The sequence below is a fragment of the Dyadobacter sp. 22481 genome, assembly GCF_052044875.1.
In the GTDB taxonomy this organism is placed as follows: Bacteria; Bacteroidota; Bacteroidia; order Cytophagales; family Spirosomataceae; genus Dyadobacter; species Dyadobacter endophyticus.
In genome coordinates, this window is record NZ_JBQENV010000001.1 from 1,785,670 (window position 1) to 2,016,355 (window position 230,686).

Genomic DNA, 230,686 nt, shown 5'->3' on the forward strand with positions numbered 1-230,686 from the left:
TGCATACGGCGGTTACTACTTCATACCGGTCCTACCTGTTCACCACGGTACGGCATGCGGCGTTTCATCATATGCGAAAAAACTTTGGCAAAGAAGCGGTTACCGAAGAACTTCATGACCTACCAGTAGCCACCCCGGCCAGTTCGCCTCAACAGGAACTGCAATTCCAGGAGCTCGTATTAAAAATCGAACAGGTGATCAGGTCATTATCGCCCCAAAACCAGAAGGTATTCCTCATGAGCCGGTTTGAAGGGAAACGGAACGCCACCATTGCCGAAGAGCTGGGAATTTCGGTCAAAACCGTCGAGGGACACATTACCAAGGGATTGTCGATCCTGCGGAAGGCATTGCAGAACCACGGGCTGCTCTCACTGATCCAGATTTTACTCCTATTCGTCTGACGGCCTGGCGCCATCGGATATATGTCAACACTGAATTCAACGAAGTATGAAGAAATCACTTCTCTCCAAACAGATCATCCAGAACTTCTTCGAAGGGAAAACCACCCGGATGCAGAACATTCTGATCCAGGAATGGCTGGAAAGCCCTGCCCACCGCGAGCTGTATTTTCAATGGCTGGATGAATGGGAAACCGAAAACCCCCAGTACACACCGGATGTGGAGCGGGGTTACCAACGTTCATTGCATACCGTTCAAGGAAATGCGGAGGGCCCGGGCGCAGGCACGTACCCGCTGCAAGAGGGCGCCGGCACGTGGCGGGGAAGGATTTTCGTAGTCAAATGGGCAGCAGCGGCTTCGGTGGCATTAATAATGGGTGCCTGGCTGCTCTCCGATTTCTGGTTGTATAAACAATATGAAACCGGCTACGGCGAGATCCGGACGGTGGTGCTACCCGACAGCAGCCGGGTGACATTGAATGCCAATTCCACCCTCAGTATCCCGCGTTTCGGTTTTGGGGGCGGTACCCGGGAAGTTAAATTAAAAGGCGAAGCCGAATTTGCGGTGAAACACACCACCGACCACAGCAAGTTCATCGTACGCACGCCCGACAAGCTGGAAGTCAGGGTCTTAGGAACAGAGTTTATCGTATACAGCCGCGAGCGCGGTTCTAAAGTGGTGCTCAGCCAGGGGAGCGTGCAATTGCGTTCACTCAATGAGCTGAACCCCAAGCCCATGCTGATGAAACCCGGCGATGTGGCCACTATGTCGACGCAGGGGACGCTGACCCTGAAACACAGCGCGAGCCTTTCGGCGCACCAGGCCTGGAAACAGCGCTTGTTTATGTTCGAAAACACGCCGGTTTCAGAGATTGCCTACCAGATCAGCGAGCATTTCGGCGTGAACGTGGTCGTGACCGACTCCACGCTGGCCCGTCGCACCATAGGCGGCACATTCAATGCCAGCGACCCGGCCAATGTGCTGAAAGTCCTTTCCGACGTTCTCAATGCTCGAGTTACCCACTCGCCCCCGGGCGAAGACGGGGCCGAGACCTTCGTGATCGACTCGAATCATTTGTAATTCCTTAATCATTCATAATCATGACGAAACTATTACACGTTAAAGTTCTGGTAACCTTAATGGTGGGATGCCTGTTGGATGGCGCCCCGATTAAAGCCCAGCTCATGGCCCAGAACCGCCCGCCAAAAACCAATACGGTAACCACGATAATCCCGGGAAGCCGGATCGCGCTGCGGGATGCACTGATGCAGGTTAAGAAACAATACAAAGTCGATATCCTTTTCGAGGAAAAACTGCTGGAAGGCCTCTTCGTTGCGCCGGCGCAGGTCCAGGCGGGGCAGACGATCGAGACCAAACTCAACAATATCCTACCCTCGGGCCTGCGGTACAAGAAGGTCAGCAAACAAACTTACCTGATCCTGACAACTGCTGACGAAACCAAGCCGGGCGCACACCAGATAGAGCCAATCACTCCGGAAGATGCTCCGGCCACGCAGCAAAACTATACCATGTCGATCCAGAGCATTAACTCCACTTTGGAACTAACCCGGAAAACAGCCGACAGGACCGTGTCCGGCGTTGTGAAAGGCGACGGCGGCGAATTGCTCCCGGGGGTAAGCGTGCTCATCAAAGGCACCACACGCGGCAGTACCACCGATGTGGGCGGCAAATACAGCATTGCCCTCAGCGACGATCCCACGGCAGAAGTGACGCTGGTATTCTCCTATGTGGGCTACCAGAACCAGGAGGTGACCGTGGGCAGCCGCTCCACGATCGACATTACCCTGGCGCCGGACCTGAAAAGCCTTGAAGAAGTGGTGGTGGTCGGTTACGGCACCCAAAAACGCGAACAGATCACCAGTGCCATTGCCAGCGTCAAATCCGAGGATTTTGTCAAAGGTCCGGTACAGGATGCCGCCCAGCTCATTCGCGGAAAAGTAGCCGGGTTGAGCGTCATCACTCCCAGCGGCGACCCCACCGCCATTGCTCAAATCACATTGCGGGGTAACGCCACCATCAATGCCAGTTCGGAGCCGCTCGTGCTCATCGATGGTGTGCCCGGAGGCCTGAACACCGTCGCGCCGGAAGACATCGAGTCCATCGACGTGCTGAAAGACGGTTCCGCTGCCGCCATTTACGGAACACGTGGTACCAACGGGGTGATACTCATTACCACCCGAAAAGTGAAAGGCGAAACACCTGCCACGCTCGAAGTGAACTCCTATTTCACGACCCAGAGGCTCACCCGCCGGCTCGATTTCATGGACGTAAACCAGTACCGAGCATTGGCCGCCCAGGGCAAACCCGGCGCCATCGATTATGGCCACAGTACCAACTGGCTCGAAGCCGTCACCCAGAAACCGCTTTCGCAGGTCCACAATATCAGTCTCCGGGGCGGCTCGCGCACGACCAATTACATTGTAAGCATGGAATACCGCCGGCTGAATGGCATCATGAAGAAATCGGATAATACCACGGTATTTCCGCGCATCGAGGTCAACCATTCGATGTTCAACGGGTTGTTGAAGATCAATGCAAACCTGAGCGGTTACCAACAGAAATACTTCTCCGTCGACGGCGGCCCCTATTCCGGCCTCGTTTACCGCAATGCGCTTACATTCAACCCCACTGAGCCATTGAAGGACGAAAACGGCAAATGGACGGAGCGCACCGACAAAACGGATTACATGAACCCGGTAGCATTAATAGAAGAATCGAACGGCCTGAACCGCAACAACAACCTCCGCACGTATGGTACGATTTCACTCGCACCGGTGGAAGGGCTGGAAATCAAGGCATTGTTTGCGCGGGATATGTTCAACAGCACGCGCGGTTATTATGAAACCAAAAACCACTACTCCACCAGCCGCAATGGCCGTAATGGCTTCGCGTCACGCGGTGCCACCCGCTCGCAGGACGATCTCTTCGAATTTACGGCCAACTATAACAAAACCCTTCATGACCACAATTTCGTAATCCTGGCCGGTCACACGTGGCGGCGGTACAACACCGAGAACTATTGGATGCAGAACTGGGATTTCCCCACCGACAATTTTTCCTACAACAACATCAACGCCGGACTCGCATTACGCCGCGGGCAGGCCCCGGAGTTGTCGGAGCAGTCGGAGAATAAACTGATCAGCTATTTTTTCAGGGTTAATTACAGTTTCATGAATAAATACCTGCTCTCGGCCAGTATCCGTCACGAAGGCTCCTCGCGCTTCGGAGCTAATCACAAATGGGGAAGCTTTCCCGCATTTTCTGTCGGCTGGAATTTGAAAAGGGAGACATTTCTGGAAAATTCGAATACTATTTCGAACTTGAAACTCCGGGCGGGATACGGCGTAACCGGTACGGAACCCGGCAGTTCTTATATTTCTTTGAACAAAATCAATTTCAATACTAATGTGCTGATCAATGGCCAGTGGGTGCAGGCTATCAACCCGTCGAACAACGCCAACCCCGATCTCCGCTGGGAACGTAAGGAAGAGGTGAACGTGGGGATCGACTACGGCTTCCAGAATGAGCGCCTGTCCGGCTCCATCGACCTCTACCGCCGCACTACCCGCGACCTGATCGCCAACTTTCCGGTACCTACCCCGCCCTATTTGTACAGTACCATCACCGCCAATGCGGCTTCGATGGAAAACAAGGGTATCGAGGTCCAGGTGAATGCGATCCCCCTGCAAACCGCCGCATTTCGCTGGACCACTTCCGTCAATTTCTCGACCAATGCGAACAAGATCCTTTCGTTATCGAACGACAAGTTTGCATTAGCCAGCGGCTATTTCGATACCGGCAACACCGGCGAGCCTATTCAGCAAACCACACACCGCGTCCAGGTAGGTCAGCCACTCGGTAATTTCTGGGGTTTCAAAACCATCGATATCGACGAAACCGGCCACTGGATCATCGAAGGCAAAAACGGCGAGCCGAAACCCATCGCTCAGCAACAGGCCGACGACAAGCAGATCATCGGCAACGGCTTGCCCAAGCGCTATTTGAACTGGAATAACACATTGACCTACAAAAACTTCGACCTGAACATTACCATGCGCGGCGCATTCGGTTTCCAGATTTTGAATATGACCGAGATGTTCTGGAGTGCGCCCGTCATGCTCACCCGCGGCAACCTGCGCGCAAACGCCTACGACCCGATCTATGGCAAACGCCCGCTCGCCGACGACCAGTCGCTGAACTACGTGAGCTATTACATCGAGAATGGCAACTACTGGAAGATCGACAACATCACGGCGGGCTACAACCTCCGTTTGAAAAACAAATACCTCCGGCATGCGCGCATTTACCTGGCGGTGGCCAACCTCTATACCACCACCGGTTACAAGGGTATCGATCCGGAAGTTGGAATCAGCGGCCTGTTCCCGGGTATCGACGACAAGAACCGCTACCCTGCCACTACCAGCTTCACCGCAGGCGCCTCGCTGACACTCTAGTTTTTATTCAAACCCAAAAAACTATTTACAATGAAGCCATTGAAACCATATATAGGAACAGCGCTTTTGCTGATGATCGCCGCGAGCGGCTGCAACAACGACCTGACCGAGAAAATCTATTCCGAAGTGACGGAGGATACCTATAACTATTCCAATGCGTACCAGGCCATGAGCATCGGCTACGCTACCATGCGAGGCCTTATTTCGCACACGCACTGGTATATGGCGCAGGAATCGACCGCCGACGGCATTGTGATGCCCGCCAATGCATCGGGCTGGGACGATGGCGGGATTTATAAGCGCATGCACCTGCACACGTGGAATTCCGAAAACCCGCAGATCAGCAGCATGTGGAACACCTTCTATTCAGGGGTGATTAATGCCAACCGGCTGATCGACCAGCTATCGAACAACAAAATCACAATCCCGGCGGGCGTCACCCAAGAGGCGCTGATTTCCGAAATGCGCGCGGTAAGGGCGTTTTTCTACTGGATGATCTGCGACAACTTCGGCGAGGCACCGCTCATCACCGACCGCTCCGAGGAACTGCCCGAAAAAACCGGTAGAAAGGAAATTTACCAGTTCATCGTGAAGGAATTAACCGAATCCATCCCGAACCTGAGTGAAGAAAGAAACACGCTGCTGTATGCACGTTTCAACAAATGGGCAGCCAAAACGCTCCTTGCGAACGTGTACCTGAACGCCGGCATTTATGCCGGAGACACCAAATGGGAAGAATGCCTCACGCAATGCAACGACGTCATCGCCTCGGGTAAATACCAGTTAGAAACCAGCCTGTCGGCGCCTTTTGTTACCGAAAATCAAAATTCGGCAGAGATCGTGTTCGCAATTCCCTTTGAAGAAAACCTGGCCGGCGGGTTCAGCGCGCACATGTTTTCGTGGCATGCTTCGCTGAAAAACAAGGTCAATATGCTGGCAACACCCTGGGGCGCGGGCTCGGCGAAAGGTGTGCCGCAGTTTATCAATACCTACGACGCCGACGACCAGCGCCTGAAAGCGACCTGGATGACCGGTCCGCAGTTTGCAGCCGACGGCGTGACGCCATTAAAAGGCTCCTACGACCAGGCCGGCAAGAATGTGGTACTCACCAACGAGCTCCCCGATGGCCTGTACACAGGCGAAGCACAGGGCTACCGGATGAATAAATTCGAAGTAAAAACCCAGGCGCAGGGAAGCCTGGGCAACGATTTCCCGGTGTTCCGCTATGCGCAGGTGCTCATGATGAAAGCCGAATGCCTGCTGCGTACGGGCAAGGCCAGTGACGCCGCTACCGTGGTGTCGCAGGTGCGCGCACGAGCGTTCGCGACAAAACCTGCCAAAGCGACGGTTACCGGCGCCGACCTACAAAAAGGAAGTAGTTACCAATATGGTTATGTCGAAAATTATAAAGTGGTGGATCCCGGCAATGCGGCCGCGGTGCAGTACGGCAGGATGCTCGACGAGCTGGGTTGGGAATTTGCGTGGGAAGGCTTCCGCCGCCGCGATATGATCCGTTTCGGCGTGTATACTACCAAAAGTTGGCTGTCTCACAAGCCCACCGGCGCATTCAGGGCCGTATTCCCGATCCCGCAAATCGCCATTAACTCTAACCCGAAACTGAAACAAAATCCTGATTATAACTGATATATGAAGCGAGTGCTGACTGGATGTGTATTGTTTTTTGCTGCGGGCTTTGGTTTAGCCGGCGAAGCGTTTGCCCAATCGGTCGGCAGCGCGGCCGGCGGCCGAACCAAAGTACCGCAACAGGTAATGCAAAAGATTTTCGAAGAAGTCAAAACCCCATACAAATACGGCATTGTCGTCCCCCAGCCCGACAGCGGCCGGATGGTCGACAGCCCGACGGTGTTCCGGAAAGGCGGCGTCTGGTATATGACCTACATTATTTTCGATGGAAAAGGTTATGAAACCTGGCTTTCCAAAAGCGATAACCTGCTGCAATGGACGCATCTGGGAAAAATCATGTCGTTCACCGAAAATACCTGGGATGCCACGCAGAAAGCGGGTTACGTGGCACTGGTCGATACCGAATGGGGAGGCAGTTACGAAGTAGAAAAGTATAAAAATAAGGATTGGGTTTCCTACCTCGGCGGTTCGGAGAAAGGCTACGAGGCAGGCCGTTTAGGCATCGGCATTGCCAACAGCACTGATTTAACCAAACCCAAAGAAGTAACCCGGGTTCCGCAGCCCGTACTTTCGGCGATTGATAAAGACGCGCGCTGGTACGACGATAAAACCATTTACAAAAGCCTGGTAATCCGCGACAAAGCCCGCAAAACCGGCCATCCGTTTGTGATGTTTTATAATGCCAAAGGTGAGAAAGGCGACGACAAGGGCAATGGTTTCGAAAGCATCGCCCTGGCTGTTTCCGACGATATGGAGCATTGGAAACGCCTCGGCGACAAGCCATTGATCACACGCAATACCGGCATTTGCGGCGACGCGCAGATCGCCAAAATCGGCGATGTGTACGTCATGTTCTATTTCGGGGCATTCTGGAAACCGGGCGCATTCGAACGCTTCGCCTGCTCCTACGACCTGCAAAACTGGACCGACTGGTCCGGCCCCGACCTGATTTCCTCCACCGAGCCCTACGACAAAACCTACGCCCACAAGCCCTGGGTAGTCAAATGGAACGGCGTGGTATACCATTTTTACAATGCAGTAGGCGAAAACGGTCGCGTAATCGCATTAGCCACCTCCGAAGATTTAAGCAACGAAAACAAGCCCTGACAAAACCTGACCATGGACCACCGATTTCTTGATTCAACATCCCTGACCACACCTGACAATACCCAACTAAAACCGACCAATGAAAAAACTCCTATTCTCCCTTTTGCTAATCGCTTCCCTGCCGGCCACTGCCCAAAAGGAAGCCACCTACACCCCCGCCAAGTCCCCGCTAAGAAGCAACCCATACAGCGAGCTGCCATTAGGCGCCGTTAAGCCCCAAGGCTGGCTCAAAGAAATGCTCGTTCGCCAGAAAAACGGCTCCACCGGCAAACTCGACGAACTTTACCCGCTCGTAATGGGCAAACGCAATGGCTGGTTGGGGGGTGACGGCGACCAATGGGAACGCGGTCCCTACTGGATTGACGGACTGCTCCCGCTCGCATATATCCTCGACGACAAAGAACTTATCGCCAAAACCAAACCTTGGGTAGAATGGGCCATTTCGAGCCAACAACCGGACGGTTATTTTGGCCCCTCCAAAGATTACGGCCACGAGCCCGGCGTGCAGCGCGACAACAGCCGCGACTGGTGGCCCAAAATGGTGATGCTTAAAATTTTGAAACAATACTATTCCGCCACCGGCGACAAGCGGGTCGTTACCTTAATGACCAATTATTTCAAATACCAGCTTAAAGAACTGCCCTCTAAGCCGCTCGATAACTGGACATTCTGGGCAAGGTACCGCGGTGCTGATAATCTGGCTGTGGTGTACTGGCTCTACAACATCACCGGCGACAAGTTCCTGCTCGATCTCGGCAATCTCATCCACCTGCAAACTTTCGATTACACGAATGCATTCCTGAATACCGACTTGCTTTCCACGCGCGGCAGCATTCACTGTGTAAACCTCGCGCAGGGGATCAAAGCACCGCTGATCTATTTCCAGCATCACCCGGAACAAAAATACCTCGACGCCACCCAGAAAGGTTTCGCCGACCTCCGCAAGTTCAACGGCATGGCCCATGGGCTGTACGGCGGTGACGAAGCATTGCACGGAAACGATCCGACGCAAGGTTCCGAACTTTGCTCCGCCGTAGAAATGATGTTCTCCCTCGAAAGCATCCTCGAAATCACCGGCGACGTAGGCTATGCCGATATGCTCGAAAAAGTGGCATTCAATGCATTACCGACGCAGCATTCCGACGATTTCATGACCCGCCAGTATTTCCAGCAGGCCAACCAGGTGATGATGACCCGGCACCACCGTAATTTTGACGTGAACCACGGTGGTACCGATGTGTGCATGGGCCTGCTCACGGGTTATCCGTGCTGTACTTCCAACATGCACCAGGGATGGCCGAAATTTGTCCAAAACCTCTGGTATGCCACCGCCGACAAGGGCATTGCAGCTCTGGCCTATTCGGCCAGCGAGGCGACTATTAAGCTTGCGGAAGGTGTAAATGTGGCGGTGAAGGAAGAGACTTCCTACCCTTTTGAGGAAACCATTAAATTCACGCTAAATCCTTCTGCCAAAGCGGTATTCCCTTTCCATTTGCGGATTCCGGCCTGGTGTAAAAAGGGTGCTGTCAAAGTGAATGGTAAGCTCTGGCTCGAACCGGACGGCAACCAGGTCGTGAAACTGACACGCGAGTGGGAAAAAGGCGATGTGGTGGAACTGACTTTGCCCATGCATATTTTCAAAAATACCTGGGTTGAAAACTCGATTTCCGTCGAGCGCGGGCCGCTAACCTATGCATTGAAAGTGAGAGAAACCTCCAAACTGGTGAAAAACGATAAGGATCCTATCGATTACGGCTCGTCCTACACCGAAGTGCGTCCAACTACGCCCTGGAATTATGGATTAATACTAACACCGGACAACAAGCTGGAAGAGCAATACAAATGGGAAGCAGCGAAACCGGTTTCAAATTATCCGTGGAATCCCGAGAATGCCCCGTTGCAGATCAGGACCAAAGCACGCCGCATTCCGTCGTGGGGATTGTACAACGAAATGGCCGGCCCGATTCCGTACAGCGTCACCTACCAGCTCGAAACCGAGGACAAGGAGGAAGACATCGTGCTGATCCCATATGGTTGCACCAATCTCCGGATTTCACAGTTTCCGGTTATCCGTAAAAAGTAGTTTCTTTTGATTAAAACGAATATTAAAATGCAGTTAATCCCTAAAATATATGTCGGCGCAGCGCTTGTATGGTGCATGCTGACGATCCCTGCGCAAGCCCAGCAGCGTATCCAGCCTGTGCGGTTCTCGGAGGTAAACATTACCGACCAGTTCTGGAAACCTAAACAGGAAAAAGTAGCGACAGCGACATTGAATGCCTGTATCATTCAAACCGAAGAAAAATCGGGCCGCATCCGGAATTTTGAAAAGGTGGCCCGCAAGCAGGGCGAAAAGCACGAAGGGATTTATTACGACGACAGCGACGTGTACAAGGCCATCGAAGCTATGGCCTATTCGTTGAAAAATCGTCCCGACGCCGCATTGGAACGAAAAGCCGACGAATGGATCGACAAGATCGCAGCGGCGCAGCTTCCGGACGGCTACTTGAACACCTACTACACACTGACTGACCTCAAACAACGCTGGACCGACATGGAAAAGCATGAAGATTACTGTGCGGGGCATTTGATGGAAGCGGCAGTGGCCTATTACAACACCACCGGCAAACGTAAACTGCTCGACGTCGCCATCCGCCTCGCCGACCATATCGATGCCACATTCCGCGTCGCAAACCGTCCATGGGTTTCAGGCCACCAGGAAATCGAGCTGGCATTGATGAAGTTGTATCATTTAACAAAAGAGGACCGCTACCTGAAACTGGCCGACTGGTTCCTCGACCAGCGCGGCCATGGCTATGGAAAAGGCGTGATCTGGGACCAATGGAAAGACCCGAAGTACTGCCAGGACGATGTGCCCGTGAAGCAGCAGAAAGAGATCACCGGCCACGCCGTACGCGCCATGTACCAGTACACAGGCGCGGCTGATGTGGCGTCGGTCACGCAGGATCCGGGCTACATGAATGCCATGACCGCCGTATGGGAAGACGTCGTTTACCGCAATATGTACCTGACGGGCGGAATCGGCTCCTCCGGCCATAATGAGGGCTTCACCGACGACTACGACCTGCCCAACGGCGCCGCGTACAGCGAAACCTGCGCGTCGGTGGGAATGGTATTCTGGAACCAGCGCATGAACGCGCTCACCGGCGACGCCAAATACATCGACGTCCTCGAACGCAGCCTGTACAACGGCGCGTTAGACGGCCTGAGCCTTGGCGGAGATACTTTCTTTTACGGAAACCCGCTTTCTTCGGTGGGCAACAATGCCCGCAGCGCGTGGTTCGGTACGGCGTGCTGCCCTTCCAACATCGCGAGGCTGGTGGCTTCGGTGGGAGATTACATTTATGGTAAATCGGAGGGGAAGATCTGGGTGAACCTTTTCGTAGGGAGCAACACTAATTTTCAAATGGGTAAAACCGCTGTTCCGCTGAAAATGGACACCAATTATCCCTGGGACGGCAATGTTAAGATCAAGGTGTCGCCCGCGCACAAGGTCAAATATGCATTGAACATCCGCATTCCGGGATGGGCGGCTGAAACGGCTGTTCCCGGAGGATTGTACAATTTTACAGGTGCGGGTCATGCGAAGATCGAAATACTGCTGAATGGCATGCCTGTTACTTACCAAACGGATAAGGGTTATGCGGTCATCGACCGTACCTGGAAGAATGGCGATGAAGTAGAAGTCAAACTGCCCATGGAAGTACGGCAAATCAGGGCGCGCAAGGAGGTGAAAGCGGATGCCGATCGCGTTGCGCTCCAACGCGGGCCTATTGTGTATTGCGTCGAAGGCGCCGACAATGCAGGCGAAGTATGGAACCTGCTGGTACCCGAAAACCCTTCATTCAATACCCAAAAAAGCCAGATCCTGAACGAATCGGTCATCTCCATCCAGGCGAACCTGCAAGTGGTAAAAGCCACACCCGACGGCCTGAATGTGAAGCCGGAACCGCAGACTGTGACTGCGATCCCGTATTACACCTGGGCCAACCGCGGCCGCGGACCGATGCAGGTGTGGCTGCCCGTGAAGATGAAAAATATCAGGATCGCGGAGTAGCCCGCAGCTATTTCAACGCGCTGGCCAAATGCAGTGCGGCCAGTTTGAAACCGCTTTTGAAATACACTTTCTGGGCGGTGTTATTGGTAAAATCCGTGTCGAGCACGAGCGCATCCTGGTCGTTCAGCCGGGCAATTTCGCGTACGTGGTCCAGTAACCGTGTAGCCAGGCCTTTCCCGCGGTATTCATCCAGATTGCAAAGGTCGTCGATATAAATGATGTACCCGGAATGCACCCGACTGACCGGGTCGGAATGCACTCATAATAATTTCATTGTAGTTTGTAATAGCGGAATGAACCTTCAATCCGTCATTATTTTTTATATGCATACCAGTTAGTCCTATTTACAAAACAGCACATGAACCCGAGTCCGGTCATTGACAAATTCATCCGATACCTCACCGACAAAATCACGCTCTCTGCCGAAGAAACAGCGCAGATTGCTCAGGTGTGTATTCCAAAGAAAATCCGCAAGCGGCAACTGCTGTTGCAGGAGGGCGATGTATGGAAATACAATGCTTTTGTCGGCGACGGCTTTCTGAGAACCTATTCTATTGATCACAAAGGCAATGAACATATCCTGAATTTTGCTCCGGAAAACTACTGGTCGGGCGACCGGGAGAGCCTGATGACCGGGAAGCCTTCCAGGTTCAACATCGAGGCCATCGAAGACACTGACTTGGTTTTAATCACCAAGGAAAATTTCGACCTGCTTTGCCGCACGATCCCGCAACTGAACGATCTGGTCAATGCGATTTTGCATAAAAGCTTCATTGTATCGCAGGACCGCATTCACGCGGGCATCAGCCTGTCGGCCGAAGAGAAATACCAGAAGTTTCTGGATCAATATCCCCAAATCGCCAACCGAATACCGCAGCATATGATCGCCTCCTACATCGGCATTACCCCCGAGACGCTCACGCGGATCAGGCGTAATAACACGGGCAAATAGGCGTTTTGACTATTTCCATTGACATTTGCTTGTTATTTTTTCAATCAAATGTCAATGGAAACCGGCCTGCCGGGGTTGCAACTTTGCATCGTCAACTTTAAAATTTACGACGATGAACAAGACAGTTTTTATTACCGGAACCAGTACCGGTTTTGGTAAACTTACCGCAATCACATTGGCTAATGCAGGCCTTACCGTCATAGCGGGCATGCGGAACACCAGCGACAAAAACCGCGCTGTGGCAGAAGAGCTGAGTGCCATCCCCAATATAGAGGTAGTGGAAATAGACCTGACCGACGACGCTTCCGTCAACGCGGCGTTCGGGCAAGTTCTGGCCCGGCATGGCAAAATCGACGTGCTCGTCAATAACGCCGCAATGAGCGGTTTCGGGGTATTCGAATCGTACAGTGTCGACCGAATCCGCGAAATGTTCGAAATCAATTTCTATGGTGTCGTGCGGACCTACCAGGCCGTGTTACCTTCCATGCGCGAGGCGCGGAGCGGACTGATTATCAACATTACCTCCGGTGCCAGCGGCCATACGCTGCCGTTTATGGTGCCTTACCTGGCTTCGAAATTCGGCGTGGAAAGCATTACCGAGGGCTTGCAGGACGAGTTGAAGCAATTCGGGATCGACAATGTGTCGATCCAGCCCGGGGTGTACCCGACCGAAATGAATACGGGCGCGAAAGCAGGCATTCACGGGAATAAACCTGAAATCGCTCAGCAATACGATCCGCTGGCCTCGGAACAGTTCAATGCGCTTGGCCAGGGCCTTTTCGGAAAAATGGCTGCCTTTGAAATGAACCCGCAAACCATCGCCGACGGCATACTCAGACTGATCGAAATGCCGGCTGGCCAGCGGCCGCTCCGGTTCCCGCTCGACGCCATCGCGCAAGGTACCGACCTGGAGTTCATCAAAGCCCGCGCCGATATCAAGGCAAAATGGGTAGCCGCATATATGGAATAGCTGTGGTCACTGCCTGGATTGACCAATGATCATTCACTCCGCAAACTCCGCACCGGATCCAGCATCGCCGCACGCACGCTCTGGAAGCTCACGGTCATCAGGGCGATGGCCGTCATCATCAGCCCTGATGCAAGGAAAAGCCACCAGGATATCGAAATTTTAAACTCGAAATTCTGCAACCAAAGATTCATCAGATACCAGGCAATGGGCGAAGCCAGGATGATCGCCACAACGACGGGTTTGAGGAAGTCTCTCGAAAGTAATACCACGACGCTGCCGACAGACGCACCAAGTACTTTTCTTACACCTATTTCCTTGGTGCGTTGCTCGGCGGTGAATGTAGCGAGGCCGAAAAGTCCCATGCTGGCTATCAGTAACGCCAAGATGGTCGCGACTTCGATCAATCTGGCAGTACGGGTTTCCGATTGATAGGCTTTTCCGAGGGTCTCATCGAGGAAGCTGTATTCAAATACCTGGTCGGGGAATGCTTCTGTCCAGGCTTTTTCAATGGTGACCAGCACGGATTGAATGCCAGCAGCGGTCGCATTTTCGCTTTGCAGCTTGATACCCGCCTGATAGAAGTTATTGGGAACGACCTGAATGATGGTCGGGTCGATCTTCTGATGCAGCGAATTGACGTGGAAGTTGCGGGCTACGCCGGCGATTGTTGCAAATTCATTCCCGTCGCCGTAATAGACTCTCTGTCCGATGGCGGCGGCGGGATTGGAAATGCCTATCCGGCCCAGAAATACCTCATTGACAATAATCTTGAAATTGGTAGTATCGCTGTCCTTCAACGCCTCCCCTGCCAGCAGTTGGATGCCGTAGGTATCGAGGTAGTGCGAATCGCCCATTTTCATCTGCGTTTTGACCTGCACTGTTTTAGGCCCTTGCCGGTATTCCATCCCCTGCATCCAATTGCTTTCCGCAGATGCGCTGTTGAACGAAAAACTTACATCCTTTATCTGCGCTGATTGGGACAGCATGCTGCGGAGCGTTTGCAGCTTGTCGGGCCTGTTATCCGGCAGTCCCACGGTGATGATGGCCGATTTATTGAAGCCGAGGTCGGCATTGCGGAAGAAATCCAGTTGCCGGTCGATCAGCATCGCGCAGCTTATCAGCACGAGCGAAACGGTAAATTGCACCACCACCAGTCCTTCCCGCATAGAAAACCCCTGGCCGGAGCTCGAAGTGGCATTGTTTTTCAACGCCCAGATCGGCGCCATGCCCGACAACCGCAAGGCCGGGTAAACACCAGCCATTAAGGTGGTCAATAGTACGAGAATGCCTGAAAAAAGCGCGGTTTGAGGTACGAACAGGTCCTGGACCGTTAGCGGTATGGCAAGTGCCGCGGAAAGAATGGGCAGCACCAGTACACTAAGTATCAGGGCAAGAACTCCCGCAAAAACGGTAATAAGCCCCGCCTCGGTAATGAACTGGTATATCAGCGATTTCCGGCTGCTGCCCACTGCCTTGCGTATCCCCACTTCCTTTGCCCGCTTGAATGCCCGGGCCGTGCTAAGGTTGATGAAATTGAAACAGGCAATCAGCAGGACCAGCGCTCCGATCGCGGCGAGCGTTTTCAGCAGTCCTGCATTAGCGCTCCTGCCGCCAAGATTACCCGCATAGTGAACTTCCGACAAATGATTGAGTTTAAAACGCTTGTCGGAAAGCGCCTCTTTACCCATATATTTCAGTACCACGGCTTCGAAACGGCCCGTCAGTTGCGTCGTGTCGATGCCCTTTTTCAGTAATACAAATACCTGAAAATTGTCATTCCAGCCGTTCCACCTATTTTCATCAAAACCGGGATCGACTTGCTTAACTGTTGGAAAGGAAACGAGCATATTGAACGGGAAGCTGGTTGTGACCGGATAATCTTCCACGACGCCAGTTACCGTCAGGTCGTGTTTACTATCCAGCCGGATCAACTTGCCGAGCACATCCACGTTTCCGAAATATTTGGTCGCGTAAGCGCGCGTGAGTACGATCGCATTCGGCTGTGCCAATGCCCGGCCGGGATCGCCGGCAACCCAGGTGTAATCCAGCGTCCGAAAAAGGGCATTATCCGCAAATACGAACGACTCTCTGAACTTCTTTTCCGAACTGCCTGCCGCCGTCATGGTACGGCCGCCTACCTGCATGAGCGGTACGATGGTCTCTGCTTCGGGCAGGTCGGTTCGCAGCGCGTTGGCCATGCCGGTGTAGGTTCCCGGATATGTGTGATTCTCTTTAATATTCTCCGTTTCGACCCGGTAAATCCGGTCTAGATTTGCTTGCGACAAGTCGTAGCTCGTCTCGTGCCTGATCACCAGATAGATCAGTATTGCGCAGGCCATCCCGACGGCGAGGCCGGTTACATTAATGAAAGAATAGCCCTTGCCATTCAAAAAGCTTCTGAATGCGATGGTTAAATAATTTTTGATCATGACCGACCTGCACGTTTATGTTTGCTTCGCGCATCACTAATGGCATGCCAGCTTTTGAGAAACCCTCTACCTGAGGCATCCAGCCTTTGTTTCACAAATTCATGATAATAAGAAATGTCCGCTTTCGAACGACTGGCGTGCCAAAACGGACAGCGTACTTGCGGACCTGGTGATGCGCGCACGACCGTTAAATAACTAATTCTACAAATGCATCGAATTAGTAAGTAAAAAATAGAACAGAGGTTACTTCGTCCTTCAAACAACCTTTATCTCCATGAACATAACAAACGACCGACAACAAATTGAAAAACTGCGCCTCATCGTCCAGGAAGCGGAAAACACCGGCAACCTGGATATGATGACCGCTATCCTCGCCGATGATATCACGGTGATCGCCCCCGGTTCGCCCGTCATAAACACCAAGGCAGGCGGTGTGGACTTTCTGCGATCCTGGTTCGATGCATTTTACATTGAGATCTCTTACGAATCAGAGGATATCGAGATCAGGGAAGACCTCGCTTATGAATGGGCGGTTTACCACCAGACTACTACCGATAAAAAAACAGGCGAAAAAGCCTCCGAAATCGGCAGAATGCTTTGGATTTACAAGAAGTACAATGGAGCATGGCTGCAACATTTTATCATTTGGAATACAGCCGCTTAAAGAATATTATCCTCACAATAACTTAAAGCATCATGTCTTACCTTCATGCTCCAAGGCTCGTCTTTACGGGCGATTTCCTATCCGATGTCAGTACGGTCAACAACGACACGGCCCACTACAATAACGCCACTTTCCAACCGAACTTTCAAGAACCGGGACAGGGTGCCACCAACGGCTGGTGGAATCCCGAGGGAGGCGCGGTTTTCGATTTCCAGAATTGTTCGGTTAGACAATTATTCCTGCCGGACGGCAGCACGCAGACTTCTCAATCCGAAGACATTATCATCGGTCAGGCCGTAGTGGGTGCCGAAGGTCGCCCCACCGGCAAAATGGTCGATTTGGACCCCGACGCTCAGATGTATTCCGCAATATGGTGCGTCCAGTTGCGAATCTGCGATGCCAAAGGCGACCTGCTTTTCAAAGGCGACATCAACACCACCTCGTTCAGGGACATTCAGATGCGGCAGACTGACGGTGGGAAAAGCAATGGCCAACCACTGGGCGCCACCTGGACGTCGGTCATTACGAACGTGGAATGGGGCAAAGTGGCCGAACAGTCTGCGTTCCTGAAAACCTTGCGTGCGACCACGCAAAGCAACACACTGGCCATTAATATGAACCCGTTCGGCTATTATTACAACCATAATGACGGCCGTTTTTCATTGGGCAGGATCATCGGCTCCATTGGCCCGTATTTTGAAGGGGAACCGCTCACTTTTGCGCCAGCGCGCAGGTTGTACGGCATCAATTACACCCCGAGCGCCCGCGGTACCTATTTCAGTACTTCCAATTTCCTGGTTGAGCCTGACTCCAAACGCGTGAGCGTCGATTTTGGGTCGAGTTTCCCCGTGGCCGATTCTATCGGGACGATCAGCTACAAGCAGGATTTGCGCCTGGCTGTGAGCAAGGTACCGCAAACTGGTGTGGCGAGCCGCCAGACTCCGACTTTTTATATCAGTCCAAATGATTTTACTGAAATCGGGGCGCTGGATTACCAGTCCGACCCGAACTGGCTGAACCAGACAGGCGGGATCGTTTCATTTAACGATCTGCCGGACGCCACCATATCCGCATTGGATAACAACCAGCTGATACTTGTCACGCCGTCGACAAGTCTGCCGGGACAATATGCGATCATCGCGCGCGAGGCAATCGACGGCCTGGTGGCCAGGGCCGACAATTTCATACTGCGCCTGGACTACGGCCAATCGGTCGACGTCGATTTTTACACCTACCAATGGGGGAAACCGCTTGCGAACACCGGCATCACCGCCACCCTCCAACCCCCTACCCCCGATACGCCCGTCGGCCCGCAAAACCCCATCTCCGAACTTTACGGGAACAACTTCCCCGTGGATGGACTGTCATTCAATGGCCAGGTTTCGAGCAACCCCCAAGGCAAAGCGCAAATTCGGCTGACCGGCAATGCCATTTACAGCCCGCGGGTTTACATCGACGGGCAGATCTACTCCATTGACTACCAGACCGCAAATACCGATCCGGCATTTGGTCCGGAACAAGTGGTGGTGCACCTGCGCGACTATTTTGAGGAAATAGCGAACCCGGTTTGGGACGACATTTCGGAGATGATGATCCAGTACAGCAACCTATATCCGATCATGAGCAAATATGTGGTGAACCTGGCCGACCCGCTGGCGCTGGCAGAGAAAAAGAACATCTTGATTTTCGCATTCTCGCGCGGCATGAACGACACCATGCACATGCCTGTCACGCGCGATTTGTCGACTGCCAAGCGAAATACCATTCTGAACTGGCTTAATAATCCGCAGGTCGCCCCGAAACCCGTAGTGCGCGCCGAGGCGAGAGAGACCAAGGCTGTCAATCCGGTTGCACCCGGCACGCCGCTGACCGACAGACAAACCAGGTACCGCGAGGCTGTGAAGGCGAAAAACGGCTCATTCCCGGGCTTTTCGGCCAGCGACGATTTGTTTGAAAATCTGTGATTTACGGTTTTAAATTAATTCACCATGCTACAAATAGATTCAAAATATATTGAAAAGGCATTGACCGCCAATGCCCTGGAAGAGCTTTATCCGCTGCTTCAAAAAGCCGTCGAACTGGAACATTCGACGATCCCACCCTACCTGACGGCGATGTTTTCGCTGAAACCCGGCACCAATCTGGTGCAGCGGCAGATCATCCATTCGATCGTGATCGAAGAAATGCTGCATATGACCATCGCGGCCAACATTCTGAATGCCCTGGGCGGGAAGCCGGCGATCAATAACAGCCATTTCGTACCGGAATACCCCGGCCCATTGCCGATGGGCATTGGCAACGGGCTGATCGTCGGGCTGGAAAAATACTCGACGGATGTCGTCAAAAATGTATTTATGGAGATTGAAGAGCCGGAGAATCCTTTGGTATTCAAATCGGTGAGCCTGGCAGCATTGCCCACATTCAGCACGATAGGCCAGTTTTATCAGGCCATTCAAAAGAAAATAGGTGAACTGGCCCCCCATGACCTGCCGGGCGACAAAAGCAAGCAAGTCACGTCATCGTTCTTCGCTGCCGACGAGCTTTTTCCTATTTATACCAAACAAAACGCGATCGACGCGATCAACATCATCGTCGAGCAAGGCGAAGGAACTTCCACCTCCCCGCTCGACCAGGAAGATGAGCTCGCGCATTACTACCGTTTTGAAGAATTGTATAAAGGCAAGAGATTAGTGAAAAACGATGCCGCACCAAACGGCTATTCCTTCTCGGGGCCCGACATTCCGTATACCCCGGAAGATGTCTTTCCATTGTTTCCCAACACTAAAACCAGCATGCTTCCGGCCGGCGGTGAAGAGTTGAACCGGATGAACGAGTTCAATACCAGCTATTATTCGCTGCTTTCAGGGCTTCACGCGACCTTCAACGGTCAACCTGAAAACCTCGACAACACGGTGGGCGTGATGTATGACCTCAAACTAACCGCCCAAAAACTGTGTGCAACGCCTTTCCCCGGCAAACCCGGTTACACGATCGGACCATCGTTCGAGTTTATCGTTCCTGCGGGAAGCTAAGCGGCAATTGGGTTATCACGCTGAGCGGGCGGCACGGTCTGCTCAGCGTGACAAAAACGCGCCGTCGGCCTATCAAATACCTTATTTTCCTTCAAATGCCTTCACCAGAGGCGCTATTTCCAGCCTCTTCATGGGCAATAATGCCTGGGTGATCCTGTTGACCTGCTCCTGGGTGCCGTTAACCATCATTTCTTCCACGATGATCGGAGATATTTGCCACGATACCCCGAACTTATCTTTGATCCAGCCGCATTGCTCCGCCTCCGGCACTGCGGATAGTTTTTGGCTGAAATAATCGAGCTCCTGCTGGTCTTCGCAGTTGACGACGATCGACACACCCTCATCAAAATTGAATTTGTGCTCATGCGCGCTATCCATAGCCGTAAACCAGGAGTCTTCCAGTTTGAAATCCGCAAACATGACAGTACCGGGCTTATCCGGCGTCATACCTTCGGGATAGCGGTGTAACGAACCCAGTTTGGCATTTTTGAAGACAGAGCAATAGAAATTGATGGCCTCCTCCGCTTTGCCGCACCGGTCCCCGACAAACATCAAAGAGTTGATAATGGGCGGTCTGGGTTCTCCTTCCGGATTAGTAAGGATCAGCTGCCACGAAACACCGTATTTATCCTGCACCCAGCCATACCGTTTGCTGAATGGATATTCGTCGATCGGCATCAATGCGCTTCCGCCGTTGATCAGCTTGTTCCAGACCTCGTCAATTTTCGCGCGCGCCGACTCCTGCGAGCCGCCAAACAGCAGCGGATCGAAATTAACCATGAAAGAAATGGAAGGATTGGGCTTGAAAATCGGGCCGGCGCTGATGGCCATGAACTTCTGGCCCCAGAGCTCGAATAAGACCATATCGCAATCGCCGGACGGCGTATCTTCCATCCGCGTAATGCTGGTAACCCGTGATTCCGGAAATACCGATGCGTAAAACTCTGCCGCTTCCGCAGCTTCCTTATCAAACCATAAATGCGGGACTATTTTCTGCATAACCATTTGATTTAAGATGACAACTCGAACGGATGCACTGATGGGAGAATTGTAAAGTTAAGAATTAAAAACGACCGCGATCAGTGAAATGCTACGGGCCGTCGCTTTATTTCGACGGCCCTTTTGTCGGTAGTAACTTGTAGTAAGTCTGAGGGTAAGTTAAATTGCTTCCTGAAAACCACTGCATTAACCTAAACGATGACAAACTTGAAGCGACTTCAACAATGGGCGATGGTCGGTTGCCTGGGCCTTGCCTCCTGCGCCGGCTACCAGCGAAGCGACCTTTATTTCGGCAGGGATATTCCGGGAGGCGGGGCCGTGAGCGAACAGCAATGGAAAAATTTCAGCGACAGCGTCATCAGCAATTATTTCCCCGAAGGCTACACCGAATGGGACGCCAACGGACGCTGGAAGGATACCGACACTAAACAGACTATTACGGAACCGACCAAGGTGGTCACTTTTTTTGGCAAGAAAACCAAAGAAAGAAGCGCCGCGCTCGACAGCATTGCACAACGCTACCTGCGCCGTTTCCGCCAGCAAAGCGTGCTGCGGACCGATACAAAATCGAAAGTGAAATTTATCGACAAAACGCCCTGATCCGGCACGCGGATTCCCCCGATTGCTGGCATAGTTTTGGCTGTATCAGCCATACGAAATCAACAATCAACGCATAATTTATTATGAAAAAAGTGATGATAACCGCGTTAATGGCATTGTTCTGCGCAACTACGGTGTCGTATGCACAAAGTACGACCAGCTCCACCGACAAAGCCAAATCGACAAAAGCGTCAGGACAGGGCTTAAAAACACCTGCGCCCGAAGGCGAGAAAAAAAGTACTGACCAGGGCGGGAAGTCGAACAAACCCAATCCTACCGACCAGGTGGCCCAAAAAAGCAGTGAAAACGACGGTAGTAACCGCCCGGGAGGCGCCACGCATGAGAATGCCAATGACGTGGGCAAGTATTCCGATCGTGAAGACGCTAATTCGATGCTGTTTTCCAAAGAGGCCATTGCGATACGCCGCAAGAATCTCACTGAACCGGATAGGGAAATAAAAGAAGGAAGCGGATCGTCTAAACGAAACACAAAAAACCACACAGGCGTGACCGGGAATTACCGCAACCAGGCAACACAAACGAGCGGAACACCGTCGAGTGAATAGGACTCCGGTTATTGGATAAGTACGACCCCGGGATAACGTTCCCGGGGTTATTTGTTTACACCCGACCCGCTATTCTGAGCTTTTTTCAGTTTTTCCAGAACTTCTAAGATCGTCGTGTCTTCTACCACATTCGATTCGTTGTCGTGGTTATGAAATTCTTCCAGCTTTCGTTTACGCTTTGTGTCACTGATCCCTCGTTCTACTTTCTGACGGTATTCCTGCAACGACCGGCAGTAGTAATGATTGAGCTGGATCGTGTCTACGCTTACGTCGGCCAGCGCCTCTTCGATGGGCTCAAAATGCTCGTTCACACAGGAGAACCCCCGCTTGAATTTAAAACAATGCGATTTGTAAGCGGATTGGACATGCCGCGGCTGGACAATACTTTTAATATGCCTGTTCGGCGGAAACGAGGCTTCCGATCGCCTGGTGAAATTCTCCAATTGACTCCCGGCAGGTTTATCAATATGGCTATTGGAGCCAAATATCAGCCACGAAACGCCTAATCCGCCGTAATCCTCGTATTTTTCAAGCAGTTGCGACAGGCTGGCACTTTCGTTTTTAGGTACGATGAACTCATCCATGTCGATGAACCCAATCCACCTCGATCTATAACCGAAGGTATCAAGACAATGCTGATAGGCTTTCACGTGCATATTCTGCCCGGGAATGTTCGTAACCGTCACCAACTCACCATAACCCAGCGCATTAATTACCTCTTTGACAGGTTTTCTGCTCCCGTTATCATAAATATAAAAATGTTCCGCACCGATTTTCCGGTGGTAATCCAGCCATTCGGCCAGGTAGTCATTTTCGTCTTTTACAATGCAGCAAATAGATAAATAATATTCAGGCTCAGCCTGTTGATCCGCATTGGATCCTCTGAATTTTGAAAGCAGGTTCTTAATTGTAAACATAAATGGCCGGCCGATTTGTCGATGATGTGCCCCAAAGTTATTATTTCTCTTTGGGTGCACAAAATCGTACACCCATGAGCGTCATAACAGCTGGGAAATTTCACACAGGCGAAGCAAAAAGAATCACCGGGCCCGTTTCATCATACTTTCGAGCAAAACCATGTGTGCGTTATTTCCTGGATACGCTGGTTTGCAATTGTTCAGCCGGAAAGCCGTCGGTTTTCAGCTGCTCGAAACCGCCAATGTTGTAATACGAGTGAAAACCCAATGCTTTGAGCGTGTCAGCAGCCTTTCCGCTGCGGTTACCCGAGCGGCAATAGAGGTAAACAGGTTTGCTTTTGTCTAGCTTGGCAACCTCCGCCTTAAAGTCCGGACTGTTGAAGTTGATGTTTTTGGAATACTGCAAATGTCCGCCGTCAAATTCCTCCGGCGTGCGTACATCCACGAGATAAGCTTTTCCGGCTTTGATCTGCGCCAATGCCTGCGGATCGGGTTTGACAATATTTTTGGGTGCAGGTTGCTGCGCCTGCACAACCAGCACAGATGCCAGCAAGAAGATGATCACAATGGATAATTTTTTCATTGGAATATAATAGCCTAGTATAATTATAGATTTAATATACAAAAATAAAAAATTAACCCGCTCCGGGGTAAATTTCGCAACCCGGGTGTAAGGAAATCCGGTACCATACCACCACGCGGTTAGATTCAGTCTTTCTGTATACGAATAACAACCTTTGCAACACTCGAACGGTGATATATATACGAAGTCATAGCCACGGCAGCTTGCCGCTCAAAGTGGTCGTTGCTTTCTGACAATACTCAGTTTCACGCCTGCCAGCTCGGTCACTACCCGCACGCAACTCCCGTGCTCATAACTGTAAACACTCTCCTTGCCATTGGGTAATTCCACACTGTATTGGCCATTTCCTAGCTTCCGGATCTTGCACATGGCTCCGTACTTCTCGGAATAGACCGCCGGCACTTGCGCCGGCTCCTGGTAATACAGCCCGGTGATGGTGTGCGCGATGGGCGCTGTAACCTCCCATTTACGGTTTCGGTCGGCTTTCTCAGATAAATCGAACCGGTAATGCTGTGAGGCCACCCGTGTCGTGATCGTCTGTTCGCGTCGTTTGCCATTTACGGTTTGCTCGGTGAGCGAACTGTGCAGGGTGCCATCGGAAAACTGGTTTTCGGAAACGAAACTCCCCGAATAGAAGGGAACGCTGAACTCCGCCTCGATCCGCTTCCGCAGGCGTTCCGTACCGTTCAGTTCCAGCACCTTCACCGATCCGATCGTATGCCCGGCCATGATAACATCAAAAGTTGCGACCTGCGCACGGGCGAGAAATGACGTTAGGAGCAAGGCGGTGAGTAGAGTCTTTACCATGGGGGTGTTCAATTTTGGCTGAATAACCGGGTCATTCAGCCATTTAAAATTCACTTCGAAAGCTCGCTCCGCTCGTCCCTGGACTTAAACAGCGGATACCCAAGCTGCACGTACCAAGGTTCTTCCTGGTAGTCTTCGAGACCAATGTGTTCCGAGAATTCGCGGGTGATTTTCGCGGTACCGAACAACATGTCCCAGATAAAGAACATGTTACCATAGTTGCCGTTGATAACGCCAATGCCGTCGGCGTCGGTAGCGGCGTGGTGTGCATGGTGCGTCGCAGGAGTGGAAATGGTGCGTTCGAGTACCCACATCAGCGGATGCAGCCATTTGATCGCGTAGAGCGGCTTGTCCCAGCGCACGCTGGAATGCGCAGAAATGCCGATCAGTGCCTTGAAAAAGTAGCCGATCAGGAACGCCTGTCCGAAACCGAGGAAGATCAGTACCGTGGAAACAATGCGCGGCGGGAATAGCAGCAGGTACACCCAGGAATTGCGGCCCGTAAGGAACACGCTCATCTCCGGCGCACTATGATGCACACGGTGGCCCTTCCAAAGCCACGTGTAGGTATGCGCGGCACGATGCCACCAGTATTGTGTGAAGTCTTCCAGCAATGCGGTAATCAGCACCGCAGCCCATAGCGGCACGTTTTCGAAGACATTATAGTAATCCGCAAAGAAATAATTGAGCACGTAGGCCGAAAGCAGGAAGCTGAGTGGCCGCGTGATGATACTGGACAGGAAAAGGCCGGCAAAGTTGATATACCACTCATTTTTAGACCATTTCTCGCTTTTATAAAGGCCTGTAATTGCTTCCGCAATGCTGATAACCGCAAAAAGAATGAGGATTTCGTAATAGATATGGCTGTCAGTGAATTTCATGTTGCATAGAAAGTATTGGTCGCACCGGTGACGGGCGACGTGTTGGTAAAGAGAAAAAGAGGGAGCTTACCGGAAACATCCGGCGTACAAGGACTTCACTAGCAACAACAACACTCTGCCCAGTTGGCAGCAGACAGAACGGCGGCGGGACGGCCGGATAAAGGGGCGATATGTGAAATTTGAATCGAACGCATATGCGATGTCGTTAGCAACTGGACACAGCTTCGGGTGGTTCTCAGCTCGATTGATTGATTAAACTGCATGCAAAGTTAATGCAGCGGCTATTCAATTTCCAAACATTTGAGTAAAAAAGTATTTAAAGTCTATGGATTTAATAGATTTTAAATCAAAACAGCATCCGCCAGCACTTCGGAAAACGCCCATAACTCCCTCGCCAGCACCCTGCTTTTAGCCTTTGCCGACGACCTCGCCGGTTTGGAATTGGCAAAATAACGACCTGTGACATCATTCAGCTCGGGTGCGGTAGCCACGTGGATAATGCCTGCGGCTGCTTGTTCGGGCGTGCGGAAAAAAGGTCTGAAGTATTTCATGAACCAGGAAGTGGCCCCATTGCCGTTGCCGCCGAAACTACTCGATACCGTACCCGGATGTACCGCATTGGAAGTAATGCCAAATGGCGCCAGTCGCTCCGAAAGCTCATTGGAAAAGAGAATATTGGCCAGTTTGGAGCGGCTGTAAATCAACAGATCGTGGTAATGCTGCGGGTTAGCCAGCTTGGCCGTCCGGTACCTGAATGCAAAGAAATGCGCTGCTGACGCCAGGTTTACAATCCGCGCGGACTCAGCCGCTTTGAGCAGATCGACCAGCCCCGTCGTCAGTATAAATGGCCCCAGGTGGTTGGTTGCGAAAGTAAGCTCGATGCCATCGGCGGTCGTCTGCCGGTGCTGCACGATAAGCCCTGCATTGTTGACGAGCAGATCAATCCGGTGGTAATTGGTGGTGATTTCCTCCACCGCCTGCTTGACGGAGCCAATACTGGAAAGGTCGCATTGAATAAAGCCGGTGCTCACCGCATCCCCTATTTCCAGTTGCAGCTGGCGGGCTTTTGCCTCATTGCGGGCTACGAGTATCAAATCGTACCCCCTGCGCGCAAGTTCGAGGGCAGTAAAGCGGCCGATGCCCGATGTGGGCCCGGTAATCAGTGCTGTTTTACGCATTGAATTGACTATGTCGGGGTAGTACTACCGGAAATTCCGGCCTCTGTGGCGCCTAAGGTAAGAAGGTAACCGTAGCAAAACCACAACCGCGGCCTGATTTATTTAAAAAAAACTTCCGCCCGACTAAAAATCAATTGCCCGGTCCGGGAAGGCAGGTTCTGATATTTAACTACTTGTACAAATAAAGGGGCAAGCCGACGCTCTCCTTCGCGCAGGCGATCTGCGATGGTGTGAGTTTTAGTTGAAGACATATCCGTAATTGGGCCTGCGGGGATATCTTTGCGGGATCCAATTATATATGGCACAATGCATATCGAATTCGAAAACTATCTGGCTGCCCAAACCGATCTGCCTGCTGAAACTATCCGCCATATCGGTAGTGTGGCTACCTTACGGCGATTAGCCAAAAACGAGGCGCTTCTGACCGCAGGGGAAATATGCCGTCATAAAGTATTCATTATAAGCGGAATGCTCAGGTCATACTATCTCCGGACGGATGGCAGCGAGCATATCCTGCAATTTTCTCCTCAGCACACGTGGACGCTCGACGTGGAAAGTTACGACAAGCAAACGCCGGCGCTGGTGAATATTGAAGCAGTGGAACGGAGTGTGGTTTTGCTTTGGACCAGACCGGATTTTGACAAGTTGCTAAGAGATATTCCAGCACTCAAAAAGTTTTCTGAAAGCCTCATTGCCAGGACCATTTACCACAACCGCAACCGTATCCTCACAATCCTGAGCGGAACGCCGGAGGAGCGTTACGCCGATTTTATAAACACCTACCCCGACTACCTGGCACGGTTGCCGCTGCGCATGGTGGCCGCCTACCTGGGTATTTCCCTGAAAACCCTCACGCGCATACGCCACGCGAAGCAGCAACGCGAGGCCGGAATTATGGACAAATGACCTTGTTTGCCCATGGGGAGGGTTTCAATTTTGCATCAAACAAAATTGAAACAACATGCGCGTATTTTTAACGGGGGCCTCGGGATTTGTAGGCTCCGCTATCCTGAATGAACTGATCAAGAACGGCCATGAAGTACTGGGCCTGGTGCGCTCCACCAATGCGGCCGTAAAAATCAAAGCCGCCGGTGCGATACCGCTTCAAGGTGATGTAAACGATCCTGAGATGCTGCGCCGAGGTGCAGCAGAATGCGATGCCGTCATTCACACTGCTTTCAACCACGATTTTTCCCAATTCAAGGCGAGCTGCGAAGCCGACCGCAAAGTGATCGAAACGCTGGGCGAAGCCCTGGCGGGCTCGGGGAAACCAATTGTGATCACCACCGGAATGGGTCTTTTGCGGTACGACCGGCCAGTCACCGAAGACGATGCCCTGAATGTCAAGTCGGACGCGATCCCCCGCGCGGCCACCGACGAGGCGGCGAGTGCCGTGGCGGCCAAAGGAGTGGATGTGTATCTTGTGCGCCTCCCTCCCAGTGTGCATGGCGCGGGCGACCACGGATTTGTGCCTATGATCATTGGCATTACCAAAGAAAAGGGCGAATCAGCCTACATTGGCCACGGCGGCAACCAATGGCCGGCAGTACACCGGCTCGACGCGGCCGTGCTGTACCGGCTGGTCGTGGAGCAACGTCCGGCGCTGAAGGTGCTGCATGCGGCAGCAGAGCAAGGCATTGCGTTCAGGGATATTGCGCAGGCAATCGGAACAGGCCTGAAACTGCCTGTGGTAAGTAAAACCGGCGAAGCGGCCGCGGCACATTTCACCTGGTTCGAACATTTTGCGGCCATCAGCTGTGTCGCGTCGAGCGCGAAAACGCGTGAAGTGCTCGGTTGGCAACCATGTGCCCCGGACCTGCTGACAGACATTGCTACGGCAGGCTACCTGACAGCTTCCTGACCCCGCATTGCCCGTCCCGTTCCTACAACTCAAGATAATTTCTGTGTTAATGCCAGGTAACTTGCACTATAACAGGCTGAATGTGCAGCGAAATAGATTTTCACTATTGAATTATAGAATTAATCGATTTTGACAATAAATTTCAGTATTATACCTTTATCCCGCTGCACAAATACCAGAAGCAGGCAATATGGTTTAACACAGGAACTAATCGTAATGGAAAACGGATCAAACGACATTAGCAAATGTCCTTTTCACAACGGGACACTGAATCACAACGTAGGCGGTGGCGGCACCAGGAACCGCGACTGGTGGCCAAACCAATTGAAATTAAGCATCCTGCGTCAGCATTCGTCCTTATCCAATCCATTGGGCGAACAATTCAACTACGCAGAAGCGTTCAAAAGCCTCGATCTGGAAGCAGTCAAAACGGACCTTCATGCGCTCATGACCGATTCGCAGGATTGGTGGCCGGCTGATTTCGGACATTACGGGCCATTGTTTATCCGCATGGCATGGCATAGTGCGGGAACCTATCGTGTGTTCGATGGTCGTGGCGGTGGCGGCTCAGGCCAGCAGCGTTTTGCGCCGCTGAACAGCTGGCCCGACAACGTCAGCCTCGACAAGGCCCGTCGCTTGCTGTGGCCAATCAAGCAGAAATATGGAAACAAAATATCCTGGGCCGATCTCCTGATCCTGGCTGGGAATATTGCACTGGAATCGATGGGCTTCAAGACATTCGGTTTCGCCGGTGGACGTGCCGATGTGTGGGAGGCTGATGAGGACGTATACTGGGGATCGGAGAATACCTGGCTTGGCAACGACCGCCGTTATGCGCACGGCAAACCCGGCCCTGCAGAGCAAGCGGTGCTACCTGCCGATGAAAACGCGGACGGCAACATTCATTCACGTCACCTCGAAGAACCGCTTGGTGCGGCACATATGGGGCTTATTTACGTAAACCCCGAAGGCCCGGACGGTAACCCCGATCCGATCGCCGCTGCCCGTGACATTCGCGAAACGTTCGGCCGAATGGCGATGAACGACGAAGAAACCGTTGCATTGATCGCCGGCGGCCACAGCTTTGGAAAAACCCACGGAGCAGCGCCTTCTGACCATGTAGGCGCAGAGCCCGAAGGGGCCGATCTCGAACACCAGGGACTGGGTTGGAACAACAGCTTCGGATCAGGCAAGGGTGCGGACACGATCACAAGCGGCCTGGAAGTGATCTGGACCACCACACCAACTAAATGGAGCAACAATTTCTTCGAAAACCTCTTTGCATTCGAATGGGAGCTTACCAAAAGCCCCGGCGGCGCGCACCAATGGGTAGCCAAAGACGCAGGCGAGATCATTCCAGATGCGTACGACAGCTCCAAAAAGCACCGTCCTACGATGCTGACAACCGACCTTTCATTGCGCCTCGACCCTGCATATGAAAAGATTTCAAGACATTTCCTTGAAAATCCTGACGCATTCGCCGATGCATTTGCGCGCGCCTGGTTCAAGCTTACGCACCGCGATATGGGGCCGCGTGCCCGCTACCTGGGCGCAGATGTGCCCACGGAAGTCCTGATCTGGCAAGATCCGGTTCCGGCTGTGGATCACGAGCTGGTAAACGAAAACGATATCGCCGGCCTGAAATCCAACATTCTTGCATCTGGTTTAAGCGTTTCCGAGCTGGTTTCGACTGCCTGGGCTTCGGCTTCGACATTCCGCGGCTCCGACAAACGCGGTGGTGCCAACGGTGCCCGCATTGCCCTTGCGCCGCAGAAAGACTGGGAGGTAAACAATCCCGCACAACTGCAAAAAGTACTGGACACGCTGAAAAGCATTCAGCAGGAGTTCAATAGCACGCAGTCGACAGGGAAAAAGATTTCACTTGCTGACCTGATCGTATTGGCAGGTGCAGCCGGTGTAGAAAAAGCCGCTCAGGATGCCGGACACGCTATTGGCGTTCCCTTCACGCCTGGCCGCACTGACGCCACCCAGGATCAGACCGACGTAGAATCGGTAGGCTACCTGGAACCGCTCGCCGATGGTTTCCGCAGCTACCGCGGTACGAATTCCAGGGTAATGACAGAAGAGCTGCTGATCGACAAAGCGCAATTGCTTACCCTCAGCGCACCGGAGTTGACCGTTCTGCTCGGCGGGTTGCGTGTATTGAATACCAACTTTGATGGTTCGAAAAACGGCGTGTTCACGCAACGCCCGGGTGTACTCACGAACGATTTCTTTGTAAACTTGCTGGATATGAGCACCTCCTGGAAAGCCATGGGGCCCGACAGGGAAACCTATCTGGGAACCGACCGCGCTACCGGCCAGCCCAAATGGACTGCCACCCGCGCCGACCTGGTTTTCGGTTCGCATGCGGAACTCAGGGCGATTTCCGAAATATACGGCAGCTCCGATTCCAGCGGGAAGTTTGTCAAGGACTTTGTGGCTGCATGGAACAAAGTGATGAACCTGGACCGGTTCGATCTTGTCTAACTGATCAATTCACCATGAACAAAAGCCGGCCGGGAGCAATCCTGGTCGGCTTTTAGCTTCTGCGTAATAGTAATAGCCTTAACTTTTCATAGTCGATCTTCGAGTTGTGCCGCGGGTCTCTCGGCACCTTGGATACAAAAACAATGTCTGCGAACGCCTCAGGCAATGCCTTCATCATCGATCTAACAGCTGCCTCGCGGGACGGGTCGCTTACCTCAATAATCGCCGTGAGTCGATCACCCAACAACATAATCGTGCCCATCAGCACCCCTTCAATTGCCTGGAATCTGTTTTCGTAAAGGAAAGTCGATAGCAGGCCTTTGGGTGTGCGGATAAGGGATGCGCACCTGCCTGTAAGGTAGAGATTGCCGTCGTCGCCCCAAAAACCGCTGTCGCCTGTGCGGTGCCAGCATTTGGTTCCTACAAAAATCTTGTTTCGTTTTAAAGCTTCGGGATTGTGCAGGTAATCCCGCAAAACATACTTTCCTGTGACAATGATCTCACCGATCGTGCCGGGCAGCACTTCCAGTTTTGCAAATGCATCTTCGTCAACGGCGGTGATGGCATCGTTGCTGATGAAAATGATTTTTACCGTCGCGCCGGGTTCGACTTTTCCTACATTCAATCCCCTGTTCGTTTCGGAGACGATCAGTTCATCGGCCGAAATGGCGCTCATCGGCTCAGCCTCCGTTGAGCCATACACAATCGCGATATCCGCACCCGGGAATGCATCCCGGTAGCTTTTCGCCTCCGTGGGGAAAACGGGAGCACCGCCAGTTCGTATTTTTTTTATTGTATTTAAAATCAACCTATTACTGCTCGAATACAATGCCAATTGCTTGACAAAAAAAGGCGAAGCGATGATCGAAGTGACTCTGTAACGGTGAATCTGATCGAAAATTTTCTTCGGCTTCATCGCGTCCGGTTTGCGCGCATTAAAGTCAGCGATTACAGACGTTACGCCCGCGCCCAGGTTAATGAGTAACACGATTGGCAAAACCGGCATGCTAACATCGTCGGGAGTCGGCTCGATCAGTGGGATCAGTGTCTGGAATTGCTCGAAAAGTAACCCATGCGTCCGTATCGCCGCTTTCGGAATGCCGGTACTGCCGGTTGTAAAAGTAATGAGCGCGATATCGTCCCTCCCAGTTTCGGGAAAGACCGGAGTGTCCCGGCAGACATTATACTTCAAGCCCAAATGCAGCGGAATTGATCGCAAACCGGGCAAAAGGCGGGCGAGCACACGTCCCTTAAATGTGCCGATGAATGCAGCGCATTGAGCCACCCGGCAACAAGCAACCAGCCTTTTGACGCTCACCCATTCATCAAGAAATACCGCCACGGCCCCGATCCTGAAAAGCGCCAGCACGGTACGGTACAGGTCCTCGCTCATGGGTACGAATACCAGCACGCGGTCGCCCTTGCGGATGCCCCTGGCCAGGAAATGGGCCGCGGTTTCGTTTACCGCTCTTTCAAGGTCCCCGAAGGTAATCGTCCTGTCGTGGTCGATGATCGCCGCTTTACGCGGGGTGCTACGGGCCGCATCACCAAAAAGGTCGACGACATTGAACCGGTCAGGCGATACGTTTTCCATACAATAGGTAATCCCTGTAATGGGATCCGGAGAAATGGGTGGATAACTTCGTGGACGTGCCCTGCTCGTAGATAAACGAATGAATGGCGCTTGTATAGCCTAGTTCCACAGCTTTGCGGTAAATCACATTCCCTACCACGTGCCCCAGCCCTCTCCATTCCGCGCCGGGATGGCGAGCCAGGGTCTTGACGATCAAACACTTGCTTTCCGTATTGTAAAAATCATGGATACAGAAAAAGTAGCCGACCAGGTTACCCTCCGCATCCTCCGCCAGCAGCGTCAGTTCCGGATTGATATAGGCCTTTGTTTGCATATACTTTTTCATGAAGGCCTCCCTGCTGATCGGCGTGTAGAGAAAGTTGGTCTTGAAAGCCAGCAGGTTAAAGTCATAAACCCGCACGATTTCCGCTTCAAAATTTGCAAGGTCAATCGGCCGGATGGTCACACCCAGGGCCTGCAACTCCCGCTCACGGACCAATATTTCGGGAGCATCAAGCACTATACCGCGGTCGATATTGCTATAATAGTGTGCAATGGTCTCAAAACCTGCCTGCGCGAACTGCTTATTGTAATACAAATGATGGTAAGGCTCCGTAAAAAACAACGGGTTGTCGTGATCGGCGAGAAGGCGGTAACTCTCCCAGGTACTGCCATTCATGGGGCCGATCAGGTACTTGCCTCCCCAGGTTTTGACGCGGGAAACAACGTGCGCCAACAGCGCCGTGGCATATTCCCCACGGTCGGCGCACTCATAATTACCAATCAAAAAAGCGTGATCTCCCTCATATTGCAGGAGCGGATTGTCATAAATACTTGCCCTTGCCACTACATTTTCTCGATCTTTCAACAAATAGCACGCTCTCAGGAAGTCGGTTGGAATGGAGTCCTGTGTTTTGAAACGGAGGCTATCCGCGGGGTAAATGCGCTTTGGCAGCTCCGTAAACAAATGAAAATCTGCGTGGCCGGGGTCGGTTTCGGTGATCGTGATCATCATGTCATCAACAGGGTTAACACAACACTTGCCGGGATTGTGAAGTTATCCATTCCCTTGACGCCCAACCCCTCCGCAACTGTTGCGATCGCTGGCACCAAGAGTATCAGCAGCATCCGCGACGTCACATCATGGAATGCAAAAATCGTGACTGCCGTCACCAGCAATGCACTCACAAGGAAAGCCAGCGAGCCGGTAACTGATTTGTCGCCCCCCAAAACCTGATACTTCCCGAAAGGAAACCGCTTCCCGACCAGCGCGGCCACCGGGTCGCAAATCGCAAGGATCAGGATCGGCAAGTAGAAGACGATCAACCCCTTACCCGCCATTTGAAATACCAGAAAAAGCGCGTAAACGATGACGGGAAACAAAATACTGCCGTAGGAAAAACGGTCGATCGCATTAATGGAAGGCAGCCAGGTGAATTTCAGACTGACCAGCAAAATTACCAGGAAGCTGACGCAGAGGAACAGTACCTGCCAGTGACTGGCGAGCACCACCGGGAAAAGCAATGTCAACAACCCGGTACCAATATGCACGATCTTACGTGTCCATTCGGCCTTTACCTTTCCGACATGGTACAGCCATTCGGAAACGCCGAACAGGGCGAGGAAGCAGCAGGCAAGAATGAGCGGAGGGATGATTTCTTTCATAGCTAATCAATGTGGCGTATTACCGGATTACCTTATCGACAATAAACCCTTTATAAAAAAAGCCCTTATCGATCGCCGTCAGACGTTCGGCTTCCGTTTGCATATATTCGGCGCTTTCTGGCAAAATTTGGGAAATCCGGCGCGGCACCATCAGGTTCCAGTAACCGAGCTTTCCGCCCATTTCGGTACCTGCCAGGAGCGTCCGGGCCGTTTCGCGGAACAGACCGGCATCCATGTATTCAAAAATATCGGAGAGGTTCATGCAGTGAAATTTGCCGTAATGCCCGATAGCAGCCTGCGCGAAGCCTTCCTTCAAATGTAGCCGGCCCAGGTTCGCTCGGATCAGCGGATAATGCTCTTTTTGAAGATAATGCGGCAAAAGGCCATCGAAGCCGCCTGTGAGGGTGTATCTCAAAATATAATTGTCCTGCGCGGCTACCGAAGCAAGATGGCTGGCAGCCTTTTCGAAGATAAATTTTGAAACAGAACCTTGCACCTGTTTCTGAAACTCGGGGTCGCGCCCGTACTTGCCCATCACATATCTGCTGAAAAAGATGCGGAACAATAGCCGCCAGCGCCAGGTATTCCATTTGTTTTGATAAAAATGCAGCTGTTCATCTTCTGTTTTGCTTTTGAAAAGTACATTCACTACCCGCTTTGCATGGATCCATGGAAGTATTTTCCCGCTGAACAGTTGAAAATATCGCTCAAATTTTCCCTGATGAATGACGCCGTCCGCGATCAGTGCAAGATTGGTTTCCCAATAGGCTCGCGCGGCGCTGCCCAGTTGGCTTTTCAAAGAATGAAAGCAATGCGCCCGGTTTTCGGAAGGCAAAAAACCAAGGAATGCCAGCGCCTCCTCCCATTCCAGGTTTTGAATGCAAACCTTCTTCAATTCGATCAGGAAAAGCTGGGTACGGTTAATATCCACGGCTACGACCAGTTCGGGATCCGTTGCCAGGAAGGAAAAACTATTATCCCCGGCAGAACCGATCGACAACACCCGGCTGCCCGGCGCGGGTGAAAGGCCGGCCAGCAGAATATCCGCGTCCTCCCAGCAGTTGGCATACCGGATAATTTCAAAATTGACCCTTTTTGCTAAATCTTCTCTCGTCATCGTGCGATCATTCTGATTATGCCCGTACTGCCATCCATTTCGATTTCATCGCCCGTTTTCAGCATTTTCAGCAAGCCGGTTACGCCTACAATGCAAGGCTTGCCCATTTCGCGGGAAACAATCGCCGAATGGCTCAGCAAACTCCCGCGCTCGACGATGATACCCAGCGCGCCGGGGAAAAGCGTGACCCAGCCTGGATCAGTGCTGGACGCGACGAGAATGTCGCCATTCAGCGAAGGTACTTCCGCAGGGTCCAGCACCACCCTCACCCGGCCGGTCACCCTCCCGGGTGAACATCCGATACCCTTCAAATCACCCTTCGGCTTTTCAATTCTATCGGTACTGAAAAAATCATTGCCCTGGTAGGGTACACCATAAGTAGCAAATCGCTCTGACAATGTGCCGCGCCGGGTGTAGGTTTGAAATGCCTCTTGCCGGAGCGCAACCAGCGCTTTGACGTCCTGCGTAACCGCCGTGCCTTCGATATACGCGAAAATTTCCTCTTTGGTCAGGTAAAAAATATCCCTTGCGTTGCCGAGCACGCCATCTGTATAAAACCGTTTACCGATAAATGTAAAAATCTCCCGAACAATCCCGAATGCCCGTGTGCGCTCGTAGCGCAGGTTCTCGCGGGCGCTCACAAGCTCACGCGTGTAGCGCAGCGTGAGCCCCATTTTCCACCGCTGCAAGGTTTTGCCTTTCAAGCACCTGGCTATTTCCTGCTCCGCATTCGTACGGATCACATCTTCTCTTGCGCCTGAAAATTGCGCCCCGGTAATGCCCGTTTCCACGTAGGATTTCAGCACTTTAATGAACTTTGCCGGTTCCTGACCGTAGGAGATCGTTTCCAGTTTCAGCTCACCTACGCAGCGTTCGCCAAAATCGGCGATGTAGCGCTCAATATCGGCGCTTACCCCTGCGAATTCGGGGTCGGTACTGGCGAGCAGTGTTTGGTGGATCTGGTGTTCATTTTGTTGCAAAAACAGGTTTTTCAACGCAGGGGCGCCGGCAATCCGTGCGGCGATAGCAATGCTGCGGTGTACCGGTTGGACCGAGATTATATCGTTGCTACCGCATAGCAGATCGTTATGCAGGTTGGGATTCTTCCCGCCCGTAAACTGCTCGCACTGCTTTTGGAGCATACCGAACCAAATCATGGCAAAGAAGTCGTTCAGCAGCGGGGCTTTCCATTCCAGCAATAGTTTTTGTTCAAAATCGAGGTACAGCTGCATGAGCTCGCCGGCACTTTTTTCTGCAAAAGGGATGGCCTTGTACGCAGCGATCGTGCTGTCGACGAGCTGCATAAATTCGCGCCGTTTGCGCGGCAGGGCCTTGAACCGGAATAGCATTTGCACAGCCATTTTCAGAATGCTCCACCAGGCCTTCCCCTTCGGCAACCGGTAGGATTCCGGGATATCGAACTGCTCCTTTACGCCCATCATTTTCTCCATATACCGGGCATTGATGCTGTAACCGGGCAGCATCGCCAGCATATGGTACCAGGTTTTAAGGTTATAGTAAACCCGTCCGTTCAGGAAACCGAGCGTGTTAGCAAACACTCTTTCATTTTTCCTGATAACCGATTCGCTCACACCCAGATAAGCACTGAAAAGCTTGTAGGCAACCTCATACGATTTGCTGATAAAAGAGAACGTCAGCGGGGTGGTTACGCCCGGGTACGATTCAATGATGTTGCTATTGTCCCAGAGAATGTAGTTACCTGCCGGCCTTTCCGCTAATGTCGTGATAGGCCTGGTTTGCAGTAAATAAATCTCGTGGTTCCGGACCGCGAACTCAATGTCCTGCGGCTGGCCTAGCTCCCTTGCAAGCGTATCCAGTATTTCGCCAAGCCGGTGGATCTGCGCATCGGTGAGCGCAGGTTCAGCCTGGTCATTGGATGGAATATATTGTATTTCAACCCCGTTCAAAACAAACTGATCGGCATTGCGCTCGCCGGAAACCAGCCCATCGCCCAGCCCGAAAACAGCGTTGATCACTTTCTCATGCCGGTTGCCCGTCAGCGGGTTTGCCCCGAATGCTACACCCGCCGCATCTGCATCGACCATTTCCTGAACAATCACCGCCACCTCACCCACCCCGGGAAGCCCGTGATGTTTCCGGTAGGCAGTTACCCGCTCCGAAAATGCGGACCGACGGACATCTTCGATCCGCCCAGCCAATTCATCGGGCCGCACCGACAAGTAACTTTCAAACTGGCCCGCAAATGAAAATGCCGCGCCATCTTCGCCGGTCGCCGACGAACGCACGGCGAACTGACTGGTGTTATCAAATGCATCCGTCAGGCAAGCAACCATTTCGGATTCCGAAAAACCGGCGAGCAACGTTTCCCAGGGGATTACGACGAAGCGCGGTACAGGCATTCCGAACCTTTTCAGACGAAACAGGTTTTCGGCCTTGCCGCCAATCGTGACGCCAGCCGCTTTTTGTGGCTCTGTATCGGATATAAAATGCATCAATGGAACAGCAATTTTGAGATCATAGGCCCGGCTCCCAACGTGAGATACATCGCGATCGTCCAGGCCGCCGATGCATATTCGATCATTTTTGAAAGTTTCACATTTCGGCTCCTTAGAAAAAACGCCGCCGGGAGCGCACAGATGAGAAATACAATGATCAGTACCGCCAGCACGCCATTTCCATAACCCGCAAATACCGATGCAGCAATACTCAGCAACAGGGTTACCGCGAGCACGGCAAGCCAAAGCCGGATGGCTCCGGGCACTCCCAACATCGAGGTGTAGGTCACCACGCCTTCTGATTCCCGTTCAGGCGCGCGGATTTTCCGGCCCACTTCCAGCACAATACCATTCATATACGACACGGCGAAAAAGAAGAACAACCCCACAGGCGCCTGCACACCGGCCAGAAGCCAATCGAGGCCGCTCGCGTAAATATCGACCAGCGGGATGATGAACATATGCGAGGTTACATACCAGAACTGGTGCTTTTTGAGCCATTCGGCCACAAAAAACTCTTTCCCCATCAGCAAAAGGTACCCGACGACCACCGCATATATCCAAAGCATTTTCGGGAAGAAAACCAGGTTTACGACAATCTGCACCAGGGCTACCACCACGCCGATTACGGCTAGCTCCCGAAACGTAATGAGCCCGCGAGGAACCGGCAGCTCTTTGCGGAACCGGGCGTCGTCTTCGGCATCTTTGAATTCGTCGAAGATCCTGACGAGCAGGAAAAGCGATATGGTCGTAAAAATACCGACCACGAATGTCCGGATAGCCACGAAGCCGTCGGCACCCCGGCATATACGCGAATAGGAAATAGCCGAAAAGCTGAATGCAGCCACCAGCAAGCCGTGCCCCAACAACGGAAAGCGCTCTTTTTGGTAAATATAAAACCTGCGGAAAAACGGTGCACCGTTCTCTTCCGCGTTGCTGAACGCATTTCCCTGGATCGGCAGCTTCATTTCTTCCTGCCGAATTTCTGGTGTGCCGCCGAAAACTGACCCGACGATAGGGCGGCCGCGATGGATATTTCGCCTGCCAGGACCAATGCCCCACATATTTCGGCAAACTTCCGGGTTTTGCCAGCGCCATAACAGCCTAGCAGTTCGAGACATTCCTTCTGCGTGGGCAGCGAAGTTCCCCCACCCACGGTTCCGACGATCAGGTTGGGCAGGGTCACCGACACATACAGGCCGCCATCGGCGGTAAGCTCCATGCGGGTAATGCCTACGGAAGCTTCCGAAACGCACGCTACGTCCTGGCCCGTGGCGATGAACAATGCCGTAAGTCCGTTCGCATAATGGCCCTGCGCTCCTATGGAACCGCTTTGAATAGTGCCGATTGTAGAAGACCGCCAATATTCGGCCATTGCCTCAGGGGTCGTTCTCAGTACGCTGTTCACGATTTTTTGCGTGAGCGTAATTTCGGCGGTGATCTTCTTGCCCCTCACATTCGCGAATGATTGTGAAGTAGCTTTTTTATCGCCCGAGAAATTACTCTCTATGAACCAGAATTGCGGCTGTACCGGCGCGTTTTGGATAATATACTGGCAAATGGCGTTTGTACAGATCGTGACCATATTCTGGCCAGAGGCGTCGCCTGTGTGATATTCGAATGTAAGAATGAGGTGGTTACCCTCGACATTGGATTTCAGGTCGATCAGCTTCGCATAGCGGCTGGCCGATTCAGTAATGCTGCGAAATTCTTCGATTTGGCCCAATATCCAAACCAAAAAAGTGCCCAGGTTACCCAAATTATCAAACTTGAAAACCGGAGACCGCTGTACGCCGTCGATCAGGCATACCGACGTTGCGCCACCGGCCAGGTAACATGCCCTGGCGCCGCGATGGTACGATGCAAGCAAACTGCCCTCGCTGGTCGCCAGCGGCACATAAAAATCGCCTTTTGCCATGGACCCCAACACCGACACCGGTCCTATGATGCCCGTCGGCACCATCGACATCCCTATATAGTTTTCAATATTCCCTTCCAACCTCGCCAGATCCGAGAATTGCTGTTCCCCGCTCAGATAAGGGAAATCGCTGTTTGTTTTTTCCAGAAGAAATTCAAGTCGTTTCCTGATCCCCTCGACCGTAACAGGTAGTTCGGCAGGTAAACTCTCCGGCGGCGTCTTACTGGCCGGTTTGTTCTTGATGTCTTCTAATAGCTGTTCAAGATCTTGCAGGGCGCTCATCGCATGGAGCGCCTTTTTGGTGGTTTCGCTGGTTGACGACATAGGATAGACGGATGTTTGACAGCAAAGGGTTTCGCTAACATACTAAATTTCACATACCTATCATATTTCAGCGCCGATCACTTAGTAAACAGATAGGCTTGTCCAGCCTGCGTAATGGTGAGTTCACGCATTTTGGGCCGGAATTCCATCATTACTCCCGCAGCATCGAACTTGAATACGTCCTTTTTGACGGGCGTCAGCAGGAACGCGGGCTGGCCTGTTGCCTGTCCGAACAGCTTGTTATTGGAATGGGTGATTGTCATTTTCAGGGGAATCTGCTGGCTCGCATAAGTACCCGCGTACAGATCCAGTTCTTCCGGGCTTAGCTGCGTTGCCTTGAAGTCCGGGATCGTCACGGGCATTTTGTAGTACGTGCTGAGCATGGCGATCAGGATGTCGTTCAGCGGGTAATCTACGCCATTGGAAAAGACGGCTGCGGCAAGACTATCCTCGGGGTAATAGGCCACCACAGCCTGAAAACCGTCGAGGCCGCCGGTATGGCCAAAGCCTTTTTTCTGGTAAAAAGGTGTAGGCGCCAGTCCCATTCCAAATATGTCGACGATTTTTGTCATTTCGCTCAGGCTCTCCTGCGACACCAGCTTGCCACTGAAAAGCGCGCTCATGAATGCTGCGACATCCGTCGGGGTAGAAACGATAGCCCCTGCACCCGCCGGTTGGCTCAGATCGGTTTCTTCCCGCTTTTCCCAGCGCTTTGAAAACGTATAGGAATAAGCATCACCCAGTGGCGGATCGATCTTCCCGCCAAATCGGGTGTTTTTCAGCCCAATACGTGAAAGAATGCGCTCTTGCAGGTTCTTTTCATAGGACTTCTTGGTAATATCTTCGATGATGTACCCCAGCAGGATATACCCGGTGTTGCTGTATTTCGTCTCGGAGCCGGGCACGAAATCGGATTTGTTGTTTGTAAAAACAGCGAGCATTTCGGTGCGCGTCCGGGGTGCTGTCTGGGTTTTCCAGTAGGCCTCATCGTCCGTAAAATTGTGGATGCCGCTCCGGTGGCGCAGCATCATCTCGATCGTGATCTGGCCTGCGTTGGGGATGTTGGGAAAATATTTATCCAAATGTGTATTCAAAGCAAGCTTCTTCTCTTCCACCAGCTGCATGATCATCGCCGCAGTGAAAGTTTTGGTGATAGAGCCGATGCGGTAACGCGTGTCGGGTGTCGCTTTCACGCTGCGGGCGCTATCTATCACCGCGTAGCCGATCGCCCGCTCATACACCTTCTGTCCCTTGTGCATAAGCAACACGCTCGCCATGGATTTGTTGTGGACGGTCAGGGTGTCGAGAAGCCGGTCGAGATCTGTGGTATTGATTTGCTGGGCGGATGCGGAAAAAGTAAAGAGAAATGCGATGATCGCTATCAAATTGTGCTTCATGGAAGGTAAGGTCTTTTTTTGCAAATAAACCATATCGCCAAGATCTCAGGTAACCGATCGTCACATTTTTGTTAATTTAATTCAATGCACAATCACAATCTTGTGGCTGCTCCGGGAGCCGTCGGCATAATCAATTGTAACCCAATGCATTCCGGAAACCAGTTTCGCTACATCCACCACCGACTGATTTTCAGCGGAAGTGTATACCTGCGTGCCTGACGCGGCATGTAGCTCAACTTTCGAGAAGCGCCTGTTTCCACTCCGGATATATAGCTTGTCGGTAGCCGGATTAGGGAAGAGAACAACCGGAGAATTGCCGGTAGCTGCAAAATCGACGGAAACGATATGGCTGTAAGCAAAAGTCCGGTCCGGCGTACCGGCCGCATAGTCGACCATTTTCAACCGGTAATAGTTGACGCCCGCCAAGGGAGAAGCATCCGTGACCTTGTAAATGTGCCCGCCCTCTCCTATCGCTGGAATTTCCCCGGGTAGCGACGCCCAGGCCCGTGCATCCGCGCTTCGCTCTATTTCAAAGTGGCTGACGTTCTCCTCTCCGGCCGTGCGCCATTCAAGCAGTGTAGCGTTTTCAACGGGTGTCGCCGAAAAACTGGCCAGCCGCACCGGCAACGGCGTCCCCGATCCGAGGAAGTCTTTGGCGAACCAGAACTCTGAAAATCCTTTCGTGGTAAATTCCAGATAGTATCCCTGCGCGTACGGCACCTTTCGAACCGCGCTTTTAGCATAGAACGTCCAGGCGGTATTGCCGTTGTTCTCTAAATTACCGTCCTCATTGCTGCCCGAATACTTGGAAACAGCCAACTCATAGGCCGACCCCGGTTTGACAGTACCCGCCTTTCCGGACACCGCAATGAGCCTTTCGCACTCTTCATCGGTAATGTAAAGCCGGACGTCCACCGGTTGGGTAAAATCGGGATTCGACGCCGATATTGTAAAGCTCCTGCCCAGATAATACTGCTTGTTCGCTATCCGCGTTATGCCGTTGTCCAGAAAGGCCTTCACCGAAACCTGGCCCAGCGACTGCCCATGCGGATTAATTGCCGCAACCACCGAATTGTACAACCTGAACGACACCCAGTCGCTGCCCTGCACATCCGCGAAAACCGTCGGGTTATCCGGGGCCGCATTGGTGTACACCATCGCCAGCGAATCGTAAATATGGATGTCATCGATGGCGATACCCGCCCGGCCTGCGGCTGATTTGCTCCTGATCACAAAGCGGAAACGTACATACCCGCCCGGAAAATATTTGGGTATGGGCACTGTTACCACATGCCAACGGGTATAGTCCTGGACGTTCCATACATCCGCACTCTCCTGATTTGCATTGTACCAGTTGGTCCCGCTGTTGACCCCACCCAGGCGCATCCAGGTATTTCCGCTTACATTATATTCCACATAGGCTACGTCGCAGCTGCCGCCTGCACAAGCTGCCAGATCGATGGACGCGCTGAAACTCAGCGACGGCTGGACCATTCCATTCATGGCGAAGCAGGGCGAATACAAATATGATACGACATCACTCCCGCGATTGCCACTCAGGTTGGTCGCCCATGCATGATGGCCGCTTGCCGCTTCCACCACTTTACCAGTATTGGGCGTGCCAAATGTCCATAACGGCCCCGGTTCGGTTAAATACCATCCGCCCTGGCCATTTTCAAAGTCTTCGAGGTACGGGAACCCGGAAATCACCTGCGCAGCTCTGGCAAGGGTGGCAGAAAAGTCATTTCCTGCGTTCAAGTCGAATGCTTTTTTGACCGCGACCTTTACGTTCCGGTCGCTGCTGAGGTATTGCGTTGAAGAAAAGCTGAAACTGAAAAGTGTATCAGCACCTGCACGGACCACCGGCACGTAACCCTGATGGGCGAGCTCGTCGTTGATCAGCGCATCGAAAGGCACGCGGTAGCAATCCTCAGTACCATTATTTTTGATCAGAACACTATATTCCTGAAAGCCGTTGGCATCGCAGGAAGGGATTGCCAGCGCATTGACCCTTGTAACTTCCAGATCGCTCGTGGTTGTGTAGAGGCGGATATCGTCGATCGTCGAGCCGTCCGTTTGTGTAGGGTACCGGAAACTCTGCTCCCACCTTACCTGGAAGCTGGTTGAAAAATCCTTCCCGTTACGTTTCAGCAGATCACTTATTTCCACCGACATCAGCCAGTACTTGTTGTTTTTGGTAAAATAAGGAACAATACTGCTTTCCAATGCCGGTATCCAGGGGTCGGTATCCTTCGCCCGTACGTATACGTGCAGCGGCCAGGCAGGCGAGGGCGTAGCGTACAGCCGGTACCGGAACGATAAACGGATCTCGTCCCTGTCGGCGTGATAACCTGCGAGATTGAAAGTGGCGTCCAGGTAGGTCGGGTACTCCAAGTTGGTCTGGTTGTTGGCATCCACCGTGAATCCTTTTGTTCCCGAATAAGCCAAACCCGCGGCGGTCCTTAACCTGCCGAGATCGCGCTCCTGGGAGAAATCGTATCGCTCACCGCCTCCAGCGCCCATCGTGTTCGCATTTATTTCCACGTTTTGCAGCGATTCGAGATCATCGGCAAAAGGAAGGCTTACAGGCGCATTGGCAAGCTGGCGGATCACAACCGATTGCTGGTTGTTGGCTGCAACCTGGTCGCCTTCCAGCTTCACCAACACCGTAAGCGGATACGCTCCCGCATTGCGCATATCGATAGGTGCGAGGAAGGTGTAAACCAGATAATTGTTGGCTTCGATATCTGTATTCACCGTTTCCCAGTGCATTGCCGCGTTTCCCACAGCATACCCCATCTGAAATGATTGTATCACCGGCTGGTCGTCGAGGTTTCTGAGCCGCACCTTTACTTCCTGGAATTCGCCAAGGCTGATGGAGGTGAGCAACCTGCCCGATTTCGAAGGAGAAACGATCGCATCGACAGCCAGGTCGCCGTCTGAAATAACACCCTGGCAAGTACCGGAGTCGGGTTTACGGCTGATAGCCACTGCTCTTCTGCCCGGCACGCCGTTGTTTCGCGGCCTTACGGAAATGTAATAGGTTGAATCCCGGGAGAGACTGCTGAGCACGTATTTCAGCTCGCTGGTTACCGCTACCGGGCGCATTTCGTTACCTTGCAGGCGCATAACCTCATAGTCGGTAGCACCGCTTACGGCCGTCCACTGCACCGCTGCGTAACTTTCGCATTGGTTTGTCGATAAAGAGATGACCGGAACGCCCATGACAGCAAACGCTGCACTTTCCTTAACAACCCCGGTGCTGTTCTGTACAATGCGGACTTTAGCCGTTGTCGTGGTTGCATCGGGAACCGTCCAGCTGAGCTGGTTTGTACCGGCAGCCACCGCGGGATTAAGGTTTGTCCATGAAACGCCGTCATTCATCGTATAGGACACGGAAAAGGTGCTGGCCGAATTGCCATAACTATCCCAGGAAATATCGACTACATCGCCTTTCGTGAAATGCTCACCGCCAGCGGGAAAAGCCAGGATGGCAGAAGTTTCGATCATATCGTATACGAGGAAATATTCCTGAGGCCCGCTCGGCACCTTAGTGCCCGATACATTCACTATGTAAGTCCCCGCTGCGGGGCTTTCCACGACGATCTGCTCGATATTATTGACCGTGTCTACGCCGGCTGCGGCGGCTGCAAGCGGTTGCGCCGCCCTGGGAAACGAGGGTAATACCTCTGCATTGCCCAGTCGTACCACTTTCAGATCCAGGTCATTAACCAAACTCTTTTTCCCGGTGAGCAGCGCGGGGGCTGCATCGTTCCAGTAGAGCATGATCTTGACCAGCGCGGTGTTCGGTGGCACGGATATCTCGAAACCATCCTTTGCCTGATGGGCAAGCCTGCCATTGAAATATTGCCCTTTTTCGAGCATGGAGACCGACCGCAGCAAGTTCATCACCCCAAATCCATAGTTAAAATCCGGCCCTGCCAGTCCCTTATCGGTTGCTCCATTGCAAAGCAACGCTTTCATCAGCATGTTCTTGGGGTTGTTTCCGCCATTCAGTTGCTTGTATCGCTGATACAGCAATGCGAGTCCACCGACCACGGCAGGAGCTGCCATGCTCGTTCCGGAGGCTCCCTGATAGGTGTTGCCGGGAAGTGTGGACGTAATCGATGTGCCGGGTGCGATGATTTCCGGCTTAATACGTCCGTCCTGGGTTGGCCCTTTACTGGATGTAAGCGCAATGAGGCCGGTCGCCCCTGTGCGTCCCGTACTGATCACGTTCTTTGCGGAAATACTCCCTCCGATAATATTGCCGAAGCCCGCGGTTACGCCTTCGCATGGAGCTTCCAGACCGCTGTTGCCGGCAGCGAACACGTGTTGCAGGTTGGGAAGGTCGCTCGCCTGGCGATCAAGGATGTACGAGTCGACGGTATACGCACCATAGTCCGGGCATACGCTGCCGCCGTAGGAATTGTTGGTCACTATCATCCCAAAATCGCGCACGAGCGTGGAGGCCTGCTTCCATATTTCGGAAGTGGCACGCTTCACGATCGACGCCTTTGGTGCATATCCTTTGTATTTTTCATTCATAATACCCCCGCCCGCAGCCGTGCCGGCAACGTGCACGCCATGCCAGTAGCTGGCTTCCAGATCATAGCTGAGAAGCCTGGTGCTTATATCAATGTGTTCCAGCAGGTTTCCGCTGTCGCCGATGCCAATCACCACTCCCTCGCCATTAAGCTGCCGCTGGCCGGGCAATGCCGATGTCAGCACACTCGCCCGGGTCGCGGCTTCACTTTTGTCATTGAGGAGCTCTTCCGGGGGCGGCACCGCTTCGATGTACTGAACCCACGGCAGACCTGCCACCGCCGGCAGTTCTTCAATGGGCACCCTCGCTTCAATAACCTGGTAGGCGCTCAAATCATCGGATAGCAACCGGGCACGAAGGCTGTCTAGACCATTCAACAGGTCGTTGGGCGCCAAGTCCTTTATGTAGCTGATCCGCACATCGATTTTCCCGGCTTCTCGCAAGGCGTGAGCGGGAAGATCAGGCCCCAGCAATGCGGGATGGATCTTCTGCTCCGGTTCCAGTTCCACCACGGCCCTGGCTCCGGCCAACTGTAATGCATTCCGGTCGGGCTGACCGTGCACCGTAGCCGTGTAGGCGTTCTCCGGGATGTAGTCGAGCAAGGTAATCCCGGCACTATTCAACTGACGGACCGCAGCTTCGTCAGGAATATTGAAAAATTGGATTATTACAAATTTAATTTCGTCACTACCGGCGAGCCGGAACGTGCCTCCCGGTTGCAAAGCAGGGAGTTCAAGTGTGGGCAATGGTACAATCGTACCACTTTTGAGATAAAGGTTGTAAGCCCTATTATGCTGGGCCGTAACGTTAGTTAATTGCTGCACCAGTAGTACTACGACGAGGACGCAGCGATACTTCAACAAACACATATAGAGGTGGATTGATTGGGTCAGTTTTTCATTTCTGAATATTCAATGTAACCCTTTTTTCCACATTTTACACTTCCTATAACTATTTGTTTTTCAGTAATAATACTTTATAAACTCAACCCAATACGTGAAGAATCTCTTCGTGCAAATTAACTGGCAATGCCGGCCATTCTGCAGGGATTGCTTGCACATTTTCGTGTGATTGATGAGCGCTATTTCCAGCTGGGCAAACCCATATCTGAAGCAAAGTCAATGGCAGGTACAGAGCGCTTGCCTACCTTTGACTTTTGCGGAAAGTAATATGCTGTTTTTCTTTTGTGCCCTTGTACCCAATCCGACTATTTTCCAACCCGCACACCTCATGCACGGGTACGCACATGCGTCAAAATCCCTTTTTTATACAATTTATCTACACAAGCATAAATTATTGAAAGTACCTATTTGAGGTAGAAGCTGTGATTGCCGGATGTCTGCCTCAGGTGAAGAACATAGTCAACATCATCGAGGAGGTTACCATCGAAAAACTGATTATCGGACACGCCGTACACCAGCAACCGGTACCGGCCTGGCAGCCGGAGATTTTGTTTTTGCTTTAAGCCGGATGTTTTGAAAAGGAATACAGCTTGATCAACTTTCGAAAAATGATATTCCCATGTTGTACTATCCCCGGCGAATACTTTGTTTTTATCAGTAATGTGGCCCACCTTCGGGTTGAAGGCGGTGTAAGAACCATGTGCGGTCGTTAGTCCAATGCATTTATAGTCCGCTCCCAGTTTTTGTGACAAAAACAAACCGACACTTTTCGAAAAGATGTTCGGGGTTCGCTGCAAATGCGCGTTATGTGCCAGAATGATCATCTTTTTACCCGGTTCTATTTCCGCCAGCACGTTCTCTGCCATTAAAGAATCCCTTATTTCCGATTGTGCATCCTGCGCATTCGCGTATCCGGGATCGTTGAGCAACAAGAATTGCCGGTAGTTACGAATGCTCTTTCTGACGAGCGCATCAGTCGGAGCAGCTCCCGCGAGTTTGCCCAGAACCTGATCGCTCAGCGTTGTTATTTCCGCAAAATCTGCCTTATTGAAATTGTGATTGTAAACCTCATTATTAAGCAGCTCATAATAATGCAGAAGGCTTTTCAAAGAGTCTGAGACCTCGCTGGTCACGCCGGATTCGCGCAGATTTTGCAGTGACTGAAACGGGCTTTGCATATCAAAACCAAAAAAACGGAGATGCTTCCCGCGCGCCTTACCGATCCGACCGACGCTCTCTACCAAGTCTACAAATTCCTGGCATTCATAGCTATACAACCTGAACGAACGCAGAATCCCCTTCAAATCGCCGTTACCGTCGCGTAAATAGTCATTTAACTTTTCCACTTCGGCCATGGGCGCTTCCAGTCCTATTTTCGTGAGCGTATGATCAGCGGAAAGTGCTTTGATCAACAGTAGCCGGGCTGCAAAGAACTCCGAAGTACCGTGCGACTGCTCCCCTATTCCTAATACCTGAAAGTCCCTGCCGACGGCCTTGCTCGCAATGCGCACATTACCATCCCCCGCAAGATCGGCCGAATCCAATGTTACGAGTTGGCCTTTCAAACGGTCGAGCCAAATATCCGGCTGCGCATTTGCCTGGGAGCCGGAAAGGTATAAGCACGAAAAGATTAAAGCAAAATAACAACAGGATGCCTTCATTACGCCGATATTTAGTTTAATTATATAATTAACTTTTATATAAAGGACGAACAATCGAGTGTTTACTTGTATTTTTCAAAAATGATAGTGGCCTCGCGCCCGGCAATGATGCCACAGGTTCGGTTTGAAATAAAAAAAGAAAGCGACCTTCCGAAAAAGGCCGCTTTCAAAAACGGGTGCTGGATTATTCATTGTCACCAGCAATTACGCCAAACTCTGCGAATTGAGCATAATTAATTCGATGGTATGGGGCAAACAACCATTACCGTGGGGCGAACAACAGGAAACAAGGGATGAAATTGTTTCAACCGGAGTTCGGGAGTACATTCTACCACGGTTTACCCGTTCCCTGCACCAGCCATGGCTTCGACCATTGGCTGTTTTTCTTGCGTGGGCCCGAGAAATTGGTTTCTTCCAGCTTGTCGATCGCACTCCGAACGTTGCTGCCATTGTTGTTCATCTCGTTGTTGCTGTAAATAAAACGGAGCGGCAACGCACGTGAAGCAGGTGCCAGGCCCGGCGCCAGTGCCGGCAATGCGGTACGGCGGTAATCGAACCAGGCTTCGGTAGACGCCGTCCAGCTGGCGATCCATTTCTGCTCCATGATCTGGGCCAATGTTCCTTTATAGGCAACGGCTTTCACATAGGCGTCGAACTGATCGGCCACGCCCCAGGTTTGCAGTGATTGTTTGATACCATTATTGTAATGCGCTTCCGCACCGCCCGCAGCCCATCCTTTCTGCGCCGCTTCGGCAAGGATAAACGCGGTTTCAGCGGCAGATGCCAGACGGGCTTTCAGAAAGCCGCCCTTGGAATTCTGATACGCATAGCTCAACTGCGACGCGTGCTGGTTCTGCACCTGCTGGCCGGTCGTGGGGTTCTCGTTGTAATAGGTCGGGTCGATCATACCGGCCGGAATACCTACATATTCACCTGTATTCAGCGGCCCGTTGAACAATTCGGCGCGGGTTGGCTTATAAAGTGCAGGATTGAAGTGGCGGGTGAATTTACGACCTGCCGTAATCTGCTCGCGCAATTCCTGCTCGGTAAGCGATTTCACGCCGTTCTGGATCACGCCATCTTTACGGATAAATTCATCCATACCCGTTTTCAGCGTCGCGTCCGATACCCAGCGTACGTGCACAGGCTGGAACCACACTTTCATGCGCGGGTCGTTGCTGGCAGCCATCGTGTTCAGCAATGCAGCGGCAGGTCTCCTTCTGCGCCAGTTCGATTGGCTCACGTCAAAGGCAATGGCAGTTGGCCACGAGTCGCCGGAAGCTGCGCCGATGTAGTCCATCACAGCATCGTCGGAAGCTTCTTTCAGATAAATACCCGAGGTGTATATCTGCTCAATTCCTGCTTTTGCAACGTCAGGCAGCTTTGAAGATACCCGCATATAGTAACGCAGCAGCAGTGAGTTGGCAAACTTCTGCCATTTCAGTTTGTCGCCGTTGTAAAATACATCATAACCAGGCGCATAGGTTGAAACATCGGCGGTAGCGAACAGCGACGAAGCCTGTTTCAAATCTTCGATAATACCTTTGTAAATCACTTCCTGGCTGTCGAATGCAGGCAGCATTTCGCCCTGGTCGCCTTTCAAAGCGTTGGTATAGGGCGCATCGCCCCACAGGTCGGTAATGGTGCCGAAAATGAATGCTTTCATCGTCAATGCCACCCCCTGGTGGAAGGTGAAGCCCATTGCTACCGATCTTTTGTAGAGCAGGTCGTTGTTACGGAGAAAGCCATACCATGCTTTCCACTCGTCGTCTTCCTCGGTCCAGTTGTAATCATTGAAACCGTCTTTCCAGGCATCTTCCTGTGTGTGCTGCACCACGCCCGCAATGCGACCGTAGCCCAGTTTCAGATATTGCGTGCCCACGCCCGTCATGACGGTCGGCATAAGTAAGTTCGGATTGGCGGTGTTCGGATCGACGCCATTCGGGTTTTCATTGATTTCCGTGAGGCTTTCCTTACAGGAGGAAGCAACCAGGACAGCCAATATGAAAACGACTTTGGGGATATATTTAAAAATTTTCATCGCTTTGAATTTTCAAGAATTGATCAGAAATCGAAATTGAGCTTGAAACCGAATGGGATTGTCCACGGCATCACGTTCTGGCGCTCGATACCCTGGCGGAAACCACCCTTGTTTGGATCAGCCCAGAAAGCACGCTCGGGATCGATACCGATCTTCGCTGCGTTCCAGAGCATAATGTTCCGGGTGTACAGCGACAGGCTCGCATTACGTACCGCATTGAACAGCGTCGGGATTTTGTAGGTCAATGTAATTTCACGCAGTTTGACAAACGAAGCGTCGAAGGTCACCTGCTGATTGAAGCTCCAAGGATACAGGGCTGTGATCGGCATGTATTGAGTGCCCGCACCGCCAAGCCATTCGTGGTAGTTACCGTCTTTGTCTTCCCAAACGCCCGGGATGAATGCACCGTCGCCATCAGTTCCGAAACCGCCGGTTGCAGCTGTGTGCCCTCCTACCCGCGGGAAGTTTCCGTTTTGCGGGATAATGTATTTTTCAGGATCCGATTTCAGCAATGCAACGAGCTGATCTGGTGAATAAAGGCTGCCCGGGATCAGGTTGTCGAGCTGGCGCTGCGATTTCCAGTCGGATTCGCCATAGCGATAGGTGAACGACATAAATTCACCGCCCTGGCGCCAGTCGAGGCTCAAACCGAGCGAGAAACGTTTGTAAGAGAGGTTAACCTGGCCGCCCACCATGAAGTCGGGGTTATAGTTACCAACCTTGATATTATTCTCGCGGCCACCCAGCGACTGCCAGTCCATATCGCCGCCTTCGCCATCATATGCAATGATCGGCCAGCGGTAGTAGGGCGAATTCTGGTCAGTAACCGTTGCGAAACCACGGCTGTAAATGTTGCCGATCTGCTCGCCTACGTAGGTGTACGCACCAGCGCCGTTTTCACCCCACTGTTCGAAATACGGGAAGTTAGGCGCTAATTCTTTTACAGTCACGCGGTTGCGGCTGAAATTGGCATTCACATCGAGCGTCCAGCCATTGAGGTTGCTGATAGGCGTACCACCGATACCGATTTCAAGGCCGCGGCTCACGAGTTTACCTGCATTGATGTTCTTGCTTTCGTAGCCTGTTGAAGGAGCCATTGGAACGCTGAAAATCTGGTTGGTATTGGCGCGGTCATAATAAGTCAGATCAAAACGCAGACGGTTGTTGAACATGTTCAGATCGATACCTCCTTCGGTTGAGGTTGCGATCTCCGGCAGCAATGTCGGGTTCAGAAGTGTTCCGCCCAGGTTTGCGGTTACGAGATTACCCCAGTTACCGGTTCCCAGATTGGGGTACAATTGGTAAGGATCGGTGTCGTTACCCACTTGTGCCCAGCCTCCGCGAAGTTTCAGCATTGAAATGTACGATGGCATGTTGAATGTCGTGCTCGCCAGCCAGCTAAGAGATGCCGAAGGATAGAAATACGAACGGTTCGACGCGGGCAATGTGCTCGACCAGTCGTTACGCGCCGTAAGGTCGAGATAAAGCTGGTTTTTGAAACCAAAAGAACCCAGTGCATACAAACTGTAAATCGATTTTTTGAAACTGCCGTTACCTACCACACGGTTTGCCACCGGGATGTTGGAAATATTGTAAAGACCCGGCACCGAAAGGTCGCGACCTCCAAGGTTGGAGCTGTTTCCTTTCTGTGTCATGATATTACCACCACCGGAAATATTGATATCGAAATCGTTGGTCTTGATGTTCTTCGTCACGAGGAAGTCGGCATTGCCTTCGTTACGGCCAACATTTTCCAGGTAATATCCGCCCTTGGACATGCTTTTGTAGCTCCATGGAATTTTGGTTTCGCGGTCTTCGTCGTACATGTCATGCGAGTAACGCACGAACGCTGTCAGGCCCGGCACGATCGTCCAGTCGAGTTTCAGGTTCCCGTACAGGCGATCGCGAACGTAGGCATTCGTGAGGTGTTTCGCGAGAAAATAAGGGTTGTCGGTTTCGCCTGGTGCTACCGTCAGCTGTTCGATCTCTTCGCGGCCCGGCTTCCATACACCTCTCAGATCGCGGATGTCATAGCTCGGCGAATAGTAAACGGCCTGCAACGGGTTACCGTCGCGTTCCGAGGTTTGCGGACGGCTGTTGGAGTTCGAGCGAACGAAGTTGAGATTGGTACTCAGTTTCAAATTCTTCGACATATCGAAAGTCAAAGCCGAGCTCAATGCATTGCGGTACAAATCCGAATTCGGGATCAAACCGCGGTTGCTCATATTATTATACGATATGCGGTAGGTTGCCTTGTCCGTTGAACCGGAAACGGTCAGGTTGTTTGTTGAAGTAATTCCTGTTTGAAGGAAGTTCTTCATATTGTTCTTGTACGATTTCAGCTCGGTAGCGATCGGCTTGCCTTCTGCATCGAGCGGCGCGTTCCATTGCACCTCCTTGATGCCTGCATCCAGTGGCAAACCACCCCAGTAGGCCGACGACTCGTCCAACTGAAACGCGCGCTCGCCATTGGCATGTTTGTAGTGCAAATCGAGGTAGCGGTAAGGCTTTTCGAATACATTGGAAGTCGAGAACGAAACGCCGAGACCTTTGCCTTTCTTGCCCGATTTCGTCGTGATCAGAATCACCCCGTTACCAGCACGCGAACCATACAATGCAGCAGCGCTAGGCCCTTTCAGTACCGACATGCTTTCGATGTCGTCGGGGTTAATGTCGGAAATTGCATTACCGTAATCGACCTTGTTACCACTCCCCTTTTCGCTGACGTTGGCAAGGCTGTTGGCCAGCGGAACCCCGTCGACCACAAACAGTGGCTGGTTGTTTTTCAAAGAAGCGGCACCGCGGATAACAATGCTGATCGACGAGCCGACACCGCTGGTCTGATTGATGGAAACCCCGGAAACACGGCCGGAGAGGGAGGTCAGCACGTTTTCGTTGGCAACATTGGCAACTTCACGACCTTCAATTTTCCCCACATTATAACCCAATGAGCGTGTGTCACGTTTGATACCCAAGGCGGTAACAACCGCTTCCTGTAAAGTGGCTACGTTTTCAGAGAGCACAGCATCCACGACGCTCTTGCCGCCAACCGGCATTTCGATGGTATTGAACCCGATATACGAGAATACGAGCACTGCGTTTTTAGAATCGACGTCGAGCGAGAAATTTCCCGTTGCGTCGGTGGTGGTACCGAGCTGGGTACCTTTCACCAGCACGTTCACTCCGGGGATCGGCGAACCGTCGACGGCCGAAGTTACTTTTCCTTTGATCCTGTCGGCAACAGGGAAGAGTGCATTTTTGCCAGCTCCGGCAGCCGGGGCGCCGGCCGCCGGCGCGGATAGACAAAGTGCGGCCAGCATACATCGTGCCGCCATTTTCAGCGTAGCTTTGGGTTTCATAGTATTAGTATTAGGCGAGTAGGTAATAAAATACGTTCCGTTATACCACTTCTAATCTGGCAGTGCACATCGTTTGCCCGACTCTTCGGTAAGTAACCGATTGAAATACATTTCCAGCGCGTCCGAATAAGCTTGCTGTACGGTTTCATCGTACGTGCCGGCAAGCAATTCAGACAATTCCGTCGCCGAAAGACGGTTGCTGATCAGCTTTTCAATCAATATATGAGCCCTTGAAACTGACATCCTGTTTGACTGTCGCGGTATACAAAAGATACTTGCCCGTTTCCCGAACGGACTACTATGCGGTTAATCTTTCGTATTAAATAATTGTTACGAAGCCCCCAAAAAGGGCTATTTGAAGATCGTGAGGGCATTTAAAGAAATAAATGAAACGCAAAGCGGCTCTGCCCCAACCGGGACAGAGCCGCTTTGTACGTTGCCGCAGGCTACTTCACCAAGGAAGATTCGATAAATTGTTCGAACCGGATTTTGCCCAGATTCGCCTGGCCCTTCGGTGCCAACGCGGCCTGCGGTATAACCGCGCCGAAGTATTCATTCCGGTCGTTCGGAATCACCACTTTCGTGTCGCCAGTTTCCTTCACATAGGTCTCGACGAAAGTGCTCATGAACCCACGGTCGGGGCCGGCGATTTCCTCTATGCCGTTTGCAGGTACCCCCAGGGCAAACTGTGCTACAAACGCCGCAACGTCCTCCGCGGCGATGGGCTGGAATGCGACTTTCGAAACATGAACCTCGTTGCCCTGCGTGGAACCGCCGGTGATGGCCGGAACGAATTCCTGGAACTGGGTGCTGCGGATAATCGTGTAAGGCACGCCCGATTCGCGGATAATGTCTTCCTGGACCTTCTTCGCCCGCATATAACCCATCTCGCCCATCTCATCGACACCCACGATAGATAATGCGAGGTGATGCTTTGTTCCTGCCTCTTTTTCCGCGGCCAGCAGGTTATGCCCCGCCGTTTCAAAAAAAGATACCGCCGTGGCCTCATCGAAAGCGGGTGCATTGGCCAGGTCGATCACCACGTCGGCACCGGTGAGCGCTTCTGCTACGCCTTCCCCTGTGAGCGTATTAATGCCCGTAGAAGGCGAGCCCGCTACGACTGTATGGCCAAGCCGGCCTAATTTTTGTGCGACGTTCGACCCGATCAGACCTGTCCCGCCTATGATTACGATTTTCATGAAATTGAATGGTTTTAATTAACAAATGGCTTCATGCATTACAATTGCCATTTTAGTGCCAGTGGATTAATTTATTAAATATGAAGCCATTACGGAATATAACTTTCATTTATTTACACGGTATTTCGCCAAATCACCATCTCGTCCGCGAAATACCGTCAGGCGCCTTCAATCAAAGGGCCGCGGTGCGATGTTCAGCTAATGCCCTCCCACTCAGCAGCTAGCATAAAACTTAAAACAATCCTATTACCGACTTTCTAATTATTAAATCTATTAATCCGATAGATATTAATCATTTTAATTTATTTTTAATACATTTACAAAATATTTATTAATATAATCTTTATAATTACTTCATTATAATGAATTTAACGGAATTAAATTTCATTGAATGCGGTTTACAGAAAATCAATTTTAATACTAGCCAGTCAAAATCAAGAGAAAATTTCAAAACAACAACTCAACAAATCCTCACCAAAATACAATTCATGAAAACGAGATTTATCTACTTCATTCTGGTTACTTTACTTGCGACCGGGCTTGTGCACGCACAGCAGCGGACGATTACCGGTACTGTCACCGACGCGAACGACGCCAGCGGACTCCCCGGGGCTTCCGTTACCATAAAAGGAACGTCGACAGGCACATTGACCGACGTCAACGGCGGTTTCAGCCTGCAAACCAACACCGATTCGCCTGTGCTGGTGATTTCATTCATCGGCTACCTCACCCAGGAAGTGACCGCGGGCAACAGCGACAAGATCGCCATCGCATTGAAACAGGACGCCAAGATCCTGAACGAGGTGGTGGTTACCGCACTAGGTATTTCCCGCGAGAAACGCGCGCTAGGCTATGCGGTGCAGGAAGTGAAGGGCGAGGCATTGCAAACACGCCCTACGAACGCACTGAGCGCATTATCCGGAAAAGTGGCTGGCTTGCAGGTCGTTACATCGGGCGGTAACATGGGCGGCTCCTCGCGCGTGTTGCTGCGGGGGATCAACTCCATTTCCGGTAACAACCAGCCTCTGTACGTGATCGACGGTACGCCGATCGACAATGCCGACCTAAACAGCGCCGCTACGAGCGCAGGAAGCGGTGGTAAAGATGTCGGTAACATGATCCAGGACATCAACCCCGACGATATCGAGAACATCTCCGTGCTGAAAGGGCCATCCGCCGCTGCGCTTTACGGAACGCGCGCGGCAAACGGGGTGATTTTGATTACCACCAAAAAAGGCAAGGAAAACAGCAAGGTGAATATCACGCTCAACACCGGCGTTGAATTTGAAAACATCGTGCGCCTGCCGAAACGCCAGAAATTGTATGGCGGAGGCTTTTCGAACACTTTCCAGAAGGCAACCATCGGCGGCAACGAATATAACATCGCCGAATATGCCGTAGACGAAAGCTGGGGACCGAAACTGGATGGCACGCCTGTGCTGCATTGGTATAATCTAGATCCCGAAAACACGGCCGAATACCTGAAACCACAACCGTGGTCTTATCCTAAAAACGACGTGCATACCTTCTTCGAAACCGGCGTTTCGAACACCAACAGCCTTGCAGTAAGCGGCGGTAACGCTACCTCCACCTATCGCATTTCGTTTACCAATAAGAATGTAAAAGGCATTATCCCAAACTCGTCGCTGAAACGCAACTCGATCAACTTCTCAGGCTCTACGCAGGCCGGCAAGTTCAAGTTTTACAATAATTTCAATTATATCAAAAACCAGTCGACCGGCCGGCCGTGGACGGGTGCTACCAACCGGAACATCATCCTAGAAGCATTCCAATGGGGACAGGTGCAGGTGGATTACGACAAGCTGAAAAACTACAAGCGCGCCGACGGCAGCCAGATCCTCTGGAACCGCAGCGGCTACCAGGATACCCCCGCCGGAGAAGCTGCGAAGTTTATCGATAACCCGTACTGGTCTGCTTACCAGAGCTACCTCGAAGAAAACCGTGACCGTTTCTACGGCAACGTGGGCGTGGTGTACGACGTGAACAGCTGGTTGAAGCTAAGCGGAAAAGTGAATGCGGACGTGTACCAATATCAATATCAGGACCGTATTGCCGTCTATTCCCGCACGCAATCGCAGTACCAGGAGTATAACAACAATTTCAGCGAGTTCAACTACGAATTGCTGGCTTCGGCGACCAAGAGCTGGGGCGATATTTCATTGAATGTGAATGCGGGTGGTAATATCATGAGCCAGCGCCGCCGCATCAGCGATGCCGTTACGCAGGGTGGGTTGATCATTCCAGAATACTATAATTTGAAGAATGCCAGCTCGGTACTCGTCAACTCGAATGCTTACCGCAAGCAAATCAGCTCGGTATTCGGCAGCTTCTCGCTGGGCTGGAAGAGCCTGCTGTTCCTCGACGGAACGCTGCGTAACGACTGGTCTTCTACCCTGCCGTTAAATCGGAACTCATTCGCATACCCTTCACTTACAACCAGTTTGATCCTCAGCGAGCTGAACGGTGTGAAAGACATCAACTGGCTGGATTTTGCCAAAGTTCGCCTCGGGTGGGCGCAGGTGGGTAACGACACCGATCCTTACCAGCTGCAACGCGCTTATGAAGCAAGCCAGTCGTTCGACGGTCTGCCTTCTTACAAACTGCCCGCGCAGTTGAACAACCAGGCGCTCAAACCCGAGATTACCAGCTCGTGGGAGGCCGGTTTGAACATCCAGGCATTGAAAAACCGTGTCGGACTCGACATTACGTACTATGACAATGTGAGCCGCAACCAGATCATCAATATTCCCGTGTCGTCGGCATTTGGTTACGACTCGAAGGTGATCAATGCGGGTAAGATCAACAACAAAGGCATTGAAATAACGCTAACCGGCACGCCGATCCGCGCGAATGGTTTTGAATGGAATTCGAGCCTGAACTGGTCGAGAAACCGCAACAAGGTGATCGCACTGGCGCCGGGCATCAATACCTTCCAGCTTGCCAACAGCCTTGTGACGCTCGTTGCGCGTGAAGGACAGCCTTACGGACAGCTCCTCGGAAACGACTTCGTTTACGCGGCCGACGGCCAGAAGGTGATCAAAGCGGACGGTACTTACGAACGTGCACAGCAGCTTACCCCGCTGGGAAGTGTGCTCCCGAAATACCTCTTTGGCTTCCAGAACAACTTTACCTACAAGCATTTCAACCTCGGCTTCCTGGTCGACGGGCGCGTGGGCGGCAAATTCTTCTCACAAACCTACAAAGTGGCGATGTATGCAGGTGTTTTGGATAAAACAGCCTCCAATAACATCCGCGAAACAGGAGTGGTGCTCGATGGCGTGAAAGGGACTGTTACCTACAATGCCGACGGCACCTACCAGGTGACCAACACCACCCAGAACGACACCCGCATTACCGCGCAGGCATGGTCACGCGGGGAATACAGCGGCCCTACGCCGCAGACGATCTTCGACGCGACGTTCGTAAAGCTGCGCGAAATCACATTCGGCTATAACCTGGCGCTCAACAACAAAGCGGTAAAACAGGTGTATTTCGGGGTTTACGGCCGTAACCTGGCCAACATTTACACGGCCAGCAAGTACATAGACCCCGAGTTCACGAGCAGCGGCGGCAATATTCAGGGTCTTGAAGGCGGCAGCGTTCCGGTACCTGCCACTTACGGCCTGAACGTAAATGTGAAGTTTTAACCACCACATTCAAATTGAAGATCATGCAAAAGTTCATATATCATAAAGGTATTCTGACCCTCGTCATCGGCGCATTGCTTGCCAGCTGCTCCGACAGCCATTTCGAGGACATTAACAAAGACCCGAACCGTCCCGAAAACGTGACCACCACCACCGTGCTGCTCTCGGCCGAAAAACAGGTGATCGACAACATCCGCAACGAGAACAGCTCCCTGCGCGGCTCGCAGCTTTTTGCCCAGTATTACAGCCAGAATATTTACAGCGACCAGTCGCGCTACGATGTTCCCCGCTCGTATTCGGACACTTATTGGAGCAACGCGTACAAGGCGCTAAACAACCTCAATGAGATCATCAAACTAAATACCGACCCGGCTACGAAAAGCATCGCCGCCGCCGGGACAGCGGGCAGCAATGCGAACCAAATCGCCGTTGCGCGCATTCTGAAAGCCTATGCGTTCCAGAACCTGACGGATGTGTTTGGCAATATCCCTTACCAATCGTACGGCAACCAGGATCCCGAGTTTCAGGCATTACAGCAGGAGCCCGAAAACCTGAGCCCGGCCTATGCCAGCCAGCAGAAGATCTATCTCGACATTCTCAATGAGCTGAAAGCGGCCGGCGATACGCTTGCCAAATACAAGACCGCCACGGCATTTGGCAATTATGACGTGATTTATAAAGGCAAGAACGATCTGTGGGCCAAGTTCGCCAACTCCCTGCGCCTGCGCATCGCGACGCGCATCCGCAAGCAGCTCCCGGCCGAATCTAAAACGCATTTCGACGATGCCTTGGCAAAGGGTGTTTTCACTTCCAATGCGGACAATGCGGTGTTCAAATACCAGTCGCTTGCACCCAATGAGGCACCGCTGTACCGTGCTACCGTTACCGCCAACCGCAAGGATTTCGCCGTTTCGCACATCATTATCAATGTACTGAAAGGCGAGCTGGGGACGGTGAAGGTTCAGGACCCGCGCCTGCCGATTTACGCTACTAAAAATGCAGCCGGCAACTACACAGGCCAGCCATACGGGCTCCCCGTTGCGGCGGCCGGCTTGCTGACAGCCACCGACGTGAGCCTTCCCGGCTCGGCTGTGAACGCGGCCAATTACGGAGAAGTATTGCAGGAATATGCCGAAGTAGCATTCCTTATTTCGGAATACAAAAACTGGGATCAGCAGGAATATATCAATGGTGTGACGGCTTCGTTGCAAAAATGGGGAGTTGCACAGGCCGATATCACCACCTACCTGGCCGCGCTTCCGAAGGCCGATAAAGCCAATGTACTGAACCAGAAATACCTGGCACTTTATACCCAGGGCGATGAGGCATGGGCTGAAATCCGTCGCACCGGCTATCCGACGTTCCTGGTAAAGCCGGGTGATATCGTTTGGAGCCGCACCGTCGATGGCAAAACCACCGACTACAAGTTCCAGCCACTATTCGGCGAGGGCGTTCCGCAACGGCTGTACTACCCGCCCAAAGAACAGAGCGTAAACCTGGCCAACTACCAGAATGCTGTGAAAGCACAAGGTAATGACGACATTACGACCGCGCTTTGGTGGAACAAGTAAGGTGCATAGTTTGTAAAAATGGCTGCTCATTTAGTTGTGAGCAGCCATTTTTTTTACCGTGAATTAAATTTTGTTACCCTATATTTGTGGAACAACTTTTATCTATTTGTAGAATAAGTTGTATACAAAAATTTTGTTATGAAAAATTTTACAAATGACGACATCCTGAAAATGGCTGTTTTCCTGCCGCTTCTGGTGCCAATTTACCTGGCATACGCCTGCTTTAAGGCGCTGAAAGCGCTGCTCGAATTTCAGGACTGATTCGCTCGTACGAACAGGGGTTCATGCCAGCGAATCGTCAAATATTTAATCGTAGCAAATACTCCACACTCCTGTATATCTGCCATTCAGCACCTTCTCGCCGATTTCCTATCGGCGAAAGTCGTGGAAGCGTGGTCCTTCGGCCTGCTATTGAGTTTGGTCACCACACTTACCTGTTACTCCCAATCTTCCGGCTTCGCGGGGATGCAATCTACAAACCGGATATTCTTCGAGTTTTCGCCTTGAACGTCCATCCACACCCGTTTGCCGGGTGTTTTGAATTCCACTTTTTCAAAAAGAACATGGCGGATATCCAGTCCGCGCAAAAGAGAATCGGTCATGGCGATGGACGCATTCCGGATCGTAATGCCTTCGGCGTCGCTTGCTTTGAATGCGGTCCGGACCCGCACATCGGCATTTTCGATGAGCAGGTTGGCAGCCGGCGATTCGGGAATGCCGGTAATGTCGATAAAGGTGCGCGCCTTTTCGATGATGATGTTCCGGGCGGTGATGTTGCGGTATGCGGGTGTCAGCTTGTCGACAGGCCGCGCGGGCAGGCGGTCTGCCAGCTCGCCTACATATTGCCGGCTGCCCAGCATATCGAATTTCACAGCATCGCCGCGCAGGATCATGCGCACGCGCTCGTACACGAGGTTATCCCCGCCTCCGGCCCGGGAGCGGCGCGTTTTGAAACGCAGGCCGGTGTCGGTATCGTCAAAAACACAGTCTTGCACATACAGGTTACGGATCATTCCGGCCGTTTCGCTGCCGCAGGTAATGCCGCCGTGGCCCTCGCGGGCGAGGCAGTAGCGGATCACCACGTTTTCCGTCGGCTTGTTCACCCGGATGCCGTCCTCGCCGCGCCCGGCCTTGATCGTGAAACAATCGTCGCCGCTGGCAAGGGTGCAGTACTCGATGAGCACATTCCTGGACGATTCAATATCGATCCCGTCGCCTCGCGGAATGCCCACCGAACGCACAGTAATGCCGCGGATAATCACATTATCACAATACACCGGCACCACGTTCCAGAATGGTGTATTTTCGAGCGTAATCCCCTCTATATAAACCTTTTTACAGTTGATCGGAGAAATGAACATCGGCGGAAAAATAAAGCCGCCGTCTTTGCCTTCGTAAACCCTTTCATGTACCGGCTTATCGGAAGGAACCACCTTTTCGATCACGTCCAGCGTCATAATGCGCTTCCTGACCGGGCCGTCAGGCGAGCCGACAAGCTTTCCTTTGCCTGTTACAGCGATATTCTCCTGGCCATTGGCATAAATCAACGCCCCGAGGGACATCAGTTCCACTCCCTCATTCCTTGTGAACACAGCCGGAAGGTAATCCTCGATTTCCGCGCTGAAATGCAGTTCCGCACCTTCGCTCAGGTGTAGGTTTACATTGTTTTTCAAACTGATACGCCCGGTTTTCCAGATACCCCGCGGAATGATCACCGTTCCGCCTTTGTTCCTGCTCACTTCATCAACCGCCGCCTGTATCGCTTTTGTGACCATGGCGCCTTCGCGGGCGCCTTTGTCAGTGATTTTTATTGTTAATGCGGGAAAAACTGGTTTTACAAACCGCGGCATCGGGAATGGGGCTTTTACCGGGGCTATTTCTGCCGGCAATTTCCCTGCACCCACGTCCTCAACCTTTGGGACGGCTCCCGCGCGGTTTGCCACGGCGGTTTGCCCGCTTGCGTTCGCCCCAGCTGCCAAGGTTACCAAAATAAAAATCCAGAATTTCAAATGCATCATCATGTCTGTTCACCATTGCCAAAATCTTCACCGGGAAGACGAAGGTTGGCTGCAACTACTCTTAAAAATGCCGCATATTATCTAACACGAAATCGTCGGGACGTGTTATATTGGCATATTAGCAAATCAATATCCATGGAAAAAAGCGACCATCGTTCGAATGTAGAGCTTGTTCAGGACAGGTATCACTACCTCGATCTGACATTTGAGCAAGCGGAACAAGTCCTTAAATATGAGGCGATCAGGGATACATTTTCACCAAAACATATACTATCCGTATGGGAAGACTGGGATTATGAACTTATTGCCTTTCAAGGACTATTGAATGAGGGACAAAGGGTCCGGTACGACGAATTGAAGGAGCGTCTTTATGCACAATACACGGAGAATTCGATCCAGCAGGACAATGAACGCGCCAGATGGCTTGATTATCATCGCGCGAAAATCGAGTACCTTAAAAATAATCTTATTCCCTCCCTTTATACGCAGCCTTCCCCTGTTTTTCCGTCTGCATTCCACGCGGATCGTGTTAAAATTGACTATCTGAAAGCATGTTACAAAACTTTCTTGCATGAGCGCCAGAAAGAAGCGCTGGTGCACCACATACGGTTCCAAAAGACTTTTGCCCCAAATGGGTTGAAGGAGGTGATGCTTACCCATTATACACAATGCCTGCTACCAGACTATTGGGCTTTCGAGAATGCAGTGGACGCGCCGACGAAATCCGTGGCGCAATTCATTAAAGATAGATTATACCGCCAGAATCCCGAGATAACGGAATTCCAATCCAAAAAACTGGAAGAGCTGAAAGAATTCGACCGCTTGAACTACGAAAAATTTTATCAGCCCGTTGAAGGCTGGTCAGTATGGTCCCGGCACCCGTTTTCGGAAGAAGACGAAAAGGCACATTGGGCGATGTCGCTCCTTCTGCTAAGCCCGGATGCATATGGTTTTGACGATATTACATAAATCACCCTGCATGCAGCCTCCTGTATTCGGCGGGGCTTTGGGAGGTGTGTTTTTTGAAATAATTACTGAAATGTGGCGCTTCGAGAAAGCCTAACCGAATGGCTATTCCCTTGACTGTCAGGCCCGGGTTTTGCAACATCACTTTGGCTTCGGCGACGGTTTTATCGGCAATCCATGCGCTTACTGATTTACCGGTTTTGCTGCTGATCACATTCGACAAATAATTGACATGTAAAAATTGCAGGTCCGCATAATCCTGAACACGCAAGGGCATTTCGACCTTCCCGTTCACAAGGTCCCTGAAATGCTGTTCGAGGTTTCTTTTAAATGTCTTTACTATCTGGGAACTGCGGTTACCTTCATAAATCGGGTTATAATCCTGGAAAAAATATTCCTTGATCTTTAAAAGCAAAGCCACCATCAGACTGCCGATGATCCTGTTTTTATAAGGTGAATTTCCACGGTATTCACTATGTATCTGCTGATAGAGCTGCTGGACGACGGCAAACTGTTCCCCTGACAAAACCCTCGGCTCGACGGTTTCGGTAAGCAGGAAAGAAAAATCGCGGTACACATCTTCGTGCACATTTTCCTTTAAATATGCTTCATTAAAAGTGATCAGACAGGTGTCGTTGATACCATACCATTCGAAAACACGGTAGTTGCCCGGATTGGTGAAATATACCGTCCCCGGCTGCACATCGAAGCTCTGGTCATCGATCGTGTATTTGCCGAATGCTTCCCGGATAAACAGAAAACTGAAATAATTGGGCCTGAAAGGCACTGACTTAAATGGGAATTCGGTAAAGGTCTGTTGCAAGAAATGGATGGTCAGACCCGACGACGCATCCAGCGGTTCGACGGGCAGGCCCATTGTTTCATACAGCTCCGGGAGGTCTTTGACAACCAGATTACGCGCCATGCGTCAAAAGTAAAGAAAACCAGTCAATAAGTTTAACATAGAATAACAGGCCAACTGGCTAGAAATGTTTGTAAAAGCCATAGAAATTATTACAAAACTAAGCTATTATTGTACCCTCGATCCCGACCCTACATCTGTCATTTCAGGACAAACCCACTTTGTTGACCCGGCTATGAAAATTGCGAGGATTACTACCCTTCTCACCTTCCTCACGGTAGCCTTACACGTATCTGGCCAGGAGGTCTCCGATTTTACCGAGCAGCATTACACCGGCGACAATGGCTTACCGCAAAACAGCGTGATGCTGCTTCGGATGGATAAAGACGGTTTCGTATGGATGACCACCCAGGGCGGGCTGGTACGGTTTGACGGGACGAAATTCGTGACCTACAACCTCAGCAATATACCGCAGCTTGCCAGTAACCGCATTATCGACCTCGGCCTCACGGGCGATAGTACCATTTACTTCAAGGATACCGGTTTTAAAGTCTTTTCTTTTGATAAAAATAACCAGCCTTTTGTGCTAAACCCGCACATCCGCAATAGGGTTGTCTTACTCCAATCGCGGAAGGATCAGTTTGATGTCTTTGCTAACCTTCTGCCACAAGACCGCCATCGAATCGAATCGCAGTTCGGGGCTTTTGCGGCACAGGTCAACTATGATCAGGTCGGAGCCCGCGGGGATGGATTCCTGCGAATCGGCGATAATGGGTTGGCTTATCTCTATGGGAAAAAGGTGATTTTTTTAAAGACATTAAAAGGCTCAATATTGTCTAATAACAGGTCTGGTATACTGAATAACCGGATCTATTTTTTCGATCAGACAGGCCGGATAGCCTGCATCGATTCGACTGGGCGGCAATATGCAGTTTCTCTTAAATTATCCGGTGGCGGTATCGGGGAACTTCACGGGCCATCACAGTTCTTTCAGCAGGGGCAACGCCTTTTCCTGCATAACTCCAATACCTTGTATGAAATTGGTGCTGCTGCTGGCGCGGGCAACATACTTGTCGGTAAGCCGATACTGAAAACGGGCGATATCGGCAACGTATTATGTTACCTGAACATCCCCGAATCGGGCATTCACATATTGGGTACGGACACGGGCGGGATGTATGTGTTTAAAAAGAAGCAGTTCAAAACCGTTCGCATTCCGGGAACGAACAACAATTTTTACAGCCAGCATTTATACGGCAACGATGGCCTTCTCACAGAGCTGGGTGCGATCCTGCCCAACGGTACCCGCTCCGGCCCGCCTTTTCCGCTTATAGGCAGGAGCGGGATACTGGTGGACAAGGCGGGTAATGTATGGCTGAACAGGGCATACAAACGCGTTGAGCAGCGCACGCCCGATTTGAAGCTCATACGGCAGTTCTATGCAGAAAAGGAAATTGCAAAGATTGCCCAAACACCCGACGGGAATATCTGGTTGAATACATTCTCCGGAAGCCTGGGCAAAATCTCCGTGGATTCGATCCACTGGCTGAATTTACCTAAGTTAGTCAAGACTTTTATCCCTGTAAACAATAACGTAATCTGGGCATCGGATGGAAAAGGCTTGTTCCAGATGGATGTTCAGAAAGCCTCGGTTCGGGAAATCCCCGAAATGGAAGGCCGGGAGGTCAGGGCGTTTTACACAGATAAAAAGAAAACACTCTGGGCGGGGACCTATGGCCAGGGGTTCTACGCGATCCGCAATGGCAAGCCTACCGCATTGCCACTCGACCGAAACGGCTATTTGCTTGTCGTGCACACTTTTCTGGAAGACAAAAAGGGCTTTATGTGGATGACCACCAACCACGGGCTTTTCAAATGCAGGACACAAGACGTGTACGATTTCCTCGACGGCAAAGCGAACAGCATTTTCTACTATTATTATGACAAAAGCAATGGCTTTGGCAACAACGAATTCAATGGCGGCTGCGATCCGTCCTCGGTCGTTTTTCCGGATGGGAAGTTCTCCTTTTCCTCGATGGACGGGCTGGTGCAGATGTATCCCGACAGTATCACCGACATCCTTCCCAACGCCCGGATCTTGATCGACAAGTTTGTCGTCGACGGCAAGGAGCAGCCATTCGCCGGCGACCTGCGGCTGGGCCCCTCCTTTAACCGCATCGAAATCACGCTGGCGTCGCCCTATTTCGGACTGCCGGAGAACCAGCTTTTGGAATACAATATCAAAGGCCTCGATGATGAATGGTACCAACTGAACGGCAGCCCGACGATCACCCTCAACCGGCCGGGTTACGGAACCTATACGCTTCAGGTAAGAAAGAAGGCAGGTTTTGGGCACGATAATGTGGGTTTGCTGACCAAGAGCTTTACGGTGGCCCCATTCTGGTACCAGACCTGGTATGCCACGCTTTTCGCGCTGTTTTTGCTCGCCTTTTCGTTTTATCTCGCGGTGAAACTACGTTATCATTATTTGACGCAACGAAGAAAACAGCTTGAAGCACAGGTCCAGGAGCGGACCAAACAGCTCGAATACAGTAAACGGCTGAAAGAGAAGATCACGCTGCTGCTCGCGCATGACTTGCAATCGCCACTGCATTTCTTAAACCTGCTGTCGGACCACGTGGCTGCGGCACTCGAAAAAGACCGTCTCGATGATGTCAGGACGGGAACTGCGGAGATCAAAAAGGCCGCTACCAATATCCATGCTTTTGTGAAAGAGATCAATCTCTGGACCAAATCGCAGCAGGATGGTTTTTTTCTCAGCAAACGGCCGTTCCCGTTCGACGGCCTGGCTAGCGAGCTGAGGGAGTTTTTTGAAGAAATGCTTCTTTTCAAAAAGAATACCCTTCACTTTGTTAACCCCGACAACCTGGAACTTTTAACAAATCGCGAGATACTAAAAGCGGTAATCCGCAACCTGATCGACAACTCCAACAAGTATACTACCGACGGGCATATCCGGGTAGAACTTGTCAGACAGGATGATAAATACCTGAAACTTTCAGTGTCGGATAACGGGCGGGGCATGTCGCCGGCCGATCTGAGCAAAATCAAGCGGCGTATCGAAAATGTACTTACAACCGAGGGAATCGAGCAAAGTGGCCGCCTCGGTTACCAGATCATCATCGATTTCGTGGCCCGCCTCGAATGTAAACTGGAAGTAGAAAGTACCGTCGGACAAGGAACATCCGTCACCATTTCCGGACTTTTACCCAGCCCACCTGACACAGCAGAAGCTATTTTGACAGATATTGCTCCGCCCAATTTCACCACATTATGAAAAAGATATTGATTGCCGACGACCATTCGCTGGTTCGCTACGGGCTTAAAGCCGCATTACTCAACCATTTCTCCGACCCGGAAATCGATGAAAGCTGGGATGGTCAATCCATTATGACCCAGTTGAAAATCAACACCTATGACCTTATACTGCTCGATCTGAACATGCCCGACACCGATACCAACACCGTGCTGCATTGGATCAGGAATTCCAGCCCCGACACCAAAGTACTGATTGTATCAATGAACAGCGAGACGATTTTTGGAAAAAGGGCGCTCCAAATGGGCGCGCATGGGTATATTGAGAAGGATGCTTCGCCTGACGAATTGATAAAGGCGGTAAATATGGTACTTGCCGGAAAGAAATACATGAGCGCCGAGCTGGCCGAGATCATTGTCAACGACACACTCAATCGGAAATCAATGAACCCGTTCGACGGGTTGACGCCCAGGGAATTTCAGGTAGCGATGTATATCGTTCAGGATTACACCATTACGCAGATCAGCGAGCTGATGCAGCTGCAATACACCTCTGTGAGTACGTTCCGGCGGCGTATATTCGACAAACTGAATATCTCCGACCGCAAGGCACTGGTACAATTGGCGGACGCTTATAAGCTCAATTAACGCTTTTCCGGTGCTTTCCGCCCCATTCGCTAAGCTGCTGGAAAATCGGCCCGAATGCCGCGGCCATTTCGGTGAGTTCGTATTCCACACGCGGCGGCACTTCGGCATAAACCGTGCGCTTGACCAGGCCGTCCTGTTCGAGCGCGCGCAATTGTAGCGTCAGCATCCGTTCCGTTATGTACGGAAACTCCTTTTTAAGCTCCCCGAACCGCATTTTCCCTTTTTCCAGTTTACTGATAATCAATATTTTCCACCTGCCGCCAATCTTATTGACCGCATACGTAAGATCGCACTCCACAATGTACTTTTCATTGCTGGTGTAGGTAGAATTCTGTTTTTTGGCTGCCATTACTTACACTTTTGTTAGTACCCCACAATTGGTTGTATAGCATCCAAAATTAAATGCTTCCAGCTAGGTTTGCAACCAGTCTTTAACACATTCGAAACACCATTATGAATTTGCATTTAAAAGGAAGTACAGCCCTGGTAACAGGCGCCAGCCAGGGTATCGGCCGCGCTATTGTGAGGGAACTGGCCAGAGAGGGCGTGACGGTATTTGCCACCGCCCGCAATGAGGAGCTTTTGAATAGCCTCCGCGAAGAAGTGGCAGAGGAGACAGGCATGGCGCTGGTTGTTTTCGCGCAGGATTTCACCGCGCCCGACGGGCCGCACCGCATCGCGCAAGCCGCATTGGCTGCATTGGGCCATGTAAATATCCTTATCAATAACGCCGGACAAAGCCGCCCTGTCGATATTACGGGCCCGGAGCAGCCATGGACCGATTCGATGGCGCTGGACTTCGACCGGCCCCGCCAACTTACTCAGGAGCTGCTGCCGCATATGGTCGAACGGCAGCAGGGGGTTATCCTGAACCTGACGAGTACTTACGAACTCCGCAGCATCAATGTATCGGCCGTAGCCAAGGCAAGTATGGCCGCGTGGTCGAAGCAACTCGCAGGGCAGGTAGGAAAATACAATGTACGCGTCAATACGCTGCAACCGGGGCTGATCGACACGGCTAACATCCGGCCGTACTTCTCAGACGAGGAGCGGAAAGCTTTTGCCGCACAGGAAATACCGCTCGGCGATTTCGGCCAGCCACAGGATATGGCAGACATGGCCGTGTTCCTTGTCTCCCCGCGGGCAGGCTACATCACCGGCTCGGCGATTGTAGTCGATGGAGGAATGCGGCATTATCCATTTTGAGGGTCTGGCTCGCCGTGCCGCACCATGCGCGGTCGATACCATTGGTACCATTTGTTTGGCTAAAAAACAGATAATGAACTAACTTTCAATTCATTATTCACCAAAATCAAAAACTATGGCAGGCGCATTGACCATTTCGCTGTTCATCCTGGTCTGGTACTGCGTGAAAGCATACCGGGAAAATCCGGAACGCCCTGATTGGAACAAGGCGATCGTTACCGCCATTCTTTGGCCGCTATCGCTGCTGATGAGACGTTACCGTTAAACATCCCCGGCCCCAAAAGCCATTCAAAGCGCCTTTTCCATGTAAATAGCGTCCGCGTGCGGATTGTTGTAATAGGCTGGTATAATCCCGAATCCAAATGACTCATACAGCCTGCGCGCGCCCGTCATGCTGGCGAGCGTATCAAGCCGGAGCGTTCCGTATCCCAGATCTTTTGCCATTGAAACAGACCGTTCCAGCAGCAAGCGCCCGAGTTGATGCCCGCGAAATTCCGGCTTGACGTACATTCGTTTCAGCTCGGCAATCCCTTGCCCCTTGTTGCGCACACCCGCGCAACCGATCGCACGAACACCCGCATACGCGAGTACCAGCGCGCCCGAAGGCGGCCCATATTGATCCTGCACAGTATCTAGCTCTTCCTCAAAGTGCTGAAAAGCGAGGTCGATAGACAACGACGCCGCGTACTCCCGGAAGAGCTTCTTTCCATCTTCGAAATGCGCTTCGCTTTGAGCGATAATCAGTTTAAACGTATCAGTCATCCCGCAAAGCTCACAAATTATTGTCAATATGAACAGATACAGATTCGGGATTAACGGCAAGAACAGATCCTACCCGATCCTGGGCAGCCACATCCCGGCTATCGCTCCAAAAACCCCGATAGCCATTAGCACGGCCACCATGAATATCAGCAGCGCGATGGCTGTTATTTCGACAGGCTTAATAGCTTTCCGCGCATAGAAATACAATTCGAGTAGCAGGAGCGACACCGGCAAGGCATAAACAAGTACCGCCAGCGCCGTAAGAAAAGGTCCGCTGAATGTCTGTGGGTCGAAACCAGCCGGGCCGCCGTTAATCACCAGCCAGCACATCAATCCAACTCTGAAAAACCATACGCCGCTTACCACCATAAACAACCGCATCGCCCATTTACGATGTTTTTCGAACTGGCCCGCACGTGCGCAACGCCACGCGAGCCATGCGAAAATGATGATGTAGACCGTCTGGATACTGATACTGACATGCTGCACGGTATCGCCGACAGCGCCGCGTGTCCATACCATAATGAAGCCGCCGGTGGCCACAATCACCGCCGTGGAGACGTAAACACGCCCAAGCCAGCGGTGAATCCGGGGAGCGGACCTCCGAAGGGATGCCAGCAGCTGTAACGGTCCGCCAACTACCAGGATAGCGGCCAGCAATACGTGCGTCCCCACAATGAGGTTTCCCTTCCAGTCCCCTTTCACATACCCATGCGGCAAAACCTCGTTCCAGCGTTCAAGCTCGCCTGAGGCTGTACTGGCGCCGTAAAATGCAATGATGTAGATACCGAATGCCCATTGGCCGATCGTGGTGACGATAAACCAAATGGTAACGGCCAGGTTGAGCAGTTTTTGAGGATATTTTGTCGTGGTGCTTGGAAGAAAGTCAATTTTCTCGGTCATGATATCGGACATTTAAGTTTGGCCAAACTTAAAGCCGGTCGTGGCCCGCGGCATTAGACATTTGTCCAATGCGGATAAGCGGTTCTATTCCTGTGTGGGAGTGTTGGACAGGCCGTCACTGCGTAACCGGCTCAAGTGCCGCTGGGTAATACCGAGATAGGAAGCGATGTATTTCAAAGGAACGTGCCGGTTGATGTTGGGATTTGCCCGAACAAACTTCGCGTAACGGGCTTCCGCGGTCAGGTTCGCCATATCGTTGATACGCTCCTTGTCCTTTTGTAAATGCTCCTGCAAAATGCGGATCGTGTAATCCTTCTGGGTGAGGCTGCTCACCGCCGTCTTTTCGGCAACATCCCGACTGATCCGCAAAAGCGCACAATCAGTGATGCAATGCAGGTTCTCATTCGAAACGGTTCGGTTCATAAAGTGAAAATAGGATGTAAAGAACCGGGGCCCGTCGTTCAGGTCTGTTGTGATCTCATTGTTATCCCCATCCAAATGGAAATTTCGCATATAGCCCGACACGATGAAGTTATGGTAACCAGGCACCTCCCCCGCTTTCTCTATCACCGTGTCTTTTGGAACAAATACCGGCCTGAATGACCTTCGTACCGACTCCCGGTCAACTTCGGGCAATGTAATGATGCGGGAAATATATTCGAAAAGCGTACTGTAATAATGATCCATGGTTATCTCAATTTGGAAAAGGCTTTACTTCCACTTTTTCAACTCCCGATCGAAGTCGCTTTTCAATAATGCAACTTATTCTATTACCAGGTCGCCGAATGTAAAATGTTTCTGCAAAATAAACCTATTCCAATGATCCACCGGCCAATCCGGGGATCGCGGATTTTATTTCAAAATTTTACACATTCTGCCTGCTTTTGCGTATCCTATATTTGAAATACAATCGTTTATGATCAAAAGGTATAATTGAGTGAATAATCGGCCTATTAAACATTAGGAAACTCATGCTGCGAAGAATATCTGAACCGCTTTTGCGAAAATACCTCATCCTCGCGCTATTGGCTGCCTTCATGAACCCGGCGCATGCCGCTCCCAAATATGTGGGTTCCGACAGCCTCGACGTCCGGTCCGCTTTTCTCCAAACAACCCGGATTATGGGTAAGATCATCGACGAATCGTCCCGGCCGGTAGTCAATGCTGCCGTACTGATCGCAGGTTCGGAGCGTGGTACAGTAACTAACCTGGCGGGCAGCTTTGAAATCGCGGACGCACCATTGAGCGGGACGCTTGTCATTAGGCACCCCGATTTTGAAATGCGTCAAATCCCTATCGTAAAGTCGGCCGGCGAGTATCTCATCTCATTGAAAACGCGGCCCCAGGCATTAGCTATGCGTATGAAAGCGCAGTCAAAAATTTTAAAGAAGGATGTGGAAGCAAACCAGGGAACCGAAAGCGGCCCTTCTATACGGCTCGACCGCTGGCCCTATTTCAGGGGCTTAACCAAATTTCTTGCCAACAACCTGAAATACCCCGAAGAAGCACTGGCATCGGGCGTTCAGGGACCAGTGCAGGTTTCTTTCCTGATCGATGATGAAGGCAATGTCAGCAGCGGCCGGATCATCAGAAGCCCCGGAATCGAACTGGACGAAGAGGCCCTTCGGCTCATACGCATCATGCCTAAATGGACGCCTGCACAGAAAGACGGAAGGCCGATCGCCGTTTGGTACACCATCAGCATTCAGTTTGACCCGGAACTGGATAAATTGCCGCTGAAAGTCAAGGAAGAAGTACCAAAGCTTTTCAGCAAGAAAATGAAACTGGAACCCTGGAAAGCGCCGGTCCTGATAAAGGATGAGTTCGAAAAGCTTTTCCGAAACCGCAAAGTTAATTTGTCGGCCCACGAGCCGCCACAGACAAAACTGTCGGTATATGGCTATGGCGTCAGTCCCGCCTCCATGTATGCCCCCCTGCGACCCAATTTCGGTCTCCGGCCCTGAGAAAAAATGCTTGATATTGCATTATATAAATAACCTTTATATATTTATGTAAACGATTTCCTGTTTGTAAAAAACAATTGTTCAACCTAACCGGAGCTTGAATGAAAACTTTTACAATCGCTTTGCTTTTAGCCATTGCAGCAGGTTCTTCCGCGCGCGCCCAGCAGAGCACCGACATGGCCATGAACCGGGACAAAATTATCCCTCAGCGTACCCGAATCGCTGTACGCGTTCTCGACAAATATACCCTGCAGCCCATTCAAGCCACGATTATGGTAGTGGGGCAGCGTCCCGAAGACCTGGTCGTCCCTATCTACGAGGACGGCATTTACCAGTTTAAAATGTCGGCCAGGGACATGGGCGTTATCTCGATCCACGCAAACGGCTATCAAACGTTTTCGGAGGTCATTGCAGCCCGTAGCCTTCGTCCAACGAAGATTTTTTATTTAACACCGATAGAAAACGGCAATTCGGGCAAAACAGCGGCCGTTGCCACGTCCGAACTGGACTTGAAGGAAGAGATCGAAACCATACTGCTCTTCACTCAAAGCGAGCCCGACTTGTTGCCGGAGAGCAATTATGAACTGGAAATCCTGGCCGATTATCTTGTCCGGAACACTGCTCCCCGGATCGAGCTTTCGGGACATACCGACGACGTGGGCGATCCCCGCAAAAACTTGCTGCTTTCTTTTGATCGCGTGGACGAGGTCAAAAAGTACCTGGTATCGAGGCGAATAGAGAATACCCGCATTCGGGGAAAAGCTTTTGGCAGCGGCCTCCCCGTAGCACCGAATGATTGCGAAGCAAACCGCAGGCTCAACCGGCGTGTCGAAATACGCATTGTCCCTTAAAATATTCTTCCCAAATTAACTTCCCAAAAAATCCATTGAAAGGTGGAGAAATGAGCACTTTTGTAGTGCATATTTGTTGTTCAGGGCAAGAGAATCCCCAAACAGCGAAATTTACCAGTATTAAAATCGAATATGAAACAAGTAAAAGCCTCCATTTCAGGCATCGAAGGATATGTACCCGACTATATTCTGACAAATGCCGAATTGGAGACACTCGTTGATACCAGCGACGAATGGATCGTGAGCAGGACCGGCATTAAGGAACGCCGCATCCTGAAAGAACCCGGACTCGGAAGCTCGCACATGGGTGCGAGAGCCGTAAAGGGCCTCCTCGAAAAGACCAACACCGATCCCGCTGAAATAGACCTCCTCATTTGCGCAACCATTACTCCCGACTTCGTTTTCCCAAGTACCGCCAACCTGATCTGCGACCAGCTGGGCATCCGCAACATCGGTAGCTTCGATGTGAATGCAGCGTGCTCGGGCTTCATTTACGGCCTCGAACTCGGTGCGCAGTTCATCGAAACCGGCAAATACAAAAAAGTTGTCGTGGTGGGTACAGATAAAATGTCGGCTGTGATGGATTATACCGACCGTCGTACGTGCATTCTTTTCGGCGATGGTGCCGGTGCCGTGCTGCTGGAACCTAATACCGAAGGCTACGGTGTGATCGATACGCTCATCCGCTCCGACGGGGAGGGTTACGACCGCCTGGTGCAACGGGGCGGAGGAAGCCGCTTCCCGGCAAGCCACGAAACTGTCGACGCCCGCTTGCATTTCCTGCACCAGGATGGCCAGCAGGTATTCAAATCGGCGGTTCGCAATATGGCCGACGTTTCAGCGGAAATGATGGAAAGAAACCAGCTTAGCCATGACGATGTCGCCTGGCTCGTCCCGCACCAGGCCAACCGCCGCATTATAGAGGCGACTGCCAACCGCATGGGCGTAGGAATGGACAAGGTAATGATGAATATCGCCCATTACGGAAATACCACCGCCGCGACGATCCCGCTTTGCCTGTGGGATTATGAAAAACAGCTCAAAAAGGGTGATAACCTGATATTTTCCGCATTCGGCGCCGGTTTCACCTGGGCTTCGGCCTATGTAAAATGGGCTTACTGACAAAAATCCGTCAGGAATTATGAAGGACCATAACTCCTGACGGACAACAACTCGAACATCGGTCCACTACGCCGACAACGCCATTCTCCCTAATATCTCGTGCGTCTCGCGGATGCGCCTGCGGGCGATGGGGATCACCTTGCCGCAGCTGAGGTGAATGTAATCGGGCCACCGCGATGCGATGTGGCGTGCGTTGATGCTGTATGATTTGTGAATGCGTAAAAAATCGCTGCTAAGTTCTTCCTGTACTTCTTTCAGACATTTCGAAACCAGGTGCTTTTCATGCCGGGTGTATACAAATGTGTAGTTACCGACGCCTTCCAGACAAGTGATATCGCTGGATTTAACGGAGAGCGCTTTCCCAAACTTGTAAACTGTGATCGTGGGGACGTTTTTGACTTCGCCGATAGCGCCCGACGGAGCGCCGCCCGACGGAGCGCCGCCCGACGGAACGCCGCCCGACGGAACGCCGCCCGACGGCATGATGGAAAGGTTTTTCATGGGTGAAAGAACAGGTTGATTTTTCATGGATTGGTTTGGCAATTGGTTATTTACTTTCATGGCTAAAATTTTGATGGATTTCATGGCTAACAGACCACTTGCATTCTGCGCGAAAGGCTGCCGCGTGTCGTTCGGAACCCGGGGCGCGTAGCCTGACTGCGATACAAATGTGGTATAAGTATAAGCCCTGGGAAACAGCGACCCGGGTGAATTGTAACTTTTACCCCATGAATACGCCAAATTGGGGGGTAAACTGAAACAGCCGTTTACGCAACCGGAAACACCTTTTGCAGGTTTAAATCACATTAGCCGCAATTTTGCGACGATTAGGCCCGGAAATACGACGTTTAACCCTACCCGGTTTCCGATTGGACCGTACCCGCTTTATTTTTGTATGAAATGAAAATGCGTGTAAATGATCCTTGAAAGTTACCTGGCAAAAATTGGCCTAAAGCAGGTGAGCCTCACCTCATCGGCACTGATACTATCCGCAGCTACATTGCTGGCCGGTCTGGGGCTTTGGCAGGAGCGCTACTTTGCAGATACCCGCCTGTTCCTCGCCGGAAGCATCGTCAATATCGGTGTAATAGGGGTTGCATACAGGATTGATGCCGCACTTTCGCCTAAGATTACCAAACTCCTGCCCGATACCAATCAGTCCATTTACCGCGTAGCGATGTGGTTCGGGGTTTATGGGGTTGTAAATGTGGCCTTTTTCTGGGTTGCATTGCCTGTGTATCAACAAATTGGCCTGACAGGCGCGGGATTCGACCTGTTCTGGGCGCTGCGCGTTAGTTTCTTCATTTTAAGCGGCTCGCTCATCGGGGCTGGGCTTAGTGAGCTGGCCTATGCGTTCAGGCAGTGGCGAACCAACCAGACCGAGGTCGAACAAATGCAGGAAAAACAGTTGCAGACCGAACTGGAAGCCGTCAAACAGCAGGTTAACCCCCATTTTCTTTTCAATTGCCTCAACTCACTTTCAGTGCTGATTGCGGATGCACCGGCAACTGCCGAAAAATTCGTCGATGAAATGTCGAAGGTTTACCGTTACCAGCTGAGTGTGAATGGCCCCGATAAAGAAAATATTCTGGTGACGCTCGATTCGGAGCTTCGTTTTGTCAAATCTTACATTTACCTGCTCGAAACACGGTTTGAAAGCGGGGTACGCATTACACTCAACGTCGGCGAGGTATTCCTTTGCGGGCAATTGGTGCCGCTGACCTTCCAGATACTGATCGACCACGCGATCCATTACAATATGGTATCCCCCACCCGCCCGCTGCATATCAGCATCGCTACGACGGAGACAGGTCAGCTGGAATTCCGGCACAACCGCCAGCCGAAGGTGATCACAATGCCGCTCGAAACACCGGGGGTCCATGTTTTGATAAACAGGTATAAATTCCTTTTCAACCGCGCAGGAGCCGTCCATTTGAAAGAAAGCGAACACGAATTTTCGATCATCCTGCCTTTGATATTCATATGACCCCTACTCTTATATATAGTGGAATCGGCCGAAAAATCTGGCTGAGCCTCTTCGGCAGGTGGATTTTCGCATTGCTGGTGCCCTGGTTTGTGCCCACGATCAGTTATCTGCTCATCGGAGACCCTTATTTGAGCAGCATTTACAACTTCACAGGCGGAACGCTGATGATCTTCCTGATGACGATCATCGCATTCGTCCCGCATGACTGGGCGGCGCGGTACATCGCTCAAAAATACCCGTCCTTCGATTCATCGGTCAAACGAAGCGCGCTTACGGCCCTTGCATTCTGGACCCTGACGTTCGCTTTCGTGACCGCTTACATGCTCTTTATCATGCATTTCAGGCCATTTGAAGCCCAGCTCGACGCCCGGATGATGCTCAACGTCTATCTATTCGAGTTTGTGGCGGTGCTTTTGCTGACAGGCCTTTATGAAATCAATTATTCATCAAATGAATGGAAAGCCCTGCAAATCAACAAGGAGGCTATCAAACGTGCCGGAATGCAGGGACAGTTGCAGAGCCTGAAAAGTCAGGTTAACCCACATTTCTTGTTCAACAGCCTGAACACGCTTTCCGCATTAATCGCCGACGAGCCTAAGCGCGCCGAGCAGTTTGTCGATGAAATGGCCAGAGTCTACCGCTACCTGCTTCAAACAAACCAGAACGAGTTGACTACGCTTTCCGCTGAAATGCACTTTGTCCGTTCCTATTACCACCTGTTGCGCACACGTTACGATACCGGCTTCGATCTCGTGATCGAGGTGAATGAGAAAGATCTTGATAAAAAAATACCCCCGCTTACGTTGCAGCTGCTGCTGGAAAACGCTGTCAAACATAACAGTATCCTGGAATCCAATCCGTTACGCGTATCAATCCGTTCAGTTGGGGAAGATTTGCTCGAAATCAGTAACAATCGCCTGAACAAATCGACGCCCGTCAGATCGACGCGCCTGGGGCTGGCCAACATTATGGCCAAATACGAGCTACTCTCCGATCGTATGCCTGTGATTGACGACAGTGGGCATTTTTTCAAAGTTACCCTGCCGCTGATCACCCTGAAAACCACAAATGCATGAATATATTAATTGTAGAGGATGAAAAACTGGCCGTGCGCAAGCTGACCAAATTACTGGAAGAAACCGCGCCGGAGTTCGAAGTGCGCGGCATTACGCCGAGCATTGCCGCCACCGTGGAATGGATCACCGAAAACCGCACGAGCGGCCAGCCGGAGCCGGACATTATTTTCCTGGATATAGAGCTCGCCGATGGTCAGAGCTTCGAGATATTCAACAGGGTCCGGATCAAAAGCACGGTGATTTTCACCACTTCCTACGACGAATATGCTTTACAGGCATTCAAAGTCAACAGCATCGACTACTTGCTGAAACCGGTTCAGCAGGAGGACCTCCAACGCGCCGTCCGTAAATATTATGACCTTACCGCCGCAGGCAAAGCGGTCCCGGCAGCATCGCCGCAGGTCAACCTGGAAGCCATTTTAAAAAGCCTGCATTTGCAATCGCCGGTGCCCGAATACCGCAAAAGGTTCCTGGTCAAACAGGGGGCGCGCCTGCTATCGATCGAGACTTCTGAAATAGCCTATTTCTATATCGACAACGGGTTGACCTTTTTCAAAAACCATCAGGGACAGAAGTTTGTAGTGGATTACAAAATGGATGAATTGGAGGAATTCCTCGACCCGGAGCGCTTTTTCCGGGTCAACCGGGCTTTGATCGTGACGCACCAGGCCGTAGTGCAAATGCAGCCCTACTATAATCACCGCCTCGCGCTCACACTGCATCCGGCGCTGGACAAGGAAACAATCGTCAGTCGCGAACGTGCCCACGATTTCAAAGTCTGGATGGGTAAATAGGGGCCTTTAAAACGACAGCATCGCATACTGGCCGGCGAGCTCGGGGTAATGCGCGGTGACCGCCTCTTGCAATTGCGCCCTTGCACGTGCGTACTGCGAGCGGACGGTAGCCTCGTTGATTTCGAGCATTGCAGCGATTTCCTTGTGACTGTATCCGTCTACGGCGTACATGAGGAATACCGTTTTGTAGATCGGTTTCAGCTCGTGAATAAGCTGCATAATTTCACCTGCGGTAATGGCCGAAACAGCGTCGTCGGCAATGCCTGGCTCGGGGATTTCATCGAAAGCCGCCCGCGCAGCGTAATGCTTTTTGTTTCTTCTGAAATAGCTGATTGCATTGTTGACCATCACCGTCCGCAACCACGCCTTGAACGGCTGCTGGGGGTCATATCTTTCCAGGTTATTGAAAACCTTGAAAAAACCTTCATTGAGCACTTCCTCGGCCTCTTCCGGCGAATAGGTATACCTAAGGCAAATGCTTTTGGCATAACCAAAGTACTTTTTAAACAAAATATGCTGTGCCTGACTGTTGCCCGCAATGCACGCCGCAATCACCGAGCGAAAGTCGTTCGGATCAAAAATGATTTTATTCAGGAATTTGAGCATACATTCTTGCTTTTCAATGGATCATTCAGCGGGTCTCTCTGTTGCTTCCGGGACTGCCCGTCCGGAACAACACAATACAAAGAGAATCGATGTGAACCGCGAATAAAAGCCGGATGGACGGAGAGCCTGAAAGTGTAGCTGAATGGCCCGTTTTAGCCGATAAACCGGCCGGTAATCTCGGCATTTCCGCAACCGCGACGACCTGTCGTCAAAGAGTGCCCGTTTAACCGGCAAAAACCTCGATACGTCGAAACAACGACCCGGCGTGAACAAATACCGCTATTTCCCTGCTATTTTTACACCGATGACCAGAGAAAACACAAAAGGCGGCGTAGTGGTCGCGATGCATTTGCTTGCGTGGGCTTTGCTCGGCTTTGTGCTCGTGTTTTACCAGCCATTGTCTTGGAGCGTGAGTCTGCCTGCCGTATTTTGGGTAAAACAATTCCTGAACTTCGGGCTGCTGGCAGCGCTGTTCTATTTCAACGCGCATTACCTGGTACCACGTTACCTGCTGGAAAACAGGATTTTCGTGTTCATTCTTTGGGTCGTTGCATTGGTCATATTAATGCTGGTAGTGAGCAAACTGGCTGATCAGCAACTGGAAATACGCCGGCATATGGAACACATAATGCCACGCCCGAGGCATCGCGGTGGGCCGAAGCCGCGGCATCTGATCGACGGGATTCTATTGATGACTACGCTTCTCGTAATAGGTGTGAGTACGAGCATGGCTGTGATCCAGCGCTGGCAGGCGGATGCACGTTTGCGCGACACCGTTGAAAAGCAGAATATTACCTCCGAGCTGGCGCTGTTGAAGGCACAAATCAACCCGCATTTCTTTTTCAATACTCTCAATAATATATACGCGCTGTCTTACACCAACGTCGAGGAGTCGCGCGAGGCGACGCTCACGCTCTCACGTATGATGCGCTATCTGCTCTACGAAACGCAACAGGACGTGGCCCCGCTCAGCCGCGAGTTCGCATTTATCGACGATTACATAGAGCTCATGAAACTGCGCGTGCAAAGCAGCAGCAATGTGCAGTACACCCGCGACGAGCCGGTCCCCGACTACCCCATCGCGCCGATGCTGCTGCTCCCATTCATCGAAAATGCATTCAAGCACGGCATAAATGCCTCGCAGCAATCCGAAATCGGGATTAATGCCGGGTTATCGAACGGTGAATTAAAGCTTCACGTAGAAAACCATATTTTCCCCGTACAAAACGTGGCGGGTGTGGAAAGCGGCGGGATAGGCCTCGCCAATACACGCCGACGCCTCGACCTGTTGTACCCCGGGAAACACCGGCTGGAAATCCAAACCGACGAAAGCGCGAATACTTACACCGTAGACCTGACCATCAACCTGGCGTAAACCTAACCCAATATGACCCTGAATTGCATTACCGTTGACGATGAACCGCTCGCATTGGGCCTTGTGAGCTCATTTGTGGAGCAAACGCCGTTTTTGCATTTGCACGGCAGGTACATCAATGCACTGGACGCGCTGCAAGTAATTACAAAGGAAAACATCCATCTGGTTTACCTGGATATTCAAATGCCTGAACTAACCGGTATGGAATTGGCAAAAGTGCTCAGCCAGAACCCGGATACTAAAACGCGGATCGTGTTCACGACGGCCTACAACCAGTTTGCGGTGCAGGGCTATGAGGTCGATGCACTGGGTTATTTGCTCAAACCATTCGGTTATAACCAGTTCCTGGCGACGGCCATGAAGGGTAAAAAATACTTCGAAAATCTTCGCGAGGGATCCAGCGAGCCGGAACTGGATTCGAGCGAAAACTATCTGTTCGTCAAATCGGATTACAAGCTGGTGCGGATTGATTTCGATTCGATCCTTTTCATCGAATCGTTCAAGGATTATGTCAAAATCCACCAGGCTGTTGGCAGCCCGGTGATTTCGCACAGCAGTCTCAAGGCCATTGAGGAAAAGCTGCCCTCAGCTAAATTCATCCGCATTCACCGGTCGTTCATAGTGGCCGTCGGCAAAGTGGATTCCATCAGCAAAAGTGCCGTACACATCGGCAGCGTGGACATTCCGGTCGGCGATCTTTACAAGGATGCATTCAAGGAGCTTTTGGTGAAGTGGCAATAATGCATTTCAGAACTTGCGTGTAAAACTCAACGCCACGCCCGATTTTCCGTTCGCCTCCGGGAAGCTGCGCAAATCCCAGGCTGCGCGTTTTTCGATTGCTTTTTTGTTGGAGACAATGTTCCAGATGCTCATTCCGACTGTGAGTGACCCGAGGGCCATATTCACCATCGAAACGCCGCGCTGTGAACTGCTGCCGTAACCCGTAGTGCGCAGCATTCCGCCGCCGTCTATTTTCTTTTTGAACCCAATTATGCCCAAAGTGATCTGGCCTGTGCCTCCTATGATGCCGAGCGCGGGAGCACCTCCACGCATTGATCCTGTGGCGATTTGAATGCCGTTCACGGTCGTAGAGGCGACGTTCACGCCCATCAGCAACGTTGAGGAAATGGCATATGCCGGTTTCACATTATTGACATTTTGAGCGCCTCCCGGCGAGTATTGCGGCTGAATCATTGCGCATTCTTCCTTGCTCAACCCGCTTTCCGCGATCCATTCGTCTACTTTGACGTCCTTCATTTCAAATATCGTCGCGTATTTGTGGCGGCTGTTAATATCCTCCGCTGCCGCCCTTCCGGCTGTTTGTTCGACCAGATAACCCACGGCGCAAATGGTGCCGTTCTGATCGATGAAGCAAGGTTTACGTTCCTTAAGTTCATAGTTTTTCGGAAAAACTCCGGCAGTCCGGTATTCATGCAAAAGATCGAGCATATGCAATCGTTTACTACGCATTTCGACCGACAATTTTGACACATCGCGCATTCTCAATTCTTTTTCCGCATATTCAAGATGTGCGGCAATGCGGAGGTTATCGTCGGTATCGGCATCCGGAGCGGTTCCGTATTTTTTCTCGAAACTAATGTCGCCAATGATCGGGTTGATGGTCCCTTTCGTGCTACGGCGCTCTATACACACGAATAGAAATAAAAGTATTGCAAAAACGGTGGTAACAAATGTTTTCATGGCTGCGATATTTAGTGGTAGTCACATTTCGCAGGTATTGACAGATTTTGGGGTGGTTAGCGTTGCATTAATGCGTGAATTTTGAATGCGCCTTGGCTACCGACTCTACCAACCCGCGCATATAACCTATTGCGAACAATGCGCCGTAGTTGCTGTAACCGGCGTGTTCGTTGCTGTCGCCTACTACGGTAGGCACGTGGTCCGGACGCATCGGGCCGCGGAACCCTACCTCATAATAGGTTTTCATGGCTTCGTACATGTCGGTTTTACCGTCGTCGTGGAAGGTTTCTTCAAAGTTATTTTTATTGCCACGGACGTCGCGAAAATGTACGAAGTGGATCTTTTTGCGGCTACCGAAGTACTTGATCACCGAGGGAATATCCTCGCCCATGGTCGCGAACGTGCCCTGGCATAACGTAATACCGTTACTCGGGCTGGGTACGATTTCGATGAGCCGTTTGAACGCATTGGCGGAGGTCATAATCCTTGGTATGCCCTGGATTTTATCCACCGGCGGGTCGTCGGGGTGTAACGCAAGCTTCACGCCCACTTTTTCGGCTTCCGGCACCACAGCTTTGAGGAAGTATTCGAGGTTCTTCCACATCGTTTCGTGGGTAAAGTCGCCGTATTTGGTAAGCGGTTTGTCCTTCACGTCCTCATAGTCGAACGTGCTTACGAGCGCCCCTCCGCGTGAGGGCTTGTCAAGTTTGGTCCTTGCCCAGCTGATGACCGGCATCCAGTTGTAGCAAACCGTATCGATTCCGGCTTTCGAAAGGTTTTGGATAAACTTAATAAAAGTCTCTATTTCCTCGTCTTTGCCGTCGAGCCCCAGCTTGGTTTTTTCGTATAATGACGGCGGCCCTTCGATAACCCGATAAGTGATCCCTTCCTTTTTCCAGAAATCGCGCACAGCCACAATAGCCTCATATTCCCAGTTTTTGATGTTGGTAAGGCCGACGCTCTGGGGATTGATCCCTCCTACCGCGCCCAGCACATTCATTTGCTTCGAAAGCGCGATGCGGTTCGGATCGATGCCGAAAAAGTGTGCGAGGCAGAACTGCATGCCGCCATCCTGCGCATATGCCGCCGCCCGGGCCGTTGTAACGGCAGCGGCGTGTGCTCCCAATCCCACGAGTGAGCTCGAAAGCGCGGCAGAGGCCGCTACCGCGCCGTTTCTGATAAAGTTCCTGCGTGAATTTTCCATCTTGTGCGATTATTTGTCCCACCAGATACGCGTCATGAACACATCGGGCCCCTGCCTGTCGATCGCCGTTTTGAAGTTCGGGTTAATGCCCTCTTCGCTAAGCGGGTAACGCAGTCGACGCGGTATCTGGCCATTGGTGTCGTTGCCCAGGTAATTGACAGGCGTCAGCACCGGATAACCCGTTCTGCGCCAGTTGGCATAGCCTTCGATATGGTTAAAAGTGCTGGCCGACAGCAAATATACCTCCGTGTGGATCGCATTCATTTTTGCGGCGAGCGTTCCTGCTTCCGGATACGGGTTTTTGGTCGCATAGGCGGTGATATCCGCAGGGGAAATAGTCGCATTCGCCCACGACATCTGTGCCAATGCGGCCGATTGCCCTTCCTGGAATGCAGCCTTTGCATTGCCGGTAGCCCACCCACGTTCTATCGCCTCCGCTTTGAGCAGCTGCGCTTCGGCGTAGCTCATGTAAATCCACGGCAGTGCGATACCGATCACGCCTGTTGCGGGACGGGAATAGTTATCGAGGTTCTTTTCGTCCAATGCGGAAAGGGCAGTCGCATCGGTGGCGTTGGGCAGGCCACGTTGCTTCGCTACGCTGTTGTCCCCTCCTTTGATCATCGAAATAACGGACAGACGTGGGTCCTGACGCTCTTTCATCATATCGATCAGCGTCTTGGCCCATTGTACGCCCGCATTGGGGATATTGGTTACATTGGAGCCGCTTGGGCCGAGTATCCATGAGTTCGGGTTAGAGTTGATCTCCGCGCCGGTGTTGGCGAATTTCACGGCAATGGTTTCTGTATTTCCCGTAATCAGTCCACCGTCGATCGCCTTTCTCGCCCAAAGCTGCGCACTGGCCGGATCTGCCTTTTGAATGCGCATCGCGAGACGCAGCATGAGCGTGTTCGCTGCGCGTTTCCATTTGTCGAGGTCGCCGCCGTAGATATAGTCCGCCGCTTTGGGAGTGTATTGCGCTGCATCAAATGCCTTACCGGCCTCTTCGAGTTCTTTCAGCATATCCATGTAAATGGCCTGCTGCGCATCGTATTTTGGTGAAAAATTGCCGTCGATAAAGCCTTTTCCTGCCTCAAAATACGGGATGTCCCCATACAAGTCGGTCGTGCGCGAGAATTCCATGACCTTGATAATGCGCGCCATCGAGAGCACATTCACGTTCTTGGGGTCCTGCTTGGCCACCTCGATCAGGTTTACCATGCTTTTGACGGCAAAGGTGTAGGAGTTATCGAAAAACGCGGAGTTGATCTCGCCCAGAAACGTATAAAAACTGCCTTTGTAAAATGTCGCATCGATGGACGACATCTGCTGTATCAGGCAAGCCGCATATCCGAAGTTCGCGCGCCATGCCTTAGATGCCGGGCCGCTGGCCGAGCCTGTCAGCAGCAGTTGAGACTGCCCGAGCAGGTAGTCTACCGGCACATTGCTTGGTGCGTTCGGGTTCACATTTATTTTCTCAAAATCCTTGGTACAAGCGCCCGCACCGGCGATTAATGCAAGACATATGGTTAATTTTTTAAGCATGATTTCTCTTTTTGAAGGATCAGAATTTCAGGTTCAGGTTAACACCATAAGAGCGCGTCGGCGGCGTGCCGGCAAACTCCACGCCCTGTGCATTGCCGTTATTATAGGTCGCTTCCGGATCAATCACCGGCACTTTTTTCATGAGTACCGCCAGGTTGCGCCCCACAATGGAAACCGACGCGCCCTTGAATGGCAGCTTGCCCAGAAAACGGCCGGGAATGGTGTATTGCAGGATGATCTGACGTAGTTTGATAAAATCCGATTTGTAAACAAACGGCGTGGCAATAGCCGAGTACCAGTTGCTGTAATAGGCTTGCGCGGGCGCCTTAGCGGTATTTGGCTCACCCGCCTCCGTAACACCTTCGCCGGTCACGCCCCCTTCGCGGCCGACCAATGTAGCCTCGTGCAAACCAAAACGATAGGCCAGTGCATTCGTCCCCGAATAAATGTAGCCTCCGAATTTACCATCCACGAGCACGCTCAAACTAATGCCTTTGTAATTGAACGTGTTGTTCAAGCCCAATGTGTAAGGCGACACGCCCGAGCCGAAAGTCTTGATATTACCAGCCATGGCCAACCCCTGGGAGTTGTACACGACATTACCGTTCGCATCGCGTTTGAAATCGTAACCTTTGATCTGGCTGTAAGGTTTGCCCACGTCCTGGTGGATGAACGCCGAACCCGGCCGTGATTGATCCACACGCAGCGTTTGCAGGTCGTCGTACAGGCTCAGCACCTCGCTGGCATTGTAACCCATATTGAAAGAGGCATCCCAGGTGAACTGCTTGCCGTTCACAATGGTAGCGCCCAGCAAAAGTTCGACACCCCGATTGCGGATCGCACCTACGTTGAACAATGCACTCGTGTAACCAGATGTTTCTGAAATAGTGGCGCTTACTATATCGTCGGTCGTTTTACGATCGTAAACTGCGAGATCTACATTAAGAATATTATTGAACAATTTAGCCTCTAAACCCAATTCAGACACAGTGGAAGTCAGCGGCTGCAAACCGCCGTTTGGTACACGTGTACCGTTGATCTGCGCCAATGCAGAACCCAAGTGCGCGCCGCTGAGCGAGTAATACAGCGACAAGTTGTAAGGGTCCGTATCGCCTCCCGCCTGCGCCCACGATCCGCGAAATTTGAGGTAATTGATCACCGAAGGCATCTTCAAAGCTTCCGAAGCCACAAAACTCACACCGAACGACGGATAGAAAATGCTGTTTTTGCCTTTCGCAAGCGTCGAAAACCAATCGTTGCGTGCCGTGGCCGTTACGAAAAGATAGTTGTTGTACGAAAACTCCGCCGAGCCGTAAACCGAGTTAATGCGTTTCTCAATGTAAGCTTCGGTAACCGTGCGCGCCGCCGGATCGATATTGGAAACGTCGTAGAAGAACGGGATATTAAAGCTGTTGTTGGCCGAAACCTCGTTGAGGTTGGTCACCTGCTTCATCATATTACCGCCGAAAAGACCATTGAATGCAAACTTCTCGCCAATTTTCCGGTTGATGCCTACCAAAAGCTCCTTGTTGGTTTCGGTAAATTCGCGCAGCGACGACGTGTAGCTTCCCCTCAGTACATAACCTGTTCCGTAAGGCTCGATACTTTTGTAGCGGTAATTGAAATTGTCAAAACCAATGCGGCCCTTCACGTACAGCCAGTCGTTAACCGTGTATTTGGGTTCGAAAGAAGCGATTACACGCTTTTTGTTGTCATCTTGCTGGTACTGCCCTGTCGCGAAATAAGGGTTTTGAGTGTATTGATTATCCGACCAAACCTTTTCATTCCCATTCGCATCGAACTGGGCGTTTTTGAGCACATCCACATCGAGAGACGTCGGAAGCACGTACATCGCAAAGTTGGCGTTCCCCGGCGAGTCGTTTACGCGGGGCCGGTTATGGTTTTTCTCGATAATGTATTTCGCATTTGCTACGAACGAAATCCGTTTGCCGAGGTTACCATTTGTATTCAATGCGAAATTGTTCCGGCGAAGGGTATTGTTTGGCAGCACGCCCTTGTTGTTCAGGTCGTTCATCGAAAGACGATAGGTTACCTTTTCGGTAGCGCCAGTCAATGCGATGGAGTTGGTAAATGTAGTTCCGACATCGTAAAACTTGCGCAAATTGTCCTTAGCTGCCACGTACGGGCGCTGCGTGCCGTCGTAGTTCATCGAATTGCTGCCATCCAGGCGACCACCCCAGCTGTTTCGCGTGGCGGTTTCGGCCACGGTTGTAGGTTTCACACCGTTGCTGCCCAGGCCGTATTCATATTGATAATCTTTGTATGATTTGAACAACAGATCCTCGGCCAAGAAGTTACTGTTCACCTCCACACCGATGCCCTTATCGGCTTTCCCGCCCTTGGTTGTCACCAAAATAGCGCCGTTGGAAGCCCGGGAGCCGTACAATGCGGCTGCGGTAGCACCTTTCAACACGCTGATGCTCTCAATTTCATCGGGATTTAAACTGGAAATACCGTCACCACGGTCGGAACCGGTCCAGGAGCCTTCGCGGTTGGCACCAATGGCGACCGAACCGAGGTTATCATTATTAATAGGAATACCGTCTACGATGATCAACGGCTGGTTATTGCCCGAAATAGAGCCATTACCCCTGATCACTATACGCGACGAGCCGCTTGGGCCTGTGGCAGTGCTGGAAATGTTCAGACCGGCCACTTTACCCACGAGGCTGTTCGCAATGTTGGTCGATCGCGCCTGCGTAAGGTCTTCGCCCTTTACCTCGGAAATGGCGTAACCCAATGCCTTCTTCTCCTTTTTGATCCCCAGGGCAGTTACTACCACTTCGTCCAGGGTTTGGGTCTCAACCGCCATTTTTACATCCAGTACCGAGCGCTGGCCAACGGTTAGCTCCTGTTTCTTAAAGCCGATTGAAGTAAAAACGAGCACCGATTCAGCGGAAGGCACATCGAGCTCATACCTCCCATTCACGTCCGTATTGGTACCGTTAATAGTACCCTTCACCAGCACGTTCACGCCGGGAAGACCGTCCCCGCCGGCATCCGTTACGGTACCGCTTACCTTGATTTCCGCTACCAACGCGCGGTTTCCAGCCAATACCTGCATTTCCCCTACCGATGGCCTGCCGCCGATAGCCGAAGTCTCGATCCTCCTCGGCAAAATCATGTAGGCGTTCTTCCGGACTTTCTTCAAAGTCAGGTTTGTCGATTTCAGCAATGCCTCCATGTTCTTTTCTGCCGACACGTTTTTGTCGAACACAAAATCCGGGACAGTAATGCCACTCATTTGGCTCTCTTCGAAGAGAATATCGGCATTATAATATTTTTTGAGTTGCAAAAGCACGTCGAGCAACTTCACCTGGTTGGTGGTCTGTTCCGGCGGGAGCATGCGGTTTTTATGCGCGTTGAAGGCCAGCACCTGGGCGTCCAAAGGCGGCGCCGCGGTTAGCATCAGGCCACAGCAAACAAATGACAGTAGTGATCTTTGTTTCATACGGGGATCTGGATAGGGATATAAAAGGTCTTTATTTCTGCAAAATCAGGTATGCCTCGCCGTCACGCGCCAGGCGGAAATTGAACAGCTCGGAAAGCAACGACAGCAGCTCCTCCCCGCTCTCGGGCTGGAATGTGCCGCTCACGGTACGGTTAGCAAAACGGTTGTCTTTGATCTCCACTTTGATACCGTAATGCTCTTGCAACTGGCTGGCCACTTCCGACAGGGGTGTTTTGTCGAAAATAAAGCGGTTACCCGTCCAGGCAGTCAGTTTCTGAGTATCGGCGTTAGGTTTTACGACGGGCTTTTTCGCCGATTTCTCCATTGTAACCAGGTCGCCCGGCTTCATCACCAGCTCTTTTCTCTGTTGGCCCTCAGAAAACAGCACGTGTACCTTGCCCTTTTTCAGCAAAACCTTTCCGCCTTTCTGCCGCGTGTACACCGAAAACTCCGTGCCCAGCACCATAACCTCGAAACTATCGTCGGTTTTAACCATAAACCGCTTGTTATCGATGGTGTGGGTTACATTAAAAAACGCCTCTCCATTTAGTTTCACTTCGCGGGTGTCTTCTCCAAAACCAAACCGCGGGACCTGCATCGAGGTGTTGGCATTTAGTATGACTTTCGTGCCGTCAGACAGCTCAACCGAACGTGTCTCGCCAAAATCAGTCGCGTAGGTTTTGTACAGAATCTGGTCGCGGCCTATCCAGGCCGACATACCAAGCACAAGCACAGATGCCGCGGCTATCAACCAGTTGCGACGGCCCGTCCGGTCCGCCTTCACATCCGCGAGCTGAACCTCTTCCCCCACATTCGATGGTCCGACAGTTCGTGGTCCGACAGTTCGTGGTCCGACAGTTCGGTTTTCGCGCATGTAGCGCACATAAGCTTCGTAGCGTTCCTCGCCGTCAGGCAGGAACTGCGGCGACTGTGACTGCCATTCGGCGAGCCATTGGAAGTACAATTCCTGGTTTTCGGCATGGGTCAGCCATCCGGCGATCAGCCGTTTTTGCGCCGGGCTTGCATGGCCGGCGAAATATTGGAACAGGAGTGCTTTGTTTACTGACAATGTGTTCATATCAGTGTTTTTAAATATCGAATTGTGTTAAGGATGTTTCAGAAGTGAATGCTCAGCTAAAAACCGACGCGAGGGCGAGCAACCACGACCAATGGCCTTGCAAGCCCTGCCGTAATGCGCTCAATGCCTTGCTGATATGCCCTTCGACCGTCCGGCTCGACAGGTTCATCTCCGTGGCGATCTCTTGTATCTTTTTATTTTCGAAACGGTTGAGCATGAATACCTTCTGGCATTGCGGTGGCAGCTGCGCCACGAGGTAATCGATACGGCCCGCCAGCTCTTCGAAATACATCAACGCCTCCGGCCGCTCGGACGAGGCGACGTCGTAATGCGGCATCAGCTCGAATGAATCGGTGTTTTTGAGCTCGCTGGCGAGGAAGTTATAAGCCCGGTTTTGCACCGACTTGAAAAGATAAGCCCGGTAAGACGACTTCACGGATTCGTACGACCGGTTTTTCCAGAAAGCATAAAACATCTCCGAAACCAGGTCCGCAGCGGCGTCTTTGGAATACAAAAATCGCACCGCATAGGAACACAACGGACTGTAATACAGCCTAAAAAGCAATGCACAGCCCTCCTCGGGGCTTTGCTCGAATGTCTTACGGATAAAAAGCTCGCGGTCGTCCGCGACCCGGTCGTCCGCGACCCGGCCTCCCTCCTTTTGTTCCTCCCCGCTTGTTTCCCAGGAAGCCCCTTTCTCATTATACTCCGAACCCGGCGATGAAAGCATTGGTAAACTTTAAATACAAATGGGTATACTGCTAAAACAGGCTTTTAGTAATAAGACAGGAAAGGCAGGGAGGACACGCGGTCAATTGATCTATTATTTTAAAAAATTGCACTATTCGATACCTTTTGTGTCGGAGCGACGGAATTTGATTGGCGTGATTGCCAGTATTTTATAATGTCTGATTTACTGATTGGGATAACCGAAAAAAATGCAGATTTTTTCGGGGTAATGCAAAACGACCGCCGACGGTAAGGAGTCGGCGGTCGAGTCGAAAGGATTGTGCGAAGGTGCCTTCAGAAGGTAATCCCTGTCGTCACCTGAATTGTTCTTACCGTCGGAATAGTGTATTCCGAGCCTGAGAATGGCTCATAAAAAGTTTCCTTTTTCTTTAACAATTGCAGCACCCGGACGGTAATAGGAATGGTTACCTTTCCGACATCAACCTGCACCCCTGCGCTTACCAACGCTGAAAACCTTCGTTCTTTGCTAGAAACGGTCTCCCAATCGCCGCCGATGTCGTAACATCCGGCATTGTCACAAAACGTACTTTTGAAATACCAACGGTTCCATACATTCCAAACAGTGCCGATTTCCGCAAAAGGACGGACTTTGCCACCCGTAATGGTGTACCTGACCAACAGCGGCAAATAGATGGCCCTGGTTTTGGATTTTGTTTTGGAATAAGACGCGGTTCCTCTGGTACCAAATTCAGTGGAAGTTCTGGATCCCAAGAAATACGGTTGTAAATGTAATGACCATCCTTTGGGAGAATTTTGCAGACGATAGCCGAGGTCGACGCCTGTCATAACGCCTGGAACCGCATCGAAACCGGCAGTTTTCGGTACGTAAATTGTGAAGTTTGGCCCCGCCACCGCGCCAAAATGCCACCGCGGGAACCTATCCGTCGACTGACCGTACACAAAGGTTTGCAATGTGATAATCAATGTAATAGAGAAGGGAAACAATTTCATGGCTATGCAGGATTTATTTGTAACCTACTGACACTTAAATGTAGATATTTATTACATTAGAAATGCGGATATTTTATATTTTTTCATTAAATAATATGAAATATACAACCGCATCAAATCCGGGTATGCTCACAAATTATATTCTACAAATACTGCCATGGCATTCAACATCAAACAAATCACCCCACAGCTACTGGTATTTGACCTGGAACACGCTATTTCTTTTTATGTACAGCGATTAGGCTTCACGCTGGCATTTCGCTATGAAGATTTTTATGCGGGTATTGAAAAGGACGGGCATGCTATTCATCTAAAAAAGGACACCGATGCTCCGGAACAAAAGCATGTGCAAATGCCCAACGAAAACCTTGACTTGATTTTTTTAGTTGACAATCTTGCCACACTCTTTGAAGAAATAAGTGTCAAGGACATTAAAATCGTCCAGCCGCTCCGGCAGATGCCTTATGGAGCGGAGTTTTACATCGCTGATCCGGACGGGCATGTGATCGCTTTCATGGAGTAGGATCTATTTCCCCCAAAGTTGCTTGCCTGCGAACGCCCTGTATTCAAAATGGCCCTTTCGCGCGACATCCTGCCCATATGCGAACACGGGCAGGATGGCAATTATGATTGTGTACAGGTGTCTCATAGACTTTCAGTTATTTTTTGTAACCGGAATGACACCTGAATGATAACTTTCGTTGTATCAGCTAGGCTTAGCGGGATGGTCGTGCCCTGCTCGTTTGGCATAAATGATTACCTGACGATGCCTGACTACAAGTGACAAACGTTACCCGCTGCCCTACCCCAACTCCTCCAACACCTTTTCCAACAACGCTTTCGTCTGCCGGATCCCCTCGTCGTTCGTAGGTTTCGTCATGTCACCACCCATGTCGCGCATCAAACCCCCTTCATATTCAATGCCGACGATGCCGTTGTTCCAGCCGGACTCTTTAATGATCTTGAACATTTTGATAAAATCTGTCTCAGGATCGTTGCCATTCGCATCGAACTGGTGCGTTTTGGCGCTGATACCTTTGGCATAGGGCATCATTTTGCGCACACCCTCGTATTTTTCATGTTCTTTCACGCATTTCGTGGCCATAATACCTTTGATATCCTGCGTTTCCGGCTTGCTTCTTTCGGCGCAGAAGTTACCAAAATCGGGCAACAGGCCTTTGTTAGGCGCTTTTAGCTGCTTCATCACACTTACAAGCCAGTCAGGATCGGTGGAAACACCGAAATGGTTCTCGACAATCACGTTCAAACCCGCTTTGCCGGCGTATTCGAGCAGCTTTCCATAGCCATCTACCGCCGCCGTTGCAAGTTGAGCAGGCGTGCCTTCTTCTTTTTTACCCGACATCATGGCCATCGCGTCGCCCAGGTTTACGCGGATTGCCGTGCAGCCGAGGAATTTCGCGGCATCCACCCACGGGTAGTGTGCCTCGACGGCCTTTGCGCGTGCCGCATCGTCTAATGCTGTCAGGTTTTCACCGTCGACCATAATGAGATGGTTTTTCATGCCCAGATCGTCGCAGCGTTTTTTCAGCTCGTTCAGGTAAGTCTGGTCCTTATGTTTGTTATTGAAAAAACCGGAAACGTATTCAAGTATCGTAATGTCGTAATCGTTCTTCGCGCGGGCGGGAAAATCCATATTGGTCATTTTGCCGCTGAAAAGCTCGGAAGCAAAGGAGAACTCGGCCAGGGAAATGCTGAAATTGAATCTGGCCGCCGGTGCGGCTGTTAATGAATCGATCGAAACGAAACCGAGCCCGGCGGTAGCAAAGCCCAGCTGCCCCAAAAATTGACGACGTGAATTGTTCATGAGTAGATTAGTTAGAATTGAGAATCATTTCGAAATAAATGTGACCGAAAACGGGACAAACAAGGCACCTTTCGCATTGTCGTTTTTGAAAACAAAATACAGGTCACGGGTACCGCTTTGAGGAGAGATGGGCACGTGGAATGGCTTGGGCGGAGTTTTGGAAGTAAATGCACTGGCGTCGTCAGTGGGCGGGATCCACTCGGTTTTACCCAGCAACGCACCGTCGGGCGAGCCGTCGTGTACTTCCACGATGCCGCCCTGTGCATTGAGCTGATCCTTCGGCGCGGCCACGACCATATCGAGCGCGGTAATGTCGGTCAGGTCAATACCTTTGAAAATGGCCTGGGTATTAGGCTGCGTGACAATCAACAGGTTGTTTTCACCCATTTTGAAGCGCATGATGTTTTTCGAAGCATCGTCGGCATTGCCGAAAAGCAATGTCGGGCTCTTCAAAACGAGCGTTTCTTCGGTCGTTTGGGAAGGCATTCCGTTAGCACCTTCGTCGGTGTAGCTGGCTCTGAACTTATAAATGCCCTTGCCGGCATCGCCACCGTCCGGGATTTTGGCGATCACCTCCCCGGCAGGTTGCAGCATTTGCGGGGCCTGTTTTTGAGTGGCCAGGCTCAGAATATACTTCACCATCTGCCCCGCTTCCGGTAACCCTATCGACGGGTGTGCCGACATCGCCGTTTCACCCCAAACACCCGCGCCGCCCTTGATGATCTTGTCGGAAAGCGAAGCCACCGCATTACCGTCCGCTTTGTATTTGGTTGCGACGTCGATAAATGCCGGGCCAATTGATTTTTTATCCGTAAAATGGCAGGCTTTGCAATCGCTTTTTTCGATCAATGTCTTCCCGGCCATAAAAGTTACGGGGGCTTCCTGGTGGCCGCCCGCATTGGCCGCCAGCTTATCCTCTGCATCCTGGTAGGCCGCTGTAATCATCACTTTTGAGGCCATGATAGTGTTTTTCTCCAAGCTTCCATCCTCCTTGTCAGTCACGTTTACTTTGTAACGAAGGGGTTTATCAGGAAAGAAAAAGGTCTTGTTACCACCCGTCAGTTCGAGCGAAACCTGTGGCGGCTCGTTTCCTGCCTGCACGGTCAGGGTTTGCGCGTCTTTCAGTCCCTTGGAATCGGTTACTGTGAGCAAAACTTTGTAGATACCCTTCTTTTTGAATGTAAATGCAGGATTTGGTTCATTCAAAACGACCGGTGCGGCGCCGTCGGCAGCGGCAATTTTCCATTGATATTGCAAGGTATCTTTATCAAAATCTTCGGTCCCGGCAGATGAAAACTGTACCTTGAAAGGCACCGCGCCAGCCTTCTTATCTACCGAAGCCATCACCGCGGGCTTACGGTTGCCGCCATTGTACTCGATCCGCACCAGTTTCGACTCCGGGTTACCCATAAACCAGCCCTGACCGTATTCGAGTATGTACAAATCCCCATTCGGCCCGAATGCCATATCAATCGGATGTTCCAGTTTCAGGTTCGGCAGGAAGCGTTCCATTTTGACATAATCACCTTTCGGACTAAGTGTTACAGCCATGATCCAGTCGCGCATCCATTCGTAGACGAACAGTTTCTTATCGTAGTAGGCCGGAAATGCCCGTTTTGCGTCCTTGAAATGCTCGGCATAATAGACCGGACCCGCCATCGCGCTACGCCCGCCCGAACCGAGCAGTGGAAAACGCTTGGTTTCGGCAGCCGTGTACCAGATCAGCGCTTTTTGCGCGGGCGGCAGGTCCGTCAAACCGGTATTGTTCGGTGAATTGTTGATCGGTTTTTCCGGGTTGAATTTCTCGCCCGAGTGCTTTGTCTCGAAATTGAAATCCCAGTAAGCCTTGTTATCGCCCACGAAATAGGGCCAGCCGTAATTACCGGCCTTACGCGCCTGCCCGAATTCGTCCTCCGCCGCGGGCCCGAGGCCGGTCGAATCCTTGCCCGCATCCGGCCCCACATCGCCCCAGTAGAGGTAGCCATTCTTTTTATCCACCGAAATGCGGTAGGGATTGCGATGGCCCATCGTATAAATCTCCGGCCTCGTTTTGGAGTCATAGGAACCCGTCGCATTCTTTGGAAACAGGTTACCCTCCGGAATCGTATAGCTACCATCCGCCTCGGGACGAATGCGGATGATCTTTCCACGCAAATCGGCCGTATTCGAGGAGGATTTTTGGGCATCGAACGGGCTGCGGCCCGGACGCTCGTCGATGGGCGCATACCCGTCCGACGCCCTTGGGCTGGTGTTGTCGCCTGTGGAAAGGTAAAGATTGCCTTGTGCGTCCCAGTCGATCGAGCCGCCGGTGTGACAACAATTGTCGCGCTGCACGGGAATGCGCAGGACTACTTTTTTGGAAGCCAGATCGAGTACATTACCCTTCAACTCGTACCGCGCCAGAATGTTTTCCGGCGTGCTGCCGGCAGGTGAATAATAGAAGTAAATCCAATGGTTTTTCGCAAAACCGGGGTCGATATTGACACCCAAAAGACCGTCCTCGGCCTCGGAATCGTCGCTATACTTCGTGCTGACGGGTATAGTGGCGATCACCGTCGTCTTTTTGGAAACCGGACTATACAACTTCACCGCCCCGTGCCGCTCGATAAACAATACGCGCTCGTCGGGAAGTACTGTCAGTTCTAATGGCTCGTTGAGGTTTTCTGTGAGGACGACCTTCCGGAACCGGTTTTCCTCAGGCACCTGCGCGTGAGCGAACGTAGCCCAAAGCAGAATGGAGAAAAGTGTAATGGTTTTGTTCATGAAGCAGATGTTGTTAGTTAGGTTTGTTATGTGGAAAAACTGAATGTGTATCGTTGCTGTCAGCCTGAACGGACCGGGCCGCTGAGCGGTCAAGGCACTATGTACAATGCCTCCGACTCCGCTCCTGACACGACAATGGCAAGTATTTCATAAAAAATTGAATTTTATCAACCCAAAATATTGATACAATGATAAAGAAAATTTTCTTTGTGTAAAATTTACGCATTGAAAATTTTTCTCATTGTCAGCCTATTACCGATGGAGCACAATTTGAAGGAGTTTTTTGACAAGACGTTGAAGGAGGTTTCGCTCGACTGCACTGTGTTCGGCTTTCATGAAGGGGAGTTGAAAGTGCTGTTGCTACGTTGGAAAGGCACCGACGAATGGAGTCTGCCGGGCGGGCATATCCTGCTCGACGAATCCGCCGACGATGCCGCCAACCGCATTCTCACCCAGCGCACCGGTTTGAACGATGTTTACCTGCAACAGTTCTATACATTCGGCAATGTGAACCGCTACGTTTATCATCCGGAAAAAGAACTGCTTCAAAAACTGGAAGTAACCTTCGGAAAAGGCTTTTTCGAAGGTATTATCTTCCGGCGCGTCGTATCCATCGGCTATTTCGCGCTCGTAGAATTCGCCCAGGTGCAGCCTACACCCGACTGGTTCACAGACGAATGCCGCTGGTGGTCGCTCGCCGACGTCCCGAACCTGCTGTTCGACCACAATGAAATGATCGAACGTGCATTGAAGGCCCTCCGCCAGCGCACCCGGAACCATCCGATAGGCTACAATCTTCTTCCCGAGAAATTCACCATGCCCGAGCTTCAAAGGCTATACGAAACCATCCTCGACCGCCAATTCGACCGCCGCAACTTTCAAAAACTGCTTATGAGCTACGACATCCTCGAACGCCTGGACGAAAAGCGCGTCGGAGCCGCGAACAAATCGCCGTATCTGTACCGGTTTGTAAAAGAGAAGTATGAGGCGGCGGTTTTAGAGGGGGTTTCGTTTTCGATGTGATTTTAAGGGAGGAAGGAGAATGGAGGAAAGGGAGGAGGAAGTTATTTTACAGTTGGATCCGCATTGGTTGAACGGCAATTTAGTGCGCAGTTCCCTTCCTCCCCTCCCTTTCCTTCCAAAAACCAGTAACATTCCCCCACCCACACCTTTTATTGCCACCAACTTCCTAAACCAATCATCATGCCCCAATCCACCAACCGCCGCGAATTCCTTAAAACAGCCGGGCTTACTACCCTCGGTCTTACCGTTTTACCAAATTTGATCACGCGTGCTGCGCCGAGCGATCGCGTGCGCATAGCGCACATCGGCTTGGGTGGGATGGGGAATAACCATATGAAGTGGTTTGCCGATCTGCCCGATGCGGAGATCGTTGCGCTTTGCGATGTAGATGAGCTGCATCTGGGCGAGACAAAGCAGCGGCTGGAAGCGATGAAGCCGGGTATCAAGGTGGATACTTACGGTGATTTCCGGCGCATTCTCGAAAGGAAGGATATCGACGCCATTACCGTGGCAACGCCCGATCACTGGCATGCGCAGATCGCCACGCTGGCGTTTCAGGCGGGAAAGGATGTGTATGGCGAAAAACCGCTTTCATACTGTTTGAAAGAAGGCAAAATGATGCTCAAACAGCTAGAAAAGCATGACCGGATCTTCCAGATGGGTAACCAGATCCATGCGGGCGACAATTTCCACCGGGTTGTGGAGCTGATTCAGTCAGGTTCGATTGGCAAGGTCCATACGGTGCGGCTGTGGAAGAAGCCAAGTACCAAAGAGTTGGGTTCGCCTACGGTGCAGCCGGTTCCCAAAACCTTGAATTGGGACATGTGGCTTGGCCCTGCGCCGTTTACCGAATATATTCCCGAGAAATGCCACTTCACTTATCGCTATTTCCTCGACTACTCGGGCGGTGAGTTTGCGGATTTCTGGTGCCATATTGCCGACGTGATGTATTCGGCGATCCATCCGACCGGCCTGACGAAAATCAACGCACGGGGCACCGCCTACGAAGGCATCGCCGACGCGCCCAAAACGCTCGACGTCGACTATGAATTTGATGGTTTGAAAGTGTATTGGTCGTCCAACCCACCCGACGTGCCCGGCGCGGCCGACCGCGGCATCGGGGCATTCTTTGAAGGCGATAAGGGCACGCTCATTTGCGATTACAACACCCGCGAGCTGACGATCAACGGCGAGAAGATGAATGACATTGCTTCCGTGCCCATTACCAATCCGCGCTCGCCCGGGCATCAGCAGAACTTCCTCGACTGCGTCAAATCTCGCAAGCAACCGGAGTCCAACCTCGCCTATGCGCGCGAAATGACCATTCCAATGCATTTGGGACTGATTTCCTATCGGTTGAAACGGGAGTTGACGTGGAATGCGAAGAAGGAAAAGTTTAGCGGCGACAAAGAAGGGAACCGTTTGCTATCCCGCAAGCCCCGGAAAGAATGGGACCTTACCTAATGTAACCATTGATAGATATTTTTGTATATTGGCAATAGATAAACAGCCATTGCCATGAGACAACTCCTGCTAGCTTCTGCCATTTTCAGCACTTTGCTATTCGGCTGCAAAGATTCGCCTGCGCCGGTTGACGATATGCCTGCGATCCAAAGTATTTCTTTCGAGGGCCTACCCGCCAAGAACGTGACTTTTGATGCCCGCAATTCGGTGATTACCGTCAGGATGCCGGCTGTGCTGGACGGTGGCCTGAAACCGGTCATGAAATTGACGGAAGGTGCGCAGGCTATTGGTTTGCTTTCAGACGGCACGATCGATATTTCTGCTTTTTGTTTCTGTATTAAGCCGACAGAAACTCCTATACTGCGAATCGGTAACCAGACGAAAACCGCTACTTATGTACTGCATATTGTCCCTACCGGGCCGCTCGCGCCCCAGGACATTTATGAGGAAACTACATTCTCGCGGAAAACCGGTGTTTTGAAGATGAGCTTGCCGGTTAAAAATCTTTATAATAACGAACGCATTGACGTGATTTCCTTCAAAAGTGAAGATGGAAAGAGCAGTGCACGAATTTATGCTGATGGCGCCTGTCTCACCGGTTGCCGTGCCGAAGAGCCCAATCGCATTGCTATCACACTCTACTCGCCAATCGACCGGGAGCTCAAACCCGGTAAGTATGAAATCGAAATCAAGGGCATGAAATTTCCGCAGCGGTTGGTCGTCGTTGATTAACCGTATGCATGGAATTTAATGCATTTCGCAGGGGTTGTAGAAGTTAGGTTGTCCTACTAAAAAACAAAGTAGGCAACTGAACCATACTTCATCCAACAAATGCAAAAATTCATCCTATTATTCCTCATCGGTGCATGCTCACTGCCGGCATTAGCCCAACCCAAATGGAAGCTCATCGCCGACGAGGAGCAGATCCGTATCTATTCCTCGGCGGTTCCTGAATCGAAAATAAAGGCTATCAAGGTAGATTGCGTGGTGGACGCATCGCTCTCGCAGATGGTTGCGCTGCTGCTCGATGTAGAGGCCGGCACGCAATGGGTTTACAAAACCAAGTCGTGCACGCTTCTCAAACGGGTCTCCCCTACTGATTTATATTATCATTCTGAAATAAGCCTGCCGTGGCCGCTCGATAACCGCGATTTTGTGGCGCACCTGGTTACCCGGCAAGATCCGGTGACAAAAGCGGTCACTATCGACGGGCCCGTTGTGGCCGGCATGGTGCCTGTCAAAAAGAATGTGGTCAGGGTCAGTGATTCGAAAGGTCGCTGGGTACTCACGCCGGCCGCCGGGAAGGTACGCATAGAATACATGCTGCATACCGATCCGGGAGGCTATTTGCCGGCCTGGGCAGTGAATGCATTTGCCGCAGAGGGGCCTATGGAGACATTTAAAAGTATGAAACAGCATCTCAAATTGCCGAAATATAGAAATGCCTCCCTTACATTTATAGCCAATTAGCAGGGTTATACAATGTAAAAGAAAAATAGAATGAAAATCAGAAGTTACGAGCTGTTCCAGGTACCTCCCAGATGGTTGTTTTTGAAAATTGAAACCGATGAAGGCATTGTCGGATGGGGCGAGCCGGTGATCGAGGGCAAAGCTGCCACAGTGGCGGCAGCGGTGCACGAGCTCATGGAATCGCTCATCGGCAAAGACCCGCTCGATATCGAAGGCCATTGGAATACGATGTACCGGGGCGGCTTTTACCGCGGCGGACCGATCCTGATGAGCGCCATCGCGGGGATCGACCAGGCGCTGTGGGATATCAAAGGCAAGTTCTTTAATGCTCCTGTTTATCAACTGCTCGGTGGCAAATGCCGCGATAAGATCAAAGTGTATTCCTGGATCGGCGGCGACAGGCCGGATGAAGTGGCGGGAGCAGCGCAAGAATGTTTCGACCGCGGTTTCAAAGCCATTAAAATGAATGCAACCAATGAAATGCAGTACATCGATTCATTTGAAAAGATCGATCTGGCTATCAAAAGGGTGGCATCGATCCGCGAGAAACTAGGTTACGGACTGGAAATAGGCGTAGATTTTCACGGACGCCTGCATAAGCCGATGGCCAAGGTACTTGCCAAAGAATTGGAACCGTTCCGGCCGATGTTTATCGAAGAACCAGTGCTGTCGGAGAATAACGAGGCTTTACGTGAAATCGCCGCACATACTTCCATTCCTATCGCGACGGGCGAGCGGATGTTTAGCCGCTGGGATTTCAAAAATCTGCTCATGCACGGCTATGCAGACATTATTCAGCCCGACCTCTCCCACGCAGGCGGCATTACCGAATGCAAGAAAATAATTTCCATGGCCGAGGCGTTCGACGTGGCCGCGGCGCCGCATTGCCCGCTCGGCCCTATTGCGTTGGCCGCATGCTTACAGGTGGATGCGACTTGCCACAATGCATTCATTCAGGAACAAAGCCTTGGTATCCACTACAACCAGGGCAGTGACCTGATGGACTACCTGAGTGACAGAACGGTATTTGACTATCACGACGGCTTCGTCAATATCCCCTCCGGTCCCGGCCTCGGCATCGAAGTCGATGAAGCGCAGGTCCGGAAAATGGCAGCGATCGGCCATAACTGGAAGAACCCGTTATGGACGCATGAGGACGGTAGCGCGGCGGAGTGGTAGAATAAAGGGGAGGAAAGGGAGGATGGAGGTTCCTCCCTTTCCTCCATCTAACCAAATGCCACTCTAATTGCCCTTTCGACAGGCGAGATACCGTCAAGAGACAAATCTTCCCGCAACAACAACGGCGGCTGTGCCATAAATTTCGGCTCAGCACCGCGGTGTGTTTGGGCCGCGTGGACGATGAACGGGTGGCAGAGGTAAACCGTACCCGCCTTGCCGGTTGCCATTGCGATCTCCCTTTCGGGCATGGCATCCAGCTTGCCGGCAATCTCCATAAATGACAGTCCTGCCTCGCCTGCGGGCAGCAATGCACGCGCGATGTCCGCGTGCGAACCTATACGTATACGCGTAGGCGCATCGCGCTCGCCCACGTCCGAGTACAGGAAGAGCATCAGCAACCCGCGGCCTTTCGAATTTACATTGACACGCCATTCCCAAAAATTGGCCGGATCATCGCCCGGGAAGCTGGCGTCGACGTGCCAGCCTGTATCGCCGGGTTCTTCCTCCACCGGGAAACGAACCGGAAATGTGCCCATACTACGACAAGGGAGCCATTTGCTCGGCCCAACTAACTGATCGAAGGCAGCATGCAATACCAGCGTATTGGCAGAGGTGACGAATGGCTCCTGTGCGTACATCCCGAGTCTGATCACGGGTTTTGTCCATGTGGCAGGGTCATACCGGTCGAGGCCGAGGTCGCTCCATAAAATATCCCTTACCTCGGCTGCAATTTGGCCAGAGAATGCGTGATCGATGCGGATAAAGCCCTGGGTAATGAATTGATCTATTTGTTGTGTACTCAGTATTCCTTCCATAGGATTTCAATAAGTAATGAATTGAAAATTGGGGTAATAAAATCCCGGCCCCGAAACCGGGGAGGACGTGCAACGGCTGCACGGTAAGGAGTGTCAGAGTGTAGGTGCGAATCTCATGGTTACAAATTTAGGCATTTTGCTTTCTGGTTTTGCCTGATAATGTCCCGAATTCAAATCCAAAAGCGCCATATTCAGTTTTAGCTGGCGGGCTGTCAGATGCGGTCACGTATTTGCGACATAACCAGACCGTCTCATAACATGAAAACACTAGCCCTGCTTATATTGCTTTTTATTCCCGTGATCACCCGCGGCCAGTACGGCACCAATAATATCCTCGCCATTAAAGAGATACACAATGGGATTGTATGCGATTCCTGTATTTTCACTATGGCCGGAAATGTCACTGCGAGCCCCGAAAAGGTTTCCTTCCTCACGCCTAATCACGAGAACCAGTTCCTGTACACAGATGCAACCTTGACCAGAGAACTTTCGACTGTCGATCCCTCGAAGTTTTTTATATCAATGGCTGGCTTCTCGCTCGATTTCTACCCATTCGGCAAGGTGCTTGCCCGCAGGGGCGACTCGATCCCACACATTGATTTCAAAGATTTGCAGTTCAGGACTTTGCTGAATGGCAAGTTGAATAATGACTGGACCAACGTGGTTTCACTTAAAAACGACCCGGATTTTTATATTGGCCATGCAGATCTGAACTCCTTCCGCGACCAGCCTGATAACGTCAAAACTACGCCTGCCGAGCACTATCATGCTGGTAAGTTCGAGCTTCGGCTCAACGATTCGCTGAACGTCGAATTCAGAGACAAAAATACCTTGGCAGACGTATACCATTTCTCAATCACCCGCGTACGCAGTGTCCCCGATTATTTCAATTTTGTCGATTTTTCGTCGGATAAGAGCTTTGAAGAAATTTTAAACACCGAAATCAACAAGGCCTACACAAAGCAGGGTCCCCAGGCCGACCATTTCGAAATAGCTGCAGGCCATTCAGCATTGCTGCGGTTTTCAAACCATGAACAATATAATTTCTTTGGTCGGACGCCGAAGAACAGCGGGATCGAATACGCCATCGGGAAGCCTGAGAACTGGCGAAGACTCGGGGGCGAAAATAATGTAAAATTCACAAGCGGCTACACCTACATTTACCTCGACAAACCAAAGCCTGGTAATACTGTCAAAATTTTCCTCCGGTATAAACACCAGCCGGAAAGCATTCATGAAGTAACGGTCGACGTAACACCTCTGCACGCGGGCTGGGTTAACATCGCACTGCCGATATTAGGTATCATCATCATCGCTCTACTGGCTATTTTTATTCAAAAACAACGCCATAAAAGGCAGCTTGTACGTCTTAACAATAAGAAAAACGAAATAGAAAACCAGCTGCAATTGCTTAGCGGGCAATTGAACCCGCATTTTCTTTTCAATTCACTCAATGCCGTGCAATCGCTGATCCGGCAAAACGACCCGGAGGCGGCCAATCAATACATTACCGAGGTTGCGACTTTTATGCGGACGATCATGGATAGCGGCCGGAAAGAGCTGGTTTCACTTAAAGAAGAAATCAGTATTGAAGAAAAGTATATTGCATTGGAACAGAAACGGAAGACATTTACCTATTCCTTTCGAAATGAATGCGGGAACGACCTCGATTCCATCGACTTTCCGCCGCTGCTCTTGCAGCCGATTATTGAGAACAGTATCCGTCACGGCCTCGCGGACACCGTGCGAAACCCGACACTCACCGTTACCATCCGTTGCGACGCCACCGACCTTATTGTAGCGACTGGGGACAATGGAATTGGCTTTGATGCATCGGTAAAAGCAACCGGACATGGGCTTTCGTTAACAGGTAAACGCATTGCATTAATCAACGAGAAGTTGCCTGCCATGCAAATTATCCTCCAAACCAAATCCAGCCCCGGTGCCGGGACTATCACGGAAATCAGACTATTGAAATGGCTCACCTGAACCCTATCCGCTGCTTTATCCTGGACGACGAGATCCAGGCCGTCCATAACCTGCGCCTCGCGTTGGAGACACATTGTCCGCAGGTGGAAGTGACGGGTTACGCGCATAACGTGAGCGAGGCGCACGAATTTTTGGCTAGGCAGCAAACGGATATCCTGTTCCTGGATATCCGTTTGCAAAATGAAACAGGCTTCGATCTGCTGAAACAACTCAATCATTACCAAGGAAGTATCATTTTCACGACGGCGTATGACCGGTACGGCATTCAGGCTATTAAGTTTTCGGCCACGGACTATCTGCTCAAACCGCTCGACCACCTCGAGCTTACAGAAGCCGTCAGGAAAGCGACTGACAAAAAGAAAGAGCGCGACCAGAGCGCACAGATCGCGATGCTGATCCAGTCGTTCGAAAACCTGCCTTCCCAGCGACAGAAAAAAATCGCATTGGCCGAAGCCAATGAAATTCATTATGTATTAATAGATGATATTATTTTTTGCAAATCGGATAATAGCTATACCACTTTTCATCTAACAGGAAACAAAAAAATAACGGTCAGCAAACCTATTTCAGAATACGAAAATATTCTTGAACATTATGGCTTTGTGAGAACACATCAATCGTATTTGATTAATAAAAACAGGATCGTATCTTTCAGAAAGGAAGACGGCGGATATCTGTTAATGGAGGGTAATCATCAGGCCATGATCAGCAAACAGCGAAAACATCTCTTAAAAGAAATATTTACCTGACAATTCATAATATCATCAACTATTAGCTATGAAAAAATACATTTACATCGTTCACCTGGCATTATTGACGGCTACATGCTGTTTAGCCCAGAAACAGATTACGAAATTCGTTAACAGCGAAGATAAACAGGCTTTTAATCCGGTATACCAATCGCAGATCGGCAACCGCATGATTTTCTCTTCGTTTACTCCCGCAACCGGGAATGAACTTTGGGTTTCGGACGGGACGAAGGCGAATACAAAACTTTTAAAAGAAATTGTGCCTGGCTACGAAAACTCCTATTCTTCCGATTTCACAAAGGCCGGGGACTTTTTGTACTTCGTTGCCAACGGGCATGAAATCTGGAAGACCGATGGCTCTTCGTCGGGCACACAAAAACTGTTTCGTTCCGACAGCACATTGAACCTCAACATCGTATCGGGAAAGCTGCTCGTCGCTTTTCGCAACAATAATACACAACGGTTTGCATTTGCCTGGCTGGATACAAACGGGCAAACCGATTTTCTGAATGAAGATGCAACCACTTTCAGGTATTCTGGTGGGAATCTCTATTATGGCGTGCATGATTCGACGGCGAAAAAATGGACGTTAAAAGTATTTGACAGCGAAGTACGCACCCTTGCAAGCCACGTTGGACTGCCACTCAATGAAATTATCGTGGAGAAGCAAAATGGTTATGAATACATCGCCGTCGACGCGGGTAATACGGAAAAAAAACTGGTGGTTGCGGCGATTAACAGGGCAGAGAACCCCAAAACGTACGACTGGAACCGCGGGCATGCACCGCTTATGCTAAGGGACAAGGTAGGAGCGCTTTTCCTGATCAACGACGGAGGCTTTTTCAACAATAACGTGACATTGAAAATTTTCAAAGTTATAGCAGGCCAGAACTGGGAAACGGTCGCCGACATCGTAACCAGTAAGCTGTACGAAGGCACTCCGACGGGATCCAGTGAGGGTCCATTCCATACCGATTTCGTCATTGAAGGCGACCAACTGACTTTCACGACTCTTTTTGGTTACGAGAGCATTTATTCGGCATACCTGGGTGTTTTTGATTTCAAAAAGAACACGAAACGCATTTCTCCGAGCCTGCCGCGGGAGATCACCGGGCGTGGGATAAAGATTATTCCCCAGTCGCGGGATGTGTTCGAGCTCCGTTACAGCTACGCCAAATGCACCTACGACGTAGCTCAAAACAAACCCATTTCCGTGGAGCAGCTTCCCTATCGGGTTCAAAAAGTCAAAGTTGCGGATAAAGAATATGAACTCTCCGACAATGTGTATATCACCGGTACCACGCTCCGCCTGCCACTGATAAGCCGCCGTCCCATTTATGCCTCAAAAGGCCTTGATTACAGAACTATCTTCAATAACAAGCTGCTTTTCTGGACTAATAATGACGAGCAAGGCTCGGGGAAACTGTGGATTAGTGACGGCAAAACGACTTCCGAATTATTGTCGTACGATGGACTGGTGGTATCGTGGAAGATGGCCACGGATTCGATGAGAGTTGGAAACCAGATCGTCTTCACCTCGACCAGTCCGCAAGGTCTCAGGATCTTCAAAACAGACGGTACCAAGGCCGGAACCCGCGAAATTTATTTGTACCCTACCGAAAGCTGGCCGTCTGTCGACAAGGTGATCACCAATAACCGGATGGTTGTCTTCGATCTCATTGCTGCCGACAAAAAGGTAAGCCTTGTTTCCGATCTGGAAAAGGTTTGGGAAATCGATAATGCCAGGTTCGGACAGCGCGAATTCCGCACCACCGGCAATGATATTTACATGATCCATTACTCGATCCAAAACGGGATAAGCCATGACATGGTTTACAAATTCCAGGACGGCGAGTTGAAACTGATCGAGCTGAACAAGGGTGGTGAAGATGCTGTAAACCACATTATTTACGACAACCGGATCGTCTATATGCTGCGCAACAGCAGCGGGCACCTCCATGATGTATGCTATACCGACGCCGGTTCGGACAAGGTCAACCGCCTTTACACCGGTCCTATGACTTACCTTTTCCGTAACGGCGACTGTCTGATCGCCGGTACGATGAGCGGGCCCGACGTCAAAATTTACAAGGCAAGTACTGCTGAGCTGCTCGGTGAGTTTACCAATGTCCAACCCATCGATCCCTTCACGGGTAGTACAGCAATCCTTCGGAGCGCCCGGCAGGTGGTGATCGTGCACAACGACGCCGTTATCAGCCGGGAAGTCACTGGGGATGTTGAATATATGGTTGTGATTCCGCAGGGCATTCTGATCAAAGCAAAAGGTAATACAGGCAATTCAATTTATATATATGACCTGAAACGCGGCAAAATTTCGGAGCTTTTCAAAGACCAGCCGGTCGAGTTCGCTACGGCCGGGACTGGCGACCGGCTGCTATTCGGTGAGATAGGAAATAACCCGCATCAGATCCTGTGGGATTTGGCCAAAGAAAAACGCGTGGATTTCCCGGTGGGCTTTGTCGTGACCAGAATTTTGGACGGAGACCTTGCTTTGGCATACGACCAAAGCGGCACCACTACCCCCACCACCGTGTATTCGGTAGAAGGCAATACCCCGGTTAAAAAATATGAAGTGCCAGGTTGGTATGATTTCGGTGGCGGGCCCGACCCGAATTACACGCCCTTCTACACGGCAACCACCGGATTTGAACTTGCCAGGTTCGACCGCGATTCGCTGTTTCATTATCCCGAAATCGTCAGGGGCGCCGAGGGTATCACCTTACAGGAAGTCTTCCATTATAGGGGAAGCGTGTTCGCAGTGGCATTTACGTACTTGAAAGGCCTGCAAGTTTGGAAAATGGACGAGATGTCCCTCACTCCCGACAATGGTGACGAGCTCGTGGTTATCCGGCCCGAAATGCCCGGCCGCGGTGGTAATCTGCCCGACGATGTGCTGCTCAATGCCTACCCTAACCCGGTCGTACACGAACTTAATATCGATTTGAAAGAAGGCGGGGTGATCAGGATCCTGGATCCGAAAGGTTATGAACAGCTAAAAACCGCCGTAGGAAAAAGCAAAAGGCTTGACGTGAGCAAGCTGCCCGCTGGCGAATACATGCTCATTTATTCAGGCACGAACGGGCGTGTTGTCAAGAAAATCGTGAAGCTCTAATGCTGCCCCTTCTTCCAGATAAAACCGTCGATCACGTAATGGGTAATTTGCGGAACGGCCAGCAGTGGTACGATCAATGCCAGGGCCGGTTTGCCGAATGCTATCGGGAATTGATGGAATAAGGAAAAAAGACTGCGGTGCTCTTTCCAGACGGTCCAATCCCAAAGGCCTTCTTCAAACCAGGCCAGCAGGAAGATCAGCCCGAGAAAGAGTACCATCCCGTATCGTCCGAAGAAAAGCGGCAACCACCTCCCCGATCCCGGCCGTGCAGCCTCCTTCTGCCCGAATATCCAGATGAGCGCCATATAGGGAACGCCGTGACTGACGACGTTCAGCAGCGTAAATGCCAGGTCGCCGTTGAAATACACAATACCAAAGTACCACGACACCAAAGTGCCTGTAATGACGGCAATGCGCGGGATATTAAGGCTTTTAAAATGCCACCAGTAGTGTATTTCCTTGCATGCATAAGCAGCCAACATCATCCAATACAATGCGGAAGCGACGCTCAGCGCCGGTTGCGAGGAGGAAATCAAGAATTCGTTTTCGATAAACCAGTTGAAATTCCGGCCGCCGTGCAGGTGCCAGTAGAGCAACGGGTAAATTGTCGCATAGTAAACCACGAACTGGTCTACCTGCCGGTACCAGCCGGGCGTACGCTCGAAACGGCTGTACAGGCGCAGAAACCCGTATTGCTGGCGAACAAAATGGTAAACCGCCAGGTAGGCCAGGATGCGCCAGAACCAAAGCCCGCTTACCAGGTAAATACCCGAACCCAGCACCAGCGCCAATACCGGTATACCGATCAGCAACGGCTTGAAACGGTTGTAGAGCTGCCTGTTCAGGTACGTGCGATAGAGCGTGCTGTATACGTGTGCGACGTCGATGAGCAATATCAATACGACCCACCAGGCGTCGGGCATATGGGTATTGTCCTGGAAAATTTCGGGAAAGCAAATCACCACCAGCAAACTCAGAAACGGCGGAGCCAGGATGAAAACAATGTCGGTCAGCGGCTTGCCCAGCCATGGCTGCTTATTTTCCATGGCGGTCAGGTTTGTTGCAGGATCTTTTTCGCGGCTTTAAGGCCCTGGTAGAAGCCTTCTTCAAATATGCTCACGCCGGCCAGGTCGGTATGCGCGAAATGAATCCCTGTGCCGATACTCTCCGAAAGGGCTTGCCGCTGATCGCCGTGGATCATTCCCGGACGCGGCTGCACCATGGCGTGGCCCCAAAGCATGATATCGATACGCTCGGTTTGCTCGCGGATATCGGGATGTACGCGTTGCAGGTCGGAAAGCACTTTCTCTGACCAAAATGCATGTTCCGCGTGGTAGGCTTCCTTTCGTGCGATCCCGGGCGGCGCGTAGGTGAGCGGGAGATAATAAGTAAGATTGCGCCGGTCTTTTTGCTGTTGTACCTGTTGGTGCGTGGCGTCCACATAACCCAGCGAAGGGCTTCCGTAAATCACATTGTCCCAGCTGGCAGGTTGCCCGGCCCGTTCGTGCAGGTCCTTCACGGTCAGGTTAGCCACCATCCACGGTGTATAATGAAAATGCCCGGTTACCGTCTTCCCTCGCTCTGTGTCTCCCAGAAGGCGTGCGGCTACAAACTGCGGTACCGCCATAATGCAATGCCTGGCTTCGAGGCCCTTAACCTGCCGGGTGGCAACATCGAGATAGCCGATTTTTACACCCTCCGGGCCCACTTTTACGGAAGTCGCCAATGCGCCGGTTACTACCCTCCCATCGAGGTCCTTGCGTAGCGCGTCGATCAGAAAACCGTTTCCGTGCTCCCACGTAAGCACGTCGTTATATGCTGCATTAGCGGCCTTCCCTTTTCGCGAAGCGAAGTAATGGATGCCCGCCCAGGCACTCACCAGGTCTAAAGGCGTGCCAAAATCATCACGAGTGCAGTAATCGACATACCAGCGTATGTATTCACCTGTAAGATGGCGACTGTCCATCCATTCTTTCATCGTCATGCGATCGAGTGCACGCAGCGATTCGTCACGGCTCGACATGTCCGCCGGAATACTGAACGCATCCAGCCCGTCTGCGCCTTTCAGGTTTTTGTAATGATTAATTAGTGTAAAAAACTGCCTGAACTCCGCTAATTGCGCTGCATTCAGACCGAAATTCGGTATCAGTCCCTCCTGCCAGTGCCCATTGATATATAACCGTTCTTCTGGATCATGGCACAGGTAAAACTCATCATACACCGGCAAACCTGCACCATCATAGCCGGTTATCACTTTGGCCTCTTCCAAAAATGAGAGGTATTCAGTCAAATTATTATTCGGGACCGGCACATAATGCGCTCCCCATGGATATTTTGAAAATGCATTACCGCCCGAAGCCGCATTACCGCCGGGCTGCCCTTCCAGATCCAGTACAACCATGTCGCTTACCCCGTGCTGCATCAGGTACCTTGCCGCCGATAATCCACTCACGCCCGCGCCGATGATCACGACTTCCTTCGGTTCAAATTCGCCAGGAGCATTGAATGCACGGTCGCGGAGCAAATGCCCGGCCGCAGCCGACGCCCCCACGATCTTCCCAGGAATGGCAGTTGCAGCACCGGCCTTTTTCCCCTCGCAGGCGTGCAAGAGCGGAGCGGAGGCAGCCATTCCCGTGGTCAGTCTGATAAATTCGCCCCTTTTCATTGTTCCAGGTATTTACCCCACTCCTTTTCAAAATAATTTACCAGCGCCTGGTTATTCAGCTTGTTCACTTCGAGGGGCTCGTGCGCGAGCATATCGTCCGGGAATTGCAGCATTTGCTCCATCACAGCCGCACTAATGTACTTTTTCTCGATGGGGAATGTGACCGGAAGATGAAAATCATCAGGAACACAGGCCATTATATAACCCCATTCGCCAAACGACGGCACATAGTTATGGTAAGGAATGGTCTGAAATCCGGACGCTTTGAGTGTTTCGTTGACACACCAAAAGCTCTTTGGCGCCACAAAGGGCGATGTACTTTGTACCACGGCGACAGCATGCGGCGTCATTGCCGTTTTTAAAAGCCGGTAGAAAGCGGTCGTATACAACTTACCGACAGAAAACCCGGAAGGGTCCGGAAAGTCTATGACGACACAATCGAACTGCTTTTTATTCTCTTTTAACCAGATAAATGCATCCGCATTGGTAACGGTGACCCGCGGGTCTTTCAATGAATGCTTATTAATTTCCGAAAGAATATCCTGATCCGTGAACAGTTTAGTCATCACCGGATCGAGGTCTACCAGCTGTATGTTTTTAACTGATTTGTATTTCAATATCTCCCGTGCCGCCAGCCCGTCACCCCCGCCCAGAATGAGCACATTGCGCGGCATCCCCGACGCTCCCATGGCCGGATGCACGAGCGCCTCGTGGTACCGGTATTCATCCGCCGAGCTGAATTGCAGGTTGTTGTTCAGGTAAAGCCGGAGGTCGTGCCTGTTCTTGGTAATCACGATCCGCTGGTAAGGTGTAGAGGTGGAATAAACGACGTGATCATTGTAGGCGAGCGTTTCGCTGAAACTCATGATCTGCTCCGAGAAAATGAATGCCGCCACCTCAGCGATCAGGATCATGACGCCCCCGAAACGGATCACCCTCACGCCCCGGACTTCGCCTGCGAAGTAGCGGCAGAGGTACAATCCTACGCCCACATTCAGTAAACCAAAGAACAAACTCGTCCGGATCAGTCCGAGGTACGGCACAAAAACCAACGGAAAGATTAGCGACGCCAGCAATGCACCGATGTAATCATAAGTAAAAACCCGGCTCACCAGCTCAGCAAACTCGACCTTATCCTTTAAAATCCGCAGCAAAAGGGGTATTTCAATCCCGACCAGAGTGCCGGTAACCCCCACCAGCGCATACAACACGGGCTGAAAGCTGACTGCGAGCGGGAATACTAAAAACAGCAGGGTCGCGCTAAAACCGCCCACCAGCCCCACCAGCAGCTCTATCCTGATAAACCATTCGAGCAGGTGATCATTGAAAAACCGCGAGAGGTACGAGCCGATCCCCATTGAAAAAAGGTACACGCCGATGATGATACTGAACTGCGTGACGCTGTCGCCCAGGAGGTAACTGGCCAGCGTACCCGCAACCAGCTCGTAGATCAACCCGCAGGTGGCGATGATGAACACCGCCACGAGCAACACCCACTGCGCACTATTCCTGCCTGCCGTGTTTTTCATCTACCCGTGAATTGCCGACGCGATGATAATGGCGATCGCGAGCATGAAAAAGCCGGCGAATATGGCCAGGGCCACGTTCTTGTTTTCCATGATCTCACGACGCAGGTTGTGCTTCGGTGTGAGTATTTCAAAGGCCGCAAACGTGATAAACAGGACCAATATCCCAATGCCCGAGTACACGAGCGAACTGATGATGTATTGTTGCATCGATATATGTTTAGGTTTTTTAATGACTATTTATGGTGCATGATGCCGCTTCTATGCGAGCTGCTCCCGCCGGAGCTCCATTGCTCCTGATTTCCAAACGACAAAATCCGGTCACCCACAAGGTTGGCATACGCCAGCCAGGCCAGCAGTGCCGCCACGTACACAAAGTACCATTTCATGGGCAGGAGTTCCTTCAAAGTTTCTTTCATGCTCGTTCTATTTTGATGAATTGGCAAACTCGCTGTTTCCCCAGCGCGCATTTTCGGTGTAATACCGCATGATGCCCATTACCAGCGGCCCCAGAAGAATCAGTATCACGACGATCCAGATATTCCTGTAAGTGGTGGCGTCATACACGAGCTTTGTCGTGAATATACCAGCGCGGGTGTACATATTCGAGTCCCGGCTGGCGGTCATTTGCAGAAAGTAAGTTCCGGCAGGTATTTTGGTGAAATGGATGGTTTCTTCCCGATCTCCTTCCGTCCAGCGTTCGCCGTCTTCATAGCCGGAATAAAACTCGATCCCCTGTTCGGCGCTGTACTCACTGCCATTCACCGCATTGACGAGTGTTACGCCCAGCTCTAACCAGGTATTTTCCAGAGGTGCCTTGAAATCCAGTTCCAAATTACTGCTCTGCTTTTCCAGCTCGAACTTTTCAGAAATGAAAAGCTGTGTATTAAGCGAATCTGAAAAATTGTAGTTCGAATCAAAAATCACCCGATTGCTGTGCATACTGCCCGTCAGGATCTGGACCAGCATGGCGAGCAGTAAAGCGATGCCGCCCGATTTCACAATCGTTTCCGTACTTACGTTGACCCTCGGTGGCTGTGCAGGCGCAATGCCCACCGTCTGCGGAAGCAGGTTATGGGTTTGTGCGGCAATCACCGCGCGCGGCACATATTTACCCCGGAACCAGGTCAGCCGTTTCTTGTGGTCCTTCTCCACGCTCAGTATCTCCGGCGGAGCGATATAGTCCATTGATTCTATGTCCTCATGCCTCGAAAACACATCGCCGGGAAATTCGCCCAACGCATACAGCATGCGGTAGTGGTATTTGGAGTATCGCCTGAATTGCTGATTATCAAACGCAATACGGTGCAGGCGGGAATCACCCGGCCTCGGGGTATGCCGCGTTTCTTTCAGGGAGGTCCAATGCCCGTCTGACTCGGTAAGGAACATAAACCCATGCAACCTGCTGTAAAGCGTATATTCGTGCCAGTAATCGGTGCGCGAATCGGTGTCGTACTTATAAGCAAGTCCCACCACCTGGTAATCACCACCTTCGAGCGAAATCCGCTCGCCGATATCAAAGCAAAATTCCTGATCATGCGTGTGCTGGCCGCCGTGTGTCGCCAATTGCCCGCCCGTGTACGAGTGCCGGGTTTCGCATTTGGCGCAAACCCAGCTCTGGCTGTATGGATAAGTCAGTATGTGGTTTTCTGCATGGCAATTGCGGCAGGTAAATAGCTTCGCCTCCGGCTCAGCTTCCCGCACATTGCTAAGAAAAAGCAGTTCAGGTTCCACTTCATAGCAGGCAAATGCCACCGCGACGGTTTCGCTGTAAGCTACCAGCTCCACGCGTTCAGCGTCAGTAACCGCTTCGATGCTGTTGAACCGATCCGGCAGGCCTTGCACAAATACATTGCCTTCTACCTCTATCAGGCGGCTTTCGTTACGGGCCGTGACCGAAAACTCGCGATCATCGGGCAGGGTCAGCCCTTGTGCGTCGGCCTTGAACTTCCGGGCGATCGTCGCATCCTTGAATGGCAGCGCCTCGCAGATCGTATACATTCCATAGCCTTCTGCCAAATGGCGGGTGAAGCCATCGTTACAATCGAGCGTCCAGTAATTATAAGCCTGATCTTCGAAGAGCACCCGCAGCCTACCGGTAACGATAAACGCGATCGCCTTCCAGCTTCCGCTGGTACCAGGCTGGATAATATCCGACGAACCACGAACCAGCTCCATTTTCACTTCTTTCAGCTCATCACCCGAGCGATACCACACTTTCTCGCAGCCACAGCCGGCCACATTGTTGGCACCCTGAAAATACACAGGTTTGCCGCAGGATGGACAAGTTGCAAGTTTGCTAATTCCCATCGCTTATCGAATGATTTGATGTTCAGAAACCACTTTTGCTTCAAAATAGGCTGTAATGTGGTCGAAAATAGCACGCACCGTGCCGTTATTGACGCGCTGGAAATTGCTGAGGTAAATATCCAGGTTGACTTTGTTAAACTCCGGCCAGGTATGCACCGAAAGATGGCTCTCGCTCAGACAAATAATGCCCGTGAAACCGCCTGGTTTGAAATCGTGGTAAACTTCGCCCAGTTTCTGGAGGTCAAATGCACCGGTAAGATCGTCGGCCAGAGCCTTAAAACCAGTATGCTCGTCCAGTAGGGCCGTTTTGTCCGAATGAAGCGTGGCTATAAGATGGAGTCCGGGAGTATAAGTTTCCAATAGCGTCAGGTCTATGATAGTAGGCAATTTTATAAAAAACCCGCCAATGCACAAGGCGTAATTTATTTAAATGGTCGCTTGTGCGAAACTATCGGGTACATAATGGGATAAAATGGCGGCGCGGCGATGCCTAACGCCATATATTAGCGAAGATATTGGAATGGATAAATCAGTATAGAAATTGGGCTACTTGCATCTCCGGATACCTTAACTTTACCATTTTTTAACTATATGCGTTTACTAATAAGACTGTTTATCGCTGTAATAGCGTCTCTACTTACTTTTTCAGCCAAGGGACAATATCTCTATTCCAAAAGCTTTGGGATAGCAAGCGATGAACCGATCATATTCCTCCATGGTGGCCCGGGAAGCAGTTCTGTCTATTTTGAGGCTACTACTGCTCAAAAGTTAGCTAATGAAGGATTTTATGTAGTGATTTACGACCGGCGAGGTGAAGGAAGGTCCGCAGACAGCACTGCTCGAATGAATTATGAAGAGTTCTTCGAAGATCTAAACCGCATTTATCAAAAGTATCAACTTACACGTGCCCACTTGATCGGATTCAGTTTTGGTGGGCTTGTTACTACCCTTTTTGCTCAAAAATACCCAGAGAAAGTCAAATCCATCATCCTTGCGAGCGCATTGATTTCCCAGCAAGCCTCCTACAACACCATTCTCAACGCAGTGGGGCACATTTACCAAATCCATAATGAAACGGCTAATCTCCGTGCATTAGAGAAAATCAGGGCACTGGACACCAATTCCCTTGTCTACCGGACCGAAGTTTTCGCACATGCTTCCAGAAATGGCTTTTTTAGTCTGCAAAATCCCGACCCTGAGGCGCTGCGCCTCTATTCGACTTACAAAACAGATACATTGATTACTCGTTACATCAAAAATGACCGCGCGGTTGAAATGCTCTGGAAAAATGAACAGCGGAAAAACATCGATACAACTCCCGTATTGCAGAAACTTGCACAAGCCCAAATACCTATTTACGCGATTTACGGCAAGCAAGACGGCCTTTATTCGAAAGAACAAATCGTCGATTTGCAAAGGATTACAGGCACGAAACGGTTAAATTATCTTGATAACTGCTCGCATACAGTCTTTATCGATCAGCAGGTGAAATTTCTTGAAGCAATCAAGAAATGGTTAAAGTCGTCTGACAATTGATTCACAAATAACACATTACCTCTCTTAACCTAAACCAAATAAACCTGACTGTTAACTTTTACAAGTGCTTTACAAACTTTTACAACCACTGTACGAACAGGCAATCACCTAACCAATATGTTTGAAGCAGAATAGTCGGAGACGAAGCCACTGACGAAATCCATAAAGATGCCAATGGAAAACCAGGGCCTGTTCTTTGGGGTCGCGGGCTACACGTAGTCGATCGCACGCACATGCGCTGCGGACTTGGGAAGGACTTTGGATTGTATGTGCGGGCTGTCAAATATTCGAACTAGGTAGCGCAACAGCTCAATTTGAACGCTGTAAAACAATCACAATATGTATAGATCCTACCCATTTCCATTGGCCAAAACAGTTAAGCTCTTCTCGCTGGCGATCCTGCTGATTTCCTGCTCCACCGGTAAAATGAAACAATCGCCATCCGGCCTTCAATATACCCTGTTAAAGAAAGGCCACGGCCCGAAGGCGAGAACCGGCCAGCAGATCCTGCTTTTTGAAACGACGAGCTACCGTAACGGGGAAGTATTGTATTCCAATGAAAACAGCTCTACACCCGTGAAGGTGCTGATTGGCGGCAACCAGGCTACGAAGGCAGTCGACGAGGCGCTCGTCGGGATGCGGGAAGGGGAAATTAAAAAGATCGTCGCGCCCCCCTACCTGGTAAAGAGGACAGGTTACCCGCCCAACGTCCATCCCGATTCAACATTGGTGATCAAAATGATCCTGCACAAAATACTGTAAGGACCTGTAAACGAGAGGAGGCATCTACCTGAATAGCTGCCTCCTCTCTGAACTTTGGATAAAATGAATGCTACTTCGTCGTCGTTTCCGTCAGTTTCACTTTCACGGAAGTGTAGTACAACGTGGTAGTCGCTTCAAAGCCGGAATCGGTACCAAAAATCAGCCACAGATTCCCGTTTGCATCGGTTTTGCCTTTGAACTCGCCCGTTTTCGTGAGCAGCTTATAGCCTACTTTGTCGGTTCCGTTACCAATATCGCCAATCACCTTCATGTCCTTGCCATCATTTTTCTGCTGGATCTTGTCGATGTTCATCCGGTAATGGTCCAGGTTATCGACCGTCGTTTTGGGCTCAATGGGGACCGCGCCAATGCCGACGCTCACCGCATTAGGAGCTCCGCCTACGCCCAACCAGCCGTCCGAAGGCGCATCCGAGGCGAATTCCAGCGTAAATGCTGCATTGTATTCCTGGTTTGGTTTCAGGCCTGTCATTTTCTTTTTGAAATACATGAACAGGTCGTCGCTGTGATTGTTGCCCGAAATGCGGAAACCTTTTTTCTGGGTATCCAGCGGTGCAGGCAAACTGGCAATACCTTCTTCGAGCTTCCAGTCCGAATCCATCTTCACGGGATAGTCAGAAAAGCCTGCCGTCCATCCCTGTTTGTCACTGTTAAACTGATCGTTGAGCTCCATCTTCGGAGGCAGTACCACGGCGCCGTCATCGTCATTGCAGGAAAGAAACAGGAACGGCAACCCTAGCATTAAAGCGAACTTTTTCATGAGCTGTTATTTGGTTTTAAATCAGCTAAGTGACGCAAAACCCGGTTGATTTGGTTGGAATACCCTCACGAAAGTTATTCGCACCCGGCTCGGCCCGCCTGACAATGAACGGCGTAGCTTATATTATTTCTTCGATGAAACCCTATCATAACTCCCGCTTATTGACCAACCGATGGGAATGTACTATCAAACGGCTAGTGCCTTCCGGGGGATTTGGAAGACCCGTTGAAAGTGATTAGATTTTAATCAAATATCGACCCGAAGGACAGCATAACACGAGAATCATTGGAAAATCCGGTTACCATCAGACAAATGCAGCTTACCGACGTGCCGTTCGGAATGCAACTAGTGCAGCAAGCAGGCTGGAACCAGCTGGAAGCGGACTGGCATCGGGCAATGGCGCTGCATCCCGAGGGATGTTTTGTCGCCACGCGGGCCGGAACGCCGGTCGCCGGAACGCCGGTCGCCGGAGCGCCGGTCGCCGGAACGCCGGCCGGCACCGTTACGACCTACATTTTCGGGCGGGTTGCCTGGATTGCCATGGTCCTTGTCGACGTCTCTGCGCGAAACCAGGGCATCGGCAAAAAGCTGATGGAGCACGCGATCGGCCATTTGGACAATCTGGGAATTGAAACACTGCGTCTGGACGCCACCGTTTTCGGAAAAGGACTTTATGAAAAACTGGGATTTCAGGAAGAATATGAAGTGGTAAGAATGAAAGGGGTCGCCAAAATGCCCGACAAGATCGACGAAGAAGCGATGCCCTGGACATTGGATACGCCCGCCTCTCCGATTCTCGACCTCGACCTGCGCATTACCGATACCCACCGCGAGGTATTCCTGCATGCATTGCTACGGTCCAGTGCGTGCTACTATTCTATGTTTGAAGACGGCCTCGCCTATGCATGCTCCCGCAAGGGCCGTAATGCCGTACAGCTCGGTCCGGTCATCGCCTCTACACCGGAGGCTGGCCGCCAGATCAGCGACGTGATGCTGCACCATTTCAACGGGATGCCCGTTTTTGCAGATATCCCTGTTCCAAATAAGGCCGCATTGCGCTGGGCCAGGTCCAATGGCCTGGAAGAACAAAGGCGGTTTATCAGAATGTACAGGGGTAAGAAATTAAATGATTCCCCGGAATTGATCTGGGCCAGTTCTGGTCCGGAAAAGGGTTAGGAATACGACTGTTCCAATAAGTCATTTAAGTATCTGCGTTAATTATCACCTTCCGTTCGATCCTTTGAACCGCCGATGCGCAGCACAAAAAATACTTGCAGTGATTCATTTAATTTAATCAAATCCCTGTTTATTTGTTAGCTTCAAATTAGTTTGATCGACTGCTCATAACATAGCTTATGCCCTACGTTACTGTAATACCCGAAACGTCATTAGCATGATATCTCTCCCGAAAATCAAGGCACGAGTGATCCGGCTGGCGATGATAATGTTGACGATCAGCCAGTTGTGCAATGCACAATCTTTTTACGCCATACTTGTGGCCGACACCAAAGACCCGTCGCTGGGAGCGAGTTGTGAAAAGGACCTTGAAGAAATGTCAGGCACGCTGCGGCACATCTCTAAAAAAATCGAATATAATTACCGGGAAATCACTTGTAATCAGGATAAATTCGGAAAAGGCGGTATTCAGGAGGCTATTTCCAAAATACAATGCAAGCCGGAAGACATTATTTTCTTTTACTATACCGGCCACGGAATCAATACAAATGCCGAAAAAAGCAATTTCCCTATTCTTTATCTTAAAGATGAAAACCTTGAACTGGAAACCGTTCACCGGCTGCTGAAAGAAAAGAAGCCGCGTTTTTGTTTAACGCTGGGCGACTGCTGCAATAACCTGCTCGCAGGCACCCGCACCATGCGCACGGCACGGCCTGTTGTGAGAGGAATCAGAGTGACCGACGATACCCAGATCGCCCGTAAGCTCTTCCTGGAAGCGAACGGCGACCTGCTGATCAGCAGCGCCAGGAAGGGCGAAAAGGCTACCGCTCACCCCAATGAAGGTAGTTTTTACAGTAATACCTGGATTCAGGCGCTCGCCTACGCGGAGGGCCATAACACGCATGTTTCGTGGGAAACGCTGCTCGCCGATGCGGAAAACCGCTTGCAGGCAAGTCTGAAAAGCTTACCTGATTCCTTGAAACATCATTCGCAGTGGATTAGCAGCATTCCGAAAACATCATTGCCCTGCCCGGAAGCCAGCTTTATGGAAATCAACAAATTCCTGAACGTGCTTGCCGATGAAAAATTGAGTTTTGCCGACCGCAGCCGACTCAGCAAATTGGGTCAAAAGGGCTTTTTCGGACCGTCGGCGAAGGTGAGTATTTATGTGAACGACCCCGAAAAGCCCGTGGAAACGCATCCGATCGACCATTTTCTCAAAAGGATCATCAACACAGCGCCGCTGATCGACGAGTTCAACTTCGTAGAGCGGCTTTCGTCGCTCGGAAACGGATGCACCTACGACACCGTTACGTTGCAGGAAATCCGCAGAGCGCAGTAAGCCATCATACCGACCTGACATGACCAGATATTTCACTGCCCTATTCGCCCTCGCTTTCGGCCTCGGGCGGCTGTGCGCCCAACCCGTTATGGACAATAAAAGACTGATGGAGTTCGGCAAGCTAACCGGGCAACGCGTAAACGACCTGCAACTTTACATTTCCCTGATTGCCGATAAAAGCAATTCCATTGAACAACGCGAGCAGGCGGTGGAGCTGGCCGTCGGTCTGTTCGAAAAAGATCATTTAGAGAATGGCAAAAGACAGCCGCCGCGTGTACAGGTATCGCGCAGGAATGGCACTGTATCGTCCGTCCCGGTGAAGATTTATTTCAAAAACCTGATGAATGTAAAGTTCGACAAGGTGGAAATTACCTCATACGACGCTTCCGTCGTTTCAGAATTCGAGAAAGGGACCGGTGGAGACTACCACGCCATCGCTACCTATTACCAGCAGTTCAAAGGGATGGACAAGAAAGGTAATCTCGTCTACGGCAGTCGCGACCGGAAGGATATCCGTGTGACAGCGCAGAGCGCGGCCGTATACGCGCAGGCGGGCAGGGAAGACCTGAAAATTTTTTTCGGCGATATTACCGTCAAGGATACCGTCCCGATCCCGGGCTTTTGAACCGCGCCATTTTATTACCCAAACCGATCGACCTAAATGAGGTTTACCATCAAAATCGCCGCATTGTCTGCACTTGCGTGCTTGGCTGTCCTGCGGCCTTCCTACTCGCAGGTGCAAAGACGCGGCATGGGTTTAAAAATGGATGACTCCAAATACCTCCGTCTTCCCCGCAAATCGCCCGATATTTTACTTAAAAGCCCGCTACCCGAATCGTTTGACATCCGGCCCCAACTCCCGGAGATCGGTGACCAGGGCATGGACGGCACTTGCGTAGGATGGTCGGCCGCGTATTACATGCGCACGGCCATGGAAGCGGGTAAACTGGGTATCGGCAACCAACCGGAGAAGATTTCGGCTACGGCATTCTCCCCCGGATGGCTCTACGGCCAGCTCAAATCAGGCAAGGACAATGGGTGCGCAGAAGGGATTTTTCTCGAAGACGCCCTGGAAGTGATGAAGACGAAAGGCGCCGCATTCATGAGCTGTGCGCCGGGAAACTGCGATGCCCGGTATGAGCAATGCGACGAGAAAGCTGCCAGCTATAAAATCGGCGACTATGCCACGCTATTCAGCCCGAAGGACGCCGACAGCACACCCGAGCAGCGTATTAATGCCATCAAATCGGCGCTGGTTGAAGGAAAAAATGCCGTGCTGATCGGAATGCTGGTGCCGCCCTCGTTTGTTGATGAAGCAAGTGGTCATTGGCAGGCCGCCCCTGGTGAAACGACCGACAATGCCGTCGGAGGCCATTCGATGGCGGTGGTAGGTTATGACGATCACATTCGTGAAGGCTCGTTCCTGATTGCCAACAGCTGGGGGAAAGCCTGGGGACGCAACGGCTACACCTGGGCCCGGTACAGCGACCTGGTCCGCTTCGCAAAAAATGCGTATCAAATTTATTCTGAAACCATTAGCAAACCTCTCGCGCAGGCAGTAACTCTCAAAGGAGATGTCGATTTCGTGCTTGGGAACGAGGCGATGGCCGTGCACTCGACGGTGGACGAGAGTGCACAGGTAACGCCGGCCCGGCCGGCCGGTCATACCGAAATACTCACTTACGCGATGAACAGATCTTATGCTTCCGGAACACGGTTTAAAATGATCGTCAACAATACAAGGCAGTCGTACGTTTACATTCTCGGTTCCGACAAGGAAAACCGCGTCTCGGCCATTTTCCCCTACACTTCGGAAGAGCTGGTAACGAGCGCTGTTGTGCCGGCGAACAGCTCCGTTGTGATGCCGTCGCTACATTCCTCTTTTACGCTCGACCAAGCAAGCGGAGAGGATTATTTCATCGTATTTATTTCTCAAAACGAGTTGAACCTGGAAGAGCTGGCCGCAAAAGTCAAGAATGCTACGGGTACGATCGTTCAGAAAGCCTATGCTGCGTTGGGTGACGAGTTTATTCCGTCCAGGGAAATCGTCTACCAACCGGGAAAAGTAGCCTACGAAGTCAAGGGTGGACGAAAGGGAAGTGTAGTACCTATTCTGGTGAAGATCGTCCACCGATAGCGTGCCCCTCCTATCCGGCGGCAATTCCTACCTTGGATAATATTTTAACCCGATTTGCTTTCAATTACTTATTTTTAAAGCCGATTACCACTTTTAATCCCTTCGTTTTGGACAAGTCTTTGTATACCAGTCAAAGCACAGGCGCCAGGTTTTGTTCCGGCAAAACAACTTCCGTACGGAAAGGAATGGTTGTGCCCGCATTGGTTGTATTATTGGGCATCATGTTTTCGATCGCGGCCAGTGCACAGGACAAGATTATTCGTAAAGACGGACAGGAGATCCATGCGAAAGTATTGGGTACCGATTCAAAATACATTCGCTATAAAAGGTTCAGCAACCCAACCGGCCCGGACTATTTCATTTTTCGTTCAGAGGTTTCGAAAATTGAATACGAGAAAGCTGGTGCGGGTCAAGAGCAAAAACCCCTCAAACTTGCCAGGGAACAAGCAAATGAGACAACAGCAGTCGATCTGCAACTTTTGGAAAACAATGCTTTAAAATATAAAAAACGGAGTAACATTTACCTCGCAGCCGGTACAGCTGCAATGGTCGCGGGCGCAGCTACGTTTATCAAGCTGGGAAAGGATTATAATTCCTACACAAGCGAAATCAGGAAGACAAACGACGCCTACACGGCCTGGTATAAGGCTAACTACGAAGGCTCCCCACCCACCGGCGACCTTCAAAAGAAGGAAAGCTTTGGTGCATTTGCCACGCCGGGCATTTATTTCGGGGCCGCGGCCGTCGCGGGAGGACTTGCATTGGAATGGATAGGTCTTAAAAACTTACGATTGACCAGAAAGACGCGCTCGGAACTCGCTCAGAAAAAAAAGGAGTTATCTTTCCAGCCATTTTACGCACCGTCGCGCAGGGCAACCGGTCTCACGATCGCATTTTCGTTTTAAGCTTCTTTCATCACCACCTGTTCAACGTTATGAAGCACGTTTTTATAATCCTCGCACTTGCCTGTACCGCTATCAATGTCAAACCGGTATCGGCTTGCCAAAGCAGTGCGTCGGCAGATACGATCTATTTAACATCCCGCGACAGGAAAGTAGTGGAGATCAGGGAAGTTTATCCCGATGTTGTAAAGTACCGGTCAGTGGATGGCAAAAATCTGATTTCAATGCCGGTGGCTGACATTGTGGAGATAATTTATAAAAATGGCAGCAGGGATGTTTTCAATCCGCTCAATCGCGGTGGAAAGCCCGAAATAAAATGGTTAACGAACCTTACGCACAGCGAAAAGCCGGAAGTCAGGTTGAATGCATGTGTATTGAATGAAGCAGAAAATATCCGGGTCGAAGTCAACGGCACGGTGAATCCGGTTGCTACACGATCGTTCAAAACGATGCCTGCCCAGGAGCAAGGTTGTGTGGGAGGTAAGCTAATTTCTCCTCAAATTGTACTGAGCGAAGGAAAAAACACGGTCAGGCTCCTGGCTAACAATAGCAAGGGGGATGGTTATTCCGAAACCTGGTCGATCTTTTACCAGAAGGCTAAAAAGCGCATTGCACTCGTGGTGGGTAACTCAGGGTACCAGGCCAGTCCGAAGCTGCAAAATCCTGAAAATGATGCCAGGGCCATTACGCAAAAACTCACCGGGCTCGGGTTCGACGTTATCGAGCGTATCGACGCCAGTCAAGGCGAATTACGCGCTGCCGTCGCGCAATTCGGTAGTAGCGTCCAGAGCCAGGATTTGGAGGTCGCCTTGTTCTATTACGCAGGCCACGGCATGCAGATAGCCGGTAAAAATTACCTGATGCCGGTCGATATCAGCCCCCAAACAGAAACTGAATTGAAAGTCCTGGCAGTTTCGGCAGACGATATCCTCGATCAGATGGCGGTCGCGGATGAAAATTCCCAGCGGACCAATATTATGATCCTCGACGCCTGCCGCGACAACCCATTGAGCCGTAGCTGGACGCGCAGCTCGGGTAGCAAGGGCCTTGCGGGTATGAGCGCACCTGCCGGCACCCTCATTACGTTCTCCACCAAACCAGGCTTCACTGCGCTGGACGGCGAGGGTAAAAACAGCCCCTATACCGCCGAGCTCCTGAAAGCGCTCGATGTGCCGGGCCTGCGCCTGGAAGACATTTTCCGCACGGTGCGTATACGCGTAATGGAGTTGACCAACAGACAACAAATTCCGATGGAAAACAGCTTGCTCACCCGCGAAGTGATCCTGCACCAGCCCAACTAGCATTAAACAGCCAGCTCATCCACTACAAAAACGCTATGAAACGGCTGCTGATCATCCTGTTCGTTATTTTCCCTTTGCATTGCTCAATCGGGCAGACGCTCAGCCCCTATTACAAGATCAAGTCGGCGGAGCGTGTCAAACAGGTCCTGAAAGACTTTGAATCGGCATTCGGCCTGCTTACCAATCCCTATATCGTCGACCGCGAGGAGCGTGACGAAGCTAATGATCGGATGTATGCGACCCTGCGTCGTGATGCCCGTTTTGAAAACGACCTGATACCCGGCAATAAGGGCACCAAAACGATCGATTTCGAGGAGTACAAACGGATCGCGTTCATTGGCTATAAAAAGGGTGGCCTTTCCTGGCATTTTGAGTGGGAAGAAGCCGGGTTTCAATCGATACCGGAGGGGTATCTGGTGTTGTTTTATGGTAAAAAATCGCTTTTCGGCAGCTATCAGGGCCAGAAACATCTGCAACTGGAAAATGTCCCCTGCCGGGCAGGTGTGTTTCTAAAAATGGATGGAAACCAGGTGACGGAGGCCAGGATAGGATTCATGGACACTGATCTGAAAGACAAAGGTAACCCCACGGTTTCTCTAAACGACCAGCGAAACCCGCTCGAATTGCTTACCCTGCCGGAAGTGATCGACAAACTCGCGGGGCAAATCATCCATTCCCTTCCGGAAAAAGATGTATGGAAGCTCTTTATTGAAGAAATCACATTCGACGGCCTGGGAATCTCCAATGATTTTTCAAAACAGCTAACCGGCACGCTGAAATCGTCGCTGGCACGGATGAGCAGCAATATCCAGACCGACCCGACCGGTAGCACAAGCCCCGGAACGTTGCTCAAACTGAAAGGCCGGTATTATAAATCGGGGAACTTTCTAAAAGTCGGCGTACAACTCTTTGATGGCCTCGACCACGCCACCGGCTTTGTTCTTTCTTCGGAAATATTGCTGTCCAATGTGCCGAATGCAGGAATAGAACCTGATGAAAAGCTCATTGAAGACGCCTCGCGTGTGCAGGCGATCGTGAATTCGGCCGACGAGGTTCAGCCTGCGGCCAAAGAAGATGAATTATTACTGGAAGTGAGTACCGACAAAGGATACGGCCCTCAATCGTACCGGGAGGGCGACGTCATGACGTTGAAAGTTCGCGCTAACAAGCCTTGCACCGTCCGAATGATTTACCAGGATGCTTCCAAAAATATTGTACAATTGCGAAATGAGGATTTTACCATCACATCCGAAGCGGTAGGCAAATGGATTTATATGCCAGAACAGTTCGAATGCGCGGCGCCTTTCGGGTTTGAAATGCTGTTCGCCTATGCCACAGAAGGAAAATTCAAACCCATTGAAAAAACCCGGTCGCTAAACGGGTTCACGTTTATCCTCGACGACCTGAAAAACATCGTCGAGCTGACCGCCGGAAACGGCCAAAGCCAAAAAATCGCAAAAAGAACGATTCCCATCACTACACAGCCTCGAAGAAAGACGCTTTAAACTAAAAAAGAGAGCCCGTCGAAACCGTCGGGCTCTCTCTCCTTATAATAACCCACAGCCCGAAAACCTTCGCCGATCATAATGCCTGGATCGGCTTTCTGATTTTCGGGATCGGTTGTTTATCTGCGCAATGCCGGAAACCTTATCACCATTCTGCAACTTTTTTCAATTTGTTTCTCCGCAAACTTCCCGAACCGGCTCTTTTTTGTTTTTTTGTATAAATATCGAGATGAATGGCACCCCAAGATTCCTGCAAACGATACCGTGATTCTGACCTTTTATTTTATGAAGAACTGCTCCTCGAAAAACACGAGGCGTTCACTTGTCTATACCTTCAAACCTACCGGCGATGCATTCCCCATGTAGTAAAACGAGGCAGCGACCAGGAACAGGCGGAGGATCTTTTGCAAGAGTGCCTGGCCATCTTCGTAAGCAAAATACGGGATCGCAGTTTTGTTTATCAGGACGAAACGCGCATTACGACTTACTTTCAGAGCATTTACATCAACCAATGGAAAAAGAGCCTCAGTGTGGCTGCCCGCCGCGGTGAAGTGAGCCTGGATAGCATAGCAGACCTGGACGAGGATCGCGATGCATTCGGAAACGACCTTGCCGAAAACATCTCCCAAGACTACGATGAAGACGAACGCAGCTGGATTTTCAGGAAACTCGACCGTGCTTTTCAACTCCTTGCGGAAGATTGCCGGAAAGTGTTGCGGTGGTTCTATATCGAGGACCGTTCGTTACGAGATATTGCGGGAGAATTGGGCATGACAGAGGCATCTGCCACGGTAAAAAGATTCAGATGTGCAAAGTACCTGCGAGAAAAATTTCACTTGTAGTGATAAGAATCGGCGGATGACATGTATCAACCAGTAAAGTATTACCAGCGAATCACGATTTGACTTATGGAATTGTCGGAAGAAATTTTTCATGAAATCCATCGGTACCTAAGCGGCGAAGGTACGCCCGAAGAACGTACGGAGTTCGAAAAACGGATGCATTCGGACGAGGCCCTGGCCGGTGAAGTCGCTACGCAACGGCGTATTCGTAACGGATTGAAAGCGAATAAATATAGGAACCTGTTTAAGGATATCCATACCCAGCTGCAAAACGAAGGCGTGCTGCTGGCTGGTGCGCGCCAAGTCGATCCGCAACCCGGCCAGACCATCCCGTTGAACCCGGAGACTCGCCTGGCGATCCGCTGGCCGTATATTGCGGCAGCGGCAAGCATTCTCGTCGCTATCGGCCTTGCCTGGTATTTCAGCTCCGTGCCTAATGACGCCCCGATAATCTCCGAGGTAACAACAGCCGAAAAGCCGACCCGGCCGGACACCACCACGGAAATACAGCCTACGATCAAACCAGGAATTGTAAAAACGGTCCCTACTGAGCAGAAAAAGTCGAAGACAGCCCCGGCTACTGTGAATAAAACCGAATTTTTTGCCGATTATTTCAACGAAAAAGTGGAGCTGGAAAGTCCTTTCTCGAAGGAAAAACTCGGCCTGAGCCCGTCCGCTCTCAAACAATGGCGTTCGGACACCGCTCACGTTCACCAGGGCATCCGCCTGCTCGCGGCGCGGGACAGTGAAACGGCCTTGCAGGAATTTAGGCAAGTAGAAACCAGCCGGTTCGCGCAAGTCAAGGGCGTCGCCGGATGGTACATTGCCCTGGCCTACCTGCAACAGAACGACCTCAAAAAATGTGTCGAAGAGCTGAAAAAAGTCGTGGCTGACCCCGAAAATCCGAACAGTAAACAGGCTGCGGAATTACTCACGAAAATCCAGTAACTTTACAATACCTCCCTACTGACGTTTGGTCCATGAAGAGATTTTTTATTTATATTCTGATAGCGTCGATTGCAATCGCCTGCCACATAGAGACACCTGAAAGACCACTCGCTCGCTTCACGTACACACCCGAAGGCGGTTGCACATATCCATGTGAAATCACTTTTACGAGCGAATCGTTGAATGCAGCAAACATGCGTTGGGACTTCGGTGACGACACACCAATGGCAAGCGGACAATCTGTAACGCACAAATTTCAGGCGGCGGGCACTTATCAGGTAAAATTAACCGCCAAAGGCGTCGACGGCGGCAGCAGCGGCAGCACGCAGGCTGTGCATATCGATCATGTAAAGCCATTCAGCCTTTCCGGTGATAAAAATATCCCGACCGATATTGTATCGGACAACGACGGAAACATTTATGTATCGGGAACTGCCGCAGGTCGGGTCGAATTTGGAAATGGACATGTCCTGCAATCGAAAGGAGGGGATGATTTCTTCGTGGCAAAATTTGACAGCACTGGCGTGTGCTTGTGGCTATATACTGATGGCAGTCCGAAAGATGATCACGGCAATGCCATAGCGCTGGATAAGGAAAATAACGTTTATCTAACTGGGTTTATTGGTGGTGAGGTGTCGGCATGGAACAATTCGTACAAAGGTGGCGAGGATGGTTTTGTTACAAAAATCAAGGCGAATGGCGCTCGGGATTGGGTCAAAACGTTCGGCGGACCAGCGAGCGACCAGGGACGGTCGCTGGCGTTCTATCATGCTGGTGAAGGACCTAAGCTTTACCTGATCGGCAGGGTTCAAGGCGACCTGTCGACGGAAAATATCGATTTCAACCGGCCGCTCCCGCTGAAAGCCAATGGTCATGATGGCTTTTTGGTACTCGTCAATGCCGATACGGGTGCTTTCGACGAGCCGATGATGATTGACGGCGACGACATACAAATACCGGAGGCCATTGCGGTAGATTTGGACGGTAATGCCTATGTCACAGGTTTCTTTCTCAAAACGGTCAGTTTTCCAAGTCCTTTAAAGCCACTTGCCGCTGTCAATGTAATAGATGCCTTTGTTGCAAAATGGAGTCCAATTAACGGTTTCCAATGGTTGCGTCGCATAGGTTCCGGTGGTAATGACTTCGCTTACGATATCGAAGTCGATCGTTCCGGAAATGTGTTTGTAACGGGAATGCATAGCGGTACCCTGGAAGAGTTTCCGCTAAGCAGTAAAGGGGATGATAACGTTTACTTGCTCAAATGGGACGCCGACGGCAAAATACAGAATGGCAGTAATGGTTTTATCGATGACAACAAAGACTATCACGGCGGAATTGCACTGACCAGCACCGGTAACATAGTTCTGGGCGGATCATTCGCGAATTCGGCCCAGTTTCCTATGCTGAGGGGTAAGGCCTTGTCTTCGTTGGGAAGTACCGATATCATCATTACGGAGCTCGATCCGAATAGTCTTGACCGAGCCAGCAGCTTTATTGCCAAAGCAGGCGGAACTCTGGAAGATCGCCTCAACAAGATTTGCGTTACCAAATCCGGCTATGTGTATGCAGCGGGCTGGTTCCACGGAGTGGCGAGCTTCAAGGCTTTTCAATTGGAAAGCAAACCGGATATTAAAAACACTTTCATCGTCCGCTACAAGCTCTAAAATCCATTTCTCTAAACATCAAAAAAGAGCAGCCGAAACGCCTGCTCTTTTGTTTTGGGTTGTGAAGCCATTGCTTACACTTGACAATGCATAGACGACCGTCCCGGCTTTTTGTTACAATCCGGTAGGTCTAACATTGCATCGCCCGAAGTAGTGGATATTATATTGCGAGTTTCGCTTCCAGCACGCCGTCGATCACCTCGTCCAGCGCCTCATTCAAGGCCTTGGGCGATTCGAGCATCGGGTAATGGCAGGTGCCTGCGATTTCGATCAATGCAAAGCCATTGACGGCATTCTGTTCCAAAGCAGCTACATTGGTAGGCATATAGCTGACATTAATGAGGTTTATTCTGGGTTTTACCGACGGCAATACGGCCCGCTCAATGCGGTCCATGGTGAAAAATTGGGGTAAAGTCCGCTGGCCCATCGGCTCGTAGGAATTGCGGTAGGCGGCTACAATCTTGTCGACGATCCACTGGGGTGTCTGTTCGGTCAGGAGAACCATCCGGGCGTAATGCTCATTGGTCTCAGCGTAAGCCTTTTTTGAGTTGGCGATAATTTCGTCCACCTGGCTTTCGTATTCAGGCGGTAGCGGAGTTGCCAGGTTTTTGAAATTGTCGACGGCGATGAAGCCGATAATGGGATCGGGATACGCGCTTGCGGCCATAAGTATCAGGTTCGCACCAAGCGAATGCCCGACCAGGATCACGTTTTCAAGTCTCAACTCCTTGATGAGATTCACAATATCTTCGGCCATCTCTTGAAGTGTCCACGCTTCGCGGTTGGTTCCCGACTCGCCGTGACCGGCCAGGTCCATAGTCACAACATTATATTTTTCTTTAAAAAAAGAAACCTGCTCCTTCCAGTAAGTCTGATCGATGAAAGAGCCGTGGACAAAAAGTAACGTAGCGGGGCCGCTGCCGTAGGTGTTGTAGCTGATGGGTGTACCGTTGCTGATGATCGTTTTCATAGGGTTGTTGGTTGAAGTAAATATTAATTTACTTCAAAGAAACCGCGTCAGAATGACAACCCATTGTCAGTAATGGAATTGTATTTTACAAAATCTTCATAAACGATACCAACGCCCTCTTCTCGGAATCGGTCAAACTGAGCTTGTCGAAGGGCAATGTCTGGTTTTCCAGATTAAAACCTAAACCGTTCCCGCCGCCGCGATCATAGAAATCGACCACTTCTTCCAAGGTCTTGAAAACCCCGTTATGCATGTAAGGTGCAGTGAGCGCTATGTGCCGGACAGTAGGCGTTTTGAATGCATAGCGGTGCGGCTCGCGCTTTGTGAGCACAAATTTACCAACATCGGGATCGACCGTTTTCCCTTCTGCCGTGGCCGGCGTGCCGAGCACCTCGCTTTCCGTTTCGAGATAGTTCGGCGGCACGGTGCCGTTGAAAAGCGGAAAGAAATGGCAGGTTGCGCATTTGGCTTTCCCCATGAATAGGTTGAAGCCCGATTTTTCCTCCATGGTCAATGTATTTTCAGCACCACGAAAATGACGATCCAGGCGTGAATCGAGCGAAGAAAGTGACCGGATGTAACTCGCGATAGCATTTTTGAGGTTGCTTTCGGTGACGCCGTCCGAATAGGCTTCCCGGAACAGCTGCTGCGATTCGGGTTGCTTGCGCAGTGTGGCCACAGCGTCGGGGAGCGAGCCATGCATCTCCTGCGGGTTGCGGATCACGTCGCTGGCCTGGTCTTCCAGGAAGGTTACGCGCGAATCAGCGAACTGCACGGCCTGAAACGAAGCATTTAATAAGGTAGGCGCATTACGACTGACCCGCACACCGTTGAAACCGATCGCAAAGCTCTTCGGCTCGCCATCGGTGAAAGCTTTGCCGGGCTGGTGGCAAGTAGCGCACGTGCGGCCCGAATTACTGGACAAGATTGGGTTAAAAAACAACATTTTACCCAACGCAACACGCTGGGTGGTCATGGCCTGCTCTTCAAAGTTGACAAAGTAATTGGCATTAAACGCCCCCGAATCCGTAAGTGTGCGCGCGGCCGGGGTTAGCAATCTTTTTTCTGTAAAAACCGGAATACCCAGTGCCTTTTGTGCATCGAGCAGGCTGCTGCTGAGCGGATTGGCATATTGTTTAATAAATTCCAGCCGGTCAAAAGCGTTGAAATCCGGCGATTTGCCCACATACACGATGGCGGCATTGAAGGCGCTGTCGAGCTCAGTCGCTAATGCATTATCGGCGGTGTAGTGGCCCAATTGGCGCTGTACGCTTCCAAGGGCCGCCGCTACTTCGGGCAAAGAGTGGAATGCGACCGGAGAATCGAACCCGGTAATACCCATTGAAATAACCCGGAAAATTTCCAGGCGCATCGCATCGAATATATGGCTGTCTGTGAGATCGTTGGTTTCTGATACCTTTCGCAGCCGGGTCACGTTTGCGCGAATCACGTTGGCTGCGTGCAGCATCGCAGGATAGCCATCCGTCGCCACTTCGGGAAACACCATTTCTTCCAAAACCTGAAAACCCTGTGGTTCATTCACACGCAGGTCGTCGTCTACTTCGGGAATATTCGGGCCATTGAGGGCGCGGGTGGTTTCGGGACTGTAATAAGCCGAGATAAATTCGACACGCTTGTAGGCAATACGGGCCCGCTTGAACGATTCCTGAATAGCGGCCGGATGTTTTGCGCGAATATCGGCTTGCAAGCGGCTCACAGCACTATCGAGTGATCCTATATTCTGCATGAAAGTCCGTTTTACCCCTGTCGCGGGAGCCGCCTTAGGGCTCGTGAGCCACCAGATGAGGCAGACGATCAGCGGGATGACGATGATCAGGAAGATTGAAAACAACAACCTCCTGTGGCGGTAAACGAATGAATTGGGGTTACGTTCGAATTTCAGCATGGTGCAGGGAGTGGGTATTATTTCAAAAGGAAAACTCCTGGCCCGAAAATTCCGGCCAGGAGTCTGAAAACTATGTAATTAACGAGGCAGACCTTCAATCAAAATCAGTTGGCTGGCCTGGTTCTCCGATTTACGGACAGAACCGCCGTCGACACCCTTGTATTTGTCACCGCGCCAGGTATGCGCTTGAATGCCGAGCATGAATGTGTTGGCTCGGCCGGTAACGTCCGAGACGTCGATCATACCGCTGCTTTCCCATGAGCCGAATGCAGAAGTACCACCAACATTGTATTTGGCGGCATCAGCTTCGGTACGACGGTGATCTATTTCGAGAACCGGGGTCAGTTGCTTGGTATTGAGGTTGAATTGATATACATACCCATCATGCTTTTCGTCGCCATAACCATTCGGATCTTCCATAATGTAGACGTAGTCGAAGGTTGCGCAAACGTTATCCGGGTTCTGGAAAGTTTTGGCGATGCCGTTACGGTCGTCGCCGTCGAGCAATACTTCCAGTTTACCTTTGGTAGGGTCGTTCGCGTCGAGCACAACGCGGTAAATACGACCGTATTTCGAACGTGAATAGTCGGCGTTCACGCCGCTGTTGTCCTGGCCTGTCACGGCAAAAATCACCTCACGGCCCTGTGCGCCGCCGCCCTTGCGGTAATCTACGTCTTCCACACGTCCGAATTTGATCGCTTTCAGATCATTCACTTTCGAGTTGATCTGCGCTCCGGTCAGCGTCTTGTGGTTATCGATTTTAACAAACTCCACATCATAAGTCGAACCGACTTGCATATCCCTTTCTTTCTGATTGTTATCAGCGCGTTTCAGCATGTAAAGAGCGCCGTTGTCGAGGTCGCCCACGGTATTGGACAAATACATGGCCACCTGGCCACCATTCACATCAGAATCGTCGTCGCCGATCACGATCACCGTTTTACCGGGATAAGCAGTTTTAGGAAGCGGAACTGCGTTTTCGGCGCTCCAACGGCCAAGACCTGCTACCTCGCGGGAGATATTCGCCTGGCTTACGTCCGAATCTACGTTGACCGCGTGTGTGCGCGATTCCTGGCCGCTTTCGCCCGACGTGAGAAAAACAGGGCCAAAACCATGCTCGACCGGCGTCACCAAAGTAGCCGAGCACAAACGCCAGGTTCCTCCGTCGGAATTGAGTACGTACTCGCCTTTTACAGGCTTGAAACCCTTATCGAGTGTAATGCGCGACACGGAGAAGTTGTCTTCATTGTTTACCAGGATCGTGTAGTTGCCGTCAGGATTCTGGAAAAGACCGGCGCCATCGGCAGAGCCTCCAAACACGTAGGCTGGCGATTGCTCCAGCTGGTCGTCGCTGCTCAGAAGTGAATAAAGCTTCACGTTGTTGGCCGAAACACGTCCGTTGGTAGCGCCGGGGAGCAATTTGGCCAATACGGGTGTCACCGAACGGTTTTGCAGGGTAATGTCCGGACTGTTCGGATCGCGGTGGTCCTGGCAGGCCCCGAGCGCAAGAATGCCGGCCAATGCGGTGTAAGTAAATAAAGGCTTCATGGTGAGTGATAAACTGATTAAGTGAAATAGTTTCACAAAGAACAGCCATTCACTTTTCGCCGAGTTTATGTATTTATTATCAGTTTGTTAAGAGATAGGCCTGCGGCGGTCGGCCGTCAGCGGCCAACACAACGTCTTGCATACCAGTCACCCCGCCTCTATCTTTGCGCGCTTACCATCAATCTTATGCCGAACCTTCAAAAAACGCTTATAACTACGCTCATTGCCGGGGCATTACTCACTCCATTTGTATCAGAGGCGCAAAACAAAACCTGGAAGCCCCCGTTCGTCCAGGCCGACTGGTCGAAAGACTACCGGCCGTTCCGCATCGCGGGAAATCTCTATTACGTAGGCACTTACGATTTGGCCTGCTATCTAATTGCGACGCCCAAAGGTCATATATTGATCAACACAGGCCTCGAAGGCTCGGTACCCCTTATCCGCAAGCACATACAGGCGCTGGGCTTTAAATTTGAAGACATCAAAATACTGCTCGCTACACATGCCCATTACGACCACGTGGCCGGAATGGCGGCTATTAAAAAGGCTACCGGCGCCAAACTGATGATCCAGGAACGAGACGCTAAATCCATGGCCGACGGCGGTGCTTCCGATTATGCATTGGGCGGGCATGGTGCCAGTTTCGAGCCGGTAACTGCCGATCAGTTGCTCAAAAACGGCGAGATTATCAAGCTGGGTACCATGCAGGTAAAACTGCTGCACCACCCCGGCCATACGCCCGGCGCCAGTAGCTTTTCGCTAACGGTGAGAGATGAGAAGCGGGCCTATAAAGTCCTGATCGCCAACATGCCGAGCATTTTAGATGAAACCAAGCTCTCGGGAATGGCTGGCTACCCCGAGGTGGGCAAGGATTATGCCAAGACATTGGCCGCAATGAAAAACGAGCAGTTCGATATCTGGCTGTCGTCGCATGCAAGTCAGTTTGCGTTGCACGAAAAACACAAACCCTCCGACCCCTACCGCCCCGAAGCCTTTTTTGATAAAGCAGGCTACGACAAAGCCGTCGCTGAATTGAAAAAGAAGTACGACGAGAAGCTTAAACAAAAATAACCGTACCGCCTGATCAGGCCGGAGAGAGTGTGTCGACGTTCTCTCCGGGCAGGAAAACAAAGAAAGTGGTGCCGCTACCCTCTTCCGTTTCGAACCAGAGCGTCCCTCCGTGCGCTTCGACGATCTGTTTTGAAATATACAAACCCAAGCCAAAAGCTTGCTCCCCAGCCGTACCAGGGCGCTTCGAGGTCGTAAACGGGTCGAAAAGATTGGGAATCGCGGACTTGGGAATTCCCAGCCCGTGATCCATGACCGAAATGGTGACGCCAGTGTCCGACTGCTCCATTTTGATCCGGATCATTTCTCCATCGGGGCTGAACTTGATCGCATTGACAATCAAATTGTTCAGAACGCGCAGCAACTTGTCGGGGTCGGCATTCACTACCATATGCGACGGACCTTCGAGTATAAGCCGCTGGTTCTTTTCAGCTGCCCGGAATGTGAGCAAGGTCACTGCATGGCCGAGGAAGACAGACAGTTCGACCGGCTTTTTCTGTAATTCCGCTTCCTTGAAATCAAAATCGGTTTGGAGCAAATCGCTGATCATATGCAGGCAGCTCGTACTCGACTCCCGGATCAGTTCCACATATTGACGGGCCTCTTCAGCTGTCGTATCCTCCTCTTGCAACAACGAGCACAACGCATTGATACCACCGATCGGATTGCGGAGGTCATGGGCCACGATCTTGATCAGCCGCGCGTAGTTCTGATTACTTTTTTCCAATGCATCGGTGGTCGATTCCAGCTGCCTGAACTGCATCGTCAGCACGCTGTTGGTTTTTTTGCTGAGCTTCCAGTTTCGCCAGAGTATGACAATGCTCAGCAAGGTCAGCACACACACGGCCACGGCCAGCGCCAGCAGCTGCGCATTGTATTTCGATTTCAACTGCTCCGAGATCAATTGTTGGTCTTTTACTGCATACTCAATGTAATCGATCCCTGAAACGCGGTTGATATCCTCCTGTTCCTCGAATAGCTTTAACAACTTTTGGCTATAAATAAACGCATTGGCATTTTCTTTCCTGCCCTCGTAATAGTCATACAGCTTCTTGCACACGTCGCGCGCATACATGCGATAGTTCTTTTGTTCGGCCAGGTCGAGCGCTTTGTTATAGAATTGAATGGCTCTATCTCGGTCCTTAGGGAGGTAATAATCCCCCAGATCAAGCAGGATATCCATACTGAGATAGTTCAATTCCAGCGCCAGTGTGCTGTTCAGGGTCTTTTCCAGCAATGTCAGGCCCCGTTCGCGTTGCCCCGATTCAATAAGCGCAGTCGCCCTGAGTTGATCGATCGCCAATTCGAGGCGGATATCCCGATACTTTTTGGCAATGCCGTAAGCCCGGTCTATAAGCGTATTACGGCGCTTTGCCGTGAATTTTTGAGGATAGAGCAACACATAGTTATAGATAACCAGCGCGGTGATCGAATCATGCGCAATGCGGTCACCGAGCGCAATGGCACGGTCATAGTTGGCCTGCGCCTTATCGTGGCGGCCGCTGAAATTGTACACCGAACCAATATTCATGAGCGTCTGCACGACGTTGGACGAATCGCCCAATGTTACATACTGATTATACGCGTCGTTATAGTAGCGCAACGCGAGTTGGATATTGCCTTTAATATCGAAAACCACGCCCAGGTTATTGGTGGCATCGGCCAGCCCCTGGGCATAATCGTTCCGAAAGGCTATCTCTCGCGCCTTCAATGCATAATAGAGCGTACTATCTGCATTTTGTTCATAAAAAAGCAATGAAATCCGGTTGACGACGTCGACGTAATCCGAACTATCGCGGATTGAAGAAAGGCTCTGTTGCAGCTTGTGGATCCTACCCACCTGCGCCCCAACCGGTCGGGAAAGGCAAGGGAACAACATCAAGCAGATGAAAATGCCTTTCAAAGAACCAAGTTGCGTCATATCAGGGCCAAAAACACTCTGATTAAATATTACAAACTTTCATTGCAATTCCAAAAAAAATGCGCCCTTTTGGGGCGCACCCACCGCCCCAGGAGCGGTGTTCTATCATCGGTTTTAGTTATTCATTTTTAGCCCTCGAGCCTGCCCCACGACAACCCAGGGTTTAAACCCTGGGTTAATAGCCCGGGTTTTGTTTTAGTTGCGGCGACGAGTTCAGCACCGTTTGCCCGATCGGGAAAATCTCGGTGTGGCTGTCGGCATCGGCCGTTTTATCCCACCAGGTGCCTTTGTTGAACACGCCCCAACGGATCATGTCGGTGCGGCGGCGGCCCTCCACGAGGAACTCCCTACCCCATTCGTCGATCATCTCCTGGTCGGTAAGCTGGCTCCCATCGGCTTTGTAAAGACTTGCCGAGCCGGTTGGATAGTTACGTTTACGGACCGCATTCAGCAATACAGCGGCAGAAGCCTTGTCACCCGACCGGTATTTGCATTCAGCCAGCGAATAGTATATTTCCGCGAAACGGATCTCCGCATAAGCCGAAGAAATCTTATTCAGGTCCTCGCTGGGGTAGTACGGATACTTCACCGGGAAAATACCAGAGTTGTTATCCGCATTATTCATGTTCGAAGTTTTGTCGGCAATCGGCGTGCCTGGCTTCGCATCGAGGAACTTACCTACCTGGTCGCGTAGATAGAGTGGATACGGGCCCTTGAAACCACGCACCGTGTCGGGCTTGCCTGCCGAGTTGGTGTAGGGCAGGTAGCCGTACAGGAACATCCCTTCGCGTTTGCTATTGCCTAGATTCCTGTATTTTTTCAAGCGAATATCGTCCGGATACTTTTGAAATTTTACAAATGGCTTACCCAATGCATGCTGATACTCCTTTCCATCCACATCGAGGCCGGGCTGCATTGCGTATTTCGGGTTGGCATTGCCAAAATCCGTAAATCCGAAATAGCTTGGCGCCAGGTTGGGCAGCATCCAGAAATACATTCCGCCATCATACTGCCAGTGCGTAAGGCCGAAGCTACCCGGAAAGCCAAACACCGTTTCCTTCGAAGTAGCATTGTTGTAATCAAATGGAGCGTCCCAGCGCGATTCCAGGGCGTAGGTACCGTACTTCCCATCTATCATTTCCTGGCTGATTTTCGCACAGTCAGCAAAACGGTCGGTGCTTGTGTACACCTTCGCATTGAGGTAAAGCCGCACCAGCAACGAAGCTGCTCCACCTTGCGTCCAACGGCCTACCGCATTAGCTCCAAGGCTTTGTACGGTCGGCAGCTTGGGTAGCGACTCTTTCAGTTCCTGCTCAATGAACGCAAATGCTTCCTGGGGTGTCACCTGCGGCCCACCGGTGGTCTCGCCCTTCACCTTGGTCACGATCACGATATTGCGGTAGAAATCGAGCAGGCGCAGGTTCAACCACGCGCGTAGTGTGCGCAGCTCTGCAATCATCCCGTCGAGCTCGGCCTGGGTCATCTCAAACCTGGAAGGATCTTTAATACCCTGCAAATCTTCCAGTGAGTTGGTTGCCAGCGTCACACCGCCATACAATGCATTCCAGGGATCGGACGTGAAGCCGTCGTTCGGCGTCCAGGTGTGGTAATGCACGCGCTGGAATTGCCCGCCGTCGAACCAGTCGCCCTGGCGGTTCGGGGTCATGATCTCGTCCGAGCTGTTTTCCTGCAACATAAACGTGTTACCGCCCTGGATACTCCAATAGCTGTGTTCGAATGCGCGGAGGAAGTCGCGGGTAACGTCTTCACGCGTTTGGAGGAAATTATCGGAAGTAATCCGATCGAAAAGTTGCTCGTCGAGGTTGGTACAGCCTACGGTCGCTAGCAACAGCATGCCTGCCCCAATGCGGGACCATCCAGTCCGGGACCATCCAGTCACGGCTCTATTCTTTAATATGTTTATGCTTTTCATTATGTCTAAAAATTAAAAGGTGAGCTGAACGCCCAACAACAACTGGGTTGTCGACGGATAGTAATCGAGCGTGCCGTTATTGTCGCCGTTTTTGTTCACGCCGGGGTAAAGACCGTTCACATTAATCAGGTCGGGATCGCCACCGGTGAATTTCGTGAATGTTGCCAGGTTGCGGCTGGTCGCATAAATGCGTACCGATTGCAGGAATTTCGTCTGGATCGGCTGGGTGTAGCTAAGTGTCACGTTGTCAATCTTTAAAAATCCGCCCTGTTCGAGGAAGTAGTCCGAGAGTGTTGAATAGGTCGTCGGGCTTGTCAGTTTCGAATACTTGCCGCCGTCGTAGGCCGAAGTCAGCACGTTAGCGTTTTCCTGTGTCGCCGGTGTTCCGAGGTAGAATGCGTAAGTATTGAACAGCTTATAGCCGAACGAACCGCGCAGGAACACGCTCAGGTCCCACCTCTTGTATTTGAAATTGTTGGAAATACCCATTGTAAACTTCGGCAGGCCGTTTCCGACAAACTGCTTGTCGTCGTTTGTCGCCTGGTTGCCCGGGATCACCTCACCCTTTTTATTATACACCAGCAAAGCACCCTGCTCGTTCACACCAGCCGATTTGAGCGCATAGAAGCTACCGATCCGCGTATCTTCCTGCAACCGCTGCAATGTACCCGGGCTACCCGGCGCCGGCATACCTACCACATCTACGTACTTCTGACCTTTGAAAAGCGCGTTCGAAAATGACACGAATTTGTTGTTGTTATAAGCGCCTGTGAAACCAAGGTCGTAGGTAAAATCACCTTTCCGCAGCACCGAAGCATTCAACTGCAACTCGATACCCGTGTTCCGCATGGTACCGACGTTGGCGAACGTCTGGCCCTGAATGTTCGGCGGGTTGGAAACATTGTAGTTACCCAGCAAGTCCTTGTTGGTGCGGATATAGTAGTTGAGGCTACCGGAAACCTTGCTGCCGAAAAGCTCAAAATCAAGACCGGCATTGAAGTTCGCCGCTTTCTCCCAGCGAAGGTCATAGTTGGTGTTCTGACTTGGTCCCCAAACCTGGTAGTTGTTGCCATTGTACAAATAATAGCCATAACCGCCGTAGGTATCGAGCGAAAGATAATTACCAAAATCCTGGTTACCGGTCTCGCCATAATCGGCACGTACTTTCAGTTCGTTCAGCCAGGGAATATCTTTCAGGAAACTTTCCTGTGTGGCCCGCCAGGCCACCGAAGCCGCCGGGAAGTAACCCCATTTGTTGGAATACCCGAATTTCGAAGAACCCTCGCGACGCAAGCTGGCCGACAGGTAGTATTTCTGGTCAAAATCGTAGTTCAAACGGCCAAAGAATGCGATCAGTTTGGAAGAGTTTTTGTAAGAACCCACATTGTTGATCCCCTGTTGTAAATTCCACAAACCGCTCCCCAGGTTATTGTAAGTCAACACATTGGAAGGAAAGTTCTCATTCTTCGCATTGAAGCCGGAAGAAGTAAAATACTGGAACGAATACCCACCGAGCAGCTTGAAGGAGTGCTTATTCAAATCCAGGTAATAATTACCGATCCATTCAAAGCTTTTCTGGTCGCTTTCTTCCAGTTTCTGCTCGCCGCTGTTGCGTTTGCTTCCGTTGATAACGGTCGTCAGTGTCGAAGGAGTGAAGAAATACCTTCTTCCCGAAGAGCTCACTTCACCGATCGTCACCACGGTATTCAGGTTTTCGAGAATATTAATTTTCGCTGAACCATTCATATCCAGCAGCTTGTACTCGCGATCGGACTTGACGCCCTTCGCGACTTCAACCGGGTTGTTGGCAAAAAATCCGGATGTCAGATAAGCATACTTGCCAGTTGAGTCGCGCACGGAGAGCGTCGGGTTTAGGGTCAGTGCGTAGTTGAAACCGCTGTAATCGGCATCGCTCGTTTTGGTGTAGCGGGGCGCAGCAGTGAATGCCAGTTCGACGATATTATTGGCCGTCTTGTGGTTAATATTAATCCTTCCCCCATATTCGCGCTTGGCCGAACGGAGGTCCAAACCGTTCGCATCGCGGTAGTCGAGCGAGGTGAAATAGTTGGTCTTGCCATTACCACCCGAAAATTGAAGGGTATGCTTGTGCGAAAACGACGGGTTGCGCTTCACGGCGTTCATCCAGTTGGTGTTGCCGCCAAAATCGACGCCACGCTTGTGGGCCAGGAAGTCATCTTTCGAAAGCACTTCCAGCTGATTGGTAGCGTAGTCGAATGTGGTGTAACCGTCATAGAATATACGCGAGTTCTCCGATCCCTTTTTGGTCGTGATCACAATCACCCCGTTGCTGCCGCGCGTACCGTAAATGGCCGACGCCGCACCGCCTTTCAGCACGTCGATGGACTCGATCTCGTTCTGGTTGATGTTGTCGATATTACCGCCCGGCACGCCATTGATCACAAACAAGGGCCCCAGACCGGCGCTTCTCGACGACGCCCCGCGTAGCTGTATGTTCGGCGAAGAATTAGGGTCAGCCGCAGCCGTGTTGGTTACCGAAAGCCCCGCTACCTTCCCCTGGATGGCCATCAACGGGTTGTTGCCGCCCACACGGAGCAGATCTTTCCCCGAAAGGTGCGTAATGGCGCTGGAAACCTCCTTTTTGTTAAGGGAGCCATAACCGATCACGACTACTTCATTCAGTGTTTTCTGGTCTTCCGCCAGATTTACTTCCACGAAAGATTTGCCCGCCAGACCTATCTCCTGGGTTACATAGCCCACATTTGAGATAACCAGCGTCGCATTAGCGTTACCCACTTGCAGCTTGAATGTCCCATCGGCTTCCGAAACGGTTCCGTTGTTGGTTCCTTTTTCGAGAACGGCTACCCCGGGCAACGCGTCTTTGGAATCCCGGATTTTACCGGAAATTTGCACGGTATTCTGCGCACTGGCTTGCCAGGCCGAAAGCATGAGCAGCAGGCAGCCCAGCCATGCGGTTGCCCGTGCAAGTGAACGTCCCGGCAGCAGGCGCCTGCCCTCGCCGGTCGATTTGTATAATTTTATTTCCATGAAGGATAGTTAGGGTAAAAAGCTCCGCAGCGTTGTTATTATTTAACTATAATATTGGATTAATTAAGAATGCTGCGAAGTTCCGGGTTTAGTGGATAACGGGGTGATCGTTTTGTCTCAATTTTGAATCAAAATGTCTCACCTAAAATTTTTATGATTTAACTAAGATTTTAGTGGATATCTTTACATGCCGGTTATGTCAGGTCGTGTGTTTATATGTAGTTTAAATTGGTGAGAACACTTGTTTCCATCCTGCTTTTCCTTCTTGTCGTTACGCGGGTTTTTGCGCAGCAAATCCCTTTCTATTTTCGTAACTACCAGGTTTCCGACGGACTTTCTGGCAATGCCGTGGGCGAAATGGTCCAGGACAAGAAGGGTTTCATGTGGTTTGCGAGCCGCAATGGCCTCAACCGTTTCGATGGCCACACTTTCCGCATTTTCCAGAATGTCGCCGGCGATTCGCTGAGCATCGGGAGTAATTCCATTTTTGCATTATATGAAGATGCCTCCGAGAAGCTCTGGGTAGGTACGCACAATGGTGTGTACCGCTACGACCCCGTCGCCGAGCGATTCGACGCATTCGGGCTGATCCCGGCAGGCGAGGTGCTGGAAATCCGTGGTGACCGCAGCGGCAACATCTGGATCATTTCAGATCTTACCTTGTACCGCTATCATGTGCTCACCGGCCGTGTGGCGCGCGTGGACCTGGGCAGCGGCCAGCCGGTCTCACTCCACGTATCGCCCGCAGGAGCTGTTTGGGTGGCGTGCAACAACGGCGTCGTGCGGCATTACCAGCAGGATACCGGCCGTTTCGAAGCTTTTAACGTCGGTGAATTATCGGGTGTCAGGGATATTTATGGCGCTACCACGCTGCACGCCGTCGGCGACTCCTCGTTGCTGATCGGCACGATGAAAAAGGTTTTACTTTTGAATTTTGTAAAAAAAGAGGTCCGTAACCTCACTGCTGCCGGACAACCCGATGAGGACGTACAGGTGCATACAATCTTTCAAAAAAGCAGCCAGGAGTTCTGGCTCGGGACCGAATCCGGGCTTTACATTCTCGACCTGGTCTCTGGCAGCTCACAGCATATTGTCAGGGAGCCGTTTAACCGTTATTCTATCACGGATAACATCATCAATTCGATTCTCCGCGACCGCGAGGGCGGCATTTGGATTACGACACAATTTGGCGGGATCAACTATTATTCAACCCAGTTCAATAACTTCCGCAAGTTCTTTCCCAAACCCGGCAACAGCATTAGCGGCAGCATTGTACACGAAATCACGAAAGACAAATACGGCCATTTGTGGGTCGGAACAGAGGACGCGGGCCTGAACCGGCTCGATACCCGGACTGGCCAGTTCAAGGCCTTTTTGCCCGACGGCCGTCCCGGCAGCATTTCCTACCGCAACCTCCACGGCATGGTGGCCGATGGTGACGAGCTGTGGGTAGGAACTTACGAGCATGGCCTGGATGTGATCGACTTACGTACCGAGCGGGTCATCAGGCACTATAATTCCTCCAACAACCCGCGCTCACTGAGCAGTAATTTTATTGTCATATTATATAAAACCCGCGAAGGCGACATCCTCGCCGGTACGTGGATCGGCCTCTGCAAATACAACCGCGCCACCGACGATTTCACCAGGATCCCGTTCTTTAATCACCAGGTGCAAAGTATCCACGAGGATACAGAAGGCACGTTATGGGTCGCCAGTTATGGCCGTGGGGTTTCTTTTTATAATCCAAAAACCCGAAAGCAGGGCCATTTGCAGTACAGCGCCGACCGGCCCGACGGACTGGTCGATAATTACGTCAACAGCATTTACCAAAGCTCCGATAAGAGCATCTGGCTCTGTACCGAGCACGGTCTTTCGCGCTACAATCCCGAAAGCGGGCAATTCCGCAACTATCGCAAAACCGATGGGCTGCCCGACAATCAGGTATTCAGGGTCTTGGAGGACGACACAGGTAATTTCTGGATCACCACCTCCCGGGGACTCGCAAAGCTCGATGGCCGCTCGGACCGATTCACCAATTTCCACACGGGCAACGGCCTGCCTACCGATCAGTTCAACTACAATTCGTCTTATAAGGATTCCGACGGAACGTTGTATTTCGGCACCGTAGCGGGAATGGTCGGTTTCAAACCCGCCGCCTTGCTCCGGAATGCATTTGTGCCGCCGGTTTACATTACCCGCTTGCAGGTCAACAACCGCGACGTCGAAGTCCGGCAGGAAGATGTGCCATTGAAACAGTCGATCATTTACGCGAGCGAGCTCATTTTGCCCCATCAGAGTTCAAATGTGAGTTTCGATGTGGCCGTACTGAGCTATGTAATCCCAGAACAAAACAGCTACCAATACCAGTTGGAAGGCCTTTCGCAGGAATGGATACCTTTCCACAGCAACAGCCGGCGTATTCAGTTTTCGAAACTGCCACCGGGGAATTATACATTAAAAATCCGTGGGGCCAACAACGATGGCCTTTGGAATAACCGCGAAACCAGGCTGCGCATTACCATTCTGCCGCCGTTCTGGGCTACGGGTTGGGCCTGGCTTTTTTATGTGGTACTGATTGTGAGTATTATTGTAGTGATTTTTCGTTACTATTTTCTCGCGCTTGATGAGAAGAACCGCCGGCAGATCGAGACAATCGAAATGGGCAAAGAACGGGAAATATACAGTGCCAAGATCGACTTTTTTACCAATGTAGCGCACGAGATCCGCACGCCGCTGACGCTGATCAAGATGCCGCTCGATAAGCTGCTGGCGAATAGAAAGTCGGACCCTGACATGATTGAGAGTTTGAACATGATTGATAAAAACACCTCCCGACTGATAGACCTGACCAACCAGCTCCTCGACTTCCGAAAGGCCGAAGCTAACAATTACAGCCTGAATTTTACCAAAACCGACATCAACGACCTGTTGAACGACGTTTTCAGCACGTTCCGTCCGGCAGCCGAGCAAAAACAGCTGCAATACAAACTCGAATTACCCCGCATTGCCTTGCAGGCATTTGTAGATGAGGAGGCTTGTAAGAAAATCACCAGCAACCTGGTAAGCAATGCCATCAAGTATGCCGAAAGCCGGGTAAATGTGAAGCTTTCGCCATTCAACAGCGACGATTTGCTATTCCACATCGAGTTCGCCAACGATGGCCCGCCGATCGGTTACGACGACCGCGACCGCATTTTCGAGCCATTCTACCGCGCCCAGGGTAACAGTAAAGAACAGGGAACGGGCATTGGCCTGCCGCTCGCGCGCTCGCTCGCAGAGCTGCACAAAGGCACACTCGAACTAAAACGCTCCGAGCTTGACCAAAACACTTTCCTGCTTTCCATTCCCATTCACCAGGATTACGAGTTGGATTTGAATAAGGAAGACCACAAAAGCCTGAATGCTTCGGCTGAGGCAACTGAGGCAGGACAAAGCACCGCTAACCCAAAAAAGCCCAATGTGTTGCTCGTCGAAGACAACACGGAAATCCTGGGTTACCTTGGCCGCGAATTAGGTCTGGACTATAACATTTTCAGATCTGGCGACGGCCGGCAGGCGATCGATCTTTTACAAGAAGAAAACATCCATCTGGTAATCAGCGACATTATGATGCCCGTGATGGACGGCATTGCATTATGCCGCGAAATGAAGAACGACATCCGTTTCAGCCACATTCCCATTATTTTATTGACTGCCAAAAACTCGATCAGTTCGAAGATCGAGGGACTCGAAGTAGGCGCGGATGCCTATATTGAGAAGCCGTTTTCTCTCGACCATTTGTCTGCACAAATCACTAACCTGCTTCATAACCGCGACATTATCAAGGACTATTTCGCACGCTCGCCGCTCACGCATATCAAGGGTATCGCGTTTTCCCGCGCGGACAAAGATTTCCTCGAACAGCTCAATGCCATTATCACCGACCACATCGCCGACAGCGACCTGGACGTGGATATGCTTTCTTCCAAAATGAATATGAGCCGCCCTACCCTTTACCGGAAGATCAAGGGTATTTCGGATATGACCCCCAATGAGCTGATCAACCTTTCACGCCTCAAAAAAGCGGCCGAACTGCTGGCGGAGAAGAACTACAAGATCAACGAGGTGGCCGATATGGTCGGATACAGCGTGCCCACCAACTTTTCGCGGGACTTTCAGAAACAGTTCGGCGTCAGCCCCTCAGGCTATGTGAATGCATTGTAAGTTCAAAGACGGCATTGGTGAACCATCAGCGAAGAACGCAGCAAAAACCGATCTGACCACAGGGCTTCAAGTCATCAGATCATTTCCGAGTCGTAAACACTGAACCGGATGTTGTCGAACGCCACCGATGCTTTGCTGACAATGTAGAGATCCTGCAAACCGGAACTGACCAATTTGTAACGGGTATAATTCGCCTTGCTCAGGCCCAGATCGTTAAAACAATGTTCCAGGTAACTTTCACTGACAAACGTTGTGCCGTAAACATTCGCATTTTTAATACTGTCCTCCACGACGCTGTTACTGTCTTCACTTTGCGTCGAATAAATGAAATCTTCATCGGAATGACGCAGCGATGTATCGTGAACTGTAAATGCGAGAACGCCGCCCGGCGCGAGGCAATTCCACAGCTGTGTTAACCACCTGCGGAAGAGGTCTTCGGGCAAATGGCTGAATAGCGAGGCAACGAAGATGAACTGAAACCTGATCGCGGGCCGGAACTCTTCCGGGATAAATGACGAATGGATGCCATTGACCCCAAACTTATCGATTTGAAAATCCACTCCGTGCTTTTTGACATCGGCCGTGTAAATGTGCTCTGCCGCCATTACATGGATCAAATGCCTTTCCAAAGTCCCGTAGCCCGAGGCAAAATCCAGAAATGGAGCAGCTTGCCGCGCCCAATCGCTTCCCCACCGCTTTTCGGCTATTTTGCTGACCATATCGAGCAAGCTCACTCCTCTCACCACATACGCTCGCACAGCAGCCTCGACGCTGAAACCGTTGTTGATAAAATGCAGCAGCATCATATCGTTTTTCGAAATCTCCGTGTTCAGGCCCACAGGCAGCCCAAGTACTTTCTTGACCCTGTCGATTTCCTGCAGGGTGCTTTCATTTACCCGCCACTGGTCAGGGTAAATGTCGTGGATCCTTTGTTCCAGTGAATGCAGTTTCTGATTGGTCTCGTTGTGTAGTCCCATTTGGGAGATGATGTATTTGACCGGCGGACCAAATACAAGCATGACCATTCTCTTCAATATTACTTTCATGGCTCGCAACTGTTTAAGGTGGAAGAAGGTGGAGCGTACTATCAATTGTCGAAAAACAGGATTCTTGCTTTAACATACAGGACAACAAATAGATAGCGAGCGTTGCGCTTTTAAAAAAAAGGTGCGCAATGCCGGTTCCGACACCGCAATTACGGCCAGTTTGAAAGTGAAGAAGTAATAAGTCACACAAGCGCCACGGTCCTTGCAAAGAAGCATCGCCTATGTGCACACCCTACTTTAAATCGATATGAACGTAGAAATATTTTTATAATAAATAAGATTAATTTTACAGCATTTATTTACATTTAGCTGACTATCAATCAACTTATCAAATCTTCCTTATAACAGACAATCCCTATCCCTATGAAAAAGAGCTACCAACTATTACTGACCGGCCTGTTCGCCGTGCTTACATTTGCTGCAAATGCCCAAGTGGGTGTTGGAACCATCTCGCCAGCCCCCACCGCACAGCTTGATGTTCAATCGACTTCCAAAGGGCTGTTGATCCCGCGGATGCTCGACTCAGAAAGGACAGGAATCGCTAGTCCCGCGACCGGATTGCTCGTTTACCAAACCAACGGATCGTCGGGATTTTATTACTTTGACGGTGTGGTGTGGAGACCACTGCATAGCGGAGATGCTGTCGGCTTCACTGCTACGAAAAATGCATTAGCGATTAACGCATCCGGATCAATCAACAACTTCAACCAGGAATATGCCGCCGGCCCCGGGCTAAATGTGGTCACAGGAGCTTATACAGTTCCCGAAACCGGCATTTACCGCGTATCCGCCATTGTTAATTATTCAACTACCGCGGCCGTTTCGGTGAGCCTTGGAGCGGGCGTTGATCCGAAGATTAACCTCAGGGCCAACGGGGTTACCAACAAGTTGACAGGCAATTTCCCCCTGCTTAATGTAAACGTAGCGCTGGTACTATCGCTGAGAGCAATCCTAGGCTCTGGTACCGTCGTGCTTTCGGGAGATGTCCCGTTGACGGCCGGTGATGTGCTGGACCTGTATTATGAAGCCGACGGCCTCTCCATCACTCTTAATCTCGGCTCCGGCGGCACGGACAATGGCATCGTCTGGTCAATGCGAAAATTGTGATTTTAACATTACACCAATCGTTCTTTCACGACTTTCGCAGGGACGCCGGCCACCACGGTGTTAGGCGGCACGTCACGGCTTACCACCGCTCCGGCCGCCACTACTGCGTTTTCGCCGACGGTTACGCCGGGCAGAATGGTCGCCCCCGCCCCTATCCACGCATTTCGCCTGATATGCACAGGCCTGGGGATTAACGCCTTACGATCAGATGGATCGAGCGGGTGGTTCTCCGACGTGATGTTGACACGCGGGCCGATCATCACATCGTCCTCAATGATGATGCCACCAATGTCGAGAAACGAGCAGGCATGATTGATGAACACATTTTTACCCAACGTCGTAAACCTGCCGAAGTTGGTGTAAAACGGAGGAAATACCGTAGTCGATTCGTCGACCGGGGTGCCGATGATTTCGCTGAGGCACTCACGCAACTGATCTGTGTCTGTGACATTGGCATTCATTTGCGTGCATAAGCGGATGGTTCGCGCGACGGCCCGTCCAAAGTCGTCATAGCCCGGATCGTCTTTCCGGATCACTTCTCCGGCCCGCATCCGGTCAAAAATATCTTGACTGTTGCTTTCCATTTTGTATTGTTTATAGTAGACTTTCTACGCCGACAACCTACTACAAAGATACCCGTCAGACAGCCCGTCAGGTAACAACAATCAAACTGATCATTAAGAATTTCAAACCGCTTCGATTCGGAGCGCGCGCGGGTTTGTGCCCGTCATTCGCTTGAAGAAATTGTTGAAATAGGTAGGATATTCAAAGCCCAGCGCGTAGGCAATCTCGGAAATGTTCCAGTCGGTGTGCTGTAAAAGCGCTTTGGCTTCCGTCACGATCCGCTCGGTAATATGAGCGGTGGTGGGCTTGCCGGTAACCTGTTTTACCGCCCGGTTGAGGTAGTTGACGTGCAAATTGAGGTTGGCAGCATAGTCCTGCGCCGTCTTCAGTTGAAGTGGCCGGTCCGCGCTTTCGATCGGAAACTGCCTTTCCAGCAGTTCAAGAAACACCGACGCAATACGGCCGGAGGCATTTTTTCGCTGGTTGTAATTTTCGGACGGTTGCAGTTTCAACGCCTCATGGATGATCAGGTTGATGTAGTTCCGCATCAGGTCGTCCTTATATGAGTAGTCGGTTTTTTGTTCCTCTATCATGCGTTGGAAAAGCGAATTAAGGAAATCCCGTTGCTGTACCGAGATAGTCAGGATGGGCGTGCCTCCAATCTTGAAAAAGGGTGATTGTTGAAGGCTGTCATTGCGTTCGGAGGCTATCAGAAACTCCTCGGAAAACAGGCAGGTGTAACCCACATAACTGGTTGAAAGCGTCTCCCAGGAATAAGGAATATGCGGGTTCCCGAAAAATAGCACGGTTCCGTCGGTTTCGAAGCTCCTGTCGGAATAATGAATTTTACTTTTGCCGGTCGTCAGGCAGATCTTGTAAAAGTCCTTCCGGCTGTACACGCGGGTCGCCTGGCCGTCCTCCTCGATCTGAAAGACATTAAACCCCTTTAATTTCAGTTTACTATTGAATTCGGAAACCCGGCGCCGCTTTGTATTTTCCATAACACAAAATTAAGAATTACACGAATTTAATCACTGCAATACAAAAATAGAAATGCACTCAGGAAGCTGTACCTGAGCCGAGGCCTACCATGAAAACGGACGACCCTGAGACAGGTTTGTTTTACAGTCAACTGGGGGAAGTTTGCCGCCACGCGGGCTTTCACCGGGAAAGTAACATTGTTCAATACGTTCCGTATATTTGCGGTCCAAAGAAGTTCTTTACTTTATTTTTCCAACAGGAAAGGTTTTGCTTTTCAGTGAATTAATAGGGAATCGTGTGTAAATCACGAGCTGTCGCGCAACTGTAAGTAACTACCCAAAATTTATATCGAACAGATCCACTGTCCGCCTCGGATGGGAAGGATGATATAAATGTTACAAGCCAGGAGACCTGCCTTTTCCAGTGGACGACGCTTTCGCGCAATAAAGCAGGTCGGTCTGGATCATTACTCCCATGGTTTTGTAAACACGCAAAACCGGCGCCTGTTTGGCGCCTCCTCCTCATGCTTGTTTGTGAAAGCGGCTTCAAAATGCTGCAAAGAGCTTTTAACTCATCTAACCATTTAGTTAAAAGTATGCAAAAAACTACCCCCTGCTGTTCGCGGACTAACGGCGGAGCTAAGAAAACAACATTTTCATTCCTGCTGGCCTGCGCATTGTTGCTAGCTTCCCTCCTGGCTCCCGCCGCGGCTCCCGGACGTGTCAGAGGCTCCATCCAAAGCGAAAAAAGCGATGCCGTCGCCGGGATTAGCGTCCGTCTGGAAGGCACTCCCTATGCAGCCGTAACCAACGCCGACGGCCGTTTTGACATTAAAAACGTGCAGGCAGGAAGCTACACGCTTCTCATCAGCGGCGTAGGCCATGAGGCGAAGAAAGAAAACATCGTGGTCAAGGAAGGGCAAGCATTGGAATTGAATTATAAACTCAATACCAGTACCAACGAGCTCTCCGAAGTAGTCATTAGTACTGCCAGGCGCCAGGCGTATTCAGGCATCAACAAAATCGATGTTCCCCTTCGCGATATGCCGATCACGACTTCCACAGTATCGGCGAAAACCATCGGGCAGCGCGGCATCGACGATTTGGGCGAGGCCATGAAAAATACGACCGGCGTGCGGGCCAACAACACCTACGGCGGTTTCCAGCATTTCACGATCCGGGGTTTTTCTAATTTCGTGCTTTTAGTGGATGGCGTGCGCGACGAACGTCACAACATTTCTACCAGCGCGCCAAACACCAATTTGGCCAACGTGGAGTCGATCGAAGTATTGAAAGGGCCAGCTTCGGTATTGTTCGGCCATTCGGCTTTGGGCGGGATTATTAATATTGTGAGAAAAAGACCGACTGCGGGTTTCAAAGCGGACTTTTCGGCCAGCTATGGTACATTCAATACCCGGCGCATCCGCGCGGGTGCGGGCGGAGCGATCAGCGACGAATTGCGCTACCGTGTAGATTTCGGGATGTCGGACACCGATGGATACCGCCGTTCAGGCTCGAATACCAACAATGGCTACCTCGCATTGGAATACACTCCGACAGATAAAGATCAGCTCTACCTGACCATTGGCGCCAATAAGGACATGTACGACACCGACGCGGGCATTCCGATGCTGGAAGGCAGCAAATTGGCGCCGGGCATGAATGTGAACACCCGCTACAACGATCCCCAGGATTTTCTGAAACACACCCGCTATGATTTTCAGTTGAAATACACGCGGCAACTGACAAGTAAGCTCCGTCTCTCGAACCAGCTCTCGTATTATGACGACAATATCAACTATTTCTCCACGGAAGAGCTGAGCTTTAACTCGGGTAGGGATTCCTTGCAGCGGTCGTATCCGTTTTACTTTAACCACCTTACCAAACCGTGGCAAAACCAGTTGGAACTGACCTTGGATTTCAATACCGGCTCCATTGAGCATAAGCTGTTGGCAGGTTATTCAATCAGCGTCCTGGACCGGAAAACTTACAATGGAGACGTATTTGGTCCGGCGCTTGACGCGACTATCTCCATTGACAATCCCGTCCTGAACCAGGGCTACCTAACGCACAACGATCTGAACTACCGCGCGACGATGGAGAATGTGCACGGTATTTATGTGCAGGATTTCATTCGTTTTTCTGATAAACTGAAAGGACTTGCCGGCCTGCGCTACGACATGTTCAATGGCACCTATTACACCGACAAGGTAGACGACAACCGCAACGTAACCGAGCACGGCGCGGAATCCACTATTTCCAAATCGGCAGTGACTTACCGGTTAGGTCTGGTTTATCTGCCCATTGACCCGCTGTCGGTGTACGGTTCATTTTCGACCTATTTCAAACCTTCACGCCGGATAGCTCCAAACGGTGAGACATTCGACCCGGAAACCGGTTATCAGGGCGAGGTCGGCAGCAGGTTCGAGATTTCGGGCAAATGGGCTGCGAATCTGTCATTATACTACATGCGCAAAAACAACCAGCTCGAAGCTCTTCCCGGGGGCATTTATAAGCGCGTTGGCTCGGCTGAATCCAAAGGTTTTGAACTGGAAGTGAATGGCAACCTGCTGCCGGGACTGGATGTGACGGCTGGCTACACGTTCTCAAATGCAAAAATCCTTCCTTTTTCATCCGGCGAAACCAACGCGGTAGCGGGCAAAGCGGTCGCATTCGCGCCAAAGAACCTGGTGAATGCATGGATAAACTACGAAGTACAAAACGGTGCGGTGAAAGGGCTTAGCATGAGTGCAGGTGCCAATTACATGGACGAAACCTTCACCAACAGCCCCAATAGTTACGTGCTACCAGCCTACACCGTTTTTGATGCGGCGTTGGGTTACCGCATAGGGCGCGTGGGTGTGCGGCTGAACGTGAATAACGTCTTCAACGAGAAATACTTCGCCAATGCGATTTTCGCTAACCAGTTCTCGCCAGGGGCGACCAGAAACTTCCTCGTTACGGTGCGGTATAACCTTTAAGTGGCTCGTATATAACGTGATGCTTCAATTTGCTCAGTACGAAAGTTAAGCACAATCCCATTTCGCCGGATCGGATAATGCCTATGCTCATGATGTGCTGATTTTTAAGCACTATTCAACAAGCGGGTTGGGTTGACCAACCCCTTTCGTAATCAGCTCTCTCAGGCTTTCAGTAATGTAGAATGTCCACGCGTCGAAACAGATGTTGTAGCACTCATGTTCTGGTCCCAGACCGTGATGGGTAAAGTTGAGATCGGTCTTTCCACCACTTTCGGATATCTCGAATTCAACCCGGGTTCCGATCCATTCTGATTGATCCTGAGTAAAGCTAAAGTAGTTGTCGAGTACAAGCCAAACCACCTTTCTGTCGGGGACGTGTTCGACAATTTTCATGGTGCATTTGTGGAGCTCTTTTCGCTGGTAGGTAAATTCCTGATCAATCTGGTCCGTCACGCCCTCGATCCGCTCGGACCACCAGCCACGGACATTGTTTACTGCGTTGAAAACATTTTGGGCAGACTGAGCTACCGAAAGTGAGGCATTCAAATCTCTGGACATGGCATAAGGATAAGTAAGCTGGTCGGCCTGATTCTCTGTGACCTGGCCAGCTTCGGTTAGTAAAAGTTGAATATCTTGTCGAGAAATGAGGGAGACTAAGCCAAAACGAGCTGCTGTCCCCTACCGGTTGTTATTAAGCTATGTAAGCTCTGTTTGATCAACCGGCTCCATGTAGTTGAGCAGGAATCGAAGCATTCTACCGCCGGGGTCAGGCCCAAATGAGAGAACCGGATCTCGGTTTTGTTGTCCTGAGGGGTCACCTCGAAGCTGATGCTCGTACCTGTCCACTCATTCCTGTCTTCTACGTAGAATAGCTCGCTTTCGGTTACCATCCAAACGACCTTCCGTTCGGGGACCAGCTCCACTACTCTTTGGCGGGAATAGTGCAGGTCCTTATAGCGGTAGGAAAACTCGTCGTTGAGTTGCAATGCGCTGCCGGTCACTTCTCCTGACCACCAATCCTGGGGGTTACTAACGGCCTCAATCACTTCTTTGGGACTCTGGTCGACCAGCAGAGTAACCGTAAAATCGGATGTTTTCATTTTGTTTGTTTTTAATAGTTGATCATTAGCATTTACTTTTCCGGCTCATCGAATAAAGATTTGTTATTTAACAGATCTTCCAATTTTTGCAGTTTGCTTAACCAGAATTTGTCGAAGTAGGATATCCAGGCTTTCATTTCATCAAATCCGTCCTTTTTAAGGGAGCAGTACCGTTCGCGGCCTACATCCGTGATCGAAATAAATCCCGCTGTTTCCAGTATTTTGACATGCTTGGACACTGCCGGCCGGCTCATATCGAAATTGTCGGCCAGGTTATTGATCGTCATGCTGCCGGCAAACAGCAGCATCAGCATTTTTCGTCTGCTGGGGTCACCAATTACCTGGAATACATCAAGGGTTGGTATCGCCATGATTTTATGCGTTTAGAAGGTTTGCGATCTTTTGAAGTTTTTCCACCCAGCCAAGCAGTAGCCCGTTGTACATCTCCAGGTTCTCTTTTTTAGCAAAGCCCGTATGCTCCAGATGCAGCGTGGCACCATTTTCGGTTCGTTCAAGGTCCCAGTTCACAACGGATTCCAGGGCTATTTCTCCGTCGCCCGGTCCGCAGTTCCATGAATAGGACAAGTGTTTAAATGGAATAATCTCCAACACTTTGCAGTAAAAAATCCCGTCGAAGTTCAAGGAAGCGACCGGCCCGGTTCTGAACTGGAACTCGTGCCCGATTACCGGCTTGAAATCGTTTTTCATCAACCATGCAGCCAGCAGGTCCGAATTTGTAAGATACTCCCAAACGGTTTCAACAGGATGGGGAAAAGAGAACTGATGTTTGATAAGTTTTGTCATGATGGGTAACTTTGAAGTTACGCAAAGTTAAACGTAACTTCTGAGTTACGCAAATTTTTACGAAAGAATTTTTCAACGCTGAATGGAACGTGCGTTTATGAGAACTTACTATAATGAAGCATTGGGCATTCGGGATTGAACGGCTTCTTACTTTTTCTCAGCCCAGATATACCCCCGCCTGGTTGGGTATTCCATAGCTGCATTCGGGCGCCTCTCGATGGCGTCGACAATATTAAAACCTGTTTCAGAAAGCAACTCTATAATGTCATCCGTTTTGAAGAAGAACAAATCGACGTCTATTTCTTTGTCATGAGCTTTGTCAAAATGAACCACTTCATTCCCTACGTGAAAGGAAAACAAGAAATCCCCTCCCCTTTTCAACACCCTGTTTATTTCTTCGAAACACTTCCTGATCTGCTCAGTAGTGAAATGTACTATTGCGTAGAAGGCCAGTACACTTCCGAAGTGTCCGGACGGATAGGCGATATTCAATAAGTCTCCGGTTTCAAACTTAACCTCCGGGGAAAGCCTTTGCGCCGCACGGACCATGCCCGGGGATAGGTCAATGCCGACGATGTTTTTTAAGCCGCTGTCGTAAAGGAATTTGGTTGTTTGTCCTGGGCCGCAACCAAAATCGGCACATGGCCCCTTGTCTTTATTCACAACGGCAAATTCCCTCAACAGCAAGCGGTCGATCTGTTTTCTGGACAGCTCATCCCAACGCTCGGCGGCATAATCGTCCGCTACCTGGTTGTAGCAGTGTAATACTTTATCCTGCGAATTCATTTTTTCTGGTTTTAAGGTATCAACCGGATTTTCCGTTCTTCTACGCTTACGCTATCTTGCCGACGCACTTCCAAACGTCCTGCAGGAGTTCAGCGAAGGTAAACTACATGAAGAACTGCTCAGAAACAATCTTTTCATTCGCCAAGGTGTACACGCAGAGTTCGGTTAACTTCTCGCGGTTCCTACCTTTCATTTTCATGTCCATCATTAGGACAAAGCAAAACGAATTCCCGGCGATTAGTGGCTCCGAAACGGTAGTACCGTGCCGGGACTCCACCAGAGCGCTAAATTTCTTATCCTTTTCCAGCATGGCATTCAGCCCTTTGGTTTCCTTTTCAAAACCAGGAAATTCAAAAGGCTCGATGCTCACTGCATTGTCCGCGTACAGCGCTTCGAGTGCTTGGGTGAATTGTTCTTTGCGGCAATAATCCGCCAAACGAATGGCAATTTGTTCTATGGTCATGACTATGTGAGATTTAGAAATAAAAGTGATGTTCAGCTTTATTTACTACAAGTTAGAGACACAACACTATAATATTGAAGAAGTTTGTTGAATAACAGCCGCTGTTTCCTAAACAGTCAGCTCCCTCCGGTATGTCGCAAAATGCGGCATACCGGAGGGAGCTGACTGTGGCAAGACCCATGGACCCCTGCTATTTGCCTTCGGCTCATAGCTAGGCTTGCAAGCACTTAATTCTGGAGTACTATCTGAAAAGCAGGCGATGAAGTAAATCCTGCATTTGCTACCTATAACCCCTATTCGGAAATATGGTCCGCCGAATGCGTCTGCGAACAGCCCATGAAATCAATATGCCCCATAATCGGCGCGCCCGGAGGCATGTCGAGCACCGAGCCTGGCTCGAACTTGACCGGGTTCTTGCCGAACTCGTCGATCCGCGACAATGCGAACAACATATTGGCCTTTTGTTTCGGAGCAGCTGCGACGAGCTGCCCTTTCAGCCACTCGCTTAGCTCGCCTACTTTCAACAATGCTTCGCCACGCACGTTTTCAGGCGCTTGGGGATCGGCAGCGAGCATCAGGAGATATTTCAGCGAGAGGTTATTGACCAGGGTTTGCAGTTCGCCCTTGTAGCCGTCCACCGGAGACGATTTCCAGGTTTTTTCCAACAGCTTATCAATCACCGGCATTAGTCCGGGCTGCTTCGGGTCACGCGCATTATATTCGATCAGGCGCGCGGCGCGTTCGGGATTGAGCAGGTAGGATATCGTGGTGCCTGCCGCGGTTTCGGCGGCCGCAATGGGATCGAATGTCGGGCCGGTGTGGCCGGTGAAAGTTTCGAGGCTGGCCGGATAGCCGCTCGGACGAGGCGGAATTTTGCTGATCAACCCTTCCGGTAATGCCAATGCTTCCGGTGTAATGGTGCTCAAAAGTGATTCCAGCGCGCGCCATTGCTCCTTCGGTTCCACCATGCGCGTGGTTACCTGGCCGTCGTTCTTCACGGCGTGGGTAAAATACAAGCCGCCGACCGATTTTGCCACGGCTTCCACCTGATAGCGATGCAGCAAATAGATCGGCACCAGCACTTCCTCGATCGTCGCCATCGGTTCGCCTTTTTGGATGGCTTTTTCAGAGAAATTATCAAGTACCTTCCTGCGGACCTTCATAATGTTGGTCATCTGGTCGATAGGGTTGGCGCCGTCGTCCCACTGGTGCGACGTCGGGTGAGCATTGCCGCCAATGTCGGGGATGTACAAAAAGCCCTGTTTGAGCGTTTCCTGCATGATTTTTTCAAGACCCGCTTCCTCATCTGCTGCTTTCGGAAACTCGGTGTAGCCCCACATCACTGCGCGCTTGTCCCAGGCGCCGATGCCTTTTGCATAGGAATCCGAAACGTCGACTGTCCCATCCGCTTTCAGGGAAAATCTCGGGAACGGATAATCCATTACCGAGCCACGGTCTTTCGGGCTAGCGGCAAAATTGTGGTTAAAACCAAGCGTATGGCCTATTTCGTGGGCCGAAAGCTGCCTCACGCGCGCCAATGCAAGCTCCTGCATGGCGTTGGTGGTCTTTTTACCATCTTCATAAGGCTGCAAAAGACCTTCCGCAATGAGGTAATCCTGCCGGTGCCGGTCGGAGCCGAGGGTTACCACGCCTTTGATGATTTCACCGGTCCGCGGATCGATATACGAGGCGCCTGAGGAAAACCCACGCGGCGCACCGGTGCGATTGATCCAGTTCACGACATTATACCGGATATCCATCGGATCGGCACCGGCGGGTAACTCCTTGACCTGGAATGCATTCTTATAACCTGCGGCCTCGAATGCCTCATTCCAGTACGCCCCGCCTTCGATCAATGCGGCTTTCACCGGCTCGGGGGCACCGCGGTCGATGTAGTACACAATCGGCTCCACGGCTTCGCTGGGCGCGCTACCCGGGTTTTTCTTCTCCAAACGGTGCCTGCGGATAAACCGCTTCGTGATCGGCTCGGTCATAGGCGCCGAGAAATCCATGTAGCTGAACATCCCGAATGCCGACCTCGGGTCGAAACGCCGCGGCTTGTAGTTACCATCCGGCAATTCCACAAACGACTGGTGCATATTGATCGTCACCGCGCTCGGATCAGGTGCGAGGCTACTACCACCGCCTCCAAAGCGGTTCACGTTCGGTGAGCCCCCGATGAAAGTGACCATCGCTTCGAACTCGGTGTTTTTAGGGAAATTTTTCGTGTTTTCGAGGTACACTACCGAGCGTGATTCGTCGAGCCGGTAAGTTCCGCCGCCGCCCGAGGGCTGCGCTACGCTCACAGGTCCGCTCACACGGCGCACACCCAGGCGCGCGGCGATGTTCTGGCTGTCGCGGATTATAAATGGGGTGAGGTCGATCAGCAGTTTTTCGCCCTCTACGGCCACCGGTGCGAAGCCCCAGATTACCGATTTGGCAAATGCATTATCAACGGCTTTTTGCTCGTCGGCATTCTGCGTGATGGCCCGGTAGTTGGTCACCGGCTCCACGAGCAGTACTTTCGGACCTACTTTGATGAATTTCGCCAGCGCCGATGACGCCTGCCCACGCTCGGGGCCACCATTGCCGACACCTTCCGAAAGTGACGCGAAATAGAGAAAATCTTTGTCGAGCTTATCTACTTCGAGCAGCACCTTGCCTGTTTTTTCATCATAATAAAAATTAAAAAAGCCCTCGTACTTCTTCATGCCCTGTGTGGCGGAAGCAATACTCGTGGCGGGGGCCGCCGCCCCGGGGGTCGTAGCCCTGGCCCCTGGTGCCGCGCCGGGGTTTTGTGCAAAACTGAGGGTACCAGCCGCCAACAGAACAGCCAATGCATAAAATCTCGACTTCATAGGAATCGGGTTATGGATGAATGATTTGAATACTATTTCACCTGCTCCGCTTGAAGCAGGAATACTTCCGAACGGTAATCGCCGGTTTTGTTCAGCATCAGTTTGCCCCTGATCCTCACTGGCTTGTCGGTATACCCAACTTCCCTCATCATTTTGACTTCCACCATCGACGGAATGTCGCCCTGCCCGCAATAGGGGCATTGGTCCATCGGTACCACGGCGAGCATAAACTCCCTGTGATTAAGGTCGGCATTGATCGGGATCATGTAGCCGGGCAATTCGACGGCCTTATTCTGCAACGCTTCCAGCCGGGCGGGAAACGCGGGGACCATCTTAAATTCGGCGTTCTTCTTGTAGGTACGTTGCGCGATGAGCTTCCAGGTGTCGTTCATCAGCGGGATATGCGCCGGCGGCTGGGCCATACCGGCGTATCCCGACAGCAAGAAAATCAACAACAGCCATTTTTTGGTAATAATCATTTCAAATTTTCGACATGGTTTCAGAAATATCGGTCCGGTAGGCCCGTATGGCAGGCAGCAATGCCGCCACTAATCCGATGCACAGCCCTGCTATGAGGAGCCAGCCCTCTTTGGGCAAAAACACCAGGCCGTCCAGCCGCGCCTGCGGCGACCCCTGCCAATATCCCATCGCATGCAGCGCACTGTGGCCGAGCAGCATTCCGGCAATCGATCCTAATGTGGTCAGCACCGTGCCTTCCAGCAAAATCATTGTAAAAATCGCCCCGCGCGACGCACCCATCACGCGCATAACCGCGAGGTCGTACACCCGCTCGCGGAGGGAGTTGTAAAGGCTTACAAAAACGCTCACCCCGGCCAACAACATCAATGCGACCGCAAAATAGCCTACCGCATCCACTCCAACGCCGATCAATGCGAAGAGCCGCGCACTTTCCTTCGCCGGAGCGGCGGCCTGCATGTTCGTGGAGCGGTTGATCATCGCCGGCAATGCCACCATCGCCATCCTCGACCGGTATTGCAAAAGCATGGACGTGACTTCGCGTTTTCCGTCCGCGCCATGCATCGCCCAGATGCTTTCCAGGCTGGTGAGCACCAGGTTATCAGCCACATTTCCCCTCATTTTCAAAATCCCGGTAACAATGTAAGGATGGTCCTCGTGAATATCCTGATCCGACGAAAGTCCGTGCGAGCCGTAAATGCGGTCGCCGGGTTTCAAATGCTGCGCCCGCGCCACGTGCGCCCCGATGACGATTTCAAACTCTTTGGCCCAGAAACGTCCCGCGGCCAATTCCAGACCTTGCAAGGTTGCGTAACCCGTGTCGGTCCCGACGATGCGGAAACCGGCATAGTTATCTCCCAATGCAAGCGGCACTGCTTTTTTAACCATCGGGTTAGCCACCAGCGAACGTGCCTCTTGTTCACTGATATTCCCCGTTGGAAAATCAATAAAGTAAATGCTGCTCAATATCAGTTGCAGCGGGCTGCCTTTGGCACCCACCACGAGATCCACGCCTTTCGCATTGTTGCGCAGCCGGTCGGCTACCTGTCCCATGCCGACAAGGAGCATCGCGAGTATGCCCGTTCCGAATGCGATCAGCAGCAGGTTCAATGCGAGCGTCAGCGGGTTGGCTTTAAGATTTTTCCAACTGATCTGAAATGCGTTCATGCGAAAGTTCAAACATAAAATCTTTGAAAAAAGCCTCCTTAACCCGGTCGTCGTGGGTGGAAATAATGAGCGTAGAACCCTGCGACCCGGCCAGGTCCGATAGCAAGCGGATCACGGCATCTGCGTTGCGGTTATCGAGACTGCTGGTAGGCTCATCGGCCAGCAACAATGCCGGCCGGTTCACGAGCGCCCGTGCGATGCCCACACGCTGCGCTTGTCCGTGGCTCAATTCCGGCGGATAGCTGCGCCTTTTGTAGCCCATATCCAATGCATCCAGCACCTCCCGGATTCGCAGCGGGTCTTTCGCCGCACCGGTAAAACTTTGCGCCAGTTGCAGGTTTTCCTCCACCGTCATGCTGCGGATCAAATGCGGTTGCTGGAAAACAATACCAATGTGTTTCCCACGAAACCGGTCCAACTCCCGGGCAGAACGCGCATACAAATCCGTCCCATTCGCCAGCACGCACCCCGACAAAGGCCGCAGCAACCCACCGAGCATGTGCAGCAAAGTCGTTTTTCCACTTCCCGACTCGCCCAGCAAGAGCCATTGCTCGCCTTTACCGACGTTCCAGTCAGGAAAGTGCAGTGTGGTGCCATTCGCGAAGGTTTTGGTCAAAAGGGATGTTTGCAGCATTGATTTATCAGGTTTGGTCAGGTGTTGTCAGATAGGGTCAGGCGTTGTCTGATTTAGTCAGGTATTGCCATCGCCAACCACACATGACAACAACTGATTATGCCCGACATAAACGCCCCCGCTACTTCCCCTCCCCTGCCGCTTCCCGCACCGTGGGATATTTGATCCCCAGCTGTTCCAAATACGTCGTATACTTCGTCGGATCGTAATAATACTTCTTCATTTCCGGCCGGTACTCCGACATGATCTTTTCGTTCAGGTGGATCGCCGGCTTATCTGTGTCGGAAATGAGGGCCTTGTATTTGACGTCTTTGGTCTGGACATTATTGAAATACTCCCAGGCATTGCGTAGCACTTCGGGTTTCACCAGCAGGTCGAGCAACGTCATAGCCTCCACCTTGGCGCCGGCGGTAACGCCTTTGTGTGCAATGGGCGTCGCCATCGCGATCGCATTTGCCCAATGGTGGCCGGGAAGGCCGGGGATGTTGGCCGGATAGCGTAGTACCACAGTGGGCAGGTTCCAGGAAATGTCGGCTATGTCGTCCGAACCGCCGCCGCCGGTATTAGGCGTGGCCGAAGGTTTGGACAACTGGCTCAAAGTCGTGGCCAGCCCATTGGTTTCGAGCGCGCCGCCTTCCGGGTTTTGCATTTCCTTCTGGGCCGCTTTGGCGAGTATCTGGTCGTCTTCCGACCATTTGGGCAACCCTACGCGTTTGATATTTTCATACATCGTCTCGGCAATAGCCTGGTTGAAATGCCCAGGCCACGCACTGCCCAGCACTTCGTAGGTCATTTTGGTTTCGGTCATCTGCGCTGCGCCCTCGGCGATGCGGATACCGTCTTTAAACATCTGGGTGATTTTCGGGTAAGTCCGCTCGCGGAAATAGTACCATACCGATGCCTTGGAAGGTACTACATTAGGCTGGTCGCCGCCGTCCTTGATCACGTAATGCGACCGCTGGGTGGTTTCCATATGCTCGCGGTGGAAGTTCCAGCCGATATTCATCAGCTCCACTGCGTCGAGCGCGCTTTTCCCACGCCAGGGCGCCGCGCCCGCATGAGATGCCTGTCCCTCGAAGTTAAACTGAACCGATACCATGCCGTTGTTCCCACCGTCGCCATACGAAACGGAGAGGTTATTGGCCACGTGGGTAAAAATGCAGGCGTCCACGTTTTTGAAAAAACCATCGCGCACATAATAGGCCTTGGTACCAAGCTGTTCTTCTGCGACACCAGGCCAAAGCATAATTGTACCCGGTATTTTTTCACGCTCCATAATTTTTTTCAATGCCAGCACTGCGGTAATGTTCAGCGGCTGGCCGGAGTTATGTCCCTCGCCGTGGCCGGGTGCACCTTCGATAATCGGATCGTGGTAAGCCACACCGGGCTTCTGGGAGGCTTTTGGGATACAATCGATATCACTGCCTACGGCGATTAACGGCTTCCCGGAGCCCCATTTCGCTGTCCAGGCGGTAGGAATGCCGGCAATGCCCTGCTCGATGGTGAAGCCGTTTTTGTTTAAGATATCCGTCAGGTATTTCGATGTTTCGACCTCCTGAAAGCCCAGCTCGCCGAAGCTGAACACCATGTCCACCATTTCCTGCGTAAACTTCTGCTGGCTGTCGATCTCCTTCACCAGCTCGGTTTTGAGCGCGTCGATTTTCGCGGGGCTCATTTTTACCTGCGCCATTGTTTTCACCGGCAAAGCCATCATCACACCTGCCGTACAGCCCATTCCCCAATGCCGCATTTTTCTGAACAAACCATCTGTTTTTGAGAGCATATTTGGAATTGTTTATATATCAGCCTATTTCCCTGTCCCTGAATTCTTTCCCTCGCCGGGCGCCGACACGCGGACCGTCGGGTATTTAATACCTAACTGTTCGAGATAGGTCGGATATTTGGCGGGATCGTAATAAAATTTCTTCATTTCCGGGCGGTACTGCTCCATGATCTTCTGGTTAAGGTGAACAGCCGGTTTATCGGTTTTGGAGATGAGGGCCGTGTATTTGGTATCCTTGGTTTGTACCTCATTGAAATACTTCCAGGCATTGGTCAGGATTTCGGGTTTTACAAACAGATCGAGGAGCGTCATCGCCTCCGCTTTTGCCCCGGCGGTAACGCCTTTGTGCGCAATAGGCGTCGCCATGGCAATGGCGTTGGCCCAGTGATGACCGGGCAACCCGGGAATATTGGCCGGATATCCCAGGACAATTGTCGGCAAATTCCAGGAAATGTCCGCAATATCATCCGACCCTCCTCCTCCCGATGACGCCGTTGCCATCGGTTTTCTCAACTGGCTCAGCGAAGTGCTCAGGCCGTCGTTTGCCGGCTCGCCTCCGAAACCGGTAGCAGGGCTTCCCACTTCTTTCTGTAATGCGCGTGCCAGTTTTTGATCTTCCTCGCTCCATTGCGGCAGGCCAACGCCCTTGATATTCTCATACATCGCTTCGGCAATAGGCTGGTTCATATGCCCCGGCCAGGCGCTGCCGAGTACTTCGTATGACATTTTCGTCTCGGTCATTTTTGCGGCCGCTTCGGCGATGCGGATGCCGTCTTTATGCATCTGCGTGATCTTCGGATAGCTGCGCTCACGGAAGTAGTACCATACCGAAGCTTTGGAAGGCACCACATTGGGCTGGTCGCCACCGTCGGTGATCACATAATGCGAACGCTGGGTGGTTTCCATGTGCTCGCGGTGATAGTTCCAACCGATATTCATCAGCTCCACGGCGTCCAATGCGCTCTTTCCACGCCAGGGCGCGCCGCCAGCATGCGAGGCCTGGCCTTCGAAATCGAAACGGACGGAGATCATGCCGTTACCACCGCCATCGCCATACGAGGTGCCCAGGTTGCTGCTAACGTGGGTGAAAATACAGGCGTCCACATCTTTGAAATAGCCATCACGGACAAAATAGGCCTTGGTAGCGAGCTGTTCCTCCGCCACACCCGGCCAGAGCATAATCGTGCCCGGTATCTTCTCGCGCTCCATGATCTTTTTCAATGCCAGGACGGCCGTCACATTCAGCGGCTGGCCGGAGTTATGGCCTTCACCGTGACCGGGGGCGCCTTCGATGATCGGGTCGTGATAGGCAACGCCCGGCTTTTGCGATGCCTTTGGAATGCAATCGATGTCGCTACCAACGGCGATCACCGGTTTTCCTGAGCCCCACTTGGCCGTCCAGGCGGTAGGAATGCCTGAGATGCCTTTTTCGACTGTAAATCCGTTCTTTTGGAGAATATCCGTCAGGTACTTGGAGGTTTCCACTTCCTGAAAACCCAGCTCGCCGAAGCTGAAAATCATATCCACCATTTCCTGCGTAAACTTCTTCTGGCCGTCGATGTCCTTCGCCAGCTCGGTTTTGAGCGCGTCGATTTTCGCGGGAGTGAGTTTCACCTGCGCGCTCGCGAGGCCGGGGAGCAGGGCCAGCACCGCCAGCCACTTGAATCTATATTTTTTCATACCTAGATCAGTTTGTTAGTTGACAGTTCTGCATTCGGGATCGGGAAAATGTACTCGGGCTGGGCGGGGGCGATGGCCGGCGCCGACAGCCCTCCGCTGCCTTTGGCCGGGATCGTGAGCATATTGCGCAGGAGATCGTTCGAACGCAGGCCTTCTCCCAGAAACTCGATGCGTCGTTCGATCCAGATCGTTTTCACCAATGCCTCGGCCGTGGCAATATCGGCCGCCGGGAATGCATAGGTAGCATCCGAGCGCAAGCGTACGGCTTTCAGCAGTTCTGCCGATTTGGCCAAGTCGCCGGTTTTGGCGAGGGCCTCGGCATAGTTCAGCAGCACCTCCGAATAGCGGAGCAACGGCACGTAATCAATGGTCGGGTTGGTCTGGTTGTATTTTTTCAAATACGTAAGCCCGCCCGCTACCCGCGTGAATGCGGTTTTGCGCGCATCGGTAGCTGGCCAGGTGGGTTCCCCCAGTATGCCCGTCGGGTTGAGGTTGTATTCCAAATTGAGGTTATACTCGTAGGCGAGCGAATTCTGGCCGCTTACCAGGTTCAGGGCGGTCATCGGCATCGAGAAGATCGACTCGGTGGTCGTGTAATCCGTAAAAAACACGGTGGTAATATTCTGTTGCAACTGGTGTTTCACGCCCGTCGGGGCACTGAACGGCGTTGCATCGGAAACAATCTTCTTCGCTTCCGTGACCGTTTTAGCATAGTCGCCCATGGTCAGATACACCCTCGTTTTCATGGTAATAGCCGTATTTTTATGGGCGCGGGTGGTATTCAGCAAGGCTGTCGAATAGTTGACGGGCAATCCGGCTTCGGCCTCGTCGAGGTCTTTCAGGATTTGTGCATACACCTCCGCCACCGTACTGCGCGCAAGGTCGTTGTTGGCCGGCGTACTCTCTCCCTGCAGGCGCAGCGGAATGCCCGGGGAGGCGCCTTTGTCTTTCGCATAAGGCTGTGCATAGCGGATGATCAACCCGAAATAGCAGAAAGCGCGCACGAATTTCGCCTCCGCGACATACTGCGCGGCTGTGGCCGCATCCACAACGTCGGGATGCTTCGGCAGGCCGTCGATCAGCAGGTTCGCCGAGTTGATGGCCGTATAGGAAGTCCCCCAAGCCGATGAGGCGTCGTTGGAGCCGGAAGTGACCGTGTGGCTCCAAGCATCGTAACCGGTAAAGACATTTTGCGTACGGTTAATAAACTCTTCGCCGCGAATATCGGCCAGCATCAGATAGCGGCCACCATACAGACCGGCCTGTTTCATTGCACCATACAAACCATTCACCTGCCCCAGCACACGGGCGGGCGTGTCGAAAATGTAGGCGTCCTGCAAGGCAATGTTAGGCACCGGGTTCAGCAGTTCCTTTTCGTCGCACGAGGTCATAAGGCCCGTCATGGGCAATGCCACGCAGATCAGCCGGAACAGCAGGGTATTTGCGGGCTTCATAGGAGTGTTTTTGAGTATGTTTTTCATGATCAGAAACCGAGATTTAAACCAAATGTGAAAGTGCGGCCCTGCGGAATGGAGTTTTTCTCAACCCCCGGAGTCGTATTGGAATTACCATTGACCGAAATCTCAGGATCGGTACCGGTGTATTTGGTGAGGATAAATGCATTGAAAACCTGTGCATATAACCGCACCGAACTTAGCCCCAGTCTGCTCAGAATCGTCCCCGGCACACGGTAACCCAGCGAAACCGACTGCAACCTCAGGAAATCGCCCTTCTCGGCATTCTCGGAGATTGGCCACGACGAGCCGTTCGAAAGCAGGTCGCCGTACACGACGCGCGGGATGTTGGTTACCTGTCCGGGCGTGGTCCAGCGGTCGAGCACCTCGGTGGTGTTGTTCCAGAAACGCTGGTCGCGCCAGGTGCCTTTGGTGCCGTTCATTACGAGGTTGCCGCCGGAATAAGTGAAGTTCATGCCCAAATCCCATTGTCCGTACTTCACATTATTGATGAACCCGCCGTAATAGGTCGGCAGCGCATTGCCTAGCAGATAGTAATCGTCCACCGCGATGGCAGGTGCGGGAGAGCCGTCCAGGTAAGTCCAGCGGCTGCCACCCGCAGGTACCACGTGGCTATACTGCACACGGTCGCCCGCCTTGTTGATGAAGATGCGCTGGCCGTTTTCGGGGTTCACACCGTCGGTTTTTGCCCCATACAAGCTACCTACCGAATAGCCGACGCGGGTAATGTTGGTCGCCTCTGCCGCTGTGGAAGTGGTCCCCACAAGCTCCGTTCCCTGTCCGTAGAGCTCGGTAACCTTGTTTTTGTTATGCGTAAAATTGAGGCTCGCATTCCAGCTCAGCTTGCCCCTGCGGATAATATTAGCATTCACGCCGAGCTCGACGCCGTGGTTATACATTGCGCCGATGTTCATGAATATCGCATCGCCCGGAATCCCCTTCGAAGGTGATTGCGGTACATTGAGGATCAGCCCGTTGACGCTGTTGGCATAGTAAGTGGCTTCGAGGGTAATCCGGTCGTTAAGGAAGCTGACGTCGGCACCCACGTTGGTCTGGTTGCTGGTTTCCCAACCCAGATCGGGGTTGCCTCCCTGGCTGAAATTCCACGTAGGCACGGCCCCATACAGGCCCGACTCGTACAATGCAAGCGAGCCGTAGGCGCTTACGCCCGAGTTGCCCACGCGTCCCCAACTTGCGCGGAATTTCACGCTGCTCATCACGTCCGCCAGTTTGGAATGTTTGTAAAACTCCTCTTCCGAAATGCTCCATCCGGCCGAAACTCCGCCGAAATTGCCGTACTTTTTGCCACTACCGAGCGCCGAGTTTCCGTCTCGGCGGTAATTGAGTGTGAAAAAGTATTTTTTACTGAAATCATAGGTGAAGCGCGAGAACACCGATGCCAATGCACTCTCGGTCATCACATTGGCTGTGGGCGAGATTTGTCCGTAACTTCCCTGGAACTCGTCGAAGAATGGATCCGAAAGCTGCGTGCGGGTAGCGCCCCAGGCGGTTGTTTCGAATTTCTGCACATCATAACCTGCCAGCACGGAGAGGTTGTGATTGGTGGCGATGGTAGTCTGGTAGTTCAATGTGTTGGTCCAGTTCCAGTTACCGATGAGCCTGCTGCTGTTGGTAGCGCTGCCGTTGGTAGAGTTTCCGGGTCCGTGCACGGGGCTGTTGAAGCTCACGTTCTCGACTTTCAGGCGGTCCATTGCATAGCTCATTTTGTATTGCAAACCTTTGAAAATCTTCACAGTAGTGCCAAAATTGGCAATAATTCGATCGTTTTCGGAGGTGTATTTGTTCAAATCGAGCAGGGGCACGGGGTTGTAAAAGTTGCTGGCCACTTTGTTGTTGCCCATGCCTAATGTGTTGGAGGTACTCACATTATAGGAGCCGTCGGGGTTGACGGCGTACACGTTCGGTGCCGAAAGCCAGGCAAGCCGGGCCGATCCCACCAAACCGAACGCATTACCGCTCAGCGAACCCGTATTGGGCGAGGCATTCAGGCTTGTGTTATAATTGATATTTCCCGAAAATGATAGCCACGAGTTGAGCTTGTGGTCGATATTGAAACGGGCCGCCTTGCGGGTAAACTGATTGGTTTTCAGTATGCCTTTCTGGTTGCTGTAATTCGTAGAAAAGTAGTATTTCGTCGATTCCGAACCACCCGAAACGCTGATGCTGTGGTTTTGGGAAACGCCGGTCTGGTACACCTTATCGTACCAGTTGGTATTCACAACGGAGCCATCTTCCTGGATAATCGGGAAGAAAAGTGCCGAGGCTACCGCATCGTTGTTTGCATTACCACCCAGGATTTTGGCATTCATTACACCTTCATTCTTAATATCCATAAACTGCTGCGCGTTGAGCATTTTAGGCAGTCGCGTGGCTTTGGTCATACCAGTCCAGCCTTCGTAGGTTACTTTTGCCTTGCCGGTTTTACCACTTTTGGTAGTGATCAGGAGCACGCCCGCAGCCGCGCGGGAGCCGTAAATGGAAGTCGAGGCGGCATCTTTCAGCACGTCGATCGATTCGATATCGGCGGGGTTGATGTCGCCCAGCGGGTTGTTGGCTACCGTGGTGTTGGCCGAAACGTCACCGGTATTAATGGGGATGCCATCCACAACGATCAACGGGAACGAGCTGAGAGAGATAGAGTTAACACCCCGGATGCGGATCACGGGCGGGTTGTTGAGCACGCCGTTGGGCTGACCGATGCTCACGCCCGTAGCGCGGCCAGCCAGTCCCTGGTCGAAACTCTGCACCGGCATATCCTTCAATTTATCCCCCGTCACCCGCGCCGCCGAGCCGGTAAACTCCTCCTTGGATTGCGTGCCGTACCCCACGACCATTAGCTCGTTCAACTGCTTGGTACTACTCGCCAGCTTGATACTGACCGCCGACTGGCTGCCTACCGCCACCTCTTGCGCCACGTAGCCCACGTACGAGAACACGAGCACAGGCGCACCCGAGTCCGACACCTTGATCGTGTACTTGCCATTCATGTCGGTGATAGTGCCGGTGGAAGTGCCTTTCACGAGCACCGCCACGCCCGGTAATGCCTCGCCATTGTCGTTGTCAGTCACTACGCCAGCTATTTCGCGATCCGCGGGGCGTACGAGCGACGCGAGCAGGATTTCCGTTTTCTGGATCTGGCCGGTGGTTTTCGCCTCTTTTTCAACGATTACCACTGTGCCCCGCTGCTCCCGGTAATCGAGGCGGGTCGGGCCGAGCAGCTCCTCGAGCACCGCGTCCACCGGCTTGTGGCTCACCGCGATATTGACCCGGTAAGGAGCCACGAGTTCCTCATTGTACACAAATTTGAAGCCGGTCTTTTTCTTAATCAGGTTGAATGCCTCTTTCAGGCTCCTGTCGTGTAGGGTCAGGTCGATCGTTACTTCCTGAAGGCTCTGCTTGACGTCTCTTTCCGCTCGGGCGGAAGGCATCGTCACCAGCAGCGCGCAAAACAGGGAGAGCGCGGTCAGGCGTGTCCATTTGTGTATGGACAGTAAACTTCTGGTACAATTTTTCATACCTTTGAATGAGTTGGGATAATCGTGAAACATTAATTCCAGCTTCCGGATAGCAAGATCAGTCAGTGATTGGCGTTACGTTCTGATTTTCACTATCACATAGTCCGGCGGGCTTCGGCTTGCCGGATTTTTTACGTCGAAGGGCGATCGTTCGTTACATAGGCGCCCGGTTCAAATGGGTCTTTTTTTGGGGACAAGCGTTATCAGGTTGTTTTCAATGCGGTATTCGAGGTTGTTGGCGAGGGATAGTAGATCGAGTATGCGAGGGAGGGAGTCGGTTGAGGCAAATTCGGCAGACATATGATATTCCCGTATCGATCCTTCCGCCTGGATCTTTACATCAAATTTATTTTCAAGAATAGCAATCACGTTGGCGAAGCTCTCATTATCGAACAATAGCTTGCCTTCCTTCCACGCCACCGCGTTGACGCTGTTGACATTCACTTTCCGGATCTGGCGGGTCCTCACATCATAGCACACCTGTTCGTTGGGCAAAAGTACCTTCTTGTCAGGCCCGCCTTCGGCTTTCTGCACTTCTACCTTCCCGCGAGTAACGGTTACCAATATACTTTTCAAAAAATGGTACGATCGGATGTTGAATGCGGTGCCCAACACGCGCGTTGTGGTGCCTGAGGCTTCCACGAAAAACGGCTTTGATTCGTCTCTTTTTATATCGAAATACGCCTCGCCGTCGAGCAGCGTCACTTTCCGCGTGTGGGCCTCGAAATGGGCCGGATATTCCATACTGCTAGATTCATTGAGCCACACCACCGAGCCATCGGGAAGTTTTATTTCTTTTCGTTCACCCTTGCCCGTCGCCACCGAAACCGTGTTTGCAAACAACTGGAAGGTATTATGTTTCCAGGCGAAGTATGCCATGCCTATTACCAGCAATACCGACGCGGCAATGCGGAATGTCGGGGAAAGGACCGTCCATCGCCCGCTGCGGAGCGGTTGAACCGGCCGTTTTTCTAAACCACTTTCTTCGTCGAGCTGTCGGTGAAGTTCCGCATCCAGTTTGCCTTCGCCGAGGAATCGAAAGAAAACGTCCAGCTCCTCTTTGCTCAATGCATTAGCCAGGTAACGCTTTACGAGTATTTCCTGGAATTGCTTTTCTTCCATTTTTCCGGCTATTTATGATGAAGACGGGCGAGACGGGCAACAGGGTACCCACCTATGTAATTTTTTTGTGAGAATCGTAATTTTAATACTCACCAAATCACTAACCCACACAAAACCAACGAATTGAACGACAGTCCAAAGCTCTTGCAGGCAGAATATTTGATGTACTTGATGGCCTTTACCATGTGTTTTTTAATGGCGTTGCGGGAGATGCCGAGTACTTCGGCGGCTTCGTCGTAGGTATGCTCCATTTCGCGGCACAGGCGGAAAACCTCCTGGTCGCGTGGGGAAAGTTCGCGAAGCACCTTTTGCAGATAATGCTGATATTCTTCCGATTGCAGCGCTTCCTCGACATGGCTCGCGTGTTGCAGCGAAGCGCTGATGACCTCCTCCCGCACGGAACGCTCGGTAGCAGCGTGACGAAGGAAATCGAGGACCCGGTTTTTGGAAACCGTGAAAAGGTAGGCGCGGAACGAATGCAGGTTGGGTAGCGTTTCGCGTTTTTCCCACACTTTCAGGAAGATTTCCTGGCAAAGATCCTCAGTGTGGTCGGCCGATTTGACGAATTTGAGCACATAGCGGCGTATCTCGCCGTAGTAGCGATGGTATACCTCATCGAAAGCCTTGCTGTCTCCCAAAGCAATGTCTCTCAGCAGAAAAGTTTCATCGAGCGCGTCCATTTTTAAATAAATCGTTGATCCCACCAAATATCTTCTCCCCAATTTAGCCACATATTCATAAAAATTTCAAGGTTTTCCGCATCGACAGTCTATTAATTTCGAGTTTGAACAAAATAGATTGATATAATTATGATTTTTATAAAATAGGTGAAATAATCTAGCAATAGGGACGATCGATCTCGGCCATGTGCCGGGTTTCAATGTTCTGGGGTTTCGGCGATAACTAGTCTGAATCTTCCAGCTGAAATATTTCTTCGGCCATTTTTCCGAATGCCCTTGCTATTTTCAATGCCAATACCGCCGAAGGAGTGTATCTGCCAACTTCTATCGAATTGATGGTTTGCCTGCTTACTCCAACCTTTTCCGCTAATTCAGCCTGCGATATGTTGTGTTCTGCACGTGCAACCTTAAGTCGGTTCTTCATGATAATGACTCTTTGTTCATCTGGTGCAAGGTCCAGCGAAAGACTATTATAAAAGCCAACAAGACGGTGTACATATTGAGAACCAATACATTAAAAAAATCGGTCCAGTAAAACAGTAAAGAGCAAAGAATCAGCACGATATAATTGGCGTAAACACTCCACTGTAAAGCTTGCAATCTGAGTTTTTGGATCATTTCGTCCTCGTGCTTCTCTCTTGAGAATGCAATCAAGATTAGCCCAATGGCAAATCCGATTATAAATACATTGACAATGATATCTGTATAGTCAGCCCAACTCAACGGATAGTCACGCCCGTTTCGATAGCTGTCAAAGTATTCTTGACCAGCATTACTGCGTAACACCAGAAAGAAGATGGACAATACGGCCACGATCAACCAGCCGGCTTTTCTAAATACATGTGGGAATAACCAATCCTGCTGTCTCATGAGTCACGAAATTGAAGTTTATCAAATGTAAAGTTAGCTTTACTAAAAAGCAAGTTTATTTTACAATTTGAACATGGGGTTACGTAGAAGTTGAAGTCAATAAGCCAGGCGGCTCCCGCCAGCGACTTCGGAGCGTTTTGCGAGACGCTCATAATTCGTGATGCGCAAGTTCTAAAGGTGCCGGAAGAACTCCAACTTGTCTTAATTTACCTTGAATCTAGTTTACCAAAATTTCCATCTGCTCTTCTTTGACAGTTCTTTAATAGTCTGAGTTATCATTGAGCGATGTTTTGTCTTTTCTGATTCTAGCTGCTGATTAATGATCTGTATTATCCAGACATCGAAGTCAGACACAGCACCGTACATAGTGTTGTTCATATCATACTTTATCTGCACTTCGATGTTTTCAACCTTCTCTATCAAATGTGCAATCTGCTTGTGTCGAAGAGGCAGATACCATTGCACGAGAGGTTTATCGGCCCAATTGGCATAATTAACTATAAGTACCTCAGAATTCTCAAAATCTATTTTTTCCGGTTTAACTGGTTGGTTTATTCTTGTTACTGCAATTAAGTGATACCCGTGTTCACTATCGTTAATTGCTTCTAAGACAACTGCGCCACCGTAATTCCCGTTTTCAAGTCTGAATGTCAGACAGTCACCTTTCTCATAAACAGATTGAGGAATTATCCTTTTCCTCCGTGACTTTGCTTTTGGCCTTTCTGATTGTAATTCACCCAGGAATTTATCAAGAGCATTCTTTCGCTTTTTTACATGCTTTTCATCGGATCCCAGCTGTCGCCAGACTTCAAGATCGGCACCTGTATCAATGATTGTTTTTACTCTTTCAAATAGTTCTTTGTCTAGTTGCTTGCACTCCCACTGAGCTTTCGCTAACGTAAACCAAAAGTTATGACAGTCATCGCGATCATCAATCATTTCTTGGTTGCCAGCAATCAATCTTTTTGAAATTTCGGCTACATCAACTCCTTTGTTATACAGGTCGAAAAATTCTCCGTGAATGTCTGCGTAAGTGTCATTAGATGATATTCCTGTTCCCCAAGCGCTCATATTACCTGTGTACTGATAGCCGTCTGAAATCTAAAATGAATCTGCTTTATTGGCAAAAGGCATTTAATGCGGTCATCTCACTAAACGGCCGATATAAAAGACGATCGCCCGAGTTGCCAAACATTAACGTCGAAGCCTACGCTGCGGCAAATACCTATCCGCCGGGCGTGAGGTGAGAACACCTACCAATATGCCGAAGACACAGGTTTGTTGTCAGGAGTTCCAGCGATTCTCGAACGTTATTTCGATCACGAAGCTGGTCAAATTTATAATCCCCGGCAACATGCACTATCTGCGCGTGGTACTTAAACTAGATCAAGGATATTTCTTATGATAGGTTAAGGGTTCACCTCGCGGCAATGTTTGACCTTTGCACTGTAGATAAATCCGTTGTTCCGGAGACCGACGACTATCGTTCCAGGTTTTGGAAGACCGCGACTTTTTTGTATTTAAAAAGCAATCCGGCAATTAGAAAATCGTGACTTACATGTTCAACAGCTTTGGCATCAAAGGTTTGTAAAGGCCAACAAGATTATGAAATCGATGAAAGCAGCTATTATTTACGAGGCAGGTGGGCCAGAACGGTTGATACTCAGGGAGCGTGAAATCCCTACGCCGGAAGATGGGCAGGTGTTGGTACGTGTACGCGCGTTTGGGCTTAACCGTTCGGAACTGATGACACGCAAAGGGTTTTCACCCGATGTGGTTTTTCCCCGCATATTAGGCATCGAATGCGTTGGAGAGGTTGTCTGCGACCCCTCCGGTCAGTGGTCGCCGGGGCAGCGTGTTGCGGCTTGCATGGGTGGTATGGGAAGAGATTTTGATGGCAGCTACGCAGAATACACGGTGCTTCCCAAAGCCATTACCTGTCCATTTACAAGCGACTTGCCCTGGCATGTCCTTGGGGCGATACCGGAAATGTTCCAGACAGCCTATGGCTCACTTTATCTGGCGCTGGGTATCAGAGCCGGAGAAAGCCTGTTGGTACGCGGCGCTACTTCGTCCGTCGGTCTGCTGGCCATCCAGATCGCTAAGCAAGCCGGCCTAACTGTCATTGCCACCACCCGGAACCCGGAGAAGGACTCGTTTTTGCGTGACAGAAATGCGGATTACGTACTTGTTGATGACGGGAATCTGCAAACTAAAATAAAAGGCATTGGTGCAGCGGATAAAGTCCTTGAACTCATTGGCACAAACACCCTGAAAGACTCACTGGCCTGCGCCAGGCCAGGCGGATTGGTTTGCATGACCGGGATGCTATCGGAGACATGGTCGGTTAAGGATTTTGCACCTATGGACTTCATTCCTTCAACCGTTGGCCTGACGGTCTATGATAGTGGCCAGTTTCGCCTGGATAGCGGCGCACTGCAGTTATTTATCTCAGACGTGGCGGCCGGTGCCATCCAACTACCGGTCGGACGCGTATTCGGGCTTGAAGGGATCGTAGAGGCACACCGGCTGATGGACAGCAACAGTGCCGGCGGCAAGATCGTGATCACCAATGATTGATATTTTAAACCGAGGTAATTCGCAAAAGTATCACTTGAAGTGAATCGCGGAATTGGCCAGAGCGTGCAACTTCATCCCTGTTGCGAACACAGTGCCCGCCGAAGACCACTGCGGTGCTACCTACCATAACTTGTTCCATCCTCATTTGCGATGGCGGTTTACCGGAATCAGGTTGGTACAGGCCGATTAGCTCAGCAGGTAATAATATGGTTAAATCCCCGGAGCCGCACCAAGCTGCCGGAGCAGCCCGAACATGTCAGGCAAGCCATATTCTTCTACGATCTGCCTGTTTTCAAACCGGTAGAAATTCATGGCTTTTACCTCGAATGTCTTGCCTGTCGCCGGGATGCCAAAAAAGGTATTTTCGTGGGTCCCGCTCATAGTAAAGCGTACAGCCACTTTTTCGCCATCAAATACCGAGTCATCGATCTTCCATTGTACGTCAGGAAATGCGTCGCGCATCATGCCTACAATCGCCATGTACCCACCCGGTCCCCGCATAGGCTCGGGGTTGCCCGGTACGTAAAATATTGCCTCCGGGTGGATCAGTTCGTTTGCCATCTCCGGGTTTGCAGTGTTGATGAACGTTAAAAATCGGTCCATCAATCGCATTTTGTCTTCTCTTGCCATGTCTGAAATGATGTTTACAACTGCTCCATTAGAGATCGAGTGTCCCATGGACCGGTGTATGCGAGAGGTAAATCGCCAACGAGCTAACGTATCATCGCTGCCGCTATCCGGCTCAGGATTCGGCCTAACGGCAGTTTTCCTGTTTTGTTTTGATAATGCAAAGGTCTATGACTAAGCTTTTGCTGCCAATGAACTACGTTAAGAAATAGTATTGATCTAGTTTAAGATTTTGCTCCCCGCTTGTTACGCAGACGGCTCAAAAACTCAGGAGTTATGCCCAGGTAGGAAGCGATTTGAGTCTGGGGGAGTCGATTGGACAATTCCGGGTAAACCTCTAAAAAAGAGAGATACCTGTCTTCGGCAATCGAACTGATAGTTTCCAGGAACCGCTGCTGCAAATTGACAAAACTATCTTCGATCAACACCCGGAAAATGCGGTCAAATTTTGGCGCACGGGTATAAAGGCTGATAAGGTCCTCATAACTGATTTGTAAAACGAGGGTATCTTCAAGGGCATCTATGTTGAGCGTAGACGCTTTTTTACTATGGAAACTGCCAAGGTCGTTTATCCATCTGTTTTCCGGGGCAAATTGTACAATGCGGGTCGTTCCCCGATCGTCGACCTTATACATACGAAGACAACCGCGCACGACAAAGTTCAGATGCGTACATATGTTGCCGTCTTGATGTACATATTGCCTGCGACGATAAAGACGCGGGTGAAAGGTGCTTTCCACAAGCCCCTTCTCAGTCTCGTCCAAAGGTATGAGCCCGTTAAAATACCGTAGCAGCGGATCGAGGGAGACGTCAGTTAAATTTTGCTTCATACAATTGAAATACGCAACGGACGCCTTGACAAGGATTACCATCGTAGGCGACTGCCACACTGGTCAACGGGCACAGCAAGTCAACAAGTAGAGCTTTATGAAGTAATCCAGGGTCACGATCGTTGCAATTGACCCAGGGTTTGCCTGATTAAATTCGTTAAAGCAAACATGATCTGAACCCCGACAATAAATCCACCGTGTAGATACGTGCAACTCCTAGGCTTTCTTTACAAATTCTGACTTAAGAGCCATAGCTCCAAAGCCCTCTATCTTACAGTCGATATTGTGGTCGCCATCTACCAGGCGGATATTTCTCACTTTGGTACCGGCTTTAACACTTTGGGAAGTACCTTTTACCGGTAGGTTTTTGATAGTTACAACGCTATCGCCGTTTTGAAGGATATTGCCGTTGCTATCTTTTACAACAAAGTAATCCTCGGCCACATTGCTTTCGTCAGAATTCCACTCATGTCCGCACTCAGGGCATACCAGCAGAGCATCCATTTCATACGTATAAGTAGATTTGCAGTGTGGGCAAGGGGGAAAGTCAGCCATAATAGTCAAATTGTTTATGACGCAAATGTAGCCTTTTAAAGGTTATGATGACTTCTCTCTCTTCATATTGAGTGTAACCGCTCCAGATATTTTCGGTACCTCCATGCCCGGGGCAGTCACCTTTTTGGTTTGTTATATATCCAAATGGTGGAAACTCTTTTCATTTGAATGCGGTAGTGGTAAAGAAGTAATCAATCGGTTAGAGTTTTATGTATGCACCCTTTAAGCTCCGGTTTTCGCGGTGAGCCCCAAAGGTCCCGCCCCGAAAATCAATGAAATACGGCAACTAATCCAGAAGTGGATATGTTGGCGCAAGAAGAATATGCTTTAATCCGAAAGTTGTTGTCGATTATTAAAATTTTCCAAATGACTGCCTCCCTACGTTTACTCGCATTTATGGCATATTGCCTTACGTTATTAGCATGTAAAAACGAAATCCTTAGCAATCCCTCCCCTCCGAGCGATACGGATTATCTGCTGTCACGCGTAGTAGCTGATAATGATACGGTGCTCTATGCTGATTACAACATTAAAAATCAACTAGTTAATTTTACTACTGGGCTTACTACGTGTGATTCCCTCTCATATGATTCAAATGGAAACTTAGCCTCTTGTCGCCAAATCGTTAATAACGCCATTAGTGCGACATATTATACCAGTTACTTTTATCGAAAAGACACGATTGAAGTCATTAGTAAATCGGGATCTTATGGACGTTGCAGAAAGTATACATTAGAAAACGGAACGATCGTCAAACGCCAGGGTGGGTTTGTAATCGCGGGAGTCCCTAGGTATTCAGATTCAGATACCATCTCCTATCAGTATTCGAACAGAAACTTAGTAAAATGCACGTTTCCGCTCAAGACAAGCTCCTATCAACCTATCGATACATTTGCCTATGGTGATTCGCATTACAATCCATATCAAACGCTTGGTGAACACTTCTACCTCCTAATAACTGATGATTTCTCCAAAGCAAGTTCCGAAAGTGTCTTGGCATCTGAATCGAAAAATATGCCGACGTTGGAGTCGTATGCAACCTATTCGATATCAAATAATGATTTGACTTTTTCTGGCTTTTCAACTCATATAAATCATGTAACGCAGGTTTTTGAAGCAAATAACGCCCTACCAGCAGTTGTCAAAACCACCGACAGCAATGGAGTTGAGAGAACCTTAAGATTTGTATATGTTAAGAAGCGGTTTTAACAAAACACAGCTATCCAAAAAATCCGACCGGTTTTCGACAAATACAATCCTGCCTATCCATTCGATTATCAATTTACCGATACGGAGTATGCCAAAAAATTCTATTACGAGGAACCACCCTGTTAACAGTTAGCTACCAGGCCATTAACGCTACTTTGGCAAACCCGGTAAGGAGTCTGAGGGGATTGCCACAATCGAAACCCTACCGGTTAGCCACGCTAACGCTATATCATACCAGGGGCTATTGTGAATGTAGCCTCCGGTATGATGTAGCGTTTTATGGGCTTATTTTTTTATGATCTTGAATGTTTGTCCATCAACTTTCAAAATGTAAATACCAATCGGGTAACTGCGCAGGTCAACTACAACCGAGGCTGGCCCGGGCACTATCTCCGATCGGCCATTTCGCACCTGATCCCTCGTTTGTAATCTGAGACCGCTGAGGTTGAAAATTTCAAGAGAGCCTGGCGTTTTACTTGATTCTACCCGAAGAAAATCGGTTACTGGATTCGGGTAAACAAGTATTTTGGCATCTATGTCAAACGCAATGGAAATGGTCTTTGAAAAGGCATGGGAGCCATCCTGGTCGATCTGTTTCAGGCGGTAATAGTTGATACCGGGTAAAGGTGTTTTGTCTGTAAAAAGGTAATTGACAAGCACTTTACTTTCACCTTTTGCATTTACTACCCCGATGGATTCAAAGCTTTTCGCGTCGTTGCTGCGCTGTATCTCGAAATGCGATGCATTGACTTCTTCGGTCGTTGCCCATTGCAGCACGCTCGTGTTTTCAACTGCCCTGCCCGTGAAACTAACCAGCGTGACGGGAAGAGGCAATTCCACACTTCCCAGGGCAATGGCGCTGATCGCCACCCCCGCAGGGATGACGCCGGTAAGCGTGCTGTTCTCGGTATTCCCACTTGCATTAGCGCCGCCGCTCAGGTCCATCCACTGCGTGCCGTTCCAACCGACGAGCCGAAGATTGGCTGTGGTGGCAAAGCTGGCCATATCGGGAATGGAAACAGCTACGGTGATATTGTCGTCACTTCCCGCCGAATTAATCCAGTCCCAAAAACCTGCCGGACTTACCGTTTTAACAGGAACGGCAACGGCTGCCAGGCTATGCGTGCTCCCATCGGAAGGGTCTGTTACCGTGCCGGGACTACCTACGAACCAGGCCGTACTGAGCGTGGCGGCGGCGGCGGGAGCCGAAATCGAAAGTGTCCGTAGGTCGGCGCTACTGCCGACTGGAAATACGAATGCGTCGTTACCGATTTTGGTCACGTAGCCATTCACATGTTGAACGTCTGTATTTCCGCCGGTATAGCTCGCCCCGTCACTAAAACGGAGCGAACTGGCTGTGTGCGTATTGCGTGCGGTGGTCGTGATACCGTTATTGAATGCGAGCTGCCCTGCGATATTGACCCCCTGGATATTGGTAATGGCCATTACATTAGCCGCACCGATGTTGAATTGTGCATTAAAAAAGGCAGGCGCGGTGCTACCGCTGATGGTATTGGGCCCATTGAAGGCAAAGAGATCGAGGCTTCCGGTCGAAGTCCAGCTGCCATTATTTTGCAGCAGATTGTTACCGTGTTCGTAAGTCGCACCGTTGGCCAATGTTACCAACCCGTCGGGCAGCACGATGGTACCGCTGGGCGAGTAGTCGCTGAAATAGCCTCCGTCCACGTTGAAAGGGGCGTTAGCACCACCGTAGGTCGTGTTTTGCCCAGAGGCCGGGACTGCAACAGCGGCGATCAGCGTTAAAATTAAGAGTCGTTTCATATTCGCTGTTTTTAAATGAATGGATAGGCGTTAAGCCTTATTTGCTGACAGCTTTCGACATCTCCTGCCCCTTTTTAATCCCCATCATTTGTTCCATTTGTTTCACACGCTCCACCAATTGAGCGGTAACAGCCTGATTGCCTTTTAATTCCTGATTTTCTGCTTTCAGCGACTCGATTTGTGCCTGTTGTTCTTGTATTGCTTTGGTCAATACCGGTATCAGTTCTGTATACGAAACGCCCAGCGTTTTGTCTGCGTCCTTTCCTTCAGTTACCAGGGAAGGCAATACTTTTGCTACCTCCTGGGCAATGAAACCGATTTCGTGACGATCATATTTGGTGTCCTTTATGCTGTTTTTCTTCTCATACTGAACAGGATTCAGGGCCATTACGGTAGAAAGGCCGTGTTTCGTATGGCTGATATTGCGTTTCAGGCGTGCGTCGGAGGTGAGCACTACGCCATTGGCCCGCACGGAGGCGGAAGCATTGATGTCGCCGGCCACATCCAGTTTATAAGCAGGGGTCACAACACCTACACCCAAATTACCGGCATCGGTCAAGCGCATAAGCTCCTGAGGTATACCCTCTTTCCAACTGCTATTGGTACTCCAGATAAATCCTACTGTGTTACTGGTCGATGCCGTATTGTTGCGGTCGATGGTGAAAACCATGTTTTCCCGGGATTCCATGAACAGGTTGGCGCCCGGATACCCCAAATCTCTGTCAGCGTAAATCCGTTCATCAGTTTCCCCTCCCCAACGCAACACGAATGTCTGTTTAAGGGCAATATCACCGTTGGTAATATCAAGCTTCGCAGTAGGCGCATTGGTACCAATGCCGACATTTCCGGCGGCTGTCACCCTCATTTGCTCTATAGCACTTGTCCGGAGTGCCAGATCTTGCGCGTCGGTAGTACCTATATAATTGGTTGCGGGGTTTGTACCGGCATTACCGGTAAGTCCCCAACCGGTTGTACCGCCACCACCCGACGCAGACAGTACACCGCCCGTCAGCGAGAGGTTTGCGCCCAAAGTGATATTTCCTATGTTACCGCTGGCATCACGACCCGTAATGGCGGTCGGCGTTCCGTTGCTTCCGGTTACCCTCGCCGTACCTTCCACATGAAGCGTTTGTTGCGGTGCGTTGGTGCCAATACCCACACGGCCATTGCTCTGGATGCGCATCAGTTCCGTACCATCGTCATTGCTGCCGCCCGCCATAAACCGATGAACGGAGTTAACATTTCTGTCGATATGATAATTCAGGGTCGCGTTGCCAAGGCCGATACCAAAGGTTTCGGTATCGCTGCCATCATCATAAAACCTGATCTTCGGGCCTTGTGCAGATGCAAAGGAAAGTGGCGCGCGGGGTGTGGCATTGTTAATACCTACATTACCTGTATTGGTGATCCGCATACGCTCGGCAGCACTCGTGCGAAGAATCAGGGGTTGTGCGTCGGTAGTGCCGATATAGTTGGTTGCCGGGTTAGTACCGGCATTACCGGTAAGTCCCCAACCTGATGTGGCCGATGTTGCGGACAATACACCACCGGCAAGGTTCAGACCTGCACCTACGCTCACATTGCCGATATCACCAAAACCATCACGTCCCATGATTGTGGTAGATGTTCCGGAACTTCCAGTTACTCTTGCCACGCCCTGTACATGAAGTATTTGTTGCGGATTATTGGTACCAATACCAATCTCACCCGTACTCTTCATACGCATGCGTTCTGTTGCACTGGTACGGAATATCAGGGGTTGTCCGTCGGCTGTACCTATATAATTAATATTAGGGTTACTGCCTGTATTACCGGCAAGTTCCCAACCTGGTGTGGCCGGTGTTGCAGACAATACACCAGCGGCAAGGTTCAAACCTGTACCTACGCTCACATTGCCGATATCGCCCGTAGCATTGCGACCCGTGATGGCAGTGGGTGTTCCGTTGCTTCCGGTTACCCTCGCCGTACCTTCCACATGAAACGTTTGTTGCGGTGCGTTGGTGCCAATACCCACACGGCCATTGCTCTGGATTCGCATCAGTTCCGTACCATCGCCATTGCTGCCGCCCGAGATAAACCGATGAACGGCGTTAACATTTCTGTCGATATGATAATTCAGGGTCGCGTTGCCAAGGCCGATACCAAAGGTTTCGGTATCGCTGCCATTATCATAAAACCTGATCTTCGGGCCTTGTGCAGATGCAAAGGAAAGTGGCGCACGGGGTGTGGGATTGTTAATACCTACATTACCTGTATTGGTGATCCGCATACGCTCGGCAGCACTCGTGCGAAGAATCAGGGGTTGTGCGTCGGTAGTGCCGATATAGTTGGTTGCCGGGTTAGTACCGGCATTACCGGTAAGTCCCCAGCCGGGGGAGCCAGACGTTGCGGACAATACACCACCGGCAAGGTTCAGACCTGCACCTACGCTCACATTGCCGATATCACCAAAACCATCACGTCCCATGATTGCGGTAGATGTTCCGGAACTTCCAGTTACTCTTGCCACGCCCTGTACATGAAGTATTTGTTGCGGATTATTGGTACCAATACCAATCTCACCCGTACTCTTCATACGCATGCGTTCTGTTGCACTGGTACGGAATATCAGGGGTTGTCCGTCGGCAGTACCTATATAATTAATATTAGGGTTACTGTCGGCATTACCGGTGAGATTCCATGCATTGCCACCGCTGGATACCGACCATATAGGCGCGGCTGGCGTGCCTGTGTTTATCTGCAACTGATTTGTGGAAGTATTGTAGATCATTAAACCGGTTGCGGGGCTCGCTATCGCATCTCGCTGGGCAGTTGTCAGTCGCGGTGCCAGTATACCTTTATTATTGCCCGTGCCGCCGGTTACTTCCAGCATGGCACTGTTATCCGGAGCTCCGGAGCCCCCTATCTTGGTCTGGGCGCGTGTTTGAAAAGCTGCTGCAACCATAGCACCTACAAGCAAAACGTAGTACTTTTTCATAGAAAAACTTGTTTGGTTTAGCCAGAATTGGCGATTTACAAAGATGGCTGCTCCACTATAAGTAGTTTGTATTATAATATCAGGACTCTGTGTAATAATGCATCAGTTGTTTTGTATTGACACATAGTATAAGTTTGTATTGACATCACTACAAAACTGTCATATCTTGACATTCGTTGCCCTCCATACGGCGCACAGACACCTTTTTTAGGACATATGTACTATCTTGCTTGTAGAATAAATTTGCTGCTATGGATTGTAGTTCTGATAACACCGTGGAGGGGAACGGCTGCGCCATCCGACTATTATATCACCCATTATACCAGCCAAAACGGGTTGCCGCAAAACAGCGCTAAAGGATTGGAATTGGATAAGGACGGGTTCCTGTGGATCGGCACGGAAGCCGGGCTGGTGCGTTTTGACGGGCAGCGGTTTAAACTATTCGATGCCGATCACTATCCGCTGATGAAATCCAACCGCGTCAGAGACCTGTCACTCGACACGGCCGGGGTACTCTGTTTCCGGGACGGGGCCTTTCTGACATTCGACAGCAGAGGCTTGATGCGGCAAATTTCAGATAAAGCCTTTTTGGGAAGGATCACCCGGTTGCAGACCGAGTTTCTTTCTGTGCAGGACCACTCGCTATCATTCTTGTCGGGAGGAAAGCTTCGCTGGTCAATGATCCTGCCCGAGCTCGTAATAGGTCGGCAAGGCAATTTTTGGGCTATTCGGGGCCGGAAATACTTTTTCCTGGCGAAGCGTGGGTTATTATCGTGCGTCGATGCCGACAAGCATAGAACAACTGTCAGGATAACCGGCTTGCCGCCGCACCTGACAGCTTCCGCAAAAGATGAGCCGAAGGTACAGGGTCTGCTAGAGTATGACGGCCTGTTATATTACCATACCGACAAAGCTATTTACCAGCTAACTGAGGCAGGGAGAAATGAATTACACGCGAGGTTGGTACTGGAAGCGGACTTCTCGGATGTCACGTGCTTTCGGCATTACCCCGGGCTGAATATGTACGTGATTGGAACGGCGACGCATGGGGTGTATATTCTGCGCCGCAAGCAATTTGAAGCCTACCGGCATAGCAATGGATACGGAAACTTTTACCCACAGGTACCCTATGGCGAAACCGGCGTCCTCACTGCCTTTGGACTCCTTTATCCGGGTGGATCGCGTTTGGGGTTCCCTTTCGATGTAGGTTCGTTTCGGGGTGTGCTCAGAGATAGTCGGGGGCATTACTGGCTCGACCGAGCGTATATGACGTCGAGCACAACCTACGACGTGATGCTGGTTGAGATGGACGAAAAACTCCGTGAGTTGAAGCAGCGGTTTAACCGCCGCGGAAGCAGTTGCATCCGTGAAACACCGGACGGCCGCATATGGGTATTGACTTCCGGTGGTCGGCGCCTGGTACATGTAGATGGCGATTCACTGCGATCTTTGCCCGAACATTGCGATATCAATTATGGAGCACAAACTTTTTTGCCCGTTGATAATGAGCACTTCTGGATCGCAGGAAGGGAATTGATGGCGCTGCTGAATGTCAGGACAGGAAAGCAAATTCACTACAAAACACTCGAACAGTACAACATTGAAGCCCTGCACCTGGATCGGAACAACGTGCTTTGGGCAGGCACTACCGGCAAGGGTTTCTATGCTATTAAGGGCGGCCGCGTTGTAAAGCTGCCTTTGGATAGGAAGGCTTCACTTAAAGATGTCCATTCCTTCATGGAGGACCATAGCGGGTTTATCTGGATGAGTACAAACAACGGCCTTTTCCGATGCAGAAAAGCAGACCTAGACCTTTTTGTAGCTGGGAAGACCTCCGACGTATATTACCAGTGTTTCAAACAGGAATCGGGTTTTAATACCAATGAATTCAATGGAAACTGCACCCCTTACGCTGTCGTATTAGGCAATGGTAAATTTTCTTTCCCTTCCATCGATGGGCTGGTGCAATTTTATCCGGACGCAATCAAGGAATTACTTCCGACCAGCAAAATATTTGTCGATAAACTGCTGGTCGACGGCAAACAGCAATATCTGAACGGCCATTCAATCCAGCTCCGGCCCGACTTCAAATACATTGAGGTAGAGGCGGCCTCGCCATTTTACGGTAACCCGGCCAACCAGTATCTTGAATACAGGCTAACGGGCCTGGACAGCATTTGGCATCCCTTGAATGAAGACAATAAGGTGGTGTTCAATAACCTCGCGCACGGACAATACGGTTTGCAGTTCCGGAAAACTGCGGGATTCGGCCCGGGTAACATCACCACGACAAGCATTTCTTTGTTTGTCGAACCGTTCTTTTACCAGACCATTTATTTTAAACTGGCCGCCATTATTTTGATTCTCTTGCTGATCTATCTGGTTGTGAAAATAAGGTATGCGTACCTTTTGAAGCAAAACAAACAACTGGAACAGGAAGTGGCAAACCGCACTTTCCATCTTAACAACGCGAACCGGCTCAAAGAAAAAATGCTGATGATGGTAGGGCATGACCTCCAATCACCATTGCATTTTCTCGGGTACCTGTCCGATACCAATTATGAAGCCGTCATGTCCAATCAACACGAGAAGGCAGGTTTAATAAGCAGGGAAATGAAAAGCGCCAGCCGGGAAATTTATGCCTTTGTCGATGAGTTAAGTCTATGGGCACGGGTACAGGACGAAAGATTTAATTTAAAGAAAACAACCTTTTCTTTTACTTCGCTCGTCGGCGAACTCGATCTTTTTTTCAAAGAGATATTGGAGCATCAGCGTAATACCTTTGAATTTACAACTGAAGAGAATTACGAGCTATATACCAACAGGGAGCTGCTGAAGGCAATATTACGCAACCTTGTAGAAAATGCCCGTAAGCATACCCATCAGGGCGTTATAAGCGTGCATTGTTATAGGGATAGTGACAACACCTGCTCAGTTCGTGTGTCGGATACGGGCAAGGGAATGACACCCGAAACATTGGGAAAGATAAATAACCTGATCCGACACTCCGGGGAAACCCTAGATTTTGAGTCTGGGAATAGAATGGGGTACCAGTTCATTATTGATTTTGTCACTCGCTTGGGTATGCATTTGGCAATAGATAGTCAGGAGAACAAGGGTACCGTCGTCGTCGTCAGCGGGATTGCATTGCAGCCGGCTGGTCTTCAAATGAAGAAGGGCTATCAAACCCCGTAAATGAAAGCAAGTTCGGCAAGTTCGTTATGGCTTTCTATGTTCAGCTTTTCATAGAGACGCTGTTTTAGCGTGTTTACTGTGCCGTATTTGAGCTTCATCAGGTCGCCGATTTGCACTTGGGTGTGGCCTTGCACGAGGTACATGGCTACCTGAAATTCCCTTGTACTCAGTCTGTCAAAAGGACGGTTCGATTTCCCCTCCAAAGAGTTTTGTAACAAGATGTCCGCCAGTTTCTGGCTTACATATTTCTTGCCCGCCAGAATGATATGGATTGCCTTTCCAATTTCATCCTTCGGTGCATCCTTTTTCAGATAACCGTGAGCACCCAGTTGAATAAAACGGGCACCGTAAAGCGTTTCTTCATTCATTGACAAAACCAGCACCTTGGTTTTGGGATGAAAATTCTTGATGTGGTACATCAAAATAGTGGGATCTGTATTAGGCATAACCAAATCCAGCAACACCAACGTGTAGGTGTTTTTCTTCATCAGGGCCATTACACTTTCTGTATCCCAGGCTTCATCGATGATACAATCGGGGAAGAGTTCCACAAGCATCATGGCTAATCCAAAGCGGACGACATGGTGATCATCAGCGACTATTATTCTTTTCATAACCTTGATTCTTGGGAAAGACGAAGAAACAGTTTAAGACCGGGCCTTGTTGACTCGAAAAAGCCAGAATTGGGCCAAGAGGGTAAAATTTCCAGTTTCACTCGCAAAACAAAAAACGGATATACAGTAAATTATCCACCCGCAAGGTACAAAACAGAAAAAAAGGCCATGTAGTGATAACCAGCCATTATTTGTCGAAAATCTGCTACAAAACGATTTCCTGCTCGATCCGTCAAGCATTACAAAATTCCTAAGTACTTATCAAACAGGCCTCCTTATCCGGTTCGTGGTTACTGAGCGCGTCAGCAACCACGTTATCTACTACATCCGGTGCCTACTAGCTCGTTTTTAGCTCTAAACTAGCAATTGTGGTCAACTCAACACGCGCTTGTTTGGGCAAACCTGCCACGGCCAGGCATGTACGGGTCGGATAGCGGTCAACAAAATAAGTTTGGTACACTGCGTTGAGCTGGTCGAAATACCTCATATCCGTCAAATACACGGTAACACTGACAATGTGGCCGAAAGTCAGCCCGTGCTCGTTAAGTATTGTCTCGATATTCGCAAACACTTGCCTTACCTCGTCCTCGAAAGAGGTACTCACCAACTGCCCGCCAGCAGAGCCGATCTGACCCGAAATGAACAAAAACCCGTTGGACACCAATGCTTTTGAAATCGGCACTGCCGGTGCGGAAGCCTTTTCGATTGTACTCATGTGATTAATATGTTGGATATGTTTTCATTAAAAGTTTCACAGCCACTCCTTTTGGGGGCTTCCAATGCCACATTTGGTATTGCGCATTGTTCGAAATTTACATGCGAAGGTACAGTGTAACCCTATGCTCGCAATATCCCCCTACTGGATTCCTACACCATTAGGTTTACCGACATTATAATGCAAAACGATGGTTGAATAATAATGGCAAGCCGTTGAAGAACTGGAAACGGCTTGCATGGACATGGATTTGGCATGGACGTACCATGTGTGACTAACTATCAGGCGTGATGGCACCAGCCGCATAGTATCGATCATTGTAATACATTGTATAGGCCGCAAAAAGGAGCAACGTCAGTATTTCGGCCAAAGAACGGGATAGCCAGATGCCTGGTAGGCCAAAATAGTCCGGAAGAATCATAAGCGCCGGCGCAACTAGCAAAAGCCCTTTTAACAAGTTTACAAAAAGGGCCGGGGTTGTCTTACCTGTGCTTTGTAGAAAGGCAGCCAGCAAATAGTTCGGCCCAACCGCTAAAAACAGCAGGAAGTACAAGCCCATTGCTTGGCTCGCAATTTTCCGATAGGCCATATTTTGGTCCCCAGAAAATAATACAATTAGCGGGTCGGACAGAAACAAGCCGATCAATGTCACGATAATTCCCAACAATAGCGTAAAAACCAGCGAAAAACGTAAAGTTTCTAATACACGTTCTGGCTGTTTTGCACCTATGTTGAATGACATGATAGGAAGCGCGGCGATCATCGCGGCGGTAAAGGGGCGAATGAGCAGAAAACTAAGGTAATTGACCAGCCCAAAAGCGGCCACGGCTGTGGCGCCGTAATGGATCAACGATTGGTTGATAAGAAGCAAGCCAGATGAGAATGCGATTTCAGATGCGAACGACGGCAGACCTATTTTGAAGTACTCCTTCCATTGTGAAAGTTTTAAGGTGAAACGAAATGAAAAAAAATTAAGATGCGTGTTGCCTTTAAAAATATACACGAAAAGATATGCTGCGCCTGCGGCTAACGCTACTGATGTTGCGATCGATGCTCCTTTTACGCCCAGGCCGCAACCAATAATCAGTATCAGATCCAGTAGAATATTGATTCCGGCAGCCAAAATCGACGCATTTCGCGACACCTTTGGTGCTCCGTTTGCACGAACGAAATTACCCCAAATCATTCCCAGGAAGAAAAAAGGAAGACCCAGCAATTGCCAAAAGGCATACTCGGCCGTTTTGTCTGCCAATGAAACGTTGGCTGCTCCGGCCAGGAACCGAGAAAGCGGAGTTGCTATGAACGGTGCACTGACAGCTACGCAGCCTCCAATCAAAACTACCAGCGTAGTAGCGAATTGAAAGACCTCCTGTACTTTTTCAAAGTCCCCGGCTCCAATACTTTTTCCGATCAGTACTCCGCCGCCTATCATAATAGGCAAGCTCAATGCTACCAAGACGATCACGACAGGTCCATATAATCCAACCGCTGCAAGACCGTCTTTTCCGATTTGTTGTCCAAGTATAATTCCATTAATAACCTGGTGAATGATCGAAGACAGCAGGCTAATTATCGCCGGGCCATAGTTTTGAAAAAACAAGGTCCTGATGGGAGCTTGTCCGAGTTGATTGGTAGCGGTCATGGTGGGATGTTTTGCGAAAGGGGGCGCAAAGGTACTATAATCGCATAACTAGGCAATTGTTGTGTGTTAATAAAAACGCCGAAATGTCATTGTTTCTAATTTCATTTTGCTGTCATGAAACGCATTGGTAAAGGATAACCATTATTGCAATTAAACAGACGATGGTCGTAAATATCGACTGGACCCTAAACACAGTTTGGTTCGGCTCGGTTTCGCCGCAATGAGGACAAAATTCAGCTGCGCGTGAAACGGGCTGATTACAGGCACGGCATGAGATCAGATTTGACATATGGTTACGTTTGGACAAGACCATTTTTTGATTACCGCCGGCTTGGCAGTTATAGCTACATACTGTCACAGAACGTCATAGAAGCCCCAATACGTAAACATCAAAATCAAAGTGATATAAACCAGGTTATTAAGGGTAAATATCAGCTTTGAAGACAATCCCCATATTTTTCGACGGAGCAGATGCAGGTTCACCCTTATCAATGGACCGATAAGCAGCAACAGAATAAATGGCAGGTAGGCAGCAACGTTTTTTAATGAAAATTGAAAATCCTGAAATGGTGCTTTACTGTAAAACATGGCAGGTGTGCGGATTAGCGCAAACATATAGTATAGCATTGGGAGGCAGATCATGATCATTACTAGCCGCAATCTTGAGTACGGGTCCGGAGCGCGCGGCGCTCGAAAAATATTGATCAGATAGCTCAGCAGGAAAAATATAGCCGACACGCCAAAAATCCCGCCACAGGAAAGTAGGAAAAGGAAGATACGCCGGTCGTTTTGGGGTACTTTGTACCTCACCAATCGGTCATATTCGATATTGTCTGGAAACAAAGACGTTAATTCGATAACCCTATCTCCTTTGGCGAGCTCTTGCTTCAAGTTGAATTTAACTTCTCTCGTATAGTCGTGATAAAAGTACAGGCTGAAATCGCCTTCGGAAAGGTTGGCAATAGAAGAATACATCGTACCGTCTCCTAGTTTTTCACGGCATTCATGCATGGTATCGACCAGTGCCAGACAATAGTCGGCTCCATTATCAGATTGTTGCCAGTTGATAAAATCTCGTCCTCTTCGATAGCGGGCCCAATTCAGACGCTCATTTTCAGGTGTGATGGAAGGGCAAAAGTTGGCAATGATGTATTTGCTGTCGTTTCCCAACAGCATGGTATCCGGCTCCATAATCAGGTACCGCCCTGACTTATCCGCAAAAAACAACTCGCCATTGGGAATGATGTGCCGGTTGTATCGGTTTGCGTACGCTCTTACATCTTCAACAGTCTTACAGTTCTGCATTATGCCGCGAACAAATTCTGAGAAGTTGGTTACATTTTGTTTGGACGGATCAATTTTGATGTTTTTCTTATAGATAGTCAGTCCATCAAAAGCCAGGCCTGCCTCATTCATCCCTCCCTGTGCAAACATATCACCGTAACTCATATACAAAGCTCCGAGTTTTCCTACTGGGGCATTTACAAAACTTATTCGTGAGCCAGTTCGCCAGGAGTCTTCGTTATTACCAAGATATGTTTTGCCATTGATTGTAACCTTGCACATGCTGCATGCAAAAGCATTTAAGCCGGACATTAGTAGCAAGGCCGCGAGCAATACCGAAAGCTGAAACCTGTAAGGACGCATGGGAGTTTATTCTCAGTAACTTAGGGAGGCCTTGAAAAATTGCGTGGCTTCCTCGGCAATGCGAAGTTAGGCGCAGTGCATCATCGGACGAGGTATTTGTTAATATCAACGAAACTTGCGTTACACAGAGGTAACAATATATAGTTTTTTTATACATTTAAATAGTCAATCTATTTGCATTTACGTTCCTATATTTTAATCAATGTTCACGCATGTTATTAATTAGTCGGATTAGCGTGTATCTAACTTTTTTGTGTAGTGTACTGTCTGGATTTGTATCGCTATCTCAAAACCCGGGGGCCAGGACTAATCCAGCAGTGATAGGACTGTTTCCAAGGCCAGGGTTTGAAGCTCTTCCGCCGCACAAGCCTCGGGTCATCGACAAAACCAAGTTCAAACCAGAAAACTTCCGTTTTTTGAGTAAGGCGGGTGAGAGTCTTGAAGATCGCTTGTCGAATAATGCTGTTCCTCAAACCGTCGATTGCAGACCGTCCTGGGGCCTTTTCGCATTTCGTATTAACGGTAAAGGAGCTATTGACAGCACATGGTTTGACGGTCATCTTCCAGCGGCGTCGTCAAACCGTATTTTAGAGAACATTTGTGCAACCGAGGGAAGTTGGGATATCGCCCCGGGAACTAAACCTGACGATGTCGCCTGGTTCGTTTACTTTTATTCTGATGTACGTGCATTATGGGATAAAGATGTTCAATGCTCCCAGGCAGATAGGGAGCTGCAAAAGGCAGTATCCTCCATGACTGGATTTTTTTATAACCTGTTTTTTCGGCTGGGTGAGGATAACGCGACAATGCTTAGGCCAACAGTCATTGACGGCTTGCCCAAAATTTAGTTTGAATTGTCGCGATTGGACATGTTTACTATAATCTCAAGCGGTAATTATTGATTGTCGTGATTATCTTCTATATGACCGATCTCTTGGCCGATCGCAAGTTATGAACTAACCTCGCTCTGGATACATCATTACCCTTGAATTTCCCTTTATCAGTTAAAAAACTGTAATTTCAGATATTAAACGATAACTTGTAAACGATGACCTGGTTGGTTCGTATCTCTTCTCAAATAACCAGAATAAGCGATTGGGTAACAATGGGTTGGCTTTCATTACATAGTAGTCTGCCTGGAATGATTCGGGTAGATGGTTTTGACTCAGAAGGTTTTAGAATACATTACGAAAGCTCTGTAACTACTATTAAGTGGACTGAAATCTCCAAAATATGTGCCTAACACATTTCAGCATCTTCTAAACTCTAAACGGCCTCTCAACTTGCAATTAACTGGCTGGCAAGCAGCTCAAAGATAGGAAAAATCATAAAACTCTCCCGCCAGCGACTTTGGAGCGAATGGGCGGCCAGATTCAATTGTCCGACAATTGTACATCCAGCCGATTGCGGGTAAGAGGCAATCGTAGCTTTACATAGAGGGCATGACAAATGAAGCGCCACTCGAAATTGTCATATTAAAATACAGAGCAAATATCTTAATATCATTTAAATGCGAAAAGAACCTGGTTTTGTATTCCAAAGCCGTCTCAAGGTTAGTGAATACGTTGACCCAGCCTAATTTATGTTCGTTGTGATTCTTGTCAACCCAAGCTCTGACTAAGTCGATCTCCCTGGTTGAAAGCTTAAAATTTTCTTTTGCCTCTTCTGCTTGTTCATCATTGTCCGTTGTCCAGCTGTAAGACCAAATATTGACCAGATGATCATTAATACACTTACTACAAGTGTGAATCGTTGCTTCGCTGTATGTTCCAAAATCCACCGGAATAAGCCTTGTCAGAAAATATCCTCCTAGATAATGCTTTTGTTTAAAATCTTTCATTCAAGTTTCGATTTCTACTACACTCGCCGCGGGTCTTCATTGACCCATCGACGGGCGTTAATATACTTAAATTCGTCAGTGTCGGCCGTCATCAAGTGTCTGTTTATTTCTATCTAGGACTTTGCAATTAACCCACCTGTTTAGTTCGGCTGTCGGCGATCATTTTCAAGAGACTGGAATTTCTATAAAATTCTCCCGCCAGCGACTTCAGAGCGTTTAGGCGGCAAGATGAGATTGTGACACCAATCTGACATCTTGCCGATTGCGGGTAAGAGGCAATCAATGTCTTGGAAATGCCCCAGTCAGCCACAATTAGTAGGGTGCTTAATAAGTTGTGCAATCTGAATTGATATTTTGTTGAAAATCCAGCCGACAATAGCATATTGCCAGCTCAGAAAACAATTTGGTCTTAGATGGGATTTGGCTTTAATCTATTTGTCGTTTTTGTCCTTCTTCCTTTCACTGTCGTTAGTGTAATCATTTGGCTATTAACAAAAAGAAGGTTATTGCTGATTGCCAGCGCGTTGGGTTGGGTTGGGATATTGGGCATTGCGTTACTTTCCACGGTTGTCCAAGCACTCACCTCGAAGATAGTATTGAATAAAAACGACTACTATGGTAGCTATATCGTTAACCGAGATTATTTTCCAGGCAAGCAAGCCGATTGGCAATACAACAATTTTCGATTTGAGATAAAAAGCAATGATTCCATTTTCTTCCACGTAACGGATGGAGAAAAAATCACAAAGACATATCGAGGAGCTGTCGATATGACTGCCCCGTACCATTCCAAGCGGCTGAATATTGTCATGGCTGCGCCTACTCATCACATCGTGATAGATAACCCTACCACATATCGTGGGATATGGAACTTTTATTTGGTATTTACTTCACCAAAATTCGGCAACGTATTTTTCAAGAAGGGCGATTGGAAACCGTTAGAACGACGATAATCATCAATTGCTATGTCAGTAGAGTCTAATGCGCCTAGCTTCCATAATTGTGTCAAATTTGATTGACTACCATGAGTTTTGACCTTCCGTGCCATACCTCTTTGAAAGCCGCCCTTTCAAAGCCTGCATGTCTTCACTAACCTTCGTATCCAAGATTTTCGCATAAATCTGCGTTGTACGAATGTTTGTATGTACAAGCATTTTAGAGACGCTTTCAATCGGAACGCCATTTTGCGGCGTCACGGTAGTTGCGAACGTATGCCTGGCCACGTGTGAGGTGAGCATCTTTTCAATCCCGCAGATCACTGCAATTTCTTTCAAGTAATCATTCATCTTCTGGTTACTCGGCACAGGTAATAAGAGGCCGCGGGATTCGCAAAGCGGATGATCTTTGTATCTATCAATAATTTGAAGGGCTTCCGGCAACAGCGGGATGTGAGGCTTGACATTCGTTTTCATCCGCTGGCTGAAAATCCACTGCTCACCATCAATCCCTCGTGCTATTTGGCTTTTTTCGAGCTTCTGGACATCGGAGTAAGCCGGGCCGGTGAAACAACAAAAGAGAAACGTATCCCGCACTTGGGTGAGTCGGTCACTAGCGAAGTCTTTGCTCGCCATTAAGTCCAGTTCTGCTCTGGTAAGAATGGCCTTATCGACTTTCTTGAATTTGCCTTTAAAGTTTAGATACGGGTCAAGATTCATCCAGCCGTTGCTCAGGCAGATATTGACAATCTTGCGGAACATTTTCATGTGCTTCACCACAGCATTGTTGCCCATCTTGCGGACAGAGCGGAGATAGAACTCGTAATCTGCTATGAAAGCAAAATCTATGCGGCTGATGTCAAAATCGATCGTGCTGTAATTACTCTTTAAAAATGCCGCTGTGTGGCGTTCAAGAACCTTGTAGCGGTGGAATGTGCCTATCGCATATTCCTGGCCGACCAATGCTTTCATACGCTCATTATGATCAGCGATCACTGCCATTAGAAAACGCTGCTTCGGGCCAATGCCTAGAAATTTGTTTTTGATTGTTTCCGCTGTTATCAAAGCACTGTCGCGAACCAATGCAGCTTGTGCATCTAATAATTGCTGTTCAAGGTTGCCGAGATAAGCATTAACCGACTTAACAGCCTCCTTAGCTCCGGTGGCTCTTCCTGCGAATGCATTCCACCGACCAGGCTCGCATTCTCGGCCGGTCGTAAATTCTGCTCTTCTACTTTCAACCGTAATCCGTAAGTAAATCGGCACCGGCCCTTTTTGATAATTCTTCGGCTTCTTCAAATAGAAAGGCAGACTGATCTTTGTTTTCATACCTTTTTCAGGTTAAAAAGTTGAACAAAAGTAGTCTTGCAAGCCTAGTCAGCACAAGATGTTTACGCCGTAAACAGGTTGTGATACAATCAGTTGTAGCGATTCTGGTGAGTAAAATTTGCAGATCTTTGAACTCAGCGAATCACTCACCAAAAATTTGTAGAAAATTGAATATTTTGGCATAATTCGAAAAACAAAAAAAGCCTGCTAATCTGTTGATTAGCAGGCTTTTGATGCTTTTTGTTATTTCTTCAAGTGATCCCGCTGGGATTCGAACCCAGGACCCATACATTAAAAGTGTATTGCTCTACCAGCTGAGCTACGGAATCATTTTCTACTTGCTTCTGCTTTCGAAGGTTTGCAGTCTTGGATTAGCCGTGGCCTTTTCCGTAATTGCGATGCAAAAGTAGAATTCTTTAAAGTATAATGCAAGTGCCTCACAAGAAAAACCTGTATTTTTCGTTTTTGTTCCTGGCCTTTTTCGCGCCTGCCACTGCCTTTTGTGCCAATCAGAAGGAGCTTAAAATGGCTGATTCTCTGTTCGCTATCGCCAGATATCCCGAGGCACAGACGCTCTACAAAAAAAATTTCAACCTCACCGAAAAAAATAGCCAGGCGCTGCTTTTGAAGCTGGCTTTCCTGGCAGAGAAGACGAACAATTATACCGACTGCCTTTTTTTCCTCAGCAAATTGGCCCTCGTGCAGCCGTCAAGGCACCTTTTTGAAAAAATGGATAAGCTCGCAAAAGAGCAGAATCTAAGTGGCTATGAATTCGACGATTACAACTATTTCATAATATTTTATCGAAGGTATGGCGACTACATTCCAATATTGCTTCTAACTTTGGGCACCTATATAGTTGTCATAATGGTTACAAAGACACGTCGGAAGGAGCCAATTTTGCAGATTCACAAAGTTTCCATTATTGTTTATTTGCTGGCGTTACTGGGGATATTAAACGTCCCTTCCCTTTACCAAACGTGCATAATAGTGAATGAAAATACCTTCCTGCGCGACGAGCCCTCATCAGCGGCGGGCGTCGTTGAAAAGGTCGGAAAAGGACATAAACTGACAATAATCGGTTCCGTCGATCATTGGGACAGGGTTATTTGGAACAACCGGATCGTTTATATCCGTAAAAGTGATCTTTGGAATATATGACAGCAAACTGGTATCATTTTTGCAGCGTTTAAGTTTGTATGTATATTTAGGAGTTAAATTTTAAATTTAAATTGTATGAGAAAGCCAATGAAACGTTTTTTACTATTAATCGCGGGGGTTTTGATGTTAGGATTTGTAACTTCCTGTAAAGAGGAAGGACCTCACAAAGATGACATTGTGAAGTTCTCGGCTGTTATCAATAGTAGCCCAACCGTTCCAAAGGCTACATCGTCAGCACAGGGCACAGGGGTATTTGAGTATAACAAGAATACGATGGAATTGAAATACAATATCAATTTCCAAAATATCACTCCAAGCTCGGTAACCCTTAATGCAGCAAACCCAGCCTGGGAGCGCGGCGGGATCATTAAAGAACTGGCCAACAAACCTACCGGCCAGGTAAGCGGTACTTACAAATTGGCTAACACGGAACAACAAACACAGCTGATCCTGGGTTTGATGTACATTAACATCCCTACCGACCTGTACCCATACGGAGAAATCCGTGGACAAATCCTGGCGGACAAATTCGAAGAATAAGCGATAATCCACCATATGAAAAAGGCTTTCGGGAGCGATCCTGAAAGCCTTTTTTCTTGTCTTACTTTCTACCTTTCTTCTTTTGTCTCGTTTCAAACTCCGCGATCTCACGCATCAGCGCCCCGAGATCGTCGGTCGTGTCGGTCGTAAGTTCGAGCGTCTCGGCGTATTCGCCGGCGGTTAGTTTCAGCACCGCAATGGGTTTGTCGAGATACTGCTGTATCTCGTCGAGAACGGGCTTTTCTTCCTCGCTGCAAAATGATACGGCGATCCCCTTTTGCGTGCCACGACCGGTACGGCCTACACGGTGGACGTAATTCTCAGGCTGCTCTGGTAAATCGTAGTTAATTACATAATCCACGCTCGGGATATCGATCCCCCGCGCACTGACGTCGGTTGCGATCAGCACTTTTACATTGCCTTTCTTGAACTCATTCATGGCGGTGAGCCGGTCGGCTTGTTCCTTATCGCCATGGATAGTCAGGCTTTTGATTTCCATGCGTTCGAGCGCCTTGTACACCCGTTCCGCCCGCACTTTCGTGCGTACGAACACAAGAATCTTTTTTTCTGTATTTTGGCGAATGACGCGTTCCAGAAAAAAACGCTTGTCGTCCATCGCTACAAATGCTACGGAATGGTCGATATTTTTCGCGACAGGATTTTTCGGAGAAATCTGAATGCGGATTGCGTTCCTGACCAGCGAATAGGCTAGTTTCTTAATCTTTTCATCAATCGTCGCCGAGAAAAACAACGTTTGTCTTCTTTTAGGTAAATGCCGGATCAGGTCCTGAATGTCCTTGATAAACCCGAGGTCGAGCATATGGTCAGCCTCATCAAGAATGAGGGTATCAACGCGGTCCAGCTTAATATAACCCTGGCTCACCAGATCAAACATCCGCCCCGGCGTAGAGACGAGAATATCGATTCCTTTTTCAAGCTTTGCGATCTGAGGCCCCTGCTCTACCCCTCCGAAGACGCTGAATGTCTTGACTTTGGTATATTTCGAAATGCTCGTAAACACCTCGGCAATCTGAATCGCCAGCTCCCGGGTGGGCACCATTACCACGCATTTGATCCCTTCCGACCGGCTCGACGACTTCTGATTATGTATTTTATCAACCACCGGGATCGCAAAGGCGGCCGTTTTACCTGTACCGGTCTGCGCGATGGCCAGCACATCTTCCCCCTTCATCACCGCCGGAATGGCTTTGAACTGAATATCCGTTGGTTTTTTAAACCCGGCTGCGTCCAGACTCCGCTTGATCTCCGCGGCAATGGGGTAATCTTCAAATTTCATAGGCAAGTAATGGGGCAGACCGACGCCGGTCCGCCCTTCGTTTTAATGGGAGTGCAAAGATAACCGGTTATCCGGCAATGCATGATTTATTATAGGCCCGACTCGTAAAACCGCAACCGGTTACGCAGCAAGGCCATCTCCCGGTCGAGATGCTCGATGCGGCTCAGCAGGCCCTGAATGGCCTCGATGCCTTCGAGATTAATGTCGAGCTCACGGTGAAAGCGGATAATGCGCTCGATCTGGTTCAGGTGCGGCACCTGCAAAAAACGGGTATTGCCGACGGTCACCGTTTCGATCAGGTCGTGTTCCTGCAATGACTCAATAAATGCATATTCCACGTCATAATTCGCACAGAATACCTCGATAGCAATCAATTGATCATTTTCCATATCGTTTTCAGGATTTAGACAATTCTGTAAACAATTCCTTTTGCCGCTCGGTCAGGTTAGTGGGTATTTTGACATCGAAAGTCACATAGAGATCGCCGAATTGGCCATCCTTTTTATAAACCGGGAACCCCTTACCTTTCAAACGCACAATGCTGCCGTTCTGTGTTTCCGGCTTAATGGGAAGTTTCACTTTGCCGCTCAATGTTTCAACCACCAATTCCCCGCCCAGCACTGCCGTATAAAGGTCCAGTTCGGCTTTCAAATGTAAGTCATTGCCCGATCTTCTGAGTTTGTCATCGGTACCCACGGAGAACGTGATGTACAGATCGCCATTCGGTCCGCCGTTGCTTCCCGGGCCTCCATGCCCCGGGATCTTGATCGTCTGGCCATTCTCGACACCCGCCGGCACGGTAATGCGGATGTTCTTGCCGTTCACAGTCAACGTTTGCTTGTGCGTTTCGTAAGCGTCGCGAAGGCCCAGTTGGATCTCGGCCTGATAATCCTGCCCCCGGAAACGAGCCTGACGACCGCCACCGAAACCGGAACCGAACATGGATTCGAAGAAATCCGAGAACCCTTCGTTCCCTCCGCCGTACCACTGTCCCTCCTCCCCTCGTGCCTGGCTGCGCGCCTGCCGCGCTCGCTCGAACTCCTCGCTATGCTGCCAGTCTTTGCCGTACTTATCGTACTTCTTTCGCTTTTCCGGGTCGCTCAGCACCTCGTTGGCCTCATTCAACTCTTTGAATTTCTTCTCAGCCTCCTTGTCGTTCGGATTCAGGTCGGGGTGGTATTTCCTCGCCAGTTTCCTGTATGCATTCTTGATGGCCTTATCGTCGGCATTTTTATCGAGTCCGAGAATTTGATAATAATCTACAAAAGCCATAAATAATCAATGTATGAAGTGATAATGGTTGACAAAGCTACCTACTTTCGTTCCAGCATTTCCAGGTACAGGTCTTCGACTTTCTTACGTGCCCAGGGTGTTTTTCTTAAAAATTTCAGGCTCGATTTGACGCTGGGCTCGTGCTGAAAACTGTTGATGTTAATATAATAACCCATTTGCTCCCAGCCATAATAGTCCACCAGTTCATTCAAAATAGTTTCCAGCGTTTTGCCGTGGAGCGGGTTATTCGGTTGTGTGTCCATGCGTACCGTTCGAAAAATGTTGCTGTCTGTTTTAAAGTAGATTTCTCTTTATAAATAATTATTATGCAGGTTGATTAGTTCAAAATCTAAAACCTGTCCGATGGATCAGATTAAATGGGGTATTATCGGCTGCGGCAATGTGACCGAAGTCAAAAGCGGCCCTGCATTCAACAAGGTACCCAATTCTTCCCTGGTAGCGGTAATGCGACGGGACGCAGCACTGGCGCAAGATTACGCCGAAAGGCACGGCGTGCCCAAATGGTATGACGACGCCGAGGCGCTTATCAACGACCCCGATATCAACGCAATTTACATCGCCACGCCGCCCGACGCCCACGAAAGCCTGGCTATCGAGGCAATGCAGGCGGGTAAGCCGGTTTACATCGAGAAGCCCATGGCACGTACCGCCGCAGAATGCGACCGTATCAATGCCGAAAGCAAGCGCACCGGCGTGCCGGTTTTCGTAGCCTATTACCGCCGGGCATTGGATTACTTCCTGAAAGTAAAGGAACTGATCGACAAAAAAGTAATCGGAGATATCCGATTCGTAGATATTTGCCTCCAATGGCAGCCATACGAAGAGGAAGTCGGTCCAAATCCGAAGCCGCGCTGGCGGGTAAATCCCGAAATTTCCGGCGGCGGGCATTTTCATGACCTCGCTTCTCACCAGTTCGACCTGCTCGAATTCATTTTCGGCCCCATTCGCCACGCATCGGGCATCGCCCGCAACCAGGCGGGCCTGTATGAGGCCGACGATATTGTGGTGGCCAATTTCGAATTCGAATCAGGCATATTAGGAAAAGGAAGCTGGTGCTACACCATAGATAAAGACCAGCGCGAAGACCAGGCACAGATCGTCGGTTCGAAGGGGCGCATTACCTTTTCGTTTTTCGAGAAGTTCGATATACATGTCGAAACTTCGGAAGGCATCGAGGTTTTTCATATCCCTTATCCTCAGCACGTACAGCAGCCACTCATCGAATCGATCGTGGGGCAGCTCCGCGGCGAGGGCAAGTGCCCGAGTAGTGGCGATACCGGCGCGCGGGCGAACCTGATCATGGACAGGATCACCCAAAAGCAATAATTTTCCTGGCGATGGATACAAATGCGCAGGTTATTGCTGTTATTTGAAAGATTACACAACTTTAAAATTCAATAGTCATGGCCAAAGGAAAAAACCTGGATAAGGGGAGCGACAAAAAAGAGGCGACTAAATCCCTGAAAGAAAAAAGAGCCGATAAAAAGGCGAAAAAGGATGGTAAGAAAGAATACTGACCGTCCGGACCGTCCATTCCGAATGGCTCCCGCTAAGCAATGCAGGAGCCATTTTGCTTTAATAAATCTCCCTGTTAGTCTTGTATTTCGAAAGCCGCTTCCGCGAACGGACGATTTTCGAATGGATCTTGTTTTTCTCGTCGGGTGTCAGGATGTCGTCGGCCAGCGATTTGTCGATCGTCAGTTGGATCATATCCCGCTCACGTTTCAGTTTGGCGTATTCGCTAGCGGTAAGTTTGTGGCTCTTGTAGGCTGTTTCGATCTGCCTGTTCAGTTTCCGGAGATCGGCTTTGAAATTCTGCGAATGCGCGCTGTGGGCTAATAACAGTGCAAAGAGACTGGCAAAGAGTAGTTTCATGGCTGTAAGGAACGTTCAATTGTGGTATTTAAACTGATGCGAATATAAACCGGCATACATAAACAGTACCAGGCCTGCTTAGTGACTGGTGCAAGATACTTGCGCAAGTTTCGGGTTGGCTTCCCGGGAGGGGCAAGCCAAATTTGTATCAACAAATTAAAACATCCCATGGACCAGCAAGCTTATAACTACGACAAAATCGCGAAAGCCATCGAATACATCGTGGCAAACGCAAAAGAACAACCTACGCTCACCGAGGTCGCCGGCGAGGTGAACATCAGTCAGTTTCACTTCCAGCGCATGTTTTCGGAATGGGCAGGTGTGAGCCCGAAGCGGTTCCTGCAATACATTACTGCGGGCTATCTGAAAGACCGGATCAGGGAATCGAACAACCTCGTCGAGCTGGCCGAATCGGCGGGGTTGTCGAGCCAAAGCCGGGTCTACGACCATTTCATTTCAATAGAAGGCGTTACGCCACAAGAGTTCAAGAGCGAAGGTAAAGGATTGGTAATCAGCTATGGGTTTCATGAAACACCTTTCGGGGATTGTTTCATAGCCGCCACCGAACGGGGCATTTGCGCCATGGCATTTGTGGACGATGCCACCCGTGACTTCCAGTTGATCGAACTCGCACGTAAATGGCACTACGCCACCATCCGTCCGGATCAGCAGTTGACTGCTGGCTTCGTTCGGCGCATTTTCAGCCCCGCGGAACAATCACTCGAAAAGCTCCCATTGCTCGTGCAAGGGACCAATTTTCAGTTAAAGGTATGGGAAGCATTGCTCAGCATCCCACAAGGTGCGGTAACCACCTACCAACAGATTGCCCAACAGATCGGCCACCCCAAAGCCGTTCGCGCCGTGGGTTCCGCCGTCGGCGACAACCCTATCGCATACATTATCCCCTGTCACCGGGTGATCCGAAAAGAAGGCATTCTGGGCGAATACCGTTGGGGCAGTTTGCGTAAAAAGGCGCTGATTGGTTGGGAGGCTGCCCGTCAGGATGAGGAATATTTTGCACAGAAACAAGCAATTTAAAATAGCACAATAAAAATAAATTGTCACTATAATGGATTGTATGACAATTTAATAGAGCCTGTACAATGCAATTTTTCCGTGTTGGACTGATTATGGATGACCGGTTTCCAAACTATCAACCAAAATCAAAACATCAACATGAAAAAGAAACTCATCTTTTCGCTCGCAGTTTTCGCTCTTATCCTCACGGCGAGGTCGGCAAGCTTTGCACAGTTCTCGCTGGGATTACAGGGTGGGATCGCCAAATCCAACGTGGAAGATTCCAAGACAGTGGCAGGCGGTGGTGTAAACCTTCGCGTCTTCGCTTCTCCGCAATTTGCCATTGGGGTTGCCGGTAAAATCTATGCCGACGGAAGTGACTACCGCGTGGCCGGTCAAACGCTCAGCAGTACCGGAACGCTTATGCCCGTAACCGGCACCCTTGACTACTTCTTCACCCAGGGCGTGATCCGCCCTTACATCGGTGGCGACGCCGGGGTCTATTTTTCAAAGTACAAGGCGAAATGGAACGGCGAAACAGTGCTGGAATCGTCTAAACGCAGCAACTTTGGTGCCGCGCCCCGTGCCGGTCTGGTGTTCGCGTTCGGAAACGTCGGTATCCAGGTTGAAGGTATTTACCATTTTGTATTTGGAAACAAAAACCACGATTCCGAAACCGGCTCGCCCAACAATATCGACTTTGAATCCACGTCTAAGTTCGGCGGTGTGAATGTAGGTGTCATATTCGGACTGGGAGGCAAATAAATCCCTTCAATGCATTTGAATTGAGAACGCGCCCGACGGCGCGTTTTTTTGTTGTCCGACATTCCCGCATTAAATTGCCGGCTCAATTAAGGGCATTCTATTGGCTGACACATTACCCTTTCCCGACCAACTTTGCAACTGGCTGATATCCATTTCGTTCCCGTGCAGCCTTGTGCGCGAGCCTGATTTTACATTGCCCGTTGCCCTGATCGGCGATGGTGATCGTGTAGTGATGAAGATAATTCCGGTCGAATTCGAAGCGTGGCGGAAGTCGGACGGCACAAAACTGCTTCATGACATTACCCTCAAACTGGCAAGCATCCGTAATGCGGGCATATTGGGCGTTGTGCTTTGGGAAGATTACTGGTTGGCTAAAAGAAGCATCGTCCAATCCCGGCTGACGTCTATGCTCGGACGATCCGCGAGGATTCCCGCGCGGCTCACACTTGCTCGCCGGATCGATAACGCCCTCACAACGCAATTCCTTGACGACAATCATCTGAATGGGCCTACGACGTCTAAATTTCGCTATGGCCTTTTTCTGCCAAAGCGATATTACCGGGTCTTGCCTTCCAATTTTGCATTTGATCAACTGCCGGAAGAACTGCTGGTGGCCATCGCGACTTTCAGCAATGCGCGCATTTTCGAACAAGGGGCGCAACCCTTCCGGTCGCATGAGCTGATCCGGTTTGCGAGCTTGCAGGGAACCAATGTTGTTGGAGCGCTGGATAAATTGCTGAATGCATTTATCCGCGAAAAAGCACCGGACGATATTATGACTTACGCCGACCACGAATGGTCCGACGGCCGGAGCTACCTGCGGCTGAACTTCGAAGAAAGGGGAAGCATGGCCCCGCGGGAAGTCCTCGTGGATTTGCGCAATATGGCGCGCGTATCCAAAACACCAGAACTGGCCGAAATTTCATCGGTTGATTATCTAACAGTGTTTAATTTGGGCAGCACCAAATATGTGAAGACCATTAAGCCAGCACCTGATGAACCTTGAAACACCGTTACTGGTCATACTCGGGCCGACGGCCTCGGGGAAGACGCACCTGGCCACACGCGTCGCATACGAGATCGGCGGCGAAGTCATCAGCGCCGACTCGAGGCAAGTTTACCGGCAAATGGACATCGGAACAGGCAAAGACCTGGACGAGTATCGGGTGAATGGGCGCAGCATCCCCTATCGCTTGATCAACATCCGTGACGCCGGCGAAAAATACAATGTCAATGATTTTCAGCATGATTTTGCGGATTCCTACCGGGAAATACTTGCAGCAAACCACATTCCTGTCGTTTGCGGGGGAACCGGGTTCTATATGTATGCATTACTGAAAGGGCATGCCAACGACACCGTGCCCGCCAATGAAGCATTGCGTGAAAGCCTTGAAAACCAAACTACCGAACAACTGCTGGAACAATTTCATCGATCCAACTCTCCTTACCACTCGCTGGCTGATACATCCACACGCAAGCGCCTCATACGCGCGCTCGAAATCGCCACATTCCTGAGCGAGCATCCCGGGCAAGAAATAAGGTTTGGTACAAAAGATCAGGCATATCCCGCCATGATATTCGGCCTGAACCCACCAGTCGAAACGCGGCGCGAACGCATTAGCCAAAGACTCGCGGCCAGGTTAAAGCAGGGTTTAATAGAAGAGGTGCAAAATCTTCTTAATGAAGGCATTAGTGATGAATCGTTAATCTACTACGGCTTGGAATACAAATATGTAACCTTGTACCTGACAGGCGGGCTGTCCTATGAAGAAATGTACGTCAAGCTGGAAACCGAGATACACCGGTTTGCCAAGCGGCAAATGACGTTTTTCAGGAAAATGGAAAAGGACGGCCTGAAAATCAACTGGATACCCCACGAGTGGGCGGAGAATGAGAAAATCCGTTTCGTAATTGCGCATTACCGGGAATTTAAAAGCGGTAATACAAGTAATATGTAAGTGTAACCCCATCAAAAAAACGTCGTCAAAACAAATGAATCGTAAATGGAGCAGCTTGTTATTGCTGCTGGTATTGAGCGTCACGGATGCATACCTCCTCGCGCATCCGAATCTGATCGGAAAAATCGGGGTATTGATTTACAAACATCATTACATCCGCAATTTTCCACGGGCGTTGCTTACAGTGACGATCGTGGTGGGTGTGCTGCTGGCTATTTGTGAGCTGGTTTACAGGTTCGCGCAAAAGAAGACGGCGATTTTCAGCTATCTCACTTTGACAGCTGTGTCGCTATTCTGGTTTATGTATGTATTTGTGACCTTTTCGTCATTTTCCTACCGGATCACAGGCAAGGCATTCATTTACGGCGCGCATTTGCTGCCGGTAATATTAACGGGGCTGACACTGAGGTATCTCATCAAAAGGATACTCGTCAAAGAGCCTGTTAACGATGCCTTAAAAGACGAAAAAAGGGGCCCTGAAGGATTAAAAGGGGGGCCGAAAGCATGAATAGTTGTCCAAATCGCACAAGACAATAGAATATTCTCATAAATCCTTCAAATTGTGTAATATTATTGTTTCCGTCTTGAATTTTCACAAATAAACCATGGATAATAATAGAAAGTACGTGGTTTTTTAGGATATTGCGGCTTGTGTCGGACCGGGAAATGGTTAAACCCGAAGCCATTTAACACAAAATTAATTTGTTGGGCAAGTAAATCGCTGTTAACGAAAAACTTTGGCTTGAATTGACCGATTGGCCTGCCTTGTCATTAACCCTTTTAATTTTATTCTTATTTCTATGTCCCAAATAGCTGAATTGACCCTTGAAGGTAAAAAGTACGAGTTCCCGATAATTGAAGGAAGTGAGCAGGAAAAGGCGATAGATATTTCCAAATTACGTGACCAGACAGGGTATATTACGATTGATCCAGGTTACAAGAATACCGGCGCGACCAAAAGCGCTATTACATTTCTGGATGGAGAAGAAGGCATTCTGAATTACAGAGGTTACTCGATCGAGGACCTGGCTGAAAAATCTTCGTTCCTTGAAGTAGCATACCTGCTTATTTACGGAGAGCTTCCTACTGAAAAACAATTCGCTGAATTTGAACATGAAATCCGTACGCATACGCTCGTAAACGAGGACATGCGCAAGATTTTCGAAGGCTTCCCCGTGAATGCGCACCCCATGGGCGTGCTGTCGTCGTTGGTGAGTGCCATGAGCGCCTTTTACCCGGACGCCAACGCTCAGAATTCGGAAGCGGAGACGCAATTGCACATTATCCGCCTGCTGGCGAAACTGCCGACAATCGCCACCTGGTCTTATAAGAAATCACAAGGCCATCCGGTGAATTACCCGCAAAACGACCTCGACTATTGCTCCAACTTCCTGAATATGATGTTCTCGCTACCCGTAGCGAAATATAATGTAGATCCGGTTGTATCAGCAGCATTGAATAAATTGCTCATCCTCCATGCCGACCACGAGCAAAACTGCTCTACGTCGACGGTAAGACTGGTAGGATCTTCGCACGCCAACATTTTCTCTTCCATTTCCTCAGGTATCAGCGCATTATGGGGCCCGCTCCATGGTGGTGCCAACCAGGAAGTAATTGAAATGCTCGAAGCGATCAAAGCTGACGGCGGCGATACGCAGAAATACATCAACATGGCCAAAGACAAGAGCAGCGGCTTCCGCCTGTTTGGTTTCGGCCACCGTGTTTATAAAAACTTTGACCCTCGTGCCCGCATTATCAAAAAAGCGGCGGACGATGTTCTGAACAAGCTTGGGATCAACGATCCGGTTCTTGAAATTGCCCAAAAACTCGAAAAAGCAGCTTTGGAAGACGAATATTTCGTACAACGCAAGCTCTATCCGAACGTAGATTTCTATTCAGGTATCATTTACCGCGCATTGGGAATCCCAACCAATATGTTTACGGTGATGTTCGCGATCGGCCGTCTGCCGGGATGGATCGCGCAATGGAAAGAAATGCGCGTGAACAAGGAGCCGATCGGTCGCCCGCGTCAGATCTATACCGGAGCACCTAAGCGCGAGTTCGTTTCGATTAGCGAGAGGAAATAGTAACGATTGAATGATTGAATGACCGAATATATCTTTCGATCATTCAAAAAAGGCCCTTCGGGATTTCTCGATGGGCCTTTTGCATTTTACATAATCCATTCAATCATTCAAAATTGATCACGGCGAAAGCCGCTCAATCTTCCACCCATCCGGCGTCTTCGTATACGCTAACCGGTCGTGCAAACGGCTTGGTCTTCCCTGCCAGAATTCTACATAATCGGGAATTACACGGTAGCCGCCCCAATGCGGCGGACGGGGCACAGGCTGGCCTTCGAAACGGGCTTGCAGCTCCTCTGTTTTTTCTTCCAGAAACTCCCGGTTTGGAATTACTTCGCTCTGCGCCGATGCCCAGGCGCCGATCTGGCTTCCCCGGGGCCGCACCCCGAAGTATTCGCTGGATTCCGCGTCGGAAGTTTTTTCGATTTTCCCTTCGATACGCACCTGCCTTTCAAGCTCTTTCCAAAAGAAAGTGAGCGCTACATGTGGATTAGCTTCGATCTCATGTCCCTTTTTGCTGTCATAATTGGTGAAGAAGGAAAAGCCCCTCTCATCGAGGTCTTTCAGCAGCACGATACGGCCCGTCGGGCGGCCTTCGAACACGGTACTGAGCAGCATCGCATTCGCTTCCGTAATGCCCGCTTCACGCACTTCTTCAAACCATAACCTAAACTGTGTCAGCGGGTCAGGGTCCAGATCGGTTTCCAGCAGGCCCCTGAGTTGGTAGTCGTAACGGATATTTGCAATGTTATGATCCATTGGATACTAATATGTTCAATGTTACGATGCCAAAAGTAGCCATTTCAGAGGAAAGATTATTAGATTTGTAATCTATAAGAGACCGTACGTACGAAACAAGCATCACGATGGCACAAGAACAACAAGAAGGGGTCAAGAGCGAAGAGCAGGACGACCTGGCACCAAAAACGATTGATACCCTTGAAATTGATCTTAACAATGAGTTGACGGAGGAGCACGAGGAGGAAACGCCTGATGTAGATTACAGCCAATTATCTAAGGAACAACTGGTTAACTTGTTAGAAAATGAACTTGCAGCCATTCGTGGCGAAGCTGCAACTGCCGCTCAGTTGAAGAAAGCGGAAGCTGTTGCCAAGGGAGTTCGTGCGGTAGTGGATCACTTCAAACAAAAAGACCGTGAAACCGCGCTGAAAACGTTTGTCGAAGAAACAGGCGGCGAAGACGGATTCGAATACAAATACGACGCGGATACACAGAAGATCGACGCCCTGAGCCGGGAGATCCGCGGCCTCAAAAATGCCTTCTATCAAGGTCAGGAAAAGGAAAAAGAGAAGAATTTCAATGTAAAAACGGCGCTGCTCGGTCGTTTGCGCGCACTCGTAGACGAGGAAGGTACGCGTGAAACGGATGCGAGTGGGCTGAAATCAAGCTGGGAGGAATTCAAGAAGATCCAGGAAGAATGGAAGGCCGCGGGCAACGTTGCATCGCCGCACAACGGCACCCTTTGGGCGACGTATAATGCATTGATCGATCGCTATTTTAGCAACCGTAATATCTATTTTGAACTCAAAGAACTCGACCGCCGACGCAACGCTGAATTAAAAGCCGAATTGTGCGAGAAAGTCGAAGAACTGGGTAAATCGCTGGAAGGCAGACCGATGACACGGGAGATCCTGAACGAAGCGAATCATATTTTTGAGGAATACAAACACCTTGGTCCCGCGCCGAAAGAAGACCAGGAAAAGCTGTGGCAACGCTTCAAAGAGGCGCTCGACGTACTCTACGATGCGCAACGGGGCCAGTTTGCCGAGCAGAAGAAATCGATGCAGGAGAACTATGAGCAGAAGCTGAAAATCTACGAAGCGATCGTTCCGTTCACCAGCTACAACTCAGGAAGCATTAAGGAGTGGAATGCCAAAACCAAAGACATTATGGCCTTCCAGGACCAATGGGTGGCTTTGAAAGGCATTATGCCGCGTGAGGAAGGCAAAGAGCTTAGTAAGAAATTCTGGGCTGCGCTGAAAACGTTCTTCAACAACAAAGGCGAATTTTTCCGCCAGCTGGAATCGAAACGGGAACAGAATCTTGAACTAAAAAATCAGCTTTGCGAAGAAGCGGAAGCCGTTCTGTCAACAGGCGAAGATACCCCGTCTACCACACAGAAGGTGATTGAACTGCAAAAGAAATGGAAAGGCATCGGTCAGGTTCCAGAAAAATTCAAAGACACGATCTACGACCGCTTCAAAAAAGCATGCGATTCTTATTTCGACCAGAAACGCGCCAAGAACCGTGAAGTGGAGGAAGAATTCGAACAAAACCTGAAACTGAAAACCGACTTGATCGAAAGGATTGAAGCCGCAGCGAAGGATAAGGACGAATCGTCGCTCAATTTGCTCAGCGCATTCAAGACGGAATGGTCATCCATAGGGTTTGTACCCAAAAAGGACATGCAAGCCGTTCAGAAGCGTTATATCGCGGCGATTAACACCTATGTAAGCGCTATCGGCCAGCTTTCCACCAAGGAGAAAGAGCAGGCTGTGCTTGAAAGCGAAGTAGAACTCGTTCGCGACGGTGAAGGCGGCCGGAACCTCTACCGGAAGGAAAACGACATCCGCCGCAAGATAACGCAGCTTGAAAACGATATTTCACTTTGGCAGAATAACATCGAATTCTTCGCGAAATCGAAAACATCGGATCGTTTGAAGGCGGAATTCGAAAGAAAGATCAATAATGCGGTAAGTCAGCTGAACGAGCTGAAACACCAACTTACTATTATTCAGGAGGCTATCTAAAACCTGAAAAAAAGTTTAAAAAATTTACTTTGAAAAGGTTGCATCGTATATCCCGCTCTACTACTTTTGCACCATGATAACGGAATAACAAACGGTATCACAAAGAAAAGAGGCCTCCATAGCTCAGCTGGTAGAGCAACTGACTTGTAATCAGTAGGTCGTTGGTTCGATCCCGACTGGGGGCTCTTAAAAGTAAAGCACTTAACTCACAAGGTTAAGTGCTTTTTTCTTTTAATGATTTATTATCACTCCCAGCCGCTCCTCCACGGTCGTATCGCCGCGAATGGCAACAACCTGACAAGAAACCTTACTCAGCCATTCTTCATGAACCCCGATATTCCGACCGGTGAAGTCCCGGTCATCGTATCTCGACGCCCAATCGTAAAATTCCTTGAAAAGGCGGCTGCGCTCAGGATCTTTGTAAATAATATCGCCATACCGTTCGAGTTCGCGGTTTACAAGGCGCTGCATTCTGATTTCCTTCGGAACGTGCAGGAAGACCACCAGATCGAACGTCGGCAGCCACTGCTCTCCCCAACTGATCAACGACCCGCCGACAATGTAGCTGTCGACCCGTGAAATAGCCTCTCGGAGCATTCTGCTACGAGTAAGCGCGTCTCTGCGCACGGTGTAAGGCACTTCCGATCGCTCCCAGAAGAAATCATCGGTATCGAAATACGGTATTCCCAGTTTTTCCGACAATGCATTCCCCAAAGTAGTCGACCCCGCACAAGAGGCGCCCATAATGTGGATTTTCATAATACATGATATACACCCGGACACAAGATATTAAAAAGTCTTGTCGAATGTAAAACGCGCAGACCATCAAGTTCCCCTAAACAGCACCTGCCCATCCCTTTGCAGGTGCCAGGCGGTCACCGGGTTGAAATGATACCCCATATTCCCACCCCGCGCGGCGAGCAATTGTTTCAGGAAAGGTTGCACGTAGCCGGTTTCGTCCACAGTGCGGCTCATAATTTCGGTGGGGGTGCCGTCCCAGTTCCAGAGGTAGCGGAATGTGGTAATGGCTTTGTCCAGTACCGGCTGCTGTAATGCGGCGTGTTGCCAGGTTTTGCCGGCGTCGGTGCTTACCTCCACACGGGTTACTTTGCCCCGGCCGCTCCATGCAATACCGCGAATTTCGATCCAGCCTTTTTCGACTTTGGCGGGATACGCTGGATAGGTGATGATCGAGCGGGCATCCATGGTGAAGCTGAACTGACGGATCTTGCCGCCGCCTACCGCCTCGGTGTATTTGGAAGTTTCCTCGCGTGTCATGAACGGCGCGTCGGCCAGTTCGATGCGGCGAAGCCATTTTACATTGGCATTCCCCTCCCAACCGGGCAGAAAAAGCCGAGCGGGATAGCCTTGCTCCGGGCGTATGGCTTCCCCGTTTTGGGCGTAGGCGATGATTGCGTCGTCCCAGCCCTTGTGTACCGGCACACTGCGCGTCATTACGGCGGCGTCGCCACCTTCTGCCAGGAACCAGGTCGCTTTCGGGCTTACGCCTACTTCTCGGAAGAGTGTCGACAGTGCGACGCCCGTCCATTCGCTCTGACTGGTAAGGCCGCATATTTCCTGCGGACGGATCTTGCCGTCGCTGCTGCCCCGGTAATTGCCCGAGCATTCCAGAAACGCGATACGCGACACGGAGGGAAAACGTTTGAGGTCGGCGAGCGTGAAAACCATGGGCTTTTCGACCATCCCGTGGATCACCAGTTCGTATTTGGCGGGGTCGATGGCCGGCACGCCTCCGTGGTGACGCTCGTAATGCAGGTCCGAGGGCGTGATCATCCCATGCAGGTCCTGCAACGGCGTTCGCGAGGACGTGTCGGATGGGGTTTTCGTGGGTTTTTCAAACGGCGAGCGCGTGCCGAGGGTTCCGGGCGGCACGCCGGGGACTTTGGTGGGGTCTTCCGAGCCCAGCTCGGAGGCCGTCAATGCGGCCTGGAATGCTTTGCCACTGGCGGTTTGTACCAACACAATGGAGGCCGCGGCCGCACCGGCCAGCAAATTTCGCCGGCTGATCTTGGCGGAGCTTACAACTGGTTTTCTATCGTTGGATTGTTGCATATTATCGTATTTCAGGGCCGTCTTTCCGGTCGTCGGGTACGAAGCGGTCGCGGGCAGGCATTTTGATTTGGGGAAGGGTCTTTGCATTCAGTCTGGCATTTTCTGCTAGCAGACCATTGGCATTCAAAAGGTAGGCGGTGAGGCTGTACACTTCCTCATCGGTAAGTGAACCCGGCTGGTTGAAAGGCATTGCCCGCCGGATATAGTCGAAAACGGTAGTTGCATAGGGCCAGTAGTTGCCGATAGCCTTAATCCTCCGGGCGCCACCTTTGGTCGTATCGCCTACTACAAGCCGGTCGTTAGGGCCTTCTGTACCGGTAATACCATGGCAGGACGCACATTTTTGCTGAAAAATGGCTTTACCATCCGCTACATTACCTTCCCCTCCGGGCAAACCTTTGCCATCGGGACGGACATCGATATCCAGGATGGCTATTTCCGCCGCCGTTGCCGGTCGCCCGAATCCGAAATGGGCTGGCTGTGAAAGGGTATCAGCCGACAACATACGGGGATGCTGCCGGCTGATTTTCAGGCCGGTGGCCGTGAGCGATACCGCCACGACCACCAACGCGCTGCTGATGAATTTAATCGTACTTTCCTGCATTGAGCGTGCTTTTAGCCAGGACATAAGGTCTTTCCACCCTATCCAGAACTACGTAAATAGAATCTTTTTTCTCATTGATACCTTTCAGGATCACGCGAGAACCGTCGGTGGTCGAGTAGGAAAGCACCATCCGGTTGCGCTTGTCGCGGCGGGGCTTGGCGGCAAACTCGCGGTCGCGGCGGGCCGATTGTCCCAACGGGTCGATCATCTTGTTCTCGTCCCCTATTCTTGCCCAGCCAGCCTTGCTGATCCAGTCCCGGCCTTCCTCTTTCTTTTTGCCCCTGCCATTACCACTTTCGGTACCTTCACGGGCTTGTTCACCCTCGCCGCGGCTTCTCGCGCCCCGCGTACCGCCGCCTACACCACCTTGTCCCTGTCGGGCTTCACGCTGTTGCAGCTGGCCTACCCCGTCGCGCGGGCCGCCGCGGGCATATTTATCCTGCAAATACAACGTGTGTTCGAGGGTATCGGCCAGGTAATGAAATACCCGCTGGCCGCCCCCGGTGCCTGTCAGCTCGAAAGTGCGGCCCAGATCGCGCATGGGAGCGCCGCCGCCATTGGACAGGTCCAGTGGTGTGGGTTTGTTTACTTTAAAAGTCAATGTCGTCCAGTTTTCGAACGTCGCCCATTGCCATCTGACAGTATCTGTCGGCGAATAGGCAATTTCCTGATTGTTGATTTTAAACTCGGTCACGTTATAGTTGCCCCGCAGCGCCTTCACCCCTGCCGTTGACGGCTGTTTGTAAGGATCGTATTTGAAATTCACATATTGGAGATAAAACAAATAGAACACGAACAATCCGAAAACGCCTGCTTTCAAGCCATAGCGAACATATTGCTGCCACTTTTTAGAAAATACCGGGTAAAAGCTGTTAGGAACGGTGAACCGTTCGAGAATGAGCAGGTTCCAGAGTTTTGGAATATCCTTGATCAGCAAAAACGCGGCCAGCAGCACGAAATAAGAGCTGTACACGTGCACGCCACCGTCGTAGGCGAAGTTTACATATACAATATCCCCCAATGCCCCCAGCAACAGGATCGCGCCCAGTGTGGTAGTACCCCTGAAAAAGAGCAAGATCCCGGCTGTAAGCTCGACGACGCCCGCAAATACCTGGTACCAGGGCACAATACCTACGGAAAGCCAGTAGATTTTCTGCAATGTAAAATCGCCGAAGTTGGTATTCAGCAGACCATATGAGGGATATGGCATTTGGGTAGGCATCAGTTTGGTGTAACCAAAACCGATGATACCGATTCCCGCCCGGTACCGTACCACCACGCGGATCCAGTAATACAGCAGGTTATATTCCTTCGGCTCCCGTTTGATCACCTTCACGATCACAGTCCAGATGAGGCCTGCCACGATGGACGCGAGCGCGGTAATGATCCAGGTAGCATAGCCTTCCAGCGAGCTGCCGAACAGGGTGCGGCCAAACAAATCGAGCCCCGAACCGAAGCGGGCAATGTCGTATACATCGCGGTAATGCAGGCGCGTCCAGTCGAAAGTGACGAGGTCGGTGTACCAGCCGGGGCTATTGGGAATGGACATCGCCAGGAAAAACACGAAGGCAATGCGGAAAAGGACTTTCTGCCATTCGGGCCAGCTTTGGCTGATCGCACGTCCGGTGTCCTGGCCAGTTGCCTCGTCGGCCAGCGTCACATCGTCGTCTGCGCTTGTTCTGATCGTTGACATATTTCTAATGTTTTGATTTACAGTTTGAATTCGCCTTCGCTTACAGTCTGAACTCTCCGCGGCGGCCCACTTTCTTCACTTCTTCGAACAGGTATTTTTTATTGATTTTTTTCAAAACCACCTGTAAAGAATCGCGGTTGCCCGCAACGCCCGAAAGCAGGATAGTAGCGCTGTCGGGACGGCTGTAATGCAGCTGCAACTGATCGGCGGCATTTACTTTGTTGGTCAGGTCCAATGTCTTAGCATTTTCATCGAACTCGTAGCCATAGTAGTTTCGCCCACCCGATCCCGCGAATTCAAAGTTCCTTTTGGCATCGTCGAAATGAATTTGCTCCACATTCGTAGAATCTATCACCCGCGGTCTGGCCGAGCGGATGCTGATCGTCGACCATTTTTCAAACACCACATCCTTCCATCGCACCGAATCCAGTGGCGAATATCCCAGCGTATCCCCGTTGACGACAAACTGCTCCACATTATACACGCCCGCCGCATTCGAAAGGCCCGGTTTCGCAGGATATTGATACGGATTGGAATGGTAACCGGCATAGGTTTTGGAACCGTAAACCACGACAAAAAAGAGTATGAATGTCGCTTTCAATGCAATGCGACCATATTTCAGCCTCGAATCATGCAAATCCGGCTTCACCAGGTTCGGTACCGTCGGTTTTTCGAGCGTTAGCAGCCGGTAAAGCCTGTTCGCATCGAATGCAAAGAGGAACAATGCCAACACGATCAGGTAGAAACTGTAAACATATTCCCCGCCTTCGTAGGCCAGATTGGAGAAAAATACGTTTCCTGTAAACGGAATGATAATCAGCGTTGCGATCGTCGTGGTTTTGCGGTGCAGCAACAACAGCGCCCCCAGCAGTTCGACCAATCCTAGAAACGACTCATAATTCGGCACTACGCCCAGGCTCAGCGCAAATAGTTTCCATGCACTGAAATCGCCGTAGGCCGTGTTCAGGTTGCTGATCGACGGCAGGGGGGCTTGCAATGGGAAAAATTTAATAAAACCATAGGCGATCAGGCCCGCAGCCAGACGGTACCGCACAATCACACGCAGCCAGTAATACAGCTGGTTGTAATCCCGGCGGTCCTTGTCGCGATTGCCCCAAACAACCGCCCCTGCAATGGCAATGACGAGCACCACCAGCCAGTTGGCAAAAGTGTCTGTGTCGCCGAAAAATCGCGGCTGGTAACGCGCCAGGTCGAAAATATCGCCGTAGGTCAGGTTCAGCCAGTTGATCTGCAAAACGCGGCGGAAATATTTCCAGTCGAGCGGAATGCTCTGGATGGCGAAATAGATAAATGCGACGCGGAACAGCACTTTTTCAAGTGCGCTCCATGCCCCGGGCGCCGCCAACTCGGGCCGGGCCGGACGGGATGCGGTGCCGTTTGTGGCGTCTGCCGTGTGCGGATAAACTGTGTTTTGTGCCATAAGGTCGGGGATTAATAGCCGGGATTTTGTTTCAAAGCCTTGTCGATCAGCAACTGCTCGGCCGGAACGGGCAGCAAGAGACGGTTAGCGTCGGTCACATTCAGTACTTCGTCGGCGCGGCCGGTACGCACGAGGTCGAACCAGCGATGCGGCTCCAAAGCGAATTCAATACGGCGCTCGTTCTCGATGGCGAGCAGCAACTGGTCGGCCGTCGCTGCGGTACTTTTGGCAATTCCAGCACGCTCGCGGATCGCATTCAGGTCGGCGAGCGCACCTGTGAGGGCGCCTGTCTGCGCCCGCGCCTCCGCACGTATGAGGTAAAGCTCAGCGATGCGAATCACGAAAGTCGGATCGGTAGCGGGGCTGCGGTAATACATATTGCCATACCAACGGCCCTGGTTGTCCTTCGCTACAAGGGTATTGCGGTTGCCGCCTATCTCGGGGTCATTTACCAAAGCCACGAAAGCGTCGTTGGGTGCCCATTGTCGGGTACCACCTTTTTCCTGCGGCTGCCACTGGCCGCGGTGGCCGTTGGTTTCATTTACACTGTAAAAAATCTCGAAAACAGACTCAGTGGTGCCCCGCGCATCGTTCGCGAAGAATGCATTGTAAGGTTTTACCAACTGATAATTGGCCGCATCAGCAATCACTTTGGAAGCATATTCTTCCGCTTTCGCGTAATCTTTCTGATACAGATAATACCGAGATTTCAATGCCCAAACCGTCTTTTGCGTGGCGCGGAAACGATCCGTAGTGGCCGGGAGCAAGGGCTCGGCCGCATTCAGATCGGCCAGTACCTGCGCGTACACCTGCTCCTGCGTGGCGCGCTCGATGCCGCGGTTGTCCGATGGCGTCGCGGTGGGTTTGGTGATGACCGGCACACCGCCCCAGATGCGCGCCAGATCGAAATAAGCCAATGCGCGGAGGAAATAGGCTTCGCCGATGATCTTGTTTCTCAAAGCGTCGGTTAGCATCGGGTCTTGCACCTTCGGTACTTTTTCGATGACGTGGTTAATACGGTTGAGTGTGCCGTAAATGCCGCTCCAAACCGACGATATGGTCGAGTTCTCTGCATTTACCTGGTGATTGATAAACTCCTGGATCTGCGACTGTGAGCCTGTCCACTGGATATTGTCGCCCGACAAATAACCGATCGACTGAAAATTGATACTGTAATAACCGCGGAACGAATCGTAAACGCCATTGACGGCAGTTTCCGCAGAGGCCTTATCGATGATCGTCTGGTCGTCCGAAATGGACGAACGCGGCTGAACATCCAGGAATTGATCGCAGGAGCCGAGCCCGATCAGCAGGGAAAACGGCAGGATGTATCTAATTGCTTTCATATTGTAATTCATTAAAAAGTCAGGTTAAAGCCCAGTTGAAAGCTGCGGGGCTGCGGAGGCGTACCCAGATCGATCCCCTGCTCATTCTGCGCGCTCGACGCACTCGATTCAGGATCAAGGCCGGTGTATTTGGTAATGGTAAAAAGGTTGCTGGCCGTAGCGTAAATGCGGAGTGCGCTGATATGGCGCACCGGAACCGTGTAGCCCAGTGTAATGTTGCGCAGCCGCACGAATGAGCCGTCTTCCAGCCAGCGGCTGCCGCCATCGCGGTAGTTGTTGACATTCACACCGTCGGGCCGGGGCACGTCGGTAACGTCGCCCGGTTTCTGCCAGCGGGCATTGTTGCTTGCGAAGATCACGCGCGCTGCGTCGCGGGCACCTCCGCCTTCTCCGAAGAACTTGTTGTGGTTATAAACCTTGTTGCCGTAGCTGAATGCCAGGAATGCATTCAGATCAAACCCTTTGTAAATCACCGAGTTCGTCAGCCCCCCAAAGAACTTAGGCCAGATGCTGCCGTCGATCTGCCGGTCGGCGACAGTGATTTTACCGTCTTTATTGACGTCCTCATAAACGGTGTTACCCGTCTGCGGATCCACATAAAGCTGTTTGTAAACCCAGAACGAGTACAGCGGATGGCCTTGCTGCAATAAAATCAGGCTGCGGCTGCCGTATTCCAGCGGATTTTCCAGCTTCTCAATCTTGTTCACATTACGCGCCACATTGAATGTAGTAATCCATGAAAACGCGTTGTTCTGGAAATTCACCGAGCGGATCGCGAGCTCGAAACCCTTGTTGCTGATCTCGGCGGTGTTGCTGCGATAGTTGGCAAAACCGGTGGTAGCAGGCAATGTGAGCGAAAGCAGCCCGTTGCTGGTGTATTTGCGGTACACATTGAACTCGACGCCCAGCCGGTCGCCGAAGAACGCAATGTCGGCTCCCGCATTCAGCTGGTTGGTACGCTCCCACTGCAAATCGGGATTCGCGAGTTGCTGCGGCGCGATGCCCGGATTACCCTGGTACGGTGCGCCGCTGTTCCAAAGACCGAGTGCCGCGAAACTGCCGAGGCCGTTCTGATTACCGGTCACACCATAACTTGCACGAATCTTCAAGTCGCTGATCACAGCCACATTTTTAAGAAAATCTTCCTGCTTCACCCGCCAACCGCCGCCTACCGACGGGAAATAGCCCCATTTGCGGTCGGCACCGAAGCTGGATGAGCCATCGGCACGGATACTGAAATCGAGCAGGTATTTGCCGCCGTAGTTGTAATCCACGCGGGAGAAAAACGAAGCGAGGTTTTTCTTCGACCAACTGCTCGAACCTGTGGTAGTAGCCGCGGACGAGATCAGTTTGAAAGAATTATTGGCAAAACCGCGGCCCGTTGCCGCAGTACCGGTGTTCAGGTCACTCTGGATCGTGTTACCCAACAGGATGCCGAAGGTATGTTTCGTTCCCAGTTTCTGACGGAACGAAAGCGTCTGCTCGTTGAGCCAGGTCGTGGCCTGCCCATTGTTCGCGGAAGCAAAGCCATTGGGGCTGCCGGTGATGAGGTAGGTATTCCAATATTCATTTTCATCATAATTGTTAAAATCCAGCCCCCAGCTCGTGCGGAATTTGAGGTTGGGCAAAATCTCAGCCTCAGCATAGAGATTACCGATGTAGCGCAAGCTCACGGATTTGACATCGTAGTTTTGCAGCAGCAAGGTCACATTGTCAAAGCCCGCACGGCCTACCAACTCGCCATTCTCGTTGGTAGGCGAAAGGTATGTGGGCGTGTGCAATGCCGCCTGCAAAAGCCCTCCCGCTGGCCCGTCGCCCGCGCGCGCCTGGTTACGGAACGTGCGCGCGAAGCTGTTGCTCACGCCCACATGCACCTTATCCGAAATCTTCTGGTCCAGGTTGACCTTGAAACTGGCCCGGTTGAATGTGATCGGTTTCAGGATCGACTCCTGTTTGGTGTAGCCTCCGCCGATGTAGTATTTGGTAGAAGCAGTCCCGCCAGAAACGGAGAGATCGTAGTTCTGTAACGGGGCGGTCTGGAAAATCTCGCCGAGCCTGTCGTAAGTTTTCTGCTCCTCGGGCAACCCGCGGCCGCCTTCGGAAACCGGGCGGAACGGGCGGTTGGCCTCCGTTCTGTTCAGCGAAGGCGTGTCCTTACCGGTGTTGATCCACCACTCGTTCACGAGCTCAGCGTGCTCTGGGCCGGTGGTCAGGTCCCAGAGCTTAGCCGCTTTGGCCCAGCCGTAGGAGGCATTCAGGCTCACTTTGGCCTTCTGGTTGTATTTGCCCCTTTTGGTGGTAATCAGAATCACCCCGTTCGCTCCGCGAGAGCCATACAATGCGGTGGCTTCGGCGTCTTTGAGCACTTCGAGGCTTTCGATGTCGTTGGGATTAATGTCAGCGATCGGCGAAGTAGCCTTACCACCCGTGTTGGTGGTTTGCATACTGTTGCTATTCATAAACACGCCGTCGATCACGTACAGCGGGTCGTTATCGCCGTTAATAGATGTAGCGCCCCGAACGCGCACCGTTACCGCCTCGCCCGGCACGCCGGTGTTGGAGGTAATCTGCACGCCGGGGACTTTTCCCTGTAACTGAGCGTCGAAACTGCCCACCGGAATACTTTTCACATCGGTAGGGTCCACTTTGGTAATGGAACCGATCACATTCTTGCGTTCCTGCGTGCCATAACCCACCACGATCACCTCATTGAGCTGCCGCTGGTCTACATCTAGTTTCACTGTAAGGTTACTCTGCCCGCCCGGGCGCACCTGCTGGCTCACATAGCCGATAAACGACACGACGAGCTCTTGTCCTTCGGCCACATCGATTTGAAAATTCCCGTCGGTATCCGTCACCGTTCCCTGCGTAGTACCTTTAATCTGGATATTCACACCCGGCAAAGCGGCGCCATCCTTGTCAGTCACTTTCCCTGTCAGCTCAGAAGCCGGTCCAGCCGCAAAAGCGGACGAAACAGGCAACCAAAACAGCATAGCCAGCAAGGAAATCCATTGCCTCGATCTTCCAGATCGGGGACTTTTGAATAAATAATTTTTCATTAAATCAGGTTATAATTGGGGTGGATTTGAATGCTGTTATTTTCCCTTGTTGCCGGAAATCACTTCCTGTTCAGATTGTTTGCGCGGCGCTTCGATCACTTTCCGCTCCTTCAAATCATACTTCTGCCCTTCATGCAAAAAGAAGAAAGGCCCGTTGCTGGCCGTCGAAATCTCACGGCTCCCCTGCACATGCTTCGCGCCGCTGCCGATGATGGTGTTGTAATCATAAATGGAAGCATACGAGCGGCCCACCACTTCGAGCGTATCGTGCTGCACCACAATGGAGGTGGCCTCATCCAGCCCGATGCCGATCAGTTCCGGCGCATTCTTCACAAATTCGACCAGGTCGAATTGCCGGTTGCGACGGAACAAATGCTGGTCGATCACCGAGTTTTTCAGGAAGCCCAGTCCCTGCGTATGATCGCCCACGAGAATGTGCGCGCCTTTAGTGTCGCCCCTCCACAGAAAAGACCCCTGAATGCTGGCTCCCGCAGAGGTGCCGGAAATGACACCGCCGCGGTCCAGCAGTTCCTGGAATGCCTGGTGGGTCAGCGTGTTCAGGTAGGAATCGGCAATGCGCCACTGGCGGCCGCCCACGATGTAAACGCCTGTGGCTGCGCGAATAGGCGCTACGAATTTCTCGCTGTTGGCTTCTTTGAGGTCGTTGGTATGCAGCAAGGTTACATTGGCAATGCCTGTTTCTCTTTTGACCAAATCCACCGACTTGGTATCGAATGCCGCAGAATCTCCTCCTGCCGCCGTAATCACCACAATTTTGGCCTTCTCTTTTCCACCAGCAAGCTGCACGAAGCGCTTCCATATTTCGGGTGTGGCCCCGCCCCCGCCGATGATGATCAGCGAGCCTTTCTCCGGGCCATGCCGGGTAGTGGCGTTTTTCTTGACGGTAACCGGGGTCTGTGCCCGGGAGGCTGTGAGTATGGCCACGGAGAGCAATGCGGTAAAGAGCAGTTTGGTTTTCATATTTCGCAGGAATAAATGTTAATAGCCGGGATTTTGCACGAGGTCCGCGTCGGTTTGGATCGCTGACAGCGGGATGGGCAGAATATTAAAATTCGGGCTCTTGCGGTTGGCATTAACTGCCCCGAAAATCGTCGCCGAGCGGCCTGTGCGTACCACATCCACGAAGCGGTGCCCTTCAAAAGGCAGTTCGAGCCGGCGTTCTTCCAGGATCGCCAGGTTGACTGTTTCTTTGCCGGACGCAGGTGTGAGTGCGGATGCGGGCACATCCGAGCGGGTACGGATCGTGTTCAGGTCTGCGAGTGCTCCCGCGAGGTCCGGTGTGGCTTTGTTGGCGCGGGCCTCGGCGCGGATCAGGTATTGCTCCGCAATGCGCAGGACAAATACCGAACTGGAACCGTCGGGTTTTCCATACTGGATCAAGTCCCACGAGCCTTCGGCGGTTTGTTTCAGCAAGCTTTTACGTGCACCCCCTTTGGCCGGATCGAGCAGCACGCTTACGAATTCCCGCGCCGGAATGTAATCGTGGCGACCACCGTCGGCAGGTGAAAGCCAGTTGGTGTAGAATGAATTGCGGTCGGAAGTACTGTAAACGAGTTCGAAGATCGATTCGTCGGTAGTCTTGCCGGTAAAGAATGCGGAATAGGGTTTTACCAGTTTAAAACCCGCAGTGGCAATTACTTTGGAGGCGTAATTTTCAGCCTGCTCCCAGTTTTGGATATAGGTGAAATACCTGGCTTTCAGTGCGTACACCGAAAAACGGTTCGCACGGGTGCGGTTAATGGTTTCCTTTAAAAGCTGCTCTGCCTGGTCGAGGTCGGCGCCGATTTGCGCGTAGGTTTCCTGCGCCGTACTCCGTTTGGTGCCTTTGTGCGTATCCGGGCCGGTCGCAGGGGTGAGCACGAGCTGCATCCCGCCGTAGGTTTTCACCAGATCGAGGTAACCTAATGCGCGCAGGAAGTAAGCCTCGCCGAGCACCTGGTTTCTTTCTTCCTGGGTAAAAAAACCGTCCTGAACGCCTGGAACAAGGTGTATGATAAAGTTGGCCTGGTTGATCATCTTGTAGATCGCCGAAAAGCCTCCGCCCGCATTGTTGGGTGTGAGATCGGGCACCAGGTTGTTCTGGTTATTGTAGTTGACCACATTGTCGGAAGCCAGGTCGACGCCGATGATATTGGAAGTGGCGTATCCCTGCAATGCGTCGTAAACGCCTACGAGCGCTGTATTGGCTGATTTCTCGTCCACGATGACCGCTTCGTCGGAAATGTTCTGCTCCGGCTCGGTATTCAGCAGATCGGAGCAGGACGAGAGCCATAATGCGGCTAGTATCAATGCTATGTTTATCTTTTTCATCATCATTCAATTAAAAATTCAGATTCACACCCACTACCACCGATTTTGGCTGCGGCGGCGTGCCGAAATCCAGCCCCTGCACGAGTCCGTTGCGGCTATCTGCGGCCACGTTCACCTCCGGGTCCGGGCCCGAATAATTGGTAAGCGTCCACAGATTCGAAGCCGTCAGGTACAGCCGCGCACCCGACGCGCGAATGGCCGAAGCAACGCCTTTCGGCAGATTATAACTGATCGTCACATCGCGAAGCCGCAGGTAGGAAGCATCTTCCAAGTAGCGGCTATTGCCGGTACGGAAGTAGTTCAGGCTGCCGTCGGGATTAGTCAGGTTGGTCGGGCGGGGCAGCACACCAGTATCGCCCGGTTTCTGCCAGTAGTTCAGCGAGCTTTTCTGGATCGAGCGCGTTACCCCGCGGGTGCCGGCCGTTTCGAGGAAGTAGGCGGTGTAGTTGTAGGCCGAGCTGCCGTATTTGTAGTAAAAATTCAGGTTCAGGTCCAGGCCTTTGAAAGACAATGTGTTGCGAAATGCGCCTTCGAACTTAGGCCACACATTGCCTACAATGCGCTGGTCGTCAACGGTGATCTTGCCGTCTTTGTTCACGTCCTCGTAAACCGCATTGCCATTCTCCGCATTCAGGCCGATCTCCTTGTAGGCATATACCGAATACAGCGGCTGGCCTTCCACGACGCGGAACATATCGTAACTGGCTGTAATAGGCGTCAGCAGCTTTTGTACGCGGTTTACGTTGCGGGAAACGGTCAGCACGGTTTTCCATTCCAAGTCTTTCGTACGCACATTCACCGAATTGAGCAAAATCTCGATCCCGCGGTTGTTGATCTCGCCCACATTGCGCACCACCGACGAGAAGCCGGTATTAGGCGCCACCGGCTGGTCAAGCAGCAGGTCGTAGGTGAATTTGTCGTAATAATTGAATTCAAAATTGAGCCGCTGCTTTAATAATGTACCCGAAAGCCCGAAGTTGTATTGCCGCGTGGTTTCCCATTTCAGATCGGGGTTGGCCAGCTGGCTGGGCGCAATACCGGGCTGGTCGCCGTAGTTGGTACCACCTGCCCAAAGTCCACGGGAAGCGAAATCGTCGATATCCTGGTTACCGGTCAGGCCGAGACTGGCCTTGAAGCGTAGATCGGTAAGGGTATTGTTTTCAGGAAAAAATGCCTCTTTGGAGATGTTCCAGCCCAAACCGACCGAGGGGAAATAGCCCCAGCGGTGATCGGCGCCGAAGCGTGAGGAAGCATCGGCACGGACGTTACCATCAATGCTGTACCGGTTGTCATAACTATAATTAAACCCTGTAAAAAACGACAGCAAACCATAGGAAGACCCCGTGGATGAGGCCGTTTGCACCGCCGCCGAGGCAATGCGTTTGAACTGGTTGCTCGGGAAGCCGGTACCGGTCAGGGTAGCGCGCTCGGTAGTGGTTTTCTGAACGGTATTACCTACGAAAACCGAAAATTCGCTTTTGGTGGAGGAAAGATTGAAGTTCAGCAACTGCTCGGCGATGAGCGATTGTTTAATGGTCGTCACGTCGTTCGCTTCGCCCGCAGGCTGCCCGTACACGAGATTGGTATTGTAATAGGCCTTTTCGTGGTAGTTGTTATAATCGTTGCTCCACGAGGATTTGAAGGACAGATTCGGCAGGATATTCCAGATCGCGTACACATTGTTAATGCTCCGTAAGCTCACCGAATGGGTGTCCGAGTTTTCGAGAATGGCCAGGTGACTGTCAAAAACTGTGGGTTTGGCGTAGCTGCCATCCTCATTATAAAACGGATAAAAAGTAGGCGTGTGCAATGCAGCCTGGAACAACCCCGCCGGGCCATCCCCTACCCGCACGAGCCGGCGAGGCACGCTCGAAAGCGTGTTGCTGGTTCCGATTTTAAGATTAGGTAAAATCGAATGATCGATATTGAAACGGAAGGAATAACGCTTGAAATCCTGCGTTTTCAGCGTCGATTGCTGGCTTTGATACTCGCCGCCGAGGTAAAAGTTGGTACGCGAATCGCCGCCGGAGACCGATAACGTGTATTTGCTCAGTGAAGCCGTGCGGAAAATGTCGCTCACGCGGTCGTAGGTGCCTTGTTCCTCGGGGCTGCCGAATGCCGGGAAGCCCGGAATCGCTTCTGAAACAGGTCGGAACGGGCGCGTTGCGTAGGTTTTACCGTCGTTGACATGCACGAGGTTTACCAGTTCGGCGTGCTCGGGCCCAGACACCAGCTGCCAGAGGTTGGTGGCTTTGGCAAACCCCTGCTCTACATTGATACTCACTTTTGTTCGCGAGTTGCGCGCCCCGCGCTTGGTTGTGATCAGGATCACCCCATTCGCGCCGCGGGCTCCGTAAAGTGCCGTCGCATTAGCGTCTTTCAGGACCGATACCGATTCAATATCGTCCGGATTCAGGTCCGAAAGCGGGTTGGGCGTCTGCCCGCCCATGCCGCGCGAAAGGCCCTGCAAGTTTTCATTATTGATAAAAACCCCATCGACCACATACAGCGGATCGTTACCTGCTTTAATGGACGTTGCGCCGCGCAGCCGCACCAGCACCGAAGTGCCTGGCACGCCAGAGTTGCTCGAAATCTGCAAGCCTGGTACAGTTCCCTGCAATTTCTCGATCACGCTATTATAGGAAACCTGGGAAAAATCTTTGGAATCGATGGTGGTCACCGCGCCGGTCTGCGCGCTACGTTTGGTTTGGGTATAACCCGTTACGACCACCTCGCTCAGCTGGCCTTCGTCGGGTTTCAGGGTGATGTTCAGGTTCGTTGAACCGCTTATTGGACGCTCCACCGTTACATAACCGATGTAGGAGAAGATCAGCACGTCGTTACCGCCAACCGAGATCGTGAATGCGCCGTTGGCATCGGTGAGCGTGCCCTTGTTAGTGCCTTTCACTCGGATCGTCACGCCCGGCAGCCCGTCACCTTTCTCGTCCTTCACCACACCGTTAATGGCCTGGTCGATCGCCTCACCGGTATCGGTGGCCTCGCCGGTCTGCTTTGGCGCTTCGCGGATGATTACTTTTTCTTTCTGCTGCTCATAATCGAGGCTCCGCTGCCGAAGCAACCGATTCAGTACCTGCTCAACCGGTTCGTTGCGGGCACCAAAAGTTAGGTTAGTATATGGATTTACTAGTCTATCCTGGTAAATAAAAACGAATCCGCTTTTCTCTTCAATTTGTCTTAAAATAGCCTTCAAAGATTGTTTTTCGGCCTTGATTGAGATCTTTACATCTTTGATCGTCTTCTCGCTGTCTGCCAGCGCAGGCCGAAGCAGCGGCAGGATCAGGACGAGGATCATCCAGAACCTTTTCAAATGAGGCTGATGCCCCTCGTGTCGGAAAAATACCGTCATAATTTTAGTTTTTTAATGCTCGTTCATTGAGATCAGTACCTGCCCGGCGACGTGCCGGTAGCTGAAACTGCCCGCCATGGCCAGCGTTCCGAGGATATCGTCCAGCGTTTCCTCCGCTCTGAACCGGGCCGTAAGCCGCTGTTCCCGCAGGTTGTTACTGTCTACTCGGACAGGTACATCGAACTTCTTTTCCAGCAGCAATGCTATGGTTTTCAGTTCCTCATTATTGAAATCCAGGGCACCGCGAATCCATCCGGCAAGCGAACGCGCATGCACATGCCCCTTGCGTACCCCTCCGCTCTGGTTGTCGACCACCAGTTGCTCGTCGGGAAGCAGGAAAGTAGTCTGCATTTCCGGGTAGCCGCTCGCATTACGCACACCTACCTTGCCGCTCGCCACCGTCACCCGCACGTCGCTCAGGCTCCGGTAGGCGCGTACCGAAAATACCGTCCCGAGCACCTGTGTCCGTGTCCGGCCCGCTTCCACGATGAAGGGATGCGACGCGTTGTGCTTCACATCGAAATAGGCTTCGCCGTCGGTCAAAGTCACTTCCCGGCTTTTTTGCCCGAATACTTCCGGGTAGTGGATGGACGAGCCGCCGTTAAGCGTCACCAGCGAGCTGTCGGGCAGCCGGTAAGTCTTGATTTCCCCCGGTAGTGCGCTGGCTGTAATCATCCGACCAGCCCCATCGCTCCCCGGACGCGTAAGGCTTCCGCTGAACCAGAAAAAACCGACGCAAAGCATGGCGGCTACCGCTGCGACCAGATAAACGACCCGCATCGGATGGATGCGCGCCTCAAAAGTGTGCTGTGACTGTACCCGCGCCAGGATATTTGTCCACGAATGTGCCCGTGCTGCTTCCAGGTCCAGTTCTTGCGGAGGATAGGCCTGCTGCCGGGCTGTTCGCCCATACCATTGGTCAATCAGCGCCTTTTCCTCCTCCGTACATCGTCCGAGCCGGTATTTCGTCAACAAATCTCTAACCTGCTGCTGGTCCATGATGGTTTGGTTTGAATTGCAATTCGACACTATGACAGGGCGGAATGCATTTGGTAGTAGTTTTTTTTTCAAAAAAATAATACAACCAGCTGCGATTTCCACTGTACCAACCTATCCCTCAATAGCTTGATTGCATTACCGATTTGTTTTTTTACAGTATGGTCCGAGAGAGAAAGTTGGTCGGCGATCTCAGAGTAAGACAAATCCCCCTTCCGCCGAAGCTCGAAAACTTCCTTCATTTTCCGTGGCAATTTGTCGATTTCGGCTTCAAAAAGAGAAAATAGCAGCTCTTCGTCCGCTGCATTACTACCCTGAACGGGAGTTTCATCGAGGAATCGCGCGAGCGCGCTGAGGTGGTGCCGGTAAGTTTTATCCTGCTCGATCAGGTTAAGTACACGGTTACGTACGGCCGTGTACAGGTATCCCGCCAGACCGGTATGCAGCTGAATGGCAGTGCCTTTCGTCCAGAGCGTAATGAAAACCTCCTGGACAACGTCCTGCGCGTCGGCGGCGTTGCCCAGCATTTTGAAAGCATGCGCATACAGCCGCCCGAAGTAGCGCCGATGGATTTCCTCAAACGCCGCCACGGAGCCTTCCTGAAATCCTTTCAGTAGTTTCTGGTCCGATAAATCACCTAAATCATGCACTTCCGGAGAATTTTGACAACTGCCGTTTGGTATGGATTAAACACTATTGCTCAGTGATGCCCACGAAAAAGCATCGCACCCGATTAAAGGCATGTAACTAACCGAAAAGCTCTTATTGGTGGTTAATAAGAAGAGTACTCTATAAAACTAATAGACAAATAAAGACCTATTTATTTTAACGCGCAAGCAGCGGTATGAAAAGTCTTGCCCTAATTTTTTTCAAAGCACTACCGATTATATCTATACGCAGAGTCCGCTGGCTTTCCCATGCAGCCAAAATAAGGCAATTGCATTTTACTAATCAAGCAATTCTTAAAATTTATACCTTAATCTATAGATTTTATAGATTATTTTTCAATATTAGAGCGAAAAGAACGTCACTTAAACAGTCTGTTATGAAAATCCGTACGCTACTATTCCTTCTGCTCATTGGGTCCTTGTCTTCCCCTGCATTCGCACAAAAGACCGACTCCGGCTTTATCGTCGAAGGTTATTACAAAGTGAAATGGGGACTGGCCGACGAGTTTATCGCACTTTATAAAAAGAACCATTACCCGCTATTGAAAAAAGCACTCGAAAAGGGAGACCTGCTCTCGATCAAAGCCGAGAAACCCCGCCTGCACTCCACCGAAGAAAGCCGCTGGGACTACCGTGTGACGCTCGTATTCAAAAACGCAGACGCTGCATTTGATCCAAACCTGACCGAGCCTTACAAAAAAGCACTCTATCCTGATCTCGAAAAGCTTAAAAAGGAAGAGCAGCGCCGGTTTGAGATTCTCGACGCGCACTGGGACGTGCAGCTTGACAACGTCACGCTCGATTAACAAAATCAAAAATTCTATTAATCCATAGACTTTATAGATTACATTGCAGACTGAATACGAATATGCCGGTTTGCACGATGATCGAATTAAAGAATGTTACCAAAATTTTCAAACAGAAAGACCGGGAGGTGACAGCCCTGGCCGGGGTGTCGTTGAAAGTGGAGCGAGGAAAGATATTTGGTGTGATCGGGACATCCGGCGCCGGGAAGAGTACGCTGATCCGCTGCGTAAACCTTTTGGAAAAGCCGACGAGCGGTGAGGTCATTGTCGATGGGAAAAGCCTTACCCTCCTCACCAACCGCGAACTGGCGATCGAAAGGCGGCAGATCGGGATGATATTCCAGCATTTCAACCTGCTTTCGTCCCGGACGGTTTTTGAGAACGTCGCATTCCCGCTTGAACTCGACCATACACCCAAACACGAGACCCGGGAGCGCGTTACCGAGCTTTTGCGGCTGGTGGGTTTGGAGGAAAAAGCGGGCGACTATCCGTCGAGCCTTTCGGGCGGGCAGAAGCAGCGCGTCGCCATTGCGCGCACACTTGCAAGCAACCCCAAAGTGCTCCTTTGCGACGAGGCCACCAGCGCACTCGACCCGGGCACGACGGCTTCTATTCTCAAATTGCTCAAAGACATTAACCGCCGGCTGCATATCACCATTCTGCTTATTACACACGAAATGAATGTAGTGAAGTCGATTTGTAACGATGTGGCGGTGATCAGTCAGGGGAAGCTTGTGGAGAAGGGGACCGTGAATGCGGTCTTTTCCAACCCCAAGACCGAGCTGGCACGGTCGTTCATCAGTGCGTCGCTGCATGTGGAGATTCCCGAGCATTACCGGCAGCGGGTCACGGCCATCAATGAAGGCGGCATGTCGCCGCTGCTCCGGTTGCGCCTTACCGGCGACACCGCCGACCAGCCACTGCTGTCACAAGCCGCGCGGCTTTTCGAGATCGATACCAAGATCATCAGCGCCCAGATGGACCATGTCGGCGATAAGCATTTCGGCGTGATGCTCGCCGCCCTTTCGGGCCGACCAGATAACTACCAGAAAGCCATCGATTTTTTCATTTACCATCACATTAAAGTTGAATTATTAGGATATGTCTGATCCAGTGGTGTCGCTCCTGCTCGCTGGCCTGGGGGAAACAATCTTCATGACCATTACCTCCGGCATTTTTGGTTTCCTGCTTGGTCTTCCCACCGGCATTATCCTGTTTCTAACCCGGCAGGGACAGGTTTTGGAAAACCGGACTTTGAACCATTCGATCTCCGTAATGATCAATATTTTCAGGGCGATCCCATTTATCATCCTCATTGTGTGGATGATACCGTTCACCCGGGCCGTGGTGGGCACCTCCATTGGCGTCGGAGCTGCATTGGTCCCGCTGAGCGTGGGGGCTGCGCCATTCATTGCCCGGATGGTCGAAAACAGCCTGATAGAAGTCCCAAGCGGGTTGGTTGAAGCCGCAAGAGCAATGGGCGCGACGCCGTTTCAGGTCGTGTACAAAGTTTTGCTTCCCGAAGCATTGCCCTCGCTGATTAACGTCGCCACGATTACCCTCATTACGCTGGTCGGCTACTCGGCCATGGGCGGTGCGGTGGGTGCCGGCGGGCTAGGACAAATTGGGTATCAGTATGGCTACATCGGCTACGACGCCGTGATCATGAACATTGTACTGCTGCTGCTGATAGCGCTCGTTTTCGTCATCCAGTTTTTCGGTGACAGACTTTCCAAACGCGTCGATCACAGGTAATGCGAAACGCGCTTAACACACTTCAATTATTTGTATTTCAAACATATATCAAAATGAACTACGGCAAAAATATCCTCCTGCTACTGGGCATCGGCACCACACTACTGATTGGCTGCAACAAAAAAGCCACCCGGGATAATGATCCCGACCATATTAAAGTCGGCATTGCCGTGGGGCCTGAATTGGAAATCGCGCAGGTGGCTCAGAAAGTTGCAAAGGAAAAATACGGCCTGGATGTAGAGCTGATCACCTTCAACGATTACGTGGTACCCAACGAAGCATTGAGCCATGGCGACGTGGATGTGAATGCATTCCAGCACAAACCCTACCTCGACGAGCAGGTGAAACAGCGCGGCTACAAGCTCGCCATCGTGGGCAACACTTTTGTATACCCCATTGCCGGTTATTCCAAAAAGATCAAAAAGCTCGCTGACCTCCAACCCGGCAACACCGTCGTGATCCCCAACGACCCTACCAACGGCGGCCGTTCGCTGCTGTTGCTTCAAAAATATGGTTTGATCAAATTGAAAGAAGGTGTAGGCCTCCTGCCCAAGGTCATCGACATTGTTGAAAACCCTAAAAACCTCAAAATCCTCGAACTTGAAGCCCCGCAGCTTCCGCGCACCCTCGACGACGCGAACGTAACCCTGGCGATCATCAACAACAACTTCGCAGGCAAAGCTGGCCTTATATCCACCCGCGACGGCCTGTTGATCGAGGATAAGGACTCTCCTTATGTAAACCTGATTGTGGCCCGCGAGGACAACAAGGATGAGGAAAAGGTTAAAAAGTATGTAAAGGCTTACCAATCCAAGGAAGTAGCAGAAGCGGCGGAGCGGATTTTCCAGGGCGGGGCGATCAAGGGGTGGTAGTTTGCCCGGGAAAATGGCATTAAAGGTAAAGTCTGTACAAAACCGTCATCTGCGTTCTATATTTTGAGATAGCCGCTGTTTAACATTGCAATGCCAATGTTGACAACGAACCTTCAGATAATGGACATTTCCAACGACACCCGCGTACATGCTTACAGCCTGGCAGCACTTGCCAGGTATTTTCTCAAATTGGGCACATTCGGCTTTGGCGGCCCTGTTGCGCTCATCGGCTACATGCACCGCGACCTTGTAGAGCAACGACAGTGGATCAGCGAAGAAGAGTACCGCGAAGGACTCGCCCTGGCCCAGCTTGCGCCTGGTCCGCTTGCCGCCCAATTGGGCATTTACCTTGGCTATGTGCATTACGGTGTCTGGGGCGCGACGCTCACCGGGCTCGCTTTCGTGCTTCCGTCGTTCGTAATGGTCGTTTTACTGGGAATGGCCTATCAGTCGTTCGGCGGGTTGCCATGGATGCAATCGGTTTTCTACGGCGTCGGTTCGGCAGTGATCGGCATTATCGGTCTGAGTTGCTATAAGCTGACAATCAAATCGGTTGGCAAACTTGACGTACCGGCTATCAAAAGCAAATGGGTCCTATGGCTTTTTTTCATGCTTATGGCTCTCGTAACAGCCATCACCGAGCGCGAGGAAGTGTGGCTATTTATCCTATTGGGCTTGGCCTATATGGTGATCAAAGCACCGCCTAAATGGCTTCAACGGAGCAGCACTCCCCTTTCGGTAATACTGCTGGCATCAACCGGTTTCTGGCATTTCGAA

General features: G+C 50.8%; 184 protein-coding genes, 2 tRNA genes and 1 riboswitch (2 of these 187 running past the window's edge). Of the genes, 79 read left to right on the plus strand and 107 right to left on the minus strand.

The annotated features are described in order from the left end of the window. From ACTJJJ_RS06890 to ACTJJJ_RS06920, 7 genes are all read left to right on the plus strand, one after another. Window positions 1-401, plus strand: the 3' portion of a protein-coding gene (locus ACTJJJ_RS06890; RefSeq protein WP_188929318.1) for an RNA polymerase sigma-70 factor. The gene continues 277 nt to the left of window position 1, outside the view; the window shows 401 of its 678 coding nt (coding positions 278-678); its start codon lies beyond the left edge, outside the window; the stop codon is at window positions 399-401. A 46-nt stretch (window positions 402-447) separates the two neighbouring features. Then, window positions 448-1,479 (plus strand): FecR family protein, encoded by a 1,032-nt coding sequence (locus ACTJJJ_RS06895; RefSeq protein WP_426294328.1) that lies wholly within the window; start codon window positions 448-450, stop codon window positions 1,477-1,479. Window positions 1,480-1,499: 20 nt separating this feature from the next. Further along, on the plus strand, window positions 1,500-4,874 hold the full coding sequence (locus ACTJJJ_RS06900) for a SusC/RagA family TonB-linked outer membrane protein (RefSeq protein ID WP_426294327.1): 3,375 nt from the start codon (window positions 1,500-1,502) through the stop codon (window positions 4,872-4,874). Window positions 4,875-4,904: 30 nt separating this feature from the next. Further along, the gene (locus ACTJJJ_RS06905; RefSeq protein ID WP_426294326.1) at window positions 4,905-6,518 is read left to right on the plus strand and encodes a RagB/SusD family nutrient uptake outer membrane protein; all 1,614 of its coding nucleotides are present in this window, start codon (window positions 4,905-4,907) and stop codon (window positions 6,516-6,518) included. A gap of 3 nt (window positions 6,519-6,521) precedes the next feature. Next, entirely contained in the window at window positions 6,522-7,625 is a 1,104-nt protein-coding gene (locus tag ACTJJJ_RS06910) for a glycosylase (protein ID WP_426294325.1), read from the plus strand. A gap of 79 nt (window positions 7,626-7,704) precedes the next feature. Next, a complete protein-coding gene (locus tag ACTJJJ_RS06915) occupies window positions 7,705-9,708 on the plus strand; it encodes a beta-L-arabinofuranosidase domain-containing protein (protein ID WP_426294324.1) in 2,004 nt (667 codons plus the stop codon). 27 nt (window positions 9,709-9,735) lie between these two features. Beyond that, on the plus strand, window positions 9,736-11,703 hold the full coding sequence (locus ACTJJJ_RS06920; protein ID WP_426294322.1) for a glycoside hydrolase family 127 protein: 1,968 nt from the start codon (window positions 9,736-9,738) through the stop codon (window positions 11,701-11,703). 7 nt (window positions 11,704-11,710) lie between these two features. Here ACTJJJ_RS06920 and ACTJJJ_RS06925 read toward each other — a convergent pair whose 3' ends face one another. Continuing rightward, the gene (locus ACTJJJ_RS06925) at window positions 11,711-11,962 is read right to left on the minus strand and encodes a GNAT family N-acetyltransferase (protein ID WP_426294321.1); all 252 of its coding nucleotides are present in this window, start codon (window positions 11,960-11,962) and stop codon (window positions 11,711-11,713) included. A 99-nt stretch (window positions 11,963-12,061) separates the two neighbouring features. Between ACTJJJ_RS06925 and ACTJJJ_RS06930 the strand changes: the two genes are divergently transcribed. Then, entirely contained in the window at window positions 12,062-12,655 is a 594-nt protein-coding gene (locus tag ACTJJJ_RS06930) for a Crp/Fnr family transcriptional regulator (RefSeq protein WP_426294320.1), read from the plus strand. Between the two features lie 112 nt (window positions 12,656-12,767). Next, window positions 12,768-13,625, plus strand: coding sequence for an SDR family oxidoreductase (locus ACTJJJ_RS06935; protein ID WP_426294319.1), 858 nt, complete (start codon window positions 12,768-12,770; stop codon window positions 13,623-13,625). 29 nt (window positions 13,626-13,654) lie between these two features. Here the strand turns inward: ACTJJJ_RS06935 and ACTJJJ_RS06940 are convergent, their stop codons facing one another. Beyond that, window positions 13,655-16,054, minus strand: coding sequence for an FtsX-like permease family protein (locus ACTJJJ_RS06940; RefSeq protein ID WP_426294318.1), 2,400 nt, complete (start codon window positions 16,052-16,054; stop codon window positions 13,655-13,657). 274 nt (window positions 16,055-16,328) lie between these two features. On the opposite strand from ACTJJJ_RS06940, the gene ACTJJJ_RS06945 reads away from it, so the two are divergent. The 3 genes from ACTJJJ_RS06945 to ACTJJJ_RS06955 are packed head-to-tail and all read left to right on the plus strand — an operon-like array spanning window position 16,329 to window position 19,750. Then, window positions 16,329-16,718 (plus strand): YybH family protein, encoded by a 390-nt coding sequence (locus ACTJJJ_RS06945; protein WP_426294317.1) that lies wholly within the window; start codon window positions 16,329-16,331, stop codon window positions 16,716-16,718. Between the two features lie 32 nt (window positions 16,719-16,750). After that, complete coding sequence (locus ACTJJJ_RS06950; protein ID WP_440701684.1) at window positions 16,751-18,682, plus strand: hypothetical protein; 1,932 nt, start codon at window positions 16,751-16,753, stop codon at window positions 18,680-18,682. Window positions 18,683-18,706: 24 nt separating this feature from the next. Beyond that, window positions 18,707-19,750, plus strand: coding sequence for a ferritin-like domain-containing protein (locus ACTJJJ_RS06955; protein ID WP_426294315.1), 1,044 nt, complete (start codon window positions 18,707-18,709; stop codon window positions 19,748-19,750). Between the two features lie 81 nt (window positions 19,751-19,831). Here ACTJJJ_RS06955 and ACTJJJ_RS06960 read toward each other — a convergent pair whose 3' ends face one another. Further along, the gene (locus ACTJJJ_RS06960; protein ID WP_426294314.1) at window positions 19,832-20,749 is read right to left on the minus strand and encodes a VOC family protein; all 918 of its coding nucleotides are present in this window, start codon (window positions 20,747-20,749) and stop codon (window positions 19,832-19,834) included. A gap of 207 nt (window positions 20,750-20,956) precedes the next feature. Here ACTJJJ_RS06960 and ACTJJJ_RS06965 point away from each other — a divergent pair, with 207 nt between their 5' ends. After that, window positions 20,957-21,349 (plus strand): DUF3574 domain-containing protein, encoded by a 393-nt coding sequence (locus tag ACTJJJ_RS06965; protein ID WP_229221405.1) that lies wholly within the window; start codon window positions 20,957-20,959, stop codon window positions 21,347-21,349. An 83-nt stretch (window positions 21,350-21,432) separates the two neighbouring features. After that, on the plus strand, window positions 21,433-21,915 hold the full coding sequence (locus ACTJJJ_RS06970) for a hypothetical protein (RefSeq protein ID WP_426294313.1): 483 nt from the start codon (window positions 21,433-21,435) through the stop codon (window positions 21,913-21,915). Window positions 21,916-21,962: 47 nt separating this feature from the next. On the opposite strand, the gene ACTJJJ_RS06975 is transcribed toward ACTJJJ_RS06970, so the two are convergent. From ACTJJJ_RS06975 to ACTJJJ_RS06995, 5 genes are all read right to left on the minus strand, one after another. Then, window positions 21,963-22,832, minus strand: a complete 870-nt coding sequence (locus ACTJJJ_RS06975) for a glycosyltransferase family 92 protein (RefSeq protein ID WP_426294312.1) — start codon at window positions 22,830-22,832, stop codon at window positions 21,963-21,965. Window positions 22,833-23,001: 169 nt separating this feature from the next. Then, the gene (locus ACTJJJ_RS06980) at window positions 23,002-23,415 is read right to left on the minus strand and encodes a rhodanese-like domain-containing protein (protein WP_426294311.1); all 414 of its coding nucleotides are present in this window, start codon (window positions 23,413-23,415) and stop codon (window positions 23,002-23,004) included. Between the two features lie 210 nt (window positions 23,416-23,625). Continuing rightward, window positions 23,626-24,222 (minus strand): DUF6134 family protein, encoded by a 597-nt coding sequence (locus ACTJJJ_RS06985; RefSeq protein WP_188929267.1) that lies wholly within the window; start codon window positions 24,220-24,222, stop codon window positions 23,626-23,628. Between the two features lie 50 nt (window positions 24,223-24,272). Further along, window positions 24,273-25,103, minus strand: coding sequence for a sterol desaturase family protein (locus ACTJJJ_RS06990; RefSeq protein ID WP_188929265.1), 831 nt, complete (start codon window positions 25,101-25,103; stop codon window positions 24,273-24,275). 341 nt (window positions 25,104-25,444) lie between these two features. Then, window positions 25,445-26,281, minus strand: a complete 837-nt coding sequence (locus ACTJJJ_RS06995) for an SDR family oxidoreductase (protein ID WP_426294310.1) — start codon at window positions 26,279-26,281, stop codon at window positions 25,445-25,447. A gap of 306 nt (window positions 26,282-26,587) precedes the next feature. Between ACTJJJ_RS06995 and ACTJJJ_RS07000 the strand changes: the two genes are divergently transcribed. From ACTJJJ_RS07000 to katG, 3 genes are all read left to right on the plus strand, one after another. Beyond that, entirely contained in the window at window positions 26,588-27,187 is a 600-nt protein-coding gene (locus ACTJJJ_RS07000) for a Crp/Fnr family transcriptional regulator (RefSeq protein ID WP_426294309.1), read from the plus strand. A 55-nt stretch (window positions 27,188-27,242) separates the two neighbouring features. Further along, window positions 27,243-28,142 (plus strand): SDR family oxidoreductase, encoded by a 900-nt coding sequence (locus ACTJJJ_RS07005; RefSeq protein WP_426294308.1) that lies wholly within the window; start codon window positions 27,243-27,245, stop codon window positions 28,140-28,142. A 216-nt stretch (window positions 28,143-28,358) separates the two neighbouring features. Further along, a complete protein-coding gene (gene katG, locus ACTJJJ_RS07010; RefSeq protein ID WP_426294307.1) occupies window positions 28,359-30,632 on the plus strand; it encodes a catalase/peroxidase HPI in 2,274 nt (757 codons plus the stop codon). Window positions 30,633-30,684: 52 nt separating this feature from the next. On the opposite strand, the gene ACTJJJ_RS07015 is transcribed toward katG, so the two are convergent. The 14 genes from ACTJJJ_RS07015 to ACTJJJ_RS07080 all read right to left on the minus strand — a co-directional run bounded on the left by ACTJJJ_RS07015 (window position 30,685) and on the right by ACTJJJ_RS07080 (window position 54,811). Next, complete coding sequence (locus ACTJJJ_RS07015) at window positions 30,685-32,226, minus strand: AMP-binding protein (protein WP_426294306.1); 1,542 nt, start codon at window positions 32,224-32,226, stop codon at window positions 30,685-30,687. Next, window positions 32,207-33,220: a hypothetical protein gene (locus ACTJJJ_RS07020; RefSeq protein WP_426294305.1), complete on the minus strand. Its 1,014-nt coding sequence runs from the start codon at window positions 33,218-33,220 to the stop codon at window positions 32,207-32,209. Before ACTJJJ_RS07020 ends, ACTJJJ_RS07015 begins: the two co-directional genes overlap by 20 nt. Beyond that, window positions 33,217-33,870, minus strand: coding sequence for a diacylglycerol/polyprenol kinase family protein (locus ACTJJJ_RS07025; protein WP_188929247.1), 654 nt, complete (start codon window positions 33,868-33,870; stop codon window positions 33,217-33,219). The genes ACTJJJ_RS07020 and ACTJJJ_RS07025 overlap by 4 nt, the downstream gene beginning before the upstream one ends. A 19-nt stretch (window positions 33,871-33,889) precedes the next feature. Then, on the minus strand, window positions 33,890-34,987 hold the full coding sequence (locus ACTJJJ_RS07030) for a DUF3419 family protein (protein WP_426294304.1): 1,098 nt from the start codon (window positions 34,985-34,987) through the stop codon (window positions 33,890-33,892). Continuing rightward, window positions 34,984-37,461: a PEP/pyruvate-binding domain-containing protein gene (locus ACTJJJ_RS07035; protein ID WP_440701685.1), complete on the minus strand. Its 2,478-nt coding sequence runs from the start codon at window positions 37,459-37,461 to the stop codon at window positions 34,984-34,986. Before ACTJJJ_RS07035 ends, ACTJJJ_RS07030 begins: the two co-directional genes overlap by 4 nt. Continuing rightward, window positions 37,461-38,432: a hypothetical protein gene (locus tag ACTJJJ_RS07040; RefSeq protein WP_426294302.1), complete on the minus strand. Its 972-nt coding sequence runs from the start codon at window positions 38,430-38,432 to the stop codon at window positions 37,461-37,463. The genes ACTJJJ_RS07035 and ACTJJJ_RS07040 overlap by 1 nt, the downstream gene beginning before the upstream one ends. Continuing rightward, window positions 38,429-39,706 carry a hydroxymethylglutaryl-CoA reductase gene (locus ACTJJJ_RS07045; RefSeq protein ID WP_426294301.1) on the minus strand — a complete coding sequence of 426 codons (1,278 nt, stop codon included), beginning with the start codon at window positions 39,704-39,706 and terminating at the stop codon, window positions 38,429-38,431. The genes ACTJJJ_RS07040 and ACTJJJ_RS07045 overlap by 4 nt, the downstream gene beginning before the upstream one ends. A 77-nt stretch (window positions 39,707-39,783) precedes the next feature. Then, window positions 39,784-41,103, minus strand: coding sequence for a serine hydrolase domain-containing protein (locus ACTJJJ_RS07050; protein ID WP_426294300.1), 1,320 nt, complete (start codon window positions 41,101-41,103; stop codon window positions 39,784-39,786). A gap of 81 nt (window positions 41,104-41,184) precedes the next feature. Continuing rightward, on the minus strand, window positions 41,185-46,518 hold the full coding sequence (locus tag ACTJJJ_RS07055) for a S8 family serine peptidase (protein WP_440701686.1): 5,334 nt from the start codon (window positions 46,516-46,518) through the stop codon (window positions 41,185-41,187). A 437-nt stretch (window positions 46,519-46,955) separates the two neighbouring features. Continuing rightward, window positions 46,956-48,212, minus strand: a complete 1,257-nt coding sequence (locus ACTJJJ_RS07060; RefSeq protein ID WP_188929233.1) for an erythromycin esterase family protein — start codon at window positions 48,210-48,212, stop codon at window positions 46,956-46,958. Window positions 48,213-48,540: 328 nt separating this feature from the next. Further along, window positions 48,541-50,253: a SusD/RagB family nutrient-binding outer membrane lipoprotein gene (locus ACTJJJ_RS07065; protein WP_188929232.1), complete on the minus strand. Its 1,713-nt coding sequence runs from the start codon at window positions 50,251-50,253 to the stop codon at window positions 48,541-48,543. A 23-nt stretch (window positions 50,254-50,276) separates the two neighbouring features. Further along, window positions 50,277-53,612: a SusC/RagA family TonB-linked outer membrane protein gene (locus tag ACTJJJ_RS07070; protein WP_426294298.1), complete on the minus strand. Its 3,336-nt coding sequence runs from the start codon at window positions 53,610-53,612 to the stop codon at window positions 50,277-50,279. A gap of 51 nt (window positions 53,613-53,663) precedes the next feature. Next, window positions 53,664-53,855, minus strand: a complete 192-nt coding sequence (locus ACTJJJ_RS07075) for a hypothetical protein (RefSeq protein WP_188929230.1) — start codon at window positions 53,853-53,855, stop codon at window positions 53,664-53,666. A 203-nt stretch (window positions 53,856-54,058) separates the two neighbouring features. Continuing rightward, window positions 54,059-54,811 (minus strand): SDR family oxidoreductase, encoded by a 753-nt coding sequence (locus ACTJJJ_RS07080; protein ID WP_426294297.1) that lies wholly within the window; start codon window positions 54,809-54,811, stop codon window positions 54,059-54,061. Window positions 54,812-55,299: 488 nt separating this feature from the next. On the opposite strand from ACTJJJ_RS07080, the gene ACTJJJ_RS07085 reads away from it, so the two are divergent. The 3 genes from ACTJJJ_RS07085 (at window position 55,300) to ACTJJJ_RS07095 (ending at window position 60,311) form a co-directional block, all read left to right on the plus strand. Continuing rightward, a complete protein-coding gene (locus ACTJJJ_RS07085; RefSeq protein ID WP_426294296.1) occupies window positions 55,300-58,479 on the plus strand; it encodes a SusC/RagA family TonB-linked outer membrane protein in 3,180 nt (1,059 codons plus the stop codon). Between the two features lie 23 nt (window positions 58,480-58,502). Beyond that, window positions 58,503-60,050, plus strand: coding sequence for a SusD/RagB family nutrient-binding outer membrane lipoprotein (locus ACTJJJ_RS07090; protein WP_426294295.1), 1,548 nt, complete (start codon window positions 58,503-58,505; stop codon window positions 60,048-60,050). A gap of 138 nt (window positions 60,051-60,188) precedes the next feature. Continuing rightward, window positions 60,189-60,311 (plus strand): hypothetical protein, encoded by a 123-nt coding sequence (locus tag ACTJJJ_RS07095; RefSeq protein ID WP_262892320.1) that lies wholly within the window; start codon window positions 60,189-60,191, stop codon window positions 60,309-60,311. A 176-nt stretch (window positions 60,312-60,487) separates the two neighbouring features. On the opposite strand, the gene ACTJJJ_RS07100 is transcribed toward ACTJJJ_RS07095, so the two are convergent. Further along, a complete protein-coding gene (locus tag ACTJJJ_RS07100) occupies window positions 60,488-62,071 on the minus strand; it encodes a glycoside hydrolase family 28 protein (RefSeq protein ID WP_426294294.1) in 1,584 nt (527 codons plus the stop codon). Window positions 62,072-62,203: 132 nt separating this feature from the next. Here ACTJJJ_RS07100 and ACTJJJ_RS07105 point away from each other — a divergent pair, with 132 nt between their 5' ends. Further along, window positions 62,204-63,037: a hypothetical protein gene (locus ACTJJJ_RS07105; RefSeq protein ID WP_188929226.1), complete on the plus strand. Its 834-nt coding sequence runs from the start codon at window positions 62,204-62,206 to the stop codon at window positions 63,035-63,037. 1 nt (window position 63,038) lies between these two features. Here the strand turns inward: ACTJJJ_RS07105 and ACTJJJ_RS07110 are convergent, their stop codons facing one another. Beyond that, entirely contained in the window at window positions 63,039-63,959 is a 921-nt protein-coding gene (locus ACTJJJ_RS07110; protein WP_426294293.1) for a helix-turn-helix domain-containing protein, read from the minus strand. A gap of 64 nt (window positions 63,960-64,023) precedes the next feature. Between ACTJJJ_RS07110 and ACTJJJ_RS07115 the strand changes: the two genes are divergently transcribed. Next, window positions 64,024-67,194 carry a ligand-binding sensor domain-containing protein gene (locus tag ACTJJJ_RS07115; protein WP_440701687.1) on the plus strand — a complete coding sequence of 1,057 codons (3,171 nt, stop codon included), beginning with the start codon at window positions 64,024-64,026 and terminating at the stop codon, window positions 67,192-67,194. Continuing rightward, complete coding sequence (locus ACTJJJ_RS07120) at window positions 67,191-67,820, plus strand: response regulator (RefSeq protein WP_188929223.1); 630 nt, start codon at window positions 67,191-67,193, stop codon at window positions 67,818-67,820. Before ACTJJJ_RS07115 ends, ACTJJJ_RS07120 begins: the two co-directional genes overlap by 4 nt. On the opposite strand, the gene ACTJJJ_RS07125 is transcribed toward ACTJJJ_RS07120, so the two are convergent. Further along, window positions 67,813-68,169 carry a winged helix-turn-helix transcriptional regulator gene (locus ACTJJJ_RS07125; RefSeq protein WP_426294291.1) on the minus strand — a complete coding sequence of 119 codons (357 nt, stop codon included), beginning with the start codon at window positions 68,167-68,169 and terminating at the stop codon, window positions 67,813-67,815. The two genes, ACTJJJ_RS07120 and ACTJJJ_RS07125, sit on opposite strands and share 8 nt — an antisense overlap. 104 nt (window positions 68,170-68,273) lie before the next feature. Here ACTJJJ_RS07125 and ACTJJJ_RS07130 point away from each other — a divergent pair, with 104 nt between their 5' ends. Next, window positions 68,274-69,026: an SDR family NAD(P)-dependent oxidoreductase gene (locus ACTJJJ_RS07130; protein WP_426294290.1), complete on the plus strand. Its 753-nt coding sequence runs from the start codon at window positions 68,274-68,276 to the stop codon at window positions 69,024-69,026. Window positions 69,027-69,141: 115 nt separating this feature from the next. Continuing rightward, entirely contained in the window at window positions 69,142-69,291 is a 150-nt protein-coding gene (locus ACTJJJ_RS07135; protein ID WP_426294289.1) for a hypothetical protein, read from the plus strand. A 23-nt stretch (window positions 69,292-69,314) separates the two neighbouring features. Here ACTJJJ_RS07135 and ACTJJJ_RS07140 read toward each other — a convergent pair whose 3' ends face one another. The 3 genes from ACTJJJ_RS07140 to ACTJJJ_RS07150 form a co-directional block, all read right to left on the minus strand. Further along, complete coding sequence (locus tag ACTJJJ_RS07140; protein ID WP_426294288.1) at window positions 69,315-69,788, minus strand: GNAT family N-acetyltransferase; 474 nt, start codon at window positions 69,786-69,788, stop codon at window positions 69,315-69,317. A gap of 69 nt (window positions 69,789-69,857) precedes the next feature. Next, window positions 69,858-70,691, minus strand: coding sequence for a DUF2306 domain-containing protein (locus tag ACTJJJ_RS07145; RefSeq protein ID WP_426294287.1), 834 nt, complete (start codon window positions 70,689-70,691; stop codon window positions 69,858-69,860). A gap of 84 nt (window positions 70,692-70,775) precedes the next feature. Continuing rightward, complete coding sequence (locus ACTJJJ_RS07150) at window positions 70,776-71,378, minus strand: Crp/Fnr family transcriptional regulator (RefSeq protein ID WP_188929211.1); 603 nt, start codon at window positions 71,376-71,378, stop codon at window positions 70,776-70,778. Between the two features lie 284 nt (window positions 71,379-71,662). On the opposite strand from ACTJJJ_RS07150, the gene ACTJJJ_RS07155 reads away from it, so the two are divergent. The 3 genes from ACTJJJ_RS07155 to ACTJJJ_RS07165 all read left to right on the plus strand — a co-directional run bounded on the left by ACTJJJ_RS07155 (window position 71,663) and on the right by ACTJJJ_RS07165 (window position 74,628). Further along, window positions 71,663-72,655 (plus strand): TonB family protein, encoded by a 993-nt coding sequence (locus ACTJJJ_RS07155; protein ID WP_426294286.1) that lies wholly within the window; start codon window positions 71,663-71,665, stop codon window positions 72,653-72,655. A gap of 101 nt (window positions 72,656-72,756) precedes the next feature. After that, entirely contained in the window at window positions 72,757-73,506 is a 750-nt protein-coding gene (locus ACTJJJ_RS07160) for an OmpA family protein (protein ID WP_426294285.1), read from the plus strand. 132 nt (window positions 73,507-73,638) lie between these two features. Next, complete coding sequence (locus ACTJJJ_RS07165; protein ID WP_188929203.1) at window positions 73,639-74,628, plus strand: beta-ketoacyl-ACP synthase III; 990 nt, start codon at window positions 73,639-73,641, stop codon at window positions 74,626-74,628. Between the two features lie 66 nt (window positions 74,629-74,694). Here ACTJJJ_RS07165 and ACTJJJ_RS07170 read toward each other — a convergent pair whose 3' ends face one another. Further along, window positions 74,695-75,129 carry a LytR/AlgR family response regulator transcription factor gene (locus tag ACTJJJ_RS07170; RefSeq protein ID WP_440701688.1) on the minus strand — a complete coding sequence of 145 codons (435 nt, stop codon included), beginning with the start codon at window positions 75,127-75,129 and terminating at the stop codon, window positions 74,695-74,697. A gap of 415 nt (window positions 75,130-75,544) precedes the next feature. Here ACTJJJ_RS07170 and ACTJJJ_RS07175 point away from each other — a divergent pair, with 415 nt between their 5' ends. Genes ACTJJJ_RS07175 through ACTJJJ_RS07185 form a run of 3 tightly spaced genes read left to right on the plus strand, consistent with a single transcriptional unit; the run spans window position 75,545 to window position 78,485 of the window. After that, a complete protein-coding gene (locus ACTJJJ_RS07175; RefSeq protein ID WP_426294283.1) occupies window positions 75,545-76,615 on the plus strand; it encodes a sensor histidine kinase in 1,071 nt (356 codons plus the stop codon). Next, the gene (locus ACTJJJ_RS07180) at window positions 76,612-77,691 is read left to right on the plus strand and encodes a sensor histidine kinase (protein WP_426294282.1); all 1,080 of its coding nucleotides are present in this window, start codon (window positions 76,612-76,614) and stop codon (window positions 77,689-77,691) included. The genes ACTJJJ_RS07175 and ACTJJJ_RS07180 overlap by 4 nt, the downstream gene beginning before the upstream one ends. Next, a complete protein-coding gene (locus ACTJJJ_RS07185) occupies window positions 77,688-78,485 on the plus strand; it encodes a LytR/AlgR family response regulator transcription factor (protein WP_188929195.1) in 798 nt (265 codons plus the stop codon). The genes ACTJJJ_RS07180 and ACTJJJ_RS07185 overlap by 4 nt, the downstream gene beginning before the upstream one ends. Before the next feature lie 6 nt (window positions 78,486-78,491). Here ACTJJJ_RS07185 and ACTJJJ_RS07190 read toward each other — a convergent pair whose 3' ends face one another. Further along, the gene (locus ACTJJJ_RS07190) at window positions 78,492-79,091 is read right to left on the minus strand and encodes an RNA polymerase sigma factor (protein WP_188929193.1); all 600 of its coding nucleotides are present in this window, start codon (window positions 79,089-79,091) and stop codon (window positions 78,492-78,494) included. A gap of 265 nt (window positions 79,092-79,356) precedes the next feature. Here ACTJJJ_RS07190 and ACTJJJ_RS07195 point away from each other — a divergent pair, with 265 nt between their 5' ends. Both ACTJJJ_RS07195 and ACTJJJ_RS07200 read left to right on the plus strand, forming a co-directional pair. After that, window positions 79,357-80,466 (plus strand): sensor histidine kinase, encoded by a 1,110-nt coding sequence (locus ACTJJJ_RS07195; RefSeq protein WP_229221394.1) that lies wholly within the window; start codon window positions 79,357-79,359, stop codon window positions 80,464-80,466. A 12-nt stretch (window positions 80,467-80,478) separates the two neighbouring features. Further along, entirely contained in the window at window positions 80,479-81,207 is a 729-nt protein-coding gene (locus ACTJJJ_RS07200) for a LytR/AlgR family response regulator transcription factor (protein ID WP_188929191.1), read from the plus strand. Window positions 81,208-81,213: 6 nt separating this feature from the next. Here ACTJJJ_RS07200 and ACTJJJ_RS07205 read toward each other — a convergent pair whose 3' ends face one another. From ACTJJJ_RS07205 to ACTJJJ_RS07235, 7 genes are all read right to left on the minus strand, one after another. After that, window positions 81,214-82,167 (minus strand): hypothetical protein, encoded by a 954-nt coding sequence (locus ACTJJJ_RS07205; protein ID WP_188929189.1) that lies wholly within the window; start codon window positions 82,165-82,167, stop codon window positions 81,214-81,216. Window positions 82,168-82,234: 67 nt separating this feature from the next. Next, entirely contained in the window at window positions 82,235-83,371 is a 1,137-nt protein-coding gene (locus ACTJJJ_RS07210; RefSeq protein WP_188929187.1) for a mannonate dehydratase, read from the minus strand. 9 nt (window positions 83,372-83,380) lie between these two features. Continuing rightward, window positions 83,381-84,913: a SusD/RagB family nutrient-binding outer membrane lipoprotein gene (locus ACTJJJ_RS07215; RefSeq protein WP_188929185.1), complete on the minus strand. Its 1,533-nt coding sequence runs from the start codon at window positions 84,911-84,913 to the stop codon at window positions 83,381-83,383. 19 nt (window positions 84,914-84,932) lie between these two features. Continuing rightward, a complete protein-coding gene (locus ACTJJJ_RS07220; RefSeq protein ID WP_426294281.1) occupies window positions 84,933-88,385 on the minus strand; it encodes a SusC/RagA family TonB-linked outer membrane protein in 3,453 nt (1,150 codons plus the stop codon). A gap of 31 nt (window positions 88,386-88,416) precedes the next feature. After that, complete coding sequence (locus tag ACTJJJ_RS07225) at window positions 88,417-89,463, minus strand: FecR family protein (protein ID WP_188929183.1); 1,047 nt, start codon at window positions 89,461-89,463, stop codon at window positions 88,417-88,419. A 52-nt stretch (window positions 89,464-89,515) separates the two neighbouring features. Beyond that, on the minus strand, window positions 89,516-90,193 hold the full coding sequence (locus tag ACTJJJ_RS07230) for an RNA polymerase sigma-70 factor (RefSeq protein ID WP_188929181.1): 678 nt from the start codon (window positions 90,191-90,193) through the stop codon (window positions 89,516-89,518). A 293-nt stretch (window positions 90,194-90,486) separates the two neighbouring features. Then, window positions 90,487-91,164 (minus strand): outer membrane beta-barrel protein, encoded by a 678-nt coding sequence (locus ACTJJJ_RS07235; RefSeq protein WP_426294280.1) that lies wholly within the window; start codon window positions 91,162-91,164, stop codon window positions 90,487-90,489. A 157-nt stretch (window positions 91,165-91,321) separates the two neighbouring features. Here ACTJJJ_RS07235 and ACTJJJ_RS07240 point away from each other — a divergent pair, with 157 nt between their 5' ends. Continuing rightward, on the plus strand, window positions 91,322-91,687 hold the full coding sequence (locus tag ACTJJJ_RS07240) for a VOC family protein (RefSeq protein ID WP_188929177.1): 366 nt from the start codon (window positions 91,322-91,324) through the stop codon (window positions 91,685-91,687). A gap of 3 nt (window positions 91,688-91,690) precedes the next feature. On the opposite strand, the gene ACTJJJ_RS07245 is transcribed toward ACTJJJ_RS07240, so the two are convergent. The 3 genes from ACTJJJ_RS07245 to ACTJJJ_RS07255 form a co-directional block, all read right to left on the minus strand. Further along, window positions 91,691-91,813 carry a hypothetical protein gene (locus ACTJJJ_RS07245; protein WP_426294279.1) on the minus strand — a complete coding sequence of 41 codons (123 nt, stop codon included), beginning with the start codon at window positions 91,811-91,813 and terminating at the stop codon, window positions 91,691-91,693. A gap of 153 nt (window positions 91,814-91,966) precedes the next feature. Further along, window positions 91,967-92,989, minus strand: a complete 1,023-nt coding sequence (locus tag ACTJJJ_RS07250) for a sugar phosphate isomerase/epimerase family protein (RefSeq protein ID WP_188929175.1) — start codon at window positions 92,987-92,989, stop codon at window positions 91,967-91,969. Between the two features lie 24 nt (window positions 92,990-93,013). After that, a complete protein-coding gene (locus tag ACTJJJ_RS07255) occupies window positions 93,014-95,752 on the minus strand; it encodes a PQQ-dependent sugar dehydrogenase (protein ID WP_426294278.1) in 2,739 nt (912 codons plus the stop codon). Window positions 95,753-96,010: 258 nt separating this feature from the next. Between ACTJJJ_RS07255 and ACTJJJ_RS07260 the strand changes: the two genes are divergently transcribed. The 5 genes from ACTJJJ_RS07260 to dgoD all read left to right on the plus strand — a co-directional run bounded on the left by ACTJJJ_RS07260 (window position 96,011) and on the right by dgoD (window position 100,888). Beyond that, entirely contained in the window at window positions 96,011-96,775 is a 765-nt protein-coding gene (locus ACTJJJ_RS07260; protein WP_188929170.1) for an NUDIX hydrolase, read from the plus strand. 180 nt (window positions 96,776-96,955) lie between these two features. Further along, window positions 96,956-98,239: a Gfo/Idh/MocA family protein gene (locus tag ACTJJJ_RS07265; protein ID WP_426294277.1), complete on the plus strand. Its 1,284-nt coding sequence runs from the start codon at window positions 96,956-96,958 to the stop codon at window positions 98,237-98,239. Between the two features lie 54 nt (window positions 98,240-98,293). Continuing rightward, window positions 98,294-98,971 (plus strand): hypothetical protein, encoded by a 678-nt coding sequence (locus ACTJJJ_RS07270; protein WP_426294276.1) that lies wholly within the window; start codon window positions 98,294-98,296, stop codon window positions 98,969-98,971. A gap of 99 nt (window positions 98,972-99,070) precedes the next feature. Beyond that, window positions 99,071-99,709 (plus strand): START domain-containing protein, encoded by a 639-nt coding sequence (locus ACTJJJ_RS07275; RefSeq protein ID WP_426294275.1) that lies wholly within the window; start codon window positions 99,071-99,073, stop codon window positions 99,707-99,709. Window positions 99,710-99,739: 30 nt separating this feature from the next. Continuing rightward, the gene (gene dgoD / locus ACTJJJ_RS07280) at window positions 99,740-100,888 is read left to right on the plus strand and encodes a galactonate dehydratase (RefSeq protein ID WP_426294274.1); all 1,149 of its coding nucleotides are present in this window, start codon (window positions 99,740-99,742) and stop codon (window positions 100,886-100,888) included. Between the two features lie 47 nt (window positions 100,889-100,935). On the opposite strand, the gene ACTJJJ_RS07285 is transcribed toward dgoD, so the two are convergent. Further along, window positions 100,936-101,703: a phytanoyl-CoA dioxygenase gene (locus ACTJJJ_RS07285; RefSeq protein WP_426294273.1), complete on the minus strand. Its 768-nt coding sequence runs from the start codon at window positions 101,701-101,703 to the stop codon at window positions 100,936-100,938. A 258-nt stretch (window positions 101,704-101,961) separates the two neighbouring features. Here ACTJJJ_RS07285 and ACTJJJ_RS07290 point away from each other — a divergent pair, with 258 nt between their 5' ends. Genes ACTJJJ_RS07290 through ACTJJJ_RS07300 form a run of 3 tightly spaced genes read left to right on the plus strand, consistent with a single transcriptional unit; the run spans window position 101,962 to window position 107,574 of the window. Beyond that, window positions 101,962-103,692 (plus strand): sensor histidine kinase, encoded by a 1,731-nt coding sequence (locus tag ACTJJJ_RS07290; RefSeq protein ID WP_188929157.1) that lies wholly within the window; start codon window positions 101,962-101,964, stop codon window positions 103,690-103,692. Beyond that, complete coding sequence (locus tag ACTJJJ_RS07295) at window positions 103,680-104,441, plus strand: LytR/AlgR family response regulator transcription factor (protein ID WP_426294272.1); 762 nt, start codon at window positions 103,680-103,682, stop codon at window positions 104,439-104,441. The genes ACTJJJ_RS07290 and ACTJJJ_RS07295 overlap by 13 nt, the downstream gene beginning before the upstream one ends. A 28-nt stretch (window positions 104,442-104,469) precedes the next feature. Beyond that, the gene (locus ACTJJJ_RS07300) at window positions 104,470-107,574 is read left to right on the plus strand and encodes a T9SS type A sorting domain-containing protein (RefSeq protein ID WP_426294271.1); all 3,105 of its coding nucleotides are present in this window, start codon (window positions 104,470-104,472) and stop codon (window positions 107,572-107,574) included. Here ACTJJJ_RS07300 and ACTJJJ_RS07305 read toward each other — a convergent pair. Genes ACTJJJ_RS07305 through ACTJJJ_RS07335 form a run of 7 tightly spaced genes read right to left on the minus strand, consistent with a single transcriptional unit; the run spans window position 107,571 to window position 114,462 of the window. Continuing rightward, window positions 107,571-108,620 carry a hypothetical protein gene (locus tag ACTJJJ_RS07305; protein ID WP_426294270.1) on the minus strand — a complete coding sequence of 350 codons (1,050 nt, stop codon included), beginning with the start codon at window positions 108,618-108,620 and terminating at the stop codon, window positions 107,571-107,573. The two genes, ACTJJJ_RS07300 and ACTJJJ_RS07305, sit on opposite strands and share 4 nt — an antisense overlap. Before the next feature lie 5 nt (window positions 108,621-108,625). Beyond that, on the minus strand, window positions 108,626-110,239 hold the full coding sequence (locus ACTJJJ_RS07310; RefSeq protein WP_426294269.1) for an FAD-dependent oxidoreductase: 1,614 nt from the start codon (window positions 110,237-110,239) through the stop codon (window positions 108,626-108,628). Further along, window positions 110,236-111,768 carry a polyamine aminopropyltransferase gene (locus tag ACTJJJ_RS07315; RefSeq protein ID WP_440701689.1) on the minus strand — a complete coding sequence of 511 codons (1,533 nt, stop codon included), beginning with the start codon at window positions 111,766-111,768 and terminating at the stop codon, window positions 110,236-110,238. Before ACTJJJ_RS07315 ends, ACTJJJ_RS07310 begins: the two co-directional genes overlap by 4 nt. After that, complete coding sequence (locus ACTJJJ_RS07320; protein WP_188929147.1) at window positions 111,769-111,975, minus strand: DUF350 domain-containing protein; 207 nt, start codon at window positions 111,973-111,975, stop codon at window positions 111,769-111,771. A 26-nt stretch (window positions 111,976-112,001) separates the two neighbouring features. Beyond that, a complete protein-coding gene (locus ACTJJJ_RS07325; RefSeq protein WP_426294267.1) occupies window positions 112,002-112,184 on the minus strand; it encodes a hypothetical protein in 183 nt (60 codons plus the stop codon). Window positions 112,185-112,191: 7 nt separating this feature from the next. Continuing rightward, window positions 112,192-114,075 carry a DUF4178 domain-containing protein gene (locus ACTJJJ_RS07330; RefSeq protein WP_426294266.1) on the minus strand — a complete coding sequence of 628 codons (1,884 nt, stop codon included), beginning with the start codon at window positions 114,073-114,075 and terminating at the stop codon, window positions 112,192-112,194. Window positions 114,076-114,078: 3 nt separating this feature from the next. After that, complete coding sequence (locus tag ACTJJJ_RS07335; protein ID WP_229221383.1) at window positions 114,079-114,462, minus strand: S-adenosylmethionine decarboxylase family protein; 384 nt, start codon at window positions 114,460-114,462, stop codon at window positions 114,079-114,081. A 204-nt stretch (window positions 114,463-114,666) separates the two neighbouring features. On the opposite strand from ACTJJJ_RS07335, the gene ACTJJJ_RS07340 reads away from it, so the two are divergent. Beyond that, complete coding sequence (locus tag ACTJJJ_RS07340) at window positions 114,667-115,611, plus strand: alpha/beta fold hydrolase (protein WP_188929143.1); 945 nt, start codon at window positions 114,667-114,669, stop codon at window positions 115,609-115,611. Between the two features lie 339 nt (window positions 115,612-115,950). Beyond that, a complete protein-coding gene (locus tag ACTJJJ_RS07345; protein ID WP_188929141.1) occupies window positions 115,951-116,373 on the plus strand; it encodes an FKBP-type peptidyl-prolyl cis-trans isomerase in 423 nt (140 codons plus the stop codon). Between the two features lie 70 nt (window positions 116,374-116,443). Here the strand turns inward: ACTJJJ_RS07345 and ACTJJJ_RS07350 are convergent, their stop codons facing one another. Continuing rightward, a complete protein-coding gene (locus ACTJJJ_RS07350) occupies window positions 116,444-117,151 on the minus strand; it encodes a hypothetical protein (RefSeq protein WP_426294265.1) in 708 nt (235 codons plus the stop codon). Between the two features lie 285 nt (window positions 117,152-117,436). On the opposite strand from ACTJJJ_RS07350, the gene ACTJJJ_RS07355 reads away from it, so the two are divergent. The 10 genes from ACTJJJ_RS07355 (at window position 117,437) to ACTJJJ_RS07400 (ending at window position 128,968) form a co-directional block, all read left to right on the plus strand. Further along, window positions 117,437-118,327 (plus strand): GNAT family N-acetyltransferase, encoded by an 891-nt coding sequence (locus ACTJJJ_RS07355; RefSeq protein WP_426294264.1) that lies wholly within the window; start codon window positions 117,437-117,439, stop codon window positions 118,325-118,327. A 217-nt stretch (window positions 118,328-118,544) separates the two neighbouring features. Further along, the gene (locus tag ACTJJJ_RS07360) at window positions 118,545-119,669 is read left to right on the plus strand and encodes a caspase family protein (RefSeq protein ID WP_426294263.1); all 1,125 of its coding nucleotides are present in this window, start codon (window positions 118,545-118,547) and stop codon (window positions 119,667-119,669) included. 19 nt (window positions 119,670-119,688) lie between these two features. Then, window positions 119,689-120,294, plus strand: coding sequence for a hypothetical protein (locus ACTJJJ_RS07365; protein ID WP_426294262.1), 606 nt, complete (start codon window positions 119,689-119,691; stop codon window positions 120,292-120,294). Window positions 120,295-120,330: 36 nt separating this feature from the next. Beyond that, the gene (locus ACTJJJ_RS07370) at window positions 120,331-121,806 is read left to right on the plus strand and encodes a C1 family peptidase (RefSeq protein ID WP_426294261.1); all 1,476 of its coding nucleotides are present in this window, start codon (window positions 120,331-120,333) and stop codon (window positions 121,804-121,806) included. Window positions 121,807-121,913: 107 nt separating this feature from the next. Beyond that, complete coding sequence (locus ACTJJJ_RS07375) at window positions 121,914-122,711, plus strand: hypothetical protein (RefSeq protein WP_426294260.1); 798 nt, start codon at window positions 121,914-121,916, stop codon at window positions 122,709-122,711. Between the two features lie 29 nt (window positions 122,712-122,740). Then, window positions 122,741-124,009 carry a caspase family protein gene (locus ACTJJJ_RS07380; RefSeq protein ID WP_426294259.1) on the plus strand — a complete coding sequence of 423 codons (1,269 nt, stop codon included), beginning with the start codon at window positions 122,741-122,743 and terminating at the stop codon, window positions 124,007-124,009. Window positions 124,010-124,044: 35 nt separating this feature from the next. Then, on the plus strand, window positions 124,045-125,514 hold the full coding sequence (locus tag ACTJJJ_RS07385) for a hypothetical protein (protein ID WP_426294258.1): 1,470 nt from the start codon (window positions 124,045-124,047) through the stop codon (window positions 125,512-125,514). A 233-nt stretch (window positions 125,515-125,747) separates the two neighbouring features. Next, a complete protein-coding gene (locus tag ACTJJJ_RS07390) occupies window positions 125,748-126,356 on the plus strand; it encodes an RNA polymerase sigma factor (RefSeq protein ID WP_426294257.1) in 609 nt (202 codons plus the stop codon). A 66-nt stretch (window positions 126,357-126,422) separates the two neighbouring features. After that, entirely contained in the window at window positions 126,423-127,304 is an 882-nt protein-coding gene (locus ACTJJJ_RS07395; RefSeq protein WP_426294256.1) for an anti-sigma factor family protein, read from the plus strand. A 32-nt stretch (window positions 127,305-127,336) separates the two neighbouring features. Beyond that, window positions 127,337-128,968, plus strand: coding sequence for an SBBP repeat-containing protein (locus tag ACTJJJ_RS07400; protein WP_426294255.1), 1,632 nt, complete (start codon window positions 127,337-127,339; stop codon window positions 128,966-128,968). Between the two features lie 160 nt (window positions 128,969-129,128). Here the strand turns inward: ACTJJJ_RS07400 and ACTJJJ_RS07405 are convergent, their stop codons facing one another. The 3 genes from ACTJJJ_RS07405 to ACTJJJ_RS07415 all read right to left on the minus strand — a co-directional run bounded on the left by ACTJJJ_RS07405 (window position 129,129) and on the right by ACTJJJ_RS07415 (window position 133,392). Then, the gene (locus ACTJJJ_RS07405; RefSeq protein WP_426294254.1) at window positions 129,129-129,938 is read right to left on the minus strand and encodes an alpha/beta fold hydrolase; all 810 of its coding nucleotides are present in this window, start codon (window positions 129,936-129,938) and stop codon (window positions 129,129-129,131) included. A gap of 85 nt (window positions 129,939-130,023) precedes the next feature. After that, window positions 130,024-131,844: a cytochrome-c peroxidase gene (locus ACTJJJ_RS07410; RefSeq protein WP_440701690.1), complete on the minus strand. Its 1,821-nt coding sequence runs from the start codon at window positions 131,842-131,844 to the stop codon at window positions 130,024-130,026. A gap of 78 nt (window positions 131,845-131,922) precedes the next feature. After that, window positions 131,923-133,392, minus strand: coding sequence for a hypothetical protein (locus ACTJJJ_RS07415; protein ID WP_426294252.1), 1,470 nt, complete (start codon window positions 133,390-133,392; stop codon window positions 131,923-131,925). A gap of 186 nt (window positions 133,393-133,578) precedes the next feature. Between ACTJJJ_RS07415 and bla the strand changes: the two genes are divergently transcribed. After that, complete coding sequence (bla, locus tag ACTJJJ_RS07420) at window positions 133,579-134,463, plus strand: subclass B3 metallo-beta-lactamase (protein WP_426294251.1); 885 nt, start codon at window positions 133,579-133,581, stop codon at window positions 134,461-134,463. A gap of 13 nt (window positions 134,464-134,476) precedes the next feature. Here bla and ACTJJJ_RS07425 read toward each other — a convergent pair whose 3' ends face one another. The 3 genes from ACTJJJ_RS07425 to ACTJJJ_RS07435 form a co-directional block, all read right to left on the minus strand. Then, window positions 134,477-136,381 carry an ATP-binding protein gene (locus ACTJJJ_RS07425; protein WP_426294250.1) on the minus strand — a complete coding sequence of 635 codons (1,905 nt, stop codon included), beginning with the start codon at window positions 136,379-136,381 and terminating at the stop codon, window positions 134,477-134,479. Window positions 136,382-136,556: 175 nt separating this feature from the next. Continuing rightward, window positions 136,557-138,314, minus strand: coding sequence for a RagB/SusD family nutrient uptake outer membrane protein (locus ACTJJJ_RS07430; RefSeq protein ID WP_440701691.1), 1,758 nt, complete (start codon window positions 138,312-138,314; stop codon window positions 136,557-136,559). 12 nt (window positions 138,315-138,326) lie between these two features. After that, window positions 138,327-141,341: a SusC/RagA family TonB-linked outer membrane protein gene (locus tag ACTJJJ_RS07435; RefSeq protein ID WP_426294248.1), complete on the minus strand. Its 3,015-nt coding sequence runs from the start codon at window positions 141,339-141,341 to the stop codon at window positions 138,327-138,329. 231 nt (window positions 141,342-141,572) lie between these two features. On the opposite strand from ACTJJJ_RS07435, the gene ACTJJJ_RS07440 reads away from it, so the two are divergent. Further along, the gene (locus tag ACTJJJ_RS07440) at window positions 141,573-145,547 is read left to right on the plus strand and encodes a hybrid sensor histidine kinase/response regulator transcription factor (protein ID WP_440701692.1); all 3,975 of its coding nucleotides are present in this window, start codon (window positions 141,573-141,575) and stop codon (window positions 145,545-145,547) included. Window positions 145,548-145,621: 74 nt separating this feature from the next. On the opposite strand, the gene ACTJJJ_RS07445 is transcribed toward ACTJJJ_RS07440, so the two are convergent. Next, window positions 145,622-146,593: a class I SAM-dependent methyltransferase gene (locus tag ACTJJJ_RS07445; RefSeq protein WP_426294246.1), complete on the minus strand. Its 972-nt coding sequence runs from the start codon at window positions 146,591-146,593 to the stop codon at window positions 145,622-145,624. A gap of 363 nt (window positions 146,594-146,956) precedes the next feature. Here ACTJJJ_RS07445 and ACTJJJ_RS07450 point away from each other — a divergent pair, with 363 nt between their 5' ends. After that, the gene (locus ACTJJJ_RS07450; protein ID WP_426294245.1) at window positions 146,957-147,700 is read left to right on the plus strand and encodes an exosporium glycoprotein BclB-related protein; all 744 of its coding nucleotides are present in this window, start codon (window positions 146,957-146,959) and stop codon (window positions 147,698-147,700) included. Window positions 147,701-147,708: 8 nt separating this feature from the next. Here ACTJJJ_RS07450 and ACTJJJ_RS07455 read toward each other — a convergent pair whose 3' ends face one another. Further along, entirely contained in the window at window positions 147,709-148,284 is a 576-nt protein-coding gene (locus tag ACTJJJ_RS07455) for a DapH/DapD/GlmU-related protein (RefSeq protein WP_426294244.1), read from the minus strand. Window positions 148,285-148,386: 102 nt separating this feature from the next. Then, complete coding sequence (locus ACTJJJ_RS07460; protein WP_188929102.1) at window positions 148,387-149,265, minus strand: helix-turn-helix domain-containing protein; 879 nt, start codon at window positions 149,263-149,265, stop codon at window positions 148,387-148,389. Window positions 149,266-149,490: 225 nt separating this feature from the next. After that, window positions 149,491-149,678: riboswitch (cobalamin riboswitch) on the plus strand. Window positions 149,679-149,840: 162 nt separating this feature from the next. Between ACTJJJ_RS07460 and ACTJJJ_RS07465 the strand changes: the two genes are divergently transcribed. Continuing rightward, entirely contained in the window at window positions 149,841-152,225 is a 2,385-nt protein-coding gene (locus ACTJJJ_RS07465) for a TonB-dependent siderophore receptor (RefSeq protein ID WP_426294243.1), read from the plus strand. Window positions 152,226-152,336: 111 nt separating this feature from the next. Here ACTJJJ_RS07465 and ACTJJJ_RS07470 read toward each other — a convergent pair whose 3' ends face one another. From ACTJJJ_RS07470 to ACTJJJ_RS07560, 19 genes are all read right to left on the minus strand, one after another. Next, window positions 152,337-152,783 (minus strand): SRPBCC domain-containing protein, encoded by a 447-nt coding sequence (locus ACTJJJ_RS07470; RefSeq protein ID WP_440701693.1) that lies wholly within the window; start codon window positions 152,781-152,783, stop codon window positions 152,337-152,339. Between the two features lie 95 nt (window positions 152,784-152,878). Next, complete coding sequence (locus tag ACTJJJ_RS07475) at window positions 152,879-153,325, minus strand: SRPBCC family protein (RefSeq protein ID WP_426294241.1); 447 nt, start codon at window positions 153,323-153,325, stop codon at window positions 152,879-152,881. A 32-nt stretch (window positions 153,326-153,357) separates the two neighbouring features. Beyond that, on the minus strand, window positions 153,358-153,696 hold the full coding sequence (locus ACTJJJ_RS07480; protein ID WP_188929094.1) for an ArsR/SmtB family transcription factor: 339 nt from the start codon (window positions 153,694-153,696) through the stop codon (window positions 153,358-153,360). A 4-nt stretch (window positions 153,697-153,700) separates the two neighbouring features. Further along, window positions 153,701-154,129, minus strand: a complete 429-nt coding sequence (locus tag ACTJJJ_RS07485; RefSeq protein ID WP_426294240.1) for an SRPBCC family protein — start codon at window positions 154,127-154,129, stop codon at window positions 153,701-153,703. Window positions 154,130-154,276: 147 nt separating this feature from the next. Further along, window positions 154,277-154,915, minus strand: coding sequence for a class I SAM-dependent methyltransferase (locus tag ACTJJJ_RS07490; RefSeq protein ID WP_426294239.1), 639 nt, complete (start codon window positions 154,913-154,915; stop codon window positions 154,277-154,279). Between the two features lie 103 nt (window positions 154,916-155,018). Next, window positions 155,019-155,378, minus strand: coding sequence for a SnoaL-like domain-containing protein (locus ACTJJJ_RS07495; protein ID WP_426294238.1), 360 nt, complete (start codon window positions 155,376-155,378; stop codon window positions 155,019-155,021). 293 nt (window positions 155,379-155,671) lie between these two features. Beyond that, window positions 155,672-158,236 (minus strand): zinc-dependent metalloprotease, encoded by a 2,565-nt coding sequence (locus tag ACTJJJ_RS07500; RefSeq protein ID WP_426294237.1) that lies wholly within the window; start codon window positions 158,234-158,236, stop codon window positions 155,672-155,674. 32 nt (window positions 158,237-158,268) lie between these two features. After that, entirely contained in the window at window positions 158,269-158,715 is a 447-nt protein-coding gene (locus tag ACTJJJ_RS07505; RefSeq protein WP_188929083.1) for a hypothetical protein, read from the minus strand. A gap of 1 nt (window position 158,716) precedes the next feature. Continuing rightward, window positions 158,717-159,880 carry an ABC transporter permease gene (locus tag ACTJJJ_RS07510; RefSeq protein WP_426294236.1) on the minus strand — a complete coding sequence of 388 codons (1,164 nt, stop codon included), beginning with the start codon at window positions 159,878-159,880 and terminating at the stop codon, window positions 158,717-158,719. Continuing rightward, a complete protein-coding gene (locus ACTJJJ_RS07515; RefSeq protein ID WP_426294235.1) occupies window positions 159,846-160,514 on the minus strand; it encodes an ABC transporter ATP-binding protein in 669 nt (222 codons plus the stop codon). Before ACTJJJ_RS07515 ends, ACTJJJ_RS07510 begins: the two co-directional genes overlap by 35 nt. Before the next feature lie 121 nt (window positions 160,515-160,635). Beyond that, complete coding sequence (locus tag ACTJJJ_RS07520; RefSeq protein WP_426295916.1) at window positions 160,636-162,228, minus strand: amidohydrolase; 1,593 nt, start codon at window positions 162,226-162,228, stop codon at window positions 160,636-160,638. 93 nt (window positions 162,229-162,321) lie between these two features. Continuing rightward, window positions 162,322-163,977 (minus strand): amidohydrolase, encoded by a 1,656-nt coding sequence (locus tag ACTJJJ_RS07525; protein ID WP_426294234.1) that lies wholly within the window; start codon window positions 163,975-163,977, stop codon window positions 162,322-162,324. A gap of 2 nt (window positions 163,978-163,979) precedes the next feature. Continuing rightward, window positions 163,980-165,458, minus strand: coding sequence for a RagB/SusD family nutrient uptake outer membrane protein (locus ACTJJJ_RS07530; protein ID WP_426294233.1), 1,479 nt, complete (start codon window positions 165,456-165,458; stop codon window positions 163,980-163,982). 2 nt (window positions 165,459-165,460) lie between these two features. Next, window positions 165,461-168,988 carry a SusC/RagA family TonB-linked outer membrane protein gene (locus tag ACTJJJ_RS07535; protein WP_426294232.1) on the minus strand — a complete coding sequence of 1,176 codons (3,528 nt, stop codon included), beginning with the start codon at window positions 168,986-168,988 and terminating at the stop codon, window positions 165,461-165,463. Between the two features lie 171 nt (window positions 168,989-169,159). Next, entirely contained in the window at window positions 169,160-170,110 is a 951-nt protein-coding gene (locus tag ACTJJJ_RS07540) for a FecR family protein (protein ID WP_188929071.1), read from the minus strand. Between the two features lie 89 nt (window positions 170,111-170,199). Continuing rightward, entirely contained in the window at window positions 170,200-170,790 is a 591-nt protein-coding gene (locus ACTJJJ_RS07545; protein WP_188929069.1) for an RNA polymerase sigma factor, read from the minus strand. Window positions 170,791-171,013: 223 nt separating this feature from the next. Then, entirely contained in the window at window positions 171,014-171,214 is a 201-nt protein-coding gene (locus ACTJJJ_RS07550) for a helix-turn-helix transcriptional regulator (protein WP_229221346.1), read from the minus strand. Next, on the minus strand, window positions 171,211-171,660 hold the full coding sequence (locus tag ACTJJJ_RS07555) for a hypothetical protein (protein ID WP_426294231.1): 450 nt from the start codon (window positions 171,658-171,660) through the stop codon (window positions 171,211-171,213). The genes ACTJJJ_RS07550 and ACTJJJ_RS07555 overlap by 4 nt, the downstream gene beginning before the upstream one ends. A 222-nt stretch (window positions 171,661-171,882) precedes the next feature. Further along, window positions 171,883-172,731 carry a hypothetical protein gene (locus ACTJJJ_RS07560; protein WP_426294230.1) on the minus strand — a complete coding sequence of 283 codons (849 nt, stop codon included), beginning with the start codon at window positions 172,729-172,731 and terminating at the stop codon, window positions 171,883-171,885. Between the two features lie 543 nt (window positions 172,732-173,274). Here ACTJJJ_RS07560 and ACTJJJ_RS07565 point away from each other — a divergent pair. After that, complete coding sequence (locus ACTJJJ_RS07565) at window positions 173,275-174,240, plus strand: zinc-binding alcohol dehydrogenase family protein (RefSeq protein ID WP_426294229.1); 966 nt, start codon at window positions 173,275-173,277, stop codon at window positions 174,238-174,240. A gap of 210 nt (window positions 174,241-174,450) precedes the next feature. Here the strand turns inward: ACTJJJ_RS07565 and ACTJJJ_RS07570 are convergent, their stop codons facing one another. The 3 genes from ACTJJJ_RS07570 to ACTJJJ_RS07580 form a co-directional block, all read right to left on the minus strand. Further along, window positions 174,451-174,843, minus strand: a complete 393-nt coding sequence (locus tag ACTJJJ_RS07570; protein ID WP_426294228.1) for an ester cyclase — start codon at window positions 174,841-174,843, stop codon at window positions 174,451-174,453. 248 nt (window positions 174,844-175,091) lie between these two features. After that, entirely contained in the window at window positions 175,092-175,697 is a 606-nt protein-coding gene (locus ACTJJJ_RS07575) for a Crp/Fnr family transcriptional regulator (protein WP_188929061.1), read from the minus strand. A gap of 216 nt (window positions 175,698-175,913) precedes the next feature. Continuing rightward, the gene (locus tag ACTJJJ_RS07580; protein WP_426294227.1) at window positions 175,914-176,252 is read right to left on the minus strand and encodes a zinc ribbon domain-containing protein YjdM; all 339 of its coding nucleotides are present in this window, start codon (window positions 176,250-176,252) and stop codon (window positions 175,914-175,916) included. A 303-nt stretch (window positions 176,253-176,555) separates the two neighbouring features. Between ACTJJJ_RS07580 and ACTJJJ_RS07585 the strand changes: the two genes are divergently transcribed. Further along, window positions 176,556-177,461, plus strand: coding sequence for a hypothetical protein (locus ACTJJJ_RS07585; protein WP_426294226.1), 906 nt, complete (start codon window positions 176,556-176,558; stop codon window positions 177,459-177,461). A 285-nt stretch (window positions 177,462-177,746) separates the two neighbouring features. Here the strand turns inward: ACTJJJ_RS07585 and ACTJJJ_RS07590 are convergent, their stop codons facing one another. Both ACTJJJ_RS07590 and ACTJJJ_RS07595 read right to left on the minus strand, forming a co-directional pair. Beyond that, on the minus strand, window positions 177,747-179,243 hold the full coding sequence (locus ACTJJJ_RS07590; protein WP_426294225.1) for a T9SS type A sorting domain-containing protein: 1,497 nt from the start codon (window positions 179,241-179,243) through the stop codon (window positions 177,747-177,749). Window positions 179,244-179,280: 37 nt separating this feature from the next. After that, complete coding sequence (locus ACTJJJ_RS07595) at window positions 179,281-182,220, minus strand: tail fiber domain-containing protein (protein WP_426294224.1); 2,940 nt, start codon at window positions 182,218-182,220, stop codon at window positions 179,281-179,283. A gap of 216 nt (window positions 182,221-182,436) precedes the next feature. On the opposite strand from ACTJJJ_RS07595, the gene ACTJJJ_RS07600 reads away from it, so the two are divergent. After that, window positions 182,437-185,415, plus strand: a complete 2,979-nt coding sequence (locus tag ACTJJJ_RS07600; protein WP_426294223.1) for a ligand-binding sensor domain-containing protein — start codon at window positions 182,437-182,439, stop codon at window positions 185,413-185,415. Here ACTJJJ_RS07600 and ACTJJJ_RS07605 read toward each other — a convergent pair. From ACTJJJ_RS07605 to ACTJJJ_RS07620, 4 genes are all read right to left on the minus strand, one after another. Further along, complete coding sequence (locus ACTJJJ_RS07605) at window positions 185,403-186,029, minus strand: response regulator (RefSeq protein ID WP_188929049.1); 627 nt, start codon at window positions 186,027-186,029, stop codon at window positions 185,403-185,405. The genes ACTJJJ_RS07600 and ACTJJJ_RS07605 overlap by 13 nt on opposite strands. A 337-nt stretch (window positions 186,030-186,366) precedes the next feature. Beyond that, window positions 186,367-186,744, minus strand: a complete 378-nt coding sequence (locus tag ACTJJJ_RS07610; RefSeq protein ID WP_188929047.1) for a RidA family protein — start codon at window positions 186,742-186,744, stop codon at window positions 186,367-186,369. Window positions 186,745-187,018: 274 nt separating this feature from the next. Then, window positions 187,019-188,386, minus strand: a complete 1,368-nt coding sequence (locus tag ACTJJJ_RS07615; RefSeq protein WP_426294222.1) for an MATE family efflux transporter — start codon at window positions 188,384-188,386, stop codon at window positions 187,019-187,021. A gap of 354 nt (window positions 188,387-188,740) precedes the next feature. Further along, a complete protein-coding gene (locus ACTJJJ_RS07620) occupies window positions 188,741-190,033 on the minus strand; it encodes a hypothetical protein (protein WP_426294221.1) in 1,293 nt (430 codons plus the stop codon). Between the two features lie 212 nt (window positions 190,034-190,245). Here ACTJJJ_RS07620 and ACTJJJ_RS07625 point away from each other — a divergent pair, with 212 nt between their 5' ends. Continuing rightward, the gene (locus tag ACTJJJ_RS07625; protein WP_426294220.1) at window positions 190,246-190,881 is read left to right on the plus strand and encodes a hypothetical protein; all 636 of its coding nucleotides are present in this window, start codon (window positions 190,246-190,248) and stop codon (window positions 190,879-190,881) included. A gap of 581 nt (window positions 190,882-191,462) precedes the next feature. Here the strand turns inward: ACTJJJ_RS07625 and ACTJJJ_RS07630 are convergent. Further along, the gene (locus ACTJJJ_RS07630; RefSeq protein ID WP_426294219.1) at window positions 191,463-191,873 is read right to left on the minus strand and encodes a hypothetical protein; all 411 of its coding nucleotides are present in this window, start codon (window positions 191,871-191,873) and stop codon (window positions 191,463-191,465) included. Window positions 191,874-192,286: 413 nt separating this feature from the next. On the opposite strand from ACTJJJ_RS07630, the gene ACTJJJ_RS07635 reads away from it, so the two are divergent. Next, complete coding sequence (locus tag ACTJJJ_RS07635) at window positions 192,287-192,826, plus strand: hypothetical protein (protein WP_188929037.1); 540 nt, start codon at window positions 192,287-192,289, stop codon at window positions 192,824-192,826. 66 nt (window positions 192,827-192,892) lie between these two features. Here ACTJJJ_RS07635 and ACTJJJ_RS07640 read toward each other — a convergent pair whose 3' ends face one another. Together ACTJJJ_RS07640 and ACTJJJ_RS07645 are read right to left on the minus strand one after the other, a co-directional pair. Beyond that, window positions 192,893-194,137, minus strand: coding sequence for a site-specific integrase (locus ACTJJJ_RS07640; RefSeq protein ID WP_426294218.1), 1,245 nt, complete (start codon window positions 194,135-194,137; stop codon window positions 192,893-192,895). Between the two features lie 256 nt (window positions 194,138-194,393). Continuing rightward, window positions 194,394-194,466, minus strand: a tRNA-Lys gene (locus ACTJJJ_RS07645). Between the two features lie 196 nt (window positions 194,467-194,662). Here ACTJJJ_RS07645 and ACTJJJ_RS07650 point away from each other — a divergent pair. After that, a complete protein-coding gene (locus ACTJJJ_RS07650; RefSeq protein WP_229221315.1) occupies window positions 194,663-195,298 on the plus strand; it encodes an SH3 domain-containing protein in 636 nt (211 codons plus the stop codon). Between the two features lie 87 nt (window positions 195,299-195,385). Continuing rightward, window positions 195,386-195,838 carry a CHRD domain-containing protein gene (locus ACTJJJ_RS07655; RefSeq protein WP_229221309.1) on the plus strand — a complete coding sequence of 151 codons (453 nt, stop codon included), beginning with the start codon at window positions 195,386-195,388 and terminating at the stop codon, window positions 195,836-195,838. 61 nt (window positions 195,839-195,899) lie between these two features. Here ACTJJJ_RS07655 and ACTJJJ_RS07660 read toward each other — a convergent pair whose 3' ends face one another. From ACTJJJ_RS07660 to ACTJJJ_RS07675, 4 genes are all read right to left on the minus strand, one after another. Then, window positions 195,900-197,135 carry a DEAD/DEAH box helicase gene (locus ACTJJJ_RS07660; RefSeq protein WP_426294217.1) on the minus strand — a complete coding sequence of 412 codons (1,236 nt, stop codon included), beginning with the start codon at window positions 197,133-197,135 and terminating at the stop codon, window positions 195,900-195,902. 89 nt (window positions 197,136-197,224) lie between these two features. Then, the gene (locus ACTJJJ_RS07665) at window positions 197,225-197,524 is read right to left on the minus strand and encodes a chaperone modulator CbpM (RefSeq protein ID WP_426294216.1); all 300 of its coding nucleotides are present in this window, start codon (window positions 197,522-197,524) and stop codon (window positions 197,225-197,227) included. 7 nt (window positions 197,525-197,531) lie between these two features. After that, complete coding sequence (locus ACTJJJ_RS07670) at window positions 197,532-198,407, minus strand: DnaJ C-terminal domain-containing protein (protein WP_188928927.1); 876 nt, start codon at window positions 198,405-198,407, stop codon at window positions 197,532-197,534. A 41-nt stretch (window positions 198,408-198,448) separates the two neighbouring features. Beyond that, window positions 198,449-198,670, minus strand: a complete 222-nt coding sequence (locus ACTJJJ_RS07675; RefSeq protein ID WP_188928925.1) for a VF530 family DNA-binding protein — start codon at window positions 198,668-198,670, stop codon at window positions 198,449-198,451. Between the two features lie 100 nt (window positions 198,671-198,770). Here ACTJJJ_RS07675 and ACTJJJ_RS07680 point away from each other — a divergent pair, with 100 nt between their 5' ends. Further along, a complete protein-coding gene (locus ACTJJJ_RS07680) occupies window positions 198,771-199,754 on the plus strand; it encodes a Gfo/Idh/MocA family protein (protein ID WP_426294215.1) in 984 nt (327 codons plus the stop codon). 249 nt (window positions 199,755-200,003) lie between these two features. Here the strand turns inward: ACTJJJ_RS07680 and ACTJJJ_RS07685 are convergent, their stop codons facing one another. Then, window positions 200,004-200,303: a hypothetical protein gene (locus ACTJJJ_RS07685; protein WP_426294214.1), complete on the minus strand. Its 300-nt coding sequence runs from the start codon at window positions 200,301-200,303 to the stop codon at window positions 200,004-200,006. A gap of 168 nt (window positions 200,304-200,471) precedes the next feature. On the opposite strand from ACTJJJ_RS07685, the gene ACTJJJ_RS07690 reads away from it, so the two are divergent. The 6 genes from ACTJJJ_RS07690 to ACTJJJ_RS07715 all read left to right on the plus strand — a co-directional run bounded on the left by ACTJJJ_RS07690 (window position 200,472) and on the right by ACTJJJ_RS07715 (window position 206,130). Next, window positions 200,472-201,341 (plus strand): methylated-DNA--[protein]-cysteine S-methyltransferase, encoded by an 870-nt coding sequence (locus ACTJJJ_RS07690; protein ID WP_188928918.1) that lies wholly within the window; start codon window positions 200,472-200,474, stop codon window positions 201,339-201,341. A 138-nt stretch (window positions 201,342-201,479) separates the two neighbouring features. Then, the gene (locus ACTJJJ_RS07695; protein ID WP_426294213.1) at window positions 201,480-202,085 is read left to right on the plus strand and encodes a hypothetical protein; all 606 of its coding nucleotides are present in this window, start codon (window positions 201,480-201,482) and stop codon (window positions 202,083-202,085) included. Between the two features lie 100 nt (window positions 202,086-202,185). Further along, window positions 202,186-203,091: a hypothetical protein gene (locus ACTJJJ_RS07700; RefSeq protein ID WP_426294212.1), complete on the plus strand. Its 906-nt coding sequence runs from the start codon at window positions 202,186-202,188 to the stop codon at window positions 203,089-203,091. Continuing rightward, window positions 203,081-204,043: a tRNA (adenosine(37)-N6)-dimethylallyltransferase MiaA gene (gene miaA, locus ACTJJJ_RS07705; protein WP_426294211.1), complete on the plus strand. Its 963-nt coding sequence runs from the start codon at window positions 203,081-203,083 to the stop codon at window positions 204,041-204,043. The genes ACTJJJ_RS07700 and miaA overlap by 11 nt, the downstream gene beginning before the upstream one ends. Before the next feature lie 34 nt (window positions 204,044-204,077). Then, a complete protein-coding gene (locus ACTJJJ_RS07710) occupies window positions 204,078-204,551 on the plus strand; it encodes a hypothetical protein (RefSeq protein WP_426294210.1) in 474 nt (157 codons plus the stop codon). A gap of 292 nt (window positions 204,552-204,843) precedes the next feature. Continuing rightward, window positions 204,844-206,130: a citrate synthase gene (locus ACTJJJ_RS07715; protein ID WP_188928909.1), complete on the plus strand. Its 1,287-nt coding sequence runs from the start codon at window positions 204,844-204,846 to the stop codon at window positions 206,128-206,130. Between the two features lie 117 nt (window positions 206,131-206,247). Here the strand turns inward: ACTJJJ_RS07715 and pdxH are convergent, their stop codons facing one another. Beyond that, on the minus strand, window positions 206,248-206,886 hold the full coding sequence (gene pdxH, locus ACTJJJ_RS07720; RefSeq protein WP_426294209.1) for a pyridoxamine 5'-phosphate oxidase: 639 nt from the start codon (window positions 206,884-206,886) through the stop codon (window positions 206,248-206,250). Window positions 206,887-206,993: 107 nt separating this feature from the next. Here pdxH and ACTJJJ_RS07725 point away from each other — a divergent pair, with 107 nt between their 5' ends. Both ACTJJJ_RS07725 and ACTJJJ_RS07730 read left to right on the plus strand, forming a co-directional pair. Then, on the plus strand, window positions 206,994-208,898 hold the full coding sequence (locus tag ACTJJJ_RS07725; RefSeq protein WP_426294208.1) for a DUF349 domain-containing protein: 1,905 nt from the start codon (window positions 206,994-206,996) through the stop codon (window positions 208,896-208,898). A 112-nt stretch (window positions 208,899-209,010) separates the two neighbouring features. Beyond that, window positions 209,011-209,083 (plus strand) — tRNA-Thr (locus tag ACTJJJ_RS07730). A gap of 46 nt (window positions 209,084-209,129) precedes the next feature. Here the strand turns inward: ACTJJJ_RS07730 and ACTJJJ_RS07735 are convergent. From ACTJJJ_RS07735 to ACTJJJ_RS07790, 12 genes are all read right to left on the minus strand, one after another. Next, window positions 209,130-209,657 (minus strand): shikimate kinase, encoded by a 528-nt coding sequence (locus ACTJJJ_RS07735; protein WP_440701694.1) that lies wholly within the window; start codon window positions 209,655-209,657, stop codon window positions 209,130-209,132. A gap of 66 nt (window positions 209,658-209,723) precedes the next feature. After that, a complete protein-coding gene (soxC, locus tag ACTJJJ_RS07740) occupies window positions 209,724-210,971 on the minus strand; it encodes a sulfite dehydrogenase (RefSeq protein ID WP_426295915.1) in 1,248 nt (415 codons plus the stop codon). A 1-nt stretch (window position 210,972) separates the two neighbouring features. After that, window positions 210,973-211,575 (minus strand): c-type cytochrome, encoded by a 603-nt coding sequence (locus tag ACTJJJ_RS07745; RefSeq protein ID WP_426294206.1) that lies wholly within the window; start codon window positions 211,573-211,575, stop codon window positions 210,973-210,975. After that, window positions 211,556-213,268: a hypothetical protein gene (locus tag ACTJJJ_RS07750; RefSeq protein ID WP_426294205.1), complete on the minus strand. Its 1,713-nt coding sequence runs from the start codon at window positions 213,266-213,268 to the stop codon at window positions 211,556-211,558. The genes ACTJJJ_RS07745 and ACTJJJ_RS07750 overlap by 20 nt, the downstream gene beginning before the upstream one ends. A 40-nt stretch (window positions 213,269-213,308) precedes the next feature. Beyond that, on the minus strand, window positions 213,309-214,709 hold the full coding sequence (locus tag ACTJJJ_RS07755; protein WP_426294204.1) for a DoxX family protein: 1,401 nt from the start codon (window positions 214,707-214,709) through the stop codon (window positions 213,309-213,311). A gap of 11 nt (window positions 214,710-214,720) precedes the next feature. Continuing rightward, window positions 214,721-216,055 (minus strand): RagB/SusD family nutrient uptake outer membrane protein, encoded by a 1,335-nt coding sequence (locus tag ACTJJJ_RS07760; protein ID WP_426294203.1) that lies wholly within the window; start codon window positions 216,053-216,055, stop codon window positions 214,721-214,723. A gap of 11 nt (window positions 216,056-216,066) precedes the next feature. Beyond that, window positions 216,067-219,114: a SusC/RagA family TonB-linked outer membrane protein gene (locus tag ACTJJJ_RS07765; RefSeq protein ID WP_426294202.1), complete on the minus strand. Its 3,048-nt coding sequence runs from the start codon at window positions 219,112-219,114 to the stop codon at window positions 216,067-216,069. Window positions 219,115-219,150: 36 nt separating this feature from the next. Beyond that, window positions 219,151-220,095: a cyanophycinase gene (locus ACTJJJ_RS07770; RefSeq protein ID WP_188928887.1), complete on the minus strand. Its 945-nt coding sequence runs from the start codon at window positions 220,093-220,095 to the stop codon at window positions 219,151-219,153. An 18-nt stretch (window positions 220,096-220,113) separates the two neighbouring features. After that, window positions 220,114-221,445, minus strand: coding sequence for a RagB/SusD family nutrient uptake outer membrane protein (locus ACTJJJ_RS07775; RefSeq protein ID WP_426294201.1), 1,332 nt, complete (start codon window positions 221,443-221,445; stop codon window positions 220,114-220,116). A gap of 10 nt (window positions 221,446-221,455) precedes the next feature. Further along, window positions 221,456-224,812, minus strand: coding sequence for a TonB-dependent receptor (locus tag ACTJJJ_RS07780; RefSeq protein WP_188928882.1), 3,357 nt, complete (start codon window positions 224,810-224,812; stop codon window positions 221,456-221,458). A 12-nt stretch (window positions 224,813-224,824) separates the two neighbouring features. Continuing rightward, a complete protein-coding gene (locus tag ACTJJJ_RS07785) occupies window positions 224,825-225,811 on the minus strand; it encodes a FecR family protein (RefSeq protein WP_426294200.1) in 987 nt (328 codons plus the stop codon). A 68-nt stretch (window positions 225,812-225,879) separates the two neighbouring features. Beyond that, entirely contained in the window at window positions 225,880-226,458 is a 579-nt protein-coding gene (locus tag ACTJJJ_RS07790) for an RNA polymerase sigma factor (protein WP_426294199.1), read from the minus strand. Between the two features lie 395 nt (window positions 226,459-226,853). Here ACTJJJ_RS07790 and ACTJJJ_RS07795 point away from each other — a divergent pair, with 395 nt between their 5' ends. From ACTJJJ_RS07795 to ACTJJJ_RS07815, 5 genes are all read left to right on the plus strand, one after another. Continuing rightward, window positions 226,854-227,282 (plus strand): hypothetical protein, encoded by a 429-nt coding sequence (locus tag ACTJJJ_RS07795; protein ID WP_426294198.1) that lies wholly within the window; start codon window positions 226,854-226,856, stop codon window positions 227,280-227,282. A 77-nt stretch (window positions 227,283-227,359) separates the two neighbouring features. After that, window positions 227,360-228,391, plus strand: a complete 1,032-nt coding sequence (metN, locus tag ACTJJJ_RS07800) for a methionine ABC transporter ATP-binding protein MetN (RefSeq protein ID WP_426294197.1) — start codon at window positions 227,360-227,362, stop codon at window positions 228,389-228,391. Next, window positions 228,384-229,037 carry a methionine ABC transporter permease MetI gene (gene metI, locus ACTJJJ_RS07805; protein ID WP_426294196.1) on the plus strand — a complete coding sequence of 218 codons (654 nt, stop codon included), beginning with the start codon at window positions 228,384-228,386 and terminating at the stop codon, window positions 229,035-229,037. Before metN ends, metI begins: the two co-directional genes overlap by 8 nt. Window positions 229,038-229,090: 53 nt before the next feature. After that, window positions 229,091-229,909: a methionine ABC transporter substrate-binding lipoprotein MetQ gene (gene metQ / locus ACTJJJ_RS07810; protein ID WP_188928873.1), complete on the plus strand. Its 819-nt coding sequence runs from the start codon at window positions 229,091-229,093 to the stop codon at window positions 229,907-229,909. 120 nt (window positions 229,910-230,029) lie between these two features. Beyond that, window positions 230,030-230,686: the 5' portion of a chromate transporter gene (locus ACTJJJ_RS07815; RefSeq protein ID WP_440701695.1), read on the plus strand. The gene runs 531 nt beyond the window's last position; 657 of the gene's 1,188 nt are visible here — the first part of the coding sequence; the start codon lies at window positions 230,030-230,032; the stop codon falls past the right edge of the window.

What these genes read in the sequence shown, in the direction of transcription:
- ACTJJJ_RS06895 (WP_426294328.1), top strand. Translation starts at nt 448, where the DNA reads ATGAAGAAATCACTTCTCTCCAAACAGATCATCCAGAACTTCTTCGAA.
- ACTJJJ_RS06900 (WP_426294327.1), top strand. Translation starts at nt 1,500, where the DNA reads ATGACGAAACTATTACACGTTAAAGTTCTGGTAACCTTAATGGTGGGA.
- ACTJJJ_RS06905 (WP_426294326.1), top strand. Translation starts at nt 4,905, where the DNA reads ATGAAGCCATTGAAACCATATATAGGAACAGCGCTTTTGCTGATGATC.
- ACTJJJ_RS06910 (WP_426294325.1), top strand. Translation starts at nt 6,522, where the DNA reads ATGAAGCGAGTGCTGACTGGATGTGTATTGTTTTTTGCTGCGGGCTTT.
- ACTJJJ_RS06915 (WP_426294324.1), top strand. Translation starts at nt 7,705, where the DNA reads ATGAAAAAACTCCTATTCTCCCTTTTGCTAATCGCTTCCCTGCCGGCC.
- ACTJJJ_RS06920 (WP_426294322.1), top strand. Translation starts at nt 9,736, where the DNA reads ATGCAGTTAATCCCTAAAATATATGTCGGCGCAGCGCTTGTATGGTGC.
- ACTJJJ_RS06930 (WP_426294320.1), top strand. Translation starts at nt 12,062, where the DNA reads ATGAACCCGAGTCCGGTCATTGACAAATTCATCCGATACCTCACCGAC.
- ACTJJJ_RS06935 (WP_426294319.1), top strand. Translation starts at nt 12,768, where the DNA reads ATGAACAAGACAGTTTTTATTACCGGAACCAGTACCGGTTTTGGTAAA.
- ACTJJJ_RS06940 (WP_426294318.1), bottom strand. Translation starts at nt 16,054, where the DNA reads ATGATCAAAAATTATTTAACCATCGCATTCAGAAGCTTTTTGAATGGC.
- ACTJJJ_RS06945 (WP_426294317.1), top strand. Translation starts at nt 16,329, where the DNA reads ATGAACATAACAAACGACCGACAACAAATTGAAAAACTGCGCCTCATC.
- ACTJJJ_RS06950 (WP_440701684.1), top strand. Translation starts at nt 16,751, where the DNA reads ATGTCTTACCTTCATGCTCCAAGGCTCGTCTTTACGGGCGATTTCCTA.
- ACTJJJ_RS06955 (WP_426294315.1), top strand. Translation starts at nt 18,707, where the DNA reads ATGCTACAAATAGATTCAAAATATATTGAAAAGGCATTGACCGCCAAT.
- ACTJJJ_RS06960 (WP_426294314.1), bottom strand. Translation starts at nt 20,749, where the DNA reads ATGCAGAAAATAGTCCCGCATTTATGGTTTGATAAGGAAGCTGCGGAA.
- ACTJJJ_RS06970 (WP_426294313.1), top strand. Translation starts at nt 21,433, where the DNA reads ATGAAAAAAGTGATGATAACCGCGTTAATGGCATTGTTCTGCGCAACT.
- ACTJJJ_RS06975 (WP_426294312.1), bottom strand. Translation starts at nt 22,832, where the DNA reads ATGTTTACAATTAAGAACCTGCTTTCAAAATTCAGAGGATCCAATGCG.
- ACTJJJ_RS06980 (WP_426294311.1), bottom strand. Translation starts at nt 23,415, where the DNA reads ATGAAAAAATTATCCATTGTGATCATCTTCTTGCTGGCATCTGTGCTG.
- ACTJJJ_RS06985 (WP_188929267.1), bottom strand. Translation starts at nt 24,222, where the DNA reads ATGGTAAAGACTCTACTCACCGCCTTGCTCCTAACGTCATTTCTCGCC.
- ACTJJJ_RS06990 (WP_188929265.1), bottom strand. Translation starts at nt 25,103, where the DNA reads ATGAAATTCACTGACAGCCATATCTATTACGAAATCCTCATTCTTTTT.
- ACTJJJ_RS06995 (WP_426294310.1), bottom strand. Translation starts at nt 26,281, where the DNA reads ATGCGTAAAACAGCACTGATTACCGGGCCCACATCGGGCATCGGCCGC.
- ACTJJJ_RS07000 (WP_426294309.1), top strand. Translation starts at nt 26,588, where the DNA reads ATGCATATCGAATTCGAAAACTATCTGGCTGCCCAAACCGATCTGCCT.
- ACTJJJ_RS07005 (WP_426294308.1), top strand. Translation starts at nt 27,243, where the DNA reads ATGCGCGTATTTTTAACGGGGGCCTCGGGATTTGTAGGCTCCGCTATC.
- katG (WP_426294307.1), top strand. Translation starts at nt 28,359, where the DNA reads ATGGAAAACGGATCAAACGACATTAGCAAATGTCCTTTTCACAACGGG.
- ACTJJJ_RS07015 (WP_426294306.1), bottom strand. Translation starts at nt 32,226, where the DNA reads ATGGAAAACGTATCGCCTGACCGGTTCAATGTCGTCGACCTTTTTGGT.
- ACTJJJ_RS07020 (WP_426294305.1), bottom strand. Translation starts at nt 33,220, where the DNA reads ATGATGATCACGATCACCGAAACCGACCCCGGCCACGCAGATTTTCAT.
- ACTJJJ_RS07025 (WP_188929247.1), bottom strand. Translation starts at nt 33,870, where the DNA reads ATGAAAGAAATCATCCCTCCGCTCATTCTTGCCTGCTGCTTCCTCGCC.
- ACTJJJ_RS07030 (WP_426294304.1), bottom strand. Translation starts at nt 34,987, where the DNA reads ATGACGAGAGAAGATTTAGCAAAAAGGGTCAATTTTGAAATTATCCGG.
- ACTJJJ_RS07035 (WP_440701685.1), bottom strand. Translation starts at nt 37,461, where the DNA reads ATGCATTTTATATCCGATACAGAGCCACAAAAAGCGGCTGGCGTCACG.
- ACTJJJ_RS07040 (WP_426294302.1), bottom strand. Translation starts at nt 38,432, where the DNA reads ATGAAGCTGCCGATCCAGGGAAATGCGTTCAGCAACGCGGAAGAGAAC.
- ACTJJJ_RS07045 (WP_426294301.1), bottom strand. Translation starts at nt 39,706, where the DNA reads ATGTCGTCAACCAGCGAAACCACCAAAAAGGCGCTCCATGCGATGAGC.
- ACTJJJ_RS07050 (WP_426294300.1), bottom strand. Translation starts at nt 41,103, where the DNA reads ATGAAGCACAATTTGATAGCGATCATCGCATTTCTCTTTACTTTTTCC.
- ACTJJJ_RS07055 (WP_440701686.1), bottom strand. Translation starts at nt 46,518, where the DNA reads ATGTGTTTGTTGAAGTATCGCTGCGTCCTCGTCGTAGTACTACTGGTG.
- ACTJJJ_RS07060 (WP_188929233.1), bottom strand. Translation starts at nt 48,212, where the DNA reads ATGAAGGCATCCTGTTGTTATTTTGCTTTAATCTTTTCGTGCTTATAC.
- ACTJJJ_RS07065 (WP_188929232.1), bottom strand. Translation starts at nt 50,253, where the DNA reads ATGAAAATTTTTAAATATATCCCCAAAGTCGTTTTCATATTGGCTGTC.
- ACTJJJ_RS07070 (WP_426294298.1), bottom strand. Translation starts at nt 53,612, where the DNA reads ATGAAACCCAAAGCTACGCTGAAAATGGCGGCACGATGTATGCTGGCC.
- ACTJJJ_RS07075 (WP_188929230.1), bottom strand. Translation starts at nt 53,855, where the DNA reads ATGTCAGTTTCAAGGGCTCATATATTGATTGAAAAGCTGATCAGCAAC.
- ACTJJJ_RS07080 (WP_426294297.1), bottom strand. Translation starts at nt 54,811, where the DNA reads ATGAAAATCGTAATCATAGGCGGGACAGGTCTGATCGGGTCGAACGTC.
- ACTJJJ_RS07085 (WP_426294296.1), top strand. Translation starts at nt 55,300, where the DNA reads ATGAAAACGAGATTTATCTACTTCATTCTGGTTACTTTACTTGCGACC.
- ACTJJJ_RS07090 (WP_426294295.1), top strand. Translation starts at nt 58,503, where the DNA reads ATGCAAAAGTTCATATATCATAAAGGTATTCTGACCCTCGTCATCGGC.
- ACTJJJ_RS07095 (WP_262892320.1), top strand. Translation starts at nt 60,189, where the DNA reads ATGAAAAATTTTACAAATGACGACATCCTGAAAATGGCTGTTTTCCTG.
- ACTJJJ_RS07100 (WP_426294294.1), bottom strand. Translation starts at nt 62,071, where the DNA reads ATGATGATGCATTTGAAATTCTGGATTTTTATTTTGGTAACCTTGGCA.
- ACTJJJ_RS07105 (WP_188929226.1), top strand. Translation starts at nt 62,204, where the DNA reads ATGGAAAAAAGCGACCATCGTTCGAATGTAGAGCTTGTTCAGGACAGG.
- ACTJJJ_RS07110 (WP_426294293.1), bottom strand. Translation starts at nt 63,959, where the DNA reads ATGGCGCGTAATCTGGTTGTCAAAGACCTCCCGGAGCTGTATGAAACA.
- ACTJJJ_RS07115 (WP_440701687.1), top strand. Translation starts at nt 64,024, where the DNA reads ATGTTTGTAAAAGCCATAGAAATTATTACAAAACTAAGCTATTATTGT.
- ACTJJJ_RS07120 (WP_188929223.1), top strand. Translation starts at nt 67,191, where the DNA reads ATGAAAAAGATATTGATTGCCGACGACCATTCGCTGGTTCGCTACGGG.
- ACTJJJ_RS07125 (WP_426294291.1), bottom strand. Translation starts at nt 68,169, where the DNA reads ATGGCAGCCAAAAAACAGAATTCTACCTACACCAGCAATGAAAAGTAC.
- ACTJJJ_RS07130 (WP_426294290.1), top strand. Translation starts at nt 68,274, where the DNA reads ATGAATTTGCATTTAAAAGGAAGTACAGCCCTGGTAACAGGCGCCAGC.
- ACTJJJ_RS07135 (WP_426294289.1), top strand. Translation starts at nt 69,142, where the DNA reads ATGGCAGGCGCATTGACCATTTCGCTGTTCATCCTGGTCTGGTACTGC.
- ACTJJJ_RS07140 (WP_426294288.1), bottom strand. Translation starts at nt 69,788, where the DNA reads ATGACTGATACGTTTAAACTGATTATCGCTCAAAGCGAAGCGCATTTC.
- ACTJJJ_RS07145 (WP_426294287.1), bottom strand. Translation starts at nt 70,691, where the DNA reads ATGACCGAGAAAATTGACTTTCTTCCAAGCACCACGACAAAATATCCT.
- ACTJJJ_RS07150 (WP_188929211.1), bottom strand. Translation starts at nt 71,378, where the DNA reads ATGGATCATTATTACAGTACGCTTTTCGAATATATTTCCCGCATCATT.
- ACTJJJ_RS07155 (WP_426294286.1), top strand. Translation starts at nt 71,663, where the DNA reads ATGCTGCGAAGAATATCTGAACCGCTTTTGCGAAAATACCTCATCCTC.
- ACTJJJ_RS07160 (WP_426294285.1), top strand. Translation starts at nt 72,757, where the DNA reads ATGAAAACTTTTACAATCGCTTTGCTTTTAGCCATTGCAGCAGGTTCT.
- ACTJJJ_RS07165 (WP_188929203.1), top strand. Translation starts at nt 73,639, where the DNA reads ATGAAACAAGTAAAAGCCTCCATTTCAGGCATCGAAGGATATGTACCC.
- ACTJJJ_RS07170 (WP_440701688.1), bottom strand. Translation starts at nt 75,129, where the DNA reads ATGAAAAACCTTTCCATCATGCCGTCGGGCGGCGTTCCGTCGGGCGGC.
- ACTJJJ_RS07175 (WP_426294283.1), top strand. Translation starts at nt 75,545, where the DNA reads ATGATCCTTGAAAGTTACCTGGCAAAAATTGGCCTAAAGCAGGTGAGC.
- ACTJJJ_RS07180 (WP_426294282.1), top strand. Translation starts at nt 76,612, where the DNA reads ATGACCCCTACTCTTATATATAGTGGAATCGGCCGAAAAATCTGGCTG.
- ACTJJJ_RS07185 (WP_188929195.1), top strand. Translation starts at nt 77,688, where the DNA reads ATGAATATATTAATTGTAGAGGATGAAAAACTGGCCGTGCGCAAGCTG.
- ACTJJJ_RS07190 (WP_188929193.1), bottom strand. Translation starts at nt 79,091, where the DNA reads ATGCTCAAATTCCTGAATAAAATCATTTTTGATCCGAACGACTTTCGC.
- ACTJJJ_RS07200 (WP_188929191.1), top strand. Translation starts at nt 80,479, where the DNA reads ATGACCCTGAATTGCATTACCGTTGACGATGAACCGCTCGCATTGGGC.
- ACTJJJ_RS07205 (WP_188929189.1), bottom strand. Translation starts at nt 82,167, where the DNA reads ATGAAAACATTTGTTACCACCGTTTTTGCAATACTTTTATTTCTATTC.
- ACTJJJ_RS07210 (WP_188929187.1), bottom strand. Translation starts at nt 83,371, where the DNA reads ATGGAAAATTCACGCAGGAACTTTATCAGAAACGGCGCGGTAGCGGCC.
- ACTJJJ_RS07215 (WP_188929185.1), bottom strand. Translation starts at nt 84,913, where the DNA reads ATGCTTAAAAAATTAACCATATGTCTTGCATTAATCGCCGGTGCGGGC.
- ACTJJJ_RS07220 (WP_426294281.1), bottom strand. Translation starts at nt 88,385, where the DNA reads ATGAAACAAAGATCACTACTGTCATTTGTTTGCTGTGGCCTGATGCTA.
- ACTJJJ_RS07225 (WP_188929183.1), bottom strand. Translation starts at nt 89,463, where the DNA reads ATGAACACATTGTCAGTAAACAAAGCACTCCTGTTCCAATATTTCGCC.
- ACTJJJ_RS07230 (WP_188929181.1), bottom strand. Translation starts at nt 90,193, where the DNA reads ATGCTTTCATCGCCGGGTTCGGAGTATAATGAGAAAGGGGCTTCCTGG.
- ACTJJJ_RS07235 (WP_426294280.1), bottom strand. Translation starts at nt 91,164, where the DNA reads ATGAAATTGTTTCCCTTCTCTATTACATTGATTATCACATTGCAAACC.
- ACTJJJ_RS07240 (WP_188929177.1), top strand. Translation starts at nt 91,322, where the DNA reads ATGGCATTCAACATCAAACAAATCACCCCACAGCTACTGGTATTTGAC.
- ACTJJJ_RS07245 (WP_426294279.1), bottom strand. Translation starts at nt 91,813, where the DNA reads ATGAGACACCTGTACACAATCATAATTGCCATCCTGCCCGTGTTCGCA.
- ACTJJJ_RS07250 (WP_188929175.1), bottom strand. Translation starts at nt 92,989, where the DNA reads ATGAACAATTCACGTCGTCAATTTTTGGGGCAGCTGGGCTTTGCTACC.
- ACTJJJ_RS07255 (WP_426294278.1), bottom strand. Translation starts at nt 95,752, where the DNA reads ATGAACAAAACCATTACACTTTTCTCCATTCTGCTTTGGGCTACGTTC.
- ACTJJJ_RS07260 (WP_188929170.1), top strand. Translation starts at nt 96,011, where the DNA reads ATGGAGCACAATTTGAAGGAGTTTTTTGACAAGACGTTGAAGGAGGTT.
- ACTJJJ_RS07265 (WP_426294277.1), top strand. Translation starts at nt 96,956, where the DNA reads ATGCCCCAATCCACCAACCGCCGCGAATTCCTTAAAACAGCCGGGCTT.
- ACTJJJ_RS07270 (WP_426294276.1), top strand. Translation starts at nt 98,294, where the DNA reads ATGAGACAACTCCTGCTAGCTTCTGCCATTTTCAGCACTTTGCTATTC.
- ACTJJJ_RS07275 (WP_426294275.1), top strand. Translation starts at nt 99,071, where the DNA reads ATGCAAAAATTCATCCTATTATTCCTCATCGGTGCATGCTCACTGCCG.
- dgoD (WP_426294274.1), top strand. Translation starts at nt 99,740, where the DNA reads ATGAAAATCAGAAGTTACGAGCTGTTCCAGGTACCTCCCAGATGGTTG.
- ACTJJJ_RS07285 (WP_426294273.1), bottom strand. Translation starts at nt 101,703, where the DNA reads ATGGAAGGAATACTGAGTACACAACAAATAGATCAATTCATTACCCAG.
- ACTJJJ_RS07290 (WP_188929157.1), top strand. Translation starts at nt 101,962, where the DNA reads ATGAAAACACTAGCCCTGCTTATATTGCTTTTTATTCCCGTGATCACC.
- ACTJJJ_RS07295 (WP_426294272.1), top strand. Translation starts at nt 103,680, where the DNA reads ATGGCTCACCTGAACCCTATCCGCTGCTTTATCCTGGACGACGAGATC.
- ACTJJJ_RS07300 (WP_426294271.1), top strand. Translation starts at nt 104,470, where the DNA reads ATGAAAAAATACATTTACATCGTTCACCTGGCATTATTGACGGCTACA.
- ACTJJJ_RS07305 (WP_426294270.1), bottom strand. Translation starts at nt 108,620, where the DNA reads ATGGAAAATAAGCAGCCATGGCTGGGCAAGCCGCTGACCGACATTGTT.
- ACTJJJ_RS07310 (WP_426294269.1), bottom strand. Translation starts at nt 110,239, where the DNA reads ATGAAAAGGGGCGAATTTATCAGACTGACCACGGGAATGGCTGCCTCC.
- ACTJJJ_RS07315 (WP_440701689.1), bottom strand. Translation starts at nt 111,768, where the DNA reads ATGAAAAACACGGCAGGCAGGAATAGTGCGCAGTGGGTGTTGCTCGTG.
- ACTJJJ_RS07320 (WP_188929147.1), bottom strand. Translation starts at nt 111,975, where the DNA reads ATGCAACAATACATCATCAGTTCGCTCGTGTACTCGGGCATTGGGATA.
- ACTJJJ_RS07325 (WP_426294267.1), bottom strand. Translation starts at nt 112,184, where the DNA reads ATGAAAGAAACTTTGAAGGAACTCCTGCCCATGAAATGGTACTTTGTG.
- ACTJJJ_RS07330 (WP_426294266.1), bottom strand. Translation starts at nt 114,075, where the DNA reads ATGGGAATTAGCAAACTTGCAACTTGTCCATCCTGCGGCAAACCTGTG.
- ACTJJJ_RS07340 (WP_188929143.1), top strand. Translation starts at nt 114,667, where the DNA reads ATGCGTTTACTAATAAGACTGTTTATCGCTGTAATAGCGTCTCTACTT.
- ACTJJJ_RS07345 (WP_188929141.1), top strand. Translation starts at nt 115,951, where the DNA reads ATGTATAGATCCTACCCATTTCCATTGGCCAAAACAGTTAAGCTCTTC.
- ACTJJJ_RS07350 (WP_426294265.1), bottom strand. Translation starts at nt 117,151, where the DNA reads ATGAAAAAGTTCGCTTTAATGCTAGGGTTGCCGTTCCTGTTTCTTTCC.
- ACTJJJ_RS07360 (WP_426294263.1), top strand. Translation starts at nt 118,545, where the DNA reads ATGATATCTCTCCCGAAAATCAAGGCACGAGTGATCCGGCTGGCGATG.
- ACTJJJ_RS07365 (WP_426294262.1), top strand. Translation starts at nt 119,689, where the DNA reads ATGACCAGATATTTCACTGCCCTATTCGCCCTCGCTTTCGGCCTCGGG.
- ACTJJJ_RS07370 (WP_426294261.1), top strand. Translation starts at nt 120,331, where the DNA reads ATGAGGTTTACCATCAAAATCGCCGCATTGTCTGCACTTGCGTGCTTG.
- ACTJJJ_RS07380 (WP_426294259.1), top strand. Translation starts at nt 122,741, where the DNA reads ATGAAGCACGTTTTTATAATCCTCGCACTTGCCTGTACCGCTATCAAT.
- ACTJJJ_RS07385 (WP_426294258.1), top strand. Translation starts at nt 124,045, where the DNA reads ATGAAACGGCTGCTGATCATCCTGTTCGTTATTTTCCCTTTGCATTGC.
- ACTJJJ_RS07390 (WP_426294257.1), top strand. Translation starts at nt 125,748, where the DNA reads ATGGCACCCCAAGATTCCTGCAAACGATACCGTGATTCTGACCTTTTA.
- ACTJJJ_RS07395 (WP_426294256.1), top strand. Translation starts at nt 126,423, where the DNA reads ATGGAATTGTCGGAAGAAATTTTTCATGAAATCCATCGGTACCTAAGC.
- ACTJJJ_RS07400 (WP_426294255.1), top strand. Translation starts at nt 127,337, where the DNA reads ATGAAGAGATTTTTTATTTATATTCTGATAGCGTCGATTGCAATCGCC.
- ACTJJJ_RS07405 (WP_426294254.1), bottom strand. Translation starts at nt 129,938, where the DNA reads ATGAAAACGATCATCAGCAACGGTACACCCATCAGCTACAACACCTAC.
- ACTJJJ_RS07410 (WP_440701690.1), bottom strand. Translation starts at nt 131,844, where the DNA reads ATGCTGAAATTCGAACGTAACCCCAATTCATTCGTTTACCGCCACAGG.
- ACTJJJ_RS07415 (WP_426294252.1), bottom strand. Translation starts at nt 133,392, where the DNA reads ATGAAGCCTTTATTTACTTACACCGCATTGGCCGGCATTCTTGCGCTC.
- bla (WP_426294251.1), top strand. Translation starts at nt 133,579, where the DNA reads ATGCCGAACCTTCAAAAAACGCTTATAACTACGCTCATTGCCGGGGCA.
- ACTJJJ_RS07425 (WP_426294250.1), bottom strand. Translation starts at nt 136,381, where the DNA reads ATGACGCAACTTGGTTCTTTGAAAGGCATTTTCATCTGCTTGATGTTG.
- ACTJJJ_RS07430 (WP_440701691.1), bottom strand. Translation starts at nt 138,314, where the DNA reads ATGAAAAGCATAAACATATTAAAGAATAGAGCCGTGACTGGATGGTCC.
- ACTJJJ_RS07435 (WP_426294248.1), bottom strand. Translation starts at nt 141,341, where the DNA reads ATGGAAATAAAATTATACAAATCGACCGGCGAGGGCAGGCGCCTGCTG.
- ACTJJJ_RS07445 (WP_426294246.1), bottom strand. Translation starts at nt 146,593, where the DNA reads ATGAAAGTAATATTGAAGAGAATGGTCATGCTTGTATTTGGTCCGCCG.
- ACTJJJ_RS07450 (WP_426294245.1), top strand. Translation starts at nt 146,957, where the DNA reads ATGAAAAAGAGCTACCAACTATTACTGACCGGCCTGTTCGCCGTGCTT.
- ACTJJJ_RS07455 (WP_426294244.1), bottom strand. Translation starts at nt 148,284, where the DNA reads ATGGAAAGCAACAGTCAAGATATTTTTGACCGGATGCGGGCCGGAGAA.
- ACTJJJ_RS07460 (WP_188929102.1), bottom strand. Translation starts at nt 149,265, where the DNA reads ATGGAAAATACAAAGCGGCGCCGGGTTTCCGAATTCAATAGTAAACTG.
- ACTJJJ_RS07465 (WP_426294243.1), top strand. Translation starts at nt 149,841, where the DNA reads ATGCAAAAAACTACCCCCTGCTGTTCGCGGACTAACGGCGGAGCTAAG.
- ACTJJJ_RS07470 (WP_440701693.1), bottom strand. Translation starts at nt 152,783, where the DNA reads ATGTCCAGAGATTTGAATGCCTCACTTTCGGTAGCTCAGTCTGCCCAA.
- ACTJJJ_RS07475 (WP_426294241.1), bottom strand. Translation starts at nt 153,325, where the DNA reads ATGAAAACATCCGATTTTACGGTTACTCTGCTGGTCGACCAGAGTCCC.
- ACTJJJ_RS07480 (WP_188929094.1), bottom strand. Translation starts at nt 153,696, where the DNA reads ATGGCGATACCAACCCTTGATGTATTCCAGGTAATTGGTGACCCCAGC.
- ACTJJJ_RS07485 (WP_426294240.1), bottom strand. Translation starts at nt 154,129, where the DNA reads ATGACAAAACTTATCAAACATCAGTTCTCTTTTCCCCATCCTGTTGAA.
- ACTJJJ_RS07490 (WP_426294239.1), bottom strand. Translation starts at nt 154,915, where the DNA reads ATGAATTCGCAGGATAAAGTATTACACTGCTACAACCAGGTAGCGGAC.
- ACTJJJ_RS07495 (WP_426294238.1), bottom strand. Translation starts at nt 155,378, where the DNA reads ATGACCATAGAACAAATTGCCATTCGTTTGGCGGATTATTGCCGCAAA.
- ACTJJJ_RS07500 (WP_426294237.1), bottom strand. Translation starts at nt 158,236, where the DNA reads ATGAAGTCGAGATTTTATGCATTGGCTGTTCTGTTGGCGGCTGGTACC.
- ACTJJJ_RS07505 (WP_188929083.1), bottom strand. Translation starts at nt 158,715, where the DNA reads ATGATTATTACCAAAAAATGGCTGTTGTTGATTTTCTTGCTGTCGGGA.
- ACTJJJ_RS07510 (WP_426294236.1), bottom strand. Translation starts at nt 159,880, where the DNA reads ATGAACGCATTTCAGATCAGTTGGAAAAATCTTAAAGCCAACCCGCTG.
- ACTJJJ_RS07515 (WP_426294235.1), bottom strand. Translation starts at nt 160,514, where the DNA reads ATGCTGCAAACATCCCTTTTGACCAAAACCTTCGCGAATGGCACCACA.
- ACTJJJ_RS07520 (WP_426295916.1), bottom strand. Translation starts at nt 162,228, where the DNA reads ATGATGGCTTTGCCGGTGAAAACAATGGCGCAGGTAAAAATGAGCCCC.
- ACTJJJ_RS07525 (WP_426294234.1), bottom strand. Translation starts at nt 163,977, where the DNA reads ATGAAAAAATATAGATTCAAGTGGCTGGCGGTGCTGGCCCTGCTCCCC.
- ACTJJJ_RS07530 (WP_426294233.1), bottom strand. Translation starts at nt 165,458, where the DNA reads ATGAAAAACATACTCAAAAACACTCCTATGAAGCCCGCAAATACCCTG.
- ACTJJJ_RS07535 (WP_426294232.1), bottom strand. Translation starts at nt 168,988, where the DNA reads ATGAAAAATTGTACCAGAAGTTTACTGTCCATACACAAATGGACACGC.
- ACTJJJ_RS07540 (WP_188929071.1), bottom strand. Translation starts at nt 170,110, where the DNA reads ATGGAAGAAAAGCAATTCCAGGAAATACTCGTAAAGCGTTACCTGGCT.
- ACTJJJ_RS07545 (WP_188929069.1), bottom strand. Translation starts at nt 170,790, where the DNA reads ATGGACGCGCTCGATGAAACTTTTCTGCTGAGAGACATTGCTTTGGGA.
- ACTJJJ_RS07550 (WP_229221346.1), bottom strand. Translation starts at nt 171,214, where the DNA reads ATGAAGAACCGACTTAAGGTTGCACGTGCAGAACACAACATATCGCAG.
- ACTJJJ_RS07555 (WP_426294231.1), bottom strand. Translation starts at nt 171,660, where the DNA reads ATGAGACAGCAGGATTGGTTATTCCCACATGTATTTAGAAAAGCCGGC.
- ACTJJJ_RS07560 (WP_426294230.1), bottom strand. Translation starts at nt 172,731, where the DNA reads ATGAGCGCTTGGGGAACAGGAATATCATCTAATGACACTTACGCAGAC.
- ACTJJJ_RS07565 (WP_426294229.1), top strand. Translation starts at nt 173,275, where the DNA reads ATGAAAGCAGCTATTATTTACGAGGCAGGTGGGCCAGAACGGTTGATA.
- ACTJJJ_RS07570 (WP_426294228.1), bottom strand. Translation starts at nt 174,843, where the DNA reads ATGGACCGATTTTTAACGTTCATCAACACTGCAAACCCGGAGATGGCA.
- ACTJJJ_RS07575 (WP_188929061.1), bottom strand. Translation starts at nt 175,697, where the DNA reads ATGAAGCAAAATTTAACTGACGTCTCCCTCGATCCGCTGCTACGGTAT.
- ACTJJJ_RS07580 (WP_426294227.1), bottom strand. Translation starts at nt 176,252, where the DNA reads ATGGCTGACTTTCCCCCTTGCCCACACTGCAAATCTACTTATACGTAT.
- ACTJJJ_RS07585 (WP_426294226.1), top strand. Translation starts at nt 176,556, where the DNA reads ATGTTGGCGCAAGAAGAATATGCTTTAATCCGAAAGTTGTTGTCGATT.
- ACTJJJ_RS07590 (WP_426294225.1), bottom strand. Translation starts at nt 179,243, where the DNA reads ATGAAACGACTCTTAATTTTAACGCTGATCGCCGCTGTTGCAGTCCCG.
- ACTJJJ_RS07595 (WP_426294224.1), bottom strand. Translation starts at nt 182,220, where the DNA reads ATGAAAAAGTACTACGTTTTGCTTGTAGGTGCTATGGTTGCAGCAGCT.
- ACTJJJ_RS07600 (WP_426294223.1), top strand. Translation starts at nt 182,437, where the DNA reads ATGTACTATCTTGCTTGTAGAATAAATTTGCTGCTATGGATTGTAGTT.
- ACTJJJ_RS07605 (WP_188929049.1), bottom strand. Translation starts at nt 186,029, where the DNA reads ATGAAAAGAATAATAGTCGCTGATGATCACCATGTCGTCCGCTTTGGA.
- ACTJJJ_RS07610 (WP_188929047.1), bottom strand. Translation starts at nt 186,744, where the DNA reads ATGAGTACAATCGAAAAGGCTTCCGCACCGGCAGTGCCGATTTCAAAA.
- ACTJJJ_RS07615 (WP_426294222.1), bottom strand. Translation starts at nt 188,386, where the DNA reads ATGACCGCTACCAATCAACTCGGACAAGCTCCCATCAGGACCTTGTTT.
- ACTJJJ_RS07620 (WP_426294221.1), bottom strand. Translation starts at nt 190,033, where the DNA reads ATGCGTCCTTACAGGTTTCAGCTTTCGGTATTGCTCGCGGCCTTGCTA.
- ACTJJJ_RS07625 (WP_426294220.1), top strand. Translation starts at nt 190,246, where the DNA reads ATGTTATTAATTAGTCGGATTAGCGTGTATCTAACTTTTTTGTGTAGT.
- ACTJJJ_RS07630 (WP_426294219.1), bottom strand. Translation starts at nt 191,873, where the DNA reads ATGAAAGATTTTAAACAAAAGCATTATCTAGGAGGATATTTTCTGACA.
- ACTJJJ_RS07635 (WP_188929037.1), top strand. Translation starts at nt 192,287, where the DNA reads ATGGGATTTGGCTTTAATCTATTTGTCGTTTTTGTCCTTCTTCCTTTC.
- ACTJJJ_RS07640 (WP_426294218.1), bottom strand. Translation starts at nt 194,137, where the DNA reads ATGAAAACAAAGATCAGTCTGCCTTTCTATTTGAAGAAGCCGAAGAAT.
- ACTJJJ_RS07650 (WP_229221315.1), top strand. Translation starts at nt 194,663, where the DNA reads ATGGCTGATTCTCTGTTCGCTATCGCCAGATATCCCGAGGCACAGACG.
- ACTJJJ_RS07655 (WP_229221309.1), top strand. Translation starts at nt 195,386, where the DNA reads ATGAAACGTTTTTTACTATTAATCGCGGGGGTTTTGATGTTAGGATTT.
- ACTJJJ_RS07660 (WP_426294217.1), bottom strand. Translation starts at nt 197,135, where the DNA reads ATGAAATTTGAAGATTACCCCATTGCCGCGGAGATCAAGCGGAGTCTG.
- ACTJJJ_RS07665 (WP_426294216.1), bottom strand. Translation starts at nt 197,524, where the DNA reads ATGGAAAATGATCAATTGATTGCTATCGAGGTATTCTGTGCGAATTAT.
- ACTJJJ_RS07670 (WP_188928927.1), bottom strand. Translation starts at nt 198,407, where the DNA reads ATGGCTTTTGTAGATTATTATCAAATTCTCGGACTCGATAAAAATGCC.
- ACTJJJ_RS07675 (WP_188928925.1), bottom strand. Translation starts at nt 198,670, where the DNA reads ATGGACACACAACCGAATAACCCGCTCCACGGCAAAACGCTGGAAACT.
- ACTJJJ_RS07680 (WP_426294215.1), top strand. Translation starts at nt 198,771, where the DNA reads ATGGATCAGATTAAATGGGGTATTATCGGCTGCGGCAATGTGACCGAA.
- ACTJJJ_RS07685 (WP_426294214.1), bottom strand. Translation starts at nt 200,303, where the DNA reads ATGAAACTACTCTTTGCCAGTCTCTTTGCACTGTTATTAGCCCACAGC.
- ACTJJJ_RS07690 (WP_188928918.1), top strand. Translation starts at nt 200,472, where the DNA reads ATGGACCAGCAAGCTTATAACTACGACAAAATCGCGAAAGCCATCGAA.
- ACTJJJ_RS07695 (WP_426294213.1), top strand. Translation starts at nt 201,480, where the DNA reads ATGAAAAAGAAACTCATCTTTTCGCTCGCAGTTTTCGCTCTTATCCTC.
- miaA (WP_426294211.1), top strand. Translation starts at nt 203,081, where the DNA reads ATGAACCTTGAAACACCGTTACTGGTCATACTCGGGCCGACGGCCTCG.
- ACTJJJ_RS07710 (WP_426294210.1), top strand. Translation starts at nt 204,078, where the DNA reads ATGAATCGTAAATGGAGCAGCTTGTTATTGCTGCTGGTATTGAGCGTC.
- ACTJJJ_RS07715 (WP_188928909.1), top strand. Translation starts at nt 204,844, where the DNA reads ATGTCCCAAATAGCTGAATTGACCCTTGAAGGTAAAAAGTACGAGTTC.
- pdxH (WP_426294209.1), bottom strand. Translation starts at nt 206,886, where the DNA reads ATGGATCATAACATTGCAAATATCCGTTACGACTACCAACTCAGGGGC.
- ACTJJJ_RS07725 (WP_426294208.1), top strand. Translation starts at nt 206,994, where the DNA reads ATGGCACAAGAACAACAAGAAGGGGTCAAGAGCGAAGAGCAGGACGAC.
- ACTJJJ_RS07735 (WP_440701694.1), bottom strand. Translation starts at nt 209,657, where the DNA reads ATGAAAATCCACATTATGGGCGCCTCTTGTGCGGGGTCGACTACTTTG.
- soxC (WP_426295915.1), bottom strand. Translation starts at nt 210,971, where the DNA reads ATGCAACAATCCAACGATAGAAAACCAGTTGTAAGCTCCGCCAAGATC.
- ACTJJJ_RS07745 (WP_426294206.1), bottom strand. Translation starts at nt 211,575, where the DNA reads ATGCAGGAAAGTACGATTAAATTCATCAGCAGCGCGTTGGTGGTCGTG.
- ACTJJJ_RS07750 (WP_426294205.1), bottom strand. Translation starts at nt 213,268, where the DNA reads ATGTCAACGATCAGAACAAGCGCAGACGACGATGTGACGCTGGCCGAC.
- ACTJJJ_RS07755 (WP_426294204.1), bottom strand. Translation starts at nt 214,709, where the DNA reads ATGGCACAAAACACAGTTTATCCGCACACGGCAGACGCCACAAACGGC.
- ACTJJJ_RS07760 (WP_426294203.1), bottom strand. Translation starts at nt 216,055, where the DNA reads ATGAAAGCAATTAGATACATCCTGCCGTTTTCCCTGCTGATCGGGCTC.
- ACTJJJ_RS07765 (WP_426294202.1), bottom strand. Translation starts at nt 219,114, where the DNA reads ATGAAAAATTATTTATTCAAAAGTCCCCGATCTGGAAGATCGAGGCAA.
- ACTJJJ_RS07770 (WP_188928887.1), bottom strand. Translation starts at nt 220,095, where the DNA reads ATGAAAACCAAACTGCTCTTTACCGCATTGCTCTCCGTGGCCATACTC.
- ACTJJJ_RS07775 (WP_426294201.1), bottom strand. Translation starts at nt 221,445, where the DNA reads ATGAAAAAGATAAACATAGCATTGATACTAGCCGCATTATGGCTCTCG.
- ACTJJJ_RS07780 (WP_188928882.1), bottom strand. Translation starts at nt 224,812, where the DNA reads ATGACGGTATTTTTCCGACACGAGGGGCATCAGCCTCATTTGAAAAGG.
- ACTJJJ_RS07785 (WP_426294200.1), bottom strand. Translation starts at nt 225,811, where the DNA reads ATGGACCAGCAGCAGGTTAGAGATTTGTTGACGAAATACCGGCTCGGA.
- ACTJJJ_RS07795 (WP_426294198.1), top strand. Translation starts at nt 226,854, where the DNA reads ATGAAAATCCGTACGCTACTATTCCTTCTGCTCATTGGGTCCTTGTCT.
- metN (WP_426294197.1), top strand. Translation starts at nt 227,360, where the DNA reads ATGATCGAATTAAAGAATGTTACCAAAATTTTCAAACAGAAAGACCGG.
- metI (WP_426294196.1), top strand. Translation starts at nt 228,384, where the DNA reads ATGTCTGATCCAGTGGTGTCGCTCCTGCTCGCTGGCCTGGGGGAAACA.
- metQ (WP_188928873.1), top strand. Translation starts at nt 229,091, where the DNA reads ATGAACTACGGCAAAAATATCCTCCTGCTACTGGGCATCGGCACCACA.